The 230,686-nt window shown below is 51.8% G+C and carries 208 protein-coding genes, 3 tRNA genes, 1 other RNA gene, 3 pseudogenes, 1 riboswitch and 2 other annotated features; of the genes and pseudogenes, 29 read left to right on the top strand and 186 right to left on the bottom strand.

Translation table 11 applies throughout. The features are described 5' to 3' along the window. Positions 1–415 precede the first annotated feature (415 nt). A complete protein-coding gene (locus ACE5LO_RS03605; RefSeq protein ID WP_375518694.1) occupies positions 416–619 on the top strand; it encodes a hypothetical protein in 204 nt (67 codons plus the stop codon). A 299-nt stretch (positions 620–918) separates the two neighbouring features. Here ACE5LO_RS03605 and ACE5LO_RS03600 read toward each other — a convergent pair whose 3' ends face one another. The 5 genes and pseudogenes from ACE5LO_RS03600 to ACE5LO_RS03580 form a co-directional block, all read right to left on the bottom strand. Next, complete coding sequence (locus tag ACE5LO_RS03600; RefSeq protein ID WP_375518693.1) at positions 919–1,629, bottom strand: YitT family protein; 711 nt, start codon at positions 1,627–1,629, stop codon at positions 919–921. 373 nt (positions 1,630–2,002) lie between these two features. Continuing rightward, positions 2,003–2,917 carry a DMT family transporter gene (locus ACE5LO_RS03595; protein WP_375518692.1) on the bottom strand — a complete coding sequence of 305 codons (915 nt, stop codon included), beginning with the start codon at positions 2,915–2,917 and terminating at the stop codon, positions 2,003–2,005. 140 nt (positions 2,918–3,057) lie between these two features. Then, positions 3,058–4,350 carry an amidohydrolase gene (locus ACE5LO_RS03590; RefSeq protein ID WP_375518691.1) on the bottom strand — a complete coding sequence of 431 codons (1,293 nt, stop codon included), beginning with the start codon at positions 4,348–4,350 and terminating at the stop codon, positions 3,058–3,060. Positions 4,351–4,410: 60 nt separating this feature from the next. Further along, the gene (locus tag ACE5LO_RS03585; RefSeq protein WP_375518690.1) at positions 4,411–5,511 is read right to left on the bottom strand and encodes a MerR family transcriptional regulator; all 1,101 of its coding nucleotides are present in this window, start codon (positions 5,509–5,511) and stop codon (positions 4,411–4,413) included. 171 nt (positions 5,512–5,682) lie between these two features. Next, a pseudogene (locus ACE5LO_RS03580) lies at positions 5,683–5,979 on the bottom strand (NAD(P)H-dependent oxidoreductase); the annotation flags it as partial. Positions 5,980–6,193: 214 nt separating this feature from the next. Between ACE5LO_RS03580 and ACE5LO_RS03575 the strand changes: the two are divergent. After that, on the top strand, positions 6,194–7,465 hold the full coding sequence (locus ACE5LO_RS03575; protein ID WP_375518689.1) for a DNA polymerase IV: 1,272 nt from the start codon (positions 6,194–6,196) through the stop codon (positions 7,463–7,465). 110 nt (positions 7,466–7,575) lie between these two features. Beyond that, positions 7,576–7,878, top strand: a pseudogene (locus ACE5LO_RS03570) (class I SAM-dependent methyltransferase); the annotation flags it as partial. Positions 7,879–8,279: 401 nt separating this feature from the next. On the opposite strand, the gene ACE5LO_RS03565 reads toward ACE5LO_RS03570, so the two are convergent. The 7 genes from ACE5LO_RS03565 to fakA form a co-directional block, all read right to left on the bottom strand. Then, a complete protein-coding gene (locus tag ACE5LO_RS03565; RefSeq protein ID WP_375518688.1) occupies positions 8,280–9,302 on the bottom strand; it encodes an NADH:flavin oxidoreductase/NADH oxidase in 1,023 nt (340 codons plus the stop codon). A 180-nt stretch (positions 9,303–9,482) separates the two neighbouring features. After that, positions 9,483–9,929: a MarR family winged helix-turn-helix transcriptional regulator gene (locus ACE5LO_RS03560; RefSeq protein WP_375518687.1), complete on the bottom strand. Its 447-nt coding sequence runs from the start codon at positions 9,927–9,929 to the stop codon at positions 9,483–9,485. A 140-nt stretch (positions 9,930–10,069) separates the two neighbouring features. Continuing rightward, a complete protein-coding gene (locus ACE5LO_RS03555) occupies positions 10,070–11,026 on the bottom strand; it encodes an SDR family NAD(P)-dependent oxidoreductase (protein ID WP_375518686.1) in 957 nt (318 codons plus the stop codon). Between the two features lie 254 nt (positions 11,027–11,280). Next, complete coding sequence (locus tag ACE5LO_RS03550; RefSeq protein WP_375518685.1) at positions 11,281–11,568, bottom strand: stage VI sporulation protein F; 288 nt, start codon at positions 11,566–11,568, stop codon at positions 11,281–11,283. A gap of 63 nt (positions 11,569–11,631) precedes the next feature. Further along, positions 11,632–13,683 (bottom strand): ATP-dependent DNA helicase RecG, encoded by a 2,052-nt coding sequence (gene recG / locus ACE5LO_RS03545; protein WP_375518684.1) that lies wholly within the window; start codon positions 13,681–13,683, stop codon positions 11,632–11,634. Continuing rightward, positions 13,680–14,546 (bottom strand): fatty acid kinase binding subunit FakB, encoded by an 867-nt coding sequence (fakB, locus tag ACE5LO_RS03540; RefSeq protein ID WP_375518683.1) that lies wholly within the window; start codon positions 14,544–14,546, stop codon positions 13,680–13,682. The genes recG and fakB overlap by 4 nt, the downstream gene beginning before the upstream one ends. Before the next feature lie 37 nt (positions 14,547–14,583). Next, positions 14,584–16,368, bottom strand: coding sequence for a fatty acid kinase ATP-binding subunit FakA (gene fakA / locus ACE5LO_RS03535; protein WP_375518682.1), 1,785 nt, complete (start codon positions 16,366–16,368; stop codon positions 14,584–14,586). 421 nt (positions 16,369–16,789) lie between these two features. On the opposite strand from fakA, the gene rpmB reads away from it, so the two are divergent. Further along, positions 16,790–16,978: a 50S ribosomal protein L28 gene (gene rpmB, locus ACE5LO_RS03530; protein WP_375353980.1), complete on the top strand. Its 189-nt coding sequence runs from the start codon at positions 16,790–16,792 to the stop codon at positions 16,976–16,978. Between the two features lie 169 nt (positions 16,979–17,147). Here rpmB and spoVM read toward each other — a convergent pair whose 3' ends face one another. From spoVM to ACE5LO_RS03435, 19 genes are all read right to left on the bottom strand, one after another. Beyond that, complete coding sequence (spoVM, locus tag ACE5LO_RS03525) at positions 17,148–17,228, bottom strand: stage V sporulation protein SpoVM (RefSeq protein ID WP_040711006.1); 81 nt, start codon at positions 17,226–17,228, stop codon at positions 17,148–17,150. Between the two features lie 211 nt (positions 17,229–17,439). Continuing rightward, the gene (gene rpe / locus ACE5LO_RS03520) at positions 17,440–18,105 is read right to left on the bottom strand and encodes a ribulose-phosphate 3-epimerase (protein ID WP_375518681.1); all 666 of its coding nucleotides are present in this window, start codon (positions 18,103–18,105) and stop codon (positions 17,440–17,442) included. Between the two features lie 2 nt (positions 18,106–18,107). Then, positions 18,108–19,022 carry a ribosome small subunit-dependent GTPase A gene (gene rsgA / locus ACE5LO_RS03515; protein ID WP_375518680.1) on the bottom strand — a complete coding sequence of 305 codons (915 nt, stop codon included), beginning with the start codon at positions 19,020–19,022 and terminating at the stop codon, positions 18,108–18,110. 41 nt (positions 19,023–19,063) lie between these two features. Beyond that, positions 19,064–21,196, bottom strand: coding sequence for a Stk1 family PASTA domain-containing Ser/Thr kinase (gene pknB, locus ACE5LO_RS03510; protein ID WP_375518679.1), 2,133 nt, complete (start codon positions 21,194–21,196; stop codon positions 19,064–19,066). Further along, complete coding sequence (locus ACE5LO_RS03505; RefSeq protein WP_375518678.1) at positions 21,193–21,966, bottom strand: Stp1/IreP family PP2C-type Ser/Thr phosphatase; 774 nt, start codon at positions 21,964–21,966, stop codon at positions 21,193–21,195. Before ACE5LO_RS03505 ends, pknB begins: the two co-directional genes overlap by 4 nt. A gap of 6 nt (positions 21,967–21,972) precedes the next feature. Continuing rightward, the gene (gene rlmN, locus ACE5LO_RS03500) at positions 21,973–23,013 is read right to left on the bottom strand and encodes a dual-specificity RNA methyltransferase RlmN (RefSeq protein WP_375518677.1); all 1,041 of its coding nucleotides are present in this window, start codon (positions 23,011–23,013) and stop codon (positions 21,973–21,975) included. Positions 23,014–23,221: 208 nt separating this feature from the next. Continuing rightward, positions 23,222–24,604, bottom strand: coding sequence for a 16S rRNA (cytosine(967)-C(5))-methyltransferase RsmB (rsmB, locus tag ACE5LO_RS03495; RefSeq protein ID WP_375518676.1), 1,383 nt, complete (start codon positions 24,602–24,604; stop codon positions 23,222–23,224). Continuing rightward, a complete protein-coding gene (fmt, locus tag ACE5LO_RS03490; protein ID WP_375518675.1) occupies positions 24,601–25,554 on the bottom strand; it encodes a methionyl-tRNA formyltransferase in 954 nt (317 codons plus the stop codon). Before fmt ends, rsmB begins: the two co-directional genes overlap by 4 nt. 14 nt (positions 25,555–25,568) lie before the next feature. Beyond that, complete coding sequence (def, locus tag ACE5LO_RS03485; protein WP_375518674.1) at positions 25,569–26,057, bottom strand: peptide deformylase; 489 nt, start codon at positions 26,055–26,057, stop codon at positions 25,569–25,571. A gap of 87 nt (positions 26,058–26,144) precedes the next feature. Next, entirely contained in the window at positions 26,145–28,682 is a 2,538-nt protein-coding gene (gene priA, locus ACE5LO_RS03480; protein WP_375518673.1) for a primosomal protein N', read from the bottom strand. Positions 28,683–28,704: 22 nt separating this feature from the next. Then, on the bottom strand, positions 28,705–29,922 hold the full coding sequence (coaBC, locus tag ACE5LO_RS03475; RefSeq protein WP_375518672.1) for a bifunctional phosphopantothenoylcysteine decarboxylase/phosphopantothenate--cysteine ligase CoaBC: 1,218 nt from the start codon (positions 29,920–29,922) through the stop codon (positions 28,705–28,707). Between the two features lie 104 nt (positions 29,923–30,026). Continuing rightward, positions 30,027–30,227: a DNA-directed RNA polymerase subunit omega gene (rpoZ, locus tag ACE5LO_RS03470; RefSeq protein ID WP_375518671.1), complete on the bottom strand. Its 201-nt coding sequence runs from the start codon at positions 30,225–30,227 to the stop codon at positions 30,027–30,029. A 40-nt stretch (positions 30,228–30,267) separates the two neighbouring features. After that, entirely contained in the window at positions 30,268–30,837 is a 570-nt protein-coding gene (gene gmk, locus ACE5LO_RS03465) for a guanylate kinase (protein ID WP_375518670.1), read from the bottom strand. Positions 30,838–30,851: 14 nt separating this feature from the next. After that, positions 30,852–31,112 (bottom strand): extracellular matrix/biofilm regulator RemA, encoded by a 261-nt coding sequence (gene remA / locus ACE5LO_RS03460; protein WP_020615370.1) that lies wholly within the window; start codon positions 31,110–31,112, stop codon positions 30,852–30,854. A 53-nt stretch (positions 31,113–31,165) separates the two neighbouring features. After that, positions 31,166–32,053, bottom strand: coding sequence for a YicC/YloC family endoribonuclease (locus ACE5LO_RS03455; RefSeq protein WP_375518669.1), 888 nt, complete (start codon positions 32,051–32,053; stop codon positions 31,166–31,168). A gap of 32 nt (positions 32,054–32,085) precedes the next feature. Continuing rightward, positions 32,086–33,975 carry a bifunctional homocysteine S-methyltransferase/methylenetetrahydrofolate reductase gene (locus ACE5LO_RS03450; RefSeq protein WP_375518668.1) on the bottom strand — a complete coding sequence of 630 codons (1,890 nt, stop codon included), beginning with the start codon at positions 33,973–33,975 and terminating at the stop codon, positions 32,086–32,088. Between the two features lie 97 nt (positions 33,976–34,072). Beyond that, positions 34,073–35,086, bottom strand: a complete 1,014-nt coding sequence (locus ACE5LO_RS03445) for a hypothetical protein (protein ID WP_375518667.1) — start codon at positions 35,084–35,086, stop codon at positions 34,073–34,075. Between the two features lie 150 nt (positions 35,087–35,236). After that, complete coding sequence (gene dapF / locus ACE5LO_RS03440; protein ID WP_375518784.1) at positions 35,237–36,082, bottom strand: diaminopimelate epimerase; 846 nt, start codon at positions 36,080–36,082, stop codon at positions 35,237–35,239. Between the two features lie 174 nt (positions 36,083–36,256). Continuing rightward, a complete protein-coding gene (locus tag ACE5LO_RS03435) occupies positions 36,257–39,049 on the bottom strand; it encodes a calcium-translocating P-type ATPase, SERCA-type (protein ID WP_375518666.1) in 2,793 nt (930 codons plus the stop codon). A 264-nt stretch (positions 39,050–39,313) separates the two neighbouring features. Between ACE5LO_RS03435 and ACE5LO_RS03430 the strand changes: the two genes are divergently transcribed. After that, on the top strand, positions 39,314–41,068 hold the full coding sequence (locus tag ACE5LO_RS03430) for an Rqc2 family fibronectin-binding protein (RefSeq protein ID WP_375518665.1): 1,755 nt from the start codon (positions 39,314–39,316) through the stop codon (positions 41,066–41,068). An 89-nt stretch (positions 41,069–41,157) separates the two neighbouring features. Here ACE5LO_RS03430 and ACE5LO_RS03425 read toward each other — a convergent pair whose 3' ends face one another. The 9 genes from ACE5LO_RS03425 to ACE5LO_RS03385 all read right to left on the bottom strand — a co-directional run bounded on the left by ACE5LO_RS03425 (position 41,158) and on the right by ACE5LO_RS03385 (position 50,066). Beyond that, positions 41,158–42,018, bottom strand: a complete 861-nt coding sequence (locus ACE5LO_RS03425) for a PHP domain-containing protein (protein WP_375518664.1) — start codon at positions 42,016–42,018, stop codon at positions 41,158–41,160. 3 nt (positions 42,019–42,021) lie between these two features. Then, the gene (locus ACE5LO_RS03420; protein ID WP_375518663.1) at positions 42,022–42,966 is read right to left on the bottom strand and encodes a selenium metabolism-associated LysR family transcriptional regulator; all 945 of its coding nucleotides are present in this window, start codon (positions 42,964–42,966) and stop codon (positions 42,022–42,024) included. Between the two features lie 172 nt (positions 42,967–43,138). Further along, positions 43,139–43,576 carry a hypothetical protein gene (locus tag ACE5LO_RS03415; protein ID WP_375353940.1) on the bottom strand — a complete coding sequence of 146 codons (438 nt, stop codon included), beginning with the start codon at positions 43,574–43,576 and terminating at the stop codon, positions 43,139–43,141. A gap of 241 nt (positions 43,577–43,817) precedes the next feature. Beyond that, on the bottom strand, positions 43,818–44,078 hold the full coding sequence (locus ACE5LO_RS03410; protein WP_375354044.1) for a YlbG family protein: 261 nt from the start codon (positions 44,076–44,078) through the stop codon (positions 43,818–43,820). Between the two features lie 40 nt (positions 44,079–44,118). Then, positions 44,119–44,556 carry a YlbF/YmcA family competence regulator gene (locus ACE5LO_RS03405; RefSeq protein ID WP_375518662.1) on the bottom strand — a complete coding sequence of 146 codons (438 nt, stop codon included), beginning with the start codon at positions 44,554–44,556 and terminating at the stop codon, positions 44,119–44,121. 104 nt (positions 44,557–44,660) lie between these two features. Beyond that, positions 44,661–46,553 (bottom strand): helicase-associated domain-containing protein, encoded by a 1,893-nt coding sequence (locus ACE5LO_RS03400; RefSeq protein WP_375518661.1) that lies wholly within the window; start codon positions 46,551–46,553, stop codon positions 44,661–44,663. Further along, the gene (locus ACE5LO_RS03395) at positions 46,550–48,253 is read right to left on the bottom strand and encodes a DNA repair helicase XPB (RefSeq protein ID WP_375518660.1); all 1,704 of its coding nucleotides are present in this window, start codon (positions 48,251–48,253) and stop codon (positions 46,550–46,552) included. Before ACE5LO_RS03395 ends, ACE5LO_RS03400 begins: the two co-directional genes overlap by 4 nt. A 105-nt stretch (positions 48,254–48,358) precedes the next feature. Beyond that, the gene (locus ACE5LO_RS03390; RefSeq protein WP_375518659.1) at positions 48,359–48,784 is read right to left on the bottom strand and encodes a CBS domain-containing protein; all 426 of its coding nucleotides are present in this window, start codon (positions 48,782–48,784) and stop codon (positions 48,359–48,361) included. Positions 48,785–48,878: 94 nt separating this feature from the next. After that, positions 48,879–50,066, bottom strand: coding sequence for an amidohydrolase (locus tag ACE5LO_RS03385; RefSeq protein ID WP_375518658.1), 1,188 nt, complete (start codon positions 50,064–50,066; stop codon positions 48,879–48,881). Between the two features lie 199 nt (positions 50,067–50,265). Between ACE5LO_RS03385 and ftsW the strand changes: the two genes are divergently transcribed. Beyond that, entirely contained in the window at positions 50,266–51,525 is a 1,260-nt protein-coding gene (gene ftsW, locus ACE5LO_RS03380) for a putative lipid II flippase FtsW (RefSeq protein WP_375518657.1), read from the top strand. 63 nt (positions 51,526–51,588) lie between these two features. On the opposite strand, the gene ACE5LO_RS03375 is transcribed toward ftsW, so the two are convergent. Beyond that, positions 51,589–51,951 (bottom strand): Asp23/Gls24 family envelope stress response protein, encoded by a 363-nt coding sequence (locus tag ACE5LO_RS03375; RefSeq protein ID WP_355319343.1) that lies wholly within the window; start codon positions 51,949–51,951, stop codon positions 51,589–51,591. A 198-nt stretch (positions 51,952–52,149) separates the two neighbouring features. On the opposite strand from ACE5LO_RS03375, the gene cax reads away from it, so the two are divergent. Continuing rightward, entirely contained in the window at positions 52,150–53,220 is a 1,071-nt protein-coding gene (gene cax / locus ACE5LO_RS03370; protein WP_375518656.1) for a calcium/proton exchanger, read from the top strand. Positions 53,221–53,283: 63 nt separating this feature from the next. Here the strand turns inward: cax and ACE5LO_RS03365 are convergent, their stop codons facing one another. From ACE5LO_RS03365 to ACE5LO_RS03345, 5 genes are all read right to left on the bottom strand, one after another. Further along, positions 53,284–53,574 carry an Fpa/YlaN family protein gene (locus ACE5LO_RS03365; protein ID WP_375353929.1) on the bottom strand — a complete coding sequence of 97 codons (291 nt, stop codon included), beginning with the start codon at positions 53,572–53,574 and terminating at the stop codon, positions 53,284–53,286. 139 nt (positions 53,575–53,713) lie between these two features. Further along, the gene (locus tag ACE5LO_RS03360; RefSeq protein ID WP_375353928.1) at positions 53,714–53,956 is read right to left on the bottom strand and encodes an HPr family phosphocarrier protein; all 243 of its coding nucleotides are present in this window, start codon (positions 53,954–53,956) and stop codon (positions 53,714–53,716) included. 113 nt (positions 53,957–54,069) lie between these two features. Further along, the gene (locus ACE5LO_RS03355) at positions 54,070–55,185 is read right to left on the bottom strand and encodes an aminopeptidase (protein WP_375518655.1); all 1,116 of its coding nucleotides are present in this window, start codon (positions 55,183–55,185) and stop codon (positions 54,070–54,072) included. 74 nt (positions 55,186–55,259) lie between these two features. Beyond that, positions 55,260–56,090: a hypothetical protein gene (locus ACE5LO_RS03350; RefSeq protein ID WP_375518654.1), complete on the bottom strand. Its 831-nt coding sequence runs from the start codon at positions 56,088–56,090 to the stop codon at positions 55,260–55,262. A 145-nt stretch (positions 56,091–56,235) separates the two neighbouring features. Then, entirely contained in the window at positions 56,236–58,203 is a 1,968-nt protein-coding gene (locus ACE5LO_RS03345) for a sensor domain-containing diguanylate cyclase (RefSeq protein ID WP_375518653.1), read from the bottom strand. A 492-nt stretch (positions 58,204–58,695) separates the two neighbouring features. On the opposite strand from ACE5LO_RS03345, the gene rpsD reads away from it, so the two are divergent. Continuing rightward, positions 58,696–59,295: a 30S ribosomal protein S4 gene (gene rpsD, locus ACE5LO_RS03340; RefSeq protein WP_375518652.1), complete on the top strand. Its 600-nt coding sequence runs from the start codon at positions 58,696–58,698 to the stop codon at positions 59,293–59,295. A 120-nt stretch (positions 59,296–59,415) separates the two neighbouring features. On the opposite strand, the gene tyrS is transcribed toward rpsD, so the two are convergent. Further along, positions 59,416–60,669: a tyrosine--tRNA ligase gene (gene tyrS, locus ACE5LO_RS03335; protein WP_375518651.1), complete on the bottom strand. Its 1,254-nt coding sequence runs from the start codon at positions 60,667–60,669 to the stop codon at positions 59,416–59,418. A 55-nt stretch (positions 60,670–60,724) separates the two neighbouring features. Beyond that, positions 60,725–60,983 (bottom strand) — a binding site (T-box leader). Positions 60,984–61,126: 143 nt separating this feature from the next. On the opposite strand from tyrS, the gene ACE5LO_RS03330 reads away from it, so the two are divergent. Beyond that, positions 61,127–64,171 carry a transglycosylase domain-containing protein gene (locus tag ACE5LO_RS03330; protein ID WP_375518650.1) on the top strand — a complete coding sequence of 1,015 codons (3,045 nt, stop codon included), beginning with the start codon at positions 61,127–61,129 and terminating at the stop codon, positions 64,169–64,171. Positions 64,172–64,940: 769 nt separating this feature from the next. Here the strand turns inward: ACE5LO_RS03330 and acsA are convergent. Then, on the bottom strand, positions 64,941–66,656 hold the full coding sequence (acsA, locus tag ACE5LO_RS03325; protein ID WP_375518649.1) for an acetate--CoA ligase: 1,716 nt from the start codon (positions 66,654–66,656) through the stop codon (positions 64,941–64,943). A gap of 217 nt (positions 66,657–66,873) precedes the next feature. Between acsA and ACE5LO_RS03320 the strand changes: the two genes are divergently transcribed. Continuing rightward, positions 66,874–67,506, top strand: coding sequence for a GNAT family N-acetyltransferase (locus tag ACE5LO_RS03320; protein WP_375518648.1), 633 nt, complete (start codon positions 66,874–66,876; stop codon positions 67,504–67,506). Between the two features lies 1 nt (position 67,507). On the opposite strand, the gene ACE5LO_RS03315 is transcribed toward ACE5LO_RS03320, so the two are convergent. From ACE5LO_RS03315 to ACE5LO_RS03300, 4 genes are all read right to left on the bottom strand, one after another. Beyond that, positions 67,508–68,209, bottom strand: coding sequence for a 5'-methylthioadenosine/adenosylhomocysteine nucleosidase (locus tag ACE5LO_RS03315; RefSeq protein ID WP_375518647.1), 702 nt, complete (start codon positions 68,207–68,209; stop codon positions 67,508–67,510). 94 nt (positions 68,210–68,303) lie between these two features. Further along, complete coding sequence (ccpA, locus tag ACE5LO_RS03310) at positions 68,304–69,311, bottom strand: catabolite control protein A (RefSeq protein WP_375353915.1); 1,008 nt, start codon at positions 69,309–69,311, stop codon at positions 68,304–68,306. Positions 69,312–69,410: 99 nt separating this feature from the next. Then, on the bottom strand, positions 69,411–69,758 hold the full coding sequence (ytxJ, locus tag ACE5LO_RS03305; protein WP_375518646.1) for a bacillithiol system redox-active protein YtxJ: 348 nt from the start codon (positions 69,756–69,758) through the stop codon (positions 69,411–69,413). A gap of 201 nt (positions 69,759–69,959) precedes the next feature. Next, positions 69,960–70,376, bottom strand: coding sequence for a hypothetical protein (locus ACE5LO_RS03300; protein WP_375518645.1), 417 nt, complete (start codon positions 70,374–70,376; stop codon positions 69,960–69,962). 295 nt (positions 70,377–70,671) lie between these two features. Between ACE5LO_RS03300 and ACE5LO_RS03295 the strand changes: the two genes are divergently transcribed. From ACE5LO_RS03295 to ACE5LO_RS03285, 3 genes are all read left to right on the top strand, one after another. Further along, positions 70,672–71,196, top strand: a complete 525-nt coding sequence (locus ACE5LO_RS03295; protein WP_375518644.1) for a type 1 glutamine amidotransferase domain-containing protein — start codon at positions 70,672–70,674, stop codon at positions 71,194–71,196. Between the two features lie 203 nt (positions 71,197–71,399). Next, positions 71,400–71,879, top strand: coding sequence for a hypothetical protein (locus tag ACE5LO_RS03290; protein WP_375518643.1), 480 nt, complete (start codon positions 71,400–71,402; stop codon positions 71,877–71,879). A 13-nt stretch (positions 71,880–71,892) separates the two neighbouring features. Continuing rightward, positions 71,893–72,141 carry a hypothetical protein gene (locus tag ACE5LO_RS03285; RefSeq protein WP_375518642.1) on the top strand — a complete coding sequence of 83 codons (249 nt, stop codon included), beginning with the start codon at positions 71,893–71,895 and terminating at the stop codon, positions 72,139–72,141. Positions 72,142–72,268: 127 nt separating this feature from the next. On the opposite strand, the gene ptsP is transcribed toward ACE5LO_RS03285, so the two are convergent. The 10 genes and pseudogenes from ptsP to aroA form a co-directional block, all read right to left on the bottom strand. After that, entirely contained in the window at positions 72,269–74,002 is a 1,734-nt protein-coding gene (gene ptsP / locus ACE5LO_RS03280; RefSeq protein WP_375518641.1) for a phosphoenolpyruvate--protein phosphotransferase, read from the bottom strand. After that, positions 73,999–75,882 (bottom strand): glucose PTS transporter subunit IIA, encoded by a 1,884-nt coding sequence (locus ACE5LO_RS03275; RefSeq protein ID WP_375518640.1) that lies wholly within the window; start codon positions 75,880–75,882, stop codon positions 73,999–74,001. Before ACE5LO_RS03275 ends, ptsP begins: the two co-directional genes overlap by 4 nt. Before the next feature lie 276 nt (positions 75,883–76,158). Beyond that, positions 76,159–79,051 (bottom strand): annotated as a pseudogene (locus tag ACE5LO_RS03270) (family 78 glycoside hydrolase catalytic domain). Positions 79,052–79,088: 37 nt separating this feature from the next. Continuing rightward, the gene (locus ACE5LO_RS03265) at positions 79,089–79,922 is read right to left on the bottom strand and encodes a carbohydrate ABC transporter permease (RefSeq protein ID WP_375518639.1); all 834 of its coding nucleotides are present in this window, start codon (positions 79,920–79,922) and stop codon (positions 79,089–79,091) included. Beyond that, complete coding sequence (locus ACE5LO_RS03260; protein WP_375518783.1) at positions 79,919–80,785, bottom strand: carbohydrate ABC transporter permease; 867 nt, start codon at positions 80,783–80,785, stop codon at positions 79,919–79,921. Before ACE5LO_RS03260 ends, ACE5LO_RS03265 begins: the two co-directional genes overlap by 4 nt. 16 nt (positions 80,786–80,801) lie before the next feature. Further along, the gene (locus tag ACE5LO_RS03255; protein ID WP_375518638.1) at positions 80,802–82,127 is read right to left on the bottom strand and encodes an ABC transporter substrate-binding protein; all 1,326 of its coding nucleotides are present in this window, start codon (positions 82,125–82,127) and stop codon (positions 80,802–80,804) included. Between the two features lie 127 nt (positions 82,128–82,254). Further along, positions 82,255–84,003, bottom strand: coding sequence for a cache domain-containing sensor histidine kinase (locus tag ACE5LO_RS03250; protein WP_375518637.1), 1,749 nt, complete (start codon positions 84,001–84,003; stop codon positions 82,255–82,257). A gap of 15 nt (positions 84,004–84,018) precedes the next feature. Next, on the bottom strand, positions 84,019–85,509 hold the full coding sequence (locus tag ACE5LO_RS03245) for a response regulator (protein WP_375518636.1): 1,491 nt from the start codon (positions 85,507–85,509) through the stop codon (positions 84,019–84,021). 187 nt (positions 85,510–85,696) lie between these two features. After that, positions 85,697–86,128, bottom strand: coding sequence for a CoA-binding protein (locus ACE5LO_RS03240; RefSeq protein ID WP_375518635.1), 432 nt, complete (start codon positions 86,126–86,128; stop codon positions 85,697–85,699). A 35-nt stretch (positions 86,129–86,163) separates the two neighbouring features. Further along, positions 86,164–87,456, bottom strand: a complete 1,293-nt coding sequence (gene aroA, locus ACE5LO_RS03235) for a 3-phosphoshikimate 1-carboxyvinyltransferase (protein WP_375518634.1) — start codon at positions 87,454–87,456, stop codon at positions 86,164–86,166. A gap of 159 nt (positions 87,457–87,615) precedes the next feature. Between aroA and ACE5LO_RS03230 the strand changes: the two genes are divergently transcribed. Next, positions 87,616–87,921 (top strand): rhodanese-like domain-containing protein, encoded by a 306-nt coding sequence (locus ACE5LO_RS03230; RefSeq protein ID WP_375518633.1) that lies wholly within the window; start codon positions 87,616–87,618, stop codon positions 87,919–87,921. A gap of 132 nt (positions 87,922–88,053) precedes the next feature. Here ACE5LO_RS03230 and ACE5LO_RS03225 read toward each other — a convergent pair whose 3' ends face one another. The 3 genes from ACE5LO_RS03225 to ACE5LO_RS03215 form a co-directional block, all read right to left on the bottom strand. Next, positions 88,054–88,572 (bottom strand): shikimate kinase, encoded by a 519-nt coding sequence (locus tag ACE5LO_RS03225; protein WP_375518632.1) that lies wholly within the window; start codon positions 88,570–88,572, stop codon positions 88,054–88,056. Positions 88,573–88,755: 183 nt separating this feature from the next. Beyond that, entirely contained in the window at positions 88,756–90,162 is a 1,407-nt protein-coding gene (gene gnd / locus ACE5LO_RS03220) for an NADP-dependent phosphogluconate dehydrogenase (RefSeq protein WP_375518631.1), read from the bottom strand. Positions 90,163–90,309: 147 nt separating this feature from the next. Next, positions 90,310–90,909: a YkzI domain-containing protein gene (locus ACE5LO_RS03215; RefSeq protein WP_375518630.1), complete on the bottom strand. Its 600-nt coding sequence runs from the start codon at positions 90,907–90,909 to the stop codon at positions 90,310–90,312. A 243-nt stretch (positions 90,910–91,152) separates the two neighbouring features. Here ACE5LO_RS03215 and ACE5LO_RS03210 point away from each other — a divergent pair, with 243 nt between their 5' ends. After that, complete coding sequence (locus ACE5LO_RS03210) at positions 91,153–91,785, top strand: YktB family protein (RefSeq protein ID WP_375518629.1); 633 nt, start codon at positions 91,153–91,155, stop codon at positions 91,783–91,785. A 64-nt stretch (positions 91,786–91,849) separates the two neighbouring features. Here the strand turns inward: ACE5LO_RS03210 and ACE5LO_RS03205 are convergent, their stop codons facing one another. Then, the gene (locus ACE5LO_RS03205) at positions 91,850–93,145 is read right to left on the bottom strand and encodes an MFS transporter (RefSeq protein WP_375518628.1); all 1,296 of its coding nucleotides are present in this window, start codon (positions 93,143–93,145) and stop codon (positions 91,850–91,852) included. A gap of 198 nt (positions 93,146–93,343) precedes the next feature. Here ACE5LO_RS03205 and ACE5LO_RS03200 point away from each other — a divergent pair, with 198 nt between their 5' ends. Next, a complete protein-coding gene (locus ACE5LO_RS03200) occupies positions 93,344–94,819 on the top strand; it encodes an aminotransferase class I/II-fold pyridoxal phosphate-dependent enzyme (protein ID WP_375518627.1) in 1,476 nt (491 codons plus the stop codon). Between the two features lie 138 nt (positions 94,820–94,957). Here the strand turns inward: ACE5LO_RS03200 and ACE5LO_RS03195 are convergent, their stop codons facing one another. Both ACE5LO_RS03195 and ACE5LO_RS03190 read right to left on the bottom strand, forming a co-directional pair. Further along, positions 94,958–95,275, bottom strand: a complete 318-nt coding sequence (locus ACE5LO_RS03195) for a DUF1292 domain-containing protein (protein ID WP_375518626.1) — start codon at positions 95,273–95,275, stop codon at positions 94,958–94,960. A 92-nt stretch (positions 95,276–95,367) separates the two neighbouring features. Beyond that, positions 95,368–95,928 (bottom strand): copper amine oxidase, encoded by a 561-nt coding sequence (locus tag ACE5LO_RS03190; protein ID WP_375518625.1) that lies wholly within the window; start codon positions 95,926–95,928, stop codon positions 95,368–95,370. A 202-nt stretch (positions 95,929–96,130) separates the two neighbouring features. Between ACE5LO_RS03190 and ACE5LO_RS03185 the strand changes: the two genes are divergently transcribed. After that, positions 96,131–96,886 carry an MBL fold metallo-hydrolase gene (locus ACE5LO_RS03185; RefSeq protein ID WP_375518624.1) on the top strand — a complete coding sequence of 252 codons (756 nt, stop codon included), beginning with the start codon at positions 96,131–96,133 and terminating at the stop codon, positions 96,884–96,886. Positions 96,887–97,023: 137 nt separating this feature from the next. On the opposite strand, the gene ACE5LO_RS03180 is transcribed toward ACE5LO_RS03185, so the two are convergent. Next, positions 97,024–97,467: a GNAT family N-acetyltransferase gene (locus tag ACE5LO_RS03180; protein WP_375518623.1), complete on the bottom strand. Its 444-nt coding sequence runs from the start codon at positions 97,465–97,467 to the stop codon at positions 97,024–97,026. A gap of 235 nt (positions 97,468–97,702) precedes the next feature. Between ACE5LO_RS03180 and ACE5LO_RS03175 the strand changes: the two genes are divergently transcribed. Beyond that, positions 97,703–97,775, top strand: a tRNA-Val gene (locus ACE5LO_RS03175). A 400-nt stretch (positions 97,776–98,175) separates the two neighbouring features. Here ACE5LO_RS03175 and ACE5LO_RS03170 read toward each other — a convergent pair. From ACE5LO_RS03170 to ACE5LO_RS03120, 11 genes are all read right to left on the bottom strand, one after another. Beyond that, the gene (locus ACE5LO_RS03170; protein ID WP_375518622.1) at positions 98,176–98,754 is read right to left on the bottom strand and encodes a hypothetical protein; all 579 of its coding nucleotides are present in this window, start codon (positions 98,752–98,754) and stop codon (positions 98,176–98,178) included. Positions 98,755–98,951: 197 nt separating this feature from the next. Next, a complete protein-coding gene (locus ACE5LO_RS03165) occupies positions 98,952–100,286 on the bottom strand; it encodes an amidohydrolase family protein (RefSeq protein ID WP_375518621.1) in 1,335 nt (444 codons plus the stop codon). After that, positions 100,283–100,723: a cupin domain-containing protein gene (locus ACE5LO_RS03160; protein WP_375518620.1), complete on the bottom strand. Its 441-nt coding sequence runs from the start codon at positions 100,721–100,723 to the stop codon at positions 100,283–100,285. The genes ACE5LO_RS03165 and ACE5LO_RS03160 overlap by 4 nt, the downstream gene beginning before the upstream one ends. A 518-nt stretch (positions 100,724–101,241) precedes the next feature. Next, on the bottom strand, positions 101,242–102,942 hold the full coding sequence (locus tag ACE5LO_RS03155) for a CocE/NonD family hydrolase (RefSeq protein ID WP_375518619.1): 1,701 nt from the start codon (positions 102,940–102,942) through the stop codon (positions 101,242–101,244). 90 nt (positions 102,943–103,032) lie between these two features. After that, the gene (locus ACE5LO_RS03150; RefSeq protein ID WP_375518618.1) at positions 103,033–104,367 is read right to left on the bottom strand and encodes an FAD-binding oxidoreductase; all 1,335 of its coding nucleotides are present in this window, start codon (positions 104,365–104,367) and stop codon (positions 103,033–103,035) included. Between the two features lie 51 nt (positions 104,368–104,418). Continuing rightward, positions 104,419–105,450, bottom strand: a complete 1,032-nt coding sequence (locus ACE5LO_RS03145) for an ABC transporter substrate-binding protein (protein ID WP_375518617.1) — start codon at positions 105,448–105,450, stop codon at positions 104,419–104,421. Between the two features lie 38 nt (positions 105,451–105,488). Next, complete coding sequence (locus ACE5LO_RS03140) at positions 105,489–106,355, bottom strand: fumarylacetoacetate hydrolase family protein (protein WP_375518616.1); 867 nt, start codon at positions 106,353–106,355, stop codon at positions 105,489–105,491. Continuing rightward, on the bottom strand, positions 106,352–107,194 hold the full coding sequence (locus tag ACE5LO_RS03135) for a creatininase family protein (protein ID WP_375518615.1): 843 nt from the start codon (positions 107,192–107,194) through the stop codon (positions 106,352–106,354). The genes ACE5LO_RS03140 and ACE5LO_RS03135 overlap by 4 nt, the downstream gene beginning before the upstream one ends. A 54-nt stretch (positions 107,195–107,248) precedes the next feature. Next, positions 107,249–108,064, bottom strand: coding sequence for a cysteine hydrolase family protein (locus ACE5LO_RS03130; protein ID WP_375518614.1), 816 nt, complete (start codon positions 108,062–108,064; stop codon positions 107,249–107,251). A gap of 63 nt (positions 108,065–108,127) precedes the next feature. Beyond that, the gene (locus tag ACE5LO_RS03125) at positions 108,128–109,006 is read right to left on the bottom strand and encodes an ABC transporter permease (protein WP_375518613.1); all 879 of its coding nucleotides are present in this window, start codon (positions 109,004–109,006) and stop codon (positions 108,128–108,130) included. A gap of 30 nt (positions 109,007–109,036) precedes the next feature. After that, entirely contained in the window at positions 109,037–109,834 is a 798-nt protein-coding gene (locus ACE5LO_RS03120) for an ABC transporter ATP-binding protein (protein WP_375518612.1), read from the bottom strand. Between the two features lie 288 nt (positions 109,835–110,122). Here ACE5LO_RS03120 and ACE5LO_RS03115 point away from each other — a divergent pair, with 288 nt between their 5' ends. Further along, the gene (locus tag ACE5LO_RS03115; protein ID WP_375518611.1) at positions 110,123–111,715 is read left to right on the top strand and encodes a PucR family transcriptional regulator; all 1,593 of its coding nucleotides are present in this window, start codon (positions 110,123–110,125) and stop codon (positions 111,713–111,715) included. 101 nt (positions 111,716–111,816) lie between these two features. Beyond that, the gene (locus ACE5LO_RS03110; protein ID WP_375518610.1) at positions 111,817–112,245 is read left to right on the top strand and encodes a MarR family winged helix-turn-helix transcriptional regulator; all 429 of its coding nucleotides are present in this window, start codon (positions 111,817–111,819) and stop codon (positions 112,243–112,245) included. A gap of 97 nt (positions 112,246–112,342) precedes the next feature. On the opposite strand, the gene ACE5LO_RS03105 is transcribed toward ACE5LO_RS03110, so the two are convergent. The 14 genes from ACE5LO_RS03105 to ACE5LO_RS03040 form a co-directional block, all read right to left on the bottom strand. After that, complete coding sequence (locus ACE5LO_RS03105; RefSeq protein ID WP_375518609.1) at positions 112,343–112,543, bottom strand: hypothetical protein; 201 nt, start codon at positions 112,541–112,543, stop codon at positions 112,343–112,345. 90 nt (positions 112,544–112,633) lie between these two features. Next, the gene (locus ACE5LO_RS03100; protein ID WP_375518608.1) at positions 112,634–112,861 is read right to left on the bottom strand and encodes a hypothetical protein; all 228 of its coding nucleotides are present in this window, start codon (positions 112,859–112,861) and stop codon (positions 112,634–112,636) included. Between the two features lie 32 nt (positions 112,862–112,893). Continuing rightward, a complete protein-coding gene (locus ACE5LO_RS03095; protein WP_375518782.1) occupies positions 112,894–113,442 on the bottom strand; it encodes a GNAT family N-acetyltransferase in 549 nt (182 codons plus the stop codon). Positions 113,443–113,609: 167 nt separating this feature from the next. Continuing rightward, positions 113,610–114,251 (bottom strand): cell wall hydrolase, encoded by a 642-nt coding sequence (locus tag ACE5LO_RS03090; protein WP_375518607.1) that lies wholly within the window; start codon positions 114,249–114,251, stop codon positions 113,610–113,612. Positions 114,252–114,542: 291 nt separating this feature from the next. After that, positions 114,543–115,148: a pentapeptide repeat-containing protein gene (locus tag ACE5LO_RS03085; RefSeq protein ID WP_375518606.1), complete on the bottom strand. Its 606-nt coding sequence runs from the start codon at positions 115,146–115,148 to the stop codon at positions 114,543–114,545. A 173-nt stretch (positions 115,149–115,321) separates the two neighbouring features. Further along, positions 115,322–116,098, bottom strand: coding sequence for a MeeY/MeeF family manganese export membrane protein (locus tag ACE5LO_RS03080; RefSeq protein ID WP_375518605.1), 777 nt, complete (start codon positions 116,096–116,098; stop codon positions 115,322–115,324). A gap of 286 nt (positions 116,099–116,384) precedes the next feature. Then, on the bottom strand, positions 116,385–116,744 hold the full coding sequence (locus ACE5LO_RS03075) for a (2Fe-2S) ferredoxin domain-containing protein (RefSeq protein WP_375518604.1): 360 nt from the start codon (positions 116,742–116,744) through the stop codon (positions 116,385–116,387). A gap of 174 nt (positions 116,745–116,918) precedes the next feature. Continuing rightward, positions 116,919–117,108: riboswitch (cobalamin riboswitch) on the bottom strand. Beyond that, the gene (locus ACE5LO_RS03070) at positions 117,106–117,858 is read right to left on the bottom strand and encodes a LutC/YkgG family protein (RefSeq protein WP_375518603.1); all 753 of its coding nucleotides are present in this window, start codon (positions 117,856–117,858) and stop codon (positions 117,106–117,108) included. It overlaps the preceding riboswitch by 3 nt. Next, a complete protein-coding gene (locus ACE5LO_RS03065; RefSeq protein WP_375518602.1) occupies positions 117,851–119,362 on the bottom strand; it encodes a LutB/LldF family L-lactate oxidation iron-sulfur protein in 1,512 nt (503 codons plus the stop codon). The genes ACE5LO_RS03070 and ACE5LO_RS03065 overlap by 8 nt, the downstream gene beginning before the upstream one ends. Then, positions 119,349–120,086 carry a (Fe-S)-binding protein gene (locus tag ACE5LO_RS03060; RefSeq protein ID WP_375518601.1) on the bottom strand — a complete coding sequence of 246 codons (738 nt, stop codon included), beginning with the start codon at positions 120,084–120,086 and terminating at the stop codon, positions 119,349–119,351. Before ACE5LO_RS03060 ends, ACE5LO_RS03065 begins: the two co-directional genes overlap by 14 nt. A gap of 82 nt (positions 120,087–120,168) precedes the next feature. After that, positions 120,169–120,927, bottom strand: a complete 759-nt coding sequence (locus tag ACE5LO_RS03055; RefSeq protein ID WP_375518600.1) for a DeoR/GlpR family DNA-binding transcription regulator — start codon at positions 120,925–120,927, stop codon at positions 120,169–120,171. A 21-nt stretch (positions 120,928–120,948) separates the two neighbouring features. Then, on the bottom strand, positions 120,949–122,421 hold the full coding sequence (locus tag ACE5LO_RS03050) for a rhamnulokinase (RefSeq protein ID WP_375518599.1): 1,473 nt from the start codon (positions 122,419–122,421) through the stop codon (positions 120,949–120,951). Then, on the bottom strand, positions 122,418–123,638 hold the full coding sequence (gene rhaI / locus ACE5LO_RS03045; protein ID WP_375518598.1) for an L-rhamnose isomerase: 1,221 nt from the start codon (positions 123,636–123,638) through the stop codon (positions 122,418–122,420). Before rhaI ends, ACE5LO_RS03050 begins: the two co-directional genes overlap by 4 nt. Positions 123,639–123,761: 123 nt before the next feature. Next, the gene (locus tag ACE5LO_RS03040; protein WP_375518597.1) at positions 123,762–125,831 is read right to left on the bottom strand and encodes a bifunctional aldolase/short-chain dehydrogenase; all 2,070 of its coding nucleotides are present in this window, start codon (positions 125,829–125,831) and stop codon (positions 123,762–123,764) included. A 212-nt stretch (positions 125,832–126,043) separates the two neighbouring features. On the opposite strand from ACE5LO_RS03040, the gene ACE5LO_RS03035 reads away from it, so the two are divergent. After that, entirely contained in the window at positions 126,044–126,643 is a 600-nt protein-coding gene (locus ACE5LO_RS03035; RefSeq protein WP_375518596.1) for a GNAT family N-acetyltransferase, read from the top strand. A gap of 113 nt (positions 126,644–126,756) precedes the next feature. On the opposite strand, the gene ACE5LO_RS03030 is transcribed toward ACE5LO_RS03035, so the two are convergent. From ACE5LO_RS03030 to ACE5LO_RS03020, 3 genes are read right to left on the bottom strand one after another with little or no spacing between them, the layout of a single operon-like run. After that, positions 126,757–127,701 (bottom strand): ABC transporter substrate-binding protein, encoded by a 945-nt coding sequence (locus tag ACE5LO_RS03030; RefSeq protein ID WP_375518595.1) that lies wholly within the window; start codon positions 127,699–127,701, stop codon positions 126,757–126,759. A gap of 20 nt (positions 127,702–127,721) precedes the next feature. After that, complete coding sequence (locus ACE5LO_RS03025; RefSeq protein ID WP_375518594.1) at positions 127,722–128,741, bottom strand: FecCD family ABC transporter permease; 1,020 nt, start codon at positions 128,739–128,741, stop codon at positions 127,722–127,724. Beyond that, positions 128,742–129,746, bottom strand: a complete 1,005-nt coding sequence (locus ACE5LO_RS03020; RefSeq protein WP_375518593.1) for a FecCD family ABC transporter permease — start codon at positions 129,744–129,746, stop codon at positions 128,742–128,744. 208 nt (positions 129,747–129,954) lie between these two features. Here ACE5LO_RS03020 and ACE5LO_RS03015 point away from each other — a divergent pair, with 208 nt between their 5' ends. Continuing rightward, positions 129,955–130,143, top strand: a complete 189-nt coding sequence (locus ACE5LO_RS03015; RefSeq protein WP_375518592.1) for a hypothetical protein — start codon at positions 129,955–129,957, stop codon at positions 130,141–130,143. 280 nt (positions 130,144–130,423) lie between these two features. Here the strand turns inward: ACE5LO_RS03015 and ACE5LO_RS03010 are convergent, their stop codons facing one another. The 6 genes from ACE5LO_RS03010 to ACE5LO_RS02985 all read right to left on the bottom strand — a co-directional run bounded on the left by ACE5LO_RS03010 (position 130,424) and on the right by ACE5LO_RS02985 (position 134,401). Then, positions 130,424–132,310, bottom strand: coding sequence for an Ig-like domain-containing protein (locus tag ACE5LO_RS03010; RefSeq protein WP_375518591.1), 1,887 nt, complete (start codon positions 132,308–132,310; stop codon positions 130,424–130,426). Between the two features lie 138 nt (positions 132,311–132,448). Continuing rightward, entirely contained in the window at positions 132,449–132,859 is a 411-nt protein-coding gene (locus ACE5LO_RS03005) for a hypothetical protein (protein WP_375518590.1), read from the bottom strand. A gap of 17 nt (positions 132,860–132,876) precedes the next feature. Next, the gene (locus ACE5LO_RS03000) at positions 132,877–133,545 is read right to left on the bottom strand and encodes a uracil-DNA glycosylase (protein WP_375518589.1); all 669 of its coding nucleotides are present in this window, start codon (positions 133,543–133,545) and stop codon (positions 132,877–132,879) included. Positions 133,546–133,647: 102 nt separating this feature from the next. Continuing rightward, a tRNA-Leu gene (locus ACE5LO_RS02995) sits at positions 133,648–133,733 on the bottom strand. 115 nt (positions 133,734–133,848) lie between these two features. Continuing rightward, positions 133,849–134,004, bottom strand: coding sequence for a hypothetical protein (locus ACE5LO_RS02990; RefSeq protein WP_375518588.1), 156 nt, complete (start codon positions 134,002–134,004; stop codon positions 133,849–133,851). Positions 134,005–134,077: 73 nt separating this feature from the next. Then, positions 134,078–134,401 carry a YnfA family protein gene (locus tag ACE5LO_RS02985; protein WP_375353842.1) on the bottom strand — a complete coding sequence of 108 codons (324 nt, stop codon included), beginning with the start codon at positions 134,399–134,401 and terminating at the stop codon, positions 134,078–134,080. Positions 134,402–134,588: 187 nt separating this feature from the next. Here ACE5LO_RS02985 and ACE5LO_RS02980 point away from each other — a divergent pair. Next, positions 134,589–134,662, top strand: a tRNA-Ile gene (locus ACE5LO_RS02980). 55 nt (positions 134,663–134,717) lie between these two features. Here ACE5LO_RS02980 and ACE5LO_RS02975 read toward each other — a convergent pair. The 17 genes from ACE5LO_RS02975 to lspA all read right to left on the bottom strand — a co-directional run bounded on the left by ACE5LO_RS02975 (position 134,718) and on the right by lspA (position 152,049). After that, positions 134,718–135,926 carry an ATP-grasp domain-containing protein gene (locus ACE5LO_RS02975; protein ID WP_375518587.1) on the bottom strand — a complete coding sequence of 403 codons (1,209 nt, stop codon included), beginning with the start codon at positions 135,924–135,926 and terminating at the stop codon, positions 134,718–134,720. A 40-nt stretch (positions 135,927–135,966) separates the two neighbouring features. Then, positions 135,967–137,175 carry an ATP-grasp domain-containing protein gene (locus tag ACE5LO_RS02970; RefSeq protein ID WP_375518586.1) on the bottom strand — a complete coding sequence of 403 codons (1,209 nt, stop codon included), beginning with the start codon at positions 137,173–137,175 and terminating at the stop codon, positions 135,967–135,969. Next, positions 137,172–137,963, bottom strand: a complete 792-nt coding sequence (locus tag ACE5LO_RS02965) for a metallophosphoesterase family protein (protein WP_375518585.1) — start codon at positions 137,961–137,963, stop codon at positions 137,172–137,174. Before ACE5LO_RS02965 ends, ACE5LO_RS02970 begins: the two co-directional genes overlap by 4 nt. Next, positions 137,960–138,973 (bottom strand): hypothetical protein, encoded by a 1,014-nt coding sequence (locus ACE5LO_RS02960; RefSeq protein WP_375518584.1) that lies wholly within the window; start codon positions 138,971–138,973, stop codon positions 137,960–137,962. The genes ACE5LO_RS02965 and ACE5LO_RS02960 overlap by 4 nt, the downstream gene beginning before the upstream one ends. Further along, positions 138,970–139,491, bottom strand: coding sequence for a dCTP deaminase (gene dcd, locus ACE5LO_RS02955; protein ID WP_375353835.1), 522 nt, complete (start codon positions 139,489–139,491; stop codon positions 138,970–138,972). Before dcd ends, ACE5LO_RS02960 begins: the two co-directional genes overlap by 4 nt. A gap of 21 nt (positions 139,492–139,512) precedes the next feature. Beyond that, a complete protein-coding gene (locus ACE5LO_RS02950; protein ID WP_375518781.1) occupies positions 139,513–140,055 on the bottom strand; it encodes a dCTP deaminase in 543 nt (180 codons plus the stop codon). Between the two features lie 40 nt (positions 140,056–140,095). Continuing rightward, the gene (locus ACE5LO_RS02945) at positions 140,096–140,884 is read right to left on the bottom strand and encodes a class I SAM-dependent methyltransferase (RefSeq protein WP_375518583.1); all 789 of its coding nucleotides are present in this window, start codon (positions 140,882–140,884) and stop codon (positions 140,096–140,098) included. Between the two features lie 223 nt (positions 140,885–141,107). Continuing rightward, complete coding sequence (locus tag ACE5LO_RS02940; RefSeq protein ID WP_375353833.1) at positions 141,108–141,272, bottom strand: hypothetical protein; 165 nt, start codon at positions 141,270–141,272, stop codon at positions 141,108–141,110. Positions 141,273–141,392: 120 nt separating this feature from the next. Next, a complete protein-coding gene (gene pyrE, locus ACE5LO_RS02935; RefSeq protein WP_375518582.1) occupies positions 141,393–142,037 on the bottom strand; it encodes an orotate phosphoribosyltransferase in 645 nt (214 codons plus the stop codon). Then, positions 142,034–142,768, bottom strand: coding sequence for an orotidine-5'-phosphate decarboxylase (gene pyrF / locus ACE5LO_RS02930; RefSeq protein WP_375518780.1), 735 nt, complete (start codon positions 142,766–142,768; stop codon positions 142,034–142,036). The genes pyrE and pyrF overlap by 4 nt, the downstream gene beginning before the upstream one ends. Positions 142,769–142,862: 94 nt before the next feature. Further along, a complete protein-coding gene (carB, locus tag ACE5LO_RS02925; protein ID WP_375518581.1) occupies positions 142,863–146,081 on the bottom strand; it encodes a carbamoyl-phosphate synthase large subunit in 3,219 nt (1,072 codons plus the stop codon). Between the two features lies 1 nt (position 146,082). Beyond that, the gene (carA, locus tag ACE5LO_RS02920) at positions 146,083–147,219 is read right to left on the bottom strand and encodes a glutamine-hydrolyzing carbamoyl-phosphate synthase small subunit (RefSeq protein ID WP_375518580.1); all 1,137 of its coding nucleotides are present in this window, start codon (positions 147,217–147,219) and stop codon (positions 146,083–146,085) included. 55 nt (positions 147,220–147,274) lie between these two features. Then, entirely contained in the window at positions 147,275–148,594 is a 1,320-nt protein-coding gene (pyrC, locus tag ACE5LO_RS02915) for a dihydroorotase (RefSeq protein WP_375518579.1), read from the bottom strand. 52 nt (positions 148,595–148,646) lie between these two features. Next, positions 148,647–149,564: an aspartate carbamoyltransferase catalytic subunit gene (locus ACE5LO_RS02910; RefSeq protein WP_375518578.1), complete on the bottom strand. Its 918-nt coding sequence runs from the start codon at positions 149,562–149,564 to the stop codon at positions 148,647–148,649. Then, positions 149,561–150,127, bottom strand: a complete 567-nt coding sequence (gene pyrR / locus ACE5LO_RS02905) for a bifunctional pyr operon transcriptional regulator/uracil phosphoribosyltransferase PyrR (RefSeq protein WP_375518577.1) — start codon at positions 150,125–150,127, stop codon at positions 149,561–149,563. Before pyrR ends, ACE5LO_RS02910 begins: the two co-directional genes overlap by 4 nt. A gap of 469 nt (positions 150,128–150,596) precedes the next feature. After that, positions 150,597–151,562 (bottom strand): RluA family pseudouridine synthase, encoded by a 966-nt coding sequence (locus ACE5LO_RS02900; protein WP_375518576.1) that lies wholly within the window; start codon positions 151,560–151,562, stop codon positions 150,597–150,599. Then, entirely contained in the window at positions 151,555–152,049 is a 495-nt protein-coding gene (lspA, locus tag ACE5LO_RS02895) for a signal peptidase II (RefSeq protein WP_375518575.1), read from the bottom strand. The genes ACE5LO_RS02900 and lspA overlap by 8 nt, the downstream gene beginning before the upstream one ends. A gap of 417 nt (positions 152,050–152,466) precedes the next feature. Between lspA and ACE5LO_RS02890 the strand changes: the two genes are divergently transcribed. Next, positions 152,467–153,198: a TraR/DksA C4-type zinc finger protein gene (locus ACE5LO_RS02890; RefSeq protein ID WP_375518574.1), complete on the top strand. Its 732-nt coding sequence runs from the start codon at positions 152,467–152,469 to the stop codon at positions 153,196–153,198. A 189-nt stretch (positions 153,199–153,387) separates the two neighbouring features. On the opposite strand, the gene ACE5LO_RS02885 is transcribed toward ACE5LO_RS02890, so the two are convergent. From ACE5LO_RS02885 to ACE5LO_RS02710, 36 genes are all read right to left on the bottom strand, one after another. Beyond that, a complete protein-coding gene (locus tag ACE5LO_RS02885; protein ID WP_375518573.1) occupies positions 153,388–153,843 on the bottom strand; it encodes a DUF5665 domain-containing protein in 456 nt (151 codons plus the stop codon). A gap of 74 nt (positions 153,844–153,917) precedes the next feature. Then, the gene (gene ileS, locus ACE5LO_RS02880) at positions 153,918–157,007 is read right to left on the bottom strand and encodes an isoleucine--tRNA ligase (protein WP_375518572.1); all 3,090 of its coding nucleotides are present in this window, start codon (positions 157,005–157,007) and stop codon (positions 153,918–153,920) included. Between the two features lie 69 nt (positions 157,008–157,076). Continuing rightward, positions 157,077–157,353: a binding site (T-box leader), on the bottom strand. A gap of 83 nt (positions 157,354–157,436) precedes the next feature. Next, positions 157,437–157,946: a DivIVA domain-containing protein gene (locus tag ACE5LO_RS02875; protein WP_375518571.1), complete on the bottom strand. Its 510-nt coding sequence runs from the start codon at positions 157,944–157,946 to the stop codon at positions 157,437–157,439. Positions 157,947–158,066: 120 nt separating this feature from the next. Next, positions 158,067–158,849, bottom strand: coding sequence for a YlmH family RNA-binding protein (locus ACE5LO_RS02870; protein WP_375518570.1), 783 nt, complete (start codon positions 158,847–158,849; stop codon positions 158,067–158,069). Positions 158,850–158,858: 9 nt separating this feature from the next. Beyond that, positions 158,859–159,122: a YggT family protein gene (locus ACE5LO_RS02865; protein ID WP_375353818.1), complete on the bottom strand. Its 264-nt coding sequence runs from the start codon at positions 159,120–159,122 to the stop codon at positions 158,859–158,861. Positions 159,123–159,127: 5 nt separating this feature from the next. Then, positions 159,128–159,589 carry a cell division protein SepF gene (locus ACE5LO_RS02860; protein WP_375518569.1) on the bottom strand — a complete coding sequence of 154 codons (462 nt, stop codon included), beginning with the start codon at positions 159,587–159,589 and terminating at the stop codon, positions 159,128–159,130. After that, complete coding sequence (locus ACE5LO_RS02855) at positions 159,580–160,281, bottom strand: YggS family pyridoxal phosphate-dependent enzyme (RefSeq protein WP_375518568.1); 702 nt, start codon at positions 160,279–160,281, stop codon at positions 159,580–159,582. Before ACE5LO_RS02855 ends, ACE5LO_RS02860 begins: the two co-directional genes overlap by 10 nt. An 8-nt stretch (positions 160,282–160,289) precedes the next feature. Next, entirely contained in the window at positions 160,290–161,171 is an 882-nt protein-coding gene (pgeF, locus tag ACE5LO_RS02850; protein WP_375518567.1) for a peptidoglycan editing factor PgeF, read from the bottom strand. 31 nt (positions 161,172–161,202) lie between these two features. Continuing rightward, the gene (locus ACE5LO_RS02845) at positions 161,203–161,550 is read right to left on the bottom strand and encodes a YlmC/YmxH family sporulation protein (RefSeq protein ID WP_375518566.1); all 348 of its coding nucleotides are present in this window, start codon (positions 161,548–161,550) and stop codon (positions 161,203–161,205) included. A gap of 128 nt (positions 161,551–161,678) precedes the next feature. Then, complete coding sequence (gene sigG / locus ACE5LO_RS02840; protein ID WP_375353810.1) at positions 161,679–162,461, bottom strand: RNA polymerase sporulation sigma factor SigG; 783 nt, start codon at positions 162,459–162,461, stop codon at positions 161,679–161,681. Between the two features lie 99 nt (positions 162,462–162,560). After that, positions 162,561–163,283, bottom strand: coding sequence for an RNA polymerase sporulation sigma factor SigE (gene sigE / locus ACE5LO_RS02835; protein ID WP_375353809.1), 723 nt, complete (start codon positions 163,281–163,283; stop codon positions 162,561–162,563). Between the two features lie 64 nt (positions 163,284–163,347). Beyond that, positions 163,348–164,283, bottom strand: coding sequence for a sigma-E processing peptidase SpoIIGA (spoIIGA, locus tag ACE5LO_RS02830; protein ID WP_375518565.1), 936 nt, complete (start codon positions 164,281–164,283; stop codon positions 163,348–163,350). Between the two features lie 170 nt (positions 164,284–164,453). Next, positions 164,454–165,566 carry a cell division protein FtsZ gene (gene ftsZ / locus ACE5LO_RS02825; RefSeq protein WP_375353807.1) on the bottom strand — a complete coding sequence of 371 codons (1,113 nt, stop codon included), beginning with the start codon at positions 165,564–165,566 and terminating at the stop codon, positions 164,454–164,456. A 68-nt stretch (positions 165,567–165,634) separates the two neighbouring features. Further along, positions 165,635–166,900: a cell division protein FtsA gene (gene ftsA / locus ACE5LO_RS02820; RefSeq protein WP_375518564.1), complete on the bottom strand. Its 1,266-nt coding sequence runs from the start codon at positions 166,898–166,900 to the stop codon at positions 165,635–165,637. A gap of 198 nt (positions 166,901–167,098) precedes the next feature. Continuing rightward, positions 167,099–167,863, bottom strand: a complete 765-nt coding sequence (locus ACE5LO_RS02815) for a cell division protein FtsQ/DivIB (RefSeq protein WP_375518563.1) — start codon at positions 167,861–167,863, stop codon at positions 167,099–167,101. Positions 167,864–167,921: 58 nt separating this feature from the next. Then, positions 167,922–169,205: a UDP-N-acetylglucosamine 1-carboxyvinyltransferase gene (gene murA / locus ACE5LO_RS02810; protein ID WP_375518562.1), complete on the bottom strand. Its 1,284-nt coding sequence runs from the start codon at positions 169,203–169,205 to the stop codon at positions 167,922–167,924. Positions 169,206–169,338: 133 nt separating this feature from the next. Next, positions 169,339–170,448, bottom strand: a complete 1,110-nt coding sequence (murG, locus tag ACE5LO_RS02805; RefSeq protein WP_375518561.1) for an undecaprenyldiphospho-muramoylpentapeptide beta-N-acetylglucosaminyltransferase — start codon at positions 170,446–170,448, stop codon at positions 169,339–169,341. 5 nt (positions 170,449–170,453) lie between these two features. Beyond that, positions 170,454–171,554, bottom strand: a complete 1,101-nt coding sequence (gene spoVE / locus ACE5LO_RS02800; protein WP_375518560.1) for a stage V sporulation protein E — start codon at positions 171,552–171,554, stop codon at positions 170,454–170,456. 45 nt (positions 171,555–171,599) lie between these two features. Further along, positions 171,600–173,024 (bottom strand): UDP-N-acetylmuramoyl-L-alanine--D-glutamate ligase, encoded by a 1,425-nt coding sequence (gene murD, locus ACE5LO_RS02795; protein WP_375518559.1) that lies wholly within the window; start codon positions 173,022–173,024, stop codon positions 171,600–171,602. 3 nt (positions 173,025–173,027) lie between these two features. Beyond that, positions 173,028–173,993 (bottom strand): phospho-N-acetylmuramoyl-pentapeptide-transferase, encoded by a 966-nt coding sequence (gene mraY / locus ACE5LO_RS02790; protein ID WP_375353793.1) that lies wholly within the window; start codon positions 173,991–173,993, stop codon positions 173,028–173,030. A gap of 19 nt (positions 173,994–174,012) precedes the next feature. Then, complete coding sequence (locus ACE5LO_RS02785; protein ID WP_375518779.1) at positions 174,013–175,416, bottom strand: UDP-N-acetylmuramoyl-tripeptide--D-alanyl-D-alanine ligase; 1,404 nt, start codon at positions 175,414–175,416, stop codon at positions 174,013–174,015. Further along, positions 175,416–176,903 carry a UDP-N-acetylmuramoyl-L-alanyl-D-glutamate--2,6-diaminopimelate ligase gene (locus ACE5LO_RS02780; RefSeq protein WP_375518558.1) on the bottom strand — a complete coding sequence of 496 codons (1,488 nt, stop codon included), beginning with the start codon at positions 176,901–176,903 and terminating at the stop codon, positions 175,416–175,418. Before ACE5LO_RS02780 ends, ACE5LO_RS02785 begins: the two co-directional genes overlap by 1 nt. Before the next feature lie 69 nt (positions 176,904–176,972). Further along, positions 176,973–178,922 carry a stage V sporulation protein D gene (locus ACE5LO_RS02775; RefSeq protein ID WP_375518557.1) on the bottom strand — a complete coding sequence of 650 codons (1,950 nt, stop codon included), beginning with the start codon at positions 178,920–178,922 and terminating at the stop codon, positions 176,973–176,975. Positions 178,923–179,008: 86 nt separating this feature from the next. Continuing rightward, positions 179,009–181,309, bottom strand: a complete 2,301-nt coding sequence (locus ACE5LO_RS02770; RefSeq protein ID WP_375518556.1) for a penicillin-binding protein — start codon at positions 181,307–181,309, stop codon at positions 179,009–179,011. Positions 181,310–181,360: 51 nt separating this feature from the next. After that, positions 181,361–181,768, bottom strand: a complete 408-nt coding sequence (locus tag ACE5LO_RS02765) for a hypothetical protein (RefSeq protein WP_375518555.1) — start codon at positions 181,766–181,768, stop codon at positions 181,361–181,363. Positions 181,769–181,977: 209 nt separating this feature from the next. Next, on the bottom strand, positions 181,978–182,928 hold the full coding sequence (gene rsmH, locus ACE5LO_RS02760) for a 16S rRNA (cytosine(1402)-N(4))-methyltransferase RsmH (protein WP_375518554.1): 951 nt from the start codon (positions 182,926–182,928) through the stop codon (positions 181,978–181,980). Between the two features lie 17 nt (positions 182,929–182,945). Further along, a complete protein-coding gene (mraZ, locus tag ACE5LO_RS02755; RefSeq protein ID WP_375518553.1) occupies positions 182,946–183,383 on the bottom strand; it encodes a division/cell wall cluster transcriptional repressor MraZ in 438 nt (145 codons plus the stop codon). Positions 183,384–183,587: 204 nt separating this feature from the next. Further along, positions 183,588–184,853: an adenosylhomocysteinase gene (locus tag ACE5LO_RS02750; protein WP_375518552.1), complete on the bottom strand. Its 1,266-nt coding sequence runs from the start codon at positions 184,851–184,853 to the stop codon at positions 183,588–183,590. A gap of 136 nt (positions 184,854–184,989) precedes the next feature. Then, positions 184,990–186,621, bottom strand: a complete 1,632-nt coding sequence (bshC, locus tag ACE5LO_RS02745; protein ID WP_375518551.1) for a bacillithiol biosynthesis cysteine-adding enzyme BshC — start codon at positions 186,619–186,621, stop codon at positions 184,990–184,992. A 164-nt stretch (positions 186,622–186,785) separates the two neighbouring features. Then, a complete protein-coding gene (locus tag ACE5LO_RS02740) occupies positions 186,786–187,721 on the bottom strand; it encodes an ABC transporter ATP-binding protein (RefSeq protein WP_375518550.1) in 936 nt (311 codons plus the stop codon). Positions 187,722–187,735: 14 nt separating this feature from the next. Next, on the bottom strand, positions 187,736–188,677 hold the full coding sequence (locus tag ACE5LO_RS02735; RefSeq protein ID WP_375518549.1) for an ABC transporter permease: 942 nt from the start codon (positions 188,675–188,677) through the stop codon (positions 187,736–187,738). Between the two features lie 3 nt (positions 188,678–188,680). Next, on the bottom strand, positions 188,681–189,613 hold the full coding sequence (locus tag ACE5LO_RS02730) for an ABC transporter permease (protein WP_375518548.1): 933 nt from the start codon (positions 189,611–189,613) through the stop codon (positions 188,681–188,683). 193 nt (positions 189,614–189,806) lie between these two features. Continuing rightward, a complete protein-coding gene (locus tag ACE5LO_RS02725; protein ID WP_375518547.1) occupies positions 189,807–191,501 on the bottom strand; it encodes a peptide ABC transporter substrate-binding protein in 1,695 nt (564 codons plus the stop codon). 151 nt (positions 191,502–191,652) lie between these two features. Beyond that, the gene (locus ACE5LO_RS02720; protein WP_375518546.1) at positions 191,653–192,042 is read right to left on the bottom strand and encodes a DUF3397 domain-containing protein; all 390 of its coding nucleotides are present in this window, start codon (positions 192,040–192,042) and stop codon (positions 191,653–191,655) included. Next, a complete protein-coding gene (locus tag ACE5LO_RS02715; RefSeq protein WP_375518545.1) occupies positions 192,039–193,010 on the bottom strand; it encodes a ketopantoate reductase family protein in 972 nt (323 codons plus the stop codon). The genes ACE5LO_RS02720 and ACE5LO_RS02715 overlap by 4 nt, the downstream gene beginning before the upstream one ends. A 105-nt stretch (positions 193,011–193,115) precedes the next feature. Further along, entirely contained in the window at positions 193,116–193,766 is a 651-nt protein-coding gene (locus ACE5LO_RS02710) for an RsfA family transcriptional regulator (protein ID WP_375518544.1), read from the bottom strand. A 312-nt stretch (positions 193,767–194,078) separates the two neighbouring features. On the opposite strand from ACE5LO_RS02710, the gene ACE5LO_RS02705 reads away from it, so the two are divergent. Beyond that, positions 194,079–195,158, top strand: a complete 1,080-nt coding sequence (locus ACE5LO_RS02705; RefSeq protein ID WP_375518543.1) for a coiled-coil domain-containing protein — start codon at positions 194,079–194,081, stop codon at positions 195,156–195,158. Positions 195,159–195,277: 119 nt separating this feature from the next. Here ACE5LO_RS02705 and ACE5LO_RS02700 read toward each other — a convergent pair whose 3' ends face one another. Beyond that, complete coding sequence (locus ACE5LO_RS02700) at positions 195,278–196,609, bottom strand: PhoH family protein (protein WP_375518542.1); 1,332 nt, start codon at positions 196,607–196,609, stop codon at positions 195,278–195,280. Positions 196,610–196,831: 222 nt separating this feature from the next. On the opposite strand from ACE5LO_RS02700, the gene ACE5LO_RS02695 reads away from it, so the two are divergent. Continuing rightward, positions 196,832–197,407, top strand: coding sequence for a YhcN/YlaJ family sporulation lipoprotein (locus ACE5LO_RS02695; RefSeq protein ID WP_375518541.1), 576 nt, complete (start codon positions 196,832–196,834; stop codon positions 197,405–197,407). Positions 197,408–197,622: 215 nt separating this feature from the next. Here the strand turns inward: ACE5LO_RS02695 and ACE5LO_RS02690 are convergent, their stop codons facing one another. The 3 genes from ACE5LO_RS02690 to ACE5LO_RS02680 form a co-directional block, all read right to left on the bottom strand. Next, on the bottom strand, positions 197,623–198,705 hold the full coding sequence (locus ACE5LO_RS02690) for an LCP family protein (protein WP_375518540.1): 1,083 nt from the start codon (positions 198,703–198,705) through the stop codon (positions 197,623–197,625). 198 nt (positions 198,706–198,903) lie between these two features. Further along, on the bottom strand, positions 198,904–200,745 hold the full coding sequence (typA, locus tag ACE5LO_RS02685; protein ID WP_375353764.1) for a translational GTPase TypA: 1,842 nt from the start codon (positions 200,743–200,745) through the stop codon (positions 198,904–198,906). A gap of 145 nt (positions 200,746–200,890) precedes the next feature. Continuing rightward, entirely contained in the window at positions 200,891–201,559 is a 669-nt protein-coding gene (locus tag ACE5LO_RS02680; protein ID WP_375518539.1) for a TerC family protein, read from the bottom strand. Positions 201,560–201,727: 168 nt separating this feature from the next. Between ACE5LO_RS02680 and ACE5LO_RS02675 the strand changes: the two genes are divergently transcribed. Next, positions 201,728–202,429, top strand: coding sequence for a TerC family protein (locus ACE5LO_RS02675; RefSeq protein ID WP_375518538.1), 702 nt, complete (start codon positions 201,728–201,730; stop codon positions 202,427–202,429). Positions 202,430–202,688: 259 nt separating this feature from the next. Here ACE5LO_RS02675 and thiI read toward each other — a convergent pair whose 3' ends face one another. From thiI to ACE5LO_RS02645, 6 genes are all read right to left on the bottom strand, one after another. Beyond that, positions 202,689–203,918: a tRNA uracil 4-sulfurtransferase ThiI gene (gene thiI, locus ACE5LO_RS02670; protein WP_375518537.1), complete on the bottom strand. Its 1,230-nt coding sequence runs from the start codon at positions 203,916–203,918 to the stop codon at positions 202,689–202,691. Position 203,919: 1 nt separating this feature from the next. After that, a complete protein-coding gene (locus tag ACE5LO_RS02665; RefSeq protein ID WP_375518778.1) occupies positions 203,920–205,095 on the bottom strand; it encodes a cysteine desulfurase family protein in 1,176 nt (391 codons plus the stop codon). Between the two features lie 130 nt (positions 205,096–205,225). Continuing rightward, a complete protein-coding gene (locus tag ACE5LO_RS02660; protein WP_375518536.1) occupies positions 205,226–205,906 on the bottom strand; it encodes a lytic transglycosylase domain-containing protein in 681 nt (226 codons plus the stop codon). Between the two features lie 168 nt (positions 205,907–206,074). Then, positions 206,075–206,446 carry a hypothetical protein gene (locus tag ACE5LO_RS02655; RefSeq protein WP_375518535.1) on the bottom strand — a complete coding sequence of 124 codons (372 nt, stop codon included), beginning with the start codon at positions 206,444–206,446 and terminating at the stop codon, positions 206,075–206,077. A 56-nt stretch (positions 206,447–206,502) separates the two neighbouring features. Next, on the bottom strand, positions 206,503–206,727 hold the full coding sequence (locus ACE5LO_RS02650) for a DUF1540 domain-containing protein (RefSeq protein ID WP_375518777.1): 225 nt from the start codon (positions 206,725–206,727) through the stop codon (positions 206,503–206,505). Positions 206,728–206,876: 149 nt separating this feature from the next. Continuing rightward, complete coding sequence (locus ACE5LO_RS02645) at positions 206,877–207,383, bottom strand: YpuI family protein (protein ID WP_375518534.1); 507 nt, start codon at positions 207,381–207,383, stop codon at positions 206,877–206,879. A 181-nt stretch (positions 207,384–207,564) separates the two neighbouring features. Here ACE5LO_RS02645 and ACE5LO_RS02640 point away from each other — a divergent pair, with 181 nt between their 5' ends. Continuing rightward, positions 207,565–209,469 (top strand): S8 family peptidase, encoded by a 1,905-nt coding sequence (locus ACE5LO_RS02640; protein WP_375518533.1) that lies wholly within the window; start codon positions 207,565–207,567, stop codon positions 209,467–209,469. Positions 209,470–209,690: 221 nt separating this feature from the next. Further along, positions 209,691–210,899: an aminotransferase-like domain-containing protein gene (locus tag ACE5LO_RS02635; RefSeq protein WP_375518532.1), complete on the top strand. Its 1,209-nt coding sequence runs from the start codon at positions 209,691–209,693 to the stop codon at positions 210,897–210,899. A gap of 103 nt (positions 210,900–211,002) precedes the next feature. Here the strand turns inward: ACE5LO_RS02635 and rnpB are convergent. The 20 genes from rnpB to floA form a co-directional block, all read right to left on the bottom strand. Continuing rightward, an RNA gene (rnpB, locus tag ACE5LO_RS02630) (RNase P RNA component class A) lies at positions 211,003–211,402 on the bottom strand. Positions 211,403–211,490: 88 nt separating this feature from the next. Next, positions 211,491–212,606 carry a Nif3-like dinuclear metal center hexameric protein gene (locus tag ACE5LO_RS02625; RefSeq protein ID WP_375518531.1) on the bottom strand — a complete coding sequence of 372 codons (1,116 nt, stop codon included), beginning with the start codon at positions 212,604–212,606 and terminating at the stop codon, positions 211,491–211,493. Then, positions 212,582–213,340 (bottom strand): tRNA (adenine(22)-N(1))-methyltransferase, encoded by a 759-nt coding sequence (locus tag ACE5LO_RS02620; protein ID WP_375518530.1) that lies wholly within the window; start codon positions 213,338–213,340, stop codon positions 212,582–212,584. Before ACE5LO_RS02620 ends, ACE5LO_RS02625 begins: the two co-directional genes overlap by 25 nt. Before the next feature lie 232 nt (positions 213,341–213,572). Further along, positions 213,573–214,709, bottom strand: a complete 1,137-nt coding sequence (gene rpoD, locus ACE5LO_RS02615) for an RNA polymerase sigma factor RpoD (protein ID WP_375353749.1) — start codon at positions 214,707–214,709, stop codon at positions 213,573–213,575. Between the two features lie 40 nt (positions 214,710–214,749). Continuing rightward, positions 214,750–216,570, bottom strand: coding sequence for a DNA primase (gene dnaG, locus ACE5LO_RS02610; protein WP_375518776.1), 1,821 nt, complete (start codon positions 216,568–216,570; stop codon positions 214,750–214,752). Positions 216,571–216,610: 40 nt separating this feature from the next. Then, entirely contained in the window at positions 216,611–217,081 is a 471-nt protein-coding gene (locus ACE5LO_RS02605) for a YaiI/YqxD family protein (protein WP_375518529.1), read from the bottom strand. 177 nt (positions 217,082–217,258) lie between these two features. Next, entirely contained in the window at positions 217,259–219,334 is a 2,076-nt protein-coding gene (gene glyS, locus ACE5LO_RS02600; protein ID WP_375518528.1) for a glycine--tRNA ligase subunit beta, read from the bottom strand. Further along, on the bottom strand, positions 219,327–220,214 hold the full coding sequence (gene glyQ, locus ACE5LO_RS02595; RefSeq protein ID WP_375353745.1) for a glycine--tRNA ligase subunit alpha: 888 nt from the start codon (positions 220,212–220,214) through the stop codon (positions 219,327–219,329). The genes glyS and glyQ overlap by 8 nt, the downstream gene beginning before the upstream one ends. Positions 220,215–220,586: 372 nt before the next feature. Then, positions 220,587–221,348, bottom strand: coding sequence for a DNA repair protein RecO (gene recO / locus ACE5LO_RS02590; protein ID WP_375518527.1), 762 nt, complete (start codon positions 221,346–221,348; stop codon positions 220,587–220,589). 53 nt (positions 221,349–221,401) lie between these two features. Further along, complete coding sequence (locus ACE5LO_RS02585; RefSeq protein WP_375518526.1) at positions 221,402–221,539, bottom strand: YqzL family protein; 138 nt, start codon at positions 221,537–221,539, stop codon at positions 221,402–221,404. 94 nt (positions 221,540–221,633) lie between these two features. Further along, positions 221,634–222,536 (bottom strand): GTPase Era, encoded by a 903-nt coding sequence (gene era, locus ACE5LO_RS02580; protein ID WP_375518525.1) that lies wholly within the window; start codon positions 222,534–222,536, stop codon positions 221,634–221,636. Positions 222,537–222,596: 60 nt separating this feature from the next. Beyond that, positions 222,597–223,010 carry a cytidine deaminase gene (locus tag ACE5LO_RS02575; RefSeq protein ID WP_375353740.1) on the bottom strand — a complete coding sequence of 138 codons (414 nt, stop codon included), beginning with the start codon at positions 223,008–223,010 and terminating at the stop codon, positions 222,597–222,599. 50 nt (positions 223,011–223,060) lie between these two features. Continuing rightward, the gene (locus ACE5LO_RS02570; protein ID WP_375518524.1) at positions 223,061–223,438 is read right to left on the bottom strand and encodes a diacylglycerol kinase family protein; all 378 of its coding nucleotides are present in this window, start codon (positions 223,436–223,438) and stop codon (positions 223,061–223,063) included. Next, positions 223,438–223,935 (bottom strand): rRNA maturation RNase YbeY, encoded by a 498-nt coding sequence (gene ybeY, locus ACE5LO_RS02565; RefSeq protein ID WP_375518523.1) that lies wholly within the window; start codon positions 223,933–223,935, stop codon positions 223,438–223,440. Before ybeY ends, ACE5LO_RS02570 begins: the two co-directional genes overlap by 1 nt. 37 nt (positions 223,936–223,972) lie before the next feature. Next, positions 223,973–226,222, bottom strand: a complete 2,250-nt coding sequence (locus ACE5LO_RS02560) for an HD family phosphohydrolase (RefSeq protein WP_375518522.1) — start codon at positions 226,220–226,222, stop codon at positions 223,973–223,975. Positions 226,223–226,237: 15 nt separating this feature from the next. After that, entirely contained in the window at positions 226,238–227,209 is a 972-nt protein-coding gene (locus ACE5LO_RS02555; protein ID WP_375518521.1) for a PhoH family protein, read from the bottom strand. A 6-nt stretch (positions 227,210–227,215) separates the two neighbouring features. After that, a complete protein-coding gene (yqfD, locus tag ACE5LO_RS02550) occupies positions 227,216–228,409 on the bottom strand; it encodes a sporulation protein YqfD (protein ID WP_375518520.1) in 1,194 nt (397 codons plus the stop codon). Then, complete coding sequence (yqfC, locus tag ACE5LO_RS02545; RefSeq protein WP_375353732.1) at positions 228,406–228,699, bottom strand: sporulation protein YqfC; 294 nt, start codon at positions 228,697–228,699, stop codon at positions 228,406–228,408. Before yqfC ends, yqfD begins: the two co-directional genes overlap by 4 nt. A 240-nt stretch (positions 228,700–228,939) precedes the next feature. Then, a complete protein-coding gene (locus ACE5LO_RS02540; protein WP_375518519.1) occupies positions 228,940–229,485 on the bottom strand; it encodes a hypothetical protein in 546 nt (181 codons plus the stop codon). A gap of 34 nt (positions 229,486–229,519) precedes the next feature. Then, the gene (gene floA / locus ACE5LO_RS02535) at positions 229,520–230,521 is read right to left on the bottom strand and encodes a flotillin-like protein FloA (RefSeq protein WP_375518518.1); all 1,002 of its coding nucleotides are present in this window, start codon (positions 230,519–230,521) and stop codon (positions 229,520–229,522) included. Between the last annotated feature and the right edge of the window lie 165 nt (positions 230,522–230,686).

The raw sequence follows: 230,686 nt of genomic DNA, 5'->3' as shown, positions 1-230,686 counted from the left end.
AGACTTCCAACGACTTACTGCTTTCGTGTCCTAAATAAAGCTGTATGAGCGTCATCGATGCCCTGCTTTTTTAAGCCAGCGGCGAGTGCTCTAATCTATTGCTGTCCGATTCCTCCAACCAGGGGCTGCGGCGGTCTTGTTACGAAATTAACAAATTGCTGTGCTGCTTGGACAAATGCTATAGCTGCTGCAACTGTAGCTTCGGTATTTCCAGACAGAAATGCAAGCGAAAGATTCACAACTGCGCTCAATACGTTCAGTAATTATGATAATAGATCATCCGGTGGTGGCGGCGGTGGTGGTGGCGGCGGTGACGGTAAATCATAACCCATTTATTCTCACTCCTCTTTTCCAAATAGAAAGCTAACTGTAACTACTCAGGTTCCTCGTAAACAACAAATCTCTGAAGGAAGCGATGATCAACCTGGTTCTGGAGTCCCAGGCGGTCACACAATCCGGAGAGGCATGGACGACAGAAACGATCTCCCACTTGGCCGCACGATATGATCGCATTCTGGAAGTACGACGTCTGGAGGATGCGAAACAGTGTTCGCGAGTGGAGCAGCCCGTCGGGGTGCTCCGCACCCTTTATTTGCGTTGTGTCCAACTGAGTACCTGAAAGTTACAGCTAACTTATTTAATTCATTTAAAGGGAGAATTGAAACAGATAACAGTCTAACTAGGCACACTCAAATAAATAACTGAGCAATTCAAGATGATATCTAACCGGAAATACATGCTCAGCGATTTTCTTTAACATGTTATTATCAATCGATCAATTTCAACCTACACCGCAACTACAGAGTTTTTTAGTTGAGTGAATGACCAGCCCGCATTCTTTGCATTCATGAAGCAGGATTGCAGATAACGCCAAAAAACCGTTCGGAATTAATTACCGGACGGTTTTTAGACATTTTATCATGATGATTGCCGTACGCTTTGTACTCCAGTCAATGCTGTGCCGGCGGCAGGCTGGCCCTTTCCCTTAGCCTTGATATTGGCCTTGGCAGCAGACCTGAGTCTGAACCCGACCGTCAGCGTAATCATTTGACCAGCAATCCACACCGCAAAAATGGTATACATCGTTTCTTTGAAAGGCAAATAAAAGAGTGACAGCAGCAGCACGATACAGTCGCTTACAAAAAATACGCTGCCCAGCTTCCAGCCCTTCCACTCGCTGATCATAATGGACAGAATATCGTCTCCGCCTGTAGCTCCCCCGCTGCGCATAACGATTCCTGCGCCCAGCCCGGTCAACACCCCGGACAGCACCGAAGCAACAGCCAGATTGTCCTGCAAATTCATTACCGGCGCTGAAAACCATTCCAGGCCGCTGTAAAATATAGAGAACGCAGCCGCTCCCAATAGCGCGCGGGCCGCAAAGCGCCAGCCCCTGATCAGCCAGGCGGCGATCAGGACCGGTATATCCAGCAACAGCACGCTCCATGCCGGCGACAGTCCGAACGCATACTTGCCCAGCAGGGCAAGCCCTACAAAGCCGCCTTCAGACAAATGATTCGCAAAGTTAATATGGTAATAGGCAAATGCCAGAATGAAGGTTCCAAGCAGCATGACAGCTGTTTGTTCCGCCGTTCTGTTAAAAAGCTTCTTCTTGTTCGTTATCCTCATACAGGCTCCCCCGGTTTCTCGCAAGTTGGTTTATCATCAACCGGTACTCACGGAAGCTCGGGTGCAACATTCGCCTGGAGGACTTGGTCCTTCGCATTATAATCCCCTCTTCCGCAGTAGTCGGTCACCGACGTACACTCACGGAAGAGCTAAGTATAGGATAGATCATAACGTTTCCAAATCGTCCTTTGGGGAATCATCCTTCGGGGACTCATGGTATCCTGATCCTTTCTCTTTGGTTTGAAGGGACAGCACCTGCATACCGATGGGCTGTTCCTCCTAATCTATTATACCACACAGCGCCATGTGCCAAACAACTTGCTTGCGCGGATATTTCCGGCACATTTCAATAATTATGCGGCAGCAGGCGGCATTATGACGGGATATCCGCCTTTTTGCTCATTTTCTTGCCAGGATTTCCTCCCGGTTTGCGGTTCGCCACAAACACGCCGCCGAGAATCAGGACCAGACCCGCAAGCAGATTCCATCCGATGTGCTCGCCAAGCAGGGTGTACCCCCAGACCATGGCGCTCGCCGGAACAAGATAGGTTACGGAAGTCGCAAACTCCGGGCTTCCCTTCATCACCATATAATTGAACAAAATATAAGCCACGCCCGAGCCCAGCACACCAAGGCCGATAAAGGAGCCGAGGACGGCTGGCTCCGTCAGATCAGGAGCCTGTTCCGTAAAGACAGCGACCAGTCCGCTTCCCGCAGCCGCGCCTGCAAGTGTGGCAAAGGTCATTTGATACATGCTGAGCCCGCCGAGCAGGCGTCTGGACAGCTGCGTGCCAATCCCATAACATAGCGTGGCCGCCAGCATGCAGGCAAAACCGACCGGGTCCACTGAAATGATGGTCACAGGATTAATATCGAGCAGGACAATAATGCCTGCAAAGGCCACCAGCATTCCCGTCCATTGCATCCGGGTGAAGGAGGCCCTGAAAAACAGCAGCCCGACCAGCATGGCCCAGATCGGTGTCGTGGCATTCAGCACCGAGGCCATGCTGCTGGTCAGCCGTGTTTCGCTGAATGCGATCAAGCCCCAGGGGAGAGCCATATTCACCAGTGATACGACGACAGCCCCACCCCACGGTACTTGTTTTAAGGAAAAAGGCTTGCGCAAAACCAGCATAACGAGCAGGATGAATATCAGGCCGAATAAAGAACGCACGCTGGCTATCGCCCATGGGCCAAGGTCATGCTGCAGCAGCACCTTGATAAACAGGAAGGAGCCTCCCCAAATCAGACTAAGCAGAATCAGAGCTGCATATAATGAGCGAGACAACGGCATTCCTTCTTTCCCTATACGAGTTATATGTATCCATTTGTACAGCCCTCAAGTCTAAAAGAATACTCCTTTTCTGCCGCTATGAAAACCCCTGTTTGAAAAAAAATGAAGCATTGCCCGCACCTGCCCCTGACAGATTAAATCCCGGCCGTAATCCGTCGGGCGCGCACAGCCGTCTCGCGTATAATTTCCTCTTCATCTATCGTCAGCAGGCGCCGGCCCTGCATCAAAATACGCCCATTAACAATCGTCGTGTCCACATCGGCTCCGCCCACACTGTAGGCAAGCAGCGATTCTGCACGATGGACAGGCTGCAAATGCGGCTTGCGCAGATCGATCAGAATGATATCCGCTTTTTTGCCTGCCTCCAGCGTGCCGATTTCCTCCCTCAGCCCGAGCAGTTCAGCCCCGCCGGCGGTGGCCATGGCCAGTGCTTCTCCTGCTGTGAAGGAAGCGGGATTGCCGGATCGCAGCTTCTGCAGCCAGGCAGCTGCTTTGATTTCCTCGAACATATCAAGCCTTGTTGCGCTGCCCGCCCCGTCCGTGCCGAGTCCAACTGTTGTGCCCTGCTTCAGCAGCTCGGCCACAGGCGCAATGCCGCAGGACAGCTTCAGGTTGCTGACCGGATTATGGGCCACACCCCCCTTGATTCCGCGCAGCAGCTTTACGTCTTCCGGCGTTAAATGCACACCATGGGCAAGAAGAACATGGTCGTGGGCAAGTAGCCCCGTATCGGCCAAATATTCAGTTGGGGTGCAATTGTATTTCTCCCGTATTTTGGCGGTCTCCTCCATCGTTTCCGCAAGATGAGTATGCACAGGCACACGCTTGTCTGCGGCCAGCACAAGCGCTTCTTTCATAAAATGCGGAGGACAGGTATAAGGGGCATGCGGCCCGACCATCGTTGTGATTCTGCCGTCCGCCTGCCCATGCCAGCGGTCGATCAGGTCGGCCGCTTCCGCCATTCTCCGTCCCCCGTCGTCTTCGAGCCCGATGACACCACGCGTAAGGGAAGCTCGAATTCCCGTCTCCTTTACCGCTTCGGCGATCTCGTTCATATGAATATACATATCCGCAAAAGCCGTGGTGCCGGATTTGATCATTTCCGCAATACCCAGCTTCGCTCCCCAATAAATATCCTCCGGGGTCATGCGGTTTTCCGCAGGCAGCATTTTTCGTTCCAGCCAGTCCATTAGCTTCAGATCATCGCTAAAGGCCCGCAGCAGACTCATCGGTGAATGCTGATGGGCGTTGACGAGCCCGGGCATGGCGAGCATGCCGTGGCCGTCCAGCACCTCCTCCGCCTCTTCGGCAATGGACGGGCCTATGCTTGCGATGTGGCTGTCCCGGATCAAAAGATCACCCTCATAGGGGGCTTCCCCTTCCACCATAGTGAAGATCGTCGCACCCTTAATTTTAATTGCTGACATAAAGCTTCCTCCTGTCGTTTGGTTTATACCGACAGGTTACAGGATGCCCTTGCGTGAAGGTCAAGGCCGAATCTCTCCTGCTTCTGCAGGCAGGGGACCACGCTGAACGGGAACCGCATAAATCATGTGCACGGCTCCGCTGATAGGGTGAACCGCCGCCAAATAACCGTTCCTTCCGAACCATTCCAGCAGCTCCTGACAATGTGCATAGTATACAGGCGTATCCAAGGAACCGATCACCGTGTCGGCCACATCCATCACCGGCAGATCGTTCCCCGGACTGCCCTCTTCCGCGTACATCAAATCCGCGATGCAGATTCGGCCGTGAGGCTTCAGTACCCGCTTCATCTCGGACAGTGCCACCGGCTTCTGCTCCGGGGTCAGATGACGCAGCGCATAACTGCTTGCCACAAAGTCGAAGCTTCCATCCAGATAAGGTATGGACAGCAAATTGCCCAGTCTCGCCTCCACCTGCGGGAATTTGCGGCGACACTGCTTCAGCATTTCCATGGACTGGTCGATCCCCGCCATTGCCGCACCAGCTTCCGCAAGCAATCCTGCCAGGTTGCCCGTGCCGGCGCCGGCATCCAGGCCCCTTTCCCCCGGAGCGGGAAGAACGCGTTCCACCATCATCCGCAAGGTCGTCGTATAGGCCAGGTGCCGCCCCCCGCTGCTATCCGTTCCGCTGACCAGCTCATCATGCACGGCGGCGCGGCTGTCGAAATCCCATGTGTCCCGCCAGCCGTCACGCAGCTGGCGGCGATGCTTCAGGCCTCCGGCCAGCTCGAACAGGTCCTCCCATTCAGGACCGCGCTCCCCTTGGAGCTGCCGGATCATAAAATCAGCCGCATCCAGATTGCGCTTGCCTTCCATCCAGCGGTCGAACATGGCGGAACGCTGCTGCTCCAGCACATAGACCGCCTCCTCGTGTAGCCCACGATCCAGCAGCTCCAGCAGCTGCTTAACCTCTCCCACCCCCATGCCGAATTCACGCAGCGTCACAATGATGCGCAGGCGCAGCGCATCCCGCTGGCTGAACAGCCGATAGCCGTTCCCCGGGTCCTTGCCGGGCCGGATCATCCCTTTTTCCTCATAAAACCGGATCGCCCGCGCGGAAATATTCAGCTGCCGGGCCAGTTCGTTAATTTTCATTCTATGCATATTCCGTTCCCCTCCCTGTGTCCACATCATTATAAAACATTGACGCAACGTTAAGGTAAGCACGGGCCAATTGCTCCCCACATTCAGGGATAAAGGTGAATGCCCGCCGCTTTTCCGGAATGACAAAAAGGCGGGTATTGGACGGAATACCGCCCGTCAATACCCGCTTCATTTGCCGTGCAGTTTTGTTCCACCCTCGCCAAAGGCCCAGCCGTAAGCCAGGACCATATCCTCCCATTTTTTCAAAAGCGGCGGTGTGCTGTACCAATAAAACGGGAACTGCAGAACGATACGGTCATGTTCCTCCAGCAATTGCTGCTCACGTGCCACATCAATCTGTTCGGACGGATATTCCTCATACAGATTATGTACGGTCACGTTTGACTTGCCTTGAAGCTCCTCGACCCACCGTTTGTTAATGCGGGATTGCTCCAAATGGGGATGCGCCACAATAACTAATGTTTTCATTCAAGATCTGCCCTCTTTCATAATAATTAACATTCGAATTAATTGTAACTACATTAGTTACATATGATCGTTTTAGCTACTCTTTTGTGATTCGTCAAGTCTTTAGTTATTCATTTTTAGAAACCAGTAATTACCTCATACATAGAACAAATGTTTGTTCTATAATATACAGGAATGTACGTTCGCATTTATACCTTAAGTTGGAGGAAACAAGATGGCTAAGACAAATGAGCGAACCATTTTTTTGGCAGACTGCCAGAGCTTCTATGCCAGTGTCGAGAAAGCAGAACATCCGGAGTATAAAAACAAGCCGCTTGTGGTAGCAGGAGACCCTACACGCAGGTCGGGGATTATTTTGGCCGCATGTCCTATAGCCAGAAAACACGGTGTAGCTACAGCCGAACGCCTCGGTCAAGCACTCAAGAAGTGTCCGGAGTTGGTCATTGTACGTCCCCGCATGAAATATTATATTGATGTTTCTTTGAAAATCACCGAGATATATAGGAAATATACCGACTTGGTGGAGGTTTTCAGCGTTGACGAGCAGTTTCTCGATGTGTCCCGCAGCCAGCATATATTCGGCAGCGATCCCATGACCATTGCCCGGGAAATCCAGCAAAAGGTTCTGCTTGACACCAAGATCTGGGTGCGGATTGGCATCAGCTCCAACAAAATGCTGGCCAAAATCGCAACCGATATTTGGGCGAAGAAGAACAAGAGCGGCCTGTTCACGCTGTCCAGGAACGAGATAGAACCTCTGTTGTGGCCGCAGCCGGTGAACAAAATGTTCGGCGTGGGCTCACGCATGACAGCCCATTTCGCGCGGCTCGGCATGACCACCATCGGAGATATTGCCAGAACGCCCTTGCCTGAGCTGAAGCGCAAATTTCGTGCCCATTTTGGCAAGCAATCGGATATTCAGGCTGAAGTGATGTGGAGAACAGCCAACGGCCTGGACGACAGCCCTGTCGCCCCGTACACGTTCAGCACTCCGCAGAAGTCGATCGGCCATATGATGACCCTGCCCAGGGATTATGTAGAGCCGCACGAGGTGGAGACCATTTTGCTGGAGCTCACGGAGGAAGTATGTCGGGACACCCGCCGCAAAGGATACATGGGCTCCGTGGTCACCGTTGGCTGCATGTGCAGCCCGTACGAGACGCCGACCGGATTTTCCCGCCAGATGAAGCTGCCTGATCTGACCAACAATACGAATAAAGTCTACCAAACCGTGAAGGAGATTTTCTATAAGTTCTGGAATCATATGCCGGTACGGCGCCTGGGTATCAGCCTGAGTGGTTTGACGGACGGGGAGACATACCAGCTCTCCTTCTTTGAAGACGAGGAGCGAACCCGCTCTCTGGAAAAAGCCACGGACAGCATTAAAGAACGGTATGGCAGCGCGGCGATCATCCGGGCCTCCTCCCTCACCCCCGCCGGGCAGGCTTTGGAGAGATCTTTGAAAATCGGGGGGCATTATAAATGAGAGGGGGTTTATCTTTCATCTTCAGAATTTTTTTAGATTTATCCTCGTGAATTCCTTAGATTTTTCCGTTACTATGTTTATGTGGAAAACAAAGCGAGGGGGAAAAATAGTTGAACATCAATGAAAATCTGCTTTTTTTAAAAGGCTTTCTCCAAAATCCAAAACGAGTGGGAAGTGTCCTGCCTAGTTCCCGGTTTCTAGGGGCTAAAATGGTTCAAAATGTACCATGGAATGAGGTCAAGGCTGTCGCAGAGCTCGGGTCAGGTACAGGTGCTATCACACGTTTCATCAAGACACAGCTGACTGGATCAACGAAAGTGTTATTGTTTGAAATGGATAAAAAAATGAGAAATAATTTGAGGACAGAATACCCGGATTTCGCATGCCATTCAAACGCTTGCCACATGGTTGATTGCAGCATCTGCTATGTTACGATAAAAGACCTTTTCAAATTCTAATGGTCGCGACCGACGCTATTTTCCTTAATCTAGGCGAAAATATCCGGGTTAAGCGAAATAAGCGCCATGACAACTACTATAATTTGAAATCAACGTCTTGGAGCCAATAGAGGTTGTGGCAACCGTTAGAATAGTTTTGTGGTTAGATATGTACCCTTATCCGGTTTGTTTCAACGCTATTATTACAAAATACAAAGGACGTCCCAAGCCGTTTCGGCTCTAAGATACGTCCTCTTTTTCTTATCTATTATACTACAATTGTTAATCAATCACTTAACTTCAACAAAGGATTGGAGATATTGAAGGATAACTTGTGAAAAAGGCAGCCATATCAGGCCGCCTTTGTACTCATTTGATTAAAAACCAGTCTTATACTGTTTAGGGACAGGTGCATCCTTTCTTAGCATAGCCGCTGCTTCCAGCGCCCAATAAGGATTTCTCAGCATACCTCTTCCTATCGCTACAAGATCGGCTTCTTCATTGCCAATGACAGCATTAGCCAGTGTAGGATCGTCGAGCCTGCCGACAGCGACTACCGGAACGTCTAATGCCATCTTAATTTCCTTCGCCAGCGGCACTTGGTATGCAGCGTGTGTGCCAGGTCTTCCCGATGCTCCAATAGGCCCCTCTCCACCTGAGGAGATGTCAAAGATGTCTACTCCCGCCATCTTATATTCTTTTGCAAATACAGCACTTTCATTCAGTCCGTAACCGCCTTCGACATATTCCTTAGCTGATATCCGCATCATTAGTGGCATACTTTCAGACATTTCAGCTTTGGCGGCCTGGATGATCTCCTTACCGAATTTAGTTAGATCTTGTCCATACTCATCGTCTCTCTTATTCGTAAGCGGAGAATGAAACTGGTGGATTAAGTAGCCATGAGCACCATGAATTTCAATGGTATCGAAACCTGCTTTGACCGCACGTCTAACCGCGTTCCGGAATTTTTCCACCATTTCCTTAACTTCAGATGTAGAGAGAGCTCTTGGCGTTTTGGAATTCTCATCAAAAGGAATTGCAGATGGAGCAACAGGCACTTCAGCATCTTCTGCCTTACGCCCTGCGTGGGCAATTTGAATACCCACTTTTGCACCATAGCTGTGGCAGGCGTCCACGATTCTTTTTAAAGCTGGAATCTGATCATCAGACCATAGTCCCAGGTCAAAATCCGTTATCCGACCGTCCGGTTCCACATCTGTCATCTCAACCATGATCAATCCGGCTCCGCCTATAGCCCGGCTTACATAATGCATGTAATGCCATTCCGTCGCAATTCCGTCTTTTTTATCAACCGAATACTGACACATCGGCGGCATCATAATTCTGTTTTTCAGTTCCAATCCTTTTATTTTGTAAGGACTAAATAAATCCATCATAAAAAATGAACTCCTTTTATAATTTTATATGCATGTGCATGCATTTAATTTAACACGACAATCTGTGACTGTCAACTTTATGGTTTGTAGGTTGTTGGGGTATGAAAAAATAACCCGGAGAAATTTTCCGGGCCTTGGTCAATATTTCCACTCATTAACATTTACTCACTTTTACAATTTTTAAGATTCCTCTAACTCAAATTTTTCGATCAATAATTTTAGCTCACGGCGAAGGCCGTCATTGAGAAAAGCCCCTTGCAAAATTTCATTATAGGTAGCCATAGCTTTTCTTAACTTCTCTTCACCATATTCCGTCATGCGGGTGTACACCCCTCTACGGTCGTCTTCACAAACATACCTTTCCAGGGCTCCGCAGTTTTTGGCCTCCATTCTAGCGACCAGCCTTGAAATGGCACTCTGGCTTAAACCGACCATCTCTTGCAGTTGCTGTAGCCGCAGCTTTTTTTCGCTTGTCTGAGAAAGGAAATAGAGCACGTAAAATTCTTTTAAGGATAAACTGCATTGTTCTTGCAAAGCACTATCCAGTTTGTTGTTAATTCTCTCTTGTAAGTTGGTAAGAGTTAACCAGTTATCTAAAAGCATGTTGTTATTGGCGTTTGTTTGCATTTGCTCCACCTGTCTGTTTTATAGCGATCACATTAGATCCTTTGGGATCTTTTTTTGAATATAATTATAACGCATTGCAGGACCAGTTGCATTCAAGTCCTTTCATTGGCAGCGCAGCGTTCATACGGCCCTTAATTCTTTTACTTTCTCTTCTGCAATTCACGAATGGTGGTCGCAATCCCGTCCGCGTGGCTGGTAGCGGGTACTTTCCCAATATAACGTTCATATTTCTCTCCACTCAAGCGCAAGGGTTCTTCCGTCAAGTAAAGCATTTCAATAATCTCCTTCATCACTGGAACAAATGATCCAAGGAGCGATAGTCCTGTTCTGCCGAGCGGGATCACAGGCTTCTTCGTTCCGCTAGCCTGCCGGGCAATGCGCACAATCTCATGTCCGGAAATAATATCCGAGCCGGGAATGTTCCAGTTCTGCCCGTAGGCATGATCATGTCCTGCAATCTCCACAACCATAATGGCCGCATCCGGCAAGTACACGTATTCACGGGAAACCTTCATGTTGCCGATGAAAAAGGCCATTTTGCCCGCTGCGATGGCTTCGAGTGTACCGCCCAGATAAGACGCCTGATTCGCTGTCGGCCCGTAATAATCCGGCAAACGAACAATCATGGCTTTCACATTGTTCCAGCGTTTGTTGAAGATCATCTGTTCAAAAGCAAGACGAGTTTTGCCTTTCCTTGTGTGAGGCTGCTTGGGATGATCCTCGGTCACTTTATCCATCTGTCTTCTTCCATAGGGATAAATACCGTCGATCGCGACAACCTTTACACCCAGCCGGTTGGCGGCCTCCATAATGGACTCGCCCAGCGGAATCAGCTTGCTCTCCATTTCATGATAAGGAACATTGGCGCAATGAAATAACACATCGGCTTCTTTTGCCGCAGCCACAACGTCATCCGGCCGGAAGGCATTGCCTACAGCAAGCGACAGGTGTGCCGGATTTCCCAGCTGAGCGGCAAGCTCCTCCAGCTTTTGCCGGGAACGGCCAAACGCGATGACGGGTATTCCCCGTTTTGCCAGCTCGGCTGTAATTACAGCTCCTGTTCCGCCTGTTGCACCTACGACGATTGCTTTTTTCATGATTTATCAACCTCTCTTTTTAATTTTGTGATTAATCAATCACTAACTTAAGTTCATCATACTGCAACGGATAGTGATCAGTCAATAACTAAAGTCGAATTTTTTTGCTTGGACATCTTGCTTTAGAAATCCGGGCATCCCCAGCGCAGTGGAGATGTTGCAGTATCCCGCTCAAGATTGCAAGGAGGCAGCATTAATAACAATACAAAACAGGGCGCTTCCTGACCTGAAAGCCAGAAAACGCCCTGTTTTCCTTACCTGAACATGCCCCACAGCTTGATCAGATGAAGCGTATTTTTCGGATCAATGCGCTGGCCGACGATAAACGCGACCAACTGCTCCTCCTGCGCAGACGTCAGCTTTTCATGGAGAATGGTGGCCGATGATTTCACCAGCCGCTGCACGACCGCCTTGTTTTGCAAATCCGCCTTCGTAACTCCTTCAATCAGCTTCTTGATCCGCTCCTTGGCGGCAGGGTTCTTCATCTTCAGCTTTACCCGCTCCACCAGCTGCGGACTGATTCCGTACTGTTGATAGCCCATTTGTACCAGCCTCCCGTCAAAAGCATCCGTCTATAATATATGACGAGAGCTGGTCCAATGTGCCTAGTCGATCAAATCTCCCTGAAAAATCTGTTCCTGCTGCAAATAATCACGCAGCCCTTCGTATACCGGAGAGGTCCAGAAGGACGAATCCTGAATGAGGCTGACGGCGTCCTCGCGCGCCTGCTCCAGTACCTCGAAATCGGCAACCATGTCGGCCAGACGGAACTCTGGCAGTCCGCTCTGCTTCGTGCCGAAGAAATCACCGGGACCGCGCAATTCCAAATCCCGGCGCGCAACCTCAAATCCGTCATCCGTTTCGGTCATGGCCTTCATCCGTTCCTGACCGACCTCCGATTTTGGATCGGCGATCAGCACGCAGTACGAAGCATACTCCCCGCGTCCGACACGTCCGCGCAGTTGGTGCAATTGGGACAATCCGAACCGGTCGGCGTCCATGATGACCATCAGCGTGGCGTTGGGCACATCGACCCCTACTTCCACAACCGTCGTCGATACGAGCAGTTGTATCTCATTCGCGTAGAACAAACGCATCACTTCTTCCTTCTCCGCCGCGGTCATGCGGCCATGCAGCAGACCTACCTTGAAGCCAGGAAACGCCTGCTGCATCTGGATATGAAGATCAATGGCGTTCTGTACGTCAAGCTTGTCAGATTCTTCAATGAGCGGACAGATCAGATAGGCTTGTCTGCCCTGGTTCACTTCACGTGAAATAAAACCAAGCACCCTGTCCATCTTGTCATGCTTCACCCAATAAGTCGAGATCGGAATCCGCCCTTTGGGCCGCTCCGAAATCGTCGACACGTCCATATCCCCAAAAGCCGTAATGGCGAGCGTCCGCGGAATGGGGGTCGCCGTCATGGTCAGCACATCCGGATTATAGCCTTTGCGGCGCAGCACACTCCGCTGGTTGACACCGAAGCGATGCTGCTCGTCAGTTACGACCAGTCCGAGCTGCCGGAAATAGACGTCCTCCTGAATAAGCGCATGCGTGCCTACGACGATATCGATCAGTCCCATTTGCAGGGAGGCCAGCAGATCCTTCCGCTTCCGGCCGGTCACGCTCCCGGTTAGCAACGCAACCGTAATTCCGAACGGCTCAAATAGCCTCTGCAGCGAGCGGGTATGCTGCTCTGCCAAAATTTCCGTCGGCACCATGAGCGCTCCCTGAAATCCGGAGCGGACCGTGGCGAACAACGCAATAGCGGCAATGACCGTTTTGCCTGATCCGACATCTCCCTGCAAAAGTCTGTTCATACAGCTGTGAGAACGCATATCATGAAGAATTTCAAGCTCAACCTTCTTCTGCGCATCGGTCAGCTCAAAGGGCAGGCTGCGTACAAATTCACGGATAGTGGTGTTGTCTGCCGTATGTATGACCCCGTTCATTTTGCCCCGGTTCAGCGCGCGAAACGCCTGCATTTTAAGCTGAAACAGGAATAGTTCCTCAAACACCATCCTGCGCCGTGCTTCCTGTCCTTCCCGGTTGTCCTGCGGCCGGTGAATGGCGGCGATCGCCTGCTTGCGGGGAATCAGACTGTATTTGCGGATCAGTTGCTGTGGCAGCAGCTCGGGAATCATCTCACCAAACTGCTGCAGAGCCTGGTTGATCGTTTTGCGCATCCAGCTCTGTGTAACTTTGCCTCCGACGGAATAGACCGGCTGCAAAGTACCTGAACGCGTCGTTCCTTTATCCGGAAACTCGGCATCGGAGGCTGTCAGTTGCATCCGCTTGCCATCCCATTTGCCTGACACGATAATTTCCCTGCCTGCTGTAAGCTGATCCTTCAGAAAATGGCGGTTAAACCAGGTGGCCGTAAACATCCATTCATCCGCCATCAGCTTGCAGGTCAGCCGCGATTTTTTGCCATAACGCTGCAGCACAGGTATGCCCATAATCTTGGCCTGCACGGTAATCTTGTCTCCATCCTTGACCTCCGTCAAGGAACGCAGCCTGTAATCCTCATAACGGAACGGGTAATATTCCAGCAGCTCTCTGACATTAGAGATGCCAAAGGCGTGAAGCTCCCCCTCCTTGAGAGCACTCACGCCGTTGATTTGTTTTAAAACGATATGATCCAGCTTCATGTTCATCCCTCACCCCCGGCAGGCCACACAAAGACAGCAATCGTACCGGGTCCAACATGGGTGCCGATCACGGCTCCGATCTCCGTATACAGCACATCGGCAACATCGAAACGGCTGCGTAACATGTCCGTCAAGCTCTCAAGCGTGGAAAGATCAGCTGTATGCCCCAGCACTACATGGATCTTTTGGCCTTTAACCTTGTGCTCCAGCATTTCGACAATACGGTTCATCGCTTTTTTGTGTCCTCTTGCCTTTTCTACAGGATAGATAATCCCATCCTGATCTATGGACAAAATCGGCTTGATATTCAGCAGCGTCCCGATGGCCGCCGCCGCTTTGCCGATTCGTCCGCCCTTTTGCAAATATTCTAGCGTATCAACGAGAAAATATAGCTGACGCTGGCGGCCCAGCTCCTCCAGGGAGCGGATAATCTCCACTGCTTCCCGACCTGCTGCCGCCATCCGGGCGGCATGCACCACCAGATAGCCGTATCCGTAAGAAGCGGACTTTGAGTCATATACTGCAACCGGCTGCTCATTATCCAGCATGGAGCGGCCGATCACGGCCGATTGATATGTCCCGCTTACACCTGAGGACAGATGTATAGATACAATCTGAGCGTCAGGATATGCTTCGAGAATGGTCTCATAAGCATGGCTGAACTCGGCGGGCGAGGGCTGGGACGTGGTCGGCAGCTCCTTCGACCTGACCAGTTCCGGGTAGAAGCGTCCGGCGGGCATTTCAACCCCGTCGAGATACGCCTCTTCGCCAAACATCACCGTCAGCGGCACGATGCGGATGTGCAGCTCATCGGCAAGTTCTTTCGGTATATCCGCCGTACTGTCCGTCACTATGAATGCTCTGCGCATACTTCACTCTCCTCTCCCGGCCCTGTAACATGCCAGCTTAACTCTCAACGGAGAAGAGGTACGAATAGATAGGCTGTCCGCCTTCATGCACTTCCACTTCCGTATCCGGATATTCCTGCCCCAGCCAGGAGACGAGAGCTTCCGTATCGGCTTCGCTGCTGTCAGAGCCGGTCAGAATCATGACGACCTCGTCACCGCCCACAATCATTTGGGAGAGCAGCTCGCGGCAGGTCGGCAGCAGTTCCTCTTCGGAAGCCACAATCTTCGAGTTGTGGATGCCGATATAATGACCTTCTTTAATCTCGATATCATCGATGACCGTATCCCGCACGGCATTCGTAACCTGGCCTGATTTGACACGGCTGACCGCGTCCAGCATGTTTTCGCGATTCATCGCTGCCGTTTCTTCCTCCTGGAAGGCAACTGCCGCCGCGATTCCCTGCGGAATCGTCTTGCTCGGGATTACTGTGACCAGCCGCTCTCCCTCCAGCAGCTCGCGGGCCTGCTCCGCAGCCAGGACAATGTTCGAGTTGTTCGGAAGAATAAAAATGTGCTGGGCTGCGATCGCCCGGGCCGCATTGACAAAATCCTCTGTGCTCGGATTCATCGACTGCCCTCCGGACAGCACGACGTCCACGCCCAGGCTTGAAAAGATATCCGTTATTCCCTGTCCTGACGACACGGCGATAAATCCGATAGGCGCCAGCTCATGCGCGGGCGGCTCGGAAGGCTCTTCTTCCCGCACCGGCTCTGCCGGGATGTCGGCAAACCATTCCGGTTCGGGAGCGGCGTCCCTGCCTGCCGACAGCAGCTCACGGTGCTGCTCGCGCATATTCAAAATGCGGATTTGTGTAATTTCACCATGCTGCAGCGCCAAATTCAGCACCTCGCCAGGAGCCTTGGAATGCACATGCACTTTGATGATATCGTCGTCCGCAATCACAATGATAGAGTCCCCGTTCACTGACAACGCTTTCCGGAATTTTTCCTCATCAAAGGCAGGATGGGCGGATCCGCCCAATTGGCGATGAATGAAAAACTCCATATCGTATAAAAATTCAATGTTTTCGGTTTCCAGTTTCGCCTGTGCCGACATCGGCGCATCGGGAGCAACCATTACGGCTGCGGGAACCGCTGTTCCGCCGGGAGTATACGCGGCAAGCTTCTGTCCTGGCGACTTCTTCTGCGCTGCGGGATAAGATATTCCGCTGCGGAGATACTGCACAAAGCCTTCATAAATATAAACAAGTCCCTGACCGCCAGAGTCGACAACGCCTACCTGCTTTAACACAGGCAGCATCTCCTTCGTCATGGCAAGTGCTTCCTTCGCCTTGCCGAGCACTTCTTCCATAAGCTCTGTCACATCATTGGCACGGCGGGCATAATAAACAGCGTGTTTGGCCGCTTCCTTGGCCACTGTCAGAATCGTGCCCTCAACCGGCTTCATAACCGCCTTATATGCGGCATCCACGCCGCTCTGCAGAGCCGACGCAAACTGAAGGGTATTTAATTCCTCGTATGGGGCAGCGTAACGGCTAAAGCCGCGGAACAACTGCGACAGGATGACCCCGGAATTGCCCCGGGCTCCCATTAATAGCCCTTTGGAAAGAATGCCGGACATAACGCCAATGGAAGCGGAGTTCCCCTTCTTGATCTCAGCTACGCCCGCACTCATCGTCAAATTCATATTCGTCCCCGTATCGCCATCAGGCACCGGGAATACATTCAGGGAATTGACGTGTTCCGCATGCTGCTGCAATTGTTCCGCTCCGGCCAACACCATTGCGGTAAAATCTGTTCCATTCAAAGAACGTTTACTCAATGAGAATTCCCCTTCCTCGCTTTATACGCATGTCCATAAGCCGCAGTAATCTTAAATTCCACAAAAGACGGCGCAAGATGATTTAAAGTCAGCATGGAAAGCCCGGGTCATGCTGGCCCAGGCCGGTATACTCGATTGTACATGTCTTAGAGCACAACCTGCTGCTTCTAATGAATACGTATGCTTATCTGTTAATGTTCCAATGATTAGTTTAAAATATTAAGTCCTACAATCAAGAAAAACGCACATTGAACTAATCATTATTGTACTATAATGAACAATAGAAATAAATAAAGTTTTTGGATCAGTTGACGCCGCTTTTTTGACTGTGATATTATATTTAAGTATTGTTTTGTTCAGATGATTATTTTAACCATTAACCTGTTGATAAAGGTGATTTCCAGAATAGGAGGTGGAATCTATGTCTCGCAAATGTTATGTAACAGGTAAAGCGCCTGGCAGCGGTAACCACGTATCTCACGCTAACAACCGTAACCGCCGTACCTGGGGTGTCAATGTACAAAAAGTTCGCATCCTTGTTAACGGTAAACCAAAACGTGTTTATGTCAGCACTCGTGCCTTGAAATCCGGCAAAGTGACTCGCGTATAATCGTACAATAGGCAAAAGGCACCTCGTTTAAAACAACGGGTGCTTTTTTTATTGAGTTTTCTTCACTTCAGCTCCCGGCATGCTCCCGCGTTTTCCGTCCCCGGTTGCCCCCCTTAGCAACCGGCACGGGATACATGCCTGGCCAGCCTGCAACTGACACGGATGCTTCCTAGCTTTTCTGGAATGTATTCAAAATCGCTTTTACGAAGCCTCCCAGAAATTTCGGCAGCTTGATCGTGTAAAACTTCATGCTTCACCCTCCCCATAATCCTCATGCGTCCGTTCTCTATAGACTATGCACCTGTTTTAACCTTGTGCCCGACAAAAAAAAGGGTTACATGAGAATATACTGCTCATGTAACCATGTTTATGCATAGCGTGCCGTGCCTATTCCAGCAGATCAAAGCGCACGCGGCAAAGCCGTTTAACCGGAAGGGAACTGCAATGTCGACTCTTCAGCCTCATGCCTGCAGATCCGCGCTCTTGCGAATGGCGGCAATCGCGGCTGCGCGGTCAGGACGGCTGTATACGGCGCTGCCGGCAACCAGCACGTCCGCGCCCGCTTCCACGACCGCTGCAGCTGTCTCTTCCGTTATGCCTCCATCCACTTCAATATGTACGTCCGGACGGCCCATTTCATTCAGCCACGAGCGGATTTGTCTGATTTTGGACAGCGTCCCCGGAATAAAGGATTGGCCTCCAAAGCCGGGATTTACCGTCATAACCAGAACCATATCAATGTCCGGGAGCACTTCCTTGACTGCATAAGCAGGCGTTCCGGGGTTCAGAGCAACACCGGCCAATTTGCCCTGCTCTTTGATCATGTGAACGACACGGTGCAGATGCACACACGCTTCAGCGTGGACTGTAATGACATCGGCTCCGGCCTTCACAAAATCCGCAATATAACGTTCAGGCTGTTCAATCATCAAATGCATGTCCAGCGGAAGCTTGGTGTACGGACGAATGGCGGAGACAATGGGCGGACCCAGTGTAATGTTAGGGACGAAATGACCGTCCATGACATCCACATGAATCCAGTCTCCGCCGCCGGCTTCCGCCTCGGCCACTTCGCTGCCGAGCTTGGCGAAATCCGCAGACAGAATGGATGGCGCAATTTTGATCATAGTTAGTACCTCCGCTTCTTTTCTTTCATTTCTTCAAAAAATTGTACATAGTTCTCATACCTGCTGCGAGCAATTTCCCCCGTCTCCACGGCTTCCGCAACCTTGCAGCCGGGTTCGTGAATATGTGTGCATCCACGGAATTTGCACTCAGCCCCATAGGAGACAAATTCCCGGAAGCAGGAAGACAACTCCTCCACACCAAGCTCCAGAAAATCAAGCTGGCTGAAGCCCGGCGTATCCGCAACCAGGCCGCCGTTATCCAACGGGATCAGCTCCACGTGTCTTGTCGTGTGCCGGCCGCGCCCGAGCCTGAAGCTGATGGCGCTTGTCTCCAGCGCAAGACCTGGCTTCAGGGCATTCAGCATGGAAGACTTACCGACTCCCGACTGTCCGGAGAAGACGCTGATGCGGCCAGCCAGCAGTTCCTTCACCCGCTCGGTCCCCAAACCGGTCTTGGAGCTCGTGATCACAACCTCGTAACCCGCTTGCTCATAAAGGCGGCGGACCTGCTCAAGGGAAGCATCCGGCTCTTCCTCGGCCAGCAGATCGCGTTTGGTCAAACAAATGACCGTATCCAGCCCGGCGTGTTCAATATGAACCAGAAATTTATCCATCAAGGCGAGATTCAGATCCGGCTCTCTTACCGAGAAGAGCAGAACAGCCAGTGATACATTCGCTACCGGTGGACGTATAAGCTCGGAGTCCCTTTTCATAATTTCATCCACAATTCCCTCGCCGTTCTCGGTAAGGGTGAATTTCACACGGTCGCCTACGAGAGGTGACTCGCCTCTTTTCTTGAAAATACCGCGTGCCCTGCACTGCACAGCCTGCTCGCCGGAAAGGGGTTTGCCCTCTTCATCCAGCTGCGCGACATAATAGTAGCCGCTGAGCGCCTTGACAATCAGTCCTTCGGGCATATATAAGCTATCCTCCTTCATAATAGGAAATCAATGTTAATTTATTCATTCTGCCCTTCATCACTCTGGCCGCTGTCGCCCTGCTGTCCTTCCGGATCGGACGTATCGCTCTCTACGTCCCCATTCGTAACGCCTTCCGATCCGTCCCCTGCAGTTGGGTCAGTTTCGGTAGAGACAGGCGGGTCAACCTGAGGCTGCTGAATCGTTCCGTTTTTGGCATCAATATAAGGAATCGCATACGTATCGAAAAATTGTCCATCTCTGTAGACAGAAACGAAACCATCCTTGTTTGGAGCAAGCAGCAGGTCAATAGTCAAAACCTGGGTTGTGTTGATCGTCCGCTTTCCCCATTCCATATCATTTCCGCGCGCATCGGTGTAAGTAACACGGATATCACTGTTTTTGCCTTCCTCCGCCGGTACGACCGGCAGCTGATAGGAATAGCTGATCGCTTCCGGAGGCTGGCCGGTGCTTACAGTAATCTTCACTTTAGATCCCGGGTCCACTGGGGTTCCCGCATCATTAGGCCACTGGCTGATCACCTTGCCTTTCTCGACGGTAAAGCTGCTTTCCTCAATGACCTCATCCAGCTTCAGCCCGGCGTTGGAGATCATTTTTTCGGCTTCGGCCTGCGTCTTGTTCGTAAGATCAGGCATCTTGACGGTTTCCGGCCCTTTGCTGACGGTAAGCGTAATCTGGACCTCATCCGGGTTATAATCCATATTCGCCGCCGGTGATTGATCGATGACCGTACCAGCTGACTTGTCGCTGTACTGGTCGTCGGCCTTGGCAATACGATCCTCGGACACGCCCGCTGCCACCAGGGCCGCCACCGCTTGCTCATAAGTCTTGCCGTCCGTAAGGTCCGGCATTTTGACCAAAGGCTTCTCCGCTCCGACCGTGAGCTCTATCTGCGCACCCTCTTTCAGCACAGTGCCTGCCGGCTGGTCCTGATTGAACACAATTCCCGGATTTATTCCGTCCTTGTACTGTTCAAGCACCGGTTCTTTTACCGCCAGGCCGACCTTGACCAGCTCCGCCCGCGCTTGCGCTTCCGTCATCGTTCTCACATCCGGCACCGTGACTTCCCGCACCTCCATGAGATTTTGAACGTAAACAGCCAGTAACGTCATGGCAAGGATCAGTGCTACCACAGCCCCTGCCCAGATGTACAGCTTTTTGCTGTTTCTCCTGGCAGGACGGGCCGGAGCTTCCTCCTTCATCTCAGGCGCATTCTGCCAATCTGCAGACGCTCTGGAAATTCCGCTGCTGGGGAGAGGCTTGATGGCAGGAATAATACGCGTCTGGGCCTCATCCTCTGTATCCTCGAACAGAATCTTCGACTCATTCCGCCGCTCGGACAGCAGGCAGGTCTCCAGATCCTCCATCATCTCCTCGGCCGACTGGTACCGCTCCTGCGGATTTTTGCGCATGGACTTCAAAATAATGTTCTCCACACTTTGCGGAATGAGAGGATTCACTTTGCGCGGCTCCTCAAACTCTTCCTGCAGATGCTTCAAGGCGACGCTGATCGGGCTTTCTCCCAGAAAAGGAAGCTGTGCCGTCAGCATTTGATAAAGGACGATGCCTAATGAGTATAAATCCGATTTTTCACCTGTCGTAACACCCTTCGCATGCTCTGGCGAAAAATAATGGACCGAGCCTACCACCGAGCCCGTTTGGGTGATGGTGGTGGAAGTAACGGCCCGCGCAATCCCGAAATCCGTTACCTTCACCCGGCCGTTGCGCCCGATCAATATGTTATGGGGCTTGATATCCCTGTGAATGATCTGGTTGTGATGGGCATGCTCAAGCGCGTCGCAGATTTGGGAGGCGATGCGCACCGCCTCTTCCACCTGCAAGGGAGCTCGCTCTTTAATAATTTCATTTAAATTTTTGCCTTCAACGTATTCCATGACAATATAATGGATATCCTCTTCCTGCCCCACATCATAAATGCTGACGACATTCGGATGGGACAACGAAGCTGCGGACTGCGCCTCCCGCCGGAAGCGGCGTATAAATTCTTCATCATGGACAAACTGCTGACGAAGCACCTTGACAGCGACATTGCGGTTCAGCAAAATATCCTGCGCCCTGTAGACGAGAGCCATTCCGCCCCCGCCTATGCGCTCGATAATGTCATACCTTCCGCCCAACAGATGTCCGATCATGCTTCACACCCCTTTTCCTCCGCAGCAGCCTCCTGCGGTAACTCAAACAGGGCGACGGTAATGTTGTCATCCCCTCCTGCCAGCAGTGCGAGATGGAGCAGCCTGTCCGCACGCTCCTCAAGGGGCAGGGCGGATGCGCCCACCACCGTGTTGATTTGCTCCTCGCTGACCAGATTGCTGAGTCCGTCGCTGCAGAGCAGCAGGACATCGCCTTTCTTCAGCTCAATCGCATCCAGATCCACGGCCACTTCCTGATCGGTGCCGAGCGCGCGGGTCAGCACATTTCTGCGCGGATGTGTCCCGACTTCCTCCCTGCTGATCTGGCCGTTCTTGTACAGCTCGTTCACCAGCGTATGATCTTCCGTAATCTGCGTGGTTGTGCCCCCTGATATGACATAGGCCCGGCTGTCGCCAATATGGCCGATGACACCTTTCGTATCGTTCAGCAGCACAGCAACAACTGTTGTACCCATGTTGTGGTACTGGTCGTTGCGGTCCGCCGTCTGGTAGATAACTTCGTTGGCATGCAAAATAGCGTCGCTGAGCGCCGCAGACAGGGAGTGCACCGACAATCCGGTCTCCAGTGTGGCCAGATCGGCGGCAAGCGTCTCGACCGCCAGACGGCTAGCCGTATCTCCCGCCAGATGGCCACCCATGCCGTCGGCGACAATCCCCAAAATATATCCCTGCTCCAGATGACGGATCCAGGCTGAATCTTCATTGACCGAACGCACGCGTCCGACATGGCTGACATGAACAGTTTTAATCAAATGATCTCACCTCAACTCCATATGCTTTGCACGAAGCTGTCCGCAGGCGGCAGCGATATCATGCCCCTGCTCGCGGCGGATGGTCACGTTAATCCCCTTCTCAACCAGTTTGCGCTGAAATTTGAAAATATCGTTCCGGGAAGTACGCACATATTTGCGCTCAGGTACGTGATTGACCGGAATAAGGTTAACGTGACACAGCATATCCTTCAGGACTTCGCCGAGCTCTTCGGCATGCTCCTCCTGATCATTTACCCCGCCGATCAGCGCATATTCAAACGTGATGCGGCGGCCGGTTTTCGCCAGATAATAGCGGAGAGACTCCATAACATCCTGGAAAGGATATCTCCGGTTTACAGGCATCAGTTTGGAGCGCAACGCATCATTCGGCGCATGGATGGAAATCGCCAGGTTGATTTGCGTATCCTCATCGGCAAATTTATAAATGTTCGGCACAATGCCGCTGGTGGATACGGTAATGTGACGCTGCCCGATATTCAGCCCTTTTTCATGAATCATATTGCGCAAAAACTTCATAGTCGCCTCATAATTCTCGAACGGCTCGCCCGAGCCCATGATCACAATGCTGCTGACCCGCTCACCTTTCCGGTCAAGAATCTGCTGCGCCTGTACGACCTGAGCCACAATCTCTCCGGACGTAAGATTCCGTTTGAGCCCTCCCAGTGTGGACGCGCAGAACGTGCAGCCAATGCGGCAGCCGACCTGGGTAGTCACACAGATGCTGTTGCCATAATTATGCTTCATGATGACCGTCTCAATCGCATGATCGTCATGGAGTCCGAACAGGAACTTGACAGTTCCGTCCTTGGATTCGAACCTTGTAATCTCCTGAAGTGTTACGAAGCTGAACTGCTCGTCAAGCTTATCGCGCAAAGCCTTGGAGAGATTGGTCATCTCGCTGAAATCATTGACCCGCTTCACATAAAGCCAATCGAAAATCTGAGCACCGCGAAAAGCGGACTCTCCGTTCTCGGTGGCCCAAGCCTGCAGCTCCTCCAGCGTATAGTCATATATAAAGGGTTTCATTTTAATCTCACACCTGTTCTTTCCTGAATTTTATGTTCTTAGTCATAAGGATATTGTTTTTCATTCCTCCTATTTTAGCACAAATGAAAGAAGGGGTAAAAATTTTCATGACCACCCTGGTTTATAGACGAAAAAAAGAGAAAAACCGCCCGACATGCAGCCCGGCGGCAAAGTATTCAGTGTAGATCATTGCAATCCAGGATCGCCGTTAGTTATCGCGTCGCTGCAGCCTTGCAATATAAAAGCCGTCACTGTGAAAATGCTGGGGCAAAATCTGCAGGGCTCCGCGCTCGCTCAATTCTGCGGCCGCGCCTGCCCACATAGCATCCTGCTCCTCCACACGTCTAAAGTCCGGATGCTCCTTCAGAAAACGCTCAATCTGCCCTTCGTTCTCGGCCGGTTCAATCGTACAGGTGCTGTAGACCAGCAGACCGCCAGGCTTCAGCAGCCCCGACACACGATCCAGTAGCCCCGCCTGCAGGGAAGCTATCGCTTCCACATCCTCCGGCGATTTGCTCCAGCGCAAATCAGGCTTGCGGCGGATGACCCCGAAGCCCGAGCAGGGGGCGTCCAGCAAGATGCGGTCAAACGATGCCGCAGGATAACAGTCCGGCAGGGCGGAAGCATCACCGGTGACCACTTCGATGCATTCCAGACCAAGCCTGTCTGCCTGCTCCCGGATCAGATTTTTTTTGTGTGGATGAAGATCGTTGGCGATAATGCGGCCCTGGTCTTTCATAATCTCCCCCATATGCGCCGTTTTGCCGCCTGGGGCTGCGCAGCAGTCCAGCACAAGCATGTCCTGCACCGGGGCAACCGCCTCGGCGACCAGCATGGAGCTCTCATCCTGAACGGAGAGCAGGCCGTCCCTGTACCAGGAGGTCAGAGCCATATTACCGCCGCTGTGCACGATAATCCCGTACGGGCTGACCTCCGATGGAGCCGCGTCGAGTCCCGCGGCCTTCATCTCCTCCAGCAGCTTTTCACGGCTGATCATCGTGGTGTTCACCCGCACACTGACCGCAGGCGGCTCGTTGTTGGCTCGGCAGATCGCTTCCGCCGTCTCCTCCCCGTACTGCGCGATCCAGCGCTTGACGAGCCATTCCGGATGGGAGTGCTCCAGCGCAATCCGCTCGGCCGCTGGCAGGTTGTGCGGCAGGCGCAGCTTCTCCGGCTCGCGCAGCATGCTGCGCAGCACGCCGTTCACCATGCCGGAAATGCCCTGATGCCCCCGGCGTTTGGCCAGGTTCACCGCTTCGCTGACGACAGCGTGATCCGGAATCCGGTCCAGGTACACGATCTGGTACACGCTCATGCGCAACAGGCTGCGCACCCATGGCTGCAGCCTGGCTGTGCCTTTCTGCACAAAAAGGTTCAGAAAATAATCCAGCGTATTGCGGCGTGCGGTTGTCCCGTACACCAGCTCGGTAACGAGCCCCGCATCCGCCGCCGACAGCCGGGCCTGCTGCAGGCTTTTGTTGAGCTCCAGATTACTGTAAGCCCCCTCCTGCTCGATTCCGGCCAGGATATTCAGCGCCACTTCGCGGGCTGTCCATTTGCGCGCTCCGTCCGTTTTTGCTCCGTTCTTCATGCAAGCACCGTGCCAGGCTTCATTTGTCCTCCGCGCCCGAACTGTCCGGCCGCCATCGTCTTCTTGCCGGCGGGCTGAACTTCGGTCAGCCAGAGGGAACCATCGCCGGTACGCACTTCAATCCCTTCATCTGTCAGCTTCAGCACGGTTCCCGGCGTTTCGCCGCCTGCTGATCCCGCCCCGGCTTCAGGACGTTTGGCCGCCCAGATTTTAAACACATTCCCATCCCACAGCGTAAATGCGCCGGAGAAAGGAACGAGCCCGCGAATCCGGTTGTAAATGGCCTGGGAGGAATGCTGCCAGTCAATTTTCTCGTCCTCGCGCGTCAGGTTGGGCGCATATGTAGCTTCGTCCTCATTCTGGGGAGTTCTGTCTGTCTTGCCTGCCAGCAGCAGGGGCAGCTGCTCGCGCAGCAGCTGCGCTCCGGCCGAGCTCAACTTGGCAAACACCGTGCCGGACGTATCCTCAGGCTCGATAGAAACCTCCACCTTGGCGATCATGTCCCCTGTATCAAGACCTTCCGCCATGTACATCAGCGTCACGCCAGTCAGGGTCTCCCCGTTGATGATAGCGCGCTGGATAGGTGCTCCCCCGCGGTAACGCGGGAGCAGGGAACCGTGCACATTCAGACAGCCAAATTGAGGCATGTCCAACACGGCCTTGGGCAGAATCTGCCCGTAAGCTGCCGTAACAATGACGTCAGGCTTCCATTGCGCCAGCTCGGCTACTGCCTCTGGCAAACGCAGCCGCTGGGGCTGCATCACCGGGAGGCCATGCCTAACAGCCGCCTCCTTGACAGGGGGCGGTGTCATTATTTTTTTACGTCCCTGCGGCTTATCCGGCTGGGTTACCACGCCCACAACGTTGTATCCGTCCGCCAGCAGCGCCTCCAGGGAGGGCACGGCGAAGTCCGGCGTGCCCATAAAGACGATCCGAATTTCATCCTTCATTGGATGCTCACTCCTTACTTGCTGTTAGATCCCGCCTCATCTGCCGTGGCGTCATACACCTTTTCCGCAATATCCGTAAACAGGACGCCATTCAGATGGTCGATCTCATGCTGGAAAGCGCGGGACAAAAGGCCGGTAGCCGTCACGGTCAGCGGTTTGCCTTCACGGTCAAGCCCCTTGACCGTCACCTTCTCGGCACGGCGCACATCCCCGTTTAACCCCGGAATGCTCAGGCAGCCCTCCGGCCCGAACTGTTCGCCTTCCTTTGCCACAATTTCCGGATTGATCATCTTGATCAGCCCATGCTCGTCGCCGGCGTCTACCACAATCAGCCGTTTCAGAATACCGACCTGCGGGGCGGCGAGACCGACACCCTCCGCGTCATACATCGTGTCCGCCATATCGTCCAGCAGCTTCTGCACATTGGGCGTAATTTTCGTAACTTCCTTTGCTACTTTATGAAGCACTTCATCAGGTTCTTTAACGATAAAACGAATTGCCATTCATACCACTCCTGCCTTAGCAAACTGTAAACATTTCGTATTATATTCATAACGCCGTCTCTCGGATATATATGCCGCTTCCGCAAGTTACATTAACATTTGCGGATCGACATCGAGGCTGATCTGCAGATTCTGGCGCTGCACGGCATCCGCCAGTTCATTCGCCACATCCCGTACCAGTCCGACAGCATCGATTTGTCCACGCCATTTTATCATACATTGGAACCTGTATCTATTTTTGATTCTCGGCACCGGTGAAGCCACCGGCCCCAGAATATCCAGCACGTCAGGTGTAAAACGGTCCATATCCCCGAACCAGCCCAGCTTTCTTGCTTTCCCCTCCAGGGAAGCCCTGAAATTCTCCGCCAGCCTGACAAGGACAGGCAGCTGCTCGTGCGAAAGGGTCACCAAAATCAGGCGGCAGTACGGCGGATAATGCAGACTGCGGCGGTGCTTCAGCTCGTCCCGGATAAATGATGAGTAATCATGGCGGCTTGCATGAATGACGGAATAATGATCCGGGGTATAGGATTGGATGAAAACTTCACCGGGAAGCTGATGTCTGCCAGCCCTTCCCGCCACCTGGGTCAGCAGCTGAAACGTTTTTTCCGCCGCCCGGAAGTCCGGCAGATTCAGTGATGAATCCGCCGTAATGACACCGACCAGGGTCACATCCGGAAAATCAAGCCCCTTAGCCACCATCTGCGTGCCGAGCAGGACGTCGGCTTTTTTCTCCCGGAATCGTGCCAACAGCTTCTCATGAGAGCCTTTTTCGGTTGTCGTGTCCACATCCATACGGATGACACGTATGCCGGGGAACAGCTTGGCCAGTTCTTCTTCCACACGCTGGGTCCCTGTTCCGAAATAACGGATATGCTCGCTTCCACAGTCCGGACATACCTCCGGTGCAGGAACTGCATAGCCGCAGTAGTGGCAGCGCAGATTATTGGAACGCTGGTGGTACGTAAGCGAAATGTCGCACTCCGGACAACCGGCCACATAACCGCAGCTGCGGCACATAACGAAGGTGGAATAACCTCTTCTGTTCAGGAGCAGCACCGTCTGTTCACCGCGCTCCAGCCTGCTGGCGATTCCCTCATGCAGCGCCCGGCTGAACATGGAGCGGTTGCCCTCACGCAGTTCCTCGCGCAAATCGACAATGCGCACCTCAGGCAGCGTGTTGCCGAGGGCGCGGGTATGCATTTCCAGCAGCAGCGGGGCAAACTCGTCATTGCTCTGCGAGCGCGCTGCATGGTAGGTTTCCAGCGCAGGGGTTGCCGAACCGAGTATGACGACTGCCCCATGCTGGTGTGAACGCCGCACCGCAACATCACGCGCATGGTATTTTGGTGTTTCTTCCTGCTTGTAAGATGATTCATGTTCTTCGTCCATAATAATCAGTCCGAGATTGGCAAAAGGAGCAAACACGGCGGATCGGGCCCCAATGGCAACCTTGACACGTCCTTCGCGTATTTTGCGCCATTCATCATACCGCTCCCCGCCTGACAGGCGGCTGTGCATGACCGCTACCTGGTCGCCGAACCGGCCTTTGAACCGCTCCACCATCTGCGGGGTTAACGAAATTTCCGGAACCAGCACAATCGCCTGTCTCCCCTGCTCAATACAGCGGCTGATGCATTGCAGATAAACTTCGGTTTTGCCGCTGCCGGTAACGCCATGCAGCAGAAACGCTCCCTGTTCATGCGCATCCAACTGCCGGATTACCCGGTCAAATACATGCTGCTGTTCATCCGTAAGCTTGAGCGGCTGTGTCGGTTTGAAGTGCCTGCCGCGGTAAGGATCGCGGAACACCTCCACATCCTCGAGCCGGACGTAGCCTTTATTTTCAAGCGCCTTGACGGCAGCTGCCGACACGTGCAGGGAAGCAAGCACCTCCTTCAGGGGGAGGGGAAGAAATTCCTTGCGCTCCAGCATGAAGGCCAGCACTTCCTTCTGCCGCTGTGCTTTGTTGGGAAAATCGCCTAGTGCGGCTTCAGCTTCCTCGGCAGAGACCGCCAGATCCACCGCTTTTAACATTTTCTTCTGCAGCTTGTCCTTGATCATCTGGCTTTCCTGCAGCACTCCCCGCCGCAGCAGCGATTTGATGACCGCCGCCTCCTGCGGGAACTGCCGGCTCAACGCCTGCAACGCGACCTGCTGTTTGCTGCGGATATAGGTCACAATCCTCCGCTCCGCCGGATCGCTCATGCCGTCATCCGCCAGAAGCACATCGGCGGCAACCGGATCTTTGCTATCCATCAGCCGGTCAGCCAGGGAGATATAACGCTCCGCTTTGCCCTTGAGCGCTGTCGGAATCATGGCCTGCAGCGCCAAAATCCGGCTGCACGCATAGCGATCGCTCATCCATTCCCCCAACTCCACCAGATCGGGAGACAGCGGCGGAACGAGATCCAGCAGTTCCTGGATCGGCCGCAGCTTGAAGCGGGACGGCTCTGCCTGCGGCTGCACCGAAGTGACGAAACCTTGCACTGTGCGCTTACCAAAGGGAACGGCAACCCGGCTTCCCGGCTCTATCCACGATCGCATCGAGTCGGGAAGCACGTAATCGAAAGTCCGATCCGTTTCCTTGGCCGGCACATCCACAATCACTTTCGCTATATCCATACCGACCACAGCCCCCATCCTCTCACGCTTTATCCATCCGGGCCGCGGTGATGGCCAACAGGCGGCGGGCCACCTCGTCCTTGGACATCACAGGAAGCTGCTCCACAAGGCCATTCCGGTCATAGATATGCACCGCATTGGTGTCTGTGCCGAATCCTGCTCCTTCCATAGTAACATCATTAGCAACCAGCAGGTCGCAGTTTTTACGCTCCAGTTTTTCACGCGCGTATCGGTCAAGCTGCTCCGTTTCCGCTGCAAATCCGACTAGAAGCTGCTGCTTTTTACGCTGCCCAAGCGACTCAAGAATATCCACCGTCTTGACAAGCTCAAGCTGCAGCGTATCGCCCTGCTTCTTAAGCTTCATCGGGGCTGTCTCCTTCGGCCGGTAATCGGCCACTGCAGCCGCCATAATGAGCATGCTGCAATCCTCCCAGTGTCTCAAGACGGCTTCATACATATCTTGGGCGGAGCCTGCCCGTTCTACAGCCATGCCTTCCGGGGGCGCAGCAGTTGTGTTTCCCGCAATAATCCTCACATCCGCCCCCATTTGTCTCGCAGCCTTGGCGATGGCAAAGCCCATTTTGCCTGAGGAATCATTCGTAATATAGCGGACCGGGTCAAGCCGCTCCACCGTACCGCCTGCCGTGACTATCACTTTGCGCCCCTGCAGCAACTGAGGGAATGCCGGCTTGTCCTTTTCCTTGAAGTAACGCTCAACGATCTCCACGATCGTCTCCGGCTCTTCCAGCCGTCCTTTGCCCACATACCCGCAGGCAAGTAATCCCTCGCCAGGCTCGATCATCATGACGCCGCGGGACACCAGTGTCCGCATGTTCTCTATAACCGCAGGATGATCATACATATGCACGTTCATTGCAGGAGCCACCATAATAGGAGCCGTGGTGGCAAGCAGGGTGGTGGACAGCATATCATCCGCCAGCCCATGCGCCATTTTGGCGATCATATTTGCCGTAGCCGGCGCAATGAGAACCAGATCTGCGGAATCGGTCAGATGAATATGAGACACGACCTCAGGCTGCCGCTCATCAAAGGTATCGGTGTACACCAGGTTGCGCGAGAGTGATTGCAGCGTGAGATCAGTAATAAATTTTTGGGCTGAGGCAGTCATGATGACATGTACGTCCGCCCCCTTTTGGGTAAGCTTGCTGGTCAGCGCGGCTGCTTTATAAGCGGCAATCCCCCCGGTAACCCCAAGCAAGATTCTTTTTCCCTTCAGCATGCTCCACTCCCCCTTAGAGAAAAAAATAACAACCTTGCGGTTGTCAAAAAAAGAACGGCTAAAACACCTTTTTTTCTTGTTAAAAATCCGTCGCCTGGCAGATATTACTCTTCCACGCGCTCCACTTTCAACAAATCATTGTAGATCTCTTCCAGCGCCACACCGACCTGCTTATGCGATCTCGGCTGCTTCAAATCGCTCTTCTCGCCTTCACGCAACAGTCTGGCACGGCGGGAAGCAGCAACGACGAGCGAATATTTACTGTCAACTTTATTCATCATTTCATCTATGGAAGGATACAGCATAAACAGACACCTCTTCTACAAATTATTGAATAACCCAAGATCAGCGGATTTTACAATGTTCGGCGATGATGATCGATTCTATTCTTTTACACGCCAAATCAATCTCGTCATTAACTACAGCATAATCGTAATGCTGCATCAAATTCATCTCATCGACCGCGACAGACATCCGGTGATCAATGGTGGCCTGGGTCTCCGTTCCGCGTCCGCGAATCCGATCCTTCAGTTCGTCAAGCGAAGGTGGCAGCAGGAAAATAAAAATCCCTTCCGGAAATTTCTCTCTTACCTTGAGTGCTCCCTGAACTTCAATCTCCAGAAAAATATCGTTCCCCTGCTCGATCGTCCGCTCCACAAAATCCCGTGGAGTCCCGTAATAATTGCCTACATATTCCGCGTATTCGAGCAGCTCGTCCTTCTCGATCATATCGAGAAACTGCTCCCTTGTCTTGAAAAAATAGTTCACTCCGTTCTCCTCGCCCTGCCGGGGCTGGCGGGTCGTTGCCGAAACCGAGTAAGTCAGTTCCGGCAGGCGCTTGCGGAGCGCATTACCTACAGTTCCTTTGCCGACACCCGAAGGCCCGGATAAAACGATTAATAATCCCTTAGCCATATTACTCTCCATTGTTATTCGTCATGATCATCATCTTTGGTGGATAGACGGTGTGCCACCGTTTCCGGCTGCACCGCCGACAGGATCACATGATCGCTGTCCGTTATAATGACCGCCCTGGTCCGGCGCCCATATGTCGCATCAATCAGCATATGCCGGTCACGCGCTTCCTGAATGATCCGTTTGATCGGAGCGGATTCCGGGCTGACGATGGAGATAATTCTATTGGCCGACACAATATTGCCGAAGCCGATATTAATCAATTTGATTGCCATATTCAGGTATTTCCTCCTATACAAATGACTGTTGCCGCCAAGCCTGCGGGAAGCTATTCCATATTCGCGGCTTGTTCGCGAATCTTCTCCAGTTCCGCTTTCATTTCAACTACGCGGTTCACCAATTCAAGATGATTGGCTTTGGAGCCGATCGTATTGACTTCCCTGTTCAGTTCCTGGATCAAAAAATCAAGTTTACGGCCGGCGGGCTCGTCCGAAAGCAGGAGATTCCTGCATTGGCCCAAATGACTTCGCAGCCGGGTCAGTTCTTCATCAATATTGGACCGGTCTGCGAAAAGCGCTATCTCCATCCCCAGCCTCTGCTCATCCGGCAAAAAAGCGCCATCCTGCAGCTCGGCAAGCCTCTGCTTCAACCGGTTGCGGTAGTCAGCCAAAACCGTGGGAGCCAGAGCGGCAAGCTCGCTGTGCAGCACTTCCAGCCGCTCAATCCGGCTGTTCAGGTCTGCGGCCAGCACCTGGCCTTCCCGGCGGCGCATCTCAAGCATTCCGGCGACAGCCTCTCCCAGACCCTCAAGAAGAAGCTGCTCCCATTCCGGGTCTTCTGCTTCGTCGATACTGTCCCGGTCAACCCACACATTCGGGAGGGAAAGCAGCTCGCTGACTCCAATCCTGCCGTCGAGGCCGTATTTGTCAGCAAGCAGCTCGGCGGTATCCAGATAGGCTTGCACTACCGGTTCGTTTAACTGTACGTATGAGTCCTGGCCCTCATCCCGTTCCCTTTGAATGAAGACATCTACGCGGCCCCTCTTCACCTGCCGCTGTATCTCTTTCCTCAAGCCGTCTTCAAAACGGGCCCATTCACGCGGAATCCGCATCATCACCTCGCAATACCTGTGATTTACGGACTTCACCTCAAAGCGTACTTTATAGCCACCGTGATGAAGAACGGCTTGACCGTATCCGGTCATACTTAATGACATCGGCATCACATCCATTACACTATTTTAATGGATTATGTTGAACGAAACAAGTGGGATGGACGGCGCCCTGATTTCTCCCAAATATAGGAGGTCAGTTCGGCGGTCATTTCATAAAACATAAACGGTGTCATGAGATACATTCCGTTAAAATGTTCCATGGCGGCATCCACCAGTTCCTTGGCAATTGCGACGCCCATCGCCCGTCCTTCCGCTCCCTGCAGGCCTGCCATCCGGGCGCGTACCGCATCCGAAAGCTGAATGCCCGGAACCTCGTTATGAAGGTATTCCGCATTGCGCCCGCTGGCCAGCGGCATGATGCCGATGAAGATCGGTGTCTCCAGATGAGCTGTCTGGCGCTTGATCTCCGCAATCAGTTCGACATCGTAAACCGGCTGTGTCATGATGTAGTCCGCACCTGCGGCAATTTTTTTCTCAAGCCTCTCCACAGCCTTGTTCAAATGCTTGACATTCGGGTTAAAGGCTGCGCCCACCACGAATTTGGCCTTTTGCTTCAGCGGCTTGCCCGAGAAGGCAATCCCGTCGTTCAGCTGTTTGATCATACGGATGATCTCGAATGAGGTCATATCATAAACGGAGCTGGAGCCAGGCAGATCCCCGAACCGCGCCGGATCTCCCGTCACCGCAAGCACATGATCGATGCCGAGGGCATCGAATCCCATCATATGCGACTGGGTTCCAATGGAATTACGGTCTCGGCAGGCGATATGAATGAGCGGGCGCATCCCCACTTCACTGCGGACCAGATAACCCAATGCCATATTGCTCATACGCGTCACGGCCAGCGAATTATCCGCCATCGTAAGCGCATCCGCCCCCGCAGCCTTCAGCGCGCGAGCCCCCTCCATAAACTTCGTAATATCCAGATCACGCGGCGGATCAAGCTCTACAATGACCGTGTGCCGCCGCTTTACAAGATCAACAATCGTAGGTTCCTGCGGTGGGGCTCCTGCCGCTTGATCTTCTGCCCCGTTTTCGTTCACCAATACCGTTGGACGGATTGTTTCCTCCGCAGGCGTGTCAGGCAGCGCCGCTGGAACATATCCCTGCAGTGCAGCCGCAATGGCAGCAATATGCTCAGGAGTGGTGCCGCAGCAGCCTCCGATCAGTCTGGCCCCCCGGTCCGCGAAGGAAATGGCGCACTCCGCCATATACTTCGGTCCCGCTCCGTACACATACTGGCCGTCCACGTAATCCGCCAGACCCGCGTTGGGGAAGACGGACAGCGGAACTTCCAGAGGTCCGTTCAGCGCTTCCACTACGCTCATGATGCCCTGCGGTCCGGAATGGCAGTTGAAGCCGAGTACATCCGCCCCCTCTTCGAGCAGTACGGCAAACGCCTCCTTGATGCTGAAACCGTCACGAGTCATGCCAACCTGATCTACAGCGAACTGGCAAATGACCGGCAAATTGCTGTAGGCCCGGATACACCGCAGGGCAGTGCGCATTTCCTCCAGCTCATAAAACGTTTCCAGCAGCATTCCGTCCACACCTTCGGCCAGCAAAGCGGTAATCTGCTGGTCAAAGTTCCGCTTCAGCTCCTGACTCGTAATGTTAATGCGCTTCGCTCCATAAATCGAGCCCATAGCTCCCACAACATAGTTTTCAGGCCCGGCCGCCTGGCGCGCAATCCGGACGCCGGCCCGGTTGATTTCATCCACCTTGGATTCAAGGCCAAATTTACCGAGTTTATAGGCATTGGCCGAATACGTATTAGACTCCAGCACACGAGCACCGGCCTGCAAATAACGGCGATGAACATCCGCGATCACCTCCGGGGAGGTCAGGTTCAGCTCCTCATAGGAAATTCCGACCGGAAAACCCAGTTGATACAAAAATGTCCCCATAGCGCCGTCCCCGACCAGTACTTCCTTTTTCCATGCCGTGCGCAAATCCGCTTTCATCCGTTTCTTTCACCCCGTCAATTTTGTTTCATACTAATGTAACATAAACCTCACCGGAACATAAGAAAAACATCTATCGATGTACACTTTGTTATTCTTATTGAAGCTTTCCATTGGACGGGACGAGACTCAGCTCATAAAAGACGCCTTTTTTGTTAATTTTAGCGGTAAGTGTCGCCTGTCCTTTCCTGGTGAAGGTGTAGGTATTTTGTTCAGTCTTTACGCTGTAACCGGACAAACTCATATTGAACAGCCTTTTCGCTTTGGCAGCCACCGCTTTTTTGGCCTGCTCCGGCGCATATTTCGGCACCGAGAACGAAGCCGCAAAGTCACGGTCGCTCTTCCAGTCCGTCTGCGGGGTGGATACCTTCAGCACTCTGCCCGTCACAGCCCCAATCTTGACGCTGCTCGTTTCGTTCGCATCCTCAAACAGCCAGTAGAAGCTTCCATCCGCTTCATCTTTATGCCGCGAGGCATGCGCGATGGCAACCGATTTGCCCCAGGTGTTCCGGAGAGCATTCTCCGCCCGTGTCACCAGCCTGGAGCTCACGTCTCCAATCGGATATTCCGCATGAATGGAAATACGGTTTTCGTCTGCAATATCCACATACAGCGATGAAGAACTGTCTCCCGCTCCCCAGAATACCCAGTAGTCCTTCGGCTCATTGTTCTGATATGGCGAATGCACACGCCAGAATGCTTCAAACTCCAGCTTTTTGTCCTTGTCAAAGGACTCGATAGCCTTGAGCACTTTTTTCTTCAGCTCGGAAGGAAGCACCTGATCCACACTCTCTATTTTGTATCTTAAGGTGGTGGATTCCACTCTGCTGTTCACCTTATTGTATTCAGTCTGAAATACGGCCGTCACATCTTTTAGTTCACCTTCAACAATCCATGTTTTCCCCATGTCCATGACCGTATCAAAAGTGAAGGCCTCGCTCCCGGCCAATTTTCTCACCGCTTCCTCCAGACGGCTGGTTACCGTCGGCGTCAGAGATGAAACGGTTTTGACCGTTGTTTCTTCGGTTGAAGGCGATTCCGCTTGAACAGGAACCGCAGCCATAAGCAAAATCACCGCCGTCACTGCAACTAACCATCCTTTTTTCCGCATTCGTCTTACCGCCTCCTTCTCTCTCATTATCTATGATTATAGCGTTTTTTTGCATGCAAAACAGACAGGAGTTTCTGAAAAGTGACTCAAAATAACAAAAAACGAGCGAGTATCGGTGGATATCCGACCACCAATACTCGCCCTTTTAAATTATAAATGAGGATTTTGAATGGTTCCGGTAAAAACCATCTCCGCCGGACCTGTCATGTAAACACGGTTGTCCCGCTCATCCCACTCGATCCACAGATCTCCGCCCTTCAGGCTGACCACTGCCTCCCGGCTTGTATATCCGTTCAAGACGGAGGAGACAAGTGTAGCGCATGCTCCGGTGCCGCAGGCCAGCGTCGGACCCGCGCCTCTTTCCCATACGCGCATCTCAATCCGCCTGCGGTCAAGCACGGTGGCAAATTCTACATTCGTCTTGTTCGGGAACAAGGGATGAACCTCCAGAACCGGCCCCCACGTATTCAGTTCAAACTTCGCCGCATCGTCCACGTAAATCACGCAATGCGGATTGCCCATGGATACAGCCGTAAAACGGAACGCCGACCCGCCTGCCTCCAGCAGACGGTTTTGTACAGGATTCTCATCCAGCACCGTAGGAATAAGCAGCCCGTCCAGTACGGGCTCGCCCATATCGACTCGCACAAGGTTCACCTGGCCGTTCTCCACCGTCAGATCCACTTGCTGAACCCCGGCGCCCACCGTTTCAATGGTCAAGGTTTCCCGGTTCGTATATCCGTGATCATACACATATTTGGCGACACAACGAATCGCATTGCCGCATTGCTCCGCTTCCGAGCCATCTGAATTGATAATCCGCATTTTGAAATCAGCCTGCTCTGAAGGTAAAATGAACACCAGCCCATCCGCACCTATGCCAAAAAAGCGGCTGCACCATTTCACGGCCCAATCGGCGGCTTCCTTCGGCAGCTCCCGCTCTCCGTAGATCATAATAAAATCATTGCCCAATCCGTGCATTTTCGTAAATTGCAAGCTTCCCCACTCCTTGCCGGCTGCATTCAATCCGGTCAGCGGCTGCCGGCGCATAGCGCCAGCATGCCTTACCGATCCTAAGCACATGATAGCACACCGCCAAGCCGGGGTGAAAGAGCCGCACACAATCGTTCCGGCAGGTTCCTTTTTAGATGACTTTTTGACCTACCTCTTTTATGCGGACAGATTCGGGTTGCTCTGCAGGAAAGCTCTTCTGCGGCGGTTGCGGCGCCCGCCCCATACACTGCCGGCACCCATCAGGAATGTAGGGATGCCTGCACATACAATGGCAACGGCCCATTCACGCATGCCAAGCGGCACCGTTTTAAAGATCGGCTGCAGCGGCTCGAAGTACATGACAACCAGCATCAGGACTATCGAGGACAATACGGCCAGCACAAGATAGCCGTTTTGCAGCGGGTTGCGGTGAAAAATCGATCTGGAGCTGCGGCAGTCAAATACATGAATGAGCTGTGCCAACACCAGCGTAGCAAAAGCAACGGACTGCGCTTTGGCCAGCTGTGCCGCATTGTCCGGAGCCACTCGAAGCGTCAGCCAGAACGCAGCAAGCGTGCAGAGGCCGATCAGCAGCCCACGGCTAATAATTTTCCAGCCAAGCCGGCGGGCAAAAATATTTTCCTTGGCTCCGCGCGGTCGGTGCTCCATCAGATCCTTTTCAGGCTGGTCTACCCCGAGCGCCATGGCCGGCAGCCCATCGGTAACCAGATTGACCCACAAAATTTGAATGGGCAGCAGCGGCAGCGGCAGCCCGGCCATCATCGCGAAAAACATCGTCAGAATCTCGCCCACATTGGAAGCAAGCAGATAGCGGATAAACTTGCGGATATTCTCGTAGATGTTGCGCCCTTCCTCAATGGCCGCCACAATCGTTGAGAAATTGTCGTCATTCAGCACCAGCGAGGCCGCTTCTTTCGTAACGTCCGTCCCGGTAATACCCATAGCGATACCGATATCGGCCGCTTTGACGGCAGGCGCGTCATTGACGCCATCGCCCGTCATCGCGACCACATGCCCCTTGCGCTGCAACGATTTCACAATCCGCAGCTTATGCTCCGGTGAAACTCTTGCGAAGACAGACGTGCTGTCCACCGCTTTGTCCAGCGCATCTTCGTCCATATTGTTCAGCTGCTGGCCTGTAAGCACCTGCGACCCGCGCTGCAAAATGCCAAGCTGCTGGGCGATTGCTTCGGCGGTTGTGCCGTGATCGCCTGTAATCATGACCGTGCGGATGCCGGCACGGCGGCATTTCATTATCGCTTCCCTGACCTCGCGCCGTGGAGGATCGATCATGCCGGTCAGACCAATGAACACGAGCTGGGACTCCACTTCGGATTCGCTGCCGACATGCTCCTGAGGACGAAGCTCACGATACGCGATCCCGAGCACACGCAGCGCAGCGGAGGCCAGTCCTTCATTCGCCGCCATCACCTTCTGGCGCAGCGTGCCCGTCAGCGGAATTTCTTTGCCTTCCCACAGGATGCGGGTACACTGCTCCAGCAGCATGTCCGGAGCGCCCTTGCTGAAGATGAAGCGCTCACCGCCGCTGTTTGCAACCAGCACGGACATCCGCTTCCGCTCTGAATCGAAAGGGAACTCCTGCTCGCGCGTATAGCTCTCCGCAAGCTCCTGCTGCGTGACTCCGCCTTTGGCTGCCAGCGTGACGAGCGCACCTTCGGTAGGATCTCCCTTGAGCTCCCATGTGGGCAGCAGCTCCTGCTCCCCTTTCTTTTTCTTTCCCCGGTTCCCGTCGGCTTCCGCCAGCGCAATCTCGGCATTGTTGCACAGTGCCGCAGCCTGCAGCAGTCTGTGAAGCATCTCATCGTTCTTCAGATCGGCGGGATGTTTTCCCGCAAGAATGCTGCCTGATGGTTCATATCCTTCACCCGTAACCTGCAGCTCGCGTCCGCCGATCCAGAGCCGGGTGACCGTCATTTTATTCTGTGTCAGCGTCCCTGTTTTGTCAGAGCAGATGATCGAAGCGCAGCCCAGCGTTTCCACGGAAGGCAGCTTGCGCACAATCGCCTTGCGTTTGATCATGCGCTGGACACCGAGGGCAAGGGCAATCGTAACGATCGCAGGCAGCCCTTCCGGAATGGCCGCCACCGCCAGGCTGACCCCTGCAAGAAACATGGCGACCGCAGGCTGTCCATGTAGAATGCCTGCTACTACAACGAGCACAGTCAATGCCAGCGCCACCAAAATCAAAATTTTGCCAAGCTGCTCCAGCCTGTGCTGAAGCGGCGTTTCCTGGGCCTCGGTGTTTTGGATGAGGTCTGCGATTTTCCCCATTTCCGTGTCCATGCCCGTCCGGATGACCATGCCTTTGGCGGTGCCCCGCGTGACCATCGTCCCCATGAAGCCCATATTCTTCATGTCGCCGAGGGGCACTTCGGCAGAGTGGATCGGCCGGCTGTGCTTACTTACAGGCACCGATTCACCGGTCAAAGCCGATTCTTCAACATCACAGCTGCTCGTTTGCAGCATCCGGAGATCGGCAGGAATGCGGTCTCCGCTTTCCAGCTGTACAATATCTCCCGGAACGAGCTCTCTCGCGGGAACCAGCATGCTTTTCCCGTTCCGGATCACCTTGGCGGACGGGGCAGACAGCTGCTTGAGCGCCCGCAGCGAGCGCTCCGCCCGAAACTCCTGGATAAATCCGAGCAATCCGTTCAGCAGTATAATCGCAATGATGGTAATGGCGTCAAGGTACTCTCCCAGCAGGCCGGACACAAGCGTCGCGCCCATGAGGACAAGCACCATGAAATCTTTAAATTGATTCAGCAGCAGTGTGATCGGCGAAATGCGCTTTCCCTCGGAAAGCTCGTTCCAGCCCGCCTCCTTGCGGCGGAGCGCCGCCTCGTCCTCCGTCAAACCGCGCTTCGGATCCACGTTCAAGCCCGACTGCAGCTGCTCTGCGCCCAATTGGTGCCAATGCTTTTGTTCCATTCTTCCGTTTCCCCTCCCGGTCTCTCATAATCCGTTCGTTCGTCGGCTGATGCGGTTCCGTCCAGCACATTGTCCTTACAACTTACATTGCCTGTTCACAGCGGCCGGACAGCCTCTAACTTCAATCTATTCGGACAGGTCTGTAATTATCACAGAGGCTGGTCTTATGTTTTCGTCCAAACTTATGTATCATATAAGGACGGGTAATCATATATATCCGATTCAATGACTGCTATCTATCATTAAGACAGGAGAACTGCAATTATGGCCTTAGACGGAATCGTTACGCGCGCCATCGTGCATGAGCTGCAGAGCTGCCGCGGCGCACGTATTAATAAAATTCACCAGCCGAATGAAAGGGATGTCGTCTTTAACCTGCGGGTTCAGGGAGGCAGCGGAAAATTGCTGCTGTCGGCCAACCCCACTTATCCGCGCGTTCACTTTACGGCCCAGACCTTTATCAATCCGGCAGAAGCTCCCATGTTCTGCATGCTGCTGCGCAAGCACTGTGAGGGGGGCATCATCGAAGACATCCGGCAGGTCGGCATGGAGCGTATTATTCATATCGATATAAGACAGCGGGACGAATTGGGTGACCTGTCCCAGAAGCGCATCATTATTGAGTTAATGGGACGGCACAGCAACATCGTCCTGGTAGACCCGGGATCGAATACAATTCTTGACGGCATTCATCATGTAACGCCTGCGATCAGCAGCTACCGTGTGGTCATGCCGGGATTTTCCTATACGGAACCGCCACAGCAGCACAAGCTTGATCCATTGGAGACGGATAAAACCGCTTTTCTGGAGGCATTCCCGATGGAGCAGGCAGGCGCGACACAGTGGATCGTGAACACCTTTACCGGGGTCAGCCCCCTGATTGCTGCAGAGATTGCGCTGCGGGCAGCGGAAGCTGGAGGTGTAAATTCCAGTGAACAAATGGAGGATGCTGAGTGTTTGTGGCAGGCTTTTTCAGAACTCATGAACGATGTCCGGGAGCATCGCTACCAGCCTGCATCCGGCCTGAATTCGAAGGGAAAGGAAGTTTTCTCCGCCATCCCTTTGAGATTGATTGTGGGTGAAGCAAAGACGTATGACTCTATCAGCAAGTGCATGGAGGATTTTTACGGAGATAAGGCTGAACGCGACAGCGTCAAGCAAAGGGTAAGCGACCTGCTGCGCTTCCTGCAAAATGAACGCAGCAAAAACGTGAAGAAGCTTGATAACCTGCAACGGGATCTGGAGGAGGCCGAGGATGCGGACCAGTACCGCATTTACGGGGAGCTGCTTTTTGCCTCACTGCATGCCATATCCAAGGGGGATCAGGAGGCTGTGCTTGTCAACTTTTACGATGAAGAGCAAAAAGAGATTTCCATTCCGCTCGATCCGCTGCTCAGCCCCTCCGACAACGCCCAGCGCTATTTTAAAAAGTACAATAAATACAAAAACAGCCTGGCCGTGATTGAGGAGCAAAAGCTGAAAACCCATGAGGAAATCGCCTATATCGACAATTTGCTCCAGCAGCTCTCGCATGCGTCCATGAGCGATATTGAAGAAATCCGGGATGAGCTCGTACAGCAGGGGTATTTGCGGGACCGGGCCAAGAAGGTCAAAAAGAAGAAAAAGAACGACCGCCCGGCGCTGCACCAGTACATTTCTTCCGAAGGAATCGAGATTTATGTGGGCAAAAACAACCTGCAGAACGAATATCTCACCAACCGGCTGGCCGGAGCAAATGACACTTGGCTTCACACAAAGGACATCCCAGGCTCCCATGTGGTGATCCGCTCGGACAGCTACGGGGATGCGACCCTGGAGGAAGCGGCACAGCTTGCCGCCTACTTCAGCCAGGCTAAGCAGTCGAGCAGCGTTCCTGTCGACTGCACCCTGATCCGCCATGTCCGCAAGCCGAGCGGCGCCAAGCCGGGCTTTGTCATCTACGACCATCAGCGGACGCTGTACATTACACCGAATGAAGAGCTTGTCAAACAGCTTCCGAGCAAGGTAAAAAGCAGCTGACAGCCGGTCACGCTTATATCTAAAAAAACAGAGGATGAGACCGATACGCAGTTTGCGCGGCCCATCCTCTGTTTTTGTCATGCTCCGCGTCAGGCGCGTTCCTGCGCCGCAGTCTGCAGCAGGTCAAGCGTCCTGATGCTGACCGTACGTCCGCCCAGCTCCCCGTGAAACACGACGCCCTGCCGGACACCGTGAAAATCGGAGCCCCCTGTGGGGATGAGTCCATAGCTCTCCGCCATGGCCCGGTATTTCGCTTCGGCAGCTGCATCATGATCGGAATGGCTTACTTCCAGTCCGGCCGGCTTATCCTGCTCGATAATAGAGCGGACCAGCTCGTCGTCCCCATATAAGCCGGGATGGGCCAATACCGGCACGCCCCCTGCCTCCCGGATCCACTGGCAGGCCTCGCCGGGGAAAAGGCGGGGAACGGATACATAGGCGGCTGCTCCTTCCGCCAAATATTTGTCAAAAGCGTCCCTAAGATCGGCAGCAAAGCCCTTGGCGACCAGCACGTCGGCAATATGCGGCCTCCCCAGAGTTTCGTCCGGCTCCAGCGGCCTGCCCAGCCGGTTCTGGACCTCCTCTATCGTGATTGGAATTCCAAGCTCGTTCAGCCTGGCAATGATCAGTCCGTTGCGTTCATCCCTTGTCCGCCGCAGCCCTTCGAGACGCTCCAGAAACACAGACTCCCGGTAATCCATATAATAGCCGAGCACATGAATATCCTTTCCCTTCATGCGGGTGCTGATTTCAATCCCGGGGACAACTGTGATCCCGTACTGCCGGGCGGCTTCAAGGGCTTCCGGGATGCCCGCCACGGTGTCATGATCGGTGATGGCTATAGCGGCCAGCCCTTTTTGCTTGGCAAGCCTGACGTTTTCGGCCGGAGGCAACATGCCGTCCGAAGCGGTAGTATGTGTATGCAAATCGCATAAACCTTGAGCTTCCATCTTTTACGCCTCCTCTATCCGTATCTGTTCCTGATCCTGTGCCGCACTCATCGGCTCTGGCTGCTGGCGGCGCAGATAAGTCAGAAAGGTGACGGCCGGTATGGGAAGCAGGGAAGATTTTAAATGTATGGCATAAAACTGGCGCTTGAAGGATACATCTTCAATGTCCACAACCTTGAGCAGACCGAGGGCAACCTCATGCTTGACCGAAGAAGGAGACAGCATCGTAATGCCAAGCCCTTCCTCGACCGCCGATTTCACCGCTCCAGTGCTCCCAAGCTCCATCACAGTATCAAGCCTGGAGAGATCAAAATTTTTGCGCATCAGTTCCTCCTCCATCACCTGACGTGTGCCGGAGCCCTGCTCCCTCAGCACGAAGGGGTAGGCAAGCGCATCTTCCATTTTAACGATCTGCTGCTCTGTCAGCGGATGTCCGGCAGGAACCATGAGCTTCAGTTCATCCTGCATCACCGGCTCAACCGTTATATCGGCATGCTGCACCGGCCCTTCGATCAATCCGAAGGAGAGCTGATTCTTCAGAATTTCATCCATGATCTGGGCTGTGTTCATTACCTTCATCATCACCCGGATATGGGGAAACTCCCGTCCGAACGGGCCCAGCAGCCGCGGCAGCACATATTCGCCGATTGTAAGGCTCGCCCCCAGTTGCAGCCTGCCCTCCAGCATGTGAGTGAAGGAAGACATCGACTGATCCGCTTCACGGAAAAGGTCCATGCTCCTTTTGGCGTATGGAAGCAGCGCTTTCCCCGCTTCGGACAGCTCGATCTTTTTGGTCGAACGGTTCAGCAGCTTGGCGCCGAAATAATCCTCCAGAGACTGAATCTGCATCGTTACGGCCGGTTGGGTCATATGAAGCGCCTGGGCGGCGGCTGAAAAGCTTCCTCTTTCCGCTACGGTATAAAAAATATGAAGCTGGTGAAAGTTCAAACAATACCGCTCCTTTCCTGTATTCCCATTTTAACCGATTCACCACCAACCCACAAAACATCCCCCAACAGTGACGAAATTCTCTTTCGTATATACCGATTCCTTTCCCTCGAAACACAAAAAAGAGCGTACAGTCGTCTGCATGCTCTGATAATATAAGATGGATGACGGTTTATTTCCGAGTGCGGCTGTTCTTGATCAAGGCCATGCGCCGTGAGTGCCGCAGCCATGAATAATAGGATTTCAAATCCCTGAGCTCGATCGTCTCTGACATGCGTCCAAGAAAAGTTACGATAATCATTTTATGCAGCGGACTGCCTGCGATATCCATTTCTCCGGGAAGCTCGCCGAATTCGGCTACAACGACGATGTCCTTATCGATAAGATAAACATCCTGTTCGTTGCGGTAGTAAGAGGTCATTCTGTTCTGCTTAAGGCATTCCCACAGCCATGAGGCAATCTGATCCGTCCCGGTTTCCTTGTTCTCCACGCGATCACTATAACGCATTTTGGCATGATTCGTTATGACGATGTCGGCCACTCTCTTGTCACCCAAAACTACATAAAAAGGCTCGTAAGTGCTCCAACGCTGCATCGCTTTATCCCGCATGGGTATCACTCCCGGTAGATAGGTCTTACTATCTAAATATATCCAATACATTACATCAATAGTCCCGATGCTACAAGCTATGAACCCGAAACTGCTATTCGGAACCCGTCCGCATGTACTTATAGACCTAGTATACCTTGCTTTCCCTGCTGGGGCAAAACTGACACAGGATGGCAGACGATCATACGCTAAATGCAAAAAAACAGCCCTTAGGCTGTTTTTTTTGCAGATTATAGAAATTCTACATCCCGTAAAAATTCGTCTTATCCTGGGCTTTGGAGTACTCTGTCTTGATTTCGTTCCTGAAGGAACGCTCAATTTTACGTACGTATGGAAGCCTGCGGATATTTTTAATCGTATCCTCTGCACGGGTTGCGTCCATGTACATGACGACATATTGAAGCCGCTTGGAAATATAATGTACGCTCCCGTACTTCTCCAGATTGCGCGCGGCCTTCACATCCGACACCCAGATGATATAACCTGTCCGTTCGGCAAACATGCTTTCTCCCCCTTTCCCATCAAGCAGCAGGTCCGGCAGGTCAGCCGCAGGAGCATTTGCCGCCGCTTCCGCATCCGCCTTTCGGCAGCGGATCATTGCTCGGTACTTTGATGCTGTCGGAAACAGAGAAGGCAATCGTTTCCGACATTTCGAGCAGCAGATCGTCCAGCGCTTTCTCTGCCTGCTTGAAACGACGCACCTCTTCAAACTGCTCCATCTGCGCCTCCACAGCCTCTATCTCTTCCTTGGCTGCATGGTAATTCGGATGAAAATGTCCGAAACGCTTCGTTTCCTCGAACAGCTCCTTCTTGGCTTCCAGCTTGCGGATCCACTCCGCAATTTCAGGGTTTTCCGCCACACGCTGTTTCCAATATAGATAGTCCGACACTTCGGCGGACTCATTGATCATGTCGCCTAATTCATAGGCGTATATCAGCACTTCGGCCATATTCACCGTGTTCAGCTCGGCTACGTCCATGAATATTCATCTCGCTTCTTTTAAATTTTATGCAAGGTAGACGAATTCATCATATCACATCATGCGTCGGGAAAGAAGCGATTTTAACAAAAGCGGGTTCCGGTTTAAACAAGCGGAATGGGCAGCAGCAGCCGCATTTCCTTCCAATCGGACGGGTTCAGCACAGTTTTGGCCTGCGGGTCTGTTCCCTCCGGGCTACGAAACCAGCCGGTTACCTGCCACTCGGCTCCACCGCTGACCGCCTCTGGCAGCCATACCATATCTTGATCGCCGCTGCGCAGCATGACTGCTGTCTGCCATTCGACCGCCTGCTCCATGATCTGTCTGGCTGTAGAAGGATGATAGGAGCGGAGCTGGGAAGTCCATGAGGAAGGAACGGACGACCTGCCCGGAAAAAAGGACTCCGGTGAAGGAACCTCTGCGTCCTTGTCATAAAAATGCAGCGTTTTCCCCGTATATACAAGCCCGGGTCGTCCTTCCGCATAAAAATCAGCATACTCCGGTTCGGCAGATGTCCGCGTAGATTCCTGCGAAGGCAGAGGAAAAGAAGGAACGACGCTGCCGCTTCCCTCTGTCCCTTTGCGCGGCGTAAGACCGATGGCGGCCAACGCCTTGCGGACACGCTCCTCCTCACCGGACGGGATGATAAAATCATGCTCGCCCAGCCGCTCCAGCAGGCCGCTGAGCCGAGGATCGCCAGCCGCAATATCCGCCTCCTCCCGGCTGCGGCAGCGCAGCAGCGTAACAACCGCAAAGGAGGTACGGGCGGTACCGCCTGCCCACTGCCTGACAGCATGCAGAACGTTGTCCGGAATACCGGTGAAAGAGTAGGCCATCAAAAATTCCTCCAGCGCCTGCAGTTCCATTCCCGACTCCACTGCCTCCGTGATGCTCTCGCGGCTGAGCCGGTACATGGACATCCGGCCTGCGCTCGTCTGCCCGGCGCAGCATTCCAGCAGCCAGCGGACTTCAAAGCCGCATTCAGGCGGAACAATAATTTCGAAATCCGGCTGTACATAAAAGCCGTTCTGCTCCGGTTCGGCAGGCGAGAAATCCGGCTTCAGCAGCTCTGCGGCCGGAACCCTCCAGCGAATGAACAGCGAGCCGGCGTCTGTCATGCCTTTGTCCGCCAGACCGAATTCCGCCAGCACCATCATCCACTGATCCGCCTCCTCCCTCAGATCAAGGTCCACAACAGCCTCCGCCTGCCGCAGTGATTCCAGCAGCGGGTCCACAGCCAACCACTCTTCTGTCCTGATCCCGGCCGCGCACAGGAGCCCGCGCACATGCTGTGCGGCAGGGTGGGGCCGTCCGTAACGCTCCATGACCGTCAGCAGTATCCAGCGGCTCATTTGCGCCTGTGGCAACCTGATCCATGAGAAGAGGGCAGGCGTATGAACGGTGTACGCGGATGTGTCCTTCACCAGCAATCCAAGGCTGAGCAGTAGATCAAGCAGTACCACCGCCGGCAGCGAATAAATGTCGCTGTGGGCATACTGCAGCCCAAAGCTCCGCAAGGAGCTCTCCTTGAAGGGCGACAATTCGTTCATTCTTGTCAAAGCCCTTTTATGTACCGTGCCTTTGGAGGTTAACGGGAGGCCGTTTCTGGCGATCCAGGCAAGCGCATGCAGCAGACGGGCGTCTATACCTTCCCCGGCTTCAATCAGCGTTTCCGGCTGCCCGCCCGCGTCCGATGTGACCCTCTCTTTCGAGAGCAGCAGACTGTACAGCACCGGCAGCCTGGCCGCAGGGATGAACAGTAGCCGTTCTCCCCATGTTTTCACGACAGCATCCAGCCAGCCCTCCTGCCGAAGCCCCAGCACCGCGATTCGGCATTCGGCCCCGCTCAGCCTGCCTGCAAGCAGGCGTACAGGCGCCGCTTCCTCCATCGGCTGTCCGGCATAACGGATGAAGCAATGTTTCAGCAGCAGCTTCTCCTCTGGCGTCAGTCCGATCAGCGTGTCCTCCACTTCCTTTCGCACCATTTCCGTCATCATGCCTCCCTCTTTACAGGCTTATCCGTTTCCGCAAGCTCCGGTATCCGCTCCGGTCCAATCAAGCGGTACTCATATCCCTGCTCAATGAGAAACATTTGCCGTTTGGCGGCAAATTCTGTTTCCTTGCTGTTCTCTGTCACAAGGGTATAAAAAAAAGCTCTGTTCTCCCCTGCCTTGGGCCGCAGAATCCGCCCGAGACGCTGAGCCTCCTCCTGCCGGGAGCCAAAGCTGCCCGATATTTCGACCGCTACAGCCGCATCCGGCAGATCCACCGCAAAATTAGCCACCTTGGACACAATAATGGTGCTGATTTCTCCCCGTCGGAAAGCTTCAAACAACCGGACCCTTTCGCCTTGCGGCATGCTACCCGTAATGAGCGGCGCCTTCAATTCCCGCGCCACATGACGCAGTTGATCCAAATACTGCCCGATGACCAGCGCCGGCTTGCCCTCGTGCTGGCTGAGCAGACTCCGGACAGCCTCCAGCTTGGCGGGGTTCTCCGCGGCCAGCCTGTAGCGCTGCTTCCCTTCGGTGAGGCTATATTTTTCCTTAAGCGGGCCTGCCATGGGAATTCGCATTTCCACACACTGCACCTTGGCGATCCAACCTTGCTGCTCCAACACCTTCCAGGGCATTTCATAACGTTTGGGACCGATCAGGGAAAATACGTCCTGCTCCGCTCCGTCCTCCCTTACCAATGTAGCGGTCAGTCCAAGCCGCCGTGTAGCCTGAATATCCGCCGTCGCCCTGAATACAGGGGCGGGAAGCAGATGCACTTCGTCATAAATGATCAGCCCCCAATTCCGTTCGCTGAGCAGCTTCATATGCTCGAACTCTCCCTCTTTGGAGCGCCGGTGGGTCAGGATCTGGTAAGTGGCGGCGGTTACGGGCCGAACCTGTTTTTTCTGGCCGGAATATTCGCCGATACTGCTCTCCGGGATGTCTGTCTTGTCCTTCAGCTCCTCAATCCATTGCCGCACGGACGTCGTATTGGATGTCAAAATAAGCACCTCGCACTGCTGGCGCTCCATGACTGCCATACCGATCACGGTCTTCCCTGCACCGCAGGGAAGCACCAGCACACCGCTGCCTCCCATGCCATCATTTCCCTCGAAGGCCTGGACCGCGTCTGCCTGATAATCCCTGAGCTCAAGCCTGCCCTTGCGTCCCCTTAGGGAGAACGACAGTCCGCTCCCCTGGTGGAACCCGGCCAAGTCAATGACAGGATAGCCAAGACGGGTTAGCTCCTGCTTGAGCACCCCCCGTCCGATGGCCGGAACGTAAACGGTATGCTTGTCGATTCTCTGCAGCTCATACTTTCCCATCTCGTTCAAAGCGAGAAGCTCGCTGAGCAGCCCTTCATCCTCTGACACCAGCTTCAGCCCGTCTCCCCCATTTTGCTCCAGGCGCAGCTTTCCGTACCTGGCTGCAACCTTCCGGATGTTGTTGGCAACGGCTGCGGGAACATCCCATTTGGACAGGCGCTGGAGCGTCTCCACGATCTGTTCGGCGGTCCAGCCCAGCGAGGCGGCATGCCAAAGGGAAAGCGGGGTGATCCGGTATGTATGAAAGGCGGCCGGACTTTTGACAAGCTCGGCAAAGTGCTGCAGCTCGAAGCGGGCATGCTCCGCTGCAGCGGAGTCGGCGGCCAGAAGCACCGCACCGTCGCGCTGCACAATACAAGGCTTATCCTCTTTCATGACTGTCCCCTTCTTTCGAATTCTCCACTTGCTTGATATGTAAAGACAAGGAGCCCAATCCCGCAGGATTGAACTCCATGTCCGGCCATTCGTAACTTAAGCGAACTAGTGAACGTGCTCCGAGATGCGGCTTAACGCCTCCCCCGCGTTATCGGCGAAGATGTCGCGCACCGCGAGATCCCCGATCGACACCACGCCGACCAGACTACCATTTTCAACGACAGGAAGGCGGCGGATAAGCTCATCAGCCATAATGCGGGCAGCATCATGCACATCCTTGCCCGGGGCAATGGTGCGGATATCCTTGCTCATCACCTGATCCACCGGGGTTGTGCCAGGATGATTGTTGGCATACCCGCGCACGGTCAAGTCCCGGTCGGTCAGCACCCCCACCAACTTGCGGGAGCCCTGCTCAATCACAGGAATAAAGCCGGTATCATTCTGTCTCATCTTCATAGCTGCCTCGTGGAGCGGGTCCTGCGGGGACACCGTCACACAGTCCTTGGTCATGACATCCTGAATGGTTCTCATGGGAACATCCTCCTTTCGAACAGTAGGATACCCAAATTTTCATGACTCATTCGTTGGACACGGGCAGCTTTAACGGAACACGCGCCTTGGGGCTCTATGCCTTACGCGCAGAATGCTGCTCGGCGTATGCTTCACTCATCCGGATGAACAGCTTGACGCCGTTCAGCATGACATCCTCGTCAAAATCAAATTTGGGATGATGATGCGGATAGGTAGCCCCTTTCTCCGAACTCCCCGCTCCAACGAACATGAAGCAGCCGGGCACCTGCTGCAGGTAATATGCGAAATCCTCGGCAGGCATCAGCTTGGGCGACTCCTGTACACCGGAAACGCCAAACACGGACTCCGCTTCCCTGAAGAAACGCCCTGCCTCCTCCGCATCGTTTACCACCGGCGGGTAGCCCATAATGTACTCGATCGAAGCGCTTGTTCCATAGGCAGCCGCTGTCTGCTCCGTTATGGTGTGCAGCCTTTCCTTCATGACGGAGCGGCTGTGCTCATCAAACGTGCGCACCGTTCCGCTGAGCTTGCACGTCTCCGCAATGACGTTCTGTGCAGAGCCGCCATGAATCGTGCCTACGGTCAGAACGGCCGGCTGAAGCGGATCCACGGAGCGGCTTACTACGCTCTGCAGCTGCATGACGAGGGCAGATCCGGCAACCACGCTGTCAATCGTCGCTTGCGGCATGCCGCCATGACCGCCTTTTCCCGTCAGCTCGATATAAAAATCATCGGCAGCTGCCATCATCGCTCCTGCACAGCTGGCCGCTGTTCCGGAGGGCAACGGTGTCCAGAGATGGATGCCATAGATCACGTCGACGCCTTCCAGCCCGCCTTCACGAATCACGTTAACCGCTCCCCCGGGAAGCAGCTCCTCCGCCGGCTGAAATAGAAAGCGGATTTCCCCTTTAATGCTGTCCCGGTGGCGGCTGAAATACGCGGCCGTGCCGAGCAGCATCGAGGTGTGACCATCATGCCCGCAGGCATGCATCGCCCCTTTGACGGTGGAACGGTACTCACAGTCCTTCTCATCTTCAATTGGCAGGGCGTCCATATCGGCACGGAGCATGACGACAGGCCCCGGCTGGATGCCGCGGATCGTTCCGATAACACCATAGCCTCCCACATTTTCGCTGACTTCAATATTCCATTGTTTTAACTTGTCGGCTACAAACGCAGCCGTACGGCTTTCCTGAAAGGAAATTTCCGGGTTCATGTGAAGGTGACGCCGCCATTGTACCATCTGCTCCTGCAGTTCCTTCATCCATACCTCTTCTTTCATCCGTTACATCTCCTTCCGTGCCGGTCCGCAAATTCAATTCTATCTTTTCATTGTAGCAGATCAGTATGCTTTGCGGTATATAACAGCCTTGTTTGGGTTGCAGAAGGCAGGCAAACATACTATGATGGAAACTATTAGACAATACCAAATGAACGCCTGAAGCCTTAAGCTTGATAGGCGAAATCAAGGGGAACGGGATATGAAGGAAAAGAAGCCGGAGCGTCGTAGAGGCACGCCGGATTTTCAGCTGCTCATTCTGACGCTGCTTTTGGTCGGATTCGGAGTAGTTATGATATACAGTTCAAGCTACAGCGTTGCACTTATGAATGACGGCATGAACAATGACCCCTTTTATTTGACCAAGCGGCAGGCCGCTTTCGCGGTGCTCGGCACTTTGGTGATGTTCGTTGCGATGAATATCCGGATGGAGAAATATAAAAAGCTGTTTAAACCGATGTTCATCTTTACGGTAATTCTGCTTATCCTGGTCCTGTTTGCAGGCAGGCTAAACGGTGCGAGAAGCTGGTTTAATGCAGGCGCGTTCGGCATTCAACCGACAGAGTTTGCCAAGATCACAATTATTCTGTATCTTTCCGCACTGATCGCCAAAAAGGGAGAGAAGTTCCGGGATCTCAAGACAGGTTTTCTCCCGGTCACCGTAATTGTCGGATTCGTGGCGGGCCTTGTCATGCTCCAGCCTGACCTGGGCTCCTGCCTCATCCTCGTAGCTACCAGCGGGTTGATTATTTATGTCGGCGGCGCCAGTCTGAAGCATATTACCGGCTCGCTGCTGCTGCTGGTGGTGGCCGCATCGATCGTATTCGGGGTCGGCTCGCTGCTGGATTCCATATCCGCTGATGCTGACACAGGTAAGGATAAAAAGGATTACCGGGTCGGACGTGTCGAGGCCTTTCTTGATCCCCGTACAGACCCGCAGGGCTCCGGTTACAACCTGCTGCAATCCCTGCGCGCGATCGGTGACGGCGGAATTTCAGGCACGGGTTTTGGACAAGGCATTATGAAGCTCCATTATCTGCCGAACGCTTTTAACGATTTCATCTTTTCTGTCATCGGCGAGGAGCTCGGCTTTATTGGCACAACCATGTTTCTCATCCTCTATCTGTATTTTATCTGGAGAGGAATGGTGATTGCCTTAAGGTGTCAGGACCCGTTCGGAACGCTAGTGGGAACGGGAATTATGGGGCTGATTGCCATCCAGGCATTTATTAATATCGGGGGGGTTACACAAACTATCCCGATGACCGGGGTAACACTGCCGTTTATCAGCTACGGCGGCTCCTCCTTGCTTGTGATGATGCTGTCCATGGGCATCATGCTGAGCATTTCACGCGAGAATTCCAGGCAGGTCATTCAGGAGCGCACCAAGGGGGTTGCCATCCGCACCAGCGCTCCTACCCGGTTCGAGAACCGGAGAATGAATCGTTTCAGACAAAACTAGATACAGGCAAAAAAAGACTGGCGGAACATTCATCCGCCAGTCTTTTTGCCATATACAACAGTTTTACTGCTCGTCGTCCTTGAAGGCTACGCCCTCAACCTTGACGTTAACCTCCACAACGCGCAAGCCAGTCATGCTTTCGACGGCTTCCCTTACGTTCTGCTGAAGCATCCGGGACACTTCCTGTATCGGTGTTTCATACAGAACAATAATACGCAGGTCAATGGCGGCTTCCAGCTGTCCGACTTCCACCGTCACGCCCTTTTGCACATTTTTCCCGCTAAGCCTCTTGGCCCAGCCCTCGGACAAGCCTCCTGACATGGCTGCGATACCAGGTGTTTCCAAGGCCGCCATGCCGGCAATTTTCGATACGACGTCATTGGAGATGCGAATATTGCCCATTTCCAATTCCAGCTGTTCTGCCATACCAATATCCCCCTTTGCTTCCTTTACCGTATTGTAAATCGTTCCCCCCCATAAATGCAAACTGGACATGGGGAAATTCCGTGAAACCATGAAATCCGTTTACAAAGTATGTCATTCTGGGTATATTCATAAGGCATACTTTAATTTGTCATCCCTGATCCAACAAAATACATATATCAATTGAGGTGGACAGTTGTAATGAAAAAATGGTTATCTCCCGCACTATTGATGATCACCTTTTTGTTGGCCGCAATCGCGCATTATGCGCACTGGAATCCGATTCTCCAGTTTGTCATTGCAGCCATTGCCGTCATTTTTGTAGCCGGTTTTCTCGGGCGGGCCACGGAAAGCGTAGCCCATTACGCGGGACAGCGGCTGGGCGGATTTCTGAATGCGACATTTGGCAACGCGGCCGAACTGATCATTGCGATCTTTCTGATCAAGGAAGGCCTCTACGACATGGTTAAAGCAAGCTTGACCGGCTCCATTATCGGCAACCTGCTGCTTGTACTGGGAGCCAGTCTTTTTGCCGGGGGCTTGAAGTATAAAGTGCAAAATTATAATGTTTCGCTGGCCGGATTGAGCGGATCTCTGATGATTGTAGCGGTCATTTCCCTGTTCGTACCGGCTGTATTTCTGAACACACACTCCATTACAGAACCGGAAGCGGATACGCTCAGCCTGGTTGTGGCAGGTATTCTGATTCTCGCCTATTTGGCATGGCTGCTGTTCTCCATGATTACTCATAAGGATTACCTTGCCGATGTCACAGAAGATGAGGATCAGCAGCTCGCCCATGAGCATGAACCCGCCTGGTCCAAAGGCAGATCGATTCTCTATCTGGTATTGGCCACCGTTATGGTCGCCTTTGTCAGTGAGTGGCTGGTCGGTACATTGGAAACCTTCACGACCCAATTCGGTCTCAGTGAGCTGTTTGTGGGCGCATTCCTGGTTGCCATCATCGGCAACGCAGCCGAACACAGCGCAGCCATTCTGCTGGCTATGAAAAACAAAATTGGCGCTTCCGTCGAAATTGCCGTGGGCAGCAGCCTGCAGATCGCGCTTTTTGTTGCGCCTGTGCTGATTTTTGTCAGTTATTTTACAGGGGATACGATGGACATTGTCTTTTCAACCATCGAGCTTGTGGCCATAGCCGTTTCGGTGTTTATCGCCAAATCGATCACCCAGGACGGCTCAACCAACTGGTATGAGGGCTTGATGCTGCTCGTGGTATACGCCATGCTGGGCGTGTCTTTCTTCCTTGTATAGGGAATGCAAAAAAGCATGCAGCCAGATAACCGCATGCCTCTTCTATAATTGCTCGCGCCGGAGTTACTCTTCCTTTTTATTCATAGCCTCGTAGAGCATCGCAAGGTTCCGTTCCAGCTTGCTTACCAACTGTTTGCCCACCATTTCAGGGAGTAGTCCGGCACGGACGGCAAAATCGACTTCTTTGGAAAAGCCGTACATTTGAGTATCCAGCACTTCCTCGTAGAGAGGACAGTAACGGGTAGCCAGGTTTTCCATCTGCACTTCAATGAGCTTGTGTATTTTATCCGCATCTTCTTGAAGAAGAGTAATTGCTTTCAAATTGAGCTGTTCCTGTAAATCAGATGAAGTCACATTTTTCCCCCCTCTGTCTCGAAATCACATACGCGTCCTACAGTTCATATTAGACGAAATTGCTGGCTAATACAAGAACCTGCTAAAAAAAGCATCCCTGCCGGAACGGCAGGAATGCTTTTTATTACAGGCTTTTAAACTAGTCTTGCGCGATCGTAATTTTCAGACCATGCTTGGCGAACACGCCCGCCATCGCAATTTTCGCTGCGTCGGCATCCGGTCCATGCACATGAAGCTCATAGCTGTGGGTGTCCACCAGCGTAGTAAACAAGCCGAGAATACTTTTCACATCAATGTACTTGTTTTCAGAATGGAGCACGATGGATGAAGTAAATTTGCCGGCTGTCTGGGCAATTTCAACAACGGCCGCATTGTTTGACATAAGGAATCCCTCCGCTTTTCAACTCAGTGATCATGCAGTTTCACTTATTCATATATATAGTAATTACACCTACATGATACATTGAAATCGCTTTCCCAGCAACAATATTATGTTTATTTCAAGTTTTCCGGATTTAATGCCTCCAGCTCAGGCACAATAAAAATCCCGTCCTTGCGAATCAGCACATCGTCAAAATAAATTTCGCCGCCGCCGTAATCCGGACGCTGAATCAAAACCAGATCCCAGTGAATGGAGGAACGGTTTCCGTTATCTGCCGTTTCGTATGCCTGTCCGGGCGTGAAGTGCAGGCTGCCTGCTATTTTCTCATCAAACAAAATATCCTTCATCGGATGCAAGATGTAGGGGTTAAAGCCGAGAGCGAATTCGCCGATGTAGCGCGCCCCCTCGTCCGAGTTCAGAATCTCGTTGATCCGCTCCGTATTGTTGCTGGTGGCCTCCACGATTTTACCGTTCTCAAAACGGAATGTTACATTTTCGAAAGTAACGCCGTTGTACAGTGTCGCCGTATTATAGCTGATTGTTCCATTGACGGAATCGCGTACAGGTGCTGTATACACCTCACCATCAGGGATATTGCATTGACCAGAGCATTTGACGGCGCCAATTCCTTTAATGGAGAATGTGAGGTCTGTGCCAGGGCCGGTGATGCGAACCTTGTCGGTCCGTTTCATCAGGTTTGCCAGCGCATCCTGCGCCCGGTCCATTTTGGCATAATCCAGGTTGCAGACGTCGAAATAAAAATCTTCAAACGCCTCTGTGCTGGTGTTGGCCAACTGGGCCATGCTGGCATTCGGGTAACGCAGCACCACCCATTTCGTATGCTTCACTCTTTGCTCGCTATGTACCGGATGGGAATAAACGGAGTTGTACAGCTTCATGTTCTCTTCCGGCACGTCGGACAGGTCATTCACGTTCTCCCCTGCCCGGATGCCGATATAACAATCCATCTGCTTCATACGGTTCAGATCGATATCCGCCCAAATTTCCATTTGCTTGCGGGTAGCGTTCATAAGCATCGCCCGCTGCACCGTACGGTCTGTCAGCTGTACAAAAACGTTGCCGCCCTTCCGTCCTACTTCCTCAATAATGGCGTTCAGCAAGTCTCTCTCTGAACCGATCATTTCCACCAGCACGTTTTCGCCGGGCTGAACATCAACGGAATAACCGACCAGGTTTTGCGCCAGTTTTACAATTCGCGGATCTTTCATATGCAGGTCTCTCCTCTACATTGTGTTTATTAAACACTGGTAAATTCAGAACCCATTGTATCACGACCTGGCTTTTACTTATAGTCCCGAAAAAAAGTATCCGTCACCAGCGACTCCTCCTGCACCCCACCAACCTGATCCTGGTACAGGATATGGGTATCTGAAGACAGCCGCTGCGGCAAAAGAGTTCTGCGGTCTACTGTCAAATGATATACCGTACGCACCTGTGCGGCTTCCAGCCGACGGACAAGCTCGTCATTCGCCTTTTTCCATGCGGCATTCAGCTCGGTATTAAGCTTGCTGTGCTCCGGTGTGGGCTGTTTGGCGGCAAGCCGCCGGAATCTTCTGTTCACGTCGTCCATCTCTTTTTGCAGTTCAGCAGACATCCACTTTTTCGCATCCCTGTCGGACACCTCAATCCTGAACATCCGCGTGCCGCGCGGAGCCGCCTTTTCCAGGGTAATTTGCTTCTCCAGCTTGCCAAGCTCCTCCAGCCGGCTGACCGGATTCAGCCTCCCTGGTCTCCCCGCCATGGCATCTGTTCCTCCCCGCCAGGCTCCGCGGAGCCTGTAAAAGTTCTCGGTTAGACCCGATTTGCCCGTTTGTGCAGCGCTTGCCGCGGCTTCCATCTCTGCTCCTGCAGGGGCCACTGTGCTGACAGTAAGCTGGTCATGGCTGCGAAGCTTGCCCTCAAAATGCACCTGCTGGTGAAATTCGCCGCTGACACCCAAGCGCAGCCCCGACATCCCGTGAAATTGAAATTCTTCTTTGCCTGCGAGGCTGGACACCGCCAGGCTAAAATATTCTTCAGGGCTACGGCCGTTGTCCATAGGTGTGCAGCCTGTAATATACAAGGCGGTTAAGCAGATCAGGAAGGCAGCCGCTCCGGACACTGCTCTGAACATACATGACGCTCCTTCCGTTATCATTTCTGTCAGCGTAGTATCCTCTCCATACGCGCCAAAATATGCATCGAAAAATGAAAAAGATGGCGCCCGAAAGCGTCATCTTTCTTTGTTCGTTTTCAAAGTGAAACCGCCATATCTATGTCTATTCCGTCACCACCCGATTACGTCCCCTTGCTTTGGCACGATAAAGGGCCATGTCCGCTTTATTAAACAGGTTTTCAATACTGATATCTTCATCCTCACGACTCCAGGCCGCAATGCCGCAGGATACGGTCACGGCCGGTTCTATTTCTGCGGAAACCCTTGTCCTGATCAACTCCGCATACTGAACCGCCTGCTGAATTCCGGCTGCTGGCATATAAACAGCAATTTCTTCCCCTCCCCAACGCGCACATATGTCTCTTTCACGCACCGCAGCGCGTATGACGCGGCTTACATGCTCCAAAACCGAGTCTCCCTTCAGGTGACCGTAGGTATCGTTAATTTTCTTGAAGTGGTCAATATCCAGCAAAATCAGGGAACCACAGACATCATTCTTCTGATCGTCCATAATTTTTGCATTCAGGTACCGGCGGTTGTGGAGTCCGGTCACCATATCCGTATTAGCCAGTTGCTTTACCTGCGCATGCAGCGAAGCATTCATAATAGCAATGCCGATATGGGGCGTGAACATCTGCAGCAGCTTGTAGTTTTCATAGGAAAAATAATGGGGTTCACGGTGAGTGAGTAAAATCGCACCTTTTACTTTGCCATTGATCGTCAGAGGAACCCCCATAAGAGATCGTGACAGCGTATCCTCCATAAAAACCGAAATTGCAGGAGCTCGCTCCATATAATCTGCCAAAATAATCGGTTCCCCGGTCGTGTACAAAAGGCTCGAAAAGCCGTAATTAACGGGAAACATGCTCCCTTTGCTGTGTTCAAGAGTGCAGCCCATCACCTCAAAACAGTTATTATCCTCATTCAGCTGAACGATGCAGCAATGCTCGGCGCTGAATACGTTAATCAGTTCCTGCACGGCGAATGTGAAAATGTCGTTCAGCCTGAGGCTCCGGTTCAGCCGTTGTGCCAGCACATTGATCAGCCTCAGCTCATGGTTCAGCATATTGGACTGCTCCAGCAATTTGGCATTTTCGAACGCTGTACCGGCGGTATCCGCCAGCATCGTTATAAGATCCAGTTCCTCCTGCTCCGGGTACTTATAGTTGACCGGCAGCTCCATGAGAAAAACACCATAGATCCCTTGCTTTCCCCGCAAAGGTATGCCAAACTCAATAACCGTCCTGTCCGCTGCCTGGCCGCTGTTCTCCTCGTCCAAATTCCAGCTGGCCACAAGCGCCCCCTTTATGAATGCCCGCAGACATATATTATCCTCTCCCTGATGGAGCAGAAGCTGTTTTACGCGGGGATTGCTGCTGCGGTGGTCGTGGGACAGAAACAGGGTAAGCCGGACATTCGAAAACAAATTTTCAATGCTGCAGAACACCTCGTCAAGCACGGCATCCACATCGATTTTATCATGCATGTTTCTTGCAATCTGGAACATCGTGGAGCGCAGCTTCGCTTCCCTGTCCGATGAATTTCTTTTCTTCAGCGCAGTCGGCAAAAGCTGATATTCGAACTGCTGGTAGAAGCATGAGCGAAAATGAAGAGCAGTTGTTTCGAGCAGTTCAGGCTCAGGCAGTGCACCACCGGCCCGAGATGTAAAAACAAGCACCGCGAATAGTTCCCCATGATGTCTGCTCAATACCGGCAGGGCGGCAGCACAGCACCTGGAATCCGGTGCAGAGCGCTGCAATTTTCCTGACTCCAACACCTGTTTAATCAAAAGCCGCAATTCCTCGTCAGCCTGTCCCGGTTCGACCCTTGTTCCCATAGGTGTAAACACCGCCGTATCCAGTGCACTTATCCATTCCAGGCCCGAGCATTGCTGAAGCCATCTGGCATGCGCATATGACAAAAGCTCGTCAAGGTACGGAAAATCGAAGGAGGTTATGTCCATGTCGTTCAGATCCGGCAGTATTACCGGATACTCTGCCATGAACACACTTGATCGGCTAACGCTATCATCATCTCCGTCGTTATGACCCGTCATATGGAACTTTGACATGAAGGACACCGCCCTTTTTGCATTACTGATCTTGTGAAAATTGCATTTATCCGATCATGCTATATATTTTTTGGATGCAAATGAAACTGGCTTCTACTTATATTACCTTGTAATCTATGACTTTGCACCTACAATTTATAGTCAAAAAGACCTATCGACAAAAAACGACGCGTATTTTTCCAAAGTCCTAAATGATCGATATCCTTAGTTTTGCTTCTTTGAAAGCGCTTTGGCAGACGTTTTTCTTGTACGCTATTGACTTTAATTATCCATTTCATATAATATATATTGTTGATGAAGACTGTATCTGCCTATGGGCAGCAGTCTTAAATTTTGGGCGTAACAGTTGTGTCACCCTCATCTTTTTTGTTGCTGACAGGACAGCGGCTGAACTTTCCCGTCAGTTAGCGCGCATGGAATCCGGCGCCGAACAAAATGGAGCGCAAAGAGAAGCCCCACTCAAAATTTAATTATGAAGGAGTTAACTCTATAATGGCACGTTACACTGGTCCTAAATTTAAATTGAGCCGCCGTCTGGGCATCTCCCTGAGCGGTACCGGCAAAGAATTGAAACGCCCTTTCCCTCCGGGACAGCATGGTCCTAACCAACGCAGAAAAATGAGCAACTACGGCATGCAGCTGGCTGAAAAGCAAAAACTGCGTCACATGTACGGTTTGGGAGAGAAGCAATTCCGTACGCTCTTTAACAAAGCACAGCACATGCAAGGCATTGCCGGTGAGAACTTTATGTTCCTGCTGGAAAGCCGTCTGGACAACCTGGTATTCCGTCTCGGATTCGCGAATTCCCGTGCGGGCGCACGCCAGCTGGTATCCCATGGTCATGTGACTGTAAACGGCAAAAAAGTCGACATCGCTTCCTATCAAGTAAGCCTGGGCGACGTCATCGGTCTGCGTGAAAGAAGCCGCTCTTTGTCTTCCGTCAAAGAAGCTATTGACAACCGCAACCATCTTGCAGCTTACCTGGAGTACAACGATGCTGCAATGGAAGGCAAGTACATCCGCCTGCCTGAGCGCGCTGAGCTGTCCCAGGACATCGACGAGAAGCAAATCGTCGAATTCTACAACCGTTAATATTGGAAGTATTCGAAAGACCCCGGAATTTATTCCAGGGTCTTTTTTTGCTTTTCTGAAAAACGGGCCGACCAGATCATTCTGGCCAGCCCATTTATAGCTAATTTTTTTGAAGAAAGTTCAGATCAGCTTGAGCTTCGCGAATTTGCGTTTGCCAACCTGAATGATATCCCCGTCCTGTGGTGTATAATCCGCATTCGGATCCGCCCATTTTTCTTCATTAATCTTGACGGCCCCCTGCTGGATGCTCCGTCTTGCCTCGCCGTTGGAAGCAGCAAAGCCAAGCAGTGTCAGCAGCTTGATGACACGGATGCTTCCGTTCTCAAGCTCGCTAGCCCCCAAATTGAACTCCTCGATGTCTTCCGGAAGTGCGCGCTGCTGAAATACCGTAACGAAATGCTCCTGGGCTGCGCTTGCCGCCTCTTCCCCGTGGTACATCCGGACAAGGGTGCGGGCCAGCAGCATTTTGGCATCACGGGGATGCACACTGCCGTCCCTCAGTCCTTCCTCCATCTTCTTGAGCTCCTCGTTGGACGTATTGGTCGCCAGCTCAAAGTACTTGAGCATCAGCTCGTCCGGCACAGACATGGCTTTCCCGTAAATCTCATTCGGCTCTTCATTGATTCCGATGTAGTTGCCAAGGCTTTTGCTCATTTTCTGTACGCCATCCAGACCCTCCAGCAGTGGCAGCATCATGGTCGCCTGTGTATCCACACCGTATTCCTTCTGCAGCGTACGTCCCATAAGCAGATTAAACTTCTGATCCGTTCCGCCCAGCTCCACGTCGCTCTTCAGCGCGACCGAATCCATACCTTGCATGAGAGGATAGAAAAACTCGTGAATGCTGATCGGCAGACCGCCCTGGAAGCGTTTCGTGAAATCATCTCTTTCCATCATGCGGGCCACGGTCACTTTGGCAGAAAGGTTCACCACGTCTGCAAAGGTCATCGGCCCGAGCCACTCCGAATTGTAGTAAACATTCGTCTTCTCAGGGTCAAGAATTTTGAACAGCTGCTGCTTGTACGTCTCCGCATTGCGCTGCACATCCTCTTCAGACAGCTGCTTGCGCGTCTCGGATTTGCCTGTCGGGTCGCCGATCCGGCCTGTGAAATCCCCGATAATCAACTGTACCTGGTGGCCAAGCTCCTGAAACTGCCGCAGCTTGTGCATTACAACCGTATGTCCGATATGCAGATCCGGAGCCGACGGATCAAGCCCGAGCTTGACCTTCAAAGGCTCGCCGCTCACAACCGCTTTTGCGATTTTTTGCTTGAATTCATCCTCCGGAACGATTTCCACCACCCCGCGCGTCAAAATAGCGAGCTGGCGCTCCGTTTCCGCCTGCTGCGCAGGGGTAAGCTCTTCCCACTTCATAATTACAGATTCCTCCCCGTGTGTATAAAAATGCACAAAAAGGCCCCTTCCCATCCCAAGGGACGAGAAGGAGCCTGCTCGCGTTACCACCCTAATTAAAGCGCACGCCTGCAAAGGGCGACACACTTTCACTTCATTGCAATAACGGGTCTCTGCCCGGTACCGGACTACTACAGGAATGCTTGCCTCGCTTCCCTGTTCATCCGGACAGCTCCAGACGGTAATTCAAAGGAGGAACGTCTACGGTTCGCACCACCCACCGTCTCTCTGTGCACGCCTTGCCGCCTTCTACTTCAGTCTTTCCCAGCCTTTATCCATATGTACTTTAAACTACTTTGAACTATTTATAACATAATTTTTTTGTGCAAGTCAACGTACAGGAAGTCTGGCTTTCAGCTTATGGGTTAAAATTTCAATTTTATGCTATAATAGTGCCTGTTAAAAGGAGGAAAGCTTGATGGTTGATGAGAAAAAAATCCCCCCTGACCGACAGGGCTCCCGGGCAAAAACCATTTTTCGCAGGATCGGCGTCACTCTGAAATGGATCGTGGTGCTGGGCTGCATGGGCCTATTGTTCGCCGGTGGAGCCGTGTCAGGGTATGTGGCCTCCATCGTAAAGGATGAGCCTGTACGCAGCAGGGAAACGATCGAGCAAAAGGTGGGCGAAAATGCCATTACCGGATTCGCCTACTTTGAAGATGGCTCACCGATCGGGCAGCTCCGTACCGAAGAGGATAGGCGTCCTGTCACCTATGAGCAAATCCCGCAAATCGTCATCGATGCGGTTGTCGCCATTGAGGACAATCGTTTTTATGAGCATAAGGGCGTGGATTTATCGGGCACCCTGCGCGCAGTCAAACAAAAAGTGCTGAAGGAATCTGTCCAGACCGGCGGAAGCACGCTGACTCAGCAGCTGGCACGGCGCGTATTTCTGAATCTTGACCGTACCGAAGACCGCAAGATCAAAGAAATTTTGCTGGCGATGCGCCTGGAACGATTTATGACCAAGGAACAGATCATGACCGCTTATCTTAACAAGGTTCCTTTCGGCAACGGCTCCAACGGATACAATGTGTTTGGCATCAAGGCTGCAGCCAAGGGTATTTTTAACATTACCGATCTGAGCAAGCTGAACATTGCCCAAGCGGCGTATCTGGCCGGGCTCCCGCAGCTTCCGAGTACTTACTCCGCCTTTAACGGCAAAGGGGAATTTAACGAGTCGGCCTTTAACAAGGCCATGAACCGGCAGAAGCTGGTGCTCTCCCGCATGCTGGAGGAGGGCAAAATCGTCCGGGCGCAATATGATGATGCCCTGGCGTTCGATATCAAGAAATCGCTGGCAAAGAGAACAGTGAAGGCCTACAATACTTATCCGTATCTTATGATGGAAACCGAGCGGCAGGCTGCCCAGATCCTGATGTCTCTCCAGAAAGGGACGGAGCAGCAATCAGATACGGAAACGGAAACGGGAGAAGCGGCGGGCACAAATCAGACCGATCAGGAAGAAGCGCTGCAACAGCTGCGCACCGGCGGGTACAGAATTTATACGACCATTGATAAAACCGTGTATAAAACGATGCGAAGCATCGCCGAAAATGCCAACAATTTCTCGCCGACCAGCCAGACCAAAGGCATGGAACAGACGGCCGCCATGCTGATCAACCATAAGACAGGTGCAATTCTCGGCATGATTGAAGGCCGCGATTTTAATGAAGAGCAGATGAACTACGCCACACAGATGGTACGCCAGCCGGGTTCGGCCATGAAGCCGCTCGCAGCCTACTTGCCGGCACTGGAAGCCGGGCTGGTTCAACCGGGCAGCGTATTGGACGATGCTCCTATTATTCTTAAAGACGGAGTGAACGGATACCATATTCCGAAAAACTCCAATAACCGCTACGAAGGACTTGTAACGGCACGTCATGCGCTCAATAAATCAATCAACACGGTTGCGCTCAAAATATTCAATGATAAGGTAGGCATTGATAAAGCCTGGGGATTTGTCAAAAAGCTCGGTATTACTACTATTGAAGATAGTGATTACCAGGCCAAGACCGGTGTGCTCGGTGGGCTGAAGTATGGAGTTACCGTAGAGGAATTGACAAATGCCTACGGCGCGATCGCCAATGGCGGTGTATTCAATGATGCTTATATGATCAGCAAAATTGTCGATTCCAAAGGAAACATTGTCTACAAGCACGAAGCGAAGCCTGTGAAGGCATTCTCGCCACAAACCGCCTATCTGATGACAGACATGCTGAAAACTGTCGTGAGGGACGGTACAGGAGCGCTCGTTAACCGCAATTTCAAGCACAATGATATCCCGATCGCGGGCAAAACCGGAACGACCCAGTCATACACCGACGTATGGTTTCAAGGATTTACACCGGACGTCACGCTCGGCGTTTGGGTCGGATACAAGCAGCCGATCCACAAGCTCGAAACGAGTGCGCAGAAGGAACGGGCACGGCGGCTGTGGGCGACCATCATGAACGAGGTTGTTGATTCGGATCCACAGCTTTTCGAAGACCATGAATTCGAGAAACCGGACGGCATCGTGACCCGCACCGTGTCAGCATACAGCGGCAAGCTGCCAACTTCCTTGACGAACAGGTTCGTTACGGATATTTTCAATACCAAGTATGTGCCGACCAAAAGTGATGATGCGGTCGCAAGAGCAAAATATATTACGTACAACGGAGTCAACTATATTCCGCGTGACGGCACACCTGATGAATTCCTGAGCCAGCAGACCGTCATCAAACGTGAGAAACCGATCTCCGAGCTGATCAAGGAGCTGCAGAAAGCATTTTCCAAGATGAAGGAGCATAAATCGCTGTCCTATTATCTCCCGGCCGATGCTGACGATGAGCTTCCGACCCGGGTGGACCCAAGGAAGGACAACGGAAGAGACCCTGAGCCTCCTGCGAATGTCCAGGCAAGCCTTGAGGACGGAAAAGCGGTCATCTCCTTCTCTCCTAGCGGGGATGACGATGTCGTCGGTTACCGGCTGTACCGCTCCACCGGGGACGGCTTCAGCCCTACCGGTAAAATCGTTATGGCTGACGGCTCCAGAGTATTTACAGAATCGCCAGGGGAGTTTTATGTCACGGCAGTCGATGTTGCAGGGCGTGAATCGGCGCCTAGCACCAGCACCGCCACCGTACCGGATCCTGATCCGGTTCTGGACGATCCTGCTGCCGGTGAAGGTGAACAACCAAGCACCCCTCCTTCCGCTCCGGGGCAGCCTGTAGCGGAAGCAGCCGGCAATGGGATCAAGCTGCAGTGGGCTGCCAATGGACCTGAGCAAGGTATTATCGGCTATAACGTATATTACAGCGAGAACGGACAGGAGCCTTTTAATCTGGTCGGCTCCCCCCGTTTTACACAGTTCGACTACAACAAGGGCGGGAAAAAGAAGGCAAAAGGATGGTTCCGTATTACCGCAGTGAATGCACTGGGCGAGTCCCCTCCTTCATCTCCCGTTCATCAGCAAAACTAATGAGTATTAACAAGATAAAGGCAGACTTGGATCACAAAAAGAACCATTTATGATTTAAAAGAGCGAGTATCGGTGGTCGCATTTCCACCAATACTCGCTCTTTCTTCTTCAGTTTGACCCATTTGAGCCTTTTCTCACTCTTAAGTAGTCAGGCTCGCATCACCTCAACTCTAACCCCAGAACTATTCTAACGGTTGCCACAGCCTCTATTGATTCCAAAAATGTTGATTTTAAATTCTAGCGGTCGCCATGTCGCTTAATTCACTGAACCCGGACATTTTCGCCTGGATTAGGGCAAATAACAACGGTCACATCCGTTAGATTTAGAAAAGGCCCTTTTTACGTCAAATAGCGGCTACTACACCCGTTAGATTTCCAGCAGGAATAATAACGACTCGAAAACCCTGAGTTGCTACGGGAAGTCAGGAAAAGATCAGGGCTACAAGTCGCTACAAGTTGTCTTGTGCAAGAGAGAGCATGAAGTACAAACAGAGGAGAACAGGAGAATACTTGCTCCTGTTCTCCTCTTTTATGCAACACAGAAATCGCAGGAAATTGGCGATTTCTGTGTTTATTTTTAAGTTTGGGTGCGCAAGGAGCAGCGGAGAGGACGAAGCAATTCCGAAAAAGCGACAGCGTTCGCCTTTGACCCCAAATTTCTTCCTCATGAAGAATAATTCATTGAAATTTGGGGTCAACAGCGATTGTAGGAATGCTTCGTTCTCGGAGCCTCTCACAACTTGCGAAAGAAGTACCTCAGCCAATGTCATCAATCTTCAATAGTCGACAAATCTCCAGTAGGCAGCTCAAGCTCCCAGGCCTTCAGCACACGGCGCATGATTTTGCCTGAACGCGTTTTCGGCAGTTTATCTTTGAATTCAATTTCCCGCGGAGCGGCATGAGCCGACAGACCTCCCCTGACAAAACGGTAGATTTCCTCCTTCAGCTCTTCGGAAGGCTCATATCCTTCACGCAAAGCGATAAACGCCTTGATAATTTCACCACGCATCGGGTCAGGCTTGCCGATGACTCCCGCTTCCGCAACCGCCGGATGCTCAACCAGCTTGCTCTCCACCTCGAACGGTCCGATTCGTTCCCCGGAAGAATTGATGACATCATCAATTCTTCCCTGAAACCAGAAGTAACCGTCCTCATCCATATAAGCGGAATCTCCGGATACGTACCAGCCGCTGAAGCGGAAGTATTCATCATACTTCGCCGGGTTGTTCCAGATCTTTCGCATCATGGACGGCCAGCCCGTCCGGATTGCCAAATTCCCCATCTGGTTCGGCGGAAGGACATTGCCTTCGTCATCAAGGATAGCCGCTTCGATGCCGGGCAGCGGCTTACCCATGGAGCCAGGCTTAATAGCCATCTCCGGATAATTGCAGATCAGCTGCCCTCCGGTCTCCGTCATCCACCACGTGTCATGTATACGCTGTCCGTAAGCCTTCCAGCCCCAGCGTACCACTTCGGGATTGAGAGGTTCACCAACCGAGAGCACATGCCGCAGGCTGCTCAAATCGTATTTTTCGAGTATTTCCTCGTTTGCTCCCATCAGCATGCGAAATGCGGTAGGAGCGCTGTACCAGACGGTTACCTGATAACGTTCAATCGTTCTGTACCAGTTCTCCGGACTGAATCGCCCGCCCCGGATCACATTCGTGGCTCCGTTAAGCCAGGGGGCAAAGATCCCGTAGGAGGTCCCGGTTACCCATCCCGGGTCTGCCGTACACCAATAGATGTCATCCTCCCTGAGATCAAGCACCACCTTGCCTGTGTAATAATGCTGAATCATCGCATTCTGTACATGATATACTCCTTTGGGCTTCCCGGTCGAACCTGACGTATAGTGAATGATCAGCCCGTCCTCACGGTCCAGCCACTCAGGCTCAAATTCATAGGAAGCCTGCTCCATTTCGGCTTTGAAGTCGATAACGTCACCTGCCAATTGTGAGCTGTCCCTTACCACGAAGACATGCTTGAGCTCCGGCAGTTCATCTCTGGGGATGCGGCTGAGCAGCTCCGGAGTCGTCACAATGGCGACAGCGCCACTGTCCTCAAGCCGGTCTTTGACAGCCGTTTCCATAAACGCCTCAAAGAGCGGCCCTGCCACGGCTCCAACCTTCAGGATGCCCAAGAGGGCAATAATCAGCTCGGGCGAGCGTGGCATGAAAACAAATACCCGTTCCCCTTTAGCCACATTGTACTTGCGCAGCACATTGCCGAACCTGTTGGATTCCATGCAAAGCTGCATAAAAGTGTAGGACTCCTCCCGCTGTCCATCGCAGTAGAGCAGCGCGGTTTTATGGCCACGGCCTTCATAGACATGCCGGTCTATCGCTTCGTGAGCCATGTTCACCTTCCCTGTCCGGGACCAAGTAAAATGACTTTCGACATCCTCCCACTGAAAACGCTTGCAGGCCTGTTCATATGAACCCATGTTTGATGCGTAAACGACACTTTCCAGTTGCTCGCCCTTCATGACTTTCAGCCTCCTCTTGGTACAAATGTGAGTACAACTCATAGTCAGAACTTGCTTAATGAAGAATCCAGATACGCAGCCAAAAATATGAATTTTTTATGTCATCGACAGTATATCACAGGCAGACTGTGACGGTCATCCTTTTCAAGTCATTGTTTTTTTGTTATAAGTAGGTTGATACAGGGGAGTGCCAGTATGGTTGGGAAAGGAGCCTACAATGGAGCATACAAAGCTGTACAGGGTTCATGATATGGCTGCCCATCAAGGGAATTTGACCGTTGAAGGTCCGGTAGACGAATCCTGTCTGCGGGATCTGCTGATGCACGAACAGTTGGATGCGTTCCGCGTTCCGCGCGAGCAGCATCATGCTCTCATCGACATTGCCTCTCTGCCCGAAGGGCGCGTGATCATCGCAAGAGACGAACGCGTAATTATTGGTTATGTCACCTTTCATTATCCGGACGAGTGTGAACGCTGGTCGGAGGGCGGCATGAAGGATCTGCTTGAGCTTGGGGCAATCGAGGTAGCGGATAATTACCGTTCCGCAGGGCTGGGCAGGCAGATGCTGCGGGCGGCGTTTGAAGATGGACAGCTAGATGATTATATCGTATTTACGACAGAATATTACTGGCATTGGGATTTAAAAAACACGCAAATGAGCGTCTGGGATTACCGCAAAATGATGGAGAAGCTGATGAAAACGGTGGACATGGTCTGGTTTGCCACCGATGATCCTGAAATTTGCGCCCACCCGGCCAACTGTCTGATGGTGAGAATCGGAAACCGTGTGCCTCTCAGCTCAGCAGAGCAATTTGACCGGGTCCGCTTCCGCAACCGTTTTATGTATTGAATCATGTGTCAAAATGCTGAAGCATATATTCCACAATTTGATGTGAACGATATGAGGCCTCCACCGTAAATTCGGCAAAATTCACATGTGCTGAGCCATCCGCTTTATCGGACATGGAACGGAGCACAACAAACGGAACACCGTTCATGTGACAGGCTTGCGCCACCGCCGCTCCTTCCATTTCCGTACAGGCTCCGCCCATTTCCGTATACAGAGTGGTGACGGTCTCCCTGCTTGCCACGAACTGGTCACCGGAAAGCACCTTGCCGGTCAGATAACGGTCTCCTCTTGCCTTGCAGGCCATCTCGGCCAATTGAATCAACCGGCTGTCGGCCGCGAACTCGGAGATGTCCTGGTAAGGAATGATTCCACGTGCAAAACCGAGCGGCGTCACATCCATATCATGCTGCATACAGGTTGAAGAGATCACGATATCGCCGATATTCAATTCCGGATTCACCGCCCCGGCCACACCTGTAAAAATAACGCTGTTTACGCCGAACCTGTCAATCAGAATCTGTGTCGTGACCGCAGCGTTCACTTTGCCTACACCTGATTTGCATACAACGACACGATGACCGTGGAGCATACCCTCCGTATATGTAATGCCCGCCTTAACGGTCTTGCGTGCGGTCTGCATGCCTGACAGCAGCAGTTCTATTTCTTCGTCCATTGCGCCTATGAGACCAATGACCTGACTCATTCGTTCATCCCTCCTGCCTGTAAAATCCAATTTCAAAAATAAAAATGATTGAAAAAAGCCCCTTACGGAGCTCATTCAATGTTGTATGTCATGTTTAATCCAAATGACTGACGGACAGGCGCAGAATCGTTTCATGCGGCAGAATAACCCGCGGATTCTCGACATTTTCCTTCTTCATCAGTTTCGTCAAAAGACGCATGGCGACAGCCCCAAGATCATACATCGGTTGGGCTACCGTCGTCAGCTGCGGACGAACCATGGATGCCATGCGAATATTGTCCACACTGATAATGGAGAAATCATCAGGCACCCTAAGCCCCTCATCCTGAATGCTGTGAATCGCGCCAATGGCCATTTCATCTGTTGCAGCAAAGATGGCGGTTGGCTTCTTCTTCAGACCGAGGAAGTATTTCATGGCCTCGACCCCGGATTCATAGCGATAGTTGCCGATGCGAACAAGGTCTTCCTGATATTCGATCCCCGCTGCTTCGAGAGCTCTCTTATACCCCTGAAAGCGGGCATAACCGTTAGCCGGATCCTGCAGCGTGCCGCTGATCATGGCAATCTGGCGGTGTCCGTGGCGCACCAGGGTGCTCACTGCATCATAGGCGGCACTTTCATGGTCAATGTCAACGGACGGATACATGCCTTTCTCATCACTTGTCGCACACAATACAATAGGCACGGCCGCCGTCTGGAAAGCTTGAATATGCTCATCTGTTACAGTACCGCCCATAAAGAGAAGTCCATCCACTTGCTTCTCCAGCAGGGTGTTGATGACGCGGATCTCTTTCTCCTTGCGCTTATCGGCATTGCACAAAATAATATTATAGTGATACATGTTGGCGATATCTTCAATTCCACGCGCGATTTCAGCAAATATGGAATTGGATATATCGGGAATCACAACGCCGACCGTCGTGGTTTTCTTGCTCGCCAGTCCGCGTGCAACCGCATTCGGCCGGTATCCCAGCCGCTCGATAGCCTCATATACTTTCTTGCGGGTTTGCGGTTTTACATTCGGGTTATTGTTGACTACACGGGATACCGTCGCCATTGAAACGCCGGCTTCGCGAGCAACATCATAGATGGTTACCGTCACATTCCTTCTCTCCATTGCCGATAAATTTTCATTTCATGACCCAGCTACCAATTAAAAACATGATACGACAAAAGACCACATTATGCAATCAGAGTGCGGTCAGATACGACCTAGCTCCTCCTGCAATCTGACACTTGTAATGCTGCCATGGGAGGTATCCCACACGGCCTTTCCGTCTTTGACCAGAATAACTTGTGGCGACTCATGCTTCACATTCAGCCTTGCCGCAGCCTCGTTAGAGACAGGACGATCCTCAACCACGTAAATGATACCGTATTCAACATTAGACACAGGTGCCCCTTGGAGATAGGCTTCCATCTCATAGTTCGCTCTTGCACTGATTGGACAGCGCGTACTGTGCTTGAACAGCAGCAGCGGCTTCCCGGCCGAAGCTGTCAACGCACCGTCCAAATGTTCGATCGTGCTCAACTTTTTCATGGTTGCCATTGGACATACATTCCTTTCCCATCAAAGAGTCTTAAGACTACGGTAAGAAACGACGTGCTTTCACAGAAGACAGACCGCTTTTAGCGAAGGTTTTTCTTGCGATTAAAGAAAGCCTCAGCACCGCTGAAAACTTATACTTTCTTTAATCTTAACAAAAAGCTTATGTAAAATCCAATGATGTCCATGAAAATTTTCATATATTCATCTTTTTATGTCTGATAACAGCAGGTCGGGTGCCGCCATAGACAGTTGCTTAAGCCTGCTTTCCACCTCATTCATCCAGCGGGTATCCCCGGAATCACTGGCAAAGCGGTATAAATCAAGCAGCAAATTAATGCGCTCCTGCCTGGCCTCCTCCAGCGGCTGATCCCACTCCTCAAGCTCGTGGTCTTCCGAGTTCATGAGCACTTGTCGAATGACATCTGCCCATTCATGGATTTCCGTAAATGAAATTTGTTTTACTGCAGGTTCCTCATCCGTTGTTTTTATGAGCCTCTTGATATCATCCGCCACCTGAGCCGGTACTTCACTTTCAGTACAGCTAAGGCAGGTCAACACGGGCACATGCCTGATTTCCATCTTTTGTCCGTAAACCAAGGTCCTAAGTTCCAGGTTCATGCTTGCGCCGCATTCACAAAGCTTGCGCATTTTAACACCCCATTAAACATCATTTGCAGTTTTACGCATATGTATTTCTCTAAACTCAATTCGACCCGACTAACCTCAATTCCTTCTCTACACAAGGAATTGAACAAATTACCATAGGAGATCGGAAAATCCATGTCTTTTTCTGTCGAATCAGCGCATCGATTAAGAGTCGTGCCAGCCTGAACATGGACTTGCGCTGCCATTTTTCTTAAAATGAAGTGGATCGGCATTTCAGGAACAAACTACGGAGAGGGAGAGTGTAAAAATGAGGCTTGCAGGCAAGAAAGTGATTGCCCTCGTCGATGAGGAATTCGAGGATCTTGAGCTTTGGTATCCGGTGTACCGTGTTCGTGAGGAAGGAGCGGAGGTTCATCTCGCTGGTGCTGAGAAAGGCAAAACCTATACTGGCAAGTATGGGGTCCCTGTAAAGGCGGATTATGCTTTTGACGAACTGGACAGCAAAGACTATGACGGCATTCTCGTACCGGGAGGCTGGGCGCCGGACAAGCTGCGCCGGTATCCCAAGGTGATACAGCTCGTACAGGAAATGCACAGGGACCGGAAAGCGATCGGTCAAATCTGCCATGCGGGCTGGGTGCTTATTTCCGCCAAAATTCTGGACGGCGTTACCGTGACATCCACCCCGGGCATACGGGATGATATGGAGAATGCAGGTGCCGTGTGGAAGGATGAAGCCGTGGTCCGGGACGGACATATCATCTCCGCCCGGCGTCCGTCCGATCTCCCGCCATACGGCCGCGCTTTCTGTGATTTTCTGGCGGGTGAGTGAGCCGACCAGCAGAATAGCAGTAGAATATTTAACAATCAGAGAACGACATATTCGGTGAAGCACACCTCTTAAAGTTACATTGGTCCCCCAGGGATAAAACCAATTAACCTTAAGAGGTTTTTTATGCGCATATTCAAGCCTAGACTGAATCCCACTGACATACGGATATTAATTTTGGACAAGGCAATACTGGAGGTTAAATAATGGCAGATTGGTGGCTGGAAGGCCCAAACGGTTCATTGTATAAAGCTTTCTTTTTACCGGTGTCTTCCGGTGATTTGAGTGCTATGAAATGGACTAGAAACATCATATGGAGAAACGAACTCGATCATCCGGAAAGAAACGTATTCAAACTAGTTGATGAAAAAACAGAATTCATTAACGGGGCCATTTCATTGTCAGATAAAGGCGATCATATTTTTATCCATTTAATTGAAGCTGCCCCGAGGAATCGATATGGCGTATTTCCGCCGAGGCCATACATCAATGTTGCCCGCTTGATGATGGCCTTTGCAGGAAAAGTTAGCTTTGACTACGGTTATGAAGGTTTTTTAGCACTAACTCCTAAAACAAAACTGCTCAGATACTACATAAAAAAATATAATGCTTTCCTGCTGCCAGGTCGTAATGTAGGTATAGATGGTACTGTCACTTCTCGATTGATTGGGTTATACTATCGTTAAAGGATGTGATCACATGTCTTCAAAAAAAACATTATTGGCCGCACACAAAAATATTCGACAGGCTGCGGATGCCGGCAGGATCAGTCGAGAAACATATACAAAGCGGAATTTGTCATCAATACCCAGCATTACGGCCGGTATAAAGATAAGTAGAACTGTTGATCCCACGGGAGTCTTAGCTGGACCAGGTGATCACACGCCGGAATCAAAAGCAGCCATGTCAGCGTTTATTCGTAAAAGAAAAGCGGAAATATCAAATTAAAATTTCACCTAATTAGAAAGGACCTCAACCCCACTGATTGCGGAGTTTGAGGTCCTTTTGTTCATTTTTGGGACATTACGTTCTGAACTGACAGTTGAGGCTGCTTCTTTGATGACCAAGTACGGCACTACGGATTCAAAGGCACACCGCTCGCTGCTGCCGCAAGCTTCTGCTCGATCAAGGCCGCTTTGGACAGCTTCATGCATTCTTGAGCCGTACGTCTCGCATCCGCTGCCGTCGTATTCAGCAGCCTGTGCTTGACACGAAGCAAAGACTGCGGCGACATGCTCAGCTGCCGGATGCCGAGCTCCAGCCAGAGCGGGATGGAACGCTCGTCCCCGGCCATTTCCCCGCACACGCTGACACTGATGCCCGCTCCTTTGGCAGCCTCGGCCGTCATGCGCAGCATACGGAGCACCGCCGGATGATAGGGGTTGTACATATGGGCAATCTGCTCGTTCATGCGGTCGACCGCCAACACATACTGCACCAGATCATTCGTGCCGATGCTGAAAAAGTCCACCTCACGCGCCAGCTCCTCGGCAATGAGGACGGCGGCGGGAATCTCGATCATGATCCCCTTTTCGGTATTTTTGTTGTAGGTTATGCCGCGTCCGTCCAGTTCCTCCATCGCTTCCTTCATAACGGCCTTGACCTGCAGCAGTTCCTCGATGGAGGAAATCATCGGAAACAGAATTTTAACCTGTCCAAAGGCGCTTGCCCGCAGAATGGCGGTCAGCTGCGTTTTGAACAAATCCTTGCGGTCCAGGCTGATCCGGATGCCGCGATAGCCAAGGAAAGGATTCTCCTCCTCCTGTAACTGCAAATAATCGAGCTGCTTATCGGCTCCGATATCAAGGGTACGAATGACGACCGGATGCCCGCCCGCCTTCTCGGCGACAAGCCGGTACACGTTAAACTGCTCCTCTTCGCCGGGGAAAGCAGGCCGATCCATGTACAGGAATTCTGTCCGGAACAGCCCGACGCCCTGAGCGCCGTTTCTGATGGCTGCCTCCATGTCCTTGACCGAACTGATATTGGCGGACAGTCTGATCGTTTCTCCGTCCTTCGTGATGGCCTCAACGGAAGCCAGCAGCTGCAGCTGCTCCTTTTTGCGCTGCTGTTCATTCCGCAGCTCGGTATACCGCTCCAGAACAGGCTGCTCCGGATTGACGAACACCCGCCCGTTGTCCCCATCGACAATCATCATATCCCCGGTTTGGACGGGCAGATTGCTGCTGCTTTCCAGACCGGACACCAGTGGAATGCCGAGCGCTCTCGCCATGATGGCCGAATGGGAGGTTTTCCCACCGCTCATCGTCACAATACCCAGAACATTGCCGGGATTCAGATGCGCCAGCTGGGAGGGCGACAGTTCCTTGGCTACCAGAATGTACGGCTGTGTATCCTTCGGAAGCGTAACCTCGGGCGCACCGAGCAGATGCTTCAGCAGACGGTTGCCCACATCCTTGATATCCATGGCCCGTTCCTTCATATATTCATCGTCCAGCAGATCAAACATGGCTACAAAATGGTCGATGGCTTCCTTCACCGCCACCTCGGCCGCTTTGTACTGCCGTTCAATGATGCCGTGAACCTCATTCATGAACGCCGGATCATCCAGAATAGCCAAATGCGCATCAAAAATGCTGGATTCCTCCGGTCCGACCATTTCGCGAAATTCATTTTTGATCAGCTTGATTTCGTCCTTGGACGTGCGAATGCCTTCATACAATCTTTCAAATTCCTTGGCCAGATCCACCGGGTCCATCTTCTGCTCGGTCAGGTCCCATTCCCAGCTCGGCAGGACAAAAGCCTTGCCGATCGCAACGCCCGCGGCGGCGCCAATGCCGTCTATCATGATTCTACCCCTCCAACATTCCTATCGTGCAGTACAACGGACATCACCGATGCCTGACCTTTTTTTACATGCTTAAATGGCGCATAGCTCCAGGACTTCACGCGGTCCGGATTCGTGATCACCATCGGTGTCACGAGTGAAGCAGCCTGCTCGCGGAGCGCCTGCAAATCAAATTTGATCAGCAGCTGCCCCGGCTCCACCGTATCCCCGGCCCCCACCAGGGCGTTAAAGTACCCCTTGAGCTGGGACGTATCAATCCCGATATGGAGCAGCACCTCAATCCCCTCGGGTGTCGATATGCCGATGGCGTGCATGGTCGGATAAATATGCATAACCGTGCCGTGCACGGGCGACACCAGCTCGCCTTTTTCGGGAATAAAAGCAACCCCGTCCCCAACCAGCTTGGCCGCGAAAATTTGATCAGGCACCTCCTGGATCGGCAGCATTTTGCCCTGCACGGGAGCGTTGAACATGACCTGTGGAAGATCCCGCTCCATCAGCTTGGCGATTTCCTCGCGGATCAGCTCCGAATAGGTGCCGAACACGACCTGAACGTTGCCTCCGCCCAGCTTGATCAACCCGGCGGACCCTAGCGCTTTCATGGCGCCTGTATCGATCAGACGATCATTATGCACCGTAAGGCGCAGCCTGGTGATGCAGGATTGAAGCTGAATGATATTTTCCTTGCCGCCAAGCGCCTCTAGAATTAATGGAGCTCTGTATGGTATGCCCCCGGCCCAGTCGTCCAGCATGGAGCCTTCTTCCCTGCCGGGCGTCGGAATCCGGAACGTCCGGATAGCCCAGCGGAACAGGACATAATAGACAAGCCCGTACACAACCCCGACGGGAAGCAGCAGCCATGCGTTATGGGACAGATGAAAATTAAGCACATAATCGATAAATCCAGCCGAATAGGAGAACCCGTGCCTGATGTCCAGCGCATAGGTAACCCACATTGCAATTCCGGACAAAACAGCATGAAGCATAAACAGATAAGGAGCAGCGAACAGGAATGCAAACTCAATCTGCTCCGACACGCCGGTCAGGAAACACACAAATGCGGCGGTCAGAAATGTTTTTCTGATTTTCGGCTTCAAGTCCTCTCTCGCTTCATGAATGATGGCCAGCGCAATCGCCGGCAGCGCAAACATCATGATCGGGAACAAGCCGGACATGAAGTATCCCGCAGTTGGATCTCCGGCAAAGAAGCGCGGAAGGTCCCCCTGCACCAGATTTCCGTCGGTCGTCTCATATGTACCAAGCTGAAACCAGAATATGTTGTTAAGCAAATGATGCAGGCCGAATGCAACCAGAATCCTGTATAAGACGCCATACAAAAATAAGCCGAAGCCGCCCATCATCCCCTCCATGGAGGCAAGCCGTACAAGAGCGCCCTGCAGCACAGGAGCGATGCCCAGCATCAGAAAGGCGAATACGGCCGAAAAGAGGCCGATAAACAGCAATACAAACCGCGATCCGCCGAAAAATTGCAGTACCTCCGGCAGCTTGATGCTCTTAAACCGATTATGCGTAAACCCGGATATAACGCCCAGAATAATACCGATCAGTGTGGCGGGATGCACCGTCCCGCTGCCGAAATGCTTCGTTACCTGATCATATATCGCCATTCCGGCCAACGCGGCCAGTCCGGCCTGCCCCGCCTGGTCGGACATGCCCAGAGCCACGCCGACAGCAAAAATATAAGGCAAAAAATTAAAAATGCCGTGACCTGCGGCTTCAGCCACTTCACCGACGGCAGGCAGCCCCCAGCCTGCCCAGGGAAGACTCGCCAAACTCAGGAGAATAGCCGCCGCCGGCAGTACCATCGTCGGAAGCATAACTGCACGCCCCAACTGCTGAAGCGATCCGAGCCAGTTCATGGCGATCCTCTCCTTTCTACCAATGATGGTAAGGTGTAGGGAAGTATTTGTCAAAGTCTGAATTCCACTCCTGCTTTGATGCCGTATTCATAATTCCCATTTGTCGTATGCCGACATACCCTCCTTCTGCAAAAGCAGAAGTATATCGGTGGGACAATGGCATGAAAAATCCCCTCCGCAGACAAGATGATTTCGCTTGTCTGCCAGAAGGGGATGATCCGTCACAGAGTTGTATGTTAACTATGCAAAATCGATGATGAACCTGCCGATCCGCAACTATAACTTAGCCAATTCTTCCAGAATACGATCAAGCTGCTCCTGTGAGACACGCATCATGCTGTTATCACGAATTTGCTTGAGCGAAAACGGTTTCGCGATATGGATCAGCGCTCCGTTAAGTAAGTGGGGAGCGTGACGTTCCATCACCTCTGTCGCAAGCTCATCCATTAACAACTCGTGAAGCTTGCTCTTCTCGCTGTATGTTTCTCTGAACAGTACCGTGTTCTCGTAAGCGAAATGGTACGAGCCTGATCCGACCGTAATGAACAAACCTTCGGTGCTTTCTACAACCGAATGGATTCCTTCGACATTTTCCAAAGCGAGTCCGTCTTCCTTAACATTGGTCCTGGTGGCCCCTTTAAGCACAATCTCTGCAGTCGTATTCGCCGGAATCTCAGCCTCCACCTCGATCCGGGAGCCGCTGACTCTCCATCCGGCTTCGATCCGTCCGTACATCGATGCATGTGATGCTTTCGCGTGGGTCAACAGCGTTGAACCAAATAATGGCGCAATACGTATTCGTTTGAAAGCGGGAGCCGAAGAATTCATATCAAGTCCCGCCACCTTCCGGTACATCCAGTCCCCGATCGCCCCATAGGCGTAATGGTTGAAGGAGTTCATATCGTCACTCCAGAAGGAACCGTCCGGTTTAATGCTGTCCCAATGCTCCCAAATGGTCGTAGCTCCCTTGGAGACCGAATACAGCCAACCCGGATAGCTTTCCTGGAGAAGGAGCCGGACTGCTGTCGTATGGTAACCGCTGTTTGACAAGGCAAAACAAAGGTATGGCGTGCCGACAAATCCCGTGGTCAGGTGGTAACCGTTTTCGATAATCAGATTGTTGAGGTCCTCGGCGACACGGGCCTTGACACGTTCATCCACCAGATCGAACATCAATGCCAGCACATGCGCAGTCTGTGTCGGAGATGCAACTCTTCCCGTCTCTGTTACAAATTCAGCGCGAAATGCTTTCACAATGTTGTTGTACAGCTGATTGTATTGCTCTGCTTCTTCCGTATGTCCGAGCGCTTTGGCGGCATCCCGCACCAGCCGGGTGGAGTATGCGTAATAGGCCGTGGCAATCAGTGCCGTCGGCGTGGCCCCCACATAGCTGTCTTCCTTCGCGTCAAGCCCCAGCCAGTCGCCGAAATGAAAGCCGGTATTCCACAGGTACTCATTCTCCCCTTGCATCCGAACGTATTCCACCCAGCGTTTCATACTGTCATACTGCTCAGCTAGCAGCCTCAGGTCGCCATAATACTGGTACACGGTCCATGGACAAATTGACGGCGGCATCCCCCCAAGCGGAAGAATTTTCCCCGCCCACGATATCCGGAACGACAAACGGAATTCCACCGTCCTCATGCTGCTCTGCCTTCACGTCATGCAGCCATTTGGTAAAGAACGGAGCCCCCTGAAAATTAAACAATGCCGTGCTGATAAATACCTGGGCATCGCCGGTCCAGCCTAAACGCTCATCGCGCTGAGGACAGTCGGTCGGGACATCCACAAAGTTCCCCCGCTGTCCCCACCGGATATTGCGCTGCAGTTGGTTTACACGCTCGTCGGAGCATTCAAACTCACCGGCTGACGGCATATCGGAATGAATGACCTCCCCCTGAAAGGCATCCACTGGAAGCCCATTCTCCTGGCCAGGAAATCCTTCCACTTTAACATAACGGAAGCCCTGAAAAGTAAAGTGGGGAGCATAGCTCTCGATACCCTCGCCTTTTGCGGTATACTCGACTTTCTGTCCGGCCGAGCGGAGGTTTCCAAAATAAATATTGCCGTCCTTATCGAGGACTTCGGCATGGCGGAGAACGATGCGCGCACCGGCCGGGAACTGTGCCGTAAACCGCAAGCGGCCCACCATATTTTGTCCCATGTCCAGCACATGATCACCAGATGGGGTGACGAATGTTGATACTGGCCGAATGATTTCCGTAACCCGAATCGGCCAACTCTCCTGTGCCACCAGTTGATCGTAAGGCAGGTCGAGAATTTGTACGGAGCTCCAGTTATCATCATTAAACAGTGCGCTGCTCCATCCGTTTTGCTCAAGCTGTGCGTCATAAATTTCACCATGGTATATATTTGAATACCGTACCGGACCAAGTGAAGCTTTCCATGCCGGGTCCGTGCCCACCACAGTCTCTGTACCGTCTTCGTAGCTTATATGAAGCTGCATAAGGGCTGCGCGGTGATCCCCGTACATATAATTACGGCCCTCAAAGCCAAGGCCTCCTCTATACCATCCGTCACCGAGCATGACACCGATGGCGTTCCCGCCCTGCTTCAGCAGATCTGTTACATCATAGGTCTGATATTGGATACGATGATGATAACTGGTCCATCCCGGAGCGAGCAGATCTTCCGATACCTTCGAATCATTAATGAACAATTCATATACGCCTAGTCCGGTACCATAAACACGGGCTGACGAAACACCCTTCCGTACTTCAAACTCTCTGCGCAGCAGGAAAGCGGGCTGTACATCTCGCGGAATCTGCCCGGTATCCGGCGTAATCCACTTCGCCTGCCAGTCTTCGAGGCCCAGCAATCCTGTTTCAAGCACGGCCGGCATGCTCCAGTCCGATTCCTGACCGGCGGTGTCCCAGATTTTAGCACGGTACCTATAGCCGGTACATGCAGTAAGCTCAGGACCCGCATAGTCAATATGAATCGATTGATCCGATTCCACTCTTGCTGTATCCCAGATGGGCGATTCAAAATCTCCATTCGCACCGGTTACTTGTAACCGGTAAGCCTTTTGTATAGTTCCTCTGCGGCGGGATTGGATGATCCAACTGAAACGCGGTTTCCGCAGATCGGTACCAACGAGGTTCGTGCGGTATTCGCAGGTAATTTGAGCAATGCTAAGATTGGACATCTCGTTCATTCCCCTTTTCATTTCAAATGGTTGACCGTTATCCTTTTACCGCTCCAGCCGTCATGCCCGCTACGATTCGCTTATTAAAAATAAGAAACAATACGAGCGGCGGGATTGTGATCAAAAGAATATTCGCGAACAAAAGGTTATACTGCGTGACGTACTGGCTCTGGAAATTGTAGAGCGTTAACTGAACAGTTACATTATCCGAACCTGGCAGGAAGTAGAGAGGGTTTGTAAAATCATTGAAAATCGTTACTGAGGACAGCACAATGACGGTTGCCGTCACGGGCTGAAGCAGCGGCAGGATAATGCCGAAGAACAGCCGAATCCCGCCGCAGCCATCAATCACCGCGGCCTCGTCAAGCTCACGCGGAATGGCTGCCAGGAAACTTTTATACAGCAGTACGGCAAAGGGAAATCCTAATGCCACCTCAACGAGAATGAGACCGATCAGCGTTTTGAATATTCCCAAACTGTCCATGACCCAGATCGTGGGCACAATGGCAGGCGGAATTATGAGCCCTGCCAGGATTAAAAAATTAAATATCGGTGTCGCCCGATCCGTTCTGCGCTGCAGCACGTAACCGGCCATGGCGCAGAGGATTACTAAAACGGCTATGGATACTGCGGTTAAAACCGTACTGTTAAAGAAAGCTCTGATCAGCATATAATCACGCGCCGCGATGACGGTTTTGATGTTATCCCAGATGTGGAAGGACGAAGGGAGCGAAAGATTGAGCAGCGATGATTCTTGAACATCTTTGCTCGCATTGACGATGATGAAATAGAAAGGCACCCAGAATGCCACAATGGTAAACAAAATCCCCGCCGTTTCAAGGGCGAACTGTCTGATTTTCCTGCCTCTCACAAATCTACCTCCTTTCTGTTCAAATACGTATAGAGAGGAAACACCAGTGCGGTTACCACCACAAACAGAATGACATTGCCAGCCGTCGCAAGCCCGTAGAAGCCGCCTTGGTACTGTTTGTAAATAATGGAGGCTATCAAATCCGTGGTAAAGCCCGGTCCTCCCTTCGTCATCGCCCATACCAGATCAAAGGAACGCAGTCCCCCGATAAACGCCAGAATAATGACCGAATGGGTAGCGGGACGGCTCAGCGGGACGATGATATTCCAAAACTTGTGCCATGCGCTGCCACCATCGATCTGAAGCGCTTCGTAATATTCATAGGGAATGGACAAAATACCGGCGATATAGATGACCGTTGCAAATCCGACACCTTTCCAGACATCTACAAATGCGACCGACAGCAGCGCTATCCTGACATCTCCCAGCCAATCGGGACCCGCGATTCCCAGCCATGCGAGCGATGTGTTGATCATGCCCTGCGTGGGATGCATCATCATGCTGAACGCGATTCCGACTGCGATGGTACTGACGAGCGTAGGAAAAAATATGACTGACCGTAAATAGTCCTTAGTGCGGATTTTGGAGGTGAGCAGCACTCCCAGCAGGAGTCCCAGCACCACCTTCAACCCGCAGGTTATGACCGCATAAATCAAGGTGTTCTTGAAGCCAATGCTCAGCGATTGTTCATTAAAGAAGGTAATGAAATTTTCAAACCCGATAAACTCCCATTCGGTCAGCGTCCACCGGGTCAGGCTGAAGAAAAAGGACAGAACGGTCGGAAGGATAAATATGACGAGATAAATAATGGCTGCAGGCACCAAAAACAGATACGAATACGTGTGTTTAAATATTTTGTTCATGCCCGTCACTTTCGGGTCACCAGCCTTCAAGGCCAAGCTGCTTGGCCTGCTTTTCAACATCCTTGTCGTAGGCGGCTGCTCCTTCCGCTGCCGTCTTGATGCCGGCGCCAACCTCTACGGTGATTTGTTCCAGGCTCGGTCCTTTAACAGGGGATACGAATTCCAAAGCAGGCGCGGTTTTTCCCGTTTCAAAATAAGGCAGCATATCCTTAACGAGAGCCGGTACGTCCTCTGGAATCTGAGCCTCCTTGATCAGATAGGGTCCTGTTGGTTCGGACACCTCTGATACGACCTTGGTGCCTTCAACGGAAGCGATAAAAGCGAGGAATTTCTTCGCTTCTTCAATATGCTTGCTTTCCTTATAAATGTAGGCAGCTCCTGGCATCCAAATCGTCAATCCGTTCTGTGCTGCATCCTCTCCCGGCTGTGCAAAAAATCCAATATCATCCATGGCATCCGGATAGTTTTGCGCAATAGCCGGAGTTGCAAACGAAAGCATTGGATAATGAGCCCCTTTTCCCTCTGCAAGCATTTTCAGGCCTGTATCATAATTGGTTGCTACCAGATCCGTATTCATAAATCCTTTATCATGCAACTCCTGCAGTTTTTCAAAGCTTCTTAAAGCAGCCGGCGTATTTGCATAGCCCGCTTTATGGGCTGTAAAATCCTGTGCGAAATTGGGGGTCTCTGTCTGAACATTGTAAAAATCAGCCAGTACGACGAGCTGTGAAGTCCACGTGTCTTTATAAGTTCCAATGACAGGTGTAATACCTGCGGCTTTGATTTTTTCGTTATTCGCCATCAGCTCACTCCACGTTTTGGGAATGGACAGCCCAAGCTCGGCGTACACTTTTTTGTTGTAAAACCACCCTCCTGCGACGGTCGAGGAGGATGGGACGCCATATACCTTGCCCTGGTAGCTGACCGTCGGCTTGAACGAATCCATTACGTTGGCTTGAAACGGTTCATTGGTAAGATCCAGCAGATTCTTTTCCGGAGAAATCGCCTGCATCAGGGAACCGGAGTTATAGTAAAAGACATCTGTCATATCCCCTGTCGCCAGCCGTGTTTTAACGATATTGTCCCCTTCGGCACCACCAGGGCGGGTTTCCAGTTCAATCTTAATGTCAGGATTTTTCGCCTGGAAGGCCTCGATGTAGGCATTGGCTGTATTTACCGAATCTTGCGTATTATCCACAAGAAATGTAAGCGTAACTGCTTCAACCTCTCCGCTCCCGCTGCCTGAAGAATCAGAGCCGGGACCACCACAAGCCGCCAGAAGTCCGATCAGCAGCGTGATGCAGCTCAATAACGACAGAAACCTAATTGATTTGATCTCCATACAGTCATTCCTCCTGTTGATCTTTCATAATGTCAACTGCAGAACCGATGAATTCTGCTGAGCTTATTGTACGTTCAGGCAGAGGTTTAATGTAAGCGCTTTATTTTTAAGGTGGTGTCTGTTTTTTTTAGGTTTGCCGCGGCGACTTGAATCGAAGTGTAATGCGGGTACCGACATTTATGCGGCTTTGGATTTCGAGTGTGCTGTCCTCCCCGTAGAAAAGCACCAGCCGGTCCCGCACATTTCTTAGCCCATATCCTTGATCAGCCATGCCAATTTCCTCCATACCAACACCATCGTCTTCAACCTGAAAGACGACGTAGTCACCTTCGCTGTACCCGGTGAGATATATCGTTCCTTCTCCCAGCTTCGGTTCCAGGCCATGGTAAATCGCATTCTCTACAAGAGGCTGCAGAAGCAGCTTCAGCATTTGCATACCCATCAGCGGTTCCTCAACCGTCCTGACGTAGTGAAAGCGGTTATTGAACCTGATGTTCTGAATTTTCAGGAAGTGATCAATATGCTCAAGCTCCTTGAACACCGGAATGGTATCTTTGCCTTTATTCAGGCTGAGCTTGAAGCTTTCGGACAATGAAATGGCCACCTCGGCTATTTGAGTATTATTCTGCAGTAAAGCCATCCAATAGATCGAATCAAGCGTGTTATACAGAAAATGGGGTTTGATCTGGGACTGCAGCGCCCGCAGTTCAGCTTCCCGTTCTTTTAACTGGGAGTCAATAAGCCGCCGATTCAACTCTTCATGCTCAATCGCCATGCGCTTGAACGTTTCGCCAAGTATACCCACTTCATCCTGCGTGAAGTGTTCCGGGAAGCTCCGTGTGCCCTTTGTCCAATCCATCATCATTTTCTTCAATTGCATCAGCGGTCTGGTAATGGTGCCGGATATGAAATAGGAAAGCACCAGGGCGGTGGCGCCGATCAGAACGGCAAGAACAGTCGTTGCCCAACCTATACTGCGGGATTGCTTGAACAATTGCTTCGTTTGTACCAAATGCACAAAAGTCCAGTCCGCCGTCTGGTTCCGATAGGTGGTAATGAGGTATCCCTGGCCTGCGAGCCTTTCAAGCACTTCGCTGATATCCCCTTCCCCAAGAGCGATGGAGTCGGCATTACTGAACACCACTCTTACTGATCCAGGAGACGGATCAAGCGCCATATAAGACCCGTAATTCGTACTCTCATTAAAGATTTTATGAAAAATCGTGTTGGACACATTAATTACGATAAGCCCCATCGCCTTTCCAGCAGGATCGTCCGCATCCCGGAACAGCTTTACGGTCGAGAACGATTGACCTGACGTTCCGAAAATATCGGAATCGTAGAAGACGACCTTTCCTTTGGATTCATAGGCGCTCCGGTACCAATCCGATGCGGCTATTCTCTCTGCCTTTTCCTTGCCTTCATAGATACCGGCATCGTCCGAACGCCCCAGGCAGTACGTTTGGAAACGAAGATCGATCAGGCAGATGGAGGTGACAAACCGGGTATCCGTAAATCGGCTGCTGATAATCCGCTGCAGACGGCTCGACGTGCGCTCGCTTAAGCTGCCGGTCTGCACTGTCTTTTCAAGCATCTCATCACTGGTACGCAGAGCAGCCCTTATTTCTTCGTTAACAACTATGGATAAATGTAAATTATTGATATTCCGAAACAGTAAATCAGCCACCTCGCTGGATGTCGTCAGTTGACCCCTATTGCTCTTAGCGTTCAGGTCCAACAGTGTCTCTTTTGTAATATTGAAGGAAATATAACCCAACAGGAATAAGGAAGGAAGGGACAGTAAGATCATTGCCGTCAGAAACCGGCTTCGAATACGTTTGAACCGCAGCAGCTTGAGTAATGATTTTATTTTCATCCGAGGAGCCCTTCCTTAAGATCCAGTATGGTGGATATCGCGGTAACGGCCCGGCGTCATTCCAACATGCTTTTTAAAAATTTCACTAAAATGCCTGTAATTGCAGTAACCTACCTTCTCACTGGCTTCGTTCACTCTCATTCCTTCCTGAAGCAGCGCTTTTGCCCGCTCAATACGAAAGCTGGTCAAATATTTGATATAGGAGCTGCCTGTTTCTTCCTTAAAGAGCAGACTGAAATAAGCTGAATTTAAGCCAACCTGCTCCGCGAGTTCTTGAAGAGATAAATCATGACCATAACGCTCCTCAATAATGGTAAGCGCTTTCAAAATTGCGGGGTGTTTCTTTCTGATCCGTGCTTCCTCTATCCAGGCACACAGCTTTTCCATTCGTTCCAACATCCATTCAACCATCTCTTCTCTCGTGTCCAATGCGCTGAGTTCGCGATGCGGTGCCTCGCCGAAAATCCCCCTATTATACGGGGGTTCTTTGGCTGCCTCCATACCGATATAGACAAGCTTGAGCATTTCCCGCTCAATTTGGTCCGGGCTCAAAGTATCTGTTTGGGTCCACCTCTTGATTCGTTCAAACGCCTGCCCCAGCCCTTCGCGGTCCCCTCTACGCAAGCAGGAGAGCAGGCTTCCCTGCAACGTCGCCAGCTCTTCTGTCCGGACTTGCCCCTCCTTGACATCCTGAATCGTTATCCAGCCTTTTGTATGATGAAATTTGCCAAACCGTAATGCCCGCAGCGCTTCCCGGTAACTTTTGGGTGTATCTGTCAAGGAGGTGTATGTGCATCCTGAACTGAATACTGCTGCTGTGCGGCTGGCAAGCCGGCTCAGATGCTCAAATAATGAGGATGCGGGCAATTGGAAGTGAAAAATTACCGACAGGATTTCATCCCCATTCGTCACTTCAACTACCCGGTAGGAACTATCGATAGGGATTGCAGCACGCTCCGAAGAGAAAGCGGCCACTGTAACACCCAATACCTCGGTCCATTCCGCTCCAAAGCTTTCCCGCCATTTGCTGACGACTTTTTCGCCAAGCAAGAGCAGGTCCAGAGTTGCCTTTTCAAGCAGTTCCGCCTGACTGGCATTCCATTTGACCTGCATGGTGCTGTATGCCTGCCTGAGCCTGATTCGCTCAATCGCCTTTTGTACAGCCTTATCAATATTCGATACTGTGATCGGTTTTTCCAGATAATCAACGACTCCCAGCCCTATGGCACGCCTGACATATTCGAATTCATTGAAGCCGCTGAAAACGATAAACATGGCCTCAGGAGCTTCTGCGGCTGCGGTCTCGATGAGCTGCAGCCCATCCATGCCAGGCATTCGGATATCCGTGAGCACAATATCCGGTCGAATGTCGCGGAACATCTGCAGCGCCGACAGGCCATTGTCCGCCGTTCCAATCATTTCTATCCCGTACTGCCCCCAATCGATCATCGTTTTCAGGCCCTGCAGCACGATGTACTCATCATCGAACACTACGGCTTTGAGCATGCTCATCTCTCCCTTTCCACGATACCTGGAACTTATTCATTCGATTGTCATCCAGCTTTGTGGAACTATTATAACAAGTGAATCATAAATCGGATTGATCTAGAATTATAACGGGCGTTTTCTTGAGACAGAGAATCTGAAAGAAAAAAGGAGCCACATGGCCCCTCTTGATTTAAAAAATATAACATTATAATCGAACCGGACGGGTTATGGCCTCCTCCACCTTGATGCAGCGGTCCATGATGACGGTCATCCCATGCTCGCTAGCGATGGCAGCAGCCTCCTCGCTCACGATGCCAAGCTGCAGCCATAATGTCCGGGCATTGACCGCGGCCGCATCCCTGGCTACATCCGCACAGTATTCGCTGCGGCGGAATACGTTGACCAAATCGATTGGCTCGGGTACATCCTGCAATGACGCATAACAGGTTTCACCCAGGATCTTCTTGCCCGCTGCCGCCGGGTTGACCGGAATGATCCGGTAGCCTTTGCTCTGCATGGCCCCTGCAATCATATAGGAGGTACGGTCCGTTTTATCCGACAGACCCACCACTGCGATATTGCCCACCTGCTCCAAAATTCGCTTGATTTCCTCCCGTGACGGATTTTCAAATGCCATGGAAAATCCCCTCCTTCATCACTTATGCCGCAATATTATTTTACCCATTCCACATTGGCACCAAGCGCAGTCAAATGCTCAAAATATTGCGGATAGGACTTCGCCACATGGTGCGCATCACGGATGACAAGCGGCTGCTTCGCCCGCAGGCCGACCACTGTCAAAGCCATAATGACCCGGTGGTCGAAATGCGCGTTGATCTCCACTCCGCCTTCCACACCCTCCGGACGGCCGTGAACGATAATCTCCGCTTGCCGCTCCTCCACCTTCGCCCCTGCCTTCGCCAGTTCGGCCAAGTAATCCGTGATGCGGTCACATTCCTTGTAGCGCAGGTTCTCCACATTGTAAAAACGCGAGGTTCCCTCGGCAAAAACAGCCGCCGCTACCATGGCCAATACAGCATCTGTTGCCGCATCGCCGTCGAACTCCACCGCCTTCAGCTTGCCGTTGCCCTGCACGTGCACGGTATCGTGCTCATGTGTCAAGGGCACACCCATCATTTGCAGCACATCCACAATCGCCCGCTCTCCCTGCTTGCTGTTTACCATCAGCCGTTCAAGCGTCACATCCGACTGCGTTACGGCCGCCGCCGCAAGGATGGCGGCGCTTCCCGGGTAATCACCTTGCACCGTATAGCTCTGCGCCTGGTAAGACTGCCGGCCCGGCACCTTGAATGACATGTAGTCATCGCTCGCCTGGATCGTAATTCCGGCCTGCTCCAGCACCTCCAGCGTCTGGCCGATGACGACCTTGGACTTCAGGTCATTCAGCACTTCGATCTCGCTGTCCTCCTCCAGCAGCGGGGTCAGGAACAGCAAAGCGCTCAAATATTGCGAGCTGACCGAACCGGACACCTGGATCTTTCCGCCCTTCGGCTGCCCGCCCCTGATCCGGATGGGAAGCCGGCCCTGCTGATGTTCCACTTCCACACCGAGTTGTCCAAGCGCGTCAATCAGATCGTCATGCGGCCGCTTCCCAAGCGATTCCGGATATGTATTGACAAAGGTCACATCAGGCAGAAAGGACGCAATGCCCATGAGAAAACGGAGCACCGCCCCCGCGTTGCCCACATTTAGTTCGGACACGTGACGCGGATGGCGTCCGAAGCCTGTGATAACGATTTTCTCATCATCTTCTTCAAGCACGGCGCCCAAATCTTTAATGCAACGGCGCATCGCATCGCTGTCTTCGCTATGAGCAGGATAATAAATCGTGCTGGTGCCATCAGCCAGCGCGGCAGCCAGCAAATAGCGGGTGGTATAGTTTTTGGAGGACAGGGCTCCGAATTGTCCCTTCAGGGAAGATGCAGGTTTTACGATAACATCCATATCAATAAGCTCCTTCGATCTGATTTGGCGCAATGGCCACAGTCTGTATCCGTTGACAGCACGGCTTCCGCTTGTCTACACTGTTTATAGTGCGCTATGCTAATCATCATACGATTGCACAATCATTTAAGATAAATCCAAGGAAAAGAGGTCTCTCATATGAATCCGATCCCTCAAATTGAACCCTCCGAGCTCAGGCAGCGCCTTGAAGCGGGAGAGCACCTGAATCTGATTGACGTCCGGGAGGATGAAGAAGTGGCAGCCGGCATGATTCCGGGCGCCAGGCATATTCCCATGAATCAGATTCCGGCAAGACTGGAAGAAATCGACCCGGATCAGGAAGTCATCTTCATCTGCCGCAGCGGTTACCGCAGCGAGCGGGTCTGCGAATATCTGCAGCAGCACGGTTATGACAACTGCATCAATATGACCGGCGGTATGCTGCAGTGGAACGCGGAAGAATAACCGGCGGCGGCATTCGAACGCCAGGAGATGTCCCAAAAAGGCCAGTTGATTTGGACTGAACCATTTCCTCCTATCGCTGTTGTCCCCGAACTCGGGGACAACGGTGAACGTTATAGGTTCGCCTTTAAAAGCTTAGACGCGGTAATGCGCTAAAATTAATTCCGCTACTTCACCCGTTCCCACACCCGTCGTATCAATGGTGACGTGGGCAAATGAATAGGCATCCTTGCGCTCCTCCATAATCTTCCGCACCCGACCTTCCACATCGCCCGCCAGCAGCGGCCTGTCTGCCGATGAGCTGACCCGCTCCACGATGCTTTCCGCCCGGGCCGACAAGGCCACAACATAGCCGTTATCAAGCATTGCCCGGCAGTTTCCTTCTCGCAGCACGGCACCGCCGCCGGTGGCAATGACCTGCCCGCTGTCTTCCAGCACCTTGTGCAGTACGGCGGTCTCCGCATCTCTGAAGTAGGCTTCGCCTTCATTAGCGAAGATATCGGGTATGGTTCTTCCTTCCCGGCGCTCCAGCTCCGCGTCCAGATCCACCATGAGGTACCCCAGCTTGGCGGCAAGAAGGGTCCCGACGGTAGACTTTCCCGTTCCCATCATGCCGATCAGGATGAGGTTCCGGTTCTGAGCCGCATTTTTCACGTATGACACCCCTCTGATCTATCCATAAATTATATAAAATAAAAATATACAATAATCATAAACTTTCAAATATCATAACACAGGGCTGAAACTTTAGACAATCCAGGATATATGAGCAAATAAAAACCCGATGCAGCCTTGGTCTACCAGGCCGTATCGGGTTTTTAGATCAATGCAATAATCTCAGAACCACTGATGGTGGAAGACGCCTTCCTTATCCACACGCTGGAATGTATGGGCGCCGAAATAATCGCGCTGCGCCTGTAGCAGGTTCGCCGGGAGACGTTCTGTGCGGTAGCTGTCATAATAAGCCAGCGCGCTGGAGAAGCCAGGCACCGGAATACCGTGCGCAACAGCGGCGGAAATCACTTTGCGCCATGCGTCCTGGTACGTTTGCACGATATTTTTGAAGTACGGATCAAGCAGCAGATTTTTCAGCCCAGCGTCACGGTCGTAGGCATCCTTGATGTTTTGCAAAAACTGGGAGCGGATAATGCAGCCGCCGCGGAAAATCATGGCGATATTGCCGTATTTCAAATCCCAGCCGTACTCATCAGAAGCCGCACGCATTTGGGCGAAGCCTTGGGCATAAGATACAATTTTGCTGGCGAACAGCGCTTTGCGCACATTCTCTATAAACTCTTTTTTATCACCTTCGAAGGTGGCTGTCTGAGGGCCACTGAGCACCTTGCTGGCGGCGACACGCTCTTCCTTCATGGCAGACAGGAAGCGGGAGAATACCGATTCCGTAATCATGGACAACGGCACGCCCAGATCCAGGGCGCTTTGGCTTGTCCATTTGCCAGTACCCTTTTGGCCGGCGGAATCCAGAATGACATCCACCATCGGTTTGCCTGTTGCTTCATCGTATTTCGAGAAAATGTCGGCCGTAATTTCGATCAGGTAGCTGTCAAGCTCCCCTTTATTCCATTCCGTGAAAATTTCGTGCAGCTCTTCCGCACTCACATCCAGCACGGATTTCAGCAAATGGTATGCCTCGCAGATCAACTGCATGTCGCCATACTCAACGCCGTTGTGCACCATTTTTACGTAATGTCCTGCACCGTCAGGACCGATATATGTACAGCATGGGTCTCCGTTTACTTTCGCCGAAATGGCCGTCAAAATCGGTTTTACCAGCTCATAAGCACTTTCTTGTCCGCCCGGCATAATGGCCGGCCCCTTCAGGGCTCCTTCTTCACCGCCGGATACACCCGTGCCGATGAAACGGAGGCCTTTCTCCTCCAGCATTTTGCTGCGGCGCTGTGTATCAGGGAAATAGGCGTTGCCACCGTCAATAATGATATCGCCTTCATCCAGATGAGGAATAAGCTGTTCAATGGTTGCATCCGTCGCTTTGCCGGCCTGAACCATGATCAAAATTTGGCGGGGCGATTCCAGGGAAGCTACGAACTCCTCAATGGAAAAGGTTCCTGTCAGGTTCTTTCCTTCCGCTTCTTTTAACAGATCATGCGTTTTCTCGGGGGAACGGTTGTATACCGAGACACTGAAGCCTCTGCTCTCAATGTTCAGGGCCAGGTTTTTGCCCATTACAGCCAGACCAATAACACCAATTTGCTGTTTTGCCATCTGGTTCCTCATCCTTTGCAACATTATTTTGTGAAATCACGTACAACTATATTTTACCGTTTTTGCGCAAAGAAGTGAACCCCTGCTCCCATGCAGAGCCATGCAGAGCAAAACACCCCATTTGCATGAGGTGCAGTAAGCTGATGTTCATCCCTCCAGCATCAGCAGCTGTCTGGACAATTCCCCCAGCCGGCTGCGGCAGATGTCAGCCTTTTCTTTATTTCCGGTCTGCATCGCGGACCACAACTCTTCCAATTCGTCATCCACCTCCATCTTGGCCAGTTGAAGCCGCAACTCTCCTTCTTTTGAAGCAAGCATTTCCTCAAGCTTCTCGATCGACAGCTGCACCCCTTTCTGAAACAGAACTCGCTGCCTGAACCCGTTCACTTCCACAAGCCGGATCACCTCGCCGAACAAAATATTTTTCACCAGGATGTGCTGATCCTTGATACGCTTGATGATGGCATGGCCACGCGTAATCCCGATGAGATTTTCCAGCCATTCCGCCAGCTTCTCATCTTTGATCAAATAATCCCCTGCTAATTTGTAATGACCGGTGCGCAGCAGCTGAAAACGGAGCTTTACCAGCTTGCGCCCCGTGCGAACCGACAAGACAAGACATTCTTCATCCTCATTCCAGTACAATGAGTAGCCTTCCTGAATGAGGTCTTTAATCAGCTTGTGGATATGCCGGCGGCTAAACCGGAGCTCCAAATTGCAATATTCCACTTCGCAGCTCTTATTCACGGCATTCCCCTCCTTTGTGAGATCCGGATCAAGCCTGCGCGCAGGAAACGGCTGCGCCGTATGATCTTTCCCTTTACTATATTTTATACTTCATAATATGTAAGGGTACTTGGTTATTTGACTAAATTTGCTCTCCCGGGCATGGCTCATTTTAAAGATACGGCCAAGCCCCCGGCTGTATGCTATAATCAGGGAAATTCCGGTTAAAAATAATCGGGATCGAGCAAGACAGGAGGAGAAGGAATGACGTTCACCGGTTTCAACGAGCAGGATTTCGATGTATTTGAAGTGCCCGGCCTGGAGGCCAGAATGAAAGTGCTGATAAGCGATGTGCGGCCGAAGCTGGAAGCCATCGGGGAACAATTGGCCCCTTTTGTGACAGAACTGTGCGGTGAAGAGATGTTCCCGCATGTCGCCAAGCATGCGCGCCGGACAGTGAACCCGCCTAAGGACACCTGGATCGCATGGGCACCGAGCAAGCGGGGGTATAAAGCGTATCCTCATTTTGAGGTAGGCATGTTCGCTTCCCACCTTTTCATTGTGTTCGCTATTATATATGAAAGTCCGAACAAGGAAGTGTTTGCCAGGCAGCTGGACAAGCAGCTCCAGGAAATCCACGATCACTTGCCGGGCAATTATTACTGGTCCATGGATCATATGGCACCGCAAGGCATTCCTCATGCCGAAATGACAAAGGAGCAGTTCCGGACCCTGATCCAAAAGCTCACCACTGTCAAAAAATCCGAGGTGGTATGTGGTCTGCGGCTTGAACGGAATGACCCGCGTGTACAGGACGGAGAACGGCTGCTGAAGCTGGTCCGGTCCACTTTCGAGCAGCTGCTGCCTCTGTACAAGATGGCAAGCCACCCGGAATAATCCTGGCGTACATATCACAGCAAAAGAAGCGTTCTTCCCCATGGGAATGAACGCTTCTTTTGTTTTATCTGTTAGGAGCCGTGCTCTTCCCCCGGTATGGACGGCGCTCAAGCAGCAGATGGCAGATGAACAGCAGCAGCATTACAACGCCGCTCGTAATGAACGGAGCCGTATGCCCGACATGGTCCCACAGCATGCCGGAGACAATCGGTCCGACGACCAGCCCCGAGCCCTGCAGTGTAAGGAAAAAACCCCATACCGTACCGCGTTCGCTTCCCGGAACCAAGCCCGCGAGGAACGTATTCCACGCCGGAAGGATCAGCGCATAGCTAAAGCCGATTACACAGACGGCCAGAAATATCATCGGGATCGTGGAAATACCCGCAAAGGTAAACAAGGTAAGGCCGGCAAGGCCAAAACCGACATGCAGAAAATACCGGGGCCCGAACCGGTCCACCAGTTTGCCCAGCGGAATAAGCGCAAGTATGGTTATGCCGCCACCTGCAATCAACAGCGCGCTATACATATTGGGTGAGATACCCAGATCCGTTCTCGCATAAAGGGTGAGCACCGGACTGAGCAGCCCCAAAACAAAGGACTGTAAAAACAGCGCCGGATAAAGAAGCGGATTGACCTTCAGATGGGTTTTGATAAAATCCAGCGTGCTTTTCAGGTTGTTCGCCATTTGCTGCAGCCTGCTGCCAAGCGTCAAAGGCGCTCCCCCCCCGTCCGCCGCTTTCCCGCGCACGGCCGCTTCCTTCACCGGTTTCCGGCCAGGCAGCAGCAGAGCCACCAGGAGCATCAGGATGGAACACCCGGTCAATACCATAAACACAACACTGTACTCTTGCCCTGTGCTGGCCGTGACGAAATTCATAATGATAGGCCCAAGCCCCGTTCCGCCGAGCACAGCGATTTCAAGCGTCCCCATCGCTGCACCATTGCTGTTGTTCGGCCCCGAAATCTCCGTTGTTCCGGTCATGGCACAGGGCCATAGCGGAGAGGTGCCGATTCCCAGCAGCAGACAGGCCAGCACAAGCCAGAAAGAGCTTGAAAAAAAGCTCATCATCAGCACAGCCGCAATCGTCACAATGAGAGCCGCCGCCATTGTTCCTCTGTATCCCAGCCGCTCGGCCAGCCATCCTGCAGGCACACGGAACAGGTTATCGCCAAGATACTGCAGCGAGAAGGCAAGGCCGATCACTCCGGCGGAAAGGCCTAATGAGTCACCCATATATACAGGCAGTATGGAAACGAGCAGCGACCCTTTCAAAAACTCCACCAAAAAAACGAGCACCCACAGAGCTATAAACAAAGGCGACAGTAACCGCCCCGCTGCGTGTTTACTGATATTCTCCATCTTCTTCACATCCTGCTTCAGTTGTTAGGAAATTTGCATCAATCATTTGCTTGCATTCCCGCTTCATTTTGCTATACTCAATTTTGTTTATAAACCGCGTAACACTCCAAATTACGATACAAAAAGACAATAACAAGACGACGTGCCGCAAGCAAGCATCAGACACGCGTTCATTTTAGAAAGGTTGTGACAAAGCTGATGGATCACCGCCAGACACCGCTGTTTAGCGCTTTAAAAAAACACGCAGACAGCAATCCGGTACAATTTCACATCCCCGGTCATAAAAAAGGAATGGGAACCGACCGGGAATTCCGCGAGTTTATCGGGGATAACGCCCTTTCCATAGATTTGATCAATATCGCGCCGCTGGATGATCTGCATCAGCCGACCGGCGTCATTGAGCAATCACAGATTTTGGCGGCCGATGCTTTCGGTGCGGATTATACGCTCTTCAGCGTGCAGGGCACCAGCGGTGCGATCATGACGATGATCCTGTCCGTCTGCTCGCCTGGCGATAAAATTATTGTGCCACGCAATATTCATAAATCGATCATGTCCGCGATTATTTTCTCAGGCGCAAAGCCTGTCTTCGTCTCTCCTGCCAGGGATGAAAATCTTGGCATTGATCACGGCATTACGACAAGCTCCGTCCGCCGTGCCCTGGAACGCCATCCGGATGCCAAGGGTGTCCTGGTCATTAATCCGACCTATTTCGGCGTGTGTGCCAACCTTAAGGAAATTGTCGATCTTGCCCACAGCTTTGATGTGCCGGTACTCGTGGACGAGGCCCATGGTGTGTTGATCCATTTTCACCCTGATCTACCGATGTCCGCCATGCAGGCCGGAGCCGATATGGCGGCAACGAGCGTGCACAAGCTGGGCGGCTCCATGACGCAGAGCTCCGTGCTGAATCTGAATACGAAAAACGGTTATGTGAGTCCGCAGCGTGTGCAGACGATCATCAGTATGCTGACAACGACTTCTACGTCTTATATTTTGCTCGCATCCCTCGATACGTCACGGCGCAACCTGGCCCTGAACGGACGCCAGATGGCGCAGCATGCGATCGACCTGGCCCAGTTCACGCGCAGTGAAATCAATAACATCCCGGGTTTGTACTCCTTCGGCGATGACATTCTTGGCGGAGAAGCGACTTTTGATTACGATCCGACCAAGGTGACCATCCACGTCCGCCATCTCGGCATCACCGGATACGAAACGGAAAACTGGCTGCGCGAGCGTTACAATATCGAAGTCGAGCTTAGTGATATGTATAACATTCTCTGCCTGATTACTCCAGGTGATACACAGGAATCCGTGCAAACGCTGCTGGAAGCGCTCAAAGAGCTGTCCTCCCAATATTACAAGGATGGGCAAGCCCATGAACTGATCGTGAAAATACCTGAAATTCCACAGCTGTCCCTGATACCGCGCGATGCGTTTTACGCGGATACTGAGGTTATTCCTTTTAAAGAATCTGCTGGTCGCATTATTGCCGAATTTATTTATGTGTATCCGCCTGGCATTCCGATCCTGCTGCCAGGGGAAGTGATTTCACAGGAAAATATCGACTATATTGTAGAGCATGTCGATGTCGGCCTTCCCGTTAAAGGTCCGGAAGACCGTTATATTAATCAGGTTAAAGTCATCATCGAAGCCGATCCGATATTTTGATCCTTATATCTGCAAAGAGCCAAGCCTGCGGGCTTGGCTCTTTGATTTAAATGATAGTTTTGTCACAGGGCACGCGGCGGCTTATGAAAAGAGGCCCCTTCACGGGGGCCCCTGCAGCCTGTATGGCCTGGTGCTGAATCAGTCGTTGTACTCCTGAACCAGTTCGTTGAACACTTCTTCAACACGCTTCCATTCTGCTTCGTCTTCAATATTATAAAACACCATCTCTTCGTTCTCTTCCTCAACACGAAGAATGATGCCATCCGCTTCAGGGTTTCCTCGCTCAAGCAAGAGAGCATAAAGCTGATCGTCGACATCAAACGTCTCCACCAGTACAACCTCCACGTCGTTGCCGTTCTCATCCGTTACGGTAAGAATCAGTTCCTCATGCTCGTGGTCATGATCATGGTCATGGTCGTGATGATGTCCCTCATGCTCATGTTTGTGATCAGTCATTCATATACCTACCTTCAGTTGGTTTGTTCTTTCTTCCGTATCGTATCATGATCCGGTGGGAAGGTCAATTTTACCATACTCTCCGCAGCTGTTCAGGAATCCAGTGCCGTAATGACCTTTTCGGAAATCAGCTTGAAGCTGCTGGCTGACGTCTCTTTAATGAAGAAACCTACTCTGTATTTGCCTGCCTTCTGGAAATCATACGTAAAGTCATTCGTACGGAACCAGAAGTTATCCTTCTGTTTGCCCGTAATCTCTTGGGACTGAATATCCTTCACGTTGCCATCCGGGTCCGTAATCGCGATTTTGACAGCTACAATATCGGTGGTCAGGCTGTCAATCTGGGAAAATACGTTAAACTTCAGTTTCCCCTTGTTCACATTCCCGAATACAGTATCTCCCTTGAACAGGAAAATATGAACGTTAGGCTGTTCAAACTGGACTTTGCCGGTAGATGAGTCGTAAGTTACCAGACCGTTGAAATCCCGGATCGGCACATAAGTCGTTCCGTCGATCACATATCCACCCTCTTTGACTTCCTGCCCGTTTATGATTAATTTGACTGGCTCCTGACCACTAGCTTCGGCGGACAAGACAGATCCTCCCAATGTAGAAAAGGCCATAACCAAAACCAAAACTTTTGTCCACTTCATGTGCTTCATGTCCCTCCATCCATCTTCTGTTGTAAATTTATACTTTGCAAAACTCTACAAGTTGCGCTGCTCCGCTCATAAAATTGCCACTTTTGTCATGGATGGTTTTGCCTGTACCTGTAACCATGTTAATATAACAGGTAGTCCCGAATACCCGGATTGCCCGGGAAATCGATTAACAGAATGAGAAGGAGACGCCCGGATGACATTAAAGCTGCAGATGCTTGGTACAGGCAGCGCCTTTGCCAAGATGCATTACAACAACAATGCGCTGCTGGATAGCGGCGAAGCGAAGCTGTTGATCGACTGCGGGATCACCGCCCCACTCGCTCTCCATCAGATGGGGCTGCCGATTACAGAGCTGGATGCCATTCTTATCACTCATATTCATGCCGATCATGTAGGCGGGCTTGAAGAGATGGGCTTTCGCATGAATTTTATCCATGGGCGCAAGCCGGTGCTGTATTTGGCGGAGGCGCTCGTCGAACCGCTCTGGGAAAATACCCTGAAAGGCGGGATGCTGCAAAAAGGGATGTTTGAACGGATGGAGGACATCTTCGAAATCAGGCCGCTCGTGCCGGGAGAGGCTATCGACCTTGTGCCCGGAATCCGGGCAGAGCTGATCTCTACCAAGCATATTCCCGGCAAGGACAGCTACTCCCTGTATATCAATGAGCGGTTGTTCTACAGCGCGGATATGATCTTCGATCCGGGGATGCTGACGAAGCTGGTGCAGGAACGCGGCTGCAGAGCGATTCTGCATGAGGTGCAGCTGCTCGGCGAAGGAGTAGTACATACCACCCTGGACGAGCTGCTCAGCCTGCCGCCGGAGCTGCAGCGGATGATCCATCTTATGCATTACAGCGATGAAATAGAGGCGTTCCGGAGCCGTACGGGCGAGATGAAAATCCTTGAGCAGCAGCGCGTTTATGATGTGGAGCATGAGCTGGAAGTATAGTCAGGGTGATAGTGTAATTGGGATTGTTGTGTAATTTGCTGGTAGTGTGATGGTTGGGAGATGGTGATGGGAAAGCCGCAGAAACGGGCATTTTCTGCGACTTTCGTATGATCTGGTTAGACAGAAATTTCTTTCAATTACAGCTTTTTACGCATCCGTACATGCGGGATTCCCGCATCATCGAATGGCTCTTCGGAGATCGTTTCATAGCCGAGCTTCTTGTAGAACACCTCCGCCTGACACTGGGCGTCCAGCAGCGAATAATGAAGCCCCAGTTCCCGTGCTCTCTCCTCCATGGCGAGCAACAGCACTCGTCCGTATCCTTTCGAGCGGTAGTTCTTCAGAACTGCAATACGCTGCATTTTAGCCGTCTCGTCGTCATAAATGGTTACCCTTCCCGTCGCAACCATTTCTCCTTCGTCCTGAATAAGAAAATGATGAGCCGTCCCGGTGAGGCGGTCATGCTGGTCAATTTCCTCCTCCACCGGTACATTCTGCTCCTTAACAAATACTTCGGTGCGAATGGCCAGCGCCTGTTCGAGCTGCTCCTCGGTCATTACAGTTACAATCTCAGCCGCCATAATTTGTCCTCCTACTGTCTATGTATGTATGGCATTGAACCATGTAAGCTGAATTATAATACAAAAACGGCTGGGAAGGTAATGGTGTAGTTTCATGGTTAGAGCGGCGAAAGTGAATGACAGAATTGCCTTGTATCTATCATTAATCTGTTTGGAAAAATGAAATTTATTCAGATAGACTGTTGACACATGGGAAGCTTTCGGGTAATATCAATCTTACCGCGATAATTAATTTGATCTGTTAGCTCAGCTGGGAGAGCACCATCTTGACAGGGTGGGGGTCAGTGGTTCGAGCCCACTACAGATCATAGCCGAGAGCCCTTGCATAGCAAGGGTTTTCTTATTTTACCGGTGTTGTCGCTTAGTGCCAAAAGGTCTTTGGGGGCGATTTCGGGGTCCTGTAGGGGGCTATAAATCAAAAGTGATGCTGCTTATAACTGCTCATTCAGTCGTAATGGGTAAATATTCTTCAAAATGTTTTGTCGGACAGACTCATAGATTCATATCCAATTTCGAGCTTAAGAGCAAAGTAGACAAAATAAACAACTGGACCGAAAAAGATAAGCCCTTGGCTCGGTCCAGTTCTCATTTTTTTGAATCCGCAAACTGTCCTTATTCAATTTCCCTTGATACAAATTTGTTATATTCCTCTTCACGAAGAATTATTTAGCAACTAAATTCTAGTAAAAAATTCAATAAAGGAGCAAATTAATTACTCTCATTATTTGACATAATTTCTTCTACGCTTGTTTTTATTTCAGCTTTAAATGTATTTTGAGATGTGCCATCTAATTGCTCGAGCACCTTATTTGTGGTTTCAGATACAACTTTTCCGTTTCTTACTTTCCAGACACCGTCATCAAAGTTATAAGACCAATACTTTCCATCAGATGTTTTTACCAGGATAAGGTAAACCTGCTCACCTTCATGGACAAAGTCAGTTTCTGGGTTATCTTTCTCAATTCCGTGCTGCAAAAACGTAATCTCCTTCTCTTCCGGTACTTCCCCGTATACAACTTCACTCACACTAATGATTGCCGGAGTTACATCATAATCAAAACCAACTCCAGAACTTCTCTTCTCTGGCTCCTCTACTTTGCTTACTACCCCTTTTATTACAACATCTGCCCCATAAAGAGCTTCTTCAAGATTATTAGGTACTTCCACCGACCCAAGTTCCCTTTCTGGATGATTACCTGTTAAAAGCGGACCAATCAAGAAACCTGCAATAATACAGGCTGCAACAGATACAACATATATTGAGAATATAACTTTTTTATTTTTCATTAAGGTATCTCCCTATTATTTTACAGGGAATAATCTACCATAAAAATGAAATAGAGTATACATATTTTTCAAAGAAACTCTCAATTAGACAAACAAACCTCGGTCGATTCCCGTGGCTTGTCGTTTTATTTTTATCTTGTATCGTTTCTGAATACCTTCCTGGTTCGGCTATTTCACCCTCTATTACTCTCAACCGTTCACTGATTATCCATCGCATACGCCCGCGCTGCATACAGCCCCGACTGCCAGCCTCCGCAGGAATAGACCCAGCGACTCAAGCTTGTGCCCGATAGCAGCTGCGTCACATCCGCCGCATCTGTGACCACAAAATTGCAGACGTTACCTTCCTGAATCCCGTAACCTTCACTGCCCACAATGCCGGCAGGTACGTCTGTGATCATCCGCAGAAGCTGTACCAAATCCTCTTCGCCCCCCATATGGGCGGCATACGATGTAATTTGGGCGATCTGCGTCAGATCTCCACGGCCGAACGGGTGGAACGGATCCTGAATGTTATCGGAGGCGGCCGCCAGCGGAATGCCGACAGTAAGCAACTCACGGATTCGTGTTGTTCCCCGCCGGACCAGACCACGGTCATCCCTTCCCTGCAAATACAGGTTAACAGCAGGCAGCGTTACGGCATTCAGGCGTGCATCTTTCATCTTTGTGATCACAACCTGCGCATCCTTTTCATCCATCGCGGATAATGAACAGAGATGGCCTGCCGTCACCCGGCCCTGATATCCGTAACGAATCGTATGCTCCGCGATGCTCAACACAGTCCTTTTTCCCGGATCATCGCTTTCATCGGCATGCAGATCAACCGGTACCCCGTATTGCTCAGCCAGCCGGAAAATGCGACTGATCTCACCTTCGGGATCATCAGCCAGATGGGGAGCGCCGCCCAATACGTCGATGCCCATGCGCAGCGCTTCTGCGACAGCTTCATCGACAACCCTCTGGTCGCCTCGGAACGGAACCATCAGCGAATACTGGATGTTCATGCTGCCGCTCAGCTTCTCCCGTACCTCCAAAGCCGCGGCAATCGTCCGAAAGGCCACCTCTTTGCCCAAATGCACGGGAAAGTCGAGATGGCTTCTTATCGTTGTCGTTCCGTTGCTCAATGCCAGTCTGGCGGCCGCCAGCATGCGGCCGGCCAGCTGCTCTTTGCTGAAATCCGGTACTGCCTGGCTATAGTTATGAATGGCTTCCTGCAGCGTACCCGAAAGGTTGGACACCTGCTCAAGCGAAAAAGCTTTGTCCAGATGCATATGGCAGTCCACCAGGCCAGGCAGTATAATTCCACCCTGCAAATCGATGCATTCCGCTTCCGCCAGCTTTTTCAGATCGGTGCCGGCCAGCGCTGGAATCAGCGGCCGGATCAATCCGGCCGCTGCGGCATCGAGGAAACCGCTCTGCTGCCGGATGCTGATCCATTTGCCACCTTCCGCCTTCAGCTCATACAATTGGTTGTCTTCCCTGAGCGGAAGGCGTGCATTAATGAAATGCATGCGGCCGGCGGCTGCGCTCATTGCGCGATGGCCAGCTCCTTGAGCACGGCCAGATCCTCCTCATCCAACTCGGCGGCAGGGCCTGCCTTGATCAAATCCGAGAACATTTCGTCAGGCACCATGGTCGTCAGACAGTACAAGCGGGTACTGCCCGTGTTGATGATGTCATGATGGTTGCCCGGCGGGATGATGATGAACGAGCCCTGACGGATCGGCGTCTCATATTCGCTTCCTACTTTAGCCAGACCTTTCCCTTTGAGCACATAAAAATATTCATACGCTTCCCGGTGCTCATTGGATGGCGTTCTGCCCCCCACCTCGAAAATTTCCACAAATGACGTAAACGGCACCTGCTCCCTGTCGCACAGCAGCACGAATTTATTCGTATCCTTGGCGGAAATTTTGTGAACAGGACAATGCTCGAAGTTACCCGCTACCAATCCCGGAATATTCACCATATGCCTTCAACCTCACTTTTCATTTATTAAGAAAAATATCTATCGACGTGCATTCACAGAGCCGCCAGCCGATCGTGGCAAGGCTGTGAACTCGCTGTCCGAGGGCTTTGCACGATTATCCCGTTGGATCAGGTGCAAAAAAACAGCGACCCGGCGGCCGAAAATACTTTAGGTACGTTAAAGAAAATAACAGATCAAATGAGGCGCTTAAACCCGAATGTTTCCGATGTCCTCGTTTATGCTGAACCACACCGATCAAGCCACGCACATCATGCTCGCCTTTCCTCGTTCAACCCTGCGATCAGGACGCAGCCGCAAGAGGCTGAACCGGTTGGCGCGCGATCAGTCGGTGGCAAGGGATCGCCGGAATCGCTATGCCCATGTACAGCAATTTCTGTCACATCGTTTCTTCCCCTAGCCCTCCCCAACCTTCAACTCCCGCATTCTGAACAAAAGGGATAATCGTGCAAAGCGGTATGGAAAGGCACCAGACACCACTATTAAAAGTGCCCTATATTTCATCTTCTTACAGGAAGCTTCAAATACGACGGGGCCTGCTCCGAACTGCGCACGGCTACGGTTGCGATATTCAGCCCGCCTGTGCCCGTAGTATTCACCGCATCCTTGACACCGTTCGGATGGCGCGCGAACAGCGGAAAGGCGCTGCCGGTCAATTCGAGCCGGACATAGGTGCCTGCCGGCAAAGTAGCTGCCAGCGGACGCAGACGGATTTGCGCCGTTCTCCATCCGTTCTCCATCTCCGCCTCATTGCCGCTTATCTCCGCCTCTTCACTGCAAATTTCCGTACGGCCCACGCTCAACAGCCGAGCCGTTCCATTTTCGGAGACGGTTGTCAGAACAGCTACCAGATCGGTCGGTCCGCCCAGCGTCTGATACTGCACATACAGCTCTGGAGTTCCGAACAGCGGAAGCTCCTCAGCGAGCGGTCCGCCCGTATATACCAGAATTTCGTGCCGCTCCTGTACAGCACTGCGGTCAGACGGCAGATAAGCATCCAATCGCATCGGCAGGCGAGCATCATACACGAATACATCCGGGACGGCTTCCTCCACATCTTCGAGCCGTTTTTCGAGCCTTCCTCCGCCGGATGCGCCGTTGGCCGGCACCTGTGATCCGGACAAGTAAAATACCTCGGACGGAGAAGTCTCCCCTGTTAAGACGGAAGGCAACCGTGCCGTGTTATGCCACTCATGGCTCAATTGATCAAAATAACGGACAGGCGGTTCTGCAGACAATTCTGCATCCCTTTTCCCCTTCAGCCAATAATCGAACCAGCGGAGCTGTTCCAGATGGTGATCGCCGTCTGCCTGCTCGCCATGATCGATTCCGCCCGCCCTGCGTCCCCATGGAATATGGGCCCATGGGCCGACGATAAGGCGATGGAAGCACTCTGGGCTGGCCCCCGCCTGCAGTGCCTCAAACGTCTGCAGCGTTCCCATCAGATATCCGTCGTACCAGCCGCCGATATGCAAAGCTGGCACCGGCTGCGCAGTTATATCCTCGATCCAGTTCATCCGCTCCCAATACTCATCGTACTCTGTATGCTCAATCCAGTCATAAAATGCGGGAAAGTAACGCTCCAGAATTGGGTGCCTTTCATGCAGTGGCATCTGCCAGAACATATCCTCCGGGCTGCGCATGTAGCGCGAGCACTGCTCAGCCGCTTCAAAGTCACCCGCCCTTTGCGCTGTGTCCCGCGCCAATTGAAATGCCCACGGCAGATTACCAAGCGCGAAGGAGCCATGCGCGTAAAACAACCCATGATACAGGTCGGCAGGGCACATGCTGGGCGCAATCGCCTTAAGTGCAGGCGGGTGAAGTGATGCCGCAGCCCACTGCGTCAGTCCCTGGTAAGAGAAGCCGTACATGCCCACCTTCCCGGATGAGCCCGGCAGAGCGGCTGCCCAGGCAACGGTATCAAAACCGTCCTCGGCTTCCTGTACAAACGGCTCGAATTCCCCTTCCGATTCTCCCCGGCCTCTGACATCCTGGATGACTACGATGTATCCCTTGCTTGCATACCAGACAGGATGGGCATGCGTCACCGTTGAGGCAATCGCCCGTCCGTAGGGCTGGCGCATCAGCAGCACGGGAAATTCTCCCGTTTCGTCAGGCATATAGATATCGGCATATAACGTGACACCGTCACGCATGGTGCAGGGAACCTTTCGCCGGATAACCACATCTGCAAATTTCACATCATCCGCTCCTCGCTATAAGTCCAGACTTGCGTCAAAGTCCTTTTAACATGATCTGCTGCATGCTTCGTATTTCACGAGTTTGTCTTTTCAAACACTGCTGGCAGCCGGACGCTTCAGCTTCTCCTGATTCAAAATTCCGCCCGGATCGTGGCGATGCTTGATCTGCCACAAGCGGTCGTGAGCATAGGAGCGCCCGCCATCCTTCAAATCCCATGTATGCGGATTATTGACCCTGACCCCATTTTGCTCATACCGGTCCATGAGCCGATTCAGGTGCTCCTCCGTCGAGAAGGGAACGAGCGGCAGACCGGAAATGAGCAGCTTCCCGTTTTGGCGGGCAAATTCAATATGATTCATCACTTCCGGATACGCTGCTTTCATAATTTCGATCTGCTCCAGGGCACGGGTTGGGTCAAAATTCAACTGCAGATAAGTCAATCCCGGATCCGACTTTCTCGCCCACAGAGTGGTGTGATTCCAGGTAAAATCGGAGACGCCAACTCCTTTATGGTACTGCTCGGCAGAAATCTTCATCGCCGTCAGTCCGTCATACTCTGCTATCGCACGCTCCAGCTGCATTTCACAATTCGTATCGATTTCAAGCAGGACAACAGTCCGGCCGGCGGGGAGATCAAGCGGAATAAAATAGGAGGAAATCGGCCATTCGTGAATGGAAATCAGCCTTTTCACCAAGGAGGAATCTTCAGCAACCGTCTGTCCGAAGCGAAATGCTTGCGCAAAGCTGTCAAAGGTCAGCGCCCACTGCATCCACTCCACACGTGGCGCCAGATTGATTTCCACCTCGGACAGGATGCCGATCGTGCCATAGGTATGGAGGTAAGGCAGAATTTCTTCACCCTGCAGCTCAATCGTGCGCGGCTCCACCTCGACCGTTTTGATTTTCAAAGAGCGTACAAGACCATCCCAGATCGTGCCCCAGCTAATGGAGCCAATGCCGCCGAAGCCGCCGCACAGAAAACCGCCGATGGTCGCCGACTGAAACGTGGAAGGCATCGTGCGCAGCTCATAACCCGCCTTGCGGGCCGTGGATTCCATTTTGCCAAGCCTTGCCCCGGCCTGGACGCTCATGATGCCCTCTCCCGTTTCGAGCACCTTGTTATACTTGGCCAGATTCAGCACAATCCCGCCCGTGACCGGGACACATTGGCCGTAGTTGCCGGTGCCGTTCCCCCTGACAGTAACGGGTACACCCGTTTCTGCGGCAACCGAAAGCAGGGCGTCAAGCTCCTGCTCGCTGCGCGGGCTGGCGATACATTCCGCAAGCTTGCCTTGAAGCTGTCTCGTCAGGATAGGAGAGAAGTGATGATAATCCATCGAATATTTGGCGAGCGCAGGCTCCTCCCACTGCAGCAGCTCCGGGTCGATTCGTTCTTTCACAATAGCTGACCAATGTTCGTTCATTCCGTTCCCTCCCATGTGTTTTTAAGATCTAAGCGGCTGATTGTCACCTTCTCAAGACTTCGGCAGAAACTCATCCGTGAACACCTTGCTGACATCCGGCTCCGACTTCAACGCTCCAATCTCCACCAGCTGCCGTCCAAGCTCGGCCCAGCGCTCCTCCGTCATATAACCAACGCCATGCTCCGCTGCATCACCTTCATATACAAATGGAATGAGCGTTTCCGCGGCGTAGTTCAGCTTTTCTTTGGTGAAATCCGGGTTTTCCTTCAGAATGACATCATTCACGCTATCATAGTTGGTTTTATAATAATCCCAGCCCTTCATAGAGGCCTCGACATAAGCCTGCACGATATCCGGATGATCCTGAATATACTGTTCTGTTGTAAACAGCACATTGGAATACGGATTATAACCGGCATCTGCCAGCAGCAGGAAATTGACGTCCACGTTCTGCTGCTTCATTTCGTATGGCTCACTTGTTACATATCCCTGAATAGCAGCCTTTTCATCCGCTACGAAAGGAGCAAGCGAACCCGTATAGGCCATATCCTGCACTTGGTCCAGATTGTATTTCCCCTTCACATAATCCCAGAATACCGACCCTGTCCCGACATAAACGGTACGATCATTCAAATCGGCAAAGGAGGCAATATGCTGGTTGGCATGCACCATCAGACCTTGCGGGCTTTTCTGGAAAATCGTCGCAATCGCAACCAGCGGAATTCCCTGCTCCCGGGCAACGAGCAGCTGATCCGCTGTCGTAAGCCCGAATTGAGCCTTGCCGGAGGCCACAATCTGTGTCGGGGATACTTGCGGCCCCCCTGGCTGGATGGTCATATCCAGACCTGCCTCTTCGTAATAACCCTGCTCCTTGGCTGCATACAGACCGCCATGCTCCGCCTGTGCAAACCAGTTCGTCACCTGAGTGACCGCTGTCAGCTTCCGGCTTTCCCCCGTGGAACCGGATGTGCCAGACGTGGCCCCCTGGTCAGATGGCTGATTGCCGCAAGCGGCCAATAATGTTGATAAAGAAAGCACAGCAGACAGTAAAATAGCAGATGCGGATTTTCTGATTTTTTTCATCCTATTCCCACTCCCCAAGAAAAAAATGCTGAAGCTGTTTATTCATCATCCGCTACCGGATTACGAAGCGGCGCAAAACCGCTGATTCTGCATTCGGTCGTATCTCCGTGCTGAATCCGGACAGATCCCGGCGTGCCTGTCATAATGACATCTCCCGGATAAAGGGTCATCATTTGTGAAAAGTACGAAACGATGAACCATGGATGGTACATCATGCGGGCTACGGTATTGCTGTGAACCACCTCTCCGTTCAATACGGTTTCGACAGTCAGACTCTGCAAATCGCTGATTTCGTCAGGTGTGATCAGCTCTGAACCGAGGCTGAAGAATGTATCGAATACCTTGGAGCGCTGCAGAAATCTCGGATTACGAGCATGAATATCCTGGCTTGTCATGTCCAGCGTTGCCGCAAAGCCGGCGATGACGTTCTGCGCGCGCTCTTCCGGCACATGTTTGCAGGTTTGACCGATAATTATGGCAAGCTCCCCTTCTGACGTCACATTTGCGGTTTGCGCAGGAATTCGGATCTGCTCTTCCGGTCCGATCAGGCTCGTGTCCGGCTTCATGAAGCAGACCGGCTCGGACGCTGGCGGAGTCGCCGCCAAATCGATCGCTTTCTGCATATAATTCATACCGATGCCCCAGATTTTGCGGGGCTGGCGGAAAAGCGGGGCTGGTACGGCCTCCTTCGTCTGAATAGAAGTGATCGACGGGAGTTTGTGATCCCCATGCTCCCTGTACCAATGGATAAGCTGCTCCAATTGCCCCTGCTGCAAAATCTCCATCACAGTCAGTCCCCAGGCACTGCCTTCCGCCCGATTGATCTCCTCCATCAGAACATATTGACCTTCATGCTCCAGCGCTGCCCGCTCTTTACCGCCGATGCTCAGACTGACGAGCTTCACAGAGGGCCTCCGGCTGCCTGTTCCACCGGTTTGCCCTTGAGCACCTCCGTAATTTCGAAGTCACACAGCTCTCCCAGCGCTTCCGCCAGGATAGCAGCAATTCTGTCTTGAATGATGTGGCCTTTCTCGGGGGTGGCCAGCGTTGCATCACCGGCAATGCCGGTAGCGGAAATATCCGCCATTTTCCAGCCAAAACGAATCTTGCCCTCCAGTGTCAGAAACCGGTAAGGGGACATATCGGGCAGCTCTTTGGCCAGAAATTCATCTTGCACCCAGTCCGGCTTGATGGACATCACGACAGAAGTCTCATATTCGCCACCGTGAATTCCGTACTCCAGCTCCTCGGGAGAAATAAGGTCCTCCGCCACCTTGAGGCTGCCCGGACTAAGATAAAATACCATCATCCCCGTCCTGATCCGGATTTCACGCGAGGCCGTATTCAACAGATCTACATTGCCGCCGTGCGTATTAAACAGCAGCAGCTTGCGGAACCCGCTTGCCTGCAGACTTTCTGCAATGTCCAGCATGATGGCGAGCAGCGTGTTCGCTGACAGGGAGATGGTGCCTGGCAGCCCGATGTGTTCGTTGCTCTTGCCGTAGGAGACAGGGGGCAGCAGCCATATCTCCTTATTCGAACTTATGCGTTCCAGCGTCTGCGTTAATGTCGCTTCCCCAATCAGGGTATCCGTATATATCGGCAGATGCGGCCCATGCTGCTCCACAGCACCTACCGGCAAAATGACCAGCGTCTTCTCCTTCGGCATTTCCTTGATCTGCTTGCTTGTCAGGCGGGGCAAAAAACGCTCCTCCCATGCCGTACCTTCATATCGTAAAAACATATTACACACCTCTCTCGTGGTTAATTGTTCTGTAACCGCAGGGAATGGAACCCCTCAAGGGGAGTCAATTGGTGTCAATTCCTCTAGCGTTGCCTCCCTATTGTGGGCCCCGGAGCCGATCAGTTCATGCACCAGCCAGGCCGAATCCGCAACGAAGCCGTAGCATTGTTTAATATTGTAAAGCGTTGCTTCCGAGCAGAACGTGGGCGAGCTTGTTGCCGAGCAGTCCTCCAGCAGAATACCGTCATAACCCAGGCAGGCCGCATCCTGCAGCGTATGCATCACACATTGGTCCAAATTCACCCCGGCAAACAGCACTGTCTGAACGTTCAGATTGCGCAAAATACTGTCAAGCGGTGTATCCCAAAACCCGCTCATGCGGTATTTATCCACATAAATATCGTCAGGAGCCACATGCAGGCCATCCACGATCGCCGCTCCCCAGCTTCCTTTCTCCAACACCTTCGAACCGTTCCCGGGCAGTGCGTCCCCAATGCCCCTGCCCCTGCCATCCGAGTTGTACACATGCAGCACAGAGGGCGGCACATTCATACGGTCTTCGCGGTTGCCCCAGTTCACCCAAATGACGGGTACACCGGCTTTGCGCAGCTCGGGCAGCAGTCGGTTCAACCGGCTGACCGGACCCTGCAGGGGCACTGTATCCACCCCGATGGAATCCAGCCAGCCGCCGGGGGTACAGAAATCATTTTGCATATCAACAACGATGACCGCCGTATGCTCAAGGTCAAAAATCACCTTCTGCGGCTGTGCGGGCAAGGTTACAGGGTGGCCGGGCTTTTGCATTCGCCGCAAATCCACCAGCGTGTCGGACACCTGCCAATAGTTCCTGCGATTTCCCAGTTTGAACATATTAAGTCCCTCATTTTTCTGTAGATTGTTGCTTCGCCGGTTCAACCGTCTCTCCATTGAATGTCATTTCATTGCCGATTCATGCCAGGACTGCAGCAGCTTGTTGGAAATCATGTTGATGATCAGGAAAAAAGCGATGCCGAGCACGGATGCCGCCAGACCGCAGGCGAACAGATACGGGGTTTGCAGCCGCGTGGCCGCAACGGTAATTCCGTACCCAAGTCCGCCTTGCCCACCGCCGATGCCTGCGATGTACTCGCCCACAATGGCCCCAACCACCGAGCTTGAGCAGGAAATTTTCAGACCTGCCATAATGTACGGCAGTGCTGCCGGAAAGCGCAGCTTCCAGATCGTCTGCAGCTTGCTCGCATTGTACAGGTAGAACAAATTTTTCATATTCTGATCCGTGGAGTTCAGCCCGATCAGCGTATTGGATAAAATCGGGAAAAAGCTGATCAGAAACGAAATGATGACAATCGCATTGATGCCCGCCCCGAACCAGATCACAATGATCGGTGCGATCGCAACGACAGGAATGGTCTGCAGAATAATCGCGTATGGATATACACTTTTTTCCACCGTCTTGGACAGGGCCAGCAGGATGGCAATGGCAATGCCCAGCACAGTGCTCATGGCAAAACCGATCAATGCCTCCACAATGGTGGTGCTTACTGAGGTGATGAGGTTTGTGCTGTTCTCCATCGCGGCGGCGGCAATATCGGCTGGCTTCGGCAAAATATACGGGGGCATGCCGGCCAAGCGTCCGATCAATTCCCAGCCTCCGACGAACAGGACGAAGACAACTAGCGGCGGAAAAATCTTTTTCAGCAGGCTCATGACCGGATTTTCACCTGCCGAAGCAGCGCTACGGCCGCTCCCTTTGCTGGAAGCCCGGATACCTGCCGTGGTTTCGACGGTCGGACTTGCTGCCATTTTTTCCATTTCTCATTACACTCCTCTCATGGCTCTCTATCAATGCTTCAGCACCTCAGACACACTGCGCACATAATCGCCAAATTCCGGACGGGTCCGAAATTCATCCTCCCGCGGGTAAATAAACGGAATATCGATGATGTCCGAAATTTTGCCTGGACGGGGTGTCATGACGACGACCTTTGTCGATAAAAAGACACTTTCAAAAACGTTATGGGTGATGAACAGAACCGACATTTTTTTGTCCTGCTCCCAAATGTTCAACAACTCATCCTGCAGCGTCTGCCGGGTGATTTCATCCAGCGCGCCAAACGGCTCATCCATCAGCAGCAGCTTCGGCCTGGAGATTAACGCTCTTGCAATCGACACCCGCATTTTCATACCGCCTGACAATTCACGGGGCAGCACCTTCGTATAATCCTTCAAGCCTACCAGCTCAAGCACCCGCTCACCTTCCGCGATTCGCTCCTTCCTGGATACGCCACGCAGCGTAAGAGGCATCGTGACATTATCAATCAGCTTCGCCCAAGGCAGCAGCGTATGCTCTTGAAATACAAAGGCGATCTCATTTTGCTTACGCGCTTCTTTGGGTGACATGCCCAACACGGACAGATGGCCGGAGGTTGGTTCCGTCAGACCTGCAATCATATTAAAAATCGTCGATTTGCCGCAGCCGGAGGGGCCGACAAAGCAGAGAAACTCCCCTTCTCCCACCTGCAGCTCCGCATGCTGAACCGCAACCGTGCCGTTGGGATATATTTTGCCGACATCACGCATCACCAGCATGGAGCGACTCTCTTTCTCAGCGGCTGCCGTTTGATTTTGAGTAAGCTGCATCCTCATCCCCCTCTTTTCCTTGAAGTTGTGTCCCATCATAAAACCAAAATCATAAAGTGTAAATATTTCTGACACATTTTTAGTTTTCGATCTAATAATATGGACGTCAAGCTGTTTTGAAAACAGAATTCGTGCATTTAATGTTATTTTATATAACACTAAAAGAGAGGAATGATTTGCAGCAAGCTGCGGAAAACCTTTATAATTTCCTAAACCCCTGTGACAGAGGTCTCAGGTACGCAAGTGGTCTGCGGTTTACGCATCATTTTTGAGAAGGAGCGATTTGACATGCATTTAACCGTAGAAGATGCTTTAACGATCTATCCGTTATCGGAAGGCAAGCTGGCGGCCGGCAAAAAAGGAGTGACCCGCACGATCAGCTCCATTAATTTAATGGATGCGCCGGATGTCATTAACTGGATGAAGGAAGGGGAGCTGCTACTGACGACAGCTTATGCCATCAGGGATTCACCTGAGGAATTTGTCTCTTTGTTGCAGAGGTTGAATGAACGGGGTTCCTCAGGACTTGGCATCAAGCTGGGACGCTACTGGTCGGAAATCCCTGAGATCGTTCTGCTTGAAGCCGACCGGCTGGGCTTTCCTCTGATCGAGCTGCCCTTTGAATTCACCTTCTCCGAACAGATCACTGCCCTCTTCCAGTCCGAATTTCAACGCGATACACGAAAACTGAATGAACTGCTGGAAACACAGAAGAAGCTTGTTGATTTTGCCATGCAGGCGGATGAGTATACAGATTATTTCCAGGAAATCACAAATATTTTGAGGCATTCTGTCGCCGTGGTGACTGCTGAGGGAGTGGTTTTGTACAATGTGACTGGCTGTCCTGACAAAGAATTGCTGAGCGATTGGCCCTGGCATCTGGACAACCGGTTTTATAAAGCAGCCAACAAGCTGCTGTACCGGACTCCCTTGCTGAAAAGCGGGACATCCTACGGTTATCTGCTGGTGCAGACCGGGAATCTGCAAGAGGCGAATGATATGGAGGGGATTTTTCATCAGGCCGCCGTCATCCTCTCCTATCATCTAGAGGTCATCCGGAATCAGGAGGCCGTTGCCGCAGGCAAACGGCTCGGTATGACGATAGAGCGTTACCTGAAAGGCAATGCCTCCCGGCAGACCGTGCTTGAATTCGCGGAGGTGCTGGGGAGCGAGTTCTGGAATACTCCTTATGTATGCATGATATCTTCAGCAGATACAAGCGCTTGGGACCAGGACAGGCAGCGCCGCAGGCTGCGGGAAATTCAGGACAGACTGCAGGAGCACCCGAAGACGGCATCTCTTGAATCCCATCATTTTTATGTGATGAATCGTGTGTATTCCCTTTTGCAGATTCCAGAGGAGGAGGCCAGGGAGCGCAAGCTGTATGAGCAGACTGCACGTTTGTATGCGGATCTGATGAACGCATGGGGTTATGGGAACGGGGCTAATGCATGTTATATGAGCAAAATAAGGGTGGGCATCGACTCGTTGATCGACGGCTTCCGGGAATGTGCCGAGGCCGAGAGAATCAGCGCAGAGCTAGACCTGGCCGATCCGCTCGTCCTGTTCACCGATCTGGAATTCGCGTATCTCTTCCGTCATATTCCGCAGGAGGTTATGAGCAGATACTGCTCTTATTTATTCCGTCCCCTGCTGGATAGAGACGAGGAGTACGCCGGCGAAATGATGCGCACGCTTGAGGCTTATTTCGCCAACAATGGCCAGGTAAATGAAACCGCGCGCGAGCTGTTCATCCACCGCAATACGGTTCTGTACCGGCTGGAGAAAGTTGCGGGGTTGCTGAATCTGGATTTGAAGAATACCGATGATTTGTTAAAAGTGAAGCTTGGGCTCATGTTTCGGCATCTGCTGCCTCGATAATCTAATTATTTTACGTCTGTTGACATCCTTATTATTTCCTTATATAGTTCCATTACTGACAGTTAGAAATCTAATAGTTCAAGAACAAGGGGAGAACCTTAATGAGTAGCAAGCAAGATACACCCTATCTGGATTTATTGCAGCTCATTGGTCTAAAGTTAAAGAAACGTGCCGATGAGAGCATCAAAGAACTGGGGTTAAATGCCCAGCAAGGAAAATTAATTGGCTATATTTATGAACATCAAGAGAAGGGGTTAATTCAAAAGGATCTTTCTGATCGTTTCCATGTACGCGGGGCAAGCATTACGAGTATGCTTCAAGGTCTTGAAAGAAAGGGATACATCGAACGCAAAATTCCAGCCCATAACGAGCGGCAAAAAAATATTTATGTTCTGCCTAAAGGCATTGCGCTAATCGAAGCCTTCGAGCAGTCTTTTCAAAGGGTAGAGGAAGAAATCGTTCATCCTCTTTCCGATGAAGAACAGCTGACCCTTAAAGTATTGTTGACAAAAATCAATCAAAATTTGTAATAACTCTAATAAGAGCTCCACTAAGATGACGTCCAACCACAAACAAGCCTCGGACAGGTCCCGAGGCTTGCATTTTTTATATAGTGTCTGAGTAGCTTCACCCTCCAAAGCGAACCAAGACTTCAGGATCGCCCGAAAGCGACTCCACGCGGATCGTCCCTTTTATTGCTAGCGGATTAGACAAATCAAGGGATACCGTTGTAACAGACTGTTGCTCTCCTGCCATTGGCATGTTTACTCCGTTTGTCATAGGAGCCATTATTGTTGTGTTATAGTTGTTAATAACCGTTGTTGTCATTCCTCCACATCTCCCTTCAAAGTTATAATCCATACTATGTAGAAGTGCAAAGGGAGCGTAGACTTATTACTTAGTGATTAAAACCATTTTTTACAACTGATCCATCAGCTCCAAAATGTACTGCGGAACCTCGCGGCCGTACTTCTCTGTGCCGTCCGAGTTCACAATCAAAGGCTCTCCATCCACAATCGGGTAACCTCCGCCGAATTCAAAGTCCACTTCCGCAACTCTGCCGCGGCCGTACTTTCTTGCGGTGGCCTCCTCGCTCACCACGTGAAGTACGGATTTCATGTCGATATACGCGTAACCTGTTGCCATTTGTTCATCACTCCTTTTTCCACTAAATACCATTAATTCTTCTCCTGCGCAGCCAGCCATTCCTCATACAAAATGCCCATGATGATGAGGTCATAACGGCGACCGTCACGCCTTACCGCCTCCCGCTCTCTTCCCTCCAGCCGAAAGCCGGCCTTCTCATACGCGCGGATGGCTCCAGGATTGTAATCGATCACATTCAGCCCTACCCGGTTCAGATTCAACTCATGGAAGGCATAACGCAGGATCAGGTGAAGCGCGTCCGTTCCGTACCCTTTGTTCCGGTTTCTGGCCTCTCCTAAGCCAATCGCAAGCTTTCCGGCTCGGTTGTTCCACTCAATGCTGTGAATGGCCACAAAGCCAATCAGTTCGTCATCTGCAACCGTTCTCAGTCTGAAATAAACTTCATTCGGATTTGGTGCCCCTTCCTGCTCAACCCGGCTGCGCTGAAACGGCAGAGCGATGTCAGTATCCACGTTGCGCAGGTAATCGGCATCCTCTCCCCAGCGCAGGATCATGTCGGTGTCTTCTTCTCTTATTCCAGTTAGTTTTACCAGCTTGCCCTGAAAAAAGTCAGATGTCAATCCCATAAAGCTCTCTCCTTCTTCGTGCGGATTCCTCTATGGTATAGGCAGAAGCGTATAAAATCAATCTCCCGCACAAAGCATATTGAAAAACCGCCGCTGCTTCAATCCGAAGCTGCGGCGGTCCTGAGCGTGTCTATTCAATGTTCTGCCTAACAGAACAAGTATCAGTTCGTAAACGTATGTCTGCCTAGTGTCAGCACAGCAGGACGGGCCATGCTCCACTTTGAAGTGGCAATTGCCGGATTGTAATAATACAGCGAGCCGTTGGTCGGATCTACCCCGTTCAACGCCTGGCGGGCTGCCGCGTAGGCCGTTTTATTCGGGGTCAGGTAATACTGTCCGTCCTGCACGGCTGTAAACTGCCCCGGCTGCATAATAATTGCGGGAATGGAGCTCGGAAATTCATCCGACTGGACACGGTTCAGAACGACGGCGCCGACAGCCACCTGTCCCTTAAAGGACTCTCCCCGTGCTTCTGCATATATAATCCGTGCGAGTTGCTCCAGTGTCGTATGGCGCGCAGGAGATAATGCGTTCAGCTTGGCTTTCGTAGCCGGGCCTACCACACCATCCGCGGCTAGCCCGTAGTCACGTTGAAAGCGCTTGACCGCCGAGTCAGTAATAGAGCCGAAATAACCTGTGAAGCCAGCCTTGAAATAACCAAGCGTCGCGAGCTGCTCCTGCAGCTGCAGCACATGCTCGCTTTGCATTCCTTTCGAAATAGCTTGTGCGCTTGCGGTCGCAGGGGCGAAGATCAGTCCCAAAGCACAAGCACAGGATAAAATAAGAGCGGATAATTTCTTCATGGGTCGAGACAACCTCCACATTCATTTTCTGGCCGGACACAAACCCGGCTTGGCCAACTCAGGGCGTTTATCCGATAAGTGAAGCTGCCGTATGCACTCGGAACGGCGAAATCGCTTGAAACTAAGATGAAAGCATCGGACAAAGCTAATTTCCGTAGAAGTGTACCATATTTGAAGAAACTGAATAACCCGACTCTGGTCCTAACATAAAAAACCTTGTCATGACAGCATTTTCCGGCGTTTACCGCTCTATGAACATACAATCCTAGGTCTTCGGTTACAAGATACACTTTAATCCACTTTGGCCCCATATGAACGCAAAAAGGCCACTGCCTGATGTATATCCATGTGCGCGCCTTTAACGTCCATGGAGCGGAAATCGACGCCCTCCATAATAGCGCCGCGCAGATCGGCTCCCTGCAGCTTAGCATGCGCCAGCTGGGCCCGGGTAAGATCGGCTTTGCGCAGGTCGGCCTTTTCGAGATTGGCGCCGTACAAATCCGCCTCCTCCAGACGCAATCCGCGCAAATCCTGCTTGGACAACTGCGCCCCCCGCAGATTCGTGTAGGACCAATCCCCCGCCGCGAATGTCACCCCATCCAGACTGGCTTTTACAAAGTCCGAGCCCGTCATTTTACACTGCTCAAATTTGGCGACGAACAGATTCGCTTCCGTAAACCTGCAGTTCACAAAGGCCGATTCCGTATGGATGGACGCATTCAACTGTGCGCCGCTAAAATCACATTCCTCAAAACGGCAGCCTTCTGTGGTGATTTCCTCCAGGGAAGCAGCTCTAAAGCGGCAGCGGATAAAGATACAGCGGATCAGCTCTCCTTCTCTTAGATCCTTGTTGCTGAAATCAACCTCTCTATAGGTTTCATCTATGTACTGGTACATATCATCTCTCCCCGCGCAAGGCGAATTTGTACGGCCCATTGTTATTTACCCGTAACGTAACTCTAATTATTCAGCATTGGGAAAATGGAGTCAAATCACAGAAGGAGAACCGCTTCAGACGGCTCTCCTTCTGTGAGGCTGTGGCTTAATGCCAACATGCACCCTGTTGCATCCTAGGGCACATCAGCCTGTGACTGTTTTTTATTGGATGGCGCAAACCATCCGAGAAGCGCTATCGCAACCAAGACACCATAAAAGACAAGGGTCCAGCCTGTACTATGCGGGAATTGATGATCCAACACCCCAATATCTTCATGGGCCAGGGTAATCACAGCAAGCTTGACACCGACCCATGCCACAATTGCATAGGCCGTGGTCTCCAGTGCCGGCCGTTGAGCGAGCAGCTTTACAAACCATGTAGCCGCGAACTTAATCAGGATGAGCCCGGCGATTCCGCCAAGCAGGACAACGATAAATTGTCCTCCATCCATACCACCGAAATCCCCAAGCGGTGAATCCGGGAGACCCAGTGCCAGAGCCACGGCAGCAAGGATGGAATCAATCGCAAAGGCGAGATCCGCGAGAGCAATTTTTCCTACGGTTGGCCAAAAGCCTTTTCCTGCCGCATCTTTCTTCACGTCCTCGCGAATATTCTCGTTTTTCTTGCCGAAACGCGCTTTGATGATGTGCTTTAACCCGAGGTATAACAGATAAGCAGCCCCGATCGCCTGTATTTGCCATACATTAGCAATAAACGATATCGCAAACAGAGCGACGAAGCGAAAAACAAACGCCATAATGATCCCATAATTAATGGCTTTCTTCTTCTGGTCCTCCGGTAAATGCTTCGCGATAACCGCCAGAACAAGAGCATTATCCGCTGACAGTAAGCCCTCCAATCCAATAAGAATCAGTAATGCCCATGCATACTCCAGCCAAATGGATTCCAACAGTACTTCTCCCTTCTTATAAATAGTATGTTCATTACGGCAAACTTCCTGTTTTAAACCTAAGTTTCGGTTATAACAGAGGATTTTTATCCGGCTTTAGTTGTACCGTCATTCCCTTCCCTATTTACGCTGTCAAGTTATGGCTCGTTTCATTCATTAAACGGCAAAAAATGCAAAAGGGGCATGCCGTAGCAATTAAAAACTTCTGCAACCCAGCCTTTATTTCCAACGAACAATTAGCCCACCTGAAAGCGGTGAGCTAAATGTGTCTGTTTTTTTGTTGTTTCTACTGAAAACGCTCGAACCGGTAAGGCATAAGATTGGCAGGCAGCTCCAGCAGCTTGTCCTGATTCCGCGAGGCAATTGCCCATTCCAGCAAATCGTCATACAGAGCTTCCTCTTCAATACCCCCGAACCACACCGGACCGTCCGGCGTCTGAATCGATACGACATTGGCGATATCACAGGGGCCAAGACAGCCTGTAATCGTCAGCTGGATGCTTTTGAGCAGCTTCTCTTCCTTCCATCTGCTCTTCAGTCTGTCGAGCGGGATTCCTGGCCTCCCCTTTTCTGTCCGCCCGCAGCAGCAGCCGTTGCAGATCATAACCTGGCCGAGCACCCTTCGTTTCGTTGCCACTTGCTCCATCCATATCCTCTCCCATGCACTGTGATCTCGCATAAGCCTCCCCGTCCGGCTTCATGTTGACCCAAAAAACCCTCAGACCGCAAAAGGCTGAGGGCAAGAGTACATAAGAGAACAGACCGCAGACCCGTACGAGTCCCGATCCATATTATGTACACCGTTCCTTAACCGCGAAGGGCTGATGCGAACCTGCAGGCAGGTCTTCTGGCTCCCGGATCGACGCCTGCCTTCCGTCTTCCCCAGCATGCTGAGTGACATGTATGGAAGGAGGCTTCCCGGTTACAGCGGCGCGACCGCTAAGGATTTTCACCCTATTCCCTTTTAATCCCGACCTTACGGCCAGGGCACCTGCGGGATTATTTCATTATAACGGACCCAAGTCCGAAAGACGAGCCCCAACGATCAAAGCATAGACAATCCCCGGTCCATGAACGCCTATAGTTAGGTCATTCTCGATGTCCGATGATCGGCTTGGACCTGAAATAAAGTGAATACCTGCCGGAAGCTGCTCCTGCCCCGCCCGGTCAAATTCCATCAGGATTTCACCCAGCCGTGTCTTCAGCCGCTCCACCGGAATAAGAATCATAAGTACGGTGGGAAGCAGGCTTACGGAGCGGCCCTTATGCGGTGCAGAAAGCACGGTTACCGAACCTGTATAAGCAGCAGCATAATCCGCCATAACAACACCGAAGTCCGCATCAGCCGCTTTGGCTTTCCAGGAATGCGCAGAATCCGAGTTCCAGACAGAAATGTCCGCGCCGGGAATGGCGGACTCCAGCTCAAGCACCGCCAGCTCCGGCTGGTCCTGTCTGAGAATGGCTCTTGCGCCCATTTCGGCTGCCTTGTCAGCGATGAAGGAGGCTGCGTCCTGCATCGTAGCTAGTCTGGCCACATGTCCGCCCACACTGCTGAAATTGGCGGCAAAGCGGTCGATTCGCTCCTGCTCGCTCCAGTCGAACGCCTGCCAGAACTCCGGCGCACCCCGCAGCGGATGAGGCGGCGGTTCAGTCAATCGTGGCCGCTTCAGCCTGGCAGCAATGCCGTTTATAAACTGCTCCTGCTTCGCGCGCGATTCGTCCTCCAGCCGATCCAGCCAAGCCTGATGCTTGCTATTCATGCCGCTCTCCCCTTTCCCGCTGACGCAAAACAGCTTCCATCCGCCTTTGCAGCGCCGGGTCCGGTTGCGGCAGCGCGCTTCGCACCTCGCGGTCCAGTTTCTCCCACCGCTGGCGGAAGCTCCGCTTCGCAAGGGACGGAGCAACCCGGTAGTTGTTCCAGCCTTTTAGAGGGCCTAGTTTCAGAGAAATCCCCCCGTCCCGGATGAAGGTTTTTTGTCCAAGCTGGCCCATCCTCACCGCTGCGCTGAACCGCTTCGAATTGGCGACCACGGCCGCAAAACCCTTCATGCCGATCGTTTCCAGCCTGTTTCCGTGTCCGCTCTCAACCTTGCGCCGCCGCAGATAGACAAGCATATCGTGCAGAGGGATTTTCACGGGACAGGCTTCATAACAGGCGCCACACAGGCTGGATGCGCTGGCGATGTCATTCCATTCGGCCACGTTGCCGTTCAGTGCCGGAGTCAGTACAGCTCCGATAGGTCCGCTGTAGGTTCCGCCGTAAGCATGGCCGCCGATGTGCCTGTATACCGGGCAGGCATTAAGGCAGGCGCCGCAGCGGATGCAGTTTAGCAGCTCCTGGAATTCCGGGTCGCCAAGCTGGTTGGAGCGTCCGTTATCCACAATGATGATATGCATCTCCTCCGGACCATCCGCATCCCCGGCCCGGCGCGGGCCTGTAATGCCCGACATGTACATCGTCAGCTTCTGGCCCGTTGCCGAACGCGGCAGCAGCGTCGCCATCACCTCCAGATCGGCCCAGGAAGGGATGATACGCTCCATGCCCATAAGGGTGATTTGTATTCTCGGCACAGTCGACACCATGCGCGCATTGCCTTCATTTTCAAACAACACCATCGATCCCGTCTCCGCAATCGCAAAGTTGCAGCCGGTCATGCCGATATCTGCCGCAAGAAATTTTTCCCGCAGCTTTCTGCGCACAAATCCCGCCAGCACGGTCGTGTCTGCCTCCAACTGCTCGCCCGCTTCCTTCGACAGCAGCTCGGCAATCTGATATCTGTTCTTATGAATGGCCGGAATGACGATATGAGAGGGCGCTTCGCCCGCAAGCTGAATGATGTATTCCCCCAGATCGGTCTCGATCGTTTCGATGCCAGCCTGCTCAAAAGCTTCGTTCAAATGCAGCTCCTCGGATACCATCGATTTCGATTTAACCGCGCTGTGGGCCTCGTTATGTGCCGCAATATCCAAGGATATCTTCACCGCATCAGCCGCCGTATCGGCAAAATGAATGTGCACCCCGTTCGCGCGGGCATTATCCACAAACAAGTTCAGATAATAATCCAGATGGGCAATCGTATGCAGCCGGATCTGGCGCCCGCGCTCCCGCCACTCCTCCCAGTTGCCGTGCTCCTCGGAGGCCATTTTTTTGCCGTTGCGCAGCCGTTCGGTGGTAAATTTCACCGCATTGCGCAAAAATTCATCCTTTAGAGCCTGACTGGCCCGATCCTTCACGTCAACGGCCATCGAATTACCTGCGCTCATGCTGTATCACTCCTTCATAAAGCAGTTCTGCCAGATGCATGACCCGGACAGGCTTGTTCCGGTAGCGTAAATTACCGGCAATATTCATCAGACAGGCCATATCCAGGCCGACCAGCACGGAGGCTTCCGTCTCCAGAATATGATCCGCCTTCTCTGTGACCATAGCCCCAGAAATATCCGGCATTTTCACAGCAAACGTGCCGCCGAAGCCGCAGCAGTCCTCCGCAAAAGGAAGCGGTACCAATTCAAGCCCCTGCACGCGGCCCAGCAGCTGCATCGGCTCATCTTTGACACCAAGCAGACGGCTACCGTGGCAGGAAGGGTGGTAGGTCACTTTATGGGGAAAAACCGCCCCCATCTCCGTCACACCCAGGACTTGCACGAGAAACTGCGTAAACTCATACGTTTTTTCTTCCAGACGCTGCGCCTTCTCCAGCCAGTACGGATCATCTTTGAACAGCTCCGGATAGTGATGAATCATGTAGGTGCATGACCCTGAAGGAGAGACGACGAAATCGCTGTCGTCGAACGCTTCCAGCAATGTTTTGGCGGCTGTGCGCGTCTCCTCCCAGTACCCGCTGTTGTAGGAAGGCTGTCCGCAGCATGTCTGCATCCTGGGGAACTCCAGCCGAATCCCGTACCTTGTCAGCAGGCGTACCATCGCTTCCCCGACCTGCGGGTATATGGCATCACTCAAACAAGTGATAAATAACGAAACCTTCATATAATCACACCTCTTTTGTGAATCCCCGAAATGGAGAAAAAGCCAAACCCGGACCGTTCCGGGCTTGGCTCAGACTGTATAGCTATACTATCGTCACGGGAATGGAAAGCTCGGCCAGCCCGGCCAGCACCTTGTCCTCGATTCCCCGGTCCGTAATCATGCTGTCGACCTGCTTCAGGTCCATCACATGAGTGAAGGCCTGCTGTCCGAATTTGCTGGTATCAGCCAGCAAAATGACCTGATCCGCAATCCCCACCATTTTCTGCTTCACCCTGGCCTGCAGCTCGTTGGATTCGCTTACCCCACGGGTGAGATGTACTCCTTTGCACGACAGAAACAGTTTATCCACATAATAAGCATCCAGGGAACGCTCGGCCAGAGGACCGACATAAGACAGGGAGCGCTTGGCGAGCAGGCCGCCGGTGGATAAGACATCAATCTTTTCCTTGCCGCTCAGTTCAGTCGCCACCCGAATCGAATTCGTCAGCACGGTCAGCGGGACGTCAGGCAGTTTGGCCGCCATATACCACGCCGTCGAGCTCGCATCAAGCAGGATGCGGTCATTCGGCTGAATCAGCTTCACCGCTTCCTCCGCAATACGCCGCTTCTCTTCCGCATGCATAATCTCACGCTCCGAGAAAGGAAGCTCCGGCTGCTCATCCTTCACACTGACCGCGCCCCCATGCGAACGCCGCAGCTTGCCCGCTTCCTCCAGCCGGTCCAGATCCCTGCGGATCGTTTCCTCCGTCACCTCGCACAGCGAGCTCAGCTCAGATACCCGTATACTTCCTCTTTCATTGACCAGCTGCACTATTTTTTCATATCGTTCTGCGACCAGCATGTTCCACTTCACTCCAAACCGTTAATCTGCAAGCCCTGCAATCTGCCGAAAACGGCCATATGCCTCTTCCCACGCCTCCCTGCCGGAAGGCTCATAAGTCACCACCGGGAAAGATTCACGAATCACCTTCCGTGCCTCCCAAATATCCGTGAAGACCCCCAGTGCGATCCATTGCACCGCCAAATTGCCGATGGCGCTTCCTTCCGCCGGACCGGCCCATACCGGTTTGCCGATGGAATCGGCCGTCCATTGACAGAGCAGCGTATTCTGAATGCCGCCACCCACCATATGAAGACCGTTAAAGCGCTGATTGGACAGCTTTTCCGTCAGCTCTAACACATAGCGGTATTTCAAAGCAAGGCTTTCAAAAATGCAGCGGGCCAGCTCACCCGGTCCGTCCGGCAGGCTTTGTCCTGTTGACCGGCAATATTGCCGGATGCGTGACCTCATATCACCTGCGTGCAAAAACAATTCATCATCAGGATCAATGAATGCGGCAAATGCAGGGGCTTGTTCTGCTAACTGGACTATTTCGGTAAAGGAGTAAGCAAGTCCTTCCCGCTCCCATTCTCTTTTTAGTTCCTGAATGATCCATAGGCCCATAATATTTTTCAATAAACGGAAGCTGCGCCCTACGCCACCTTCATTGGTAAAATTAAAGCGCAGCGTTTCTTCGTTAATTACGGGGCAGTCCACCTCCGTCCCCATCAGAGACCAGGTGCCACAACTGAGATAGGCAAATGAGCGCTCCAGCGCAGGCACGGCAGCAACGGCGGAAGCTGTATCATGCTCGGCGGCAGTGAGTACAGGAATGGCCTCAATACCGAGGTCTGTCATGACAGAGGAGCGGATTCTCCCCGCTTCCGTCCCGGGATCGGCCACCCGCCCGAACCAGGAGCCAGGTATTCCGATACGGTTGATAAGCTCCCAATCCCAGTCGCCTGACAGCGGATTATACAGCTGCGTGCTGGTGGCATTCGTAAACTCATTCAGCATTTCTCCGGTCAGGAAATAACGCAGCAGATCAGGGATCATGAGGAAACGGTCCGCCTCTCTCAATAGAGGTGACCCCGCCTGCTTCATCGCGGCTAACTGGTAAATCGTATTAAACGTAAGAAACTGGATACCCGTTCTTTCGAAAATATATTCTTTCGGGACCGACTGAAACAGGCTCTCCATAACCCCATGAGTGTGCCAGTCCCGGTAATGATAAGGATTGCCCAACAGCTCCCCGTCTCTGCCGATCAGCCCAAAATCGACCGCCCACGAGTCAATGGCAAGGCTTTGCGGCTGCACTCCCAGATGCTTCGTCTTCAGCAGCCCCTGCTTGATTTCATGATATAACCGTAAAATATCCCACTGCAGCCGTTCTCCGACTTTGACCGGGTCATTAGCAAAACGGTGAACCTCCTCCACCTCGATCCTTGAGCCGGTCAGGCGGCCGAGCAGCGCCCTGCCGCTGCTCGCCCCCAGGTCGTAGGCCAGAATGTTCACCAGCTTGCACCGCCTTTGCCTCTGCCCAGAATGTCGTTCGGATAGCTGCCCGAGAGGTAAGCCTTCATCGGATCAACCGGCAGTCCCTGTTCCTCGCGCACCGCCTGCAGCAGCGGGGTTACATCAAATTCAAACGCTTTGCGCACGGCATCCTCTGCGCCCAGCACATCCCCCCGGCCTGCCGCATCAGCCACCTCGTCATGATTGATCAGCAGCGCTTTGGCATACTGGGTCTGCACATTCAGCACGGAACGAATCATGGCCGGTATTTTCTGCTCGATATTATGGGATTGGTCGATCATATAGGCAATGCCATCCACCGTGCTCTGAATAGCCGCCTCCTCGTCACTTGCCGCGTTCAGGATCTGATAAAAGATCAGAAACAGCTCATAGGGATTCACCGAGCCGACAATCAGATCATCGTCCGCATACTTGTAGCTGTTGAAATGAAAGCCCCCCAACCGCTGTTCGTCAATCAGATAAGCGACGATATGCTCAATGTTGGCGCCCGGGAGATGATGCCCTGTGTCCACCAGCACCGCCGCCTGCGGCCCCAGCTTGACAGCATAATTGTAAGCCATGCCCCAGTCCGCAATATCTGTATGATAAAATGCCGGCTCAAACGCCTTATATTCGATCAGCATACGCATTTCGGGTGTAAGCGCTTTATACATTTCGCTGAGCGCTTCCAGCATCCAGCGCTTGCGGCGGCGGATATCGCCCTGTCCCGGATAGTTCGTACCATCCGCAAACCACAGGCTTAAATCCTGCGAGCCCGTTTCCTTGGCGATATCTACACACTCAAGCAAATGGCCGACCGCTTTGCGGCGGATCACCTCGTCACTATTAGTCACACTGCCCAGCATATAATCATCATCCTGAAACAGATTCGGGTTCACCGCCCCGATACGCAGACCAAGACTTTCCGCATGACTGCGCAGCTTGCCGTAATCCTCTACCTTATCCCACGGAATATGGATGGCTACCGAGGGGCATAACCCGGTAACCTTATGCACCTGCGCAGCATCCTCCAGCTTCTCGAACGGATTTCGCGGCACCCCTGTTTTTTGAAAAACCTTAAAGCGTGTGCCGGAATCCCCATACCCCCAGGAAGGGGTTTCAATCTTAAGCTCTTTCAACCGGTTCTTCACTTCTTCAAGACGGATACCTCGTGCCTGCTGCTGCTCTTCAAACAAGGCGTAAGCTTTGTCACTCATATTGAATCCTCCTGAACTTTCGTAATGTAACCAAATGCCCGACGGTATCAGTGTCTAAGCGCTGCCAACCGCCGGTAAAGCTACAACTCCATCTGGGCCCGCTCAGATTTCGCCTGAGCCGGCTCAGCGGGTAAACGCCGCCGGTACACCACCGTCGATGGTCAGCATACAGCCGGTTGTCTTCTCCGCCTTGGAAGAGGCAAAGAAGGCAATGCCCTCCGCGATGTCGCGCGGATAAATATTGACCAGCAGCGTTGTCCGTTTCCGGTAGTACTCTTCAAGCTGATCCGGCTCGATCCCGTAGGCTGCGGCCCGTTCATTGCGCCAATTGGAATTCCAGATTGCGGAGCCCTGCAGGATGGCATCAGGCAGAATCGTATTCACCCGAATTCCATACTGCCCGCCTTCCGCCGCAATACAGCGGGCCAGATGCGCCTCCAGCGCTTTGACGGAGCTATAGGCTGTTGCGTTTTTGCCTGCATAGACGGAGTTTTTGGAGCCTACGAACACCATGCTTCCACCCAGCGCCTGCTCCTTCATCAGCTTGAACGCTTCGCGTGCCACAAGGAAATAACCGGTGCCCAGCACGTTAATATTCAAGTTCCATTCCTTCAACGAAGTTTCATCAAACGGACTGGAGGTGGCCAGCCCCGCATTGTTGACGATAATATCCACCCCGCCATAAACCAGCGAGGTCGCTGCGTAGGCGGCTTGCACCTGCTCTTCATCTGTAACGTCCATTTTAACGCCAAAAGCTCTCATTTCGCCGTACTTGGCGTTAATTTCAGCCGCTATCTTCTCAGCCCCCTCCAGATTGAGGTCGGCCAGCACGACATGCGCTCCTTCCTCGACAAACCGGCGTGCGGTCTCACTGCCGATGCCTCCGGCTCCACCCGTAATAAAAGCAACCTTACGGGAAAATTCCGCCTCAGCAGGAGCCAGAGACAGCTTATACAGTTCCAGCGGCCAATATTCAACGTTGTATGACTCGTTTTCGCTTAAGGAAACAAAGCTTCCCAGAGCTGTTGCGCCGCGCATCACCGCGATGGCTCTGTGATACAAGGCACCGCTGACTTTGGAATTGGCCCAGCTCTTACCCGTGTTAATCATACCAAGACCCGGGATAAGGATTACGCGTGGAGCGGCCTCGAACATGACGTCACCTTCATTTTTGTTGCGTTCAAAATAAGCCTTATACTGCTCGTTATATGCCACAATGCCCTCAGCCAGCAGCTTTTTTAGTCCTTCGGCATCCCCGGCGTCCGGCGTCCAGTTGATAAATAGAGGCACCACCTTGGTATGCACAAGATGATCCGGGCAGGCCGCACCGACCTGGGAAAGCTCTGCCGCGTCCCGGCTGCATACAAACTGCAGCACATCCTCTTTATCATCGAAGGTAAGAATCATTTTTTTCTCATCACTGACCGCTCCACGGACGGACGGCATGATCTGCCCGGCAATGCTTTTACGCTCCTCAGCGGACAATACTGAGTGCTGCCTACCACCAAACAGCTTTTCCTCATCAATACGCGCTTCGATATAACTTTCCGCTTCATTGATGATCTCGATCGTCTTGGCGTAACACGCTTCCGAGGTATCTCCCCAGGTCACAAGTCCATGCTTTTCCATCAAAACCAGCTCAGCCTTCGGATGATCCAGCACACCCTGGGCAATCATTTTCGACAGTGTAAAACCTGGTCTTACATATGGCACCCATATAAACCGGTCCCCGAAAATTTCCTGGGCAATTTCACGTCCGTTATCTGCACAGCAGATGCTAATAATCGCGTCCGGGTGGGTATGATCCACATGCCTGAATGGTAAAAATGCATGCAGAAGTGTCTCAATCGAAGCGCGTGGGTGCTTGGCATCCACCATACAGTTAGCCAGATAAGCAACCATCTCCTCGTCAGACATTTCATCCCGCTTGAATAGAGGACGGATATCCTCCGTGCGCAAACCTGTAAAATTGCCGGCTTTCATGGTAGCCAAATCCGAACCGCTTCCCTTGACGTACATCACTTCCACTTCCCGGCCGCGAAAATCGTGGATGACTGTTTTGCTGGACGTATTGCCGCCACCCCAATTGCATACCCGGCGGTCCGCGCCAATCAGGTTGGAACGGTAAACCAGCTGCTCCAGCCCTTCCGGAATTTCGGATGCTTTAGATGAGTCCCATAAGCTCTGTACCATGATTATACCTCCGAATATCTTTTTTGTAATCGTTATCAATCATTTGATATGACTATATCATTTTTGTTTATTTTTGAAAATACGAAATAACAGAATAATTCAAAATATAAACAAAAAAAATCCGATCATACAAAATTACAAAAGATGTTATACTGAAATCGCTTGAGTTTATTATGATATTGAATGCTTCAGTTAAAGGAGAAAACATGATTATGAGCATTGAAACCGCTTCATCAGATCATTTCAAAATTGAGTGTAGGGATATTATTTTGTGTGAGTACAGAACAGAAGATCTTGCGGCATTATACGCTATCACTCAACAACCCGAGGTCTTGGATTATTTGCCCGACTGGAATGTGCCAAAAAAGCAAAGATTAGAATGGTTGATGGAATATGAAATTCCGGAGAATAAAGAGTTTCTTAAAACTGTTGCAGAAAATGGAGATATTAAAGAGCTGCGTCTGCGTTTAGGCATCCTGCTGAAGGAAACCGGTGAGTTTATCGGGTGGTGTTGTACCGGAATAAAAGATGAACTGCCCCCTCCCAATAGAGAAATCATGTTTGCCTTATCCAACCGGCATGTAAATAAGGGCTACACAACACAAGCACTTCGCGGCCTGACTCATTATTTATTTGGAAAAACCAGCGTTGATGTGCTTAATGCGGTGGCGGAAAAGAGAAACACAGGTTCAAACAGGGTTATTCAAAAAAACGGCTTTCATTATGTAGGAGAGGTGCAAATTGAAGATCACCTTTTAAATCATTACAAACTTACCCGGTCCGAGTGGGCGGCTTTTCAATCAAGTCTGTAAGAAAAATGTCTATCAGCATACTTTCACAGTAACCAGACCGCACCATCTTCTGGAAATAAAAAGCAAAGCTGTAAATGCCAATATCGGCAAAACAGCTTTGCTTCATATTATTTTTACTTAGTGAACAGCTTTTCTGCGTCATCCAGCGCCATGCGGTGACCGAGCGAAGAATAATCAAGCCATTTTTGTCCGTCAAGGATATAGACATGATTATTTTTGACCGCCTTGAGTGTGCCCCACACCGGGTTTTTCTCAAGCTCCTCAAATTTGGTTTTCGCTTCTTCGCCCTTGCTGATGATAACAAAAATGGCGTCTGCATCATAATCAGGCAGCACTTCCTGCGAAATCACCTGATAAGGCTCGTCCGTAATTTGTTTTACCCCTTCAGGAGGCGTCAATTTGAGATCCTCGTACAGGATCGGTCCGAGTGGGCGCTTCATGCCCATAACACGCAGTTCCTTCGCCGTCATGCGAATCGCCATCACCTTGGCGTCTGGCCCAAGCTCATTGCGGATCAGTTGGCCTGTCTCTTCTGCTTTCTTGTCATACTCCTCGATAAAAGCTTTCGCTTCTGCTTCCTTGCCTACAATCTTCGCAATCCGGTTCAGATGATCACGCCATGTGCCCGAATCCATATCAATGCTGATGGTAGGCGCAATTTTTTCATACTCCGCTAAATCCTTGCCCCCGAATTCTTCATCCACATAAATAACGTCAGGCTTTAGGGCAAGAACAGATTCCATGTCAGGGTCAGCCGCTACCCCCAGTTTCGCAGTCCCTTGCAGCCTGTCCGCCACATGCGGCAAAAAGTCCTTCACATCCCCACCCACGACCGAGCCTGCCGGCTTTATGCCTAATGCGAGCAAATTGTTCGTAATATGGATCGAAAGGGAGGCGATCACAGCGTCTGCGGAATGGGTTTCCGCTTTCGTTTCGGCAACGGCGTTTGAGCCTGCAGCGTCACCATTGCTGGAGTTTTGCAACTGCGCCGATTGGCCGCACGCAGACAGCATCAGGATTAAAGTCAGACCGAGAAAGGTTAGCAGCATTTTTTTCATGTCTTTGAGTTCCTCCGGTATTATGATTTGGTCCTAAGAAGTAAATATAAGAAATAAGGTCCGCCGATGGCGGCGACGACGACCCCGGCCGGAACGGCGTTCGGCGTAAAGATGGAACGTCCTACCGTATCGGCTGTGACCAGAATAACAAGCCCCGTCAGGGCGGAAGCAGGCAGGAAATGGGCATGCCGCGGTCCGGCGAGCCGTCTGGCAATATGGGGGGCAATCAGCCCGATAAAGCCGATGCTTCCCGTCATGGCCACACTGGCACAGGAAACGGCCACCGCCATCATCATCAGCACGATACGGCTCCGATTGACACGACTGCCTATGCCTGATGCCATTTCATCCCCCAGTGTGAACAGATCAAGCGTTCGCGACCGGGTGTAACAGAGCGGAACCAGGATTGCGACCCAGGGAAGCAGGGCCAATACATGAACCCAATCTCTTCCCCATACGCTGCCTGCCAGCCAACGAGCGGTGAAGGAATAGGTATCCTCGTCCAGTCTTAACGACAGGAACAGGGTGACGGCGCTGATGCCGGCCTCGATGGCTATACCTACGAGGAGCATGCGTACCGGGATCAGTCCCTTGAAGCGATCATAGGCCAGCAGTACGATTACCATGGCGGTCAGCATGCCGGCCGCAAAGGTGAAGATCGGAATGAGCAGAGCGGCTGGGCCCTCCATCGTCCTGAAGAAGGAAACAAACACAATCAGGCCGAATGCGGCTCCCGCATTGAGTCCCAGGATCCCCGGGTCTGCCAGCGAGTTGCGCGAGATCCCCTGCAGCACTGCTCCAGCCGTGCCCAGACCGATCCCGGCCAGCATCGTAACGAGAATGCGTGGCAGCCTGTACTCGAACAGAACCAGCTGATCTGTCTCTGTCCCTCCGCCAAACAGCACATGAAATACTTCCATTGGAGCAATCCGGATCGTGCCCGTATTCAAGCTGATGATGATGACCATCAAAGCAACCAGCAGGAGGATGAGACACACGACCATCGCCCTTAAGGTTCTTCTTTTTTCCACATGTCTCATCTACAGCTCCCTCCTTTCCTGCCGGGCCAGATACAGGAAGAAAGGAACGCCGACCACGGCAATCATGGCGCCAATGGCAAATTCTCGCGGCGGATTGACCATTCGTGACGCAAAATCGGCCCAGATGAGCAGAATCGCCCCCCATAAGCCTGACATCGGCACCAGCAGCCGATAATCTACACCAACAAACCGGCGCACCATATGAGGCACGACCAGCCCAATGAAGCTGATGGAGCCTACGACAGATACAGAAGCCCCTGCCAGCACAACGACCGCCGCCAAGGCCATGAACCTCACCCTGCCGGTTTTGACGCCCAAATTGGCAGCTGTCTCCTCACCCAGCGACAAGAAGTTGACCTGCCTGCTGATCACACAGGAAAACAGCAAAGTTACAGCAACTAGCGGGACAAGTATGCGGAGATGCTCCCATCTGACACCGGCGACTCCTCCTGCATACCAGAAGGCCAAATCCTGGCTCAGATCAAAGTAGATCGCAATACCGGTGCTTAAGGAATGCAGCATTGCAGCGACGACAGAACCGGCAATCGTCAGCCTCAGAGACGTAAGTCCGCCCTTCGTTGATAAAGCGAGCAGCATAATAAACAGCGTGCTGAGCGCCGCGCCTACAAAGGATATGCCCATCAGCAAGGAGTAAGATATGCCCGGAACCACTGCAAAGCTGATCGCAACGGCACAGGCTGCACCTGCATTTATCCCCAGTACCCCCGTGTCTGCCAGCGGATTCCGTGTCACTCCCTGCATCAGCGCACCGGCAGTGGCAAAGGCCGCACCCGTGACTGCAGCCCCAAGGACGCGCGGAAGCCGCAGATCATGAATAACGGTATGAAGAGTTATCGACGGATCATAAAAAAAGACAGCCGACCACACCGCAGCCAAATCCGCTTCCTTGGCTCCGAATGACACGGCGGCCAGTATGGTTACAGCCAATACTGCGAAGGAGAGTAAAAACCATAAGAGGGTTATGTACATTTTGCTTCGGATCATTATGTGTTTAAGCCAGCCCTCCTACGTTAATATTGATAATCATTATCATTTAACGATTATAAATATTACACCATATTAAGCAACTTAACAATCTTTTTTTGCAAATGAAAGCAGGCAGCAATTTTAAATTTTAATATTTTAGGCATATGCCTATAAACTATTAGGAGCAAGCCGACGAAAAATAGAGTATAAGGAGGTTTCAAATTTTATGAATGATGAAATTAAACAAGCCTTGGAGCAACCGCAAGCTGTCATCGTCAAACTGCTTGACGGAAGCATCCTGTTGGGGTGGCCCAAGCTTCTGCCGGACGCCTCCGCCTTCAATCTGTATGATGATAAAAGCGTGCATACCGTTTCCGTAAGAGATGTCGAGAAAGTCACAAGAGTGATTGTCTAGAGGCGTTCCGGGAATGTCCGTTAATGCAGAAGCCACCGAATCAGCCCGATAAGGGCCCACCAAAGCACCAGGCTAATGCATATCCCCCAGAACACACCTTTAAACAGCTTCATGTCACCAGACAACCTTTCCTAAGCTTTCCGTTATTATAACATGCATCCTTCCCTTAAATGTCATTAGTCCATAACAATGAATAAGCATCAATATACAAGGTTAAAAGCCCTGGCGCATACACCATGGGCTTTTACTTTTACCTGAACTTTCAGTAAAGCTATTATCTTTATTTAGCCGCGTTTACTTTTACAGCAGCAGTCACATACTTCCCGCCGTAGGAAGCTTTGACCGTGGAGCTTCCTTTGGCAACGGCTTTAACAACACCGCTGCTTACCGTAGCAGCACCCGTTTTGCTGGATACCCATGTGGCCGCATCGGTTACATTTTTGCTGGCTCCATTATCATATTTCGCCGTCAGCGTTAGCACTTGGCTCGCTCCTGGAGTGAGATTCACTTTCTTACTGCTGATCACCAGCTTCTCCAGCTTGGTGGACACGGTAACCTGAATCTGCACGCTCTTATCCTGGTAAGTCCCATTCAAGGTGGCAGTTCCAAAGCCAACAGCCTTGATAGTGGAGCCTTTTATAGTCACTACCGCTGCATTGGATGTCGTCCACTTCATGCTTTGGGTCAGGTTGGCTGATGAGCCATCTGTAAATACGCCGGTCACCTTAATGCCTTTGCTTTTTTTCAGATTCAGCTCCACATTGGCCGCACTGGGCGAAAGGCTCTGAATGACAGGCTCTACTTTTACGGAGGCCTTCACGTATTTCCCCATATACATCGCCTTGACCGTTGCCGTTCCCTTGCTGACCGCTTTGATCTTGCCATTTTGAACGGTTACTCTTGCGTTGGAAGCGACCCACGATACTTCATCGCTAATATCCTTGGAGGTCCCGTTCGCAAGCTGGGCCTTGACGGTTGGCAGAGAAGTTTCCTGACCAGCAGTCAATGTATATTTGGCTTGTGAAACCGTAAGCTTGGCTACTTTATATTGTGCGGTCACAGGAATTTGCACCTGCTTCCCGCCAGCGGAAGCGATCAGATTTGTTGTCCCCGGGGCAACTGCGACAAGCTTGCCGTTCTCCAGCTTGGCTACAGATGTGTTGCCGACTGACCAGGTAACGTCAGAGGTCACACTCCGTTTGGAGCCGTCCGCAAAATAAGCGGAGACGCTTGGAAGGGACGTTTTGCTTCCCATGGTGACAGGTAAGCTCGTTTTGCTGGCCACAAGACGGTCAATGGTCGGAAGCACGGTTACCTTAACGCTTTTGCTGTATCCGTTATAGGACACCTTCACCGTTGACTTGCCGGCTGCTTTGGGGGTGATAACCCCCTCATTTACCGACAATACAAGCGGGTCGGAGCTGCTCCACGCCGCCTTATCCGTTACATCCGTCTTCGTTCCGGCAATCGATACGTCCGTCGCCTTCAATTTTTGCGAAGCTCCGCCCAGGAACATGGACAGGCTCCCGGTTTCGTTTAATAAAAGCGCCTGTGACGAAGAACGCACGTACACTGTCATCCGGGTGCTGAGCCCCTCTGCACGAGCAGCTATGTATGCCACACCTTTGGCTACAGGTTTCACCAGACCGTTCTCCACCGTTGCCACCGATGTATCGGATGAACTCCAGCTTACTTTCGAAGGGGTCTCCGTCTTGCCTGATGAAAGCACGCCCGTCACCTTTAATTGTTCCCCTTGACCGCCAGTCAGCAGATCGATTTGACCGGACGGCTCCAAGGTCAGCTTCGTATACCGGGCCTTGACTTTTACGTTTTGCGCTAGAGTTTTACTGTTCCAGTAAACCGTGATTCTGGCCGTTCCTTCGGAGAGCGGTGTAACCAGTCCATTCTCCACTTTGGCAACCCCATTATTGCTAGTCGTCCATTCGGCCTCAGCGGTAACATCCGTCTTGTTAGCCGAACTGTCGATTGCCGCTACCTTTAGCTGGACCGCCTCTTGCCCCGCAATCCATTCCTGTGGCGCCTGACTGCTCCACTCCAATGTCGCCGAACCCGTTTCCGCCGCGCGGATGACACCCGCCGGATAAACGGTCAGAAACAACAGCAATGCAGCGAGTAAATAGGCATATCTCCTGCCTACAGCTTCCATGCACTTCTCCCCTTTTCACCTTTAGTTTAATTAGGGTAAAAATCCCAAACTATATTATCGGAAAGAACCATGCTTTTCTGAAGACTTTTTAAGAAATCAGGTTCAAATTACCATGAAAATTCGTAAATGTGCATGTTCTCAATAACCACGTAAAGAGCGTACAACAAATAAGTAGTCATTTTTGCTTAATTTGCGGCCGTCAGCCATTACAGCAAAATCCCGGTCATGACTCCGAACGCTCGAATTATAGGCAATAAGCCGTTCTCCCTGCCAAACCGTGACGGCGGATTGAAAATATACGGCATTATCAAACTGCAGCATGTCTGACATGATGTAGCCTACGGAATGCAGCTTTGTACGAGAACGTTTTTTGCTGTCTGTATGTAAAGGTTGAATGACATTGATCTTGTTAAAAGGAATCGACTGCATACCGGGACCAAGGATCAGGCTTTTGTCCGCATAATTCATTCGTTCCACGGTTCCGCTCACCTGTATTATTCCTTCATCCTCATAATGTACAATGACCTGACGTCCAATCCATTGTCGCATGCCGTCACCTCCGGTTGTCAGCGATTCGGTATGGCCCAATCAATCGGCTGCATACCGTGTTCTGTCAAAAACGCATTTGTGCGTGAAAAAGGTCTGCTTCCAAAAAAGCCTCGATGTGCGGCAAAAGGGCTGGGATGGCTGGATTCAATCACCAGATGCTTTTTCTTGTCGATAAACGCGCCTTTCTTCTGCGCATGGCTTCCCCACAGAATAAAAAAAACGGGCTGCGTCCGATGATTAAGCGTCTCAATAACCGCATCCGTAAACTGCTCCCATCCGATTCCCTGATGGGACTGGGGCTGGCTGCGCCGTACTGTTAGCACGTTGTTCAGCATCAGCACCCCTTCCTCCGCCCAATGCACCAAGTAACCGTGATTGGGAACAGGCACTCCGAGATCGCTGTGCAGCTCTTTATAAATATTTTGCAAAGATGGCGGCACTCTTACTCCCGGCCGGACAGAAAAACTCAATCCGTGGGCCTGTCCAGGCCCGTGGTAGGGGTCCTGCCCGAGAATAACGGCTTTTGTTCCGCTGTATGAAGTCAGCTTGAGCGCCGAGAACAGATCCTCCTTGGGCGGATAGACCTCGTACTGTTTATATTCCCTCGCAAGCTTGTATCTTAAATCATTGAAATAAGATTCCTCTACTTCATCCTTAAGCACTTCATCCCAATCATTGCCAAACACTTGTTTTCCCTCCCAGATGAAAAAATCTTCTAGCTCTCCAAAGATGAAAATAGGCCGGCTCCTTGGATCCGGAGCCAGCCTATTTCTGTTATTACTGTGTTATGCCGAGGACCGGGCTCGAACCGGTACGGTAGTCACCTACCGCAGGATTTTAAGTCCTGTGCGTCTGCCAATTCCGCCACCCCGGCTTAAAAATACAGCGACATTTTGCTTATGTGCCTTTTATGGTCACCAATATATAATACGACAATTGAGAGGATATGGCAAGAACTTTTTTTGAAATTTATCTGTTGTGCGTATTCTTCAAAATTTGAAAATCACCATAATCCAGCCGATAATCGAAATCCAGAGCACTACGCTGATAAGTGTTCCCCAAAGAATGCCGGTCGCAAATCTGCCCTCTCCATGAGGGCGCGCCTGCTTCAGCTTTGCCAACAGCTTCAGTTCGTTCCAATTCATTTAGAACCCCTCCTTATATTCTATGTCGACATTTAAGGGGTAATTATGTAGAGCCAAAGTCATATTTGAAAAATTATGTTCTTGGCACAAGCATCACGGCGACTCCTATAAGGCATATTACGGCCCCCCACAGATCGTAAGCATCCGGAGCCTTTTTATCAACCAGCCACGCCCAGCATACTGACAGCACGATGAATACTCCGCCATATGCCGCATATACTCTTCCAAAAGAAGAAAACACCTGAAACGTGGCAACGATGCCGTAGAGAACGAGAGCGATCCCTCCGGCCAATCCTAAATACCATGCCCGGCCTTCGCGCAGCCACTGCCAGATCAGGTACCCCCCGCCGATTTCAGCAATCCCGGCCAGCAGAAATATAAAGACAGCTTTTAACATATGTCCCCTCCTTTGAAAACAAGTGTAACGCAAAAAAGGGGGACATGTACACCGGTCAAAAAAACATGGGACTTCTTTTACGGGTTTTACATTTTCCAAAAAGAATCGCTTGACGAAATAACGGGCAATGTTGTATATTAATCAATGTCGCTGTTTACTTAGCTTTGTAGTCGGTAAGTCATATTCAGGGCCCTTAGCTCAGTTGGTTAGAGCGGTCGGCTCATAACCGATTGGTCGGGGGTTCGAGTCCCTCAGGGCCCATAAAAAGAAGAACCTCTGCATATGCAGAGGTTCTTCTTTTTATGGTATCAGGCTGTTAGGTTGAAAATTCCCAGTGCACCTGTTCATTGCAAAATTGCTTCAGAATGACAGATCTTTCCTGTAACTCCTCAACCGTATCGCCTACATATACTATCGCTCCGATAACATCTGTAGAATGCGCCGCGCTTTCGTACCATGCCCCTGTTTCAGCAACCCTGATATATTGTTTCACCCATTCAAAAGGAAAGGCTTCCAACTGCTTCACTAATTTCCCCTGATACTTCGGAACATAAAGCACGGCAGACAACGTTGCAGGCTTATGATGTTTCACTACGGTCTCTACACCACATTCCAGTTTCACAAAAGCTTCCTTGATGTCTATCCCATGAGAATAATAAATGCTTTCGGAAATCCAGCCGCCGGGTGGTCTGCTGGCAATTTCACAAAATGTAATTTCGTCCCCTCTGACAAACAATTCACAGTGAAAAGCAAGCACCTCCGGTGTCGGCAATGCGTCAAGCACACGCTGGGTAAAATCTAAAGTTCGCAGGAAACAGGGGTCTTGCTCCGGAACGGTCATCACAAGATAATCCGGCTCCGATTCCTGATAAAAGAGACAGCCGTTTGAATATTTATTCACGGAAGAGAAGACAATGCTTCCTTCCAATGCGATCCCGTTTACACTGTACATTTCCCCATCGACAAATGCTTCGACCATATACCCGCTCAAATCCGTATCTTCGTAATCAGCCTTCAGACTAAGGAGGTCCTGCTCGGTTTGGACCACAACCGTTCTCATGCCTCCAAATCCGTCAACTGGCTTGAATACAAAAGGAAACCCTGCTTTCCGGGTGAAATCTATGACATCTGTATAGGAATGTACTGCTGCAAATTGAGGGCAGGTTATTCCCTGGTCTGAAACCAGCGTTTTCATCTGCACTTTGTTGCGGAATGCAAAAGCACTCTCAACATTTTGCCCTGAGATGCCCAGCCGTTCCCTTAATTGAGCTGCCCGCAGAATATCCTCCTCTGCCATAGCAATAATTTTTCGAATATCGTTATCAACCAAGCATTCTTCAACCTCGTCCAAAATGCTGGAAGATAAATCATTGGATACTTGCTTCGCAATCGTATAATGTGCTTTCTCTTCCGGATGAAGATGGGCTGAGAGCAGACATATATCCTCATCCACCGTAGACAACCATTTGTAATAGTCAGAGCTTCTTTTGGATTTGTGTAATATTAGAATTGCGATAGAACTCATCCTTTCTAATACCTGCCAGTAAAATAAATGGACACCCCCATCATTCCACTATAAACTCAAGCTGCTGTTCTATGAGCTCCAGCCGGCTTCTGGCAGCAGATTCCGTATCGCCCACGACAACCAATGTCCCGATACTATCAAAGTTGGATTCCGGTACTTTAACTTGTTGACCTATTTTGCTTACCTTAAAATGCTTCACATCCATCTGTTCCAGGATCGGCTGGTGTTGCTTTATTGAGCGCAGTGTACCGTTGACGGTCGAATAAAGTATTTTGGCAGCAGCCACTTTGGAGTGAACTGGCTGAAGCTCAGGCGGCTTTCCCATATGAATTTTGATAATTTCTTTAACAAAATCAATTCCTGTTGCGTAATAAATAAGATCATGCACAGGCCCTCCACCCATGCGCGGGTTTACTTCAATGATCAAGGGACCTTTGGCCGTCAGTACGATTTCAGTATGAGCAGCGCCAAAATCAATTCCCAGCACCTGCAGGCAACGGAGCACCAGTTGGATGGAGGAATCCTGGTGCTGACCAACAATCGGAAAAACACCCGCGCTCTCGATAAAACCCGGAAACCCGATAAGCTGCCGGTCTGTTATGCCAAGTACATGGGTTGCTCCATTGCAGGTTAGTGTTTCCACACTGAAAAGCTCCCCTTCAATGTATTGCTCAATAAGCAGCCTTTCACTGCCGTATAAACCCTTCCCCAAGTGCCTATTTTCCATGTAATCAGCATATGCTCTTTCCAGCTCTTGCGGATTATGAACACATTTGACCCCTAAGCTGCTGGCACCATCTACCGGTTTAATGATACACGGATACCCTATTTTTTCAGCCGCCTCTAAAGCCTGCTGCAGGTTGGCCGCATTATAAAACGATGGCGAAGGAATTCCGTGCTGCTTGCATAACTCCCGTGTAATCCACTTATTTCTGGCCCTTTTGGTTGCCTCAGGGTCCATCGTTGGCACCCCGATTGCTTTTGCTGCGGCTGTAGCCGGGATAACATAGAGGTCACTGAATGACAGAACCGCATCCAAATGCTGGCGTGCATGATATTGCCGTACAAATTCCACGACCTTCTGCTCATCATAAGTCTCAACCGTGAACACATCATCAACCATTGCCAGTTTTTCTTTCTGATAAAATTCCGGGGTTGTCGTCAGCAAGGTCACTTTCCAGTTCTGTTGTTTACAGAATTCAATGCCAGGCAAGTATTCACGGCTTTCTACAAACAATATATGCTTCATCTTTGCACCTCTCTATTGCCCGCAATCGTATGTGTTTCAGAGTAGAGCGGTATGGCTTCAATAACTCTGCGTTCGGTATCGTAGATCATACATCCATTTTTAAACGTGCCCTTCGATACGGTAGGCCCATGCAACCATAACAAACGATCTGGCAGCTGTACCTCTTCAAAGCCATAGTCCTTACATTGATTCTGTGTAAACAAACGCATGCCTTCAAAATGATCATTTCCTGAAAAGCTGTATAAACATTGATGATTGATCATAAATTCCCAATGTTCTTGCAGGTCGGACGGAAAAAGAACCTCATGCGTGGCAGATCCGGTGATATCCGGGAAGGCATAGTGAGTTAACATAATATTGTAAGCACCGCAATTCATCACGACATATTCCGGTAGTGACATTAAGTAATCTTTATTTTGGGACGTCAGTAAAGAAGGCAATTCGTTGTCTTCATAAAGGTATACCTTGCCTGAAGCCAGCTGCTTGCGTGTATGGAAGTCCATTCCGTACCAATCTGCTGGATAGTTAAAAAAAGAGCGCTGATGCGGAATTTTGTGAACAGCATACAAATCGTGATTGCCGATGACACAAAAAGTACAATTTTCTTTGATGATACGAACCACTTCGTTTGCGTCTCGTGAGTCCAGATAAGGGTAATAGGGTACGGAGAAACCGACAAGATCGCCGAGGCAGACAATATCATTCACATTTTTCTTTTCGAAAATAGTCAAGACTTCTTTCAAGCGGATCAAATCTTCATGGATATCGGATAATATACCAATAATCATGCTTGTTCTCCTTTGACCAGATAAAAAAATAAATGCTCCCCTGACTCGGTTAATGAACCATATTCCTCCAGCTCATACGCCTGCGCAAATTTTTTTATACATGCCGGGCTGTAATGATTCTGCTTCATTAAGTAACTCAGTCCGCGAAGATACGCACGAAGTATTCTGCCTCTCGTGTTAGACGCATTCGGTTTAATGCCCTCCCGCACCAGATGAAGTACAACAGCCAATGCATCAGATAGTTTGCACGTGTTTTCAAGATGAAAAGGAATAATCGTGCTGATCAAGGACGCTTCAATAGGATGACGAAGGCTGAATTTTCGTGCAAGCAAGGTGCTGATCCCAAAAGCGGTTTCGACCCCGCCTGCTTCATGCCCCTGAATATGTTCGATAACGATAAGGTTCCCTATATCCTCAAACCGGTCTCCATCTTGCTGTCTCAGCGCAAAATTGATGTTTCTCCCTGTCCATTGCTCATGACCGTAACGATGACGGTAATAAGTTCGCGGAAAAGCATCCAATTCAATAACCGGACGATCTTCAAGCTGCCGCCAAAAGTGTAGCAGATCCTCGTCCACGGCAGATGCCCGTATCATTATATCCTGACTCGCGATTTCAAGTTCGTTATGCAGAAACTCCCACACCTCGCGGCAGACGTCGTTTAATCTGTTCACTGGAGACAATGTACCGATGCTTTGAAAATAGGAAGCCCACTTCGGGAATTCCCCATCTTTCATAAGAATTCGGGAATTATGTGTACGAATACACCTTTGGACCAAATAAAAACCTCTGTCAGGAATCTCCCCGGCAAAAAGATAAGGCTTGAGTACACTAATGGTTGACCCTATCAAGTATACACTTGGATCCATTTTTGAATTGATTGAAACAGGGGCATGCTTGACGAAACCCTTGGATTCATAATAGCTGTTAAAACGGTCTATAATGTTCTGATGATTCATTCTGATATGCTGCGCACTAAATTTGCCGCTATCCATAAGGAATGATGTCATAGACTAAAGTCCCTCCAGATTTGCGATTCGGCCGGTTCCGTGCTGCCTTGATATTTCCCGTCATACAGAACGATCTCCCCCTGAGGCTTCCAAAAGGTAACCTGACCTATCAACATCCCTTTGTAGATACGAATAGGCTGTGTCGCATGAAGCTGCAAGGTCCAGTGATTGATGGAGCCAATATCGATCAAGTCGGCTGTGATATGAACAAAAAGCCCTAATCTGCCCGTAGAGGATCTGCCGCTTATAATCGGCACAAAGTGATTGCTCCCCATTTTTTCCAACGTATACCCCAAATAGAGCCTGTCCGGATGTAATACCAGCCCGTCGTCAGGGATAGAGAGAATTTCGACCTCTTGCTTCACCTTGGGGTCCAGTACATTGTTTTTGTACACTTTAACATAATCGCCTAATCGAAAATTGATGGAATTTGGATTTAATGAGCTCTCATCAAAGGGCTCGATAACAATTTTATGATTTAATACATTTTCTTTAATCTTCTGTCCTGTTAAAATCATATCTCTCTCCTGCTTGGTCGGCTATTTTTGAACCATTTCATTAAAAAATTCACTAACATGGGGGGAGTTAAAATTTTGATATTTACCGAGGTAGCTCTCAGAATTTTCACCTTCTATATTCCAAAAACTGACCTGGCCGATTTTCATGTCAGGATACACTTTAACCGGCTGAACGCACTTCAATTCCAGCGTCCAACAGTGCTTGGAACCGATATGCCCCAAGGAAGCGGTAATTTGCAGAAAAAGTCCGAGTCTGCCAACAGAGGAACGGCCAATTAATTGGGTAACATAATGATCACTTCCGATTTCCTCCACGGTGGAACCAAGATATAGTCTTTTGGGCATTAATACATAACCGTCCGCATTCAATGAAATCTCGTTGTAGCTTACTTTACGCGCGGGGTCAATCACATCATCCGTAATCTCCAGCAGTTTGGGCCCAAGTCTGTAATTATAGCTGTTTGGATTGATATGCTCCTGTATAAATGGCCTGATATGGATTCTATTATTTAGAACTTGCCGTTCAATCTCCGTGCCAGTCAAAATCAATAGACTCACCTTCATCATTTATAAATTTGATCAGCTTGATCGACATCCTTCGTTGTTATCTCCGAATACCAATCAGGACGTATTCCGAGCCAAAATACTCATTCGGATCTGTTGCTCCCGGAGCATTGGGCATTAACGGTGGATGCTCAGAGATGTACAGCTTATCAATGATAAAAAAAGGCTCCAACAGGGCTGCAGCATTTGCGGCACTGAGAAAAGTATGAATCAATCCTTTTTCAGGTCCTTCAGCCGGGATATAAGTCACATCCTCTAACACCTCTGTGCCTTTTTTCCAATCGGAAGCACGCTCTGAAGAGAAGGTTACAAAAAAGAGTCCGCCCTTTTTCGTCGTTCGTGCCACCTCGTACACAACTTTTTTCATATCTTGCAAGGTTCCATGATTAATGACTGCTCTCGAAATCGTAATGTCAAACTCGCCATTTTCATAGGGCAAATCGGTCATTGGACATAAATTCAAGCGTGCGTTCATTTTTCTGCGTTCAAGCTCGGATTTCGTGAAGTTAATTGCATTTGTGGACAAATCACTGCCTGTCAAATCAAACCCGTACTCGGCAAAATAATAAAGGTGGCGTCCACCACCACACCCCAGATCATGCAATTTGTTTCCTTGCAGATTCGTTCTGTTTCTGAACTGTCTGCTGGGGCTGTCCAGATATGTATGATAAAAATCAACGATTTCCTCAGCAGGGTTCATTAAAATCCACTGAGGAGATTCAAAAAGGTTATGCCAACTGTTTTTTTCGCTAATATCTGCCGTATCATTGTTGTAGGAAATATTGCCGTTCAACTCTTCTTCCGTCCACATATGATTTTGTTTTAACAAAAAAATGGCCTCCTTCTAGCGATGCATAATTTTTTCTTTACAATGTAAATTTAACGTTGTTTTATGTAAAAAATCTTGGCGTATTTACAATATAATGTATCATATCCGTTTGTTCATATAGGCCAAAAGACTCATATTCCCAATATATTCAATACTACCCTCTAAATTGGTGAATAAAAAAGACGAAGCCATTTGGTCATAGCCCCGTCAAATAGATCATTATTCATAGGATAAATTTTACACCATAACGCCCTTTTTTGGACTGATACACTTCCACTGCTCTTGGATCATGATAGCCGTAAATCCAACCGTCCTCCTCAAGCCGTTTGGCAAGGCATCCCGCCTGAAACTTGGTTGTATACAATTTGCCGAAATACACCCACCTCATGTCTCTCCCTCTTTCCAGGTCAGTTTCGTGCTTTAGTGTGCCCCTTTCTTGTGCAATTAGTACATGGCAATCCGCAGGCAGCACAAATAGCCCGGCGGCTGCCGGGCTGAGATCATGCTTTCATTGGCCGAAGGAAGCGGGATCCTGTCTCCAGGAACGAAGTAGCTCAAGCTCGCTTTCCTGAATCGCTCCCTCGCGAAGGGCGACGTCCATAAGAGATGAATAGTTGGACAGGCTCTCCAGCTTGACGCCCGCTTCGGCAAAGGCCTGGGTTGCCTTGTCGAGCTGGTAGCTGAAAATGGCCAGCACGGCCAGCGTCGCTGCACCTGCCTGCTCCACGGCTTTCGCTGCCTTAATGGAGCTGCCTCCGGTGGAGATCAGGTCCTCAATGACGATGACCTTTTGTCCTTCCTTGATCAGCCCTTCAATCTGATTCTCCTTGCCGTGTCCCTTCGCTTTATCACGCACGTAAGCCATGGGAAGATTCAGCTTTTGCGCTACCCATGCGGCATGCGGAATACCGGCCGTGGCTGTCCCGGCAATAACTTCTACATCCGGATAACGTTCACGGATTACTACGGCGAACGCGTTCGCAATGAGTTCACGCACCTCCGGGTAGCTCATGGTTAGCCGGTTGTCGCAATAAATCGGTGATTTGATGCCCGATGTCCAGGTGAAAGGCTGCTGCGGCCGCAGAGCCACCGCCTTGATGCGCAGCAGATGTGCTGCGATTTGTTCAGGTATTTGTGCCAATGATATCGTCATGCCTTCATCATCTCCTCAATAATTTGCTCGGCGGCCGTTCGCGGGTCCGCTGCCCCCGTAATCGGGCGTCCTACTACAATGTAGCTGCTGCCGCCTGCAATAGCTTGTCCTGGCGTCAAAATGCGCGCCTGATCCCCGACAGAGCTGCCGGCCGGACGAATTCCCGGCGTGACTGTCCGGAAATCCGGTCCGCAGGCAGCCCCGATGGCCTGCACTTCAAGCGGAGAAGCGACGACTCCGTGCAGCCCCGCTTCCTGTGCAAGCCGCGCATACCTTACAACCGTCTCCTCTACAGAACCCGCGATGCCGATTTCCTCATTCATCGTGCGCTGATCCGTGCTCGTCAATTGGGTCACGGCAATGATCGTCGGCAGTGTCAGGGCAGAATTCCCTTCCACAGCCGCCTGCGCACCTTCCCGGGCTGCGCACATCATCGCGGTGCCGCCGGCTGCGTGAACGTTGAACATATCGACACCAAGCCGCGTGATGCTGCCGGCTCCACCGCGCACCGTGTTTGGAATATCGTGCATTTTCAGGTCAAGGAAGACGGAATAGCCCTTATCCTTCAGCTCACGCACAAAATCAGGACCAGCCGCATAAAAAAGCTGCATGCCCACCTTCATATAGCAGGGTATGCCCTGCAGGCTTTTCACCAGCTTGCGCGCCTTGTCCGCATCCGGAAAATCCAATGCAACCATCAGGCGTCCAGCCATATTCTGCGGTAACATCATCACTATCTCACATCTCCCGTCCGTGATAAAGGACATCCTTCAGCCTTGTGCTGTCAGATGTCCTTTCCAAAATTTTAGATGATGCTGCCGAAGCTTAGCGGCTCAATGCCGGCATGGCTTCCGAGGAGAAGTTCAGCGTCTCCAGCATACCCAGCAGCGCGCGCACCGTATCCAGTGAGGTCATGCACACCACTCCGTTCTCTACCGCTTCACGGCGGATACGGAAGCCATCCCGCTCAGGGGTCTTGCCTTTGGTCAGCGTATTGAATACGAAGTTGGCTTCACCTGTGCGAATCAGATCCAGAATGTTTGGTGTACCTTCGCTCAGCTTGTTCACAATCGTAACTGGAATGCCGGCCTGCTCGAGTGCCGTCGCTGTACCCCCAGTGGCAATGATTTTGTAACCCAGCTTGTAAAATCCGCGCAGCAGCTCTACCGCTTCCGCTTTATCCTTGTCGGATACGGTGGCGATAATCGCTCCTGTCGACGGAATTTTCATGCCTGCACCGACGAGGCCTTTATAGAGCGCCTTCGCATATTTTACATCACGGCCCATCACTTCGCCGGTGGATTTCATTTCAGGCCCGAGTGTAGGCTCCACACGGCGCAGCTTCGCAAAGGAGAATACCGGCACCTTGACCGACACATGATCGCTTTCCGGCCAGAGCCCATCTTCATAACCAAGGTCCTTCAGCTTCGCGCCAAGAATGGCCTGGGTGGCAATATTCGCCATCGGAATGTTGGTTACCTTGCTCAGGAACGGCACCGTCCGGGAAGAGCGCGGATTCACTTCGATGACGTATACTTCGTCGTTATGGATAACAAACTGAATATTAACCAGTCCGATCGTTTTCAGCTCTTTGGCGATGCTGATGGTGATATCCACGATTTTTTGCTTCAGGCTTTCGTCCAGATGCTGCGGAGGATATACCGCGATCGAGTCGCCGGAGTGAACCCCTGCCCGCTCGACATGTTCCATGATACCCGGAACGAGCACCGTTTCCCCATCGCAGATGGCGTCCACTTCAACTTCTTTGCCAAGCATGTAACGGTCGATCAGCACCGGATGCTCCGGATTGATTTTAACAGCTTCCTTCATGTAGTTGAGCAGTTCAGCGTCCGAGTATACAATTTCCATCGCGCGTCCGCCCAGTACGTACGAAGGGCGTACGAGCACCGGATAACCTAGTCCCTGTGCCGTTCCGACCGCTTCATCAACCGAAGTCACCGTGCTGCCCTGTGGTTGTGCGATGCGGAGACGGGACAGCAGTGCTTCGAACTTTTTGCGGTCTTCCGCTTCGTCAATGCTGGCCAGGTCGGTGCCGAGAATTTTCACCCCTGCGGCACTCAGTGGCGCAGCCAGGTTAATCGCCGTTTGACCACCAAACTGCACGATAACGCCGATCGGTTTTTCCTGCTCGATCACGTTCATGACATCCTCGAAGAAGAGCGGCTCGAAGTAGAGACGGTCGGATGTATTGAAGTCTGTGGATACCGTCTCAGGGTTGTTGTTAATGATAACCGCTTCATAGCCCGCTTTTTGAATCGCCCATACGGCGTGCACTGTCGAGTAGTCGAACTCAATGCCCTGCCCGATGCGGATTGGCCCGGAGCCAAGAACAACCACTTTCTCTTTGCGTGTGTCAGTTACCTCGTTTTCTGTTTCATATGTCGAGTAATAATAGGGTGTAGTCGCCTCGAATTCTGCCGCGCAGGTATCCACCATTTTATAGACAGGACGCAAATTATGGCTCAAACGGAACTCTCGCACTTCCGCTTCCGTAGTGTAGCTTCCGCCAAGCTGGTGGGACGCGCGCACCTCTGCAATCGAGCGATCCGTAAAACCAAGACGCTTCGCTTGATACAGAGTCTCATAAGTCAATTCAGACTCTTCCGCCATGCGGCTCTCGAAGCCGACAATGCCTTCAATTTTGTCCAGGAACCACCAGTCCACCTTCGTCAAATCCTGGATCTCCTGCTGGCTATATCCACGGCGGAAGGCTTCGGCAATGAGGAATATACGCTCATCATCCGCTTTAACGAGACGGCTCTGTAGCACCTCATCGGAGAGTGTTTCGGCGTCTTTCAGATAAATGCGGTGTACGCCAATTTCAAGCGATCTTACCGCCTTATGAATGGATTCCTCAAACGTCCGCCCGATCGCCATCACCTCGCCGGTGGCTTTCATTTGCGTGCCCAGCTTGCGATTGGCTGACGTAAATTTGTCGAACGGCCAGCGTGGAATTTTGCTTACGATATAGTCCAACGTCGGCTCGAAACAGGCATACGTCTGCCCCGTAACCGGATTGATGATTTCGTCCAGCGTATAACCCAGCGCAATTTTGGCAGCCATCTTGGCGATCGGATAACCGGTCGCCTTGGAAGCCAGCGCCGACGAACGGCTTACACGCGGATTGACTTCGATAACATAATATTGATAGCTGTAAGGGTCCAGCGCAAACTGCACGTTGCAGCCGCCTTCAATATTGAGGGCACGGATAATTTTCAGTGATGCCGAACGCAGCATCTGGTATTCACGGTCAGACAACGTCTGGCTCGGCGCCACCACGATACTGTCTCCGGTGTGAACGCCAACCGGGTCAAAGTTTTCCATGTTGCACACCACGATACAGTTATCGTTGCCGTCGCGCATAACCTCGTATTCGACTTCCTTCATGCCGGCAATGCTTTTCTCGATCAGACATTGTCCGATGGGGCTGTAACGGAGGCCGGAAGCGACCGTTTCGCGCAGTTCCTCTTCCGTCGCACAGATTCCGCCGCCTGTACCACCAAGCGTATAGGCCGGGCGCACAATGATCGGGTAGCCGATTTCTCCTGCAAAATCCAGCGCTTCCTGCATGGTGGTCACGATCGTGCTTTCGGGCACAGGCTGCTCCAGCTCGCGCATAAGCTCACGGAACAGATCACGATCCTCCGCTTTTTCGATTGAGCTGAGCTGAGTACCGAGTAACTTCACATTTTCGCTTTCCAGAACGCCTGCTCTTGCCAGCTCCACCGCCATGTTCAGACCTGTCTGTCCTCCAAGTGTAGGAAGAAGGCCGTCCGGACGCTCCTGGCGGATGATTTGCGTTACAAATTCCAGCGTAATCGGCTCAATGTATACCTTATCTGCCATATTGGTGTCGGTCATGATGGTTGCCGGGTTGCTGTTGATCAGGATGACTTCCACGCCTTCTTCCTTGAGCGCCTGGCATGCCTGGGTTCCGGCATAATCAAATTCAGCCGCCTGACCGATAACGATAGGCCCGGAACCGATCACCAGTATTTTCTTGAGGTCTGTATGCTTCGGCATATTAGCGGACTCCTTTCCCGGCAGCTGCGATAACGACCTGGCGCGGCTGCTTCGGATGGTTTTGTTTGTGCTCCCGGATCATCTCAAGGAAGCGGTCGAACAGATAGCTGTTGTCTTGCGGACCCGGCGCCGCTTCAGGATGGTATTGCACCGAGAACGCAGGATACTCCTTATGTTTGAGACCTTCGATGGTCTTATCGTTATTGTTGATATGAGTCACTTCCAGATCCGTACCGCGCACGGATTCTTCGTTGACCGTGTAGCCGTGGTTCTGTGAGGTGATGAAGCAGCGTCCGCTTTCCAGTTCCTTCACCGGATGGTTGCCGCCGCGATGGCCGAACTTCAGCTTCTCGGTGTCAGCACCTGCAGCCAGTGCGAACAGCTGATGCCCCAGACAAATACCGAACATCGGATATTCGCCAAGCAGCTCGGCGATGGTTTTCACCGCATGCGGAACGTCTTTCGGATCCCCGGGACCGTTCGAAAGCTGAATTCCGTCCGGATTGAGCCGACGGATTTCATCCGCAGTCGTATCATGCGGCACGATCACCACATCGCAATCACGCTTGTTCAGCTCGCGCAGAATACCACTCTTGGCGCCATAGTCAATCAGCACGATCCGTTCCTTGCTTCCCGGGCTGCTGTACACATGACGCGTGGAGGTCATCGGCACCTGATTGCGCAGCTCGGCAATGGTCGTGTCGTTCATCATTTCCATCAGTTCTGCAACCGGTTTGGAGGAGGTTGTAAGAATGCCCTTCATCGTACCATGATGACGGATCATCCGGGTGAGCATGCGGGTATCGATATCACTGATGCCGACGATGCCGTATTCCTTCAACAGATCGTCTACGCTGTACTGTGCGCGCCAGTTGCTTGGCACCGGCTCGTAACGGCGGACCGCAAAGCCGTGCACGTAAGGACGCACGGATTCAAAGTCGTCACGTGTAATTCCGTAGTTGCCGATCAGCGGATACGTCATCGTGACAATCTGGCCGCAGTACGACGGATCTGTCAACACCTCTTGATAGCCTGTAATCCCTGTATTAAATACGACTTCACCCGTCTTTTCACCCTCCGCGCCGAATGCCTTGCCGGTGAACAGCGTACCGTCTTGAAGCAGTAATCTTGCCTGCATCCCGTTCTCACTCCTCAATTATGTCTTTATAAAGTCATAGTCCTATTTCGCCTAATTATTGCACATTTGCGCTCCATACGAGCCGCCCGTCCACCCAGGTCTTCACCGGCCAGCCCTTCAGCTTCCAGCCTGTGAAAGGAGTGTTGCGGCCTTTGGATTCAAAGGTCAGCGGATCAACAACCTGCTCGCTTTCGAGGTCAATCATAGTCAGATCGGCAGGCGCCCCTTCTTCCAGACGCCCGGTATTCAGACCGAATACTCTAGCCGGGTCCACCGTCATGCGCTGCACCAGAAATTCCAGTGTCCAAACTCCGGTTGCCACGAACCGGGTGTACAGCAACGGAAAGGCCGTTTCAAAGCCTACGATGCCAAACGGCGCCAGCTGCATGCCTTTCGCTTTTTCTTCCTCACTGTGCGGGGCATGGTCTGTGACAATAATGTCAATCGTTCCATCCTGCAAGGCCTCAATACAGGCTTGCACATCCCGCGCCGAGCGCAGGGGAGGATTCATTTTCCAGTTCGCATCCAGCCCCGGAATATCTTCCTCGGACAGCAGCAAGTGATGAGGGCACACCTCGGCAGTCACGTTAATTCCGATCTCTTTCGCCTGACGGATCAGGCGGATGGATTGCTCCGTGCTAACATGGCATACGTGGTAATGCACACCTGTCGCTTCAGCCAGCAGGATGTCCCTGCCGACATGAATGGCCTCCGATTCGTTCGGAATGCCTTTCAGGCCATGGCGTCTGGCAAACTCACCTTCCGCCACCGGGGCTCCTTCAACCAGAGTGTTGTCTTCACAGTGCGCAATCACCGGCATATCAAGAGCCGCCGCTTTATACATGGCGTCCTTCATCATCTGTGCGCTCTGCACACCAACGCCGTCATCCGTAAAACCGATGGTTCCCGCTGCTTTCAATGCTTCGAAATCCGTCAGCTCCCGTCCCAGCTCGCCTTTGGTGATGGCCGCATACGGAAGGACTTTTGCCAGCCCTGCCTCCGCGGCTTTGTTCAGCACAAGCTGCACCGTTTCCGGTTTATCCGTCACCGGACGAGTATTCGGCATACAGGCAATCGTCGTAAACCCGCCTTTGACCGCCGATCTGCTGCCTGTTTCGATTGTTTCTTTATGTTCGAAGCCAGGCTCCCTCAGGTGAACATGCATATCAATTAACCCCGGAATCACCAGCTTGCCATGGGCGTCAATCTTTTCAACCTTTCGTTCATCAACCGGAGTGCCTGATTCAAATAAGAGGCTCAAGCCTGCCTGTGCATCCACAATCATTTCAATTTTGCCATCTATAATCAGGATGGATTTACGCTCAAGCTCCCCCTGCTCGTTCAGTACGCTTGCATTTGTAATCAACTGGGCCATTTTGTTTTTCTCCTCCGCTTCAGGTAGTTTGCTTCCTATCCGGCCGTCCTGCTTACAGCTTCATCGCCCGTTCCATAACCGCCATGCGGACGGGAACACCGTTAGCCATCTGCGGGAAGATCCGTGACTGACCGCTCTCCACGACCGCATCATCAATCTCCACATTCCGGTTCACCGGCGCAGGGTGCATAATGATCGTGTCTGGGGCAAGTCTGGAAGCTCTCTCCTCTGTAAGCCCATACTGCTCCCGGTAGTGCTCTTCCGACTTCAGCATGCCCTCAGCGTGCCGCTCCAGCTGTACACGCAGCATCATGACGACATCCGCCTTCAGCGCTTCTTCTATTGTTACATAAGGGGCGTGCTCCGCCAGTTCAGGAGCCTGCATATTGGATGGGGCGCAAAAACTCACCTGTGCTCCGAACTTGTGCAGTGCCCACAGGTTGGAGCGTGCTACCCGGCTGTGAAGCACATCGCCGATGATGGATACGCGCAGCCCCTTCAGTTCTCCGAACGATTTGCGCATCGTGTACAGATCAAGCAAGGCCTGTGTCGGATGCTCATTGTTGCCGTCGCCCGCATTTACCAGCGGAACGTTCACTTTCTCCGCAAGCTGCTCCAGCACACCCGCCGGCTTGAGCCGGATCACCCCGGCATCAATACCCATTGATTCGAGCGTCCGTACCGTATCGTAGATGGACTCCCCTTTCGCTACGCTGGATGCCGCTGCGGCAAAGTTAAGCACCTGTGCTCCAAGTCGCTTCTGCGCCATTTCAAAGGAGAAGCGGGTGCGGGTGCTGTTCTCGAAAAACATGTTGGCTGCAAAGCGGGACTGCAGAACAGGTACAAGCTTCTGCGGCTGGGACTCCCAGTATACCGCACGGTCGAGAATCGATTCGATTTCACTGCGGCTCAAATCTTTAAGCCCAAGCAGGCTGCGGTCCTTTAATTTGCTGGCTATTGCTGTTGTCATGCCTGTTCCCCCCGGTTCTGAATGATCGTCACTTCGTCCTTGCCATCCGTTTCTTTCAAGGCGACCACGATTTCTTCCGTTTTCGAGGTGGGGATATTTTTACCTATATAGTCGGGGCGGATCGGCAACTCCCGATGTCCACGGTCTGCCAAAACCGCCAGCTGAATCATCTGCGGCCGACCGCAATCCATCAGCGCATCCATGGCCGCACGGATCGTCCGTCCCGTATAAAGCACATCGTCGAACAAAATGACTTTCTTGTCATGCACCGATACATCGGATGGGTTCATAGTCAACTGCTTGCTGCCATCCGCGCTGGCGGTGCCGCTGCGGTCATCGCGATAAGGGGTGACGTCAAGCTCGCCCCAGGGAATCGGCGTTCCTTCAATTTCCTCAATTTTGGCTGCCAGCCGCTTGGCCAGAAACACTCCGCGCGTGCGGATCCCAACCAGCACACAACCGTTGATGCCTTTGTTTTTCTCCAGAATTTCATGTGCAATCCGGGTCAATGCGCGGCGGATTGCCAGTTCATCCATCAGTACATGCACTTCATTGCTGCTCATGCTTCCAGCCTCCTCGGGTCATGTTGCCTTCAGATCTGGTCCCGTGACGGATACAAAAAAGACTCCTTGCCCAGATTGGCAAGGAGTCCCGATCGACAGTCTGCTGCTGTCGTCTGATCTCATTCGAACACACTGAGGGCATGCCGCCACAGCGGAAGCACTTCAGTGATCCATTCACGTTACCTTGCCAGCCTCACGGGACTGATTTAAAGGTGCTATTCAGATTTCCTTCATCATCACATTTCGTGTGATAAATTTCATCGCATCTACACGAATTATGACAGAAAGAATTTCCACTGTCAACACCTTTGCCTGCCGGGGACCGGAAGCTATTTTTAATAATTATACGATATAACTGTATATTTATCCATGTTTATTTTTATCGTCTGCTTGCGAGTACAAAAAAACCGCCTTTACAGGCGGTCTGGTTCAATTCTTACATATAAATAACATAAATAATGGTTGTATATTACCTGCTGCGCAGGGAGGCAAGCACGTCCTCCATATCCTGCGGGAGCGGTGCGCTGAATTCGAGGTAGTCCCCTGTAGTCGGGTGAACAAAGCCCAATATTGCAGCATGCAACGCCTGTCCGTCCATACGGATGCCTTTGCTGCGACCATACATCGGATCTCCGACAAGCGGATGCCCGATAAATTTCATGTGAACCCGAATCTGGTGCGTCCGTCCGGTTTCCAGCTTCAGCTCAAGCAGCGTGTAGTCACCAAACCTCTCCAGTACGAGAAAATGAGTGACAGCATGCTTGCTGTTGCGGTCCGTAACGGTAAACATTTTGCGGTCTCCTGCAGCGCGGCCGATCGGCGCATCCACTGTCCCCTGATCGTGGCTCAGGTTGCCGTGCACGAGCGCTATATACCTGCGGGTTACACTGTGATCCTTCAACTGGGCAGCGAGTGACGCATGAGCCTTGTCATTTTTGGCCGCCATCAGCAGCCCGGAAGTATCCTTGTCAATACGATGCACGATGCCTGGCCGAAGCTCGCCATTGATGCCGGACAGGTCGTGGCAGTGGTACATCAGCGCATTGACCAGAGTCCCGGAGGCATGTCCGGGAGCAGGATGAACAACCAACCCGCGCGGCTTATTGACCACGATGACGTCCACGTCCTCATATACCACATTAAGCGGTATATCCTCAGGAACAATTTCCACACTTTCCGGCTCAGGAATGCTTAACTCAATGCGGTCATTTTCCAGCAGCTTGTAATTGGCCTTCACCGCCGCCCCATTCACCAGCACCCGCGCGTCTCCAATCCACAGCTGAATCTGGGATCTGGACACATCGGTCATTCTGTCTGCTAAATATTTGTCAATTCGGGTTTTGGCCGCAGCCGCATCCACAGTCCAATCGAGCAATTCGCCGCCTTCGTGGTCTTCCAGCTCATCTGACAAATCAGTTTGAAATTCCTCATTCATTCCCGTTCGTTCCTTCCATGCTGCTGCTTTCCTTTTGCCGTCTTGATTCCAGCAGAGTGTCCAGTATGATGATCGCCACCCCGACCACAATCGCGGAGTCGGCTATATTAAAGATCGGAAAGGTGTAGCTACCAAAGTTGAAGCGCGCAAAATCCACTACTTCACCGGCGATTGCCCGGTCCAGGAAATTGCCGATGGCCCCGCCCAGCACGAGGCTCAAACCAAACGGCAGCAGCTTCTGCCCGTTGCGGACTGTTTTTCGCAAATACCAGATGATCGCAATGACCACAACCACGGTAATGACGATGAAAAGCTCCCGCTGTCCCTGCAGAATGCCAAATGCCGCCCCCTGGTTTCGGTGTGACGTAATCTGAAAGAAGCTGCCGATGACCGGAATCGTCTCGCCCAGTTCCATTCTCGTTGCAATCAGATATTTTGTCCCTTGATCCAGTAAGAATACAATAAATGCCACTACATAAAAAATCACCGTTGTCACTCCGATCCCATAATTCCGTTACTATCTTCATTCAGACCCATTTATTGTAGCATAAGGGCCGGAACATCGTCCATGAGAGGCACAGCGCGCCAGCCCTGATAGAAATTCCCTCCTCTAAAAAACAAGCCTGCGGCACACCCTATAAGTGCGTGTTCAAAAAGTCAGGTTTTCAGCACCAAGAAGATTGGATGAAGCTAGGGACTGAGGAGCGGAGCGTACTTGGGGTACGTGAGCACCTGAAATGTTTCCATAGGAAACATGCTTCGTAAGCATCCACTTAGTCCCGGCTGAATTCAAGATTCGCTGTCGAGTCTGCTTCCTGACTTCCTTCGTGATCAAAAGATGACTTTTTGAACTACTTCTAAAAACAGCCGCGACCATTGCCCGATTTCTGAAAGGAGATGCCTTATGTCCCCACTTACCGAGCAGCAGCTGAATACGCTGCGCAACGAGCTGTTAAAGCGCAAGCAGGATATTGAACACCGTCTGCATGGAGGTGACGGACACCGCGGCCTGTCTGACGGACAGCGTGCACAGACAGGCGAATTGTCCCTGATCGATAACCACCCGGGTGATGTTGGTACGGAAACCTATGAAAGAGGCAAGGATTTGGCGCTGGTCGAGCATGATGAATTTATGCTTGAGCGTATAGACTCGGCTCTCAAAGCCATGGAAGAAGGCACTTATGGCATTTGCGCCACCAGCGGGAAACCCATTCCTTATGAACGTCTTTTGGCCGTTCCGTACACGAAATACCTCGCCGAATACAATCCGGAGCAGGAAGTATCCAATAACCGCCCTGTAGAGGAAGAGTTTCTCTATCCCCCGTTTGGCCGCTCCAGTCTGGATGAGCATGAATACAATGGCTTTGACGGGGAGGATGCATGGCAGATCGTTTCAAGCTGGGGCAATTCTAACTCGCCCGCCCTGTCCGAAAACCGTGAGGTTCATAACTATGATGAAGTGGAAATTGAAGACGGCGATGATAATCAGGGCTTTGTGGAATCATACGAAAGCTTTATCGCCACAGATATAACCGGTGACAACGTCACGATCGTTCGCGGCCCCATGTACCAAAAATATATGAAGCAGGGTGAGGGTGAGCCGCTGCTGGAGCCGGACGTTAACACCGAAGAGTAAAAAAGGCTTATAGTGCGTGTTCAAAAAGTCAGGTTTTCAGCACCGAGAAGGTTGGATGAAGCCAGGGACTGAGGAGCGGAGCGTACTTGGGGTACGTGAGCCCCGGAAGGCCCGGCTGAATTCAAGATTCGATGTCGAATCCGCTTCCTGATTTCCTTCGTGATCAAAAGATGACTTTTTGAACTACCTCTAATAAGTCGACAGCTCAAGCTGATGCTGTACGATCCGCACAATATCGGCTATATAATCCCCGATAATGGGAAGATTCAGCTTGCCGAGCACCTGCAGCACGTAGATAATCGTCGCAGCAAAAAAAGTAAAGCCGACCGCAATGCCCACCCCGCGGGACGTTCCTGCCAGCAAATTAAGCCAGATCAGCCGCCAGGGTCTGTTCAGCAGCATGGCATATTCGGCTACCCGGGACAGCTCCATTTTGTCGGCAATCCAGTGCGGGGTTCCGAAGCGCCTTTTCTTTTCCGGCCGCATGAAGGTAGTTCCGGGCCTGCCATTGCCACGGATATGATGGTTCTCTCCTGAACGGCTTCTTACGCCGCGACGACGCCTGCCTTCAGCCATCGTAAGCACTCCTCCCTGTTCATAGTAACCTGCAGGGAACAATAAACGAGCCGTGCGCAGAGCGGACATCGTATCCGTCTCCAGAAGCACAGGCTCGTTTTGCCAAGTTCACTCTATTCTATTATGCGCTTCACCCTGCAGCCTTATTCTGCGATATGAACCCCGATCGATTTTCCACCGGCTTCCACACGCTCCATAGGCTCGGTACTGCCAAAGGCAAGCTCCGTTACCAGCACGTTGTCACGCAGCACACTTTCAAACCGCTCGATAGCTGCTTTAAGCTCAGCGTCAACATCCAGCGTAAGAGCCACTCGTTTCTCGATGGGCAGATCCAGCTTTTTACGGTAATCCTGAACGACGCGCACCACTTCACGCACCCAGCCTTCCTGCTCCAGCTCCGGTGTGACATCCGTGTTGAGGGCGACCGTCAGGCCATAGCCGGATGCGGAAGCAAAACCTTCCTTCGCCTTTTTCTCCACCAGCAGCTCCTCGGCTGTCACCTGCAGCTCCTCTCCTTCCGGAGACACAACGTTCAGGGCACCATTCTCCACCACAGCACGCGTCTCGTCCGCAGACATGCCTTTGAACAGATTTTGCAGGAAACCGACATTTTTGCCGTACTTCTTGCCCGCGACCTTTAAATTCAGCTTCAAGGTGAAATCGACAAAACCGCTATCATCCGTTTCCGTATGAATATGCTTCACATTGATCTCGTCCTTGATGATTTCCTCATAGCCGGATAATTCAAAGTCACGGTCCATGGAAACGATCAGCTCCGAGAGCGGCTGTCTCGTTTTGATCGATGTCTCGTTGCGCACGTTGCGTGCAAGCTCCACCACGCGGCGGGCGGTTTCCATATCCTGCTCCAGCCTGGCATCGATCAGCGACTCATCGGCAGCCGGATAATCCTCCAGATGTACGCTTTCCCCGCTGCTTAAGTTCAAATAGATATCCTCAGCCACCATCGGCGTAAATGGAGCCAGCAGCTTGGCAGATGTCAGCAGGACATGAGTAAGCGTCCGGTAGGCATCCAGTTTATCTTCCGTTAGGCCGCTGCCCCAGAAGCGGTCGCGCGAGCGGCGGATGTACCAGTTACTGAGCTCATCCACGAAGGCTTCGATCGCCTTGGAGGCGTTCAGGAAATCGTTCACAGTCAAGCCTTTGTCAACCATCTTGATCAAACTGTTCAGGCGGGACAGAATCCAGCGGTCAAGCTTGTGACTGGAAGGCTTGAAAGGATGCTCCGCCGGATCAAAGCCGTCGATGGTGGCATATAGCGTCAGGAACGCATGTGTGTTGACCAGGGTGTCTACCAGCTTGGATTTCGCCTCGCCAACAATGCCCTTCGAGAAACGCTTGCTGTTCCATGGAGCACTGTCCGAAAGCAGCGCCCAACGGAAGGCGTCCGTACCGTATTCGTCAATAATCTCCCAGGGATCGATGACATTGCCCCTTGATTTGGACATTTTTTGGCCCTGCTCATCCAGCACATGCCCTGTAGCCATAACCGCCTTGTACGGCGCCTTGCCTGTCAGCAATGTCGACACAGCTAGCAGACTGTAGAACCAGCCGCGAGTCTGATCAATACCTTCGCAGATCATGTCAGCCGGGAACTGCTGGGCAAATGTCTCCTGCTGATCAAACGGATAATGATGCTGCGCAAACGGCATCGACCCGCTATCGAACCATACGTCGATCACTTCCGGCGTACGGGTCATTTCATATTGGCCGCAGGAGCTGCGGACCTTGATTTGATCCACATAAGGTTTATGCAGCTCAATATCCTCCGGCACGTCGCCGATGGCGCGTTCACGAAGCTCGGCGATGCTGTGCGGCGCAAACTGCTCCCCGGTTTCCGCGCAAGTCCAGATGTTCAGCGGTGTGCCCCAATAGCGGTCACGGCTGATATTCCAGTCAACAAGATCCTCCAGGAATTTGCCGAAACGGCCCTCGCGCACATGCCCCGGGTACCAGTCCACCTCGTTATTGTTGGCAATGAGCTGATCCTTGATCGCTGTCGTCTTGATAAACCAGCTGTCCATCGCATAGTAGAGCAGTGGTGTATCACAGCGCCAGCAGAATGGATAGCTGTGCTCGTATTTTTCTTTGCCATAGAGCAGGCCTTTATCAGACAGCATTTTCACGATATCGACATCGCATTCTTTTACAAAACGGCCCGCCAGATCTGTGATCTGATCCGTATAACGCCCCTGCAGGTTGACTACATTGATGAAGCCGACTTCGTTCTCCCGGCATACTCTGTAGTCGTCCTCGCCATGGGCGGGCGCCATATGGACAATCCCTGTACCGCTTGTATCTGTTACAAAGCCTGCACCGAGAATCGTATTGCCATTCTCCACCTGAATGTAGCTGAATGGCGGCGTATAGGTTTTGCCGACCAGCTCAGAGCCCAGAAGTGTGCCGATGACTTCGTAATCACCATTCATGACCTTCTCCACCAGGTTCTTGGCGACAATATATACCCCGTCCTCCTGCTCGACTCTCGCATACTCCATGTCCGGATTCACCGCCAGCGACGTGTGGCCTGGCAGTGTCCATGGGGTGGTCGTCCATGCCAGCACATATTCGCCGCTGTCATGCAGCTTGAATTTGGCGGTGGCGCTCAGGTCCTTGACGTCCTTGTATCCTTGAGCCACCTCGTGGGAACTGAGAGTCGTCTGGCAGCTCGGGCAATAAGGGCTTACACGATGGCCGCGGTACAGCAGCCCCTTCTCGTGAACCGTCGCAAGAATGTTCCACACGCTCTCGATGTAGCTGTTCTCCAGGGTCACGTACGGGTGATCAAGGTCGGTCCAGTAACCGATGGCCTCCGTCAAATCCCGCCATTGCTGCTCATATTCAAATACGCTTGCCTTACACTTCTTGATAAACTCCTCAACACCGTATTCTTCGATTTCATGCTTATGAGAAATACCAAGCTGCTTCTGCACGCCAAGCTCAACAGGCAGTCCATGCGTGTCCCATCCTGCTTTGCGGACAACACGGTAGCCCTTCATCGTTTGATAACGGCCGACGAAATCCTTGATGACACGACCAAGCACGTGGCCGATATGAGGTTTGCCATTCGCAGTAGGTGGTCCCTCGTAAAACACGTAATTCGGTTTGCCCTCGCGATAGGTCATCGACTTACGGAACGTGTCGTCTTCCTTCCACTTGTTCAGTACCCGCTGCTCACGAGCCCGCGCCTTCTCCTTGACATCCACTCTTTGCATTTACATTCCGTCCTTTCGTTTATGAACCCTTGTGCTGAAAAACCGGCACCAAAAAAGCCCCGCCCCTGTAATAGGGACGAGGCTTTGCTCGCGTTACCACCCTGATTCCGTTTCATGTGCATTCACTTCGTAAACACACAAGCCAACGGCGCTCATATCCCCGCCTGAATACTGCGGGGAGCCGATATAACGTTCGGCATACGGTGACCGCTTACTCACGCCGGGGCGCTTCAGCTCACTTCTCCGGGAAGATATTCAGTCATGCTCTGCACATTGGCTTGCACCTGAAATGCCAACTCTCTGGGGAGCAAAATCATAACCTACTGGGTCCCATCATAGAATTTTCGTTTAAACGTGACAAAAAACTCTGCTATAGTGAAAAAATATAGCCGATTTATGAGCAAAAGTCAATGGCCGCATAACGCGGCATCAGTAAATTTCCTTCATTTCCCGTTCACGGTCCAAGACCTCGCGCTCCCGGTTCTCCAGCGCTTCCCAGCCATCCTGGCTAAGGAGATCCAACTGCGCCTCAACCAATGTGCGAAAACGTGCGCGGTAGATGGAGGCCTGCTTCTTCAGCTCTTCCACTTCCAACGCAATTTTGCGGGATTTCGCCAGGGCCTCGTTCACGATGCGGTCGGCGTTCTTCTCCGCTTCCTTCACGATCAGCTGGGCTTCTTTCTTGGCGTTGTTCTTCACCTCATCGGCAGCCTCCTGGGCTACGATGATCGTTTTGCTCAGCGTCTCTTCAATGTTGGAGAAATGATCCAGCTTCTCCTGAAGAGTGATCAGTTGGTTGCCAAGCTCCTTGTTCTCGCGGATGACAGCTTCGTAATCCTTGATCACCTGGTCCAGAAATTCATTCACCTGATCTTCGTCGTATCCGCGAAGCCGGCGAGCAAACTCCTTATTATGTATATCCAATGGGGATAATGGCATGGCGCGCACCTCCTGAAAGATTAGTGTTCTCCAAAGTTCTTCATATCCGGCAATCAGCCAAACGGGGATCGTTATTAGCATAACCAATTCGACAAAAAGAAATGGATTCCTGCCTTATCATTATACAAATTTGCCGATCATAACGCGTTGTCTTCCTTTTTTCGTCAAACCGCCCGTTTCTAATATCTTAAATCGCCCAAATCCCTGAAAGGATATAACATCTCCTTCTTTCAGCGACGCGGCCGGGTTCTCCTCCGCTTTCCAGTTTACGCGGCAGCGGCCCGCCCTGATGGGGGCCAGCACCTTGCTGCGGCTGAGCCTGTACACATCGCTGACGATGGCATCCAGCCGCAGGGAGGCTACCGTGAACTCGATCGTTTCAAAAGCGTTTTCTTTCAGCTGCAGCTTGTCCAGCGGCAGCAGCTCGCTTCGCACATGCACCCGGTGCACCTGCTGCAGATGCATCGTCAGGAAAGGGCCAATATCCGCTGCGGCAACGATATGACATCCGTCATCCAATACGTGGATATCCCCTATCTTTCCCCGTTTGATCCCGAGAGCCAGAACAGCTCCCATATAATCACCGTGCTCCAGTTCCCCGATTTTTGTGTCATCAGAGGATATGGACAGCACCTTCATGCCCATATCCTCATCCTCCAGGTAACTGTAATCCGGCGCCACAAGGGCACGCTTGCGTTCCGCCGCTTCGTACCCGCCGTCAAGGCGGATCTGTACGTCATTGCGGCGGGCAGCCAGCGTGCCCAGTATGTAAGCCTGACGAGGGTCCAGAAAATCGGTCAGTTTGTGTTCGTGAAATTGTCCTGCCCGTTCTACCCACTCCCAGGCCCGGTCAACAAAGTCCTTCTCGTCCGGGTGGAAATGGGTGTACATTTCGGTCCGCATGTAAACCTCCTAGACGAAATAGCCGATCAGCGAGACCAGACCATAAGAAGCCATATTCAGCACAATCAGTGCTACGATAGGCGAAATGTCAATCATGCCAAAAATCGGCGGGATGAACCGGCGAAACGGCGCCAGGTAGGGCTCCACCAGCTTGCCCAGCATCTCCCCGATAAAGCTTTCCCGCGCGTTGGGAAGCCAGGAGAGAAGAACATATACGATAATCATGTACTGATAAATTCGCGCAATTAAAAATATAATTGAATCAACCGTCAAAAAGCTCACCTCATTCTGTCTAGTTCTGTTTCATTGTCGGCCAGTATTTCCTTAATGGAGCCCTGAATCTCCACCGTATCCGGCGTGCAGAGAAAAATATTGTGGCCGACCTTGGAAATGCCCCCATTTACGGCATAAACCGTGCCGCTCAAAAAATCGATAATGCGGAGAGCCTGATCCTTGCGGATGCGCTGCAGGTTCACGACAACCGAACGATGGGAACGGACATGATCGGCAATTTCCTGCGCCTCATCGTAAGAGCGGGGCTCATGCAACACGACCTTCACGTTTTTCTGGGAGTGAATGCTGACCACATTGTTAACCACATTGCTGCCTCTAGAGGTTTTACGTCGGTCAAAGCTGGGGGTTTCAATTTCTTCTTCCTCTTCGGGCAATCTTTCCCGCTCCACGACCTCTTCCTCCTCCTGCAGTCCGAGGAAGTTCATAAATTTATTCATTACACCCATGCTTCATCCTCCTCTTTTCCCACCAGAATGGAACCGAGCCGCAGCCAGGTTGCACCTTCCTCCACAGCCACTTCAAAGTCATTGGACATGCCCATGGATAATTCCTTAAGCGGTTCCGGAGTAAGGGCTTGTCCGTTCAGTTCATCCCGCAGCTCACGCAGCCCCCGGAAAACGGGGCGCGTCAGCTCTGGATCATCGACATGAGGAGCCATCGTCATCAACCCGATCACGTGTACATGCTTCAGGCCGGAAATGTCCTTCAGAAAGGCCGCAGCCTGGTCCGGCTCCAGGCCATGCTTGCTCTCTTCCCCTGAAATATTGACCTGCACAAAGGCTTTAACCGTCAAATCCAGATCCGCCGCCTTCTTCTCCAGTTCATTGGCAAGAGAGAGGCGGTCCAGAGAATGTATATACGGGAACTTGCCGACAACGTCCTTAACTTTATTGGTCTGCAAATTCCCGATATAATGCCATATTCCGCGGTGTCCAAGCTGCTTCCACTTCTCTTCGGCCTGCTGCCAGCGGTTCTCGCCGACATGCAGGAGGCCGCTGTCCAATACGGCAGACATTGCACTCACGGATACATATTTGGTCACAGCAATGATATTGACATCTTCACGAGCCCTTCCACTGCGCTGACAGGCAGCTTCCACGCGCTCATTCACCTTTCGAATCCGATCTCCCAATGACACGGGAAGATTCACCTCTTTTCCAGTCCGATCCAGCTTGCCATTCTTCCCGTCAAACCTTTTTCCTTGCGGTGCGAAAAAAACAAATCGTTATTGCAGCTGGTGCATAACGTTGTACATTCGATATGGGTCGGCAATATTCCTGCTTTCATCATAATCTGTCGGTTGCATTGTTTCAAGTCAAGCATCCATTTCCCCCCGCCCAGCGTGGTATATACACTGCCTTCCCACACTTCACTCCCAGGCATGCCGGATTCCAAAGCCATGATTTTATCCATCACGGCACCGTCTACCTCGTAGCAGCATAATCCGATCGAAGGGCCGATGGCCGCCCGCAAATCCTCTCTCTTTGAGCCGTATTCTTCCACCATCGTTTCAACCATATGCGCCGCGATTTCCGCAACAGTTCCCTTCCAGCCTGCATGAGCGAGTCCAACCACCTGCCGGACCGGATCGATGAAATAAAGAGGAACACAATCCGCATAAAAGGAGGTCAGCAGGATACCCGGTACATCCGTCACCAATCCATCTACATCCTGCAAGGCCGATTCCCGGTTCAGGAAACCCCGGCCGCGGTCTTCTTCCTTCACGGCAACAACCCGATTTCCATGCACCTGCTCACCGCAGGTCCACGCTTCCGGCTCAAAGCCCAACTTCCTGGCAATCAGCTCACGATTGGCGATGACTGTATCCGGATTTTCTCCTACATGCAAAGCGCAGTTCAAACTGCTGTAAGGCTGCTTTCCAACACCGCCGCGGCGGCTGGTAAAACCTGCAGTCAATCCCGGGGATTGCTCCTGCCATGCTTCTATAAACAGCAGCCGGGGCACAGGAGTCTCTGCGCCCGGCGGCCCTTCCACAACTATCGGTTCCAAGACAAACGGTTCAGTCATGTTCTCACCTCTACAAGCCAGTGTACCAAAATCAGCGCACCGTGTCTCTATCTGCCCACAGCCCCTTGAATCTCCCGCCTGCTTTGTACGCCTGCCCCTCCATCTGCCATTCCTCTATGTACTCATGCCTCACCAGAATGACATCCGGTCCGATTTTGACAATGTTATGCCACGGAATGACCAGTTCTCTCCTCGGCCGGAACAACCCAAGGAACCCGCCAGGTCCTGGCATGACAATCGCTTCTATGCGGCCCAGTCTTGGGTCAATCTCCAGATCGCAGATCTGGCCCAGCCTGCGGCCGTCCATGATATTAATGACATCCTTGCTTTGGAAATCCGATATTTTTATGCTGTACACGCCTTCAACCGGCATATCCATATGATCACATCCTTTACTAACAGCATATGATTTACAAAGCGGAATTTTCCCTGCCTGCTCCTCTTGATCACAAATAAAAACGACCCTGCCGGGTCGTTAACAAAAGGATCAGTCCTGCGCCTGTGGTGCTAAGACTTCACATGCTTCTGCATTTGTTGAATTGCCGATTTCTCCAGTCTCGATACCTGCGCCTGTGAAATCCCGATTTCATCGGCAACCTCCATCTGGGTCTTTCCTTCAAAAAATCGCATGGACAATATCATTTTCTCACGCTGCCCAAGCCGTTGCATCGCTTCACGAAGCGCAATTTCCTCGATCCAGGATACGTCCTTGTTTTTGTCGTCGCTGATCTGGTCCATAACGTAGATCGGGTCCCCGCCGTCATGATAAATAGGCTCAAAGAGCGAGACCGGGTCCTGAATGGCGTCAAGCGCGAATACCACATCTTCTTTTGGTACATTAAGCACTTCGGAAATTTCAAAAATCGTAGGCTCACGCGAATTGACGGTGGTCAGATTATCTCTGACCTGCAGCGCCTTATACGCGATATCCCGCAAGGAACGCGACACCCGTATCGGGTTGTTATCTCTTAAATACCTGCGAATTTCACCGATGATCATGGGCACCGCATAGGTGGAGAATTTAACATTTTGGGACAAGTCGAAATTGTCTATGGCTTTCATCAATCCGATGCAGCCGACTTGAAACAGATCGTCAACATATTCCCCCCGATTATTAAAACGCTGGATCACGCTCAGTACAAGCCGCAGGTTGCCGTTCACCAGTTTTTCCCTGGCAGAACGTTCATTGTTTTGCTGCAGAGAAGTGAATAATTCCCGCATCTCCGCATTGGTCAAAACCGGCAGTTTGGCGGTATCCACACCGCAAATTTCGACTTTGTTACGGGTCATCGTGTCATAACCTCCCAAGGAGTAACATTACTGTTCATTATCTCCTGGGCCGGATATTTTATTCCTGTTTCTCTCCCGATGAAAGACGCGCTGATACGGTCAGACCATTTTATTGAATTCCTTCCGCAGGCGTTTGATGATCCTTTTTTCAAGGCGAGATATGTAGGATTGTGAGATGCCAAGCAGGTCAGCCACATCCTTCTGCGTTTTTTCCTCGCCATCCTGCAGCCCGAAACGCAGCTCCATAATGAGGCGTTCACGGTCTGTCAGTTTATCCAGGGCCTTGTGGAGCAGCTTGCGGTCCACCTGCTCTTCGATATTGCGGTAGATCGTATCATTCTCTGTGCCAAGCACGTCGGAGAGCAACAGCTCATTCCCGTCCCAGTCGATATTCAGCGGCTCGTCGAAGGACACCTCTGTTCTTGTTTTATTATTGCGCCGCAGATACATAAGGATTTCATTTTCGATGCACCGGGACGCGTACGTGGCAAGCTTGATTTTTTTCTCCGGGTCAAAGGTATTCACTGCTTTAATCAAACCAATCGCTCCGATGGAGACCAGATCCTCAATATTGATGCCAGTGTTCTCGAATTTTCTGGCGATGTAAACGACCAGCCGCAGATTGCGTTCGATCAGCATGGCCCGGATCGCAGCGTCTCCTGATGACAGCTTCTGCAGCAAATATTCTTCTTCTTCCCTGGTCAGAGGTGGAGGAAGGGCTTCGCTGCCTCCAATATAATAGATTTCCTCAGCTTTGAGGCCCAGCAGAAAAAGAAACCGGTAATACTGTACCTGAAAAGCAAGTTTCCATCTTGTGCGCATGGTATTCCTCCTAGTTTAAATATCTTCGGATAACAGCTCGTATCCGTCTTTGACGGCTTAACTGTCAGGCGGAAACGTCCGTGTCCTGAGATACCGCCAGCTCGGGATGGACCACGGCCTGATAACGTCCCTCAGAGGATAACCTTCCCCCATCCAGGCCGATCAGCACACGATGATGAATGAATGTCTGTCCCTTCATCGTCACTTTGACCTCGTCCGGCTTAACTGCGAGCATAAAGGCCGTGCTTTTGTTGATGCCCCGGTAAGGAACAAGGCGCAAACGATCCCGCCATGCATACGACTCTTCCATATTCATGACAAGGTTGTCCGCTTGTCCGTCCGCCAGAAATCTGGACCAGTCGCGGGGTAAATGATCACTCCAGAGCGAAGCCTCCATCACCATAACCGGCATGCGTGTCAGCGGGTCATTCAGCTGATTGCCCGTATCCAGCAGGCCTGTACACTTGACGCACACTCCTTCGATTCGAACCTCCACGTCACCCATGAAGCTTGAAATCCGTTCTGTGCGCTGCCTGGAAGTCTGCACGGCATAAAAAACAAGCATGGTAACGCCAAATACGCAGAAAATGAACCAAAAGGCGATTTGCGTTTGAAATGACATCCCGCCTGTAGCAGTAAACCATATGCCATTAAACAGCTCCCCTCGCCTCTGCAGCAGGTAGTGAACTCCCAATATACCGCCCGCCGCTACGAAATTGACCACATAAAAAGCACCAATCGTACGCAGAAAGGTTTGCAGGCCGACAAATCCGAAGGCGATCAGCAGCATGCATACAGATAATCCGAATTTAATCAAAAAAGTAAACATAAAGGATAGCTGGGGCATAAACATCATAACAACATACATCGCGCCAAGGAAGGCTGACAGCAGCAGCCTCCACCAGGCCGGGCGCAGCTTCCTCATCCAGGCCGTAACAAGCAGCAGTACCGTATCAATCAGCAGGTTGGTCAGGAAAATCAAATCAATATAGACAACCATTTTTTATTCACCCCGCCTAAGCTCCTGGAGGATATGACCAGTATAAAAGGGGGACAGAACAAAGTCTGTCTAACGCTGGCAGGCGCAGCCGGACTTTTTTTGTCGATAAAAACAAAAAACCGCATTCTCCAATAAGGAAAATACGGTCTTGCAGCTCGTCCAAAAAATAATCAGTCGTTATTATTACGGGAACGGTTACGCAAAAATGTCGGTATATCGAGCTGGTCACCACTGGTCTGGTTACTGAAGGGACGCAGATTCGGGGAACGATTCTCGGAAGATTCTGTATTATTTACAACCGGTTTGCGCGCAGGGGCAGGGGCTACCGCCTTGCCTTCAAAGCCGGTGGCAATTACAGTTACTTTGATCTCTTCCTTCATTTCCTCGTCGATAATGGCACCAAAAATCATGTTGACTTCCGGATCGGAAGCTGAAGTCACGATTTCGGCCGCTTCGTTGACTTCATATAGGGAAAGATTGGAGCCACCGGTAATATTCATAATGACACCACGAGCGCCTTCGATGGAAGTCTCCAGCAACGGGCTCATAATCGCCTTGCGTGCTGCTTCCGCCGCACGGTTCTCGCCTGTTGCATACCCGATCCCCATCAGGGCGGAACCACGCTCCGTCATGATCGTTTTTACGTCCGCGAAGTCGAGGTTAATCAAGCCTGGTACGGCGATCAAGTCGGAAATACCCTGAACAGCCTGGCGCAATACGTTATCCGCTTCACGGAATGCTTCGAGCATCGGTGTTTTCTTGTCCACGATTTCAAGCAGGCGGTCATTCGGGATGACGATAAGCGTATCAACCTTTTCCTTCAGTCCCTCAATGCCCTGCTCCGCGTGGCTTGAACGTTTGCGCCCTTCGAATGTAAACGGACGTGTAACCACACCTACCGTAAGGGCGCCGCATTCTTTAGCGATTTCGGCGATGACCGGAGCGGCTCCTGTACCTGTACCCCCACCCATGCCGGCGGTAACAAACACCATGTCCGCCCCTTTAAGAGTGTTCATGATCAGATCACGGGATTCCTCGGCGGCTTTCTTGCCTACGTCGGGGTTTGCGCCCGCACCAAGGCCCCGGGTCAGTTTATCGCCAATTTGGAGCTTGTGCTCCGATTTGGCAAGATGCAGAGCTTGGGCGTCCGTGTTGACCGTAATGAATTCGACACCTTGAACGCCGTTTTCAATCATTCGGTTCACGGCGTTGCTTCCGCCTCCGCCTACCCCGATTACTTTGATTTGAGCCAAACTCTCCATTTCAAAATCAAATTCCAACATACTATTCCAACTCCCCCTCAATGTGCATGGATGGCCCGTCCATGATAGGCATAATTAGCTTTCAACCGCTATATAAACTCGCTGAACATATTCTTCAGGCGTTCGATCAATCCCGGTTTCTGCTCACTTTCCGGAGCGGGGCTGCTGCTTTTCGTGCGGTTGGCCGGCTTTTTCACATTACTGCTGCTTCCGCTTGCGGCACGCAGCCGGAAATTGCGGATAGCGTTGTGCAAAATGCCGACCCCGCTGGTGTAGCCAGGATCCCTTACGCCGATATAATCGGGCACGGCGATCCGGACCGATGCAGCAAGCTCATGCTGAGCCACCTCAAGAACTCCAGGCATTGCAACGGTACCTCCCGTAAGTATATAACCTCCGGGGAGACCCGTGTAACCAAGACGCTTAACCTCAGCCTGAACAAGCTGGAATATTTCCTGCACTCTCGGCTCAATAATGGCAGCCAAATCCTGCTGGTTGAACTCCTTGTCCACATTGCTGCCGATGCGTGTCACCTTAAATACAACATCGGCTGCCGCATCATTATACCATGCGCACCCGTATTTAAGCTTGACTTTTTCCGCTTGATCCGTCAGTGTTCTCAGGCCATAGGCAATATCATTGGTTACATATTCACCACCGATGGGCAGTGTTGAGGTGGCGGCGATGCTGCCTTCCTCAAATACCGCTATCGTCGTTGAGCCTGCTCCGATGTCCACCAGCACCGAACCCATCGTTTTCTCATCCTTGGATAAAGAAAGCTGTCCGGCACCGAGGGGAAGAAGCACCAGGTCCTTAATCCGCAGACCGCTTTTTTCCACACACCGGAGCAGGTTATGTATTGGCGTTTTGGCTCCGGTAACAATGGTTGCTTCCACCTCAAGCCGGACTCCGATCATTCCGCGCGGATCCTGAATCCCTTCCAGTCCATCGACCACATATTGCCTGGCGACCACATCAATAATTTCCCTTTCCGGCGGTACAGCGATAACCTCGGCGGCCTTCAGCACACGTTCAATATCTTCCTCGCCGATCTCGCGGTCCTCATTCGAAACGGCCACAACCCCGTGGCTCGTCTGCAAGCCGATATGATTGCCGGTAATTCCGACGTACACTTCGGATATTTGAATACCGACCATCCGCTCTGCATGATCCACGGCGTTCCGGATCGACTGCACGGTCTGATCGATATCTACGATTGCACCTTTTCGAATTCCTTCCGAGTCGGCAGTTCCAACCCCAATAATATTAAAGGTTCCATTATTCATCTCACCGATAATGGCACGAACTTTGGACGTACCGATGTCCAAACTAACAATGATGTCATTGCCGCTCAATTCTGTGGCACCTCCCAACCCAATCAAAATTTCGTTCATAAACACGCACTGACTAAACTAATTCAACACGTTAATATTTATCCCTCTTTTTTCTACAAATTTTTTATGTTCCAACTTCTGGATAGTCAATAAAAATTTGAAGAAAAAAGAAGGAGCGCGACGCATAGTACATAAAATGTATTTTATCATTTTTCCAGTTCACTGAGTAGTGTCATTTTCCGCTGAACCGCTCTCTTCCTGGGGCTTGAAGGACACATAGGTGTCCGCTTCAAACATGCTGATCAGCCCAGGTTCCTCAGTCTCCAGGACCTGATTGAGATAGCTGATTTTTTCGGACAGCAGCGTAACCGAGGTGAGCACCTCGAACTGGGATCGTGTATACATCTTGATCCGGTCCGGAAAGGATGGAGACGGATCAGGAATGATCTCCGAAATGTCGGCCGTCCACTCACCAGGAATGTTCGACAAAATTCTACAAAGTTCCGCTTTGTACGGATCATCGGCCTTCCAGTTTGTTAGAATGGGCTTCTCCACGGCAATGCCGCTGCTGGAAACGCCCACGCTTGTCCCGTTGGATAAAATGGCAAGCAGATTACCATTCCCCCCTACTTCATAGGCAACTGTATCATATTCTTTAATATTAATGCTAATAATACCTGGAAACTGCTTGTCCATATTGACCGATTCAATCGACTTGATTTCTTTCAGCCGCTTCTCAACTTCCTCTGGACTGGCTCCGAAAAATTGACCTCCGACGTGAAGGGCGCTTTGCTTCAGAAGCTCCTCCTTCGAAGTGAAGAGGCTGCCCTTGAAGTCAATTTCCGTAATCCGGCTCAGGGAAGACCGAAAGAATAACACTGCAAGCAGAACAATGAACAGGAGAACCAGGATCCATACAATTTTACGGCTGGTCTTCATTTTGGGTCTGGTTTCCCGAAGAACAGGAATTTTGGCTTGTGGCATCATTTCTCTCCAATAAATGCCTCTCGTCCCCTCGAATCAGAGGGGACGCTGCAGGCGTTTAATTTGCAAAATCAAGCTGTTCCGGTACCGGGGACTGCCGGTGCATCCGGGCGCCAAGGTGCTGAAAAAGACACTCGATCCGATCATAGCCTCTGTCGATATGATGGACCTGCTCCACCGTTGTCCGTCCTTTGGCTGCCAGTCCGGCTATAACGAGCGCGGCCCCCGCCCGCAGGTCCGTGGCTTCAACCGATGCGCCATACAGGCGGGGAACGCCTCGGATAAATGCCACATTCATATCTACGGAAATGTCGGCTCCCATGACGTTCAGCTCATCGACATGCTTGAACCTGCTTTCAAAAACAGTCTCTTTCATGACGCTGAATCCGTCCGCCAAAGACAGCAGCACCATAACCTGAGACTGCAAATCCGTAGGAAAGGACGGGTATGGCGATGTAATGATCCGATCCACCGCCTTGGGGCGGGTCATACAGCTTACGTTCATTATATCATTGGAAGCGCTGATTTGAACACCGGCACGGCGCAGCACATGAATCAATGACGACAAATGGGACGAACAGCAGCGGGAAAGTGTAACGTTACCACGTGTAGCAGCAGCGGCAATCATAACCGTGCCGGCCACGATCCGGTCAGGGATAATTTCATAGCTGCACGGATACAGGCGGTCCACACCCGTAATGGTAATGGTATCCGTCCCCGCCCCTATAATGGAAGCCCCCATTGTGTTGAGAAAATTTTGCAAATCCTGAATTTCCGGCTCACGGGCAGCGTTGGTGATCGTCGTCCTGCCTTTAGCCAGCACTGCAGCCATCATAATATTTTCAGTGGCCCCCACGCTCGGATAATCCAGATGGATATCCGTTCCGGTCAGCTTGCGGGCCCTGCAGGTCATTTTCTCAACCTGTTCTTCAATCTCGGCACCCAGCGCTTTCAATCCCTTCAGGTGCATATCGACCTTCCGCTCCCCGATCGCGCAGCCGCCCGGCTCGTAGACCGTCACCTCACCACAGCGTCCGAGCAGCGGACCCATCAGAAAAATGGATGAGCGCATCTGTTTCATCAGATCTTCCGGTATATCCGTTGAAATCAGCTTAGAGGAATCGACAACCACGGTATCCCGCTCATGTCGTGTACTGCAGCCCAGCCTCTCCAGAATGCCGAGCATCACCTGAATGTCAAGCAGATAAGGCACATTACGAATCTGAACTTCCCCATTCGCGAGCAGGCTTGCCGCCAGTATGGGCAAGGCCGCATTTTTCGCTCCATGGATCGGTATAGTGCCGGACAGGGGATTCCCGCCTTCAATCACCAATTTGTCCAATATATCACCTCCGAGATTCCTCCGATATGCAGTTGTTATGCCTGAACAACCAGCTTCCCGGGTGATGGTCTAAAGATACGGTATCTTATGTTAAAATGACCCCGAAGGTGACAATCGCCCATAGGCTGCCTCTTTATCTGCTGCCCGCCAATCTTCTGATTTCCTGCAGGAACACCTCAGCCGAATCCGGCTTGCCGAGCCGCGAGGAAGCAGCCGACATACTTTCTCTTACTCCAGCATCCTTCATAATATGCGCAATAGACTTAAAGAGGGTCTGTCCGCTCAGGCTCTTCTCCAGAATCATGACAGCCGCCCCCGCTTGCTCCAGCGTTCTGGCATTGGCCTCCTGATGGTTATTGGTCACATTCGGAGAAGGAATCAATACGGAGGGGATACCTAGAGAGGTGATCTCCGCCAGGAAAGACGCCCCCGCTCTGTTCACGATCAAGGAAGTGCATGCAAGCACTTCAGGCATATTGTGCACGTAAGGAAGCACGTGAAGGCAATCCGGCAGCGAGCCAACTTGTGCTCGTATCTCATCGACCGTGCTGTCGAAGTAACCTTCCCCGGTAACATATACAAAATGGACGCCCGGCAGGGATGAAAGTTGCGGTGCCATTTCAATCATCGCCTGATTGATCGCTTTGGCCCCTCTGCTTCCTCCTACCACCAGAACAATGGTACTATCCTCCGGAAGTCCCAGGCTTGCAAACCCCCGGCTGCGGTCAGCCTTCCGTACCGTAGTCGCCCGCGGATTGCCTGTGTAAAGAATATTGCGCGCCTTGGGAAAGGCGGCCTCGGAGCCCTCAAAGCTGACGGCAACCGTATCGGCGTAGCGGCTCAGAAAGGAGTTCGTCAATCCGGGAATGGCGTTTTGTTCATGAATAATGGTCGGGATGCCGAGCCTGGAAGCGGCATAAACCACAGGGCCGCAAACATATCCGCCCGTTCCGACCACTACATCGGGCTTGAACTGCTTAAGCAGCGCTTTGGAAGTACGCACTCCCTGCAGAAAGCGAATCACCGTTTTTACGTTTTCCAGAGAGAGACTCCGCCGAAAACCGGTAATGTCAATGGATTCGAAGGGAAGTTTCTCCTGCGGGACCAGCTTGCTTTCCAGTCCTCTCTTGCCCCCGATATATAAAAATGCGGCGTCCGGGTCCTCCGCCTCACACTGCCGGGCGACGGCCACAGCCGGATAGATATGTCCTCCTGTCCCGCCCCCGCTTAATACGACGCGCATAGAGTTCACCTCGCAAAACGTGATATATTCAATAAAATGCCGAGGGCTGTCAGCATCAGCGTGAGTGAAGAGCCCCCGTAGCTGATCAAAGGCAGCGTGATGCCCGTCACAGGCATCAGGCCGATCACCACACCGATGTTAATCACAACCTGAACGGCTACCATGCCTACGATGCCGACGGCCAGCAGACTTCCAAAAGTGTCCGGGACCGTGAGCGCCGTGCGCATCCCCCGCCAGACAAGAATGAAAAACAGCAGGATTACGGTAAGACCGCCGATAAATCCAAGCTCCTCGGCCAAAATGGAAAAAATAAAGTCGGTTTGCGGTTCGGGCACGTAGCTGTATTTCTGCCGGCTCATGCCGAGCCCGAGGCCGGCCAATCCACCGGGACCAATGGCATATAAAGACTGTATAATCTGGTACCCTGCTCCTAACGGATCCGACCAGGGATCCAGGAAGGCGGTAATGCGCTTCAGCCGGTACGGAGCCGCTGCAACCAGCGCCGCAAAGCCCGCTGCTCCGCCAAGCCCCAAAAGTCCAAGATGCTTCAGGCTGGCTCCGGCGGTAAAAATAATGATCATGGACGCGCCCATCATTACGGTGCCAGTCCCGAGATCCGGCTGCAGCATAATGATGCCGAAGGCCAATCCGGTCAGCGCCAGCGGGGGCAGCAGCCCGTGCACAAACGATTTGATCGGATAGCCCGCACGGCTGAGCCAGCTGGCAAGAAAGAGGATCATGCCAAGCTTCATAAATTCAGAGGGCTGTATGCCGAAGGAACCGATGCCCAGCCAGCTGCGGGCACCACCCCGGACAACGCCAATGCCCGGAATCAGCACCGCAACCAGCAGCACAAAGCAGATCAGCAGCAGCGGCTTGGCGTACTTTCGCCAAATCCGATAGTCTATCGATGCTGTGAACCACATGGCCGCGAGCCCTAGACCAGCAAACAGCAGCTGTCTTTTTACAAAATAATAAGAATCCCCGTATTCGCGGAAAGCGAGCACGGCCCCGGCGCTGTACACCATCACGATACCGATGGCGAGCAAGCCTATAACACAGGCGAAAAGCCATAGATCCGGAGACGGAGGACGAGACTGTTTCATGGAGGAGGCCACCCCTTGCACCGAAGTAGGGGCTTATCCACCCCTCTACTTCAATTTATGCACCGCCTCTTTAAAAATGCGTCCACGCTCTTCATAGGATTTGAACATGTCCCAGCTTGCGCAGGCCGGGGACAGAAGCACAACATCACCGGACTTGGCAAGCGCTGCGGACTTGTTGACTGCTGTGATCAGCGTGGCGGCGGCATCCTCACCATTATCGACGAGCTTGATCTGTTCTATGCCGGCCAGCCGGGCCGCTTCTGCCAGCTTCTCTCTGGTTTGTCCAAGCAAGACAACCGCTTTGACGCGACCCTGCAGCGCGGGAACCAGTTCCAGATAGTCCGAGCCCCTGTCCAAACCGCCGGCAATCAGTACGACAGGCTGTTTAAAGGAGGATAGAGACATCTGGGTCGCCTTGGCATTGGTCGCTTTGGAATTGTTATAGTAGGCTACGCCATCATGTTCGGCAACAAATTCCAGGCGGTGCTCCACTCCCCTGAATTGGGAGAGCGGTCCGGAGAGGGCCGAAAGCGAGGCTCCCGCCGCAATCGCAATGGCGCACGCGGCAAGCGCATTGTCCACATTAAACCGCCCCGGGATGCCAAGCTCCGCAACCGACAGAATCGGATGAACCACCCCTCCGCCATCACGATACACGATGTCGCGCCGGATATCGTCCTCCACGTCCGGCACATAAGGAGGATCAGCATACACGCCCTCCTGCAAACGTTCGGTCAGGGAGAATGGTAGCACCTTGGCCTTCATGTAAGGAACGAGCTCACGGCATACCGGATCGTCCCAATTCAGGACAGCAGTGTCCTCCGGCCGCTGGTTTGCAAACAGCTTTGCTTTGGAGGATATGTAGTCTTCCATGCCGCCATGATAATCCAGATGGGTCTCCGCAATATTAAGCAGACAGGCTACTGCCGGACGGAAATCCCGAGTACCCTTCAGCTGAAAGCTGCTCAGCTCCACGACCATCCAGTTGTCCTGCTCTGCATCTGCCGCCGCCTCACAGAGCGGTGTCCCGATATTGCCGGCCACAATCGGCATCATGCCCGCAGCCTCCAGCAGCCTGCCGACCCAGGTCGTCGTTGTCGTTTTCCCGTTGGAACCGGTAATACCGATGATTGGCGCTTCACAAATATGATAGGCGACCTCCACCTCCGTTACGACCTCGATGCCAAGCTCCAGCGCTCTTTGCACCGGCGGGGCCTTATACGGAATCCCGGGGTTTTTGACCAGCAGCTTAACGCCGGGATGGATCAGGTCGTCCGGATGGCCCCCGCATAAAACGGAAATTCCCAAAGCCTCCAGTTCGGAAGCTTCGGGACATTGTTCCCTCTCTTTTTGATCATTTGCCGTTACGACAGCGCCCGCTCTGTGCAGCACCTTCGCCACCTGGACCCCGCTTTTGGCCAGCCCGAGAACGACGACTTCAAGGCCCTTGTAAGTTTCTGGATGCTTCATGTTCTACAACCCCTTGCTCAGATAAAGTCCAAGTCCTGCGAGAAGCAGCCCTGCTGCCCAAAATGTGATGACTACCCGCCATTCTGACCAGCCTGACAATTCAAAATGATGATGAATCGGGCTCATCTTGAACACACGCTTGCCGCGTGTCTTGAAGGACGTGACCTGAATGACGACCGAAAGCATTTCGATAACAAACACGCCGCCGATGATGAGAAACAGCAGCTCGCTCTTCGTTACAATGGCGATCGCCCCGATCGCCCCGCCGATGCCAAGCGAGCCGGTGTCGCCCATGAACACTTTGGCGGGATGGGCGTTATACACGAGAAAGCCGAGCACCGCGCCAATCATGGCCGCGGCGCAGACTGCCGCCGGCAGGGATGCCTGGATGGCGATGATGGCGTAGGCGCCAAAGGCAATGGCGCTCGTGCCTGACAAAAGCCCGTCCAGTCCATCCGTGAAATTCACAGCATTGCTGATCGCCAGCATCATAATAACGATAAATGGATAATAAAACCAGCCGGTCCAATCAAAGGACCAGGAGGTCCCCGGAATACCGATGGCCGTGCTATGATCATTCTGTATAAGCAGCCAGCACATCATGCCAGCAAAGAAAAGCTGTCCGAACAGCTTCTGGCGCGGCGTCAGGCCAAGGGAGCGCTTGAACACGATTTTGATGTAATCGTCCAGGAAGCCGATCAGTCCAAAACCAAGCGTAGCCACAAGCAGAACATAGAAATCCGTATTTTTAATGGCAGAAAACTTTAAAAAAGTCAGCGTAAAGGCCAGCAGAATGATGATACCGCCCATGGTGGGCGTGCCTGTTTTCTTCAGATGGCTCTGGGGTCCGTCGTCTCTGACCTGCTGGCCGAATTTCATCCGGCGCAGCAACGGAATCAGCAAGGGAGCAGCGATCACCGCCAGTATGAATGATACCCCTATCGTAAGCAGCAGCAGTTGAATATCCATGGTAATCCCCCTTTCCTCCTTATCCGTTCTGCAGCGGATGGTCACACAGCGCATCCACAACGGTTTCCAGTTTCATGCCGCGTGAAGCCTTGAAGAGCACAACATCCCCTGCACGAAGTGTTGCACGCAGCGCCGCAGCCAGATCGTCTTTGCCGGAATAAGCATGTACGCTGGCATGCGCCATTCTCTCCCGTGCCCCCTCAGCAATATGTGAACCAAGCGGTCCGTAGGTGAACAGCAGCTCCACTCCGGCGGATGCGGCATACAAACCGATCTCCCGGTGGAATTGCTCCTCCTGCGGCCCCAGCTCCAGCATGTCTCCCAGTACGGCGACTTTACGATTTTTCCTGTTATAACCTGCAAGCGTATCAATCGCCGCTTTCATGGAAAGAGGGCTGGCATTATAAGTATCATTAAGCAGCGTCAGCCCATTGCCGCAGGAGATGACCTCGATGCGCATGCCGGTAAGCTTCAGCTCGGCCAGCCCCTGACGCATCTGTTCGATGCCAACGCCGAAATGCTGTGCCACTGCCATTGCCGCCAGGCAATTCACTACGTTGTGGCGGCCCAGCAGCGGCAGATTGAACCCCTCCTGGCCGCCCATTCTCGAAGTGAACATGATGCCCTGGTCATGTGTCGTCATGCCTGTCGGGTAATCGTCGTTATCCTGCAGCAGCCCGAAGGTCACGGTCTTCATCGTCTCCGGCCGCTCCGTCTCCGGCTCGGCCAGTATGGCAGGCAGCAGCGGTTCGTCCCCGTTGCAGATCAGCAACCCGCCAGGCTTGAGACCGCTGATGATTTCCAGCTTCGCACGGGCGATCTCCTCCCTGGAGCCAAGCTGCAGCAGATGAGCCTCGCCGATGTTGGTAATCACCACCACATCCGGCTGTGCAATCCGTGACAGCCGGCGGATTTCCTCTCTTCCGCTCATGCCCATCTCGAGAATCGCGATCTGCGTATCCTCCGGCATGGACAGCACTGTCAGCGGAAGTCCGATATGATTATTATAATTCCCCTGCGTTTTATGCACCTTGAAGGTTGTGGACAAGAGTGCATTCACGATATCCTTTGTCGTTGTTTTGCCGTTGCTGCCTGTAATGCCGACAACGGAAGCCCGGGATTCCTTCAGATAAGCCGCTGCCAGCCGCTGCAGCGCCTCCAGGGTATCCTCTACCAAAATGGCGGATCCGGCGGGAGGAGCTCCATGATCCTGCTGCCAGAAAAATGCACCCGCTCCTTCGGCAAGGCAGCTCTCCACAAAAGTGTGGCCATCAAAACGCTCACCGGCAATAGGAACGAACAGCCCTCCCTTGAGCGGGTTTCTTGAATCCGTAAAGACCCCGGTTATTTTTGTAGCGGCCCCGTCGGAGCCGGCCAGCGTTCCGCCGCTCATGGAGGCGATTTGCGCCAACGTTCTATTAATCACTTGTTTATACCCCTTATCGCTTCTTTGGCAACGATGCGGTCATCAAATTCAAGCACCGTTTCTCCGACCAACTGGTAGGTCTCATGACCTTTGCCCGCAATCAATACTACATCGTCAGGGCTTGCCATTTCAATAGCTTTACCAATAGCGATACGCCGGTCGGTAATCAGCTCGTACCGCTCCCGTTCCACCGCATCCTCAATCAGCCCTTTTTCGATATCCAGCAAAATTTGCTCAGGGTCCTCGGTCCGGGGATTGTCTGAAGTTACCAGAATCCGGTCGCTGTATTTGGCGGCGATTTTGCCCATCAGGGGACGCTTCGTTTTGTCCCTGTCGCCGCCGCAGCCGAACACGCAAATCACCCTGCCCTGCGCAAATTCTTTCGCCGTACGCAGCACGTTTTCAAGCCCGTCAGGCGTATGGGCATAATCGACAATGACAGCAAACGGCTGACCGGCATCTACAGGCTCGACGCGGCCGCTGACTCCTGTAACAGATTCGAGACTGCGCTTGACCGCTTCCAGCGGCACATCCTCAAGCAGGGCAGCCGCGATGGCCGCCAGGGCGTTGTAAACGTTGAATTTTCCCACCATGCGCAGCTTGATGTCTGCCGATCCACGGAAGGTATGCACATGGAAGGAAGTTCCTCCCGCACTTATGGAGATATCCGTTGCGCGTACATCCGCCTCCTCCCCTATCCCGTATGTAACGACTTCCGCCGCAGTCAGTGACCTGAAATAGGCGGATGCCGGGTCGTCCGCATTCAGCACCGCATATTTTTGATGCTCTCTGCCAGTCCCGAAGCTGTTGCCCAGTCTGGCAAAGAGCAGGCCTTTAGCCGCCCGGTATTCATCCATCGTATCATGATAATCAAGATGGTCCTGCGTCAGGTTCGTGAAGACAGCGGTGCGAAAGTCGGTTCCTTTTACCCTGCCCTGCTGCAGGGCGTGTGACGAAACCTCCATCACGCAGCATGACACGCCGCGGCCGGTCATATCGCCGAGCGTTCTTTGCAGCTCAACCGCCTCCGGTGTCGTTCCGGATGTCGGGAAGGTCGTTCCGTCATAGCGCATCTGAATGGTTCCGATCAATCCCGTTTTGACTCCTGACTCATTCAGAATATGCTCGATCAGATGGGTGGTTGTCGTTTTTCCATTCGTGCCTGTTACACCAATCATATTCAGCCTTTGGCTTGGCGCTCCGAAAAGGGCATTCGACAGCACGGCCATCGCAAAGCGGGCATCCTTGACGAGCAGTTGGGGAACGTTCACTTCAAGCTCCCGTTCCACAACAAGCGCTGCGGCACCCGCGTTCACCGCCTGCACCGCATAATCATGCCCATCCACAGTAAAGCCGGGCAGGCACAAGAACAGATCCCCAGCCTGGACTTTCCGGGAATCGGCTTGAATGCCCCTGCATTCCACGCTGTCGTCTCCGATGATTCGGGAAGTAATAAGCAGTGCTGCAAGTTGTTGAAGCTGCATAGAAATTCTCCTTTTCAGACATGTCTGCTGTTAACATTATGAACTTTCAGCCCTGTTCCGAAACCGGATTCAGCTACCCGTTTCAGGCTTTTCCTCCTTTGGAGCGTCGCCCATATAAATTCTTATGGCCGAACCGCGCTCCAGCCGCGCTCCAGGCTTGGGAGCCTGACTGATGACTGTGCTGCCTGAACCGGATCTGACCAGCGTAAAGTTCATATTCAGATCTTCATATAAATCCTGCACGGAAGCGCCCACCAAATCAGGTACGGTTTCTATCGGCGTTTCTCCGTATTTGTATTTCTTGGGCACCTGATTGTCGCGCGATGGTACCTTCATGGCGATCAGCGCATCCTCCAGAATGTTCTGCACGATAGGCGCGGCTACCACGCCGCCGAACTGAATTCCCTGCGGATTGTCAACGGCCGTATAAACGACGATCTGCGGATCATCTGCAGGCGCGAAGCCTATAAATGATACGATGTGCTCTGTTGAGGAGTAGCGGCCGTTGATCACCTTTTGCGCCGTTCCCGTCTTGCCGCCGACGCGGTATCCCTCAATAAAAGCGGGACGCCCTGTGCCCTTGGCAACCACGCTCTCCAACGCCTCGCGGACCTGCCGCGACGTTTCCTCGGAAATGACCCTGCGCACAAGCTGCGGCTCTTTCTTCTCCAGCACCTTCCCGGTTTCCGGCTGAATCCAGGCCTTGGCAACGTAAGGCTTATATAAATACCCGCCGTTGATCGCAGCCGAGACGGCGGTCACCTGCTGAATGGGCGTAACCGATACCCCCTGCCCGAACGCGGTGGTCGCCAATTCGACCGGACCGACCTGGGAGGGCTTGAACAGGATGCCATTTTCCTCCCCGCTTAAATCAATGCCTGTTTTGCTGCCAAAACCGAAATTGCGGATATAGTCGAACAGCTTATCCTTGCCCAGGCGCTGGCCAAGCAGGACGAACCCCGGGTTGCAGGAGTTCTCCACGACCTCGAGAAATGTCTGGCTGCCGTGACCGCCTTTTTTCCAGCACCTCAATCTCGCTCCCCCAACCTCGACATGTCCGGGATCAAAAAAGCGTTCATTTTTCAGATCCACCTTCTTCTCTTCCAGGGCCGCCGCCAATGTAATGATTTTGAATGTGGACCCCGGCTCATAGGTCATCCAGATCGGCAGATTGCGGTTATAGATTTCGGGCGCATACTGCTGATACAGCGCAGGCTCGAAAGAGGGCCTGCTGGCCATGCCCAGAATTTCGCCGGTTTTGGGATTCATGGCGATGGCCAAGGCGGAATTGGCCTGAAATTTCGCCATCGCCTGATCCAGCTCTCTTTCCATAATGGACTGTACCGATTTATCGATCGTCAGCTGCAGATTCAGCCCGTCCTTCGGCTCAATATACTTTTCCGCAGAACCTGGCATAAGCCTTCCGCCCGCATCGGAGAGGTAAGCGATGCTGCCGTCCATTCCTTTCAAAAGCTCATCATGTCTCTTTTCTACACCTGTAAGGCCCTGATTGTCTATCCCGGTAAAGCCAAGAATATGGGCGGCCAGATCACCAAAAGGATAGTAGCGCCGGTTATCTTCAGTAACAACGATACCCGGAAGCTCCAAATCACGAATTTGCTGCGCTTTCTCCATCGTAATTTTTCGGCCGCCGGGCTTGATTATTTGGCTTGATGTTCTTTTGGTGATCAGCTTATATATCTCTGCTTCGCTCATTCCCAATACGGAGGCCAGCTTTTGCGCCGTCTTCTCAGGCTCCTTGATCTGGACAGGGATGGCCATCACGGTCGGTGTCGTCACGTTATAAGTCAGGGCCACTCCCTGCCTGTCAACAATTTCTCCCCTTTTGGCCGCAAACGTAATGTTGCGCCTCCAGGAATCCTCCGCACGGGCGGAAAGCTCCGCTCCCTGCCCAAGCTGTACATAAGCCAACCTTACCACAAGCGCGGCGAAAAGCACGAACAGCCCTGCAAGCGCCCATAACAGCCGTTTGCGCAGCGTTACATTGGTAAGCTTCAACCTGCTCCCTCCCTGCGTATCCGTTGTGAGTCATGCATGTCTTTCTTTCATGACTATTCAGATACGGCAGGGGATAGAACAAGCTCTCAGTTAGTAGGTTCTTCTTCAGAAGAGGCCGAATCACCGGCGGTTTCTTCGTTCTGGGATTGCTCTTCCTCCGTAGATCCTGCCCCCTGTTCCGTGCCGTCTTTCTTATCCTCCGTTTCGGCAGACTGCTCCTCATCGGAGTCAGGCACAACGCCCTTAACGGTCTCTTTCGCAGGCTGCAGCTTCAAATATACGACCCGCTTGTCGCCTTCCTTCTGTACCTTCTGGCTGTAAACGTAACCTTCACCTTCAATCTGGACGCCAACCTTCAGCAGATTCAGCAGTTCCAGACTGTCACGCAGCGATAATCCCTTTAAATCAGGAATATTCATCGTGGCAGAATCCTCGGTGATCAGATACATGCGCTGTCCCGGCATCATCGGTGAATTCGCTGCCGGATACGTGCTCACGATCTTGGGACCTTTTCCAATGGTAACATAGGCTGTGCCGCGCTCAAGCAATGCATTTTGCGCGTCTTTCTTGCTTTTGCCTATCAAATCCGGGGCGTTGGTTGTTTTGGACACCGGCGCGTTTTTTTTGCCGTTGTCCGCACCCTCTCCCGTCTTCGGTACTCCCAAGTATTTCAGAGATTGAGACATGATCTCCTTGAACACCGGTCCGGCTACAGAACCGCCGCCGGCATTGGCTACTCTCGGCTCATCGATGACGACCAGCATGGCAATTTTAGGATCGTTAACCGGGGCATAGCCGATAAAGGCTACAATGTCTTTGTTCTTCGCATATTCTCCGTTAACAACCTTTCTGGCCGTACCTGTCTTGCCCGCGACCCGGTAGCCATCGATATATGCATAACGTCCGGTTCCGATCTCCTGGTCGGCAATAACCTGTTCCAGATAGCCTCCGACCTCCTTGGCAGATTCGGCGGAAATCACCTGACGAATCTCTTTAGGCTTGATAACCTGCGTCTCTCCAGTGTCCGGATCCATAATTTCCTTCACCAGATGCGGCTCCATCAGCTTGCCCCCGTTGGCTATGGCCGAAATGGCGGTAATCTGCTGAATCGGCGTGACCTGAACAAGGCCGTGACCATAAGCGGCTGTAGCAATTTCCGAAGCGTATTTGAGCTCACGGATCGGTGAAGGAACCTCTGCCGGCAGATCGATCCCTGTCTTGGTGCCAAAGCCAAACTTGTCGATATAATAGCGCAGCTTCTCGCCGCCAAGCATACGATAGCCCAGGTTAACGAAAGCTATGTTACTCGAACGTTTGACACCGGTCAGATAAGTAATGGAACCGTAAGAGTGCCCGTTATCGCTTATGGGATATCCACCGATGTAGGTCGTCTTGGATTCAAAATAAGCATTCGGGTTGAACAGCTTCTCTTCAACTGCGCCCGCCAGGGTTACGATCTTGAACGTCGAGCCAGGCTCATAAATCGATTGGACAGCATGGTTGACAAAGCTGTTCGCATCGGCTTTATTGTACGTATTCGGATTGAAATTCGGCATGCTCGCCATGCCGAGAATGTCCATCGTCTTCGGATCGGCGGCAATGACGGTCATGCTGACCGGATTGTACTGCTTAACCGCCTTCTTCATGGCTTCTTCGATATAATACTGAATCGTATCATCGATTGTCAGCTTGATATTTTTACCATTCTCAGGGGGCTTATAGGTTTGTTCACCACCAGGCAGGCTGACGCCTTTACGATCCCGCTGATACAGCAGCTGGCCATCCTCACCCTTCAGCTGTTTGTCATAATAAGCTTCAAGCCCCTGCACTGCTTGTCCATCCTTGTTTACATATCCAAGCACATGGGCAGCCATTGTATTTTCCGGATAAAAACGCTTGGTTTCCTTTATCGTAAATACCGCATCGGTCGTCTTGTATTTTGCCTTCAGCTCGTCATCAAAGGCATCGATTTTTTTGGCGAGCTCAGGTTCAATCTTATAGCCTTCAGGACGCAGCTCCCTGTACTCCCGGTAGACTTCTTTATTTTTGCTCCTTATATTCTCGCGGAGCTTGTCCTCTGACATACCGAGCAATTCATGCAGCCTGGCGACCATCTCATCTTCCAGCTTGTACTCCTGAATCATCTTCGGATTTACGACAACCGTATAGGCTGGAGCATCCTCGGCAAGCACATTGCCATTGCGGTCGATGATCGCGCCCCGTGCCGCTGGAAGCACCTGATTCTTGCGGATCAATCCATCAACATCATTTTGCCAATAGGCGCCGTTGACGACCTGAATCAGGAAAATCCGGAACACCAACACAAGAAAAAAGAGGGTTATACATCCCCCTATGAGCAGAGTGCGCAATTTAATTTTTTTTACCATGTTTCAAACCTCCCCCAACCGCAAGGCCCGGTACTTTAATACCTGTGACAATCAGTTTCCCGATCCGTCAGCAGCCGCATTGCCGGAGCTCGTTCCCGTATAGACACGAATGGGCTCCTTGGTCGGTTCTATGTAACCCTGTTCCTTGGCAGTAGTCACGATCTGATTTTCCAGCCGCTCCCTCTGCACCTTCAGTTCCGCGTTGGATGTCTTCAGTTCAGAAATTGCGATTTCCTTGCTGTGAATGGAGGCGCCCAATTGATAGATCTGGGCGTAACGCCCCGCCAGCATCACCATAACGGCAATAGAGACGAGAACAGTCGTCAAATAGAGAAGCTTCTCCCGGATGGGCAGTTCCTTGCGGCGGGTTACAACTTTGGTGGTTTCACGGTAACGCCGCTGCGGGGCCTTTTGCTGGACTTTTTCTTTAACTGCAAGGTTGCCGCGTGTATAAGCCATATCCTCTCTCCTTCCCATTTCAAAATTTATAGAGGTAGTTCAAAAAGTCATCTTTTGATCACGAAGTAAGTCAGGAAGCGGACTCGACATCGAATCTTGAATTCAGCCGGGACTTCCGGTACTCACGTACCCTAAGTACGCTCCGCTCCTCAGTCCCTAGCTTCATTCAACCTTCTCGGTGCTGAAAACCTGACTTTTTGAACTCGCACTTATAGTTTCTCCGCTGCCCGCAGCTTGGCTGAACGGGAGCGTGGATTAAGAGCCAGCTCCTCTTCGCCTGCCATTACCGGCTTGCGGTTAACCAGTTTAAGCACACCCTTGCCTCCGCACACACACATCGGAAAGTCCGGCGGACAAGTACATTTCTCCAGATAGGACGCAAAAATTCGCTTGCATATCCGGTCCTCCAGAGAATGAAAGGTAATCACCGATATCCGGCCTCCCGGGGCGAGACAGCGGACAGCCTGATGAAGCGCGTCTTCCAAGGCTCCGAGCTCATCGTTGACCGCGATACGCAAGGCCTGAAAGCTTCGTTTGGCGGGATGGCCGCCTGTCCTGCGCGCCGCTGCGGGGATTCCTTCCTTGATGATCTCAACCAGCTCGCCTGTCGTTTCAATAGGTTTGGCTTGCCGTCGTCCGACCATGATTTTGGCGATTCTGCGAGAAAATTTTTCTTCGCCGTATTGATAGAGAATGCGCGCAATCTCAGCTTCAGGCCACTCATTGATGATATCCCTCGCTGTCAAAGGTCCATCCTGATCCATACGCATATCGAGCGGTGCGTCGTAGTTGTAGCTGAAGCCCCTTTCTCCTTCGTCGAACTGGGGGGACGAAACTCCAAGATCGAAAAGAATGCCGTCAACCTGTGGCACCCCATTGCTCATAGGCAGGCCCAGTTCCGACAGTCTGGTTTCCAGCTCGCGAAAATTGGATTTCACCAATGTAACTTTGCCGTCATATTCGGACAGCCTGTCCTTCGCATTGTCCAGCGCCCAATCATCCTGATCGAAGGCGATCAGCCTTCCCTGCGGCCCCAGCCGTGATGCGATGACAGAGCTGTGGCCGGCGCCGCCAAGCGTGCAGTCCACATACACCCCGTCCTGCCTGATGTTCAGTGCACCTGTAGCTTCTTCTTTGAGTACGGTGATATGGTGAAACAAGCTCAGCCCTCCAGACCTTACAATTCAAAATTGAAATCAACCAGCTTTTCGGCAATGTCGTTAAATGCTTCTTCTGATTGGTTAAAGTATTGTTCCCAAGTATTCTTGCTCCAAATCTCCACCCTGCTGGATACGCCCAGCACTACACAGTCTTTATCCAGCTTGGCATAGTCGCGCAGATTAGCTGGTAAATTCACCCTGCCCTGCTTATCCAATTCACATTCGGTCGCCCCGGAGAAAAAAAATCTTGAAAAAGCGCGGGCGTCCGCTTTCATCATGGGCAATGCCTTGAGCTTCTGCTCCATCACAGCCCACTCTTCCATGGGATAAACAAAGAGACACTGGTCGAGGCCGCGGGTAACAACGAATGCGGCACCAAGAGCTTCGCGGAACTTGGAAGGAATCGTAACCCTTCCCTTGTCGTCCATGCTATGTTGAAACTCGCCCATGAACATGTCCGCCCTCAACTCCTTGCCCCAATCTCCCACTTTGCCCCACTTTCCACCACCTAAGCATAATAGATTCGCTTTAAAAAATCAAAACCCTCTTTTTGAATATCGTTTGATATTTAAAATTTTAGATATACAAAAAAAGAGGGCTCCCAAAGCCATTCGGCCGGGAGTCCCACGCTGGTTCAAGCTTATAGGAACAAGGAACTATCAAGCATTCCAGCTATCCAAATATTTAACCTGCTCTTCCGTCAACGCATCAATGGCGATGCCCAGGCTTTCCAGCTTGAAGCGCGCCACCTGCTCGTCAATTTCGTAGGGAACGTTCACTACGGATTTAGCCAGCTCGTTATAGCGTTCATTCACATAACGAAGCCCCAACGCCTGCAGCGCAAAGGTAGTGTCCATGATTTCCGCAGGATGACCGTCTGCTGCCGCAAGATTGACGAGACGCCCTTCGGCGATCAGGTACATTTTGCGCCCATCCTTGAACTGGTATTCTTCGATATTGCGGCGGACGGTACGAACCGAGACAGAACGCTCCGCCAGCGCCGGCTTGCTGACCTCAACGTCAAAATGCCCCGCATTGCTAAGCACGGCTCCGTCCTTCATCACATCAAAATGCTCGCCGTGAATGACGGCTTTATTACCGGTTACCGTGATGAAAAAGTCACCCAGCCTGGCCGCTTCCACCATCGGCATGACATGGAAGCCGTCCATATGCGCCTCCACCGCCTTGATCGCATCCACCTCGGTTACGATCACATTCGCGCCAAGGCCTTTGGCGCGCATCGCCACCCCTTTGCCGCACCAGCCGTAGCCTACGACAACAACCGTCTTGCCGGCAATGACCAGATTCGTCGTACGAATAATGCCGTCGAATGCCGATTGCCCGGTACCGTAACGGTTATCGAACAAATATTTGCAGTAAGCGTCATTCACCGCCACCATCGGGAATTTCAGCTTGCCTTCCTTCTCGAGCGCTTTCAGCCGGATGATGCCTGTTGTCGTCTCCTCCGCTCCTCCGCGGATCGTGGCAGCCAGCTCAGGACGTTCCGACTGGAGCAGGGTTACCAGGTCGCCGCCGTCATCAATGATCAGGTCCGGCTTCGTTTCAAGTGCCTTGATTTGCAGCGCCTTGAATTCTTCCGGGTCAGGATTGTATTTGGCAAAGACGGTAATACCGTCCTCAACAAGGGCTGCACAGACATCATCCTGTGTCGATAGCGGGTTGCTGCCCGTGATCGTCACTTCCGCTCCCCCTGCCTGCACAACTTTGGCCAGGTAAGCCGTTTTGGCTTCCAGATGCAGGCAGATCGTTACCTTGAGTCCGGCAAATGGACGCTCAGCCTCAAACTGTTCACGGATCCGGTTCAGCACCGGCATATGAGCTTCAACCCAATCAATTTTCAAGTGGCCTTCTTCAGCCAGTTTGATGTCTGTGATTATACTTCTTTGCAATGCGGCAGAGCTCATCCTGTAGCCTCCCATGAATTATATATTTAGATTTCAGAAAGAATAAACATCCTGGAATAAGCTTCCTGAAATCGCAAGAAAAACTTCCGCTAAACGCGGTCTGGCTTCTTTGAAAGTACGTCGATAGACGTTTTTCTTATAGGTAAATAGTCCGATGCAGATGCTCCCGGTCCAGTGGAAGACTCATCATGTCATGCACGAGACGGTCTCCATAACGGGAAGTATATTGATAGATGCTGTACACTCTTTCCTGCGGACGTCCCAGAGGCAACAGGGAAGTTCCGATCTGGTCCCATTGGCGCAGTGCAGTTTCATGCTTGCGGACCAGCGCATCCCTGACCCTTTTTTCCATGAAGTCAACCTGCTCCGCGATCCTGTCACGGTTCTTCTCGCCAAGCCGGACAAGACCTTTTTCAATCTGCCCCGCCCGTTCAATTACAGGTGCATACAGGCGGAACAACTCCTGTCTGAAAGCTGCAAACTCCTCCTCCATATGAAATGAATCCTGAGCGCTTAGCCATTTGTCTTTCAGCGGCTCCAGGCCTTCCAATATATTCTGAAAGGTGAGCCCGAATGCCTCCATATGCTTACGCACATTTGGTTCTACCAGCGTAAAGGACATTCGCGGCAGCAAAACAGGCATCTCCAGGTCCAGCACCTCAAATGCCTGCCGTGTAATAGCCCAATAGGAAATTTCGCCATTCCCCAACACGGTAGCCAATATGGGCAGTAAAGAATCCTGCATCAAGGGCCGGGTAAGCACATTGTTGCTGAACAGCTCGGGGTGTCGTTCCAGCTCCTCCAATAGCTCTTGCTTGGTAAACCGGACCTGCCCCCTGCGATCCCCGTACATTCCATTTTGCTTAAAGAGCAGTAGACGCTCGCCTTTGTTTATGTAAAAAAGATTCGCGCCTCCTTCAGCCACCTCGGCCTGCAACTGGTATCCCGCTGCCTCGATTCGCTGTGCCGCCGCCTGATAAGCCGCCTCAAGCTCATCATTGCTTTCAATGATCTGGCGGAATACAGGCAATTCCAGCTTACGCAGCGCCGGATCAGCGGAGTCCAGCAGAACCAGGCCATATCTGCCGAAAAAGTGGCCGAGCATTTTCGCAAATGCGTCGCTTAAATGCTCCGTGTCCATAAATGCGGTTCTGAGTTGCTGCAGAATCTCTGCTTTAAATTCCGCATCAGGCAGCAGCCGTTCAAGCTCCAGCAGCACCTCTTCCTTGTGCGCAGGACTTAAGGGGGTATAGCTGACAGAGTTGCGGCGATCCGGCTGGTAGCGCAGTCTGACCTTCACCGGATCCGGTGTGCTGGTCATGATATAGGTATGATTCACCTCATCCCAGTCATGATCCTCGCCGGCGATCCAGAACACCGGCACTACCGGCCGCCCCAGCCGCTGCTCCGCTTCCTGGGCAGCCTTGATAATCGTCGCCGCTTTATAAATGACCAGCAGCTGGCCGGTAAACAATCCGCTCTGCTGCCCCCCTGCGATCACCAGCGCGTCCGGTTGGGACAACCGGTCCAGGGATTCCATCACTTGAGCATGCCCGTTATGCTGCCCGTTATATATACGGAGACATCGAACAACCGCCTGGCGGTCAATCCGCTGGGCCTCCATTTCATCAAGACGCTTCGCACGGGTCTTGTAATCTTCAGCTTGCCGGAAATGGTATCCATACAGTTCAAGCACCCTGCCGGTACCCTCTACATAATCTTCCGCCAAAGCCGAGCCAGCGCGAAGGGTCTCAGGAATAATATTCATGAGTCAGCCTCCTATCCTGTGCTTAAAACCTTCTATGATTGTACCCAATCCGCCCTCATTTCGTCAAAGAAATCAACAAAAGAAAAATGTTTGTCCATGTCCAAAACGAAAAAGATACCGCCGAACACATGCGCCGGCGGTATCATGAACTTTATTTTTTTAAATCAGGCATAAGGCTTGGCCACAAAATGGCCTTTCGAAACCTCGACAAGCTCCGACTCTTCCAGATTGAAGGCACTCTTCTTATTGCCGTCTCCGTTATTGGAATGGATCGGTCCCGTCTGCTCATTCGGCATCACAATCCGTTGCTTGTTCGCTTCAATTTCCGGATCCGGGATCGGTATAGCGGACAGCAGCATTTGTGTATAAGGATGAATCGGGTTGGCGTAAAGCTGCTCACTCTCTGCCAGCTCGACCATTCTGCCCATATACATGACCGCAACGCGGTCACTGATATGCTTAACCATGGAAAGGTCATGCGCAATGAACAAATAGGTCAGTCCAAGGCGTTCCTGCAGCTCTTTCAGCAGGTTGACCACCTGAGCCTGAATGGACACGTCGAGCGCTGAAATCGGCTCGTCACAGATGATGAATTTAGGATTTACAGCCAGGGCGCGGGCAATGCCGATCCGCTGGCGCTGTCCTCCCGAAAATTCATGCGGATAACGTGTTGCATGATCCGGATTCAGACCTACCAGATCCAGCAGCTCTTCAATCCGCTTTTTGCGCTCGGCACGGCTGCCGGCCATTCCGTGGATATCCAGCGCTTCGCCAATAATATCCGATACGGTAAAGCGAGGATTCAGAGAGGCATAGGGATCCTGGAAAATCATCTGCATATCACGGCGCATCGCTTTCATCTTGCCCGGTGACAGCTTGTAAATATCTGTTCCGTTAAACTTCACGCTTCCGCCTGTAGGCTCGTACAGGCGCAAGATGGTACGGCCAGCTGTAGATTTACCGCAACCGGATTCGCCTACCATGCCAAGCGTCTCACCTTCACGGATGCCAAAGTTAAGGTTATCCACCGCCTTGAGAACACGGTTCTTGCCTACATTAAAATATTTCTTTAGTCCTTCAACCTCTATTAAGTTGCTCATGATGATTTCACCTCCTATTTCTTCAGCTTCGGATCAAGCGCATCGCGCAGGCCGTCGCCGAACAGGTTGAACGCCAGCATGATCAAGGCAATCAAGCCTGCAGGGAACAGCATCCGCCAAGGATACAGGTTCCAGCCCGTTAATGCAGATTCAATCATGGAACCCAGCGATGCCTGCGGAGCCTGTACACCTAGACCGAGGAAGCTCAGGAACGCCTCGGCAAAGATGGCATTCGGTACGGACAGTGTCAGCGTAACGATAATAGGTCCAACCGCGTTTGGCAGCAGGTGACGGAAAATCAAACGCCCTGAACCTGCACCCATGGAACGGGAAGCAAGCACGAACTCACGGTTCTTCAACTGCATCATTTCTCCACGCACAATCCAGGCCATGTTAATCCAGCCAGTCACACACAGTGCGACGATGATCGTAAAGATGCTCGGCTCCATAACAACGAGCAGCAGGATCGTAACCAACAGATAAGGAATCGAATATAGTATCTCGGAGAACTTGTTCATAATTTCATCCACACGGCCGCCGAAATACCCCATAATTCCGCCATAAATCATCCCGAACAGCAGGTCGATCAGCGCCGCGGCCAGACCGATAATGAGGGAGATGCGCGCTCCCATCCAGGTCCGCACCCACATATCACGCCCGAGGTCATCCGTACCAAACCAGTGCTCGGCTGAAGGCGATTTGTTCGTATTCAACAGGTTGTTCGTATAGTAATCATACGGCAGCAGATGAGGACCGATGATTGACATAATAGCGATCAGGATCAGTACCACCAAACTTGTCATGGCCAGCTTGTTCTGCTGGAGCCGCAGCCAGGCGTCACGCCAGGCGGATAAGCTTTCACGCTGAATGACTTCAGATTGCTTCTGATCCACTCCAATTTTCTGGAAATCTTCAGGCTTGAGCTGAAGATTCAGTTCACTTCCATTAACAGCCAACGATTAGCCCTCCTTTCTGCCGGTCAGTTTAATACGAGGATCGATGAATACGTAAGCGATATCCGTAATAAAACGGGCCAACATCAATAATATGCCATAGAAGATCGTAACCCCCATAATCATGGTGTAGTCACGTGTAGTAATACTTTCAACCAGTACTTTACCGATACCCCCGATGCCAAAAATACGTTCGATAACGATGGAGCCTGTAACGATATTCGCGGTCATTGGTCCAACATAAGTAACGACAGGCAGGATAGCATTGCGGATGACGTGTCTGAACATGATAACAAAGGAATTCAAGCCTTTGGCTTTCGCAGTTTTGATATAGTCGGCATGAAGCACCTCAAGCATGCTTGAGCGGGTCAGCCTCGCGATAAAAGCAATTGGCTGGGCGGAAAGTGCCGCAACAGGAAGAACATAATCCAGCGGACCGTTAAAGCCCATAACATGAAACCATCCCAGCTTCAATCCGAAGAAATACTGGATCAATGAAGCGAGTACAAAGCTCGGCACGGCAATACCCAATACCGCCAGAATCATCGCGACGTTGTCAATCAGCTTCCTGTGGTACATCGCTGCCAGCATCCCCAGCAGTATCCCTAAAATAATGGATACAACAATCGCTACAAGCCCAAGCTTCAGGGAAACCATAAACGTCTGGCCGATAATATCGCTAACGCTTTGGTTCAGCTTTTTCATGGAAATCCCAAAATCACCTGTCACAATATCTCCCAAGTAGATCAAATACTGTGTAAAGACAGGTTTATCCAATCCGTACTGTGCCATCAAACGGGCTTGAATCTCCGGCGATGTCGCTTTCTCACTCAAGAAGGGGTTGCCAGGAATTGCTTTCATGAGGAAAAACGTCGCAGAGATCAAGATAAATAATGAAATAAGCATAAACACGAACTTATTGATCAAATAACGCGCCATTACCCGTCTACACCCCCAAATTTTTTGACATAATTCGATTTTATCGGAATTAGAATCGGTTTGACCATTCTAGTTATTTTCATCAGTAGAAGAAACTGTAACCTTCCGAAGCACACAAAAAAATCGGGATATATATGGAATGTCCACATATATATCCCGAGGCAACTATAAAACTTCGGTACAAAAGCTGGGATTATTCGGTCTTGTAAGCTCTTGTAAAGTCGATGGCACCGCTAAAATCAAGCGCAATGCCTTTCACGTTTGTTTTCGTCAAGGAAACGTTAGAGTAGTAGTAGATTGGTGCGATTACCATATCATCCTGAACAAGCATTTTTTCCGCTTCAGCAAATGCATCATTACGCACTTTAGGATCGGAAGATGTTCTCGCCTTTTTGATCAGAGCATCATATTTAGGGTTCGCATAACCGGAATCGTTGTTGCCATTACCTGTTGTCCACATATCCATAAATGTCATCGGATCATTGTAGTCTGCAGACCAACCGGCACGAGCCACTTGGTAATTCAGCTGATTACGGTTTTCAAGGAATACGCCCCACTCCTGGCTTTGCGTTTGTACGTCAACACCAAGATTTTGTTTCCACATATCCGCTACAGCAAGAGCGATCTTCTGATGCGCTTCACTGGAGTTGTACAGCAGAGTAACTGGAGGAAGCGTAGTGTATCCTTCCTCAGCCATACCTTCTTGAAGCAGTTTCTTGGCTTCGGTCAAATCCTCAGTAAAGAAACTATCCTTATGTTCGTTACGGAATTCGTCACTTTCACCTTTGATGCCTGGTGGTACGAATCCAAAAGCAGGAAGCTGTCCGCCGAGTGTTACATTGTCAACAATCAGCTGACGGTTGATTGCCATGGCAAACGCCTTACGGATCTTGGCGTTATCGAAAGGCTTCTCAGTTACGTTGAACATGTAGTAATACGTGCTTGCAATACCTTTTACCTTAAATTCATCAGGCAGTTCCTGTTTTACAGCAGGAATTTGGTCTGTTGGAATCTCCCCGTTTGGTAGACCGGAATAATCCAATTGTCCGCTCTTGTAGGAAGCCAGCTCTGTTGCACCGCTGTTTACAAGAGACATATGGATTTTGCTCAGCTTGATGTTGTCTTTATCCCAGTAGTTTTCGTTTTTGCTTACTTCAATCTGTTGTCCTTTGGTCCAATCTGTTAAAGTAAACGCCCCGTTAACGATCATGGAATCCTTGTTGACAGCCCATTGATCATTGCCTTTAACAGAGCTGTGAACAGGATAGAACGTATAGAAAGAAGTCAGACCCAGGAAGTAAGGTGTTGGGCTTTCAAGTGTCACTTCCAGTGTGTGGTCATCAACAGCTTTCACACCTACATCTGCAAAATCGGTAACTTTCGGACCTTTGTAGTCTTTCGTACCTGTCAGGTTGTAAGCTTCCGCATTTTTAATATAGTACAATTGATAAGCATATGGAGGAGCAGGTGCGGTAGATGGATCAAGCACACGCTGCCATGCAAACACAAAGTCGTTAGCAGTTACAGGATCGCCATTGCTCCATTTCGCAGTGTCGCGAAGCTTGAATGTATAAGTCTTTCCTTCATTAGTAATATCCCAGGATTCTGCTACGCCTGGCTGCTCTTTGCCGTCTTCACCCATTCTTGTGAGGCCTTCATACAAAGTCTTCAACACAGTGTTAGCTTGGCTGTCTTGAGCCTGTGCCGGGTCGAATGTCGGCGGTTCTGAAAGAAGGTTAATATTCAGTACCTGTTCTGCGGCTGCAGCCGGTTCATTCGTAGTAGTTCCTTCTGGGCTCTGTGCGTTGTTGTTATTGGAGCAGGCTGCAAGCAGTGAGCCCAGCGCCAGCACAAGAGTCAAAAGGATCAAAGAGCTCTTCCTTTTCATCTAGCGTATCCCCCTAAATTAAATGTGGTATATATGTTTATAGATTATACAACCAGCGGTCAAAAAAATCTACATTACATTCCTTTAATTTCAGGATTTTTTTAAAAAAAGGCATGGTTTTTATCCATTTTTTGCAGAATTGCGTGAGGTTTTATGACATGTAGTTGATGATATAGCTAAAAATACCTATAAAAGTAAATAAGAAATACGCAATTGAACTTCCAATAAATGTAATTCTCCACACAGCCCGAATCAATCTGCTCCAGTTGACCCCGCCTTTTAGCCTATTTTGCGCACTGCCGATTAAGCCCAAAGTGATCAGAAGCACCAGCAAAATAAGGTAAATGCCGAATTTTGTTCCGAAGACTATATTGAATAACGCAGCCACGGAAAAAATAAGAAAAAGAGTCGTAACATCGATGGCGGCCAGCAATGATCTTTTTTTGTTCTTCGTAATCCATAACCCCACTCCATAGACAATCAGGAATGGGAAAATGGGCAGTACGCTTAAAAAAACAAGCGTATTTTGCACTGTGCTCATCCGTTTCCCCCCTGTATATATGGCATTCCGTTAATGATGTCCCTGATCGCCTTATGGAGCGGCGCATCCACACCCGCCTCCCGGGCAAGCCTGATGAACTGGCCGTTAATCGCTTCGATCTCGGTCCTTCTGCCAGCCATCACATCAGCAAGCATGGAAGAGCAGTTAAACGCTGTGTTCCTGCAGACCTGCAGCAGCTCTTCCCACCATTCCGCCTGCCAGCCGATGCCGCAGCTTTCAAAGATACGGATGCTTTCATCATACAACTGCCTTAGCATGTCCATTCGTTCAGGGCTGGAGAGCAGTTCTCCGTTCGGCACCCGCCATATCGCTGTCAGAGGATTGATGACGGCGTTGAACAAAAGTTTCCGGTAGATGCTTTTTTCAATGTTCTCGGAGAGTCGGGTTTCAAAGCCCGCCTCTGTAAGCTTGTCCGCAAGCAGCTTCTCCCTGCCGGCCGTTGAGAAAGGCTGTACCGAGCCCGAGTCGCCACGAAGTGCACCCCCCAGTTCCGTTACCCCCTTCCCCGCATGCTCAACAACAACCTCACCGCTTCGCCTGGCCCCTTCGGTAGTAACAGCGGGATATATACTCGCGTAAGGAAGATATTTCGCGATAGTGTCAGTATGCCCAATTCCGTTTTGCATACTCACAATATGCAGATTTTTTCCCGCTCCCTTGGCCATGCACTCGACCGCTTCACGAACCCCGTTCTGCTTGGTCATCAGAAACACCCAGTCGCCTGTCTGAACGGCGGGCGGCCAGTTCTTCATCAGTTGAACATCAAACCCAGGATACTTCATATGCAGGCTCTCACCGTTCTGTTCTTTCACGGTAATCCCCTTCCGTCTAAGTATGTCCGCGCTCTCCGGCCTTCGTACCCATAAGCGGATTTTCACACCCGCGGCGGCCAATTTACCGGCATAGAGGAGTCCGAGCGCACCGGCCCCGATGATATCAATCCGCATGATGGTTCCCCCATTGTCTTTTTTTGCTACTATTATTATATACCATAGTCAAAAGACAAAAAGCCGTCAATCTGCTGTTGCAGTCTGACGGCTTTTGAAACGGTTTTATTCAATACGCTCAAGATTTCCGTTGGCATCCATTTTAAATCTGGACTTCAGTTCCTCGTCCTCTTCACTCAGGACAGCCAAACGTCGCGCCCGGTCCATAATCTGAATCAGCGCCTTGTAGTCATCGTTGACGACCCGGTAATCGGTTTGCACCTCGTTCACTTCCTTGGATAACCGCTCATTCTCCAGACGGAACTCATTCAGTTCTTCTTCTTTTTCACGAAGCTCTTTTTCAAGCATCTTCATCTGGCGGCGGGTTTCCTGTATGGTGCCTTTCCACTGGCGCAGAAAACGGATAACTGCATCGATGGACAAAGAATCCTCGCTTGCCGAATCTTCCTGATACACGCTTTCCTCTTGATCAAGCCCCGAAAATGCCGTAACCTGGGACATACTTACAGGATTTTGCTTCCGGATATAGCTCCGCTTTTGCCGCTGGGCTTTTGCGATACTAATCGCTTCTTCATATCTTTTCCGGACACAGCTGTTCCAGCGAAATCCGCATGCTGCGGCGGTGCGGGAAATTTTTTGACCTACTTCTTCAAATGCTGCAAGCTGTGTCCCCCCTTCACGGATGTGGCGGAGCGTGACTTCCGCCAAGATGAGGTCATCCTCCGCGCTCCATGCATCCTGTCTTACTGCTGTCATGCCAAAGCCCTCCTAACAACATCCTAAATTACCGTCTTCATGAACCGGAAAGCCGGTAGTGAATAAGGTATAAAAGCTCCTCATTTCATTCCTATGCCTCTCGTAGAGTTCATAGAATCTATTGATACTAAAATGTATTCCCTAAATTTCATGGGCTCATACCTGAGTTCCAGAGTTTTAAGTTTTAAGTCTTCCGCTCCTGTTTTACAATGGAGGAAGGCTAGAAACACAGGCGGCAGCATATACATGAATAAACGCGCAGGTGGAGTTTGTATTTGAGGAACAATGAAGACGCTAAAGGAGTTTTTCGTATTGAGAAGACAGCACATAAGCATAAAACTGGCTGCAGCCCTTCTGTGCCTGTCCTTATGGACAAGCCTTCCCGTAAAAGCAGCCGCTATAGATGAACAAACCAGAAAAATTTTGGAGGACAGCCTTTCCATCGTCGAAATTGATCAAGAAATTGAACGGATCGGACTGCAGCAAGCAGAGACGCATCGCAGGCAGCAGGAGCTGCAGAAGCAGCTCGGTATTCAGCGGGAGCAGATTCACGTGCAGCAGGAGCGGGCCGGCGCCGTTGTGCGTGCATATTACATGGGGGAAAGAGATCAGTTGCTCAGCATTCTGCTGGGTGCGAAAAATCTCGGACAAGCGCTGACCCTTATCGATTATTATGAGATCATTATAAGCAATGATAAGGATATATTGAGCGCTTATCAGGAAAGATATGCCTCTATTAGCAAGCTTGAGCGGCAGACCTCTGCAACAGCGTCGGAACTGCAGGATATCAAAAACAGACTGCTCGCCCAGCGGACCCGCGTTACAACGCTTCAGGAACGGGTGAACAAGCAGGTTAACGGAAGCAGCGATTCCGAAACGATGAGGCGGCTGATCGAGGAAATGACATCTTATTGGGAAAATGTCGGGTTGTACGAGGTTAGACGGCACTTTAAAGCGCTGGCCGGAGCGATGGAAGGATTACCCCAGTTTATCAAGGGACAGAAAGGGGCTATCGTGACCAACGGCAAAACGTATACCATCACCATTCAAGAAGAAGAATTTAACCGCTTCCTGCAGTCGAGAGACGAGCTGTTCAAGCAATTTGGCTTCACCTTTGAGCAAGACGGCATTACCGTGCAAGGAAAAAGCGGAACGATGGATTTATTGATCAAGGGCCATTATACACTCGAAAATACTCCGAAAAATGCTATCGTCTTTCATGTGGACAGACTTGTATTTAATGGGCTGGAGCTGCCCGATACGACCCGCAGCAATCTGGAAAAGCAGTTTGATCTCGGCTTTTACCCGCAAATGCTGCTGCCGTACGTCAAAGCTACTGGCGTAGAAATACTCTCCCGGCAGCTTAAGGTTCAGTTGGAGCTCAAGCTGTAGATCCTGTGTAAAAAAATGTATGCTACATAAAGAGCGAGTGCTGAACGGATATTTTACCGTCGGCACTCGCTCTTTTCCTATTATTTCTTGGGCAATAATACAACCTGTAGCCGGTCCTGCTATAGCAAATTCGCTGCCAGTTGGGCCAACATGGAGCGTTCTCCCTTTTCAAGCGTTATATGACCGCTGATGTTCTCCTGCTTGAACTTCTCCACCACATAGCTTAATCCGTTGCTTGTGGCGTCCAGATACGGATGATCGATTTGCTCCGGATCGCCAAGCAATACAATCTTGCTGCCTTCCCCTACGCGTGAAACGATAGTTTTCACTTCGTGGCGTGACAGGTTTTGCGCCTCATCAATGATGATAAATTGGCCGGGAATGGATCTGCCACGGATGTAGGTCAGCGCCTCGACCTGTAAACTCCCGAGCCCCATTAAAATTTTGTCGATATCCCCGGCTTTTTTTACATCAAATAAATACTCAAGGTTATCATAAATCGGCTGCATCCATGGGCGCAGTTTTTCTTCCTTTTCACCGGGAAGATAACCGATGTCCTTCCCCATAGGCACCACCGGTCTGGCAATCAGCAGCTTTTTGTACTTCCGTTCATCCTCCACCTTCATTAATCCTGCGGCAAGCGTGAGCAAGGTTTTGCCCGTTCCGGCCTTGCCGGTAATCGTTACAAGCGGTATATCGTCATTCAGCAGCAGTTCAAGTGCCATTCTTTGCTGGGCGTTGCGGGCGCTGATCCCCCACACGGCATCATTGCTCATGTAGAGCGGCTCCAGCCTGCTGCCTTCCTTATTTACCTTCAGCAGTGCTGATTTATTAGTCCCCATCTCATCTTTCAGGATGACGAATTCATTCGGATACAGCTCATAAGGCAGATGAAGGGGTTTCACAGCCAAATAACGGAAGGAGTAAAATTCATCAATCACGGACGGGTGAACCTTTAGTGTGGAACAGCCGTGATACAGCTCATCCGGCTGTGCAATGCGGTCAGATAAATAATCCTCCGTCATCAGTCCAAGCACATCCGCCTTGATCCGCACAAGCACATCCTTGCTGACTAAAACGACTGTGGCCGGATCTTCCATTTCCTGCTCTTCCAGCTGATAATTCAAAGCCACCGCAAGAATCCGGTTATCGTTCGTGATTTCCCCGAACATCTCCTGCAGCTTGAGAAAACTTCGATGGTTCAGTTCAACTGTAAGCCTCCCCCCTTGAGGAAGGGGAACACCGCTGTGCAAATGTCCATGTTCGCGCAGCCCGTCAAGCAAACGCGACACATTGCGGGCATTGCGGCCGATCTCATCCGCATTTCTTTTTTTCGAATCGATTTCCTCCAACACGACAGCCGGGATTACGACATCATGTTCATGGAAGGCAAATATCGATTTCGGATCATGCAGCAGCACATTGGTATCCAGAACAAATACTTTCTTCATTCCAATCCCCTCCAAAACGGCATCATCGATGTGCGATTGTTATGTCTTCGCCACAGCTGCATCCTGCGGCCGGAAAAAGGGATGCGGTGTTTGCTCCATAAATGCTGATTTCTTTACAGCCCACATAATACGAACCGCGCAGGACACAATAAGATTAAAGCAACTGTAATGGTTCACTACAGATTTTACGCAGGCATATTCCTCATGAAAGGATGATTTGAGATGAACAAATGGATTGCGGCATCAGCCGTATCCATACTTCTGTTGAGCGGATGTGGTGTTTCCGGTGACCGAAGCGCAAGAAACGCTGCCACTGGCCAACCGACTGCCAAGCAGGCCGCCAATCATACTGCCCGTCAGCTGAATGCGGCTGCACCGAAGACAAATGCAACGGTACAAGCAGATCATCTGGCCAATCTCGCCCGGCGTGTACAAGGCGTAAAAGATGCCAACTGTGTCGTGCTCGGGAACACAGCGATTGTTGGCATCAATGTCGACGGAAAGCTGGACCGCTCGCGGGTCGGGACCATTAAATATTCGGTCGCCGAAGCCTTGGACAAAGATCCACATGGCTTGCGTACCCTCGTAACAGCCGATGCAGACATCAATAACCGGCTGGCCGAAATGGCTCACGATATCCGTAGCGGGTCCCCCGTGCAGGGATTCGGCAATGAGCTGGCAGACATCATGGGCCGCATTATTCCGCAAATATCAACAGGTAAAAAAGCTTCCCAGGCACCAGCTCCCTCCGGACATGGCCATCAGCAGAACGGACAAACAAAACAAAAAGCCCAGTGATTATTCACTAGGCTTTTTTTATGGCAGCAAAAATTTGGCTGTCCGGTTTCGGTACAGCTCGCAGGGCCAGAAGCCCGGCGCATTGCGAAATTGAAAACAGTGACCCGGTTACATGTCTTACGGATTTGGACATACATCTGCCTCCTTCAACACCCTAGAGTCTTGCTTGATTGGTTCTACTGAATTATATCATATGCAGACTGCACCTTCCAAGATTACGGTTTTTCGGTTGGTTCCGCCGATGTCGTGCCGCTCTCCGTGGAAGGAGCCGGGACACCGGCTTCTTCATCCCTCAAAGCCTGTCTTGCCTCATCCAGTTCATCTTCATTTATATAGACATAAGGGCTGCGCCAGGTCCCTCCTACCGGCTGGTATTTCACCTCATCCTTGGAGATGTTCCAGTAGGTCGAAAGCATATTTTTCATTTGCTGGGATTCAATGTCTGTGGTCAAATTGTTATCCACCGCTTTAATCACATTGCCAAGCTTCGCAATGCCGCCAAATGATTGCATTTGGTCGATCAGAGAGCGCAGTACCTGATTTTGTCTTTTGTTACGGTCAAAATCATCGGAAGGCGCAGTTTTGGGGCTGCAGTTGGATTTGCGATAGCGCACAAAATCCAGCGCCTCGTCCCCGCTCAGGTGTTTGTCTCCTGCCGTCAGATTAATATTGGTGCCGTCGGCGCTGTCCCTGTAGCACATATTTTTGTCAACAGTAACGTTCACTCCACCCAGCTCGTCCACAATATCGCGAAATCCCTGGAAATTTATTGCAGACACATAATCAATATCGATATTCATATATTTGCTGATCATGGTTTTCATTTCATCTTCAGCCGAAATATCGCTTGACTTCTCCCTGGATTTGAAAATCGGATAATACTCGTTCAGCTTGCGGGAATGATAGCCGTCAAGCTCAATCTTTGTATCCCTGGGCAAAGAAACCAGCGTGGCCGATTTGGTGTTCGGGTTCAAGGTTGCGATCATAACTACGTCCGACAGATACGTTTGGTGTTCAGGACGGTAATCCGTTCCCAGCAGCAGCATCGTCAACGGTTTGGCCTCGGCAAGCTCCGTTTTCGGAACTTCCTTGTCGATCCCTGTATCCAGTACCGCTTCAACCTGTCTGCCAATGTAATAGGCGTACAACCCTCCTGCAACCAAGCCGACAATCAGCAAAAACAATACAAACACCATAAATGATTTCAGGAAGCTTCTCTTCTTTTTCGCTTTTTGCTTTTTAACGGGCTTTTTCCCGGAGGAGCTCCGCGGAGGCAGCCCTTGTTGGGGATTGCTCATGGTTCCACACCTTTTTCACATAAAATTTTAGCAGACAGTCTGGTTGCCATTAAACCAGGCGATCAATAAGTCAGTGCAGGGCATACATTCCCCTGCCACAACAATAAGCAGGGCGGCGCAGCCCCCGAAAGGACCCGCCGCCCCTTGTTTCAAGCTAATAAACAGCCGCTTACTGCCAGGCGGTCTGGTGTTCAGCGATTACGAATTAGCCTGAGCCATTTTGCGTTGCTTCTCCGCACGCTCGCGTTCGCTCTTGTTCAAAATTTTCTTGCGCAGGCGAATCGATTTCGGCGTAATTTCACAGTATTCATCATCATTCAAATATTCCAGTGCCTGCTCAAGAGAGAAGATCACCGGGGTTTTCAGCTTAACCGTTTCATCCTTGGTAGCCGAACGGACGTTGGTTAGCTGTTTTTCTTTGCAAATATTTACAACAATATCGTTGTCACGGGTATGCTCACCAACGATCATACCTTCATAAATTTCAGTTCCCGGCTCTACAAACAGCGTGCCACGGTCTTCCACGCCCAGCATTCCGTAGAAGGTGGAGTTTCCGGTTTCGGTCGAAATCAGCACGCCCTGATGGCGGCCACCCACCTGTCCGCCGATCACAGGTCCGTAGCTGTCAAACGCATGGTTCATCACCCCGTAGCCACGGGTCAAGGTCAGGAAGTGCGTGCTGTAGCCGATCAGTCCGCGGGCGGGAATCAGGAACTCCAGACGGACCTGGCCTGTTCCGTTATTGATCATATTGACCATTTCCGCTTTGCGGCTGCCCAGGCTTTCCATAACAGCGCCCATGCTCTCTTCAGGCACGTCGATCAGCAGGCGTTCAATCGGCTCCATGCGCTGGCCGTCAATTTCCTTCACGATAACCTCGGGCTTGGACACCTGCATCTCGTATCCTTCCCGGCGCATGTTCTCAATCAGAATGCCGAGATGCAGTTCACCGCGTCCTGATACGATAAAGGCATCCGGGCTGTCCGTATCCTCGACCCGAAGGCTGACGTCCGTTTCAAGCTCTTTATGCAGACGTTCACGCAGCTTGCGGGAGGTGACCCACTTGCCTTCGCGTCCCGCAAACGGGCTGTTGTTCACCAGGAATGTCATTTGCAGCGTCGGCTCGTCAATTTTGAGAACAGGCAGGGCTTCCGGCTTGTTCGGATCGGCAATCGTTTCACCGATATTGATATCCTTGATACCGGCAATCGCCACAATATCGCCCGCTCCTGCTTCTTCCGTCTCAATCCGCTTCAGCCCCTGAAACCCGAAAAGCTTCTCAACACGGGCCGTTTTGGTTGATCCGTCACGCGTCATAACCGCAACCGGCTGACCTTGACGAACAATCCCGCGGTTCACGCGTCCTACAGCTATTCTGCCCAGATATTCGTTATAATCCATCAAGGTAACGAGGAACTGCAGCGGCTCGTTGACATTCTCGGTTGGTGCCGGAATGTGCTCTACAATCGTATTGTACAATGCCTCCATGTTGCTATCCTGCTTGTCGGGATCCATACTGGATGTACCATTCAATGCGGAAGCATAGACAACCGGGAAGTCGAGCTGGTTGTCATTGGCGCCAAGCTCAATGAACAGATCCAGCACTTCATCGATAACCTCCGCCGGGCGGGCCGCCGGACGGTCAATTTTATTAACCACAACGATCGGTGTGAGATTCTGTTCCAGCGCTTTGCGCAGCACGAATTTGGTCTGCGGCATGCAGCCTTCATAGGCATCAACAACGAGCAGCACCCCGTCAACCATTTTCATAATCCGTTCCACTTCACCGCCGAAGTCGGCATGTCCTGGTGTATCCACGATATTAATCAGAAAGTCCTTGTACGTGATGGCTGTATTTTTAGCCAAAATGGTAATCCCGCGCTCGCGTTCCAGATCGTTGGAATCCATCGCGCGCTCCTGAACCGCTTCATTTTCACGAAATGTCCCGGATTGCTGAAGCAGTTTGTCAACCAGGGTCGTTTTGCCGTGGTCAACGTGGGCAATAATCGCAATATTGCGAATGTTCTCTCTTGCATGCATGATTTGCTCTTATCCTTTCCGTATGTCAAATAGTTTCTCTCTAAATAAGCCATAAAATAAGCGCCGGGAAACACTCCGACGCTGTACCGTATCCCTTATATTATAGTTTAAATATCACATAAATCAAGAGTCTGGAGCTAAATGTTCACCACTCCCGGCCGGAGCGGGGGCGGCTCATATGCCATATCCCTGCCGCTATCACCCCTCCACACAGAGCGGCAGGCAGCAAGGGATGCGTTTTATAGGAAAAAACGTCCAGAATTCCGCGCAATAGCGGATCATTCATCATCATTTCACCGGCCGTAAAAGCCAGAATGGCGGAGCCTGCCAATATAAGCACAGGAAAGCGCTGCAGCAGGGCAGCGATCAATGTGCTTCCCCATACGACGATAGGAATGCTCAGTACGATACCGATCACCATAATGGCCAGATCCCCTTCCGCCAGGGCAGCGATAGCCAGTACATTATCAAGGCTCATGACAAGATCCGCCGCAAGTATGATTTGCACCGCTTTGCCTACCGTTGCTGCCTCCTTGCTCCCATTTCCCTCCCCATTGTCAAAAAGCAGCTTAAATGCGATCCATAAGAGCAACAGCCCTCCAGCTCCCTGTATAAAAGGAATTCCCAGGAGCAGAACGGCCCCGAACGTTAACACACAGCGCAGCAGGACAGCCCCGAAGGATCCCCACCAAATGGCCTGACGCCGCTGCTTCAAAGGAAGATTTTTACTTGCAAGGGCTATTACGACCGCATTATCACCGCTCAGTACAAGATTGACCATCAAAATCTGCATCAGCAGCCAAATATGCTCCATATGTACAAACACCTCCATCCTAGCTGTATGCTTGAACAAGCCGGGGTATGCTTGACTCTCCGATTTTTGGGCACTATAATGAACTGATTTGTTTTCACTAAGTCGTGGTCCGGCTTCTTTGAAGCACATTGATAGACGTTGTTACAGGTAAAAGGAGTGACAAATATCGTGGATTATTTTAGCCTGGAGTTTTTCCTGCTGCTGCTGAACGTTGTGTTCATCGACCTTATGCTGGCCGGGGATAATGCAATTGTCATCGGGCTGGCCGCGCGGAGGCTACCGCCGCAGACGCAAAAGAAGGCTATCCTGTACGGAACCGGTGGAGCTGTGCTGGTCCGGATTGTAGCAACTATCGTTGTGCTGTGGCTGCTGCAGATTCCTTGGCTGCTGCTGGCCGGAGGGCTGATGCTGATCTGGATCGCCTACAAGCTGCTGGTGGATCAGGAGGAGGAACACACGGAGATTGCTGCCGGAGCCACGCTCGGACAGGCTGTGCGCACGATTGTCATTGCCGATGCCGCGATGGGGCTGGATAATGTGATTGCAGTGGCGGGCGCAGCCCAGCAGCATCTGGTGCTCGTAGTTATCGGATTGCTGATCAGCGTGCCGATTGTAGTGTGGGGAAGCACCCTGTTTATCAAGCTGATCAACCGCTTCCCGTGGATTGTATATGTGGGGTCTGCCGTTCTCGGATATACCGCTTCCCATATGATTACAGAGGAAGCCAGAATCGAGCCTTATTTTACAGAGCATCCCGCACTGCGCATCCTGTTTATGGTAGCCGTCGTCGTCGGTATCCTCATCGCCGGTTATCTTGCCAACCGCAGAGCTGCGCAAAAAAAAGGCAGTCAGAAACGTTCTTATTCTTAATCAGGAGAAATAAAAAAAGCTTTCGGCCATACGCCGAAGCTTTTTTTATACTCTAAATCTAAACCCAGTCTTTCAATGATACGGGTTTCTCTTTTTTTGCATGATGGGTACGCACGCAGCAGCGGAGAGGACGAAGCAATCCCGAAAAAGCGGAGCGTCCGCCTTTGGCCCGAAGGGTCAACAGCGGTTGGAGGGATGCTTCGTTCTCGGAGCGCCTTCAGAGCGCCAACAACATGCGTGAAGGAGGAGTCCCGTGTCATTAAAACCATTCTTCTCGGACAACCGGCTTCTCCTTGCGTCCCAACACCTTACCGCCAGCCTCCAGGACAAGCGTTTCTGTCGCCTCCACCGCCTGGTCAATCATGGCTGGAAGTTCCCGCAGGGATGCCTCCACCCTTTCCACAACCCCCAAATTCGGATTGGTCGTCGGCGACTTGGGCACGAACAGGGTGCAACAGTCCTCATAAGGCAAAATGGACAGCTCGTAGGTCCCGATTTTGTGCGCAATATCAATAATTTCGCTCTTATCCATCATCACAAGCGGACGCAGCAGCGGCAGCTCCGTAGCACGCCCGATGACATTCATGCTTGACAGCGTCTGGCTCGCCACCTGGCCGAGGCTATCTCCCGTAACGATCGCCTGCGCGCCTGCACGCTCAGCGAGCTTTGTCGCAATCCGCAGCATGGATCTGCGCATGAGTGTGATGATCATATTATCCTGGCCCGTACGGGTAAACGAGGTCTGAATCTCCGTAAAAGGCACCAGATGAAGCTTGATCCGCCCCGCATACCCGGCCAGTACTTTAGCCAAATCGATGACCTTTTCCTTGGCCAGCTCACTGGTGTAGGGATAACTGTAAAAATGGACGCATTCCACCTCCAGGCCTCTGCGCATGGATGACCATGCCGCGACCGGACTGTCAATGCCTCCCGACAGCAGCAGCATCGCCTTGCCATTTGTGCCATACGGAAATCCGCCCGCTGCCGGGATTACTTCGCTGAACACATAGACCCCCTGCTGGCGCACCTCCACCCGCAGCTCCAGCTTTGGATGCCTCATATCAACCTTGAGCGCCGAGAAAGCCTGCAGTACAGGCGAGCCGATCAGATGATTCATCTCCTGCGAGGAATGGGGGAAGTCCTTCCACACGCGGCGCGCGCTCACCTTGAAGGTTGTCCCTTCAGCGGGCGCAAGCTCCTGAATAAGAGCTGTCGCCGTAGCAGCGATCTCCCCGATATCCAGCGGGGCAACCTTTACAGGGCTGATGGAGATGATGCCAAACACCCTCTGCAATGTGGCAATCATCTGCTCATACGGTTCGCCGTTTAATGCAATATATAATCGCCCAAACTCATGGTTCATCTCTGCTCTTGGAAAACTCTGAAGCAGCGCCCTTACCTGGGACAACGCCGCTCTTTCAAACCGCCCCCGGTTTCTCCCCTTCAGGGTAAATTCTCCGAAGCGCAGCAGTAGCATATCATAATTCAATTTACGATTCCCACCTTTCAAGAGGTTGTTCAAAAAGTCGTCTTTCAACGGTTTTCAGCCGTGTTGTCATTTCCTGTATGGCCAGGGCAAGCTGCCTGATTTCATCTGCTGTATGGCTGTCTCCGAAGCTGATGCGGATGCCGCCTGAAGCGGCATTTCCGCTTCTGCCCATGGCGAGCAGCACCCGGCTTGGCTCAGCGAGCCTGGAGGAACAGGCCGATTTGGTCGATACAGCCGCACCAAGTAACTCCAGCGTATGCAGCATAACCTCCGCCTTCATGGCCGGATGGGAAAAGTTCACGATATGCGGAGCTTCAGTTCCGCTGTTCAGCTCCAGCGCCGGATTTTGACGCACGGCCTCCATAATGATGTCACGCCATCCGGATACTGCGGCCGCAAACCGCTCACGTCCTTCCGCGGCCATCCGTACCGCCTTGGCCAAGCCTACGATCAGGGGTACGTTCTCTGTGCCCGCCCGCAGGTCAAACTCCTGTCCTCCCCCGGTCAACAGCGGGGAGAGCTTTACCCCTTCCCTTACATAAAGCAGCCCCGTACCCTTCGTTCCACGGATTTTATGGCCGGAGAGGCTAAACAGGTCAATGCCCCAATCTTTAAGCTTGACTGGCAGTTTGCCGAAGCTCTGTACCCCGTCTACATGAAAAAGAACCTTGGGAAATTCCGCCTTCAAACGCGCTCCGATTTCATGAATCGGCTGAATGCGCCCGGTTTCATTGTTGACATGCATAATGCTGACCAGCACCGTGTCTTTACGAATGGCGGCTGCAACCTGTTCGGCACTGACATGCCCTTCTTCATCCACAGGCAGCACGGTCAGTTCATAGCCCATTTGCTCCAGCTGCCGGCAGCTCTCGAATACGGAGGGATGCTCAGTGACCGCTGTAACAAGATGCCGGCCTCTTGATGCGTATTGCAGTGCCGCACCCTTCACAGCCAGATTATTGCTTTCTGTCGCTCCTGACGTAAAAATAATTTCCCCTGGCTTGACCGCCAGCGCGGCGGCACATACTTCACGGGCCCGCTTTAGCAATTGGCCGGCTTCCTCGCCGTATTTATGCAGGGAAGACGGGTTCCCATAGTGCCTTCTCATCAACTCTGCGACCGTTTCCACAACCTCCTCATAAGGAGGGGTCGTTGCCGCGTGATCAAAATATAACAACTGATTGCCTCCTTTGCTTGCGCCCAAAACAAAAAGACCAATAGAGGAGCGCTCGTCCAAGCAGGCTTCCCCGTATTGATCCTTTAGCAGACCCACATCCGGTTCAGAAACATTCATTCACTGCAGCATTCTAGCCAGAAAATTTCGCACGGGCGTTTTGAATTTTGGACACATAATTCTGTGTCTCAACCGGCAGCTGATCCAGCACGGACATCAATTCCGCGTCACTGGATATTCCAAGCCGCTCTACCTTGGACGGGCCTGCATTATAAGCTGCAAGCGCCATATTCTCCTGACCGCCAAAGCGCTTCAGCTGATAGGACAAATAACGGACACCTGCGTCAATATTCTCAGCGGGATCAAAAGCATCGCTGACTCCAAGTCCCTGGGCCGTCGCATCCATCAACTGCATCAGCCCTTTTGCCCCTGCTGATGAAACGGCATACGGGTTAAAAGAGGACTCGGTATCGATGACAGCCTTGATCAGGGATTCAGGTACGCCGTATTTTCTGCTGGCCGCCGCAATCAACGAATCGAATGCTGTAGGAGGGCTGAATGTTTCTCCTGAAGATGCTGCACCGTCCAGTGAAGCCGTATAGGAAGGTGATCCTATAGCAGAGCCAAGCTGCAGCCACAACAGACCGTTTTCCCTTGTCACTGCGCTTTGAGGTGCACTCTCCCCCGGCTGCTGTTCAACCTGAGCGATCAAACTGGCAAAGTCGGAACCGCTGTCCCGTGCTTCGCTTGGATTTGCGTTATTCACCAATGGCATATCGACAGCCTGCTTCGACACACGCGGATCTATTTGCATGTATAATTCCCAACTTTCTTGACAGGTATTAAACGATATTCCTGAGCTGACGGCATTATTGCTTATGATACAACTTTTTGTTAGCGTCTGCCAGAGGTTTTGTCGAAAAAAAGAGCCCCGTCCCTTTTCAGGGAGGAGCTGCTTCGTTTGAAATCCTCTGCACTGCAGCTATCGGACGAACGGAATAAATACGAAATAACTGATCGTCGCCACCAGCCCAAGACCGATAGCCCATCCGCCCAAGGTTCTCTTGCCGTTGGCGAAGGAATAGAAGCCAAGAATCGCTGCGATTGGACCAAGCACAATAGACCACATGAACAACGCCAGAATGCCCAATGCAATGCCTGCATAACCTGCCGTTTTGCCCTTTGTGCCGCTTTCCTCCACTTCTCTTCTGTCTTCTGCCGGCCTAATGGGCGCCACTTCGGCCGCATATTCCTCCCGGTGATCCTTTCGCGGATAGTCCACACGGTCACGCACGACAAGAGCTCTGGGCGGCGGGTTATCCGAAATTTTACCCTTTCGGTTATTGTCATCCATAAGATTGCTGCACCTCCGCATTTTGTGTGAGGACTAACAGAATGGCCTGACTACTTTCATTTTTTTGGTTTAAAGGTGTGGCAGCAGGTAGCCGCAGAATTTTCAGCGTACTCGTGTTCGCTGGTGCTGAACATCTCCCCCGCGTATTCCTCCTGCAGCTTTCTGCCTGCATGGCGGTCAACGTCAATCATGATGACATCCGCCTTGCAGATGTTGTTTTGTCCCCAATAATGACAATTAGATACACTGCACCGGACTGATGGATTGTCCTGATGGCTCATATTTATCACCTCAAGGCTCATTATGTCCCTTCCCGCTTGCCCGTATGCCGCATACCGCATGGGAGTTGATAACAAACATGCACCAAAAAAGCCGCCGACAGTTTACCAGGTTCAGTCCGGTATAACCATCAACGGCTTTACATTTGTTATTATGCGTGAGTGCGCCGGCTCTGCATCCGGCGTTGGGTCAGGTAGTCGCTTTCGTAATAGGCAAGATCGTCGCGAAGCTCCTCATAGGTTCTGGTAATGTCCATAATAACCGTCCGCACTTCAGGAAGAACGGTTCTGCGGAAGCGTATGGCATCCTGACCTGTATAAGCATAACGACCATCTTCTACATAGGATTCGTTCTTGGGATAGAAGAAGCTGTTCACACAGTCATGGTACACATTATACAGAGCCTTTTCGGCAAAATCGACATCAAAATTGGCACGCCGTAAAGCGATGCCCAGCTTTTCATAAGAAACTTCGGAGAAAACGAGCAGGTGGCGGAGATCCGAAAGAAATCCCCTGTAATACTGCACCGTCTCTTCCTCCTGTCCCCCACTCATCTGTGGCAAGGCATGCTCATTTAGAAACAATTCAATCCGCCCGACGGCAAATGTTAGCTTCTCCCGAGTGGACTCACATAATTTTTGTACATTGACTGCTGACATAGATGCAGCTCTCCCCCTCTAATCAATTCCTTCAATAATGGTTTACCCGGTATCATCCCGTTTAAACGTCAACCCTAAATTCAGTAATAATCCTACCATAAACGACGGACAAACGGTATAAAAAACTGCGAAGTTTCCAACGCTAAGCGTACCCAAATTTCGATTTACAGGAGGACCTGATATGTCCCGTCACAGATGGATCAAAACAACCTTAGGGGTTGCCGCCGCCCTGCTGGTTGTTGGCGTGCTTCTACCCTGGAACGGCAGCAGGCAGAAGCAGCCTCAAGCTCCTCAGACTCTTTCCGTGCGGACACCGGACAGGCGGGATACGGAAATGGAAATGAAAAAGACGCTGCTGTCCGGGGATATCAACACGACCAGGAAACTGCTCAGACACGATGCAAAAGGCCATCTTCATGCCATGATGGGTGTTCTAAACAGCAGCAGCGACGGCAGCATTTCCACATATGGGGAGGACATGAAAAAAAGCCACCATCAGTTGCACGCGCTGATTTGGCTGGACAGACATAACAGCCGCTCCCGTCAGATTGCCGGACCCGAGCTCGACCGGGATGCGGCGGGACAGGCTCAGCCTGTCCGCTCGGGTATTCAGGCCGCCAAAGAAGCGGTAAAACGGGGCAAATCCTATGAATCCCCGTCGCTTCTGGCCGGAAAGGACCGCTACTTCATCCTGGCCGAGCCTTCGAATGATGGCAGACATGCCGTGATCGGCGTCTTCAACGAGCAGGTTCTTAATGCCGTCGAGGAGCACCAGCGGCGCAATCTCCGGATGATTCCCTATCCCCGTGAAGGGCGCTTCAAGGTTGAGTCTGTTTATCCGAACACGCTGCAGGACATCACCGTCAAAACCGGGCATGACAACGAAAATGCCAGCCATTTTTATGAAAATGAAATCGTCGTCCGCTTCCGGAGCCAGCCGGGAAAGGAGCGGCTGAAACAAATCCGACGTGACCTGCACAGCAAACAGGAGGGACAAAAGCTTGGGGATACCTATATCTTTCGTTCCGGCAATATGAATTACCAGCAATTGAAGCAGTATTTTGATAAGAAGTGGAGTCCGCTCTACAGCGAGCCGCATTACATGTATTTAACCAATGATGAAACAGTAAAGGAAACCAAGGCCGTATCGGTTCCCAATGACATCCTTTTCTCACAGTACCAATGGAATTTACCGGCAGTTGAAGCGAACCGCAGCTGGAATTTGTCCAGAGGCAACAAGGACGTCATGGTAGCTGTCGTGGATACCGGCGCGGATTTGGATCATCCGGATCTGAAAGGACAGTTTGTCAAGGGCTACAACATTATTGATCCTGCCAGCAAGCCCTATGATGATGTCGGTCACGGCACCCATGTATCAGGCATCATATCCGCGCTGGTCAACAACAATGAAGGTGTGGCAGGCATGACCTGGTATAACAAGATAATGCCTGTCAAGGTTTTGGACAATTCCGGCTCAGGCACGACCTATTCTGTGGCACAGGGCATCATTTGGGCCGCAGATCACGGCGCCAAGGTCATTAATTTAAGCCTGGGCAATTATGCAGACTCGCAATTTCTGCATGAAGCCATCAAATATGCTTATAACAAGGATGTCGTGCTTATATCGGCAGCAGGCAATGATAACACGGAGCGACCCGGCTATCCGGCGGCATACCCTGAGGTATTGGCCGTTGCCGCTACAGATTCATCCATGAAACGGGCCTCCTATTCCAACTACGGGGATTACATCGATGTGGCCGCGCCCGGAACGAACATCGCCAGCACCTTTCCGGGCAGTCAATACGCCGCCTTGTCCGGAACTTCCATGGCCAGCCCTCACGTGGCTGCAGTGGCTGCACTGATCCGCTCGCAAAATCCGGAGCTGCAAAATACCGAGGTTATGGATATTTTGCGCAATAACGTGATTGATTTGGGTGCGGCAGGACATGATAAGTATTTCGGGTATGGGCAAATCGACTCGTACAAGGCGCTCAGCGCAGCACAAGGCGAGGGCGCTCCGCTGCAGCTGTGGCCGCAGCATCTGCGCAGCAGGCTGGAATCAATACTGAGCAGATTCAATCCATGACCGACAAAAGGCAGATCCGAAGCATTCGGGTCTGCCTTTTGCGATGCTTTACAGGACGGGTTTGCGATCCGGAGAAGCCGTACGGCTTTCAGCAACGAGGCTGCACAGCAGCTTTAATCCCTCCTGAAGCTTGTCTTCTGCCGTATATATACCTTATACTATACGGAAAATCAGTACAGTACATGACACTTGTTTCATAACCCGTTCAGGAGATGATGAAGTTGACACAGCGTTTTTCAACCATGACCCGGCATTTGGGTTCGTCAGCAGTAAGAGACATTCTGAAAGTAACTCAGGGCAAGGATATCTTGTCTCTGGCTGGCGGACTTCCTGCCGAGGCCTTTTTTCCTGTCGCTGCGATCCGCGAGGCGTACGACCGGGCGTTAAGCGGGGGCGGGACGGCACTGCAGTATGGCTTGACCGAAGGCTTTCTCCCGCTGCGCGAGCGTCTCTGCGAACAGATGGCTGCTGACGGCTGCCGGGTACAACCCGACGAAATGCTGATGACGACAGGCTCCCAGCAATCCATTGATCTGATTGCCCGTATTTTTCTGGACCCGGAAGATGTAATTCTTGTAGAGGCGCCTACGTACTTGTCCGCCTTGCAGGTATTTCAGTCGTACCAGGCTGTCCCTGTCGCCGTGGAGACGGATGAACACGGTATGCTGCCTGACGATTTGGAAGCCAAGCTGCTCCGTCACCATCCGAAATTTGTCTATGTCATCCCTACTTTCTCCAATCCGGGGGGCAATGTATGGAGTCTGGAACGCCGTAACGCTGTGGTCGAACTGTGCCGCAAGCACAGGGTGCTCATTTTTGAGGACGATCCATACGGAAAAGTGAAGTTCAATCCAGATGTTAATTTTCCGTCCTTGTACTCTATCGATCAGCAGTACGGAGACAACGGCAATGTAATCTACACCAGCACATTTTCCAAAACGGTAGCTCCTGGCGTCCGTTCCGGATGGGTAATGGCCGATGCGTCGATTATCCGCATGGCTGCCAAAGCAAAGCAGGCCTCGGACCTGCACTCCAGTCTTATCGATCAGCGCGCGCTTCATGAACTGCTCGGTTTCTTTGATCTACAGGGCCACATCCGGACTGTGTCGGCCGAATACTATGCCCGCATGATTAAAATGACCTCTCTAATGCAAGAGCGCAAGTGGGAAGGCGTCTCCTGGATAGAGCCGCAGGGAGGCATGTTCCTGTGGGTACAGATGCCTGAGCATGTCAAAGCTGACGTTCTGCTGCAGCATGCTGTCCGCGAAGGGGTGGCATTCGTGCCTGGCCAGGTGTTTTATAGCGACGGTTCAGGCTATAACCGGATGCGGGTTAACTTCACACATACGGACCCGCATCTGCTGCCCGAGGCCATCGAACGTATGGATCGCGCTTTTCGGAGCTATGCGGCCGCTGCTGTATCTGTTTAAAACCGCAAACCAAAAAACAAGGCCGTGCCAACCGGAATTCCGGGGCACGGCCTTGTTTGATATAGGTTGCTCATCAGTTAGAAGGTATTTCAAAGGTTGCAGTTTGGAAAGTTTTCCGTAAGCCGGGTTCTGTACTCTTCGTGGTCCAAACGGGAACTACCCTCCCACCACAAGTGACAATCATCTATCTAGGCCGTACATTACTGTACAGCTCCAGCGACCAACCCGGACACGCCTCGGGCTAAGGCTGCTTCTCGAAGAAGCTGTGTCCCATTAGGTCTTGCTCCAGATGGGGTTTACCAGGAACGAAGTCACCAGCGTTCCTCGGGGTCTCTTACACCTCGGTTCCATCCTTGCCTGTGCCGCATAGCGGCCATCGGCGGTCCATTTCTGTGGCACTATCCTTCAACTCGCGCTGACTGGACGTTATCCAGCATCCTGCCCTGTGGAGCCCGGACTTTCCTCTCGCGGCTTGCGCCGCCAGCGATTGTCTGTCAAACTTTCGCACAACATTGTATAGTATACAGGTTTTGGGCAAAGGGCACAAGATTATTTTACCTGGAAATCCGCCCTTTGTCTGGCAATGGCTGATTACATAAAACGGAACGGCTCCGTATCCACTGCCGATGCCTGCACCCTGGTTTCGTAACGGCTTTCCTCCAGCTTGACGCGAAGCCAGCCTGCGGTTTGCTCCTTCATAATCTTCTCGGCGTTATGGCCGGGATCAATGATCGCAATCCCGGCCATAAGCGCATCATGTGCTGTATGATAGTCAATATCTCCGGTAACGATGACATCGGCGCCTTTATACAGTGCCTTGTTCACATAACGGCTGCCGGAGCCGCCAAGGACAGCCGCTTTCTTAACCACCCGGTCAAGGTCTCCGACAACACGAACATGGGGAACCTTCAGCCCTTTTTTGACCATGTCCACAAATTCGCGCAACGTGCAGGACTGCTTCAATTTGCCGACACGGCCCAATCCGAAGGTCCGTCCTTTCAGATCCATAGGATACAGGTCATAGGCGACCTCTTCATACGGGTGCGTTTTCAGCATCGCCTGAATCACCTTACTTCGTATGCCTGCCGGAACCACGGTCTCCAGCCGGATCTCCTCCGCCCGCTCCATTTTGCCCTGCTGCCCCACAAACGGATTGGTGCCCTCCTGCGGGACAAAAGTGCCAATGCCTTCTATATTAAAGCTGCAGTGGCTGTAATTGCCGATATGGCCTGCCCCGGCTCCAAGAACGGCGTCCAGAACCTGCTGATGATGGGTTTTGGGTACAAACACAACCAGCTTGAACAATTGGTCTGTGTGCACATCCTCCAGCGTACTCGAGCTTTCAATCCCCAGCGCTGCAGCCATCCAGTCATTCATGCCCCCCTCGGCCGTATCCAGGTTCGTATGACTGATATAAACAGCGATATCGTTTTTAATCAGCTTCTCATACAGCTTGCCAGCTGGCTGGTCGGTGTTCAAGGTTTTCAGCGGCCGGAAAATAATCGCATGATGTGCGATGATCAAATCAGCCCCAAGGCTGATCGCCTCTTCCACCACTTCGTCGTTTACATCCAGGGCAATCAGCACCTGCTTGATCTCCTTCTGCAGGCTGCCGAACTGAAGCCCGATTCGGTCGTCCGGCACGGCCAAATGCTTGGGAGCCAGCTGTTCCATATATTGAATTACGGTCTGTCCTTTTGCAAACATGCAAGCACCTCCTCCAATTGTTCGATCTGCCGTTGCAGCTCTTCCCTTTTCTCCCGCGCGGATTCCAGCTCTGACCGTTCCACCTGCTTCAGCACCGATTGAAGCTTGGCAATCTCCCCCTGCCATTTTTTGAAAAACACCTCATTTGGCGCCTTTACCAGATGGGGGCCCATGCGCAGAAGCAGAGCGGATGTAAGAGTACAGCCTCCTGCAAGCTGAACCTGCGCATACAGGTCCTCCTGCGACAACGGACTTTGCGACTCAGGGAGCGCAGTCAGAATCTCGTATATTTTCCCGTCTTCCTCCAGAATATGCTCACATGTGACCACCCAACCGGAGTGAAGCAGCCATTTTCGCAGCATATCTTCTCCAACATTCGGCTGAAGCACCAGTTGGCGAACACCGCGCAGTTTGTCCGTCCCTTCATCCAGAATAGTCGCTATAAGCGCACCACCCATGCCTGCTATCGTAATGACGTCAGCCTCGCCGTCGTCCAGCACCTGCAGACCGTTACCGTGCCTCACGTCGATCCTGTCCGCAAGGCCTGCATCCGCCACCTGCTTCCTGGCCGCACGCAACGGGCCTTCATTAACCTCGCCCGCGACGGCCTTGGATGCTCTTCCGCTCTCTACAGCCGCCACCGGCAGAAGCGCATGATCTGAGCCGATATCGGCCAGCACGCTGCCGGGCGGGATTTGTTCCAATATATACTGCAAACGCTGTGATAATTTCATGAAGCCACCCACACAATCCACTTTTTTCTATACAGTAAAGACATAGCATTTCCTTGTCGCCAGAACGTCAAAGATGATTTGCATTACGGATGCAAAAGAGCTAAAATAAAACCCAATAAAACAAATCAAGGAAAATATGACAAAAGAAAACAGGTGACTCTCCTTTGCCCTGCCAGCAGTGAAATGCAAAAGGACCCTCTGCACTTAAGCCGCAGAAGGTCCGCTTATCACGCTATTCGAGAAAATCCTTGAGACGTTTGCTCCGGCTTGGATGACGAAGCTTGCGCAGGGCCTTGGCTTCAATCTGCCGAATCCGTTCGCGCGTGACGCCGAATACTTTGCCGACTTCCTCCAGTGTTCTGGTACGGCCGTCATCAAGACCGAAACGAAGGCGAAGCACGTTCTCTTCCCGTTCAGTTAGCGTATCCAGCACATCTTCAAGCTGCTCCTTAAGCAATTCATAGGCGGCAGCATCCGCAGGCGCCAGCGCCTCCTGATCCTCAATGAAGTCTCCAAGATGCGAGTCGTCCTCTTCCCCGATCGGTGTTTCAAGCGACACCGGCTCCTGGGCGATCTTCATAATTTCCCGCACTTTTTCTACACTAAGCTCCATCTCAGCCGCCACTTCTTCAGGCGATGGCTCACGGCCGAGCTCCTGCAGCAGCTGGCGTGACACGCGTATCAGCTTATTGATCGTTTCCACCATATGAACAGGTATCCGGATCGTTCTGGCCTGGTCGGCAATCGCACGTGTAATGGCCTGACGAATCCACCAGGTCGCATAGGTACTGAATTTGTAGCCTTTGCTGTGGTCAAATTTCTCGACAGCTTTGATCAAGCCCATGTTGCCTTCCTGAATCAAGTCCAGAAACAGCATACCTCTGCCCACATAACGTTTGGCAATGCTGACCACGAGACGCAGGTTGGCTTCCGCCAGACGACGCTTCGCTTCTTCGTCGCCTTTCTCAATCCGTTTCGCCAGCTCCACCTCATCATCCGCAGACAGGAGTGGTACACGACCGATCTCCTTCAGGTACATACGGACAGGATCATTGATTTTGATGCCCGGCGGCAAGCTCAAATCATCGTCAAAATTGAAATCGTCGCTGTCATTACTTCTATCCGGATCATCACCTTGGCGTATGGTTGCAAGATCCTCATCGCTGTCGTTGACAACCTCAATTCCCATGTCGCCAAGCTGCTCGTAAAACTCATCCATTTGTTCGGGATCTTGGTCAAATGGCGACAGTTTTTCCATGATGTCTTTGTAATTCAGAGAAGATCTCTTTTTGCCCACTTCAATTAACTGATCTTTCACCTGATCCAGCGTTAATTCCGTTTCTAGTTCAGTATGCTGATCATTCGCCATAATTCGACTCCCTCCTCCCTAGAAACATCCGACCTACCTTTTATTGTCTCTCTAGGGCTATAATCTCACTTGCAATTTTGGCCGCCCCCAGAACATCACCGGAACGTTCGGCCGCAACCATTTCTTCCCTCTTCCGATCCAGCAGCTGCTGCAGCGGGTATTTCCTCACTTCCCGGATACAGTCATCCAAAATTTCCGGCGACCACATTCCCGGTGTATCCATCATGACGATGGAGCTGACCGTTTTTTCAAGACGGTCATCATGGAGGGAAGCTATAAACCGGCTGGAGTCCGGCGGTTTGCCTTGTGCATAATATGCATATAGATATGCAGCTATTGCCGCATAATCCTCAATATTAAAGGCATCCTCCAGGTGATCCTCAACGTATCGGGCGGCTTCGGTATCCTGAAGCATCCAGGACAGCAGCCTCCGTTCAGCCGCATGGTAGGCGGGGAGCAAATTTGGTGTCGGAATGTGGCCCTTTTTATGCCTACCATTATTCCACCTTTTCTCGTTATTATCCCCAGCCTGCTGTTTTTTTTGCAGCGACTGCCTGAGCAAATTACACTCCTGCTTCAGCGTTTCGTAATCCACCTTGACTTCCGAGGATACCTCGCGAAGGTAAACCTCACGCTCTGTCGGAGAAGATAAGGGCGCAATAATCTTCAACGCTTCACGGGAATATGCGATCCTTCCTTCTTCTTCTAGCAGTATATGGTTTTTCCTCAGATATATAAGCTTAAATTTAACCGTTGAAACGGCGCCGTCAATGATTTGCCGTTTAAAGCGGTCACTCCCGTACTGGCGAATGAAATCATCCGGATCCATCCCTTCATTCAACAGTCCGACCTTCACATGCAGCCCCGCATTCTCCAGTATAGGGAAGTTCTTCAGCGCGGCGGCTTGTCCTGCAGCGTCGCCATCGTAACAGATGATGACTTCATCGCACAGCCCTTTCAGCATCAGGGCCTGATGCTCGGTTAACGCCGTGCCCATTCCAGCCGTCGCATTCTGAACCCCGGCTTCCCAGGCCGCGATCACATCACCGTACCCTTCAAAAAGAACCGCCTGCCTCAGCTTGCGGATGGCCGGCTTGGCCTGATGAAGATTGTACAGCGTGCGGCTTTTGTTAAACAAACGGGTCTCCGGCGAATTGAGATATTTCGGCTGCCCTTCCCCGATGATCCGGCCCGCGAAGGCAATCACCTTGCCGTTCCGGTTCCAGATGGGGAATATAACACGATCACGGAAACGGTCCACATAGCCATCCTGTTCATGACGGGCCGACAGCAGTCCGCCCTTCTCCATTTCCGCAAAATCAAAGGAACGTTTCTCCAAAAATTGAACAAGCGTATCCCAACGGTTGGGAGCATAACCGATTTGAAACTGGTCGATGATCTTGTCGGTAAATCCCCGTGACCGAAGGTATTCCATTGCGGCTTTGCCATACTCCGTATTTTTAAGCAGAAAATGATACAGCTTTGCAGTTACCTCGTATGCCTGCAGCAGCCGTTCCACCTCGGGATGCTGGTGGGTTGATTCGCGGCTCTGCCAATCTCCGAGCGGAATGTGACTTTCTTCCGCCATCGACCTGACGGCCTCGGGAAAGGTTAATCCTTCGATTTCCATCGTAAATTTGATGGCATTTCCTCCCTTGCCGCAGCCGTAGCAGTAGAAGATCTGGCGCTCGGGCGTCACCGTGAAAGAAGGAGTTTTCTCAGAATGAAAAGGGCAGAGGCCTTTCATATACTTCCCCTGTTTGGTCAAATGCACGTACTTGCTTACCGTATCCACGATATCATGCTGCTGCAGCACCGATTCAATGATATGCTCCGGGATGTTGCCATGTCCGGCACTCATTTCAACCACCTTCATCTCTTTAAGCACGTAAATATATTCGCTATTCCAACTCATTCTCCTGCAAGTCTGTTAAAAGTTTTGTCAATTTATGTTGAAACATTATACGGTCCTCTTCTGTGAAGACTTTAGGGCCTTTGCCATACCTCCCGCGCCGCCTCTCCTTGGCGGAAATATGGCGCCGGTCAAGCATAAAATCAATCGATTCATCACTGTACGGCGTCCCCCGGAAAGAAATCACGCTGCAGCCTTTGGCCAGCGCCAGCGCGGCCAACCCGTAATCATTCGTTGCCACCACATCTCCACGACGGACATGATTGGCAATATACAGATCCGCGCTCTGATCACTGCGGTCGACAGTGACAACCGTTATGCCTGTGCCGCCTTGTAAAAGATGATCAAAGGAAGATACCAGTATAACCTCCATCTGAAACCGGGCTGCCGCTGCCGCAATTTCAGTTTTGACCGGACAGGCATCTCCATCCACGACAATACGCCGGTCGCCCAGCTTCATAGCCCTCACCGCCGCTTTCCCTGAAGAAAGTCTAACTATAGAATGGTTCAGCTCCGCTGAAAATTTATAATTCTATAACCATAAATACGGAACGATGCGTAAGCAGCATCGTTCCGTATTTTATTTATCCCTCTATCTTCCTAAGCGGGTTACATTTGGGCCAGCAGATACTTATCTCTACCAGACCAGCTTCGAGAAATCGGCAAACCGTTTAAGGTCCCCATGAATGACAGCCAGCAGCGCCAGCCGGTTATTACGGACTCCTTCATCATCAGCCATCACCATGACGGAATCAAAGAATGAGGTTACGGCAGCGGTCAGCTGACCGGCGAGAGCCAGCGCTTCTGCAGTCTTACGCTGACCGAGCGCCTCGAGATAAGGCTGATGCACGCCCTGCCAGGCGGCATACAGGTTCTTCTCCCCGGCATCCGCAAACACTTCAGGATTAACGGATGCATGCACGGCCTTGGCTGCCAGATTGCCGACTCGGTTAAAGGATTCCACCGTATTCTTGAAAGCCTCGCCTGACTGCATTGCATCCATTAATGCAGCACCACGCCCCACGACGGAAGCAACATCATCATAACCGGCGCTGAACACCGCGTCGACCACATCATAACGCAGCGTTTCAGACAGCAATTTTTTCACTCTAAGTCCGAAAAACTCATGCAAATCTTTACGCACTTCGTCGGCCGAGCGTTTCATGCTGCCGAAATTCTGATGAATGTCCAGCGCAATTGTGAACAGCTCCGGCAATCCGACAGACAGCTCGCGTTCCAGCACAATCTGTACGATTCCCGCCGCCTGACGCCGCAATGCGTAAGGGTCCTGGGAACCGGTCGGAATAATGCCGATCGAGAAGCAGCCGGTGATGGTATCCAGCTTATCCGCAATGCTGACAATCGCACCCGCCAGCGTTGAAGGAACGTCATCACCAGCAAACCGCGGCTGGTAATGCTCGAATACCGCTTTCGCCACCTCTTCTTTTTCTCCGGCCTTGCGGGCATAATCCTCACCCATAACCCCCTGCAGCTCGGGAAATTCATATACCATTTGGGTTACGAGGTCGAATTTACAAATATCGGCGGCACGGCTAACAGATTCCCCCGTATCAGCAGAAGCGCCCAATTGCTGGGCAAGCATATCGGCAATACGACGCACCCGGCGTACCTTATCGCCGACCGTTCCCAGCTCTTCATGGAATACAATACTCTCCAGCTTGGAGACCGCATCCTTGATTTCCAGTCTCTGATCTTCCTCATAAAAGAACTTCGCATCCGACAGACGTGCGCGCAGCACCTTCTCGTTCCCTCTCGCAATCACATCCAGCGAGTCTTTGCCGCCGTTGCGTACAGTCACGAAATAAGGAAGCAGTTCTCCTTTATCATCCAGCACAGGGAAGTAACGCTGATGCTCTCGCATCGACGTAATCAGCACTTCCTGCGGAATGTTCAGGAAGGAAGAATCGAATGTGCCGAACAGCACTGTCGGCGTTTCAACCAGGAAGAGCACTTCCGCGAGCAGATCATCCTTTACCGCGATTTTCCAGTTTTTCTCCGCTACAAGGGCTTCAATCTGCTCCAGGATCATGCGCTGACGCTCTTCGATATCGACGATGACCTGCTGACCGCGCAGTGTCTCCACATAAGCGGCGGGCTGGGCGATTTCCGCATCCTGGCCGAGAAAACGATGGCCGCGGGTGACATTCCCTGCTTTGACGCCGGTGATTTCCACACCGATGACATCGGTTCCGTACATGGCCACAAGCCAGCGGATCGGTCTTACAAATTTGAAATCATAAGATGCCCAGCGCATAAATTTCGGGAACGTCATGGCATGCAGAATGCCCGTCAACCCTTCCGCCAGCACCTCTGACGTTGGAACACCGATGCTGCTCTTGGTTGCGTAAATGTATTCTACTCCGCCCAGTTCTTTAAAGGTGAACAGCTCCGGGTCAACGCCCTGGCTGCGGGCAAAACCGAGCGCGGCCTTGCTCCAGTTCCCCTGCTCATCCTGTGCGATCTTGCGCGAAGGCCCTTTGACTTCCTCCTGCACATCCTCCTGCTTCTCCGCCACCTCGCGAACAAGAACGGCCAATCTGCGCGGCGTCGCGTATCCCTCAACAGCGCCATGCGCTATCCGGGAACTGTCCAGCCACTGAGTCATTCTTTCCTTCAATTGGGCAATGGCAGCAGGGATAAAGCGGGCCGGCACTTCTTCAAGGCCGATTTCAAACAGCAAATCTTTAGACATGCTCCGCACCTCTCTTCTTCATCAGCGGGAAGCCGAGCTTCTCGCGCTCCTCTAAATACGTTGCCGCGACCTGGCGGGCCAGGTTGCGCACGCGCATAATATAACCGGTACGCTCGGTCACACTGATCGCACCACGCGCATCGAGAAGGTTGAAGGCATGGGAGCATTTCAGCACATAATCATACGCCGGGAACACCAGATGCTGAGCCATCGCCTTGTTCGCCTCTTCCTCATACATATTGAAGAGTGTAAACAGCATTTTCACGTCCGACACCTCGAAGGTGTATTTGGAATGCTCGTATTCAGGCTGATGGAATACGTCGCCATAGGTTACCCCGTCAACCCACTCCAGGTCGAATACGTTCTCTTTCTCCTGAATATAGGATGCGAGCCGTTCCATTCCGTAAGTGATCTCAACCGCTACCGGACTGGCGTCAATGCCGCCGACCTGCTGGAAGTACGTAAACTGGGTAATTTCCATGCCGTCCAGCCATACTTCCCAGCCGAGTCCCCATGCGCCAAGCGTCGGAGCTTCCCAGTTGTCTTCCACAAAGCGGATGTCATGCTCAAGCGGATTGATGCCAAGGCGCTGCAGGCTTTCGAGATACAGCTCCTGGATATTGTCCGGTGAAGGTTTCAAAATAACTTGAAACTGATGATGCTGGTACAGCCGGTTCGGATTCTCGCCATAGCGCCCGTCAGTAGGACGGCGGGAAGGCTCCACATAAGCGACATTCCACGGCTCGGGCCCGATGGAACGGAGGTAGGTCATCGGATTCATCGTACCAGCGCCTTTTTCCGTGTCATAAGGCTGCACGATGATGCAGTTTTGTTCAGACCAGAACTGCTGAAGCGTAAGAATCATCTGCTGAAAATTCATGAATACATGCCTCTTTTCCTAAAATAGTTGCGGAGCATGTACAGGGAGTTACGGCACGGACGCATGTGAAAAAGCCCCCGTCCCTCTACGCCTGTACAGACGTAGGGACGAGAGCTCACTCCCGCGGTTCCACCCTACTTGACTGCTGCTCCTATAAAGGAGCCTGCAATCCGCTTTCCGTGTCATTCATGCTCCCGGGTGCCGTTTCACTGATATTTCCCGCCAGGCTTTCACCATCCCTGACTCGCTTGAAGAGAAGATCAACAGTTACTTTCCCGATCTTTGCATGTCTCATTATAAGAGATAATTACAATACATAGTACACAATAATAACATATTAGTCAAACACAAAAATTATTAGAGGTTGTTCAGTTACTGAATATCATACCTGTCCAACTGTTCAAGAAAATTGCGGGATTTGAGCTGCATTCCGAGCTGTGCATCCATAAATCGCCGCATCATGCCTTTAATCTCATCCCGCGTCGCTTCGCTGACATTCACATTGCCCAGCCGGGTCAAATCCAGACGGGCGAACAGCCGCAGCAGCTTCATCGCACGGGGAGTTGCAAGGACGGCAGCAGGATCGAAATGCTTGCAGGCTCTGCAGAGCACGCCCCCCAGACTTGGGCTGATCCATTCCTCCGTCTCTTGCTGACCGCACTCTCTTCCGCAGGAAATACAGTTATCCAATTGCGGGGCATAACCTGCAGCCTGCAGAATCTTGAGTTCATATATGCTGATGATGACCTGCGGGTCCTTGCCGCTTTCCAGCGCTTCCAGGCAGGCCTTGATCTGCCTGAACCAGAAGGCTCCCGTATCCTCGTCCTGCAGCACCCTGTCCAGCAGCTCGCAGGCATAGGATGCATAGGCCGCCTTGAAGATGTCCTCCCGAAGTCCATGATGGGAGTCGATCAGTTCACCGGCGTTCAGCGTTCCCAGCCCGGTATTGCGAAAAAAAACATATTGGCCGTATGTAAACGGCTGGGCCAGAGCGCCATGGCGGCTCTTTGGCTTTTTCGCGCCGCGTATGAGCACTCCAACCTTGCCGCCGTGTTCGGTGCACAATGTTATGATTTTATTCCCCTCGCCGTAGTCCATGCTGCGGATGACGATGCCTTCCAATTTATAAAGCATTTCCCCATCCCCCATGAGCTTTTGCATATTGCAAAAGCCATTATACCGAAAGCCTATTCTGCGGCTTCCTCCTGTTCGTCCGGTTCTGTTCCTGCCACTGTCTGCTCTCCCCGTGCAGCAGCTTCTTTGTACAGCAAATACGCATCGACATCTCCAGTCATCATAAAATACTTCCACGAAAAATCTCGCATTCGTATTCATCCTTTCCTTCGGAAATGACGCTCGCATTTACGAGATAGGATGCTCGATGACCGGGAAACTATGCCAAGCAATAAATGGCTATGATCAGGCGTCGCGATGGAAGCCAAGGTCGCGCAGTACGCGCTCCTGATTGCGCCAGTCCTTCTTCACCTTGACCCAAAGCTCCAGGAAAATTTTCGACCCCAGCAGCTTCTCAATATCCTGACGCGCCTGCTTGCCTACCTCTTTAAGCATAGCGCCCTGCTTGCCGATAATAATGCCTTTCTGCGAATCCCGTTCCACGTAGATGACAGCCGAGATATGGACAACACCATTGCTCTCAGCCCGCATATCTTCGATCATGACGGCTATGGAGTGAGGAATCTCCTCACGGGTCATGTGCAAAATCTTCTCCCTGACCAGTTCGGCAATAACAAACTGCTCAGGATGATCCGTTACCTGGTCTTCCGGATAATACTGCGGACCTTCGGGCAAATATTTGTCGATCTGCTCCAGCAGGCGGTTCACATTGTTACCCATTTTGGCCGAGATCGGCACGATTTCCGCAAAATCATACAGCTTCCGGTATTCTTCAATCAGCGGCAGCAGCGCTTCCGGCTCAATTTTATCTATTTTGTTCATCACCAGAATGACAGGAGTAGACACTCTGTTAAGCTGTTCGGCGATAAAGCGGTCTCCTCCCCCCATGCCCTCCGATGCGTCCACCAGGAACAGTACGGCTTCCACTTCGCCCAGAGTGTTGAGAGCAGTCTGGTTCATAAAATCACCCAGCCTGGATTGCCGTTTATGAATGCCAGGCGTATCCAGAAACACGATCTGCATTTCCGGCGTTGTGTACACCCCATGTATTTTATTGCGGGTTGTTTGCGGCTTATCCGACATGATCGCGATTTTCTGGCCGATCACATGGTTCATCAAGGTGGATTTGCCGACATTCGGCCTGCCGACGATCGCGACAAAGCCTGATCTGAATTTAGCTTTACTCATATTCGTTCCTCCGACGCCCAGCGTCCGTGTGTTCTTGTTTATTTTCGATATCGTGCCCGGTTACGGCCGCTCTTTGCCCAGATCGGATGGCCCGAATGCTCCCGGCAGCAGCTCGGCAAGGGTCGTCTCCTGCATGTCCCCTTTTAAATTGCCCAAATAAACCGGCATGTCAGGGGGACAGAGCTCTGCTATAACCTGCCTGCATACACCGCACGGGGAAATAGGACCCTCCGTATCTCCGACCACGGCCAGCGCTTTGAAGCTCCCGGGCTTTTGCCCCTGGGCCACCGCGCTGAACAGTGCTGTTCGTTCGGCACAGTTGCTCGGCCCGTAGGCAGCATTTTCAATATTGCATCCGTAGTGGACTTTGCCATCGGCATCCAGCAGCGCGGCGCCCACACTGAAACCGGAATAAGGCACATAAGCCTTCAAGCGTGCTTTGACCGCTTCCTGCATTAACAACATTGGATCCATTCCAACCGACTCCCCACCATTTAAAATAAATATTCTCGCTGTGAAGCAATTTACAGCAAATGCCTTAGCATGGTCAACACAGGTTGATAAAACACAACCCCCCCTGTAATGACAGCAAAAACCGCAGCCAGCAGCACAGCTCCGGCGGCGGCGTCTTTAGCGGCCTTGGCTAGCGGATGAACTTTGGGGCTGACAAGATCAACGACAGCCTCAACGGCGGTGTTGAATAGCTCCGCCGCTATGACGAAAGCGCAAGCCGCCAGAATAAACAGCCATTCCATCCGGGAGATACGGAACACGATACCCGCCGCAATAACACCCAGAGCGATGACTGCGTGCACCCTCATATTTATCTGCGTGCGAAGGGTGTAGCCGATCCCTTCCAGGGCATAACGAAATGTCGATCTCCACGAATGGGCCGGTTTCATCAGCGAGTTAACCCCACTTCTGCGAGCACAACCTCCTGCTTGCCCATCATCTCCGCTTCGCTGTCATCATCCTGATGATCATAGCCTAGAAGGTGCAGAAAGCCGTGAACAAACAGAAAACCAAGCTCTCTTTCCAACGAATGGCCATATTCCTCGCTTTGCCTTTTCGCCATCTCCACGGAAATAATAATATCGCCAAGCACCTCGGGAAGATCCGGCTCAGCGTCTCCTTCCCCGATCTCATAGACGATCTCCGGTTCATCCTCCAGCCCTTCATTCATGGCAAAGGAAAGCACATCCGTCGGGCGGTCGATGCCGCGATACTGCTTGTTCAGCTCGTGAATATGCTCATCTGTGACAAAGGTCAGAGCCACTTCGCCATCATGCACTCCTTCAGCTTCCCCCGCTTTACGCAGGATCACCTCCAGGGTGGAAATCAGCGATTCACTGATATTCAAAACTTCCTGTTCATTGCTCCATACCAATTGAAGGCTCATACTTTACGCTCCTTTTTTTGCGTGCCAATCTTTCCTGTTACTGCAGCTTTTCATTAGCTTCCTTCGGTTTTTCTTCCGGATATTCGATCCGGGAATGGAAGATGCCCATCACAGTTTCTTTCAGCGTCTGCGAGATGATGTCCAGCTCACGCATCGTCAGATCGCATTCGTTGAACTGTTGATCATCCAGTTTGCTTTTCATAATTTTCCCGATCATCGTTTCGATCTGCTCCACCGTTGGCTTGCGCAGCGACCGCACCGCAGCCTCAACACTGTCGGCAATGCCTACCACGGCCGCTTCCTTGGATTGGGCTTTGGGCCCTGGATAGCGGAAATCATCCTCAGTGAAATCCGGCTCAACTCCCCGCTCTTCCGCCTGTCTTAATGCCTTGTGATAGAAAAAGTGCAGGAAAGAGGTCCCGTGATGCTGTTCTGCGATATCCCTGATCGGCTTTGGCAGCTTGTATTCCTTCTGCATTTCCACACCGTCCCGGGCATGGGCAATGATGATCGACTTGCTGAGCTTGGGATCGATCGAATCATGAGGATTGTCCATCCCGTTCTGATTTTCGATAAAATACGAAGGGCGTTTCGTTTTCCCTACATCATGATAGTATGAACCGACACGGCACAATAATCCATTGGCTCCGATCGCTTCCGCAGCCGCCTCGGACAGGTTGCCGACCATAACGCTGTGATGGTAGGTGCCAGGCGTTTCGGTCAACAGCTTCCGCAGCAGCGGATGATTCGGATTGGACAGCTCCACCAGCTTGAGTGCCGACAAAATGCCAAACGTCGACTCGAAGAAAGGCATCAGCCCGATGACCAGTATGGCTGTAAGCATCCCGCCGACAACGGCTCCTACGACCGAATAGAGCGTGGTTAGCTGGTTCCAGCTTCCCTGACCAATTAACACGAGAGAGAGCACAGACAGCGCCCCGAAAATGCATACCATAATCGCTCCCTTGAACAGGGTGGATCGCTGGCTGGCACGGTGAATGGTGAAAATGGCAGTAAGGGACACCACAAACGTAAAAAAACCGTAATTAAAATCAAAAATTTGTCCCTGCCGTACATTAAGAATGATGCTGGACAGTATACTGATGATGATTGTGCATATAAACGCCAGCGATCTGTCCAGCAGCAGCGTAACCAGCATCGCACCGATCGCTACCGGGGCAAAATACCCGGTATAATACCGTTCACTCGTCTGCAACGTATTGGCGAGGAGCAGGACGACGATGGTAATGATGAAAATGAGTACAAGCATAAGAAGCTGCGCATTATTATATTTGAACTGGCGGGAATCCGACTGCCGGATGAATACAAGCAGCCCGAGCGCCGGCAGACAGGAAAGCATCAACAGTCCGAACTGCGGCCAATAGTTGATCTCGTCCTTGAGCAAATTGTTCTCATCAAGCAGTGTATAAATATCCTGGGTAATGATCTCGCCTTTGTGGACAAGAATCTCCCCCTGATCGATATATACGGTGGGCGTATTTTCACGCGCCTCGACCTTGGCTGCTTTCGTCGCCTCATCATCGTAGAACTTGTTCGCCGTGACAGCAAGCCTTGCCAGCTCCTGCACGACTTCACGGGAGATGCGGTCGCTGAGCGAGCTGGTGCTCACCAGCTCGGCTACCTTGGCTCTCGCCGTCGTTGCATCCGTAATCTGGTCATTCATGAGCCTGGTGACGATCTCACGGGCCACCAGCTTCATCTCCGTAATGTTGTCAGAAGACAAACGCGGAATTTTGATAAAGGTTTCCTCGGGAATTCTGTAGGTTTGCTCTCTCGTCTTTTCAAGCACCTCATCCAGAAGCTTGTCCGGGTAAGCATCCGCCTTTTTGCTGTTGTTCACGAAATTATTCACAAAATCCGCTGCCCGCTGCGGGATTTCCTCTTTATAAATCGCTGCCTTGTCATCATCCGAGATCTGGTCATCCTGATTCAGACGGTCGATCCGGTCCAAAATGGATGTCACCAGGTTGTCGTTACGCATCGGCACAATGGTATAAATGTCCTGCACTCTTTCGGCAGCCTGCTCCTGTGCCTGCAGTGTAGCCTTGTTGTTGGGCAGCTGCATCGGAGCCACGATGTTCTTCTCGCTCGGCGTATTTACCCGGATGTCATAACGTTCGGGCAGCAGGCCCGGAGCAAGACTGACATAGAAAAGAATCACCAAAAACAAAAACAGAAGATAGCGTGTAGCCACGCTATACTTCCATCCGTTCATTCTATACTGGGTCATTTTGCTGGTGCCTTTCGACAGTTCTTTCGGAGCCATAGAGACAATCCCTCTCTATACTTGATTTTCGGCAGCACGGTCATAGGCTACAATGATTTTTTGAACCAGGGAATGGCGCACGACGTCTTCATCCGCAAACTGCACGAACCCGATCTCCTCAATGGAATTCAAAATGGTTTTCGCTTCGATCAATCCCGATTTCTTGCCACGGGGCAGGTCAATCTGGGTGACATCGCCTGTAATGACCATTTTCGAGCCGAAACCAAGGCGCGTCAAAAACATTTTCATCTGCTCTGGTGTCGTATTCTGGGCCTCATCCAAAATAATGAACGCATCATCCAGCGTACGCCCCCTCATATAGGCAAGAGGAGCAATTTCAATCAGTCCGCGCTCCAGCGCCTTGGCTGTCTGGTCCGGTCCCATAACATCATACAGAGCGTCATAGAGCGGCCGCAAATAGGGATCGACCTTCTCCTGCAGATCCCCTGGCAGGAAGCCCAGATTTTCGCCCGCCTCCACGGCAGGCCGGGTAAGAATAATCCGCTTGACAGAGCCTTCCTTAAGTGCGGCAACGGCCAGCACCACGGCCAAATATGTCTTGCCTGTCCCCGCCGGACCGATGCCAAAGACGACATCCCGCTTTTTGATCGTTGTCACATAGTGCTTCTGGCCAATCGTTTTCACCCGGATCGGTTTGCCGCGGAAGGTGGTGGTAATCTCGCCCTTGAACAGGTCAAGCAGTTGATCTGCTCTCAGATCCTTCGCCAGATCTATAGCATAATGGATATCCCGCTCACTAAGAACAAACCCGTTGCGGATCAGCTGCAAGAGCACGTCAAACAACTGTTCCAGAACCTCAACCGCGCGCGGCGCGCCATAAATGGCGATCTCCTCCGCCCGGGAATCGATCTTGGCCGGAATCTCCGTTTCAATTAATTTCAAGAAAGAATCCTGCGGGCCGAAAAGAGCCTGTCCCTCTCCCGCATTGTGCAATGCAATTCGTATGCTGTGATTTTGTTCAGCCAAATAGCCTCAATCTCCTCGGTTATAAACTAATGGAAGCTCTTCCACAATATCTTGCTCTACCTCGAACAGCACTTTCATATAAACTTTACCATTCTCTTTGTTCTCATGCAAAATTTTTTGTGCTAAAATTTTTGTTCCCTTCCCGTATTTCGCCAAAATATGGGCCTTCGCCCTTTCCAAACCCATCTCCTTGGCAGCCTGTTCAGATACTGCGTGCTTCTGTTCGCGGGTCTCCATCACCCTTTCCGTCATCCAGCCGACAGGAAGCTTCAAGGAGCGCCAGGTCAAAGGATCGTATTCGGTCACGGTATCCGATGTCGAATAGGGTTCTTGGCCGTATCCCCAGAGCTGGATGGCCCGCTTGCCCAGCACAAGGTACAGCCGCTCCCTGCTCTCACCGGTGTAGGCCGAGCTTCGCTGAACCAAAGGGGTGGAAATCTCATATTCATGCCAGACGAGTCCACGAACCTGCCCCTTGGCCACAACCTGCTCCTGATTCACTTCATCCCCGAGCGTGCCGGAAATGAGAATGTCGCCTCTTTTGACTCTTTTATTTTTTTGTACGACAGGTCTTCCCTGCTCGGCATAAATTTCGGTAATGACCGCATCTGCGTTGCTGATCAGATGGCGCGGATTAAGCAACGGCCTGGGTGCCGCCCTTGATGCTTCAACCACCTGAATCGTAATGACGGTCCCCTGCTTTTCCAATCCGATCCACGAAGCATCCGGCAGCCTGCGCAACATATTTTTGGCCAGCTTGTCCTGTCCCGGCAACCGAAAGCTCCACTGCATAGGATAGATTCCTTCTTCGCGGGCGGCCTGCAGCACTTCCTCCGTTGTCAGGCTCTCGTTCCCCTTTACCTGCACCGTCCATACCAGTGAGGACATCATATAGATGCCCAGAAAAAAAAGCAGGACGCCTGCGGCAAAAAACTTCCGCCGTCCAAGACGCGCAAGCGTAAAGGGAAATCCTGACCTGCGGGTAACATGCATCCGGCAGCCTGTCCGCCGCAGCAGCGGACGCAGGGAGAATACATCCGGAAGCAGGAGCTTCATTTCCGCCCGGTTCCCGCCCAGCGGCCTGACGTCCCACACCGGGATTTTCCGCTCTGACAGCAGATTTACAAAGCTTTCTACTTGACCGCCTGTCACTTCCATAACGACCGTACCGCGCAGGCGGGATAAAGCCGGTTGTCTCACAGCTCCTCCCCCGTTCTTTCAATGTGGACCGACATAATCTCGCCTTCCACGCTGATTTCTTCAGGCAATATGCTCCTGATCACAAGGCCGCTGCCCCCTATCCGGAGTCTTCCGCGGGAGAGGGCAAGCAGCAGCTCTTCCGGAGTAAAATTCAGGACACCCCGATGATTTTCGATATACAACTGCCTGCTGCCGATCAAAGTCAAGCGCGGCATATCCAAAAGAATATCCTGTGGCAAGTCCAGCGCCTCACTGGTCCATTTGCGCAGCTTGCGGCTGATCCGGGTCATTCGGGTAAGTCCCCCTTCCTGTACTAAACAACTTATGCTTGATCCGTGTTAAATATGAAGCTGTATCCAGCATCTTCTGAGACGCTCCGAGAACGAAGCATTCCTACAATCGCTGTTGACCCTTCGGGCCAAAGGCGAACGCTGCGCTTTTCCGGAATTGCTTCGTCCTCTCCGCTGTTCCGTGCATAGACACCTACGTACAAAAAATAGGCCAACCAGAAATTCTGGCTGACCTATTAATTACACGCCTCTTCTCCGGCGTTTCGCTTTGGGAGGAGACAATATTTCCGACCAGATCATTCCGCTGCGGATATCAGATGTCCGAAAGCGGGAACGACCCTCGGTTCCCCGGTCATCCTCACCGTATACGGCCATATCACCGCCGGAAATGCGGTCCAGTCTTTGCAGTACCCGCTGCCGTTCCTCTTCCATGGCACGGATTCGTCCTTCAAGCGTCGACTCCGCGTCGGCATATTCCACGGACACCCCTTCATCAAGGTCATCCCTGGCAGCGTTTCTTGCCATTCCTCGGGCCGGCTCAATCTCATCATATCCTTGCTCGCTGAAGTCTTTGTCCGGAACCGTATATTGCGGCTGCGGTTTGTCCCCATCGTTCCGCTTTTTGCCTCTGCTCGGAAAACCTTCAGCAGGGCCACCGAACGTCGGCATTCCACCACTGCCCCGTCTTTTATTTTCTTTGCCCTGACTTGCTTTGCCCAAAAACGACAGCAGGGCAAAAACGATGACGGCTACCAGATACAGGTGTTGCACTATCCATTCAATCATTCTGCATCACCGCTTTCCTACGGACTCTGCCTGTTTAACCACGCTCATTCGGATGGTTCGGTCCGGTGCTGTCATTCGGCTTGCCAAGCGACTCTCTCATCTGTGTATCTGCTTCGATATTCTGCATGTTGATATAGTCCATGACACCCAGATTTCCGCTCCGCAGCGCCTCTGCCATGGCAAGCGGCACCTGGGATTCGGATTCCACCACACGTGCGCGCATTTCAACGACACGCGCCTTCATTTCCTGCTCCTGCGCGACCGCCATGGCGCGACGCTCTTCAGCCTTCGCCTGCGCAATCCGCTTATCCGCTTCCGCCTGCTCCGTCTGCAGGAAGGCGCCGATATTTTTGCCTACATCCACATCGGCGATATCAATGGACAAAATTTCAAATGCCGTGCCGGCATCAAGTCCCTTGGACAGCACCGTCCGGGAAATCGAATCGGGATTTTCCAGCACATCTTTATGTGTCGCACTGGAACCAACCGTGGTAACGATGCCTTCGCCTACACGGGCAATAATCGTTTCTTCGCCGGCTCCCCCGACCAGCCGGTCGATGTTCGCGCGTACGGTAACACGCGCTTTAACCTTGACCTCAATACCGTCCTTGGCCACCGCAGCAACAACAGGCGTCTCAATGACACGCGGGTTGACGCTCATCTGCACCGCCTGCAACACATCACGTCCCGCCAGATCGATGGCAGCGGCTCGTTCAAATTCCAGCGGAATGTTGGCGCGCTGGGCCGCAATCAGGGCATTCACGACACGGTCGACATTACCCCCGGCAAGAAAGTGGCTTTCCAGCTGATTAATCGTCAGACCCAGCCCGGCCTTGGTCGCTTTAATCAGCGGGTTTACGATTCTGCTTGGGGTTACCCGGCGCAAGCGCATCGCAACAAGGGTAATGATTCCGATCCGCACCCCCGAGGCAAGTGCGGAAATCCACAGCATGACCGGAAAAAAGCTAAAAAAAACGCTAAGCACAATGACTGCCACGACGGCAATCAGCAAAAAACTAACCAAACCTGAACCCATTCTCATCACCCTCCAATTTATTTAGGTATCTTTAAGTGCGTGTTCAAAACTAACATGGTCTGACGACCACCACCAAAGATGAAAATGGTGTGTTGTGCGTTTGAAGTCTTGCTCTGCCATCAATACTGGTAATGGACAGGTCTAAGGTCGAAACTTTTTTGGTGG

Origin of the sequence: Paenibacillus medicaginis (assembly GCF_042138635.1) — a bacterium.
GTDB classification, from domain to species: Bacteria; Bacillota; Bacilli; order Paenibacillales; family Paenibacillaceae; genus Paenibacillus; species Paenibacillus medicaginis.
The sequence above is the reverse complement of the archived record's forward strand: the minus strand, read 5'-3'. Positions and strand labels throughout refer to the sequence as shown.

What these genes read in the sequence shown, in the direction of transcription:
- ACE5LO_RS03605 (WP_375518694.1), top strand. Translation starts at nt 416, where the DNA reads ATGATCAACCTGGTTCTGGAGTCCCAGGCGGTCACACAATCCGGAGAG.
- ACE5LO_RS03600 (WP_375518693.1), bottom strand. Translation starts at nt 1,629, where the DNA reads ATGAGGATAACGAACAAGAAGAAGCTTTTTAACAGAACGGCGGAACAA.
- ACE5LO_RS03590 (WP_375518691.1), bottom strand. Translation starts at nt 4,350, where the DNA reads ATGTCAGCAATTAAAATTAAGGGTGCGACGATCTTCACTATGGTGGAA.
- ACE5LO_RS03585 (WP_375518690.1), bottom strand. Translation starts at nt 5,511, where the DNA reads ATGCATAGAATGAAAATTAACGAACTGGCCCGGCAGCTGAATATTTCC.
- ACE5LO_RS03575 (WP_375518689.1), top strand. Translation starts at nt 6,194, where the DNA reads ATGGCTAAGACAAATGAGCGAACCATTTTTTTGGCAGACTGCCAGAGC.
- ACE5LO_RS03565 (WP_375518688.1), bottom strand. Translation starts at nt 9,302, where the DNA reads ATGATGGATTTATTTAGTCCTTACAAAATAAAAGGATTGGAACTGAAA.
- ACE5LO_RS03560 (WP_375518687.1), bottom strand. Translation starts at nt 9,929, where the DNA reads ATGCAAACAAACGCCAATAACAACATGCTTTTAGATAACTGGTTAACT.
- ACE5LO_RS03555 (WP_375518686.1), bottom strand. Translation starts at nt 11,026, where the DNA reads ATGAAAAAAGCAATCGTCGTAGGTGCAACAGGCGGAACAGGAGCTGTA.
- ACE5LO_RS03550 (WP_375518685.1), bottom strand. Translation starts at nt 11,568, where the DNA reads ATGGGCTATCAACAGTACGGAATCAGTCCGCAGCTGGTGGAGCGGGTA.
- recG (WP_375518684.1), bottom strand. Translation starts at nt 13,683, where the DNA reads ATGAACATGAAGCTGGATCATATCGTTTTAAAACAAATCAACGGCGTG.
- fakB (WP_375518683.1), bottom strand. Translation starts at nt 14,546, where the DNA reads ATGCGCAGAGCATTCATAGTGACGGACAGTACGGCGGATATACCGAAA.
- rpmB (WP_375353980.1), top strand. Translation starts at nt 16,790, where the DNA reads ATGTCTCGCAAATGTTATGTAACAGGTAAAGCGCCTGGCAGCGGTAAC.
- spoVM (WP_040711006.1), bottom strand. Translation starts at nt 17,228, where the DNA reads ATGAAGTTTTACACGATCAAGCTGCCGAAATTTCTGGGAGGCTTCGTA.
- rpe (WP_375518681.1), bottom strand. Translation starts at nt 18,105, where the DNA reads ATGATCAAAATTGCGCCATCCATTCTGTCTGCGGATTTCGCCAAGCTC.
- rsgA (WP_375518680.1), bottom strand. Translation starts at nt 19,022, where the DNA reads ATGCCCGAAGGACTGATTGTCAAGGCGCTCAGCGGCTACTATTATGTC.
- pknB (WP_375518679.1), bottom strand. Translation starts at nt 21,196, where the DNA reads ATGATCGGACATCTGTTGGGCGGAAGGTATGACATTATCGAGCGCATA.
- rlmN (WP_375518677.1), bottom strand. Translation starts at nt 23,013, where the DNA reads ATGAAACCCTTTATATATGACTATACGCTGGAGGAGCTGCAGGCTTGG.
- rsmB (WP_375518676.1), bottom strand. Translation starts at nt 24,604, where the DNA reads ATGAAGAACGGAGCAAAAACGGACGGAGCGCGCAAATGGACAGCCCGC.
- fmt (WP_375518675.1), bottom strand. Translation starts at nt 25,554, where the DNA reads ATGAAGGATGAAATTCGGATCGTCTTTATGGGCACGCCGGACTTCGCC.
- def (WP_375518674.1), bottom strand. Translation starts at nt 26,057, where the DNA reads ATGGCAATTCGTTTTATCGTTAAAGAACCTGATGAAGTGCTTCATAAA.
- priA (WP_375518673.1), bottom strand. Translation starts at nt 28,682, where the DNA reads ATGGATATAGCGAAAGTGATTGTGGATGTGCCGGCCAAGGAAACGGAT.
- coaBC (WP_375518672.1), bottom strand. Translation starts at nt 29,922, where the DNA reads ATGCTGAAGGGAAAAAGAATCTTGCTTGGGGTTACCGGGGGGATTGCC.
- rpoZ (WP_375518671.1), bottom strand. Translation starts at nt 30,227, where the DNA reads ATGCTGTATCCTTCCATAGATGAAATGATGAATAAAGTTGACAGTAAA.
- gmk (WP_375518670.1), bottom strand. Translation starts at nt 30,837, where the DNA reads ATGGCTAAGGGATTATTAATCGTTTTATCCGGGCCTTCGGGTGTCGGC.
- remA (WP_020615370.1), bottom strand. Translation starts at nt 31,112, where the DNA reads ATGGCAATCAAATTGATTAATATCGGCTTCGGCAATATTGTGTCGGCC.
- ACE5LO_RS03455 (WP_375518669.1), bottom strand. Translation starts at nt 32,053, where the DNA reads ATGTCATTAAGTATGACCGGATACGGTCAAGCCGTTCTTCATCACGGT.
- ACE5LO_RS03450 (WP_375518668.1), bottom strand. Translation starts at nt 33,975, where the DNA reads ATGAAAGCGGATTTGCGCACGGCATGGAAAAAGGAAGTACTGGTCGGG.
- ACE5LO_RS03445 (WP_375518667.1), bottom strand. Translation starts at nt 35,086, where the DNA reads ATGCGGAAAAAAGGATGGTTAGTTGCAGTGACGGCGGTGATTTTGCTT.
- ACE5LO_RS03435 (WP_375518666.1), bottom strand. Translation starts at nt 39,049, where the DNA reads ATGGAACAAAAGCATTGGCACCAATTGGGCGCAGAGCAGCTGCAGTCG.
- ACE5LO_RS03430 (WP_375518665.1), top strand. Translation starts at nt 39,314, where the DNA reads ATGGCCTTAGACGGAATCGTTACGCGCGCCATCGTGCATGAGCTGCAG.
- ACE5LO_RS03425 (WP_375518664.1), bottom strand. Translation starts at nt 42,018, where the DNA reads ATGGAAGCTCAAGGTTTATGCGATTTGCATACACATACTACCGCTTCG.
- ACE5LO_RS03415 (WP_375353940.1), bottom strand. Translation starts at nt 43,576, where the DNA reads ATGCGGGATAAAGCGATGCAGCGTTGGAGCACTTACGAGCCTTTTTAT.
- ACE5LO_RS03410 (WP_375354044.1), bottom strand. Translation starts at nt 44,078, where the DNA reads ATGTTTGCCGAACGGACAGGTTATATCATCTGGGTGTCGGATGTGAAG.
- ACE5LO_RS03405 (WP_375518662.1), bottom strand. Translation starts at nt 44,556, where the DNA reads ATGGACGTAGCCGAGCTGAACACGGTGAATATGGCCGAAGTGCTGATA.
- ACE5LO_RS03400 (WP_375518661.1), bottom strand. Translation starts at nt 46,553, where the DNA reads ATGATGACGGAAATGGTGCGAAAGGAAGTGGAGGACACGCTGATCGGA.
- ACE5LO_RS03395 (WP_375518660.1), bottom strand. Translation starts at nt 48,253, where the DNA reads ATGAAAGAGGATAAGCCTTGTATTGTGCAGCGCGACGGTGCGGTGCTT.
- ACE5LO_RS03390 (WP_375518659.1), bottom strand. Translation starts at nt 48,784, where the DNA reads ATGAGAACCATTCAGGATGTCATGACCAAGGACTGTGTGACGGTGTCC.
- ACE5LO_RS03385 (WP_375518658.1), bottom strand. Translation starts at nt 50,066, where the DNA reads ATGAAAGAAGAGGTATGGATGAAGGAACTGCAGGAGCAGATGGTACAA.
- ftsW (WP_375518657.1), top strand. Translation starts at nt 50,266, where the DNA reads ATGAAGGAAAAGAAGCCGGAGCGTCGTAGAGGCACGCCGGATTTTCAG.
- ACE5LO_RS03375 (WP_355319343.1), bottom strand. Translation starts at nt 51,951, where the DNA reads ATGGCAGAACAGCTGGAATTGGAAATGGGCAATATTCGCATCTCCAAT.
- cax (WP_375518656.1), top strand. Translation starts at nt 52,150, where the DNA reads ATGAAAAAATGGTTATCTCCCGCACTATTGATGATCACCTTTTTGTTG.
- ACE5LO_RS03360 (WP_375353928.1), bottom strand. Translation starts at nt 53,956, where the DNA reads ATGTCAAACAATGCGGCCGTTGTTGAAATTGCCCAGACAGCCGGCAAA.
- ACE5LO_RS03355 (WP_375518655.1), bottom strand. Translation starts at nt 55,185, where the DNA reads ATGAAAGATCCGCGAATTGTAAAACTGGCGCAAAACCTGGTCGGTTAT.
- ACE5LO_RS03350 (WP_375518654.1), bottom strand. Translation starts at nt 56,090, where the DNA reads ATGTTCAGAGCAGTGTCCGGAGCGGCTGCCTTCCTGATCTGCTTAACC.
- ACE5LO_RS03345 (WP_375518653.1), bottom strand. Translation starts at nt 58,203, where the DNA reads ATGTCAAAGTTCCATATGACGGGTCATAACGACGGAGATGATGATAGC.
- rpsD (WP_375518652.1), top strand. Translation starts at nt 58,696, where the DNA reads ATGGCACGTTACACTGGTCCTAAATTTAAATTGAGCCGCCGTCTGGGC.
- tyrS (WP_375518651.1), bottom strand. Translation starts at nt 60,669, where the DNA reads ATGAAGTGGGAAGAGCTTACCCCTGCGCAGCAGGCGGAAACGGAGCGC.
- ACE5LO_RS03330 (WP_375518650.1), top strand. Translation starts at nt 61,127, where the DNA reads ATGGTTGATGAGAAAAAAATCCCCCCTGACCGACAGGGCTCCCGGGCA.
- acsA (WP_375518649.1), bottom strand. Translation starts at nt 66,656, where the DNA reads ATGAAGGGCGAGCAACTGGAAAGTGTCGTTTACGCATCAAACATGGGT.
- ACE5LO_RS03320 (WP_375518648.1), top strand. Translation starts at nt 66,874, where the DNA reads ATGGAGCATACAAAGCTGTACAGGGTTCATGATATGGCTGCCCATCAA.
- ACE5LO_RS03315 (WP_375518647.1), bottom strand. Translation starts at nt 68,209, where the DNA reads ATGAGTCAGGTCATTGGTCTCATAGGCGCAATGGACGAAGAAATAGAA.
- ytxJ (WP_375518646.1), bottom strand. Translation starts at nt 69,758, where the DNA reads ATGGCAACCATGAAAAAGTTGAGCACGATCGAACATTTGGACGGTGCG.
- ACE5LO_RS03300 (WP_375518645.1), bottom strand. Translation starts at nt 70,376, where the DNA reads ATGAACCTGGAACTTAGGACCTTGGTTTACGGACAAAAGATGGAAATC.
- ACE5LO_RS03295 (WP_375518644.1), top strand. Translation starts at nt 70,672, where the DNA reads ATGAGGCTTGCAGGCAAGAAAGTGATTGCCCTCGTCGATGAGGAATTC.
- ACE5LO_RS03290 (WP_375518643.1), top strand. Translation starts at nt 71,400, where the DNA reads ATGGCAGATTGGTGGCTGGAAGGCCCAAACGGTTCATTGTATAAAGCT.
- ACE5LO_RS03285 (WP_375518642.1), top strand. Translation starts at nt 71,893, where the DNA reads ATGTCTTCAAAAAAAACATTATTGGCCGCACACAAAAATATTCGACAG.
- ptsP (WP_375518641.1), bottom strand. Translation starts at nt 74,002, where the DNA reads ATGATAGACGGCATTGGCGCCGCCGCGGGCGTTGCGATCGGCAAGGCT.
- ACE5LO_RS03275 (WP_375518640.1), bottom strand. Translation starts at nt 75,882, where the DNA reads ATGAACTGGCTCGGATCGCTTCAGCAGTTGGGGCGTGCAGTTATGCTT.
- ACE5LO_RS03260 (WP_375518783.1), bottom strand. Translation starts at nt 80,785, where the DNA reads ATGAACAAAATATTTAAACACACGTATTCGTATCTGTTTTTGGTGCCT.
- ACE5LO_RS03255 (WP_375518638.1), bottom strand. Translation starts at nt 82,127, where the DNA reads ATGGAGATCAAATCAATTAGGTTTCTGTCGTTATTGAGCTGCATCACG.
- ACE5LO_RS03250 (WP_375518637.1), bottom strand. Translation starts at nt 84,003, where the DNA reads ATGAAAATAAAATCATTACTCAAGCTGCTGCGGTTCAAACGTATTCGA.
- ACE5LO_RS03245 (WP_375518636.1), bottom strand. Translation starts at nt 85,509, where the DNA reads ATGCTCAAAGCCGTAGTGTTCGATGATGAGTACATCGTGCTGCAGGGC.
- ACE5LO_RS03240 (WP_375518635.1), bottom strand. Translation starts at nt 86,128, where the DNA reads ATGGCATTTGAAAATCCGTCACGGGAGGAAATCAAGCGAATTTTGGAG.
- aroA (WP_375518634.1), bottom strand. Translation starts at nt 87,456, where the DNA reads ATGGATGTTATCGTAAAACCTGCATCTTCCCTGAAGGGACAATTCGGA.
- ACE5LO_RS03230 (WP_375518633.1), top strand. Translation starts at nt 87,616, where the DNA reads ATGAATCCGATCCCTCAAATTGAACCCTCCGAGCTCAGGCAGCGCCTT.
- gnd (WP_375518631.1), bottom strand. Translation starts at nt 90,162, where the DNA reads ATGGCAAAACAGCAAATTGGTGTTATTGGTCTGGCTGTAATGGGCAAA.
- ACE5LO_RS03210 (WP_375518629.1), top strand. Translation starts at nt 91,153, where the DNA reads ATGACGTTCACCGGTTTCAACGAGCAGGATTTCGATGTATTTGAAGTG.
- ACE5LO_RS03205 (WP_375518628.1), bottom strand. Translation starts at nt 93,145, where the DNA reads ATGGAGAATATCAGTAAACACGCAGCGGGGCGGTTACTGTCGCCTTTG.
- ACE5LO_RS03200 (WP_375518627.1), top strand. Translation starts at nt 93,344, where the DNA reads ATGGATCACCGCCAGACACCGCTGTTTAGCGCTTTAAAAAAACACGCA.
- ACE5LO_RS03195 (WP_375518626.1), bottom strand. Translation starts at nt 95,275, where the DNA reads ATGACTGATCACAAACATGAGCATGAGGGACATCATCACGACCATGAC.
- ACE5LO_RS03190 (WP_375518625.1), bottom strand. Translation starts at nt 95,928, where the DNA reads ATGAAGTGGACAAAAGTTTTGGTTTTGGTTATGGCCTTTTCTACATTG.
- ACE5LO_RS03185 (WP_375518624.1), top strand. Translation starts at nt 96,131, where the DNA reads ATGACATTAAAGCTGCAGATGCTTGGTACAGGCAGCGCCTTTGCCAAG.
- ACE5LO_RS03180 (WP_375518623.1), bottom strand. Translation starts at nt 97,467, where the DNA reads ATGGCGGCTGAGATTGTAACTGTAATGACCGAGGAGCAGCTCGAACAG.
- ACE5LO_RS03170 (WP_375518622.1), bottom strand. Translation starts at nt 98,754, where the DNA reads ATGAAAAATAAAAAAGTTATATTCTCAATATATGTTGTATCTGTTGCA.
- ACE5LO_RS03165 (WP_375518621.1), bottom strand. Translation starts at nt 100,286, where the DNA reads ATGAGCGCAGCCGCCGGCCGCATGCATTTCATTAATGCACGCCTTCCG.
- ACE5LO_RS03160 (WP_375518620.1), bottom strand. Translation starts at nt 100,723, where the DNA reads ATGGTGAATATTCCGGGATTGGTAGCGGGTAACTTCGAGCATTGTCCT.
- ACE5LO_RS03150 (WP_375518618.1), bottom strand. Translation starts at nt 104,367, where the DNA reads ATGAACGAACATTGGTCAGCTATTGTGAAAGAACGAATCGACCCGGAG.
- ACE5LO_RS03145 (WP_375518617.1), bottom strand. Translation starts at nt 105,450, where the DNA reads ATGAAAAAAATCAGAAAATCCGCATCTGCTATTTTACTGTCTGCTGTG.
- ACE5LO_RS03135 (WP_375518615.1), bottom strand. Translation starts at nt 107,194, where the DNA reads ATGTTTTTACGATATGAAGGTACGGCATGGGAGGAGCGTTTTTTGCCC.
- ACE5LO_RS03130 (WP_375518614.1), bottom strand. Translation starts at nt 108,064, where the DNA reads ATGTTCAAACTGGGAAATCGCAGGAACTATTGGCAGGTGTCCGACACG.
- ACE5LO_RS03125 (WP_375518613.1), bottom strand. Translation starts at nt 109,006, where the DNA reads ATGGAAAAAATGGCAGCAAGTCCGACCGTCGAAACCACGGCAGGTATC.
- ACE5LO_RS03120 (WP_375518612.1), bottom strand. Translation starts at nt 109,834, where the DNA reads ATGCAGCTTACTCAAAATCAAACGGCAGCCGCTGAGAAAGAGAGTCGC.
- ACE5LO_RS03115 (WP_375518611.1), top strand. Translation starts at nt 110,123, where the DNA reads ATGCATTTAACCGTAGAAGATGCTTTAACGATCTATCCGTTATCGGAA.
- ACE5LO_RS03110 (WP_375518610.1), top strand. Translation starts at nt 111,817, where the DNA reads ATGAGTAGCAAGCAAGATACACCCTATCTGGATTTATTGCAGCTCATT.
- ACE5LO_RS03105 (WP_375518609.1), bottom strand. Translation starts at nt 112,543, where the DNA reads ATGACAACAACGGTTATTAACAACTATAACACAACAATAATGGCTCCT.
- ACE5LO_RS03100 (WP_375518608.1), bottom strand. Translation starts at nt 112,861, where the DNA reads ATGGCAACAGGTTACGCGTATATCGACATGAAATCCGTACTTCACGTG.
- ACE5LO_RS03090 (WP_375518607.1), bottom strand. Translation starts at nt 114,251, where the DNA reads ATGAAGAAATTATCCGCTCTTATTTTATCCTGTGCTTGTGCTTTGGGA.
- ACE5LO_RS03085 (WP_375518606.1), bottom strand. Translation starts at nt 115,148, where the DNA reads ATGTACCAGTACATAGATGAAACCTATAGAGAGGTTGATTTCAGCAAC.
- ACE5LO_RS03075 (WP_375518604.1), bottom strand. Translation starts at nt 116,744, where the DNA reads ATGGAGCAAGTGGCAACGAAACGAAGGGTGCTCGGCCAGGTTATGATC.
- ACE5LO_RS03070 (WP_375518603.1), bottom strand. Translation starts at nt 117,858, where the DNA reads ATGAATAGCAAGCATCAGGCTTGGCTGGATCGGCTGGAGGACGAATCG.
- ACE5LO_RS03065 (WP_375518602.1), bottom strand. Translation starts at nt 119,362, where the DNA reads ATGAGCGCAGGTAATTCGATGGCCGTTGACGTGAAGGATCGGGCCAGT.
- ACE5LO_RS03060 (WP_375518601.1), bottom strand. Translation starts at nt 120,086, where the DNA reads ATGAAGGTTTCGTTATTTATCACTTGTTTGAGTGATGCCATATACCCG.
- ACE5LO_RS03055 (WP_375518600.1), bottom strand. Translation starts at nt 120,927, where the DNA reads ATGCTGGTCGCAGAACGATATGAAAAAATAGTGCAGCTGGTCAATGAA.
- rhaI (WP_375518598.1), bottom strand. Translation starts at nt 123,638, where the DNA reads ATGAGTGACAAAGCTTACGCCTTGTTTGAAGAGCAGCAGCAGGCACGA.
- ACE5LO_RS03040 (WP_375518597.1), bottom strand. Translation starts at nt 125,831, where the DNA reads ATGGTACAGAGCTTATGGGACTCATCTAAAGCATCCGAAATTCCGGAA.
- ACE5LO_RS03035 (WP_375518596.1), top strand. Translation starts at nt 126,044, where the DNA reads ATGAGCATTGAAACCGCTTCATCAGATCATTTCAAAATTGAGTGTAGG.
- ACE5LO_RS03030 (WP_375518595.1), bottom strand. Translation starts at nt 127,701, where the DNA reads ATGAAAAAAATGCTGCTAACCTTTCTCGGTCTGACTTTAATCCTGATG.
- ACE5LO_RS03025 (WP_375518594.1), bottom strand. Translation starts at nt 128,741, where the DNA reads ATGAGACATGTGGAAAAAAGAAGAACCTTAAGGGCGATGGTCGTGTGT.
- ACE5LO_RS03020 (WP_375518593.1), bottom strand. Translation starts at nt 129,746, where the DNA reads ATGATCCGAAGCAAAATGTACATAACCCTCTTATGGTTTTTACTCTCC.
- ACE5LO_RS03015 (WP_375518592.1), top strand. Translation starts at nt 129,955, where the DNA reads ATGAATGATGAAATTAAACAAGCCTTGGAGCAACCGCAAGCTGTCATC.
- ACE5LO_RS03010 (WP_375518591.1), bottom strand. Translation starts at nt 132,310, where the DNA reads ATGGAAGCTGTAGGCAGGAGATATGCCTATTTACTCGCTGCATTGCTG.
- ACE5LO_RS03005 (WP_375518590.1), bottom strand. Translation starts at nt 132,859, where the DNA reads ATGCGACAATGGATTGGACGTCAGGTCATTGTACATTATGAGGATGAA.
- ACE5LO_RS02990 (WP_375518588.1), bottom strand. Translation starts at nt 134,004, where the DNA reads ATGAATTGGAACGAACTGAAGCTGTTGGCAAAGCTGAAGCAGGCGCGC.
- ACE5LO_RS02985 (WP_375353842.1), bottom strand. Translation starts at nt 134,401, where the DNA reads ATGTTAAAAGCTGTCTTTATATTTCTGCTGGCCGGGATTGCTGAAATC.
- ACE5LO_RS02975 (WP_375518587.1), bottom strand. Translation starts at nt 135,926, where the DNA reads ATGAGTTCTATCGCAATTCTAATATTACACAAATCCAAAAGAAGCTCT.
- ACE5LO_RS02970 (WP_375518586.1), bottom strand. Translation starts at nt 137,175, where the DNA reads ATGAAGCATATATTGTTTGTAGAAAGCCGTGAATACTTGCCTGGCATT.
- ACE5LO_RS02965 (WP_375518585.1), bottom strand. Translation starts at nt 137,963, where the DNA reads ATGATTATTGGTATATTATCCGATATCCATGAAGATTTGATCCGCTTG.
- ACE5LO_RS02960 (WP_375518584.1), bottom strand. Translation starts at nt 138,973, where the DNA reads ATGACATCATTCCTTATGGATAGCGGCAAATTTAGTGCGCAGCATATC.
- dcd (WP_375353835.1), bottom strand. Translation starts at nt 139,491, where the DNA reads ATGATTTTAACAGGACAGAAGATTAAAGAAAATGTATTAAATCATAAA.
- ACE5LO_RS02950 (WP_375518781.1), bottom strand. Translation starts at nt 140,055, where the DNA reads ATGAAGGTGAGTCTATTGATTTTGACTGGCACGGAGATTGAACGGCAA.
- ACE5LO_RS02940 (WP_375353833.1), bottom strand. Translation starts at nt 141,272, where the DNA reads ATGAGGTGGGTGTATTTCGGCAAATTGTATACAACCAAGTTTCAGGCG.
- pyrE (WP_375518582.1), bottom strand. Translation starts at nt 142,037, where the DNA reads ATGACGATATCATTGGCACAAATACCTGAACAAATCGCAGCACATCTG.
- pyrF (WP_375518780.1), bottom strand. Translation starts at nt 142,768, where the DNA reads ATGATGTTACCGCAGAATATGGCTGGACGCCTGATGGTTGCATTGGAT.
- carB (WP_375518581.1), bottom strand. Translation starts at nt 146,081, where the DNA reads ATGCCGAAGCATACAGACCTCAAGAAAATACTGGTGATCGGTTCCGGG.
- carA (WP_375518580.1), bottom strand. Translation starts at nt 147,219, where the DNA reads ATGCAGGCAAGATTACTGCTTCAAGACGGTACGCTGTTCACCGGCAAG.
- pyrC (WP_375518579.1), bottom strand. Translation starts at nt 148,594, where the DNA reads ATGGCCCAGTTGATTACAAATGCAAGCGTACTGAACGAGCAGGGGGAG.
- ACE5LO_RS02910 (WP_375518578.1), bottom strand. Translation starts at nt 149,564, where the DNA reads ATGACAACAGCAATAGCCAGCAAATTAAAGGACCGCAGCCTGCTTGGG.
- pyrR (WP_375518577.1), bottom strand. Translation starts at nt 150,127, where the DNA reads ATGAGCAGCAATGAAGTGCATGTACTGATGGATGAACTGGCAATCCGC.
- ACE5LO_RS02900 (WP_375518576.1), bottom strand. Translation starts at nt 151,562, where the DNA reads ATGAATGAGGAATTTCAAACTGATTTGTCAGATGAGCTGGAAGACCAC.
- ACE5LO_RS02890 (WP_375518574.1), top strand. Translation starts at nt 152,467, where the DNA reads ATGTCCCCACTTACCGAGCAGCAGCTGAATACGCTGCGCAACGAGCTG.
- ACE5LO_RS02885 (WP_375518573.1), bottom strand. Translation starts at nt 153,843, where the DNA reads ATGTCCGCTCTGCGCACGGCTCGTTTATTGTTCCCTGCAGGTTACTAT.
- ileS (WP_375518572.1), bottom strand. Translation starts at nt 157,007, where the DNA reads ATGCAAAGAGTGGATGTCAAGGAGAAGGCGCGGGCTCGTGAGCAGCGG.
- ACE5LO_RS02875 (WP_375518571.1), bottom strand. Translation starts at nt 157,946, where the DNA reads ATGCCATTATCCCCATTGGATATACATAATAAGGAGTTTGCTCGCCGG.
- ACE5LO_RS02870 (WP_375518570.1), bottom strand. Translation starts at nt 158,849, where the DNA reads ATGCGGACCGAAATGTACACCCATTTCCACCCGGACGAGAAGGACTTT.
- ACE5LO_RS02860 (WP_375518569.1), bottom strand. Translation starts at nt 159,589, where the DNA reads ATGGGTGTAATGAATAAATTTATGAACTTCCTCGGACTGCAGGAGGAG.
- pgeF (WP_375518567.1), bottom strand. Translation starts at nt 161,171, where the DNA reads ATGACTGAACCGTTTGTCTTGGAACCGATAGTTGTGGAAGGGCCGCCG.
- ACE5LO_RS02845 (WP_375518566.1), bottom strand. Translation starts at nt 161,550, where the DNA reads ATGGATATGCCGGTTGAAGGCGTGTACAGCATAAAAATATCGGATTTC.
- sigG (WP_375353810.1), bottom strand. Translation starts at nt 162,461, where the DNA reads ATGACCCGTAACAAAGTCGAAATTTGCGGTGTGGATACCGCCAAACTG.
- sigE (WP_375353809.1), bottom strand. Translation starts at nt 163,283, where the DNA reads ATGCGCACAAGATGGAAACTTGCTTTTCAGGTACAGTATTACCGGTTT.
- spoIIGA (WP_375518565.1), bottom strand. Translation starts at nt 164,283, where the DNA reads ATGGTTGTCTATATTGATTTGATTTTCCTGACCAACCTGCTGATTGAT.
- ftsZ (WP_375353807.1), bottom strand. Translation starts at nt 165,566, where the DNA reads ATGTTGGAATTTGATTTTGAAATGGAGAGTTTGGCTCAAATCAAAGTA.
- ACE5LO_RS02815 (WP_375518563.1), bottom strand. Translation starts at nt 167,863, where the DNA reads ATGCCACAAGCCAAAATTCCTGTTCTTCGGGAAACCAGACCCAAAATG.
- murG (WP_375518561.1), bottom strand. Translation starts at nt 170,448, where the DNA reads ATGCGCGTCGTATTAAGCGGGGGCGGGACAGGAGGACATATCTATCCG.
- spoVE (WP_375518560.1), bottom strand. Translation starts at nt 171,554, where the DNA reads ATGAAACAGTCTCGTCCTCCGTCTCCGGATCTATGGCTTTTCGCCTGT.
- murD (WP_375518559.1), bottom strand. Translation starts at nt 173,024, where the DNA reads ATGAAGCATCCAGAAACTTACAAGGGCCTTGAAGTCGTCGTTCTCGGG.
- mraY (WP_375353793.1), bottom strand. Translation starts at nt 173,993, where the DNA reads ATGGATATTCAACTGCTGCTGCTTACGATAGGGGTATCATTCATACTG.
- ACE5LO_RS02780 (WP_375518558.1), bottom strand. Translation starts at nt 176,903, where the DNA reads ATGCAGCTTCAACAACTTGCAGCACTGCTTATTACTTCCCGAATCATC.
- ACE5LO_RS02770 (WP_375518556.1), bottom strand. Translation starts at nt 181,309, where the DNA reads ATGGTAAAAAAAATTAAATTGCGCACTCTGCTCATAGGGGGATGTATA.
- ACE5LO_RS02765 (WP_375518555.1), bottom strand. Translation starts at nt 181,768, where the DNA reads ATGGCTTATACACGCGGCAACCTTGCAGTTAAAGAAAAAGTCCAGCAA.
- mraZ (WP_375518553.1), bottom strand. Translation starts at nt 183,383, where the DNA reads ATGTTCATGGGCGAGTTTCAACATAGCATGGACGACAAGGGAAGGGTT.
- ACE5LO_RS02750 (WP_375518552.1), bottom strand. Translation starts at nt 184,853, where the DNA reads ATGAGCTCTGCCGCATTGCAAAGAAGTATAATCACAGACATCAAACTG.
- bshC (WP_375518551.1), bottom strand. Translation starts at nt 186,621, where the DNA reads ATGAATATTATTCCTGAGACCCTTCGCGCTGGCTCGGCTTTGGCGGAA.
- ACE5LO_RS02740 (WP_375518550.1), bottom strand. Translation starts at nt 187,721, where the DNA reads ATGAGCAACTTAATAGAGGTTGAAGGACTAAAGAAATATTTTAATGTA.
- ACE5LO_RS02730 (WP_375518548.1), bottom strand. Translation starts at nt 189,613, where the DNA reads ATGGCGCGTTATTTGATCAATAAGTTCGTGTTTATGCTTATTTCATTA.
- ACE5LO_RS02725 (WP_375518547.1), bottom strand. Translation starts at nt 191,501, where the DNA reads ATGAAAAGGAAGAGCTCTTTGATCCTTTTGACTCTTGTGCTGGCGCTG.
- ACE5LO_RS02720 (WP_375518546.1), bottom strand. Translation starts at nt 192,042, where the DNA reads ATGAGCACAGTGCAAAATACGCTTGTTTTTTTAAGCGTACTGCCCATT.
- ACE5LO_RS02715 (WP_375518545.1), bottom strand. Translation starts at nt 193,010, where the DNA reads ATGCGGATTGATATCATCGGGGCCGGTGCGCTCGGACTCCTCTATGCC.
- ACE5LO_RS02710 (WP_375518544.1), bottom strand. Translation starts at nt 193,766, where the DNA reads ATGACAGCAGTAAGACAGGATGCATGGAGCGCGGAGGATGACCTCATC.
- ACE5LO_RS02700 (WP_375518542.1), bottom strand. Translation starts at nt 196,609, where the DNA reads ATGAAGAAAGTATTTGTTCTGGATACCAATGTGCTGCTGCATGATCCG.
- ACE5LO_RS02695 (WP_375518541.1), top strand. Translation starts at nt 196,832, where the DNA reads ATGAACAAATGGATTGCGGCATCAGCCGTATCCATACTTCTGTTGAGC.
- ACE5LO_RS02690 (WP_375518540.1), bottom strand. Translation starts at nt 198,705, where the DNA reads ATGAGCAATCCCCAACAAGGGCTGCCTCCGCGGAGCTCCTCCGGGAAA.
- typA (WP_375353764.1), bottom strand. Translation starts at nt 200,745, where the DNA reads ATGCATGCAAGAGAGAACATTCGCAATATTGCGATTATTGCCCACGTT.
- ACE5LO_RS02680 (WP_375518539.1), bottom strand. Translation starts at nt 201,559, where the DNA reads ATGGAGCATATTTGGCTGCTGATGCAGATTTTGATGGTCAATCTTGTA.
- ACE5LO_RS02660 (WP_375518536.1), bottom strand. Translation starts at nt 205,906, where the DNA reads ATGCAAATAGATCCGCGTGTGTCGAAGCAGGCTGTCGATATGCCATTG.
- ACE5LO_RS02655 (WP_375518535.1), bottom strand. Translation starts at nt 206,446, where the DNA reads ATGGATGACAATAACCGAAAGGGTAAAATTTCGGATAACCCGCCGCCC.
- ACE5LO_RS02650 (WP_375518777.1), bottom strand. Translation starts at nt 206,727, where the DNA reads ATGAGCCATCAGGACAATCCATCAGTCCGGTGCAGTGTATCTAATTGT.
- ACE5LO_RS02645 (WP_375518534.1), bottom strand. Translation starts at nt 207,383, where the DNA reads ATGTCAGCAGTCAATGTACAAAAATTATGTGAGTCCACTCGGGAGAAG.
- ACE5LO_RS02640 (WP_375518533.1), top strand. Translation starts at nt 207,565, where the DNA reads ATGTCCCGTCACAGATGGATCAAAACAACCTTAGGGGTTGCCGCCGCC.
- ACE5LO_RS02625 (WP_375518531.1), bottom strand. Translation starts at nt 212,606, where the DNA reads ATGTTTGCAAAAGGACAGACCGTAATTCAATATATGGAACAGCTGGCT.
- ACE5LO_RS02620 (WP_375518530.1), bottom strand. Translation starts at nt 213,340, where the DNA reads ATGAAATTATCACAGCGTTTGCAGTATATATTGGAACAAATCCCGCCC.
- rpoD (WP_375353749.1), bottom strand. Translation starts at nt 214,709, where the DNA reads ATGGCGAATGATCAGCATACTGAACTAGAAACGGAATTAACGCTGGAT.
- dnaG (WP_375518776.1), bottom strand. Translation starts at nt 216,570, where the DNA reads ATGAGTGCCGGACATGGCAACATCCCGGAGCATATCATTGAATCGGTG.
- ACE5LO_RS02605 (WP_375518529.1), bottom strand. Translation starts at nt 217,081, where the DNA reads ATGAAGCTGGGCGACCGGCGTATTGTCGTGGATGGAGATGCCTGTCCG.
- glyS (WP_375518528.1), bottom strand. Translation starts at nt 219,334, where the DNA reads ATGTCTAAAGATTTGCTGTTTGAAATCGGCCTTGAAGAAGTGCCGGCC.
- glyQ (WP_375353745.1), bottom strand. Translation starts at nt 220,214, where the DNA reads ATGAATTTTCAGCAGATGATTCTTACGCTTCAGCAGTTCTGGTCTGAA.
- recO (WP_375518527.1), bottom strand. Translation starts at nt 221,348, where the DNA reads ATGCTTTATAAATTGGAAGGCATCGTCATCCGCAGCATGGACTACGGC.
- ACE5LO_RS02585 (WP_375518526.1), bottom strand. Translation starts at nt 221,539, where the DNA reads ATGCGAGATTTTTCGTGGAAGTATTTTATGATGACTGGAGATGTCGAT.
- era (WP_375518525.1), bottom strand. Translation starts at nt 222,536, where the DNA reads ATGAGTAAAGCTAAATTCAGATCAGGCTTTGTCGCGATCGTCGGCAGG.
- ACE5LO_RS02575 (WP_375353740.1), bottom strand. Translation starts at nt 223,010, where the DNA reads ATGGATCCAATGTTGTTAATGCAGGAAGCGGTCAAAGCACGCTTGAAG.
- ACE5LO_RS02570 (WP_375518524.1), bottom strand. Translation starts at nt 223,438, where the DNA reads ATGAAACCGGCCCATTCGTGGAGATCGACATTTCGTTATGCCCTGGAA.
- ybeY (WP_375518523.1), bottom strand. Translation starts at nt 223,935, where the DNA reads ATGAGCCTTCAATTGGTATGGAGCAATGAACAGGAAGTTTTGAATATC.
- ACE5LO_RS02560 (WP_375518522.1), bottom strand. Translation starts at nt 226,222, where the DNA reads ATGGCTCCGAAAGAACTGTCGAAAGGCACCAGCAAAATGACCCAGTAT.
- yqfC (WP_375353732.1), bottom strand. Translation starts at nt 228,699, where the DNA reads ATGACCCGGATCAGCCGCAAGCTGCGCAAATGGACCAGTGAGGCGCTG.
- ACE5LO_RS02540 (WP_375518519.1), bottom strand. Translation starts at nt 229,485, where the DNA reads ATGATTGAATGGATAGTGCAACACCTGTATCTGGTAGCCGTCATCGTT.
- floA (WP_375518518.1), bottom strand. Translation starts at nt 230,521, where the DNA reads ATGGGTTCAGGTTTGGTTAGTTTTTTGCTGATTGCCGTCGTGGCAGTC.